The following is a 218,487-nucleotide window of genomic DNA, read 5'->3' as shown; positions in this document are numbered from 1 at the left end:
CGCACGGTAATGCCCGAACCTTCGATCTGGAACGCGGTGCTTCCGCCGTTGGTCCCGCCAAAGCGCGAGATCGACACGCCCGACACGCGCTGAAGAACTTCGGTGATCGAATTGTCGGGCAGCTTGCCGGCCTCGTCGGCGACGACCGAGTCGACGAGCGTGTCGGAGTTCTTCTTGATCTCGATGGCGCTTTGCAGCGCCCTGCGGCGTGCGGTGACGACCACTTCCTTCACGGTGTCGACGACCTGGTCGTCCTTGGCCGCTGAGGGCGCATCCTGCGCCGCGACCGGCCCGGCCAGCGCGCAAAGAACACCAAGCGAAGCGCCAGCAACAAGCAAGTGACGCGCGCGGATCGAACTTTTCACCTTGAATCCCTCCCCAGGGCTTTTTTACCGGCGTCGCTCAATCCACCCCCTCCGGGGCTTCGACCGATCGCACCGCCCGCCACCGAATGGCAGCGTTGTCATCGCCCTACGAATTCACTCATCGACGGATTTTTGCAAGCCAAATCCTCATACAAATTGGATAAAATTGACGCAGGGCCGCTGACACCGGTGACAATTCAACAGCTCCAGGTTCAATACCCCAACGGCCGGTTGAAGAGGGTGGCGCCTCACTAGAGTACTGAATTAATGCAATAAAATTGTTTAATGAGGTTCGCGACAATCCTGGCGAGCAGCGCCCGGCGTTAAGATTTTCTCCCGGTAACTCAGCGGCCAATTAATCAGACAATTCGCTGAATATTGCCCCGGACAAATAGGGCGGCATCGGCGTTTCATTCGCAGAAATGCTTTTACATACAAAAGGATAGCGGGCGTAGTCACGTCTTCCAAGGTCGGCCGCCACGCTCGACGCCGCCGTTTTGAACCCTATGAGAAACTGTCCGTGTGCAGCGCCACGATCGCTCGGACACCGGCCTGGCCGGCGTCGGCGGCGGCGAACGCACGCGTTCACGCCGGGCGCCCCGCTGCGGCGGCCGTCGAAGTCGAAAAGCAGAGCGACAACCGCGTCGGCTTGGAGAGGGCGGAGAGCCCCTACCCCTTCCTCGCATCGAACGCCGCTCGCGCGGCCTCGATGCGTTCGATGCTCTTCTCAGCCCAAGTCCAGACGCCGCAGAAGGCCTCGGCGAGGGTCAGGCCCAGGTCGGTCAGCCGGTATTCGACCTTGGGCGGGATCACCGGGTGGACGGTTCTGATGACCAGCCCGTCGCGCTCCATCTGGCGCAAGGTCTGGGTCAGCATCTTCTGGCTGATGTTCCCGACCAGCTGGCCCAGGCGGGTAAAGCGCGTCTCGCCATGCTCGGCCAGAACCTCGAGAATCAGCATCGTCCACTTGTCGGCGACGCGGCCGATCACCTCGTTGACCAAGGCCTCGACGCGGGGATCGGCGTACGCCCCGGTGTCGGGATGCGAAATTCTGGCCGGCGGAAGAGCCGTCATTTCCATTTCTTTCTGTCTGGTAAGTATGGCGATTTCAGGTGCCTACTTTCCAATGGAGAGTAACCGTCATAGCTGATCCTCATCGCTGCGCCATCCCCCTGGAGAGGACCATGAACATCACCGGAAACACCATACTGATCACCGGCGGCGGCTCGGGCATCGGTCGCGCCCTGGCCGAAGCCCTGCACGCGCGCGGCAATCAGGTGATCGTCGCGGGCCGTCGCGCGGACGTGCTCAGGGAGACCGCGGCCGCCAATCCGGGCATGGCCTGGGCGACCGTTGACATGGAGGACGCCGCCGCCCTCGCCGCCTTCGGCGCGCAGGTCGTCAAGGACCATCCGGCGCTGAACGTCGTGATCCTGAACGCCGGGATCATGAAGGTCGAGGACCTCAAGGCCGAACCGTTCGATCTGGCGGCCGTGGAGGCCACGATCGCGACCAACCTGCTGGGGCCGATCCGGCTGACGGCGGCCCTGCTGCCGCATCTGCGGGCTCAGCCGAACGCGACCGTCGTCACCGTGACCTCGGGCCTGGCCTTCATTCCGCTGACCGCCACCCCGACCTATAACGCCACCAAGGCGGCGCTGCATTCCTGGACCCAGTCGCTGCGTCACCAACTCCGCGACACCGCCGTCGAAGTGCTGGAACTGGCGCCGCCCGCCGTGGCGACCGACCTGATGCCCGGCCATGCGGAAAACCCCAACGCCATGCCCCTGGCCGACTATACGGCCGAGGTCGTCGACCTGATCGAGAGGGGCGAGACGCCGCGCGGCGAGATCCTGGTCGAGCGGGTCAAGCCGCTGCGGTTCGCCGAGGCCGGAGGCTACGAAGACCTGTTTGGCCGGCTGAACGGCGCGCACTGACGGTTTCCGAAGAAGACCGCCGAGGCAAGGCTAGAGATTTCAGAGCCTTACCGACCTGCCTCAAGTCCTTCGGGCGGTGCGTGTGGCGCCATGTCGCAACGCCCGAAGCGATCGACCAATGGCCTGTAAAGCGTAGCGCCTCCAAGCTGGCGGGATGACGTTGCGCGCCTACAGACCCTATTCGCAGCAGGCGTTCGAGAAGTACTACGCTCGAACCTATTCCGGTCACGTGTCCATGCGGATCGGCAGCATCGCCCTGGTGGCGATGGTCCTGCTCTTTCTCAAGGCGATGTCCCCGTGGGTGGCGGCAGGCTGGGTCGCCGCATACGTATCGTCCGAAGGCGCGACCATAGCTTGGTGGCGCCGGGTCGTGCCGCGCCTGGCCGTTGCGTCCCAGGAGCAGTTCGGGGCCTTCCAGAACCAGCTGATCGCCATCACGATCCTGCTGACCTCGACCTCCGCCGGACCGCTGCTTCTGGCCCATCCGACGACCAGCACGGCCGTCGTGACCCTGGTGATCGTCAGCGCCGGAATCCTGATGACCTGCGCCGCCCAGCACACCCTGACGCGCAGCATGTTCCTGTGGACCGCGCCGGTCCCGGCGATCGCCCTTCTCTACAGCGTAACCCGCCTGCAATCGGGGGGAGAGGCCTGGCTCCTGGCGGTGCTGGGGGTCTGCTTCGTGATCAACGCCCGCGACCTGCAGATCGCCAACGCCGCCTCCTATGACGAGGTGATCCAGGACCAGCTCGACGCCGAGAAGGCCAACGCCGCCAAGAGCGCTTTCCTGGCCACGATCTCCCACGAGATCCGCACGCCGCTGAACGGCATACTGGGCATGGCCCAGGCCATGTCGCGCGAGCCGATGAGCGGTCACCAGCAGGAGCGCTTGCGGGTGTTGCAGCAGTCGGGCGCCACCCTGCTGACCTTGCTCAACGACATGCTGGACATGGCCAAGATCGAAGCCGGCAAGATCCAGCTCGAAACCGTCGCCTTCGATCCCGAGGTCTTGGGCCAGGACGCGTGCGGCGCGTTCGGCGCCATCGCGGCGGAAAAGGGCCTCGCCCTGTCCTTCCAGGCGGACGGGCCGCGCGGCCTCTATCGGGGCGATCCCACGCGGGTGCGTCAGATCCTCTACAACCTGATCGGCAACGCGGTGAAGTTCACCGACCAGGGCCGCGTCGACGTGCGACTGGTGATCCAGGCGACGGGGTTCACCTTCGTCGTCGAAGACACCGGGGTCGGCTTCTCCGATGCGGCCCGGGCCGACCTGTTCGAGAAGTTCAGCCAGGGCGACGCCACCACGACCCGGCGCTTCGGCGGCACGGGGCTGGGCTTGCCGATCTCGCGCGACCTGGCCCGATTGATGGGCGGCGACATCACGGTCGAAAGCCGCCTGGGCTCGGGATCCGTCTTCCGCGTCGCCCTGCCCCTGGCGCGCGCGGAGCAGGCGGTCGCCGCTCCGCCGACGGCGCCGGCCGCCGACCGCCTGGCCACCGCGCCAGGCGGGCGCCTGGCCATCCTGGTCGCCGAGGACAATCCGACCAATCAGCTGGTGCTGCGCAGCCTGCTCGCCAGCGCGGGGGTCGACCTGGAGGTGGTCGAGGACGGCAGCCTGGCCCTGGAGGCCTGGCGGCGGCGGGTTTTCGACCTGATCCTGATGGACATCAACATGCCGGTCATGGACGGGGTCAGCGCCGCGCGCGCCATCCGGACCGAGGAACGCGCCAGCGCGCGTGTCCGAACCCCGATCATCGCCCTGACCGCCAACGCCATGGACCATCAGAGGCACGACTATCTGGCCGCGGGCCTGGACGCCCATGTGAGCAAGCCGATCGACCTGGCCGTGCTCTTCGCCGCCATCGCCGACGCCCTGGCGACCGCGCCGGCCGAATCGTCGGGGTGCTGCGGGGCGTGACGGCGACGGCCAGGCCCTGGCGCCGCTATCCGCCTCGCAACAGCCGCATGACGCTGGCGCGGATCCTTCCGTAGTTGCCCTGCGCCAGGGGCCCGAGAATCCCGTGGCGCTCGGGCGGCAGGTGCGCCAGCGGATGGCCGTCGGGCCGGAAGACATAGTGGTCGAAGAAGGCCCGCCAGGCCTGGCGCTCGGCCGGCGGTCGCTCGGCGATGGCGATCATCGCCAGCATCAGGGTGGCGAACGGCGCGTCGGGCCCCGCGGCGAACCCGTCCCACCAGTAGTTGACCAGCAGGTTTCGAGGATCGAGCGCCTCCACCTGATGCCACCACAGCTTGGGCAGGTAGAGGGCGTCGCCAGGTTCCAGCGCCACCACCAGGGCGCGGTCGCGCGCCGCCGCAAACCGCGGGAAGCGCGGGTCGCCCGGCTGCGCGCCGGCCGCGAGACCTATGGGTTGGCCTGCCATGGTGTGGTCGATCGGGCCCACATAGAGGTCCCCGATCGCGTCCGGAGGATAGAGCGTGAAACGCCGCCGGCCGGCCACCACGCAGGCCAGGTTGTCATAGGTGTCGTAGTGGCAGGCGACCTGGCTGGCGTTGCCGAGCCAGACGCGCGGCCGGGCCGCCGGCGGCAGGAAGGCGAGGTGATGATCCCTGTCGAAGCCGGGCAGATAGTCGTCCGTCGGCAGCGAGCCCATATAGACGCTGGCCAGGGCGGGATCGGCGGCCGCCTGGTCGATCCGATCGAGGGTCTGGCGGAGGGTCAGGGTCTCTCGGTCGAAATTGAATCCGTCCGCGCCGTCGCCGTAGTCGTAGCGTCCGGCGATGGCCGGCGCCCCGATGAAGGCCTGGCCCTTGTGTCCGACGTCGAAGGCGAGGAGATAGTCCGCAAGGTCCCGCCACGACCGACCAGCGGCGCGTGTGGAGGGCCAGTCGCGGCCCAGCTTCCGCAACACCACCGGCCGGCAGGCTTCCGCCACGCCTTGCCGGAACGTCGCGCTATCCAGGCCGCCCGTCGCGTCGATTTCGACGCCCCTCGGCTCGGGGGGCCGCTCCCGGCTCATGCCGCCAGTCGTTCGTTCTTCAGGTTCGCCAGCCTCGGCACCTGCCTGAGCGATCCGGCCATGGCGTAGATGAGTTGCAGGCGGCCTTGTCGAAACAGGTCGAGCGCGGCGGCGTCGTCCAGTTCGCCCAGCGCGTCGAGACTGACGGTGTAGAGCCCGGCCAGGCTCAGGGACCGGCCGTCGTCGAACGACAGGTCGACATCGATCGGCTCGACCAGCTTCAGGGCGACCAGCGATTGGATGAAGGCGTCCGTCTCCGGCACGCCAACGCTCAATTGTCCGAGCACGAGCTGAATGCGTCGCAGCGCCGGGGCGGGCTGCCCGTCCGCGCCGAAGAGCGCCGCGCCCCGCCCGGCGGAGAACCGCGGATGGCCTGGATCGATGGCGACGCCGCCGGGCGCCAGGAAGTAGCCCTGCCGTTCGACGTCGAGCGGGAGGAAGCCGCGCCGGCCTGCGCCGGCCCGCTCGAGAAGGTTTTCGCCCGGCTCGAAGCCGAACATGGCGCCGGCGTAGAACCGCCCGGTCTCCGAGTTCTTGGTCAGAAAAATCGGGCATGTCGCCGCGGCCGTTACGAACTCGCTCGCCACGATCTGAACGAAGTGCGTTCGCTCCAGGGAAGCGTCCGCCTGATGCAGGCCAAGATGGCGCTCGGCGTTCAGCAGTTCCAGGTCCATGTCGTTTCCTCGTTGGACGTCGCGAGGTCGAGCCCGCGTGCGCTAGCGATCGATAACCGTGATCGGCGGGCCGGTCCATCGGTGTACGCCGGCACGACAATTACACCTACAAATTGATCTTGATACCGCTACCTGTTAGCGCTACCTTCAAGGCAACAAAATAAAATCAGCGCAGGGAGGTTGCAATGCGATCGTGCCGTAAGGACGACGACTAGGGCTCCTTTTTTCCCAAATTTGAGACGTAACGGCCAGGATCTATGCGTCCGGCCGAGCGATAGCGCACGCGTTCATCCCAGAGAAAACAGGAGGGGAAACATGAAGGAAGCCCAGCTTAATAATCAGACCAATGAAACCTCACGGCGAGGCGTTTCGAAGGCCGCCTTGGTGGGGGCGTCCAGCCTCCTGACCCTGGCGCTCTGCGGCGCGGCCAGCGCCGCCGAGCGTGGGGGCGGGGAAACCATCGTAACGGCCGCGGCGATCGCCGCCCCGGCGGCGGAGCAGGCCCAAGAGCCCCAGCCGGGCGGCGCGACGGTCGTCGACGAGGTCCTCGTCACCGGCCTGCGCGGCTCGCTGCAGCGCAACCTCGACATCAAGCGCAACGCCGAGGGCGTCGTCGACGCCATTTCCGCGGAGGACATCGGCAAGTTCCCCGATTCCAACGTCGCCGCCTCGCTGCAGCGCCTGCCGGGCGTCTCGATCCAGCGCGCCGGGCCCCGCGGCGAGCCGCAAGGCATCACCGTTCGCGGCTTCAGCGGCGACTTCAACGAAACCCTCTATGACGGACGCCGGATTTCGACGGCGACGGGCGGACGCTCCGTGGACTTCAGCACGGTCGGCGCCGACTTCGTCGGCGGCCTGTCCGTGCTCAAGACGCCCGACGTCTCGCTGTCCAGCAGCTCGATCGGCGCGACGATCAATGTCCAGTTCCCCAAGCCGTTCGACCGCCCCGGCCGCCGCATGGCGTTCACCGCGTCCGGTTCGGTGCAGGACGACGCCGGCAAGGTGGTGCCGACCGTCGGCGCCCTGTTCAGCGACACCTTCGCGGACGACAAGTTCGGGGTGCTGGTCGACGCGATGTACACGCGCCACGACACCCAGACCAACCGCGTCTTTGTCAGCGGCTGGCCGGGCGGATACTACCGGCCGTGCCAGCTGACGCCCTCCTGTACGGACGCCCAGCTGAACGACCCGGCCGGCAAGACCGTCCTCGGCTGGTTCGAGCAGCAGTCCGGCGCCACCCAGGTCTACACCAAGGATGAACGCGTCGACGGTCGCATCGCCCTGCAATGGAGCCCGACCGAAGGCGTGACGGTCACCCTGGACGACAACTATTCGCGCCAGAACGTCCGCGCCGACAACTTCGGCTACGGGATCTGGTTCAACCAGGACAACTTGCGCAACGTCAAGCTGGACCAGAACGGGACGACGGTCGACTTCACCCAGGCCGGATCGCAGACCGACTTCACGGCCGGGACCGATCACAACATCCTGCAGACCAACCAGACCGGCCTGAACCTCAAGTGGGACGTGTCGGAGAACCTGAAGTTCGAGGCCGACGCCAGCTACGCCAAGAGCTGGCTCAACCCCGACGGCGGCGTCAGCAGCGACAACGCCGACGTGGGCTATGGCTTCGGCATCGGCCCGTCCCTGGGCATCAGCATCGGCGGCGACAGCAAGAACACCCTGCCGGTGCTGCACAGCTACGGCCCCAACGGCGACGCCGCGCGCTGGGCCGACACCTCGGTGATCGGCTCTCACGTCACCGTGCGCCAGGCCCAGGAGAACACCGACGTCGTCAAGCAGCTGCGGTTCGCCGGTTCCTGGGAGCAGGAAGGCTTCCGCATCAAGGCCGGCGGCAGCTACATGGAAGACCACTACCAGATCCAGCAGAGCAACACCTTCGTCAACAACTACTGGCAGGCCTATCCCGGCTATGGCCCCGCCTCGGGCGCCAACGGCGGGGTCATGATCCCGGCCAGCCTGTTCACCGGCAAGGTCAGCACCAAGAACTTCATCCCCGGCTTCGACGGCGCCCTGCCGCCGTACCTGCTGAAGTTCGACGCCCACGCCTACCAGCAGTACCTGACTAGCCTGGGCAATCCCCAGACCCAGAACATCCCCGGCTTCAACTACGGCGGCGGCACGGTCGGAACCCAGTTCACCGGCGCGTTCGACCTGGCGCTCGACAACGGCAGCATCCGCGACATCACCGAAAAGACCTGGTCGCTGTTCGTGAGGGCCAATTTCGACGTCGACGTGGCCGGCATGCCGTTCCACTTCAACGCCGGCGTGCGTGAGGAAAACACCCACGTCACCGCCAACGGCTTTGGTCAGCTGCCCACGGAGATCAGGCGCAACACGGGCGACCCGACCCTGCTGACGGTGGTCCTGAGCGATCCCCAGGCCGTCTCGACCAAGAGCAACTATTCCTACCTGTTGCCCAGCATCGACATGAAGCTGGAACTGACCGACAGCATCCACCTGCGTCTGGACGCCTCGCGGACCCTGACCCGTCCGGGCCTCAACCTGCTGACGCCCGTGCTCAGCGTCGGGACCGGCCAGCGGGTCGGCGCCTTGACCGGCAGCGGGGGCAGTCCGGCGCTCAAGCCGTACCTGGCCGACAACTTCGATGCGGCCGTGGAGTGGTACTACCAGCCCAACTCCTACGCCTCGATCAACTTCTTCATCAAGGATGTCAGCAACTTCATCGTGGGGGGCACCCAGCGCCAGACGATCAACGGCGTGATCGATCCGTCCACCGGCCAGGCGGCGCTGTTCAGCGTCACCCAGCAGGTGAACGGCCCCGAAGCGACGGTGCGCGGCGTCGAACTGGCCTGGCAGCACGTGTTCGGCGACAGCGGCTTCGGCTTCAACGGCAACGTCACCCTGGTCGACACCAACAAGCCCTATGACCGCACCGACATCTCCCAGAGCGGCTTCGCGATCACCGGCCTGGCCGACTCCGCCAACCTCGTGGCCTTCTATGACAAGAACGGCTTCGAAGCGCGGTTCGCGGTCAACTACCGCAAGGAGTATCTGCGCGCCTTCGGCCAGAACCAGAACACCGGCGCCTTCGGTTCGGAGCCGACCTTCGAGAACCCGAGCCTGCAGATCGACTTCAGCACCAGCTATGCGCTGACCAAGCAGGTCAACCTGTTCTTCGAAGCCCTGAATCTCACCAACGAGACCCAGAGCACCCACGGACGGTTCGACAACCAGCTGCTCGACGTCTTCGCCTATGGCCGGCGCTACACGGCCGGCGCCCGCTTCCGCTTCTAGGTCCCTCCCCTGACTGGGAAGATCGATCGTTCGGTCTTCCCAGTCGCTTTTTCCCGGGTTTCGCGGCCATGGTGCGTCCCATCAAGAACATCGTCATCGTCGGCGGCGGGACCGCCGGCTGGCTCACCGCCGGCGTCATCGCCGCCAAGCACAAGGCGCGCGCCGGGACGGGCTTCACCGTCACCCTGGTGGAGTCGCCCAACACGCCGATCATCGGCGTCGGCGAAGGCACCTGGCCGACCTTGCGCACGACGCTGGCGACGATCGGCGTCTCCGAGACCGACTTCTTCCGCGAATGCGACGCCGCCTTCAAGCAAGGGGCCAAGTTCGCGCGGTGGACCACCGGCGCCGCCGACGACGCCTACTATCACCCCCTGATGCTGCCCCAAGGCTTCTCGCAGGTGAACCTCGCCGCCCACTGGCTGGCCAATCCCGGCGAGCAGAGCTTCTGCGACGCGGTCACGCCCCAAGGACGGATCTGCGACGCCGGCCTGGGGCCCAAGACGATCACCGCGGCGCCCTATCAGGGCGCGGCCAACTACGCCTACCACCTCGACGCGGGCAAGTTCGCGCCGTTCCTGCAGCGCCACTGCTGCGGCAAGCTCGGCGTCCGTCACATCCTGGCCGACGTTCGAGGCGTCGCCATGACCGACGACGGCGACATCCGCGGCGTGGTCACCGAGCAGGCCGGCGAGATCCAGGGCGATCTCTTCGTCGACTGCACCGGCTTCCGCGCGCTGCTGCTGGGCGAGGCGCTCGGCGTGCCGTTCAAGGATTGCGGCGACGTCCTGTTCTGCGACACGGCCCTGGCGATCCAGGTTCCCCATGAGCACGAGAACGCGCCGATCGCCAGCCACACGATCTCTACAGCCCAGTCGGCCGGTTGGATCTGGGACATCGGCCTGCCCACGCGCCGGGGGACCGGGCACGTCTATTCCAGCCGCCACATCTCCGACGAGGACGCCGAACGCGAGCTGCGCGCCTATATCGGGCCGGCGGCGCGCGACCTGCCGGCGCGCAAGATCCCGATCCGCTCGGGCCATCGCGAGACGTTCTGGAAGCGAAACTGCGTGGCCGTGGGCCTGGCCGCCGGCTTCCTGGAGCCGCTGGAAGCCTCAGCCATCGTGCTGATCGAGCTGTCGGCCAAGATCATCGCCTCGCAGATGCCGGCCTGCCGCGAAGTGATGGATGTCGTCGCCGCCCGCTTCAACGCCACGACCCACTATCGCTGGGGCCGGATCATCGACTTCCTCAAGCTCCACTACGTGCTCAGCAAACGGTCCGACACCGCCTTCTGGCGCGACAACCGGGACCCGGCCACGGTGCCCGAGCGCCTGGCCGACCTCCTGAGGCTCTGGCGCCACCAACCCCCATGGCTGCACGACGAGTTCGACCGGGTGGAAGAGGTGTTCCCGACCGCCAGCTACCAGTACGTCCTCTACGGCATGGGCTTTCGGACCGAGATCGAACCGGAAGCCCTGGCGGACGAGCGCGTGTTGGCCGAGCGGGCGATGCGCGAAAACGCCGTCCAGACCGAACGGCTGAGCGCCAGCCTGCCGCGCCACCGCGACCTGATCCGGAAGATCGTCGAGCACGGCCTGCAGCCGGTATGACGCCGCGCCGCCTCGGACCGCGGCCCAAAGGCCCCGCGCCGCGAAACCTCAGGAACCATCACCAGGGTCGAACAATGCTTGGATCGAAAGGGCGTCGGCCCGTCTTGCTCGCGACCGTCTCGGGCGCGCTTTGGCTATGCGCCGCCCTCCCCCAGCCGGCGACCGCCGCGCCGCTCGCGCCGACGCTCTCGAAAGAGCGCGCCGAGGCCGATCGCCTGGCGGCCCAACTGGTCGGCAAAATGACGGTGGACGAGAAGGTGGAGCAACTGCTCAACACCGCCCCGGCCATTCCGAGGCTGGGCGTCCCCGCCTATAATTGGTGGACGGAGTCGCTGCATGGCGCGCTCGGCGCCCTGCCCACCACCAACTTTCCGGAACCGATCGGCCTGGCCGCGACCTTCGACCCCGCGCTGGTCCACGATGTCGCCGGCGCGATCGGGTCGGAAGTCCGGGGGCTGCACACGCTGGCGCGACGCACGGGCCGGATGGGGCGGATCGGCACGGGCCTGGACACCTGGTCGCCCAACATCAACATCTTCCGCGACCCGCGCTGGGGCCGGGGCCAGGAGACCTATGGCGAGGACCCGTTCCTGACCGCCCGCATGGGGGTCGCGTTCGTGCAGGGCGTCCAGGGGCCCGATCCGGACCTGCCCCAGGTGGTGGCCACGCCCAAGCACTTCGCCGTCCACAGCGGCCCGGAATCGACCCGCCACAGCGCCAATGTCTTCGTCTCGCGCCATGACCTGGAGGACACCTACCTGCCCGCGTTCCGCGCCGCGATCGTGGAGGGTCGGGCCGGCTCGGTCATGTGCGCCTACAACCGCATCGATGGTCAGCCCGCCTGCGCCAGCGACCTGCTGCTGAAGGATCACCTGCGCCAGGCCTGGGGCTTCAAGGGCTACGTCGTCTCCGACTGCGACGCGGTCAAGGACATCAGCGACCATCACAAATACGCCCCGGACGCGGCCACCGCCGTGGCCGCCGCGATGCGGGCCGGCGTCGACAACGAATGCAACGGCGCGACGCTGACCGACACGGACGGGCTCGCCGACCGCTACCGCGAAGCCCTGAGCCGCGGCCTGATCAGCGTCGCTGACGTCGATCAGGCCCTGGTGCGGCTGTTTTCGGCCCGTTTCCGTGCCGGCGATCTTCCCGGCGTCCGCAAACCGGAAAGCGCCTTGGCCTCGCCCGCCGAGATCATGACACCCGAGCATGCCGCCCTGGCGCTGGCGGCCAGCGAGAAGAGCCTCGTCCTGCTGAAGAACGACGGCGTCCTGCCGCTCAAGGCCGACACGCGGATCGCGGTGATCGGACCGCTGGGCGACGCCACCCGGGTGTTGCGCGGCAACTATTCCTCGGCCTTGTCGGCGCCGCCCGTCTCGGTGCTGGAAGGCCTGCGGCGGGCGATGCCCGGCGCCCAGATCGTGCAGGCGCCCTTCGGCGCGGCGTTCACCGACGGCGACCGCGTGCCGACCTCGGCGCTGCGTTCGCCCGACGGCGCGCCGGGGCTCCTGGCCCGCTACTATAATCCGGCCGAGCCCCCGCCCAAGCGCTTCGCGCCGGGCACGTTCGGCGAGATCGTGGCGAAGATGCGCTTCGCCGACCAGCCCGTGGTGACGCGCCTGGAACCGGACGTCGCCGCCCGCAGCCTGGACCTGGCCGCCGTTTCCGATCACCACCGCGTCGTCTGGACCGGCTTCCTGGTCCCGCCGGAGAGCGGGACCTACAGGCTGGGGCTGACCGGCTTCAACGGCGCGCTCAAGCTGGACGGCAAGCCTTTCGCCGACCTTCGCAAATCCGGCTGGGGCAGCCTGCCGACCCTGAAGACGATCAAGCTGGAAAAGGGCCGCAAGTACGCTGTCGAGATCGTCTCGGAATCCCACGCTCTGTCGGGCGTCGATCTTGTCTGGAAGCGGATCTCCAACGATCCCGCGGGCGACCTGAAGGCGGCCGCCGCCCAGGCGGACGTCCTGGTCGCGGTCGTGGGCCTGACCTCAGACCTGGAGGCCGAGGAGGCGCCGGTCGACGTCCCGGGCTTCAAGGGCGGCGACAAGACCACGCTGGACATCCCGCCCGATCAGCAGGCCTTGCTGGAGCAGGCTAAGGCCCTGGGCAAGCCGCTGGTCGTGGTGACCATGAACGGCAGCCCCCTCAACCTGTCGTGGGCCAAGGACAACGCCTCGGCCATCCTCGAAGCCTGGTACCCCGGCCAGTCCGGCGGACTGGCGGTCGCCAACGTGCTGTCGGGCAAGACCAATCCGTCCGGGCGCCTGCCGCTGACCTTCTATCGTTCCGTCGACGACCTGCCGCCGTTCGGCGACTACGCCATGGCCGGGCGGACCTATCGCTATTTCGAGGGGACCCCCGTCTACCCGTTCGGTTACGGGCTCAGCTACACGCGGTTCGCCTATGACCCGTTGAAGGTCGAACCGGCGGCGGGCGGCGCGGGCAAGGGACTGCGGGTGACGACCCGCGTACGGAACGTCGGGGAAAGGGCCGGCGACGAGGTGGCCCAGCTCTATCTCGACTTCCCGGACACGCCCGGCGCGCCCCGCCTGGCCCTCCGCGGCTTCCAGCGGCTCTCGCTCAAGCCGGGCGAGGCGCGGACCGTGACGTTCGCCCTGACCCCGCGCGACCTCAGCTCGGTGGATCTCGACGGCCGGCGCCGGGTCGCGGCGGGTCGCTATCGGGTGAGCGTCGGCCCCGGCCAGCCGACCGCCGACGCGCCCGGACGATCGGCCGACGTCTCGGTCGACGCCGATGTCGGCCTGCCTCGCTAATCGCGTCGATCAGAAGACGTGAAGGTCAACGACAACAAGGGAGCACGACAATGAGAAGCCTCAACCTGCCGCAATGGGCGCGCCCCGCCTGGACGCGTCTGGCCGCCGTCGGCCTGGCCGCCGCCTGCGTCATGGCCGCGCCGGCCCACGCCCAGGACGACAAGATGCAGCCCGTGCCGATCCCGGCCCAGCCGAACGCCATCGACCTCGGCACCGGCCCGTTGCCGGGAGCCACCGCGCCGGAGTCCTGGCACCGCCAGTACGGCAGCCTGTTCGCCCGCAACGTCACCGTCGCCACCCTGACCCCGTTCCTTCCGGACCCCGCCAAGGCGACGGGCGCGGCCGTGATCGTGACGCCGGGCGGCGGGTTCCGCACCCTGTCGATGGACAACGAGGGCTACGACGTCGCGCGCGCGCTCGCCGACAAGGGCGTGGCCGCTTTCGTGATCAAGTATCGGCTGAACCAGACGCCGGCGGACATGGCCGGTTTCGAACGCTCGATGGCCGAGATGTTCTCGGCCACCGCCGCCCGGCCTCCGCGACCGTCTCCGCAAGCGGCGATCGCCGGCCTGGCGCCTCAGCTTGCCGATTCCCGCGCCGCCTTCGCCCTCGTGCGCAAGCGCGCGGCCGAGTGGCATGTCGACCCCGACCGCATCGGCATGGTGGGCTTCTCGGCGGGCGCCATGCTGACCCTGGCGACCACCCTGGCCGGGGAAGACGCCAAACCCGCCTTCATCGGCCTGATCTACGGGCCGCTGGCGCCGGTCACCGTCCCGGCCGACGCCCCGCCGATGTTCGTGGCCCTGGCCGCCGACGACCCCTTCTTCGCCAACAGCGGATTTGGCCTGATCGACAGCTGGAAGGCCGCCAAGCGACCGGTCGAGTTCCACCTCTACGAACAGGGCGGCCACGGCTTTGGCATGTACCCCAAGACGACCACCAGCACCGGCTGGTTCGACGCCTATGTCCGCTGGCTGGGCATGCACGGCCTGTTGAAGCGGGCGCACTAGATCCGGCTCCGGGCGGGTCCGCCCGCCCGGCGTTCCGGTCACGCCGGGACTACCCGCCCCGTTGCGCCCACCCGGCGAAGCCGGCGCAGAAGAAGGCCACCCTGGGCGCCAGCAGATCTTCGATCGTGCCGTCCGGCGCGAAGGTCAGCAGGCTCATGATCCCTGACGCCAGCACCATGTCGGTGAACAGCACGGCGGCTTCAGTCGTATTCGCGGGCGGCAGCATGTCCTTGCGGATCAACTCCGCGAAGACGTTCTCGAGCTGCTGCAGAAGGTGATCTCGGCCGGCGCGCCCCAGCGGCGCCTCGTCATGCGAGAAGTTGCCCCCCTCGGCGATGATGATGCGCGTCAGAAGCGGAGCCGACGGCGACCGCACGGTGATGTCGGCCGCGATCTCGAGAAGCGCCTCCTCCGCCGAGGCCGCGCCGTCCAGGTCATAGTGCTGCAGGCGCTCGTCGATCACGCCCTTCACGGCGTCCAGGAGCAACGCCCGCTTGTCCCGATAGCGCGCATAGAGCGTGCGGCGGGTGACCCCCGCCAGCCTGGCGATCTCGACGATGGACGCGCCCTGGAAGCCCTTGGAGGCGAAGACCTCGAGGGCCGCCGCGCGGATCACGGCGTTCTTGGCCTCGACATCCAAGGCGTTCGGCCGGCCGCGCCGCTTGGCCGCCGAGGTCGATATCGCATACGCGCTGACCGCCATTCTAAATATCCACCGGTGTTGCCATTAAGCGCCCGCAAGAAGACCCTCACCCTACCACCACACCTTCAGACGGTGGGCAATGGCAGGCGATCAACGCCGTGCCGAGGAAACGACAGGGGCCGCGGCGACCCGCGGCGGGGGATGAACGATGACCAGTTTCCACAGGCGCCTTCTGCTCGTCACGACCGCCGCGACGGCGCTCCTGACCACCGCCGCCGCCCAGGCCCAGGCCCAGGCCCCGTCCGCCGCGCCCGCCGCGTCGCCCGACACCGCCGCCAAGCCCGTCACGGCGCTGGAAGAGGTCGTCGTCGTGGCCCGCCGCCGGGAGGAGAACATCCAGGCCGTCCCGGTCGCCGTCACCGCCGTCTCGGGCAAGACCATCGAGAAGGCCGGCGTGACCTCGGTCGCCCTGCTGGGGCAGCAGACCCCGGCCCTGGTCATCGCGCCGACCACCAGCCGCGCCACCCCCGCCTTCGCCATCCGCGGCCAGCGCCAGCAGGACTATCTGCCGACGGTGGACCAGTCGGTGGCGGTCTATGTCGGCGACCTCTACCTGTCGCGCCAGTTCGGCATCGACCAGGCCCTGTTCGACATCGCCTCGGTGGACGTGCTGCGCGGCCCGCAGGGCACCCTGTTCGGCCGCAACTCGACCGGCGGCGCGATCATCATCCGCCCCGCCGCGCCGACCCACCAGTTCGAAGGCTACGCCGCGGCGACCATCGGCGACTATGACCGGCGGCAGTTCGAGGCGGTGATCAATATCCCGATCGCCGACGACCTGGCCCTGCGCCTGGGCGGCATGACCTTCAAGCGCGACGGCTATGTCACCAACGTCGCCACCGGCACGGACATCGACAACGAAGACTATTCGGCCCTGCGCGGCACGCTGAAGTTCGACCCTGCGGGCGGCTTCGACTCAACGACCATCGCCAACTATTTCAAGTCCGACGGCGGCGGCACGCCGTTCGTGCTGAGCGACGTCAGCCCGTCCAACAGCGCCCCGGTGCGCCTGCTGGGCCTGGAAGCCCCGCTGCGCGGCCTGCTGGCCCAGCAGCAGCAACGCGGCTTCTACCAGACCGCCCAGGACATCGACCCCCGCACCCGGGTCAAGACCTTCGACGTCCAGAACTCGACCGCCTACGAATTCGACGGCGGCCCCACCCTGCGCAACATCGTCGGCTACCGCGACACCTCGTTCTCCGACCTGAACGACATCGACGGCTCGCTCGCGCGCATCCTGGAGATCCAGAACAACTACGAGGGCGACCAGGTCTCCGACGAGCTGCAGCTGTCCGACCACACCGGCATACTGAACTGGATCACCGGGCTCTATTATTTCCGCGAGACCGGCTCCAACGACACGACCAGCTATACCGGGTCGCCGGTTCTGGACAATTTCATCAACCCGCGCCTGCAGCAGTTCAGCGTCAAGAACGTCTCCAAGTCGGTCTACGGCCAGGGGACCTTCGACCTGGCCGCCCTGAAGCCGGGCCTGACCTTCACCGTCGGAGCGCGCTACACCTGGGACGAGCGCAAGGCCGACCTGCGCTCGCTGCAGGCCGTGGGCGTCGCGCCGGGGACGCCGACCCTGCTGGGCTTCCCCTCGCCGGGCGAGCGCTGCCTCAGCAGCACGGCCGACGGCTTCGGCGCCTATCCCGATTGCTCGATCGCGCTCAGCACCAGCTTCAGCAAGCTCAGCTACAACATCAGCCTCGAATACAAGCCCGCCGACGGCGTGCTGCTGTACCTGGCCACGCGCCAGGGCTACCGCTCGGGCGGCTTCAACGCCCGCGCCCAGCTGGCCTACCAGCTGACGCCGTTCCGGCCCGAAGTGGTGCGCGACGTCGAAGCGGGGATCAAGGCCGATTGGACCGTGGCCGGCGCGCCGGTCCGCACCAATCTCAGCGTCTATTACAGCGACTTCAAGGACGCCCAGCGGCTGGCCCCGAACCTGATCGGCGGCGTCGTCACCACCGATGTGGTCAACGCCGCGGCCGCCCATGTGCAGGGCGCGGAGCTGGAGTTCTCGGTCATCCCGGTCTCGCCGCTGACGATCGGCGGCTTCGTCTCCTACGCCGACGCGGCCTATGACGAATATGTCGTCCCCGGGCCCGGCGGGGTGGGCGTCCGCGACCTGTCCGACACCGCCCGCTTCGCCCAGACGCCGAAGTGGACCTACAGCCTCAACGCCCGCCTGGCGGTGCCCACGCCCTCGGCGTTCGGCGACCTGTCGCTGTCGGCGACCTACTACCATCAGGGCTCGGTCTACGTCACCGACAACACCGAGCCGGCCGGCCACCTCGCCGGCTGGGGCACGCTGGGCCTGCGCGCGGACCTGGAGCGGGTGGGCGGCAAGCCGGTCGACCTGGGCGTCTTCGTCCGCAACGTCACGGGCGAGAAGTACTATGTGGCCGGCCAGACGCTGAACAACGACATCGGCTTCGCCTCGCGCATCCCCGGCTCGCCGCGCACCTTCGGCGTCTCCCTGCGCTACAGCTTCGGCGGCCGCTAGCCATGGCCGCCGCTCCGGCCGCGCCCGCGCATGTTCCGGCGCACATGGTGTTCGCCTTCGACATCTTCGACGACGCGCGGCTGAAGCCCGATCCCCAGGCCGGCTACACGGCGCTGCTGGGCCAGGCGCCGGACCTGTTCTACACGCCGCTGAACGGCGGCCACTGGGTGGCCACGCGATACGAGACCATCAGCCGGATCCTCAAGGATCCGGCGACCTTCTCGAACCGCAACATGCAGATCCCGAAGTCCGACCAGACCTTCGTCATGCTGCCGCTGACCCTGGACCCGCCCGAGCACGCGCCCTACCGCCAGATCCTGATGCAGCAGTTCTCGGCCAAGGCGATGCACGCCCTGGAGCCGCACATCCGCGCGTGGGCCGAGCGGCTGCTCGACGCTGTCGCAGACCAGGGCGCCGACCAGGGCGCCTGCGATTTCGTGGCCAGCGTGTCCGGCCTGCTGCCGGTGTCGGTGTTCATGCAGCTGATGGGCCTGCCGCTGGACCGGCTGGAGGAGTTCCGGGCCTGGGTCGACGAGAGTTTCGCCGCCAGCGACTCCGACCATCGCATGGCGGTCTACGGCCGGATCATGGGCTTCATGGGCGAGGTCATCGCCCAGCGCGCCCAGGCGCCGCGGGACGACCTGGTCAGCCGCCTGCTGGCCGCCGAGATCGACGGGCGCCGGCTGAGCCTGGACGAGGTCCAGGGCATGAGCCTGCTGCTGTTCATCGCCGGCATGGACACGGTCGCCAACGCCCTGTCGTTCGGCGTGCGCCACCTGGCCCAGAACCCCGACCTGCAGCGGGAGGTCGCCGCCGATCCGGCGCTGATCCCCGGCCTGGTCGACGAGATCCTGCGCCGCTACGCCTTCACCAGCACCCAGCGGATCGTCGCCCAGGATGTCGAGCTGGACGGCGCGCCGATGAGGGCCGGCGACATGCTGTTCCTCAGCTTCGCCACGGCGGGCGTCGACGACCGGTTCGGCCCCGACGCCCAGGCCTTCGATCCGCGCCGCGCCAACGCCGACGAACACCTGACCTTCGGCGGCGGACCGCACAAGTGCGCCGGCCGCCACCTGGGGCGGATCGAGATGCGCATCCTGTTCGAGGTGCTGCTGGCGCGGTGGCGGAACATCCGGCTGACGCCAGGCGCCGCCCAGCACATCCGGGCCGGCAACGTCATCGCCATGGACCGGCTGGACATCCAGTTCGAGACGGCCTGACCCGGCATGTCGGAGATCGCGGACATCTACGACTATGTGATCGTCGGGGCCGGTTCGGCCGGCTGCGTCCTGGCCGACCGGCTGACGCGCGACAGCCGCCACAGCGTCCTGCTGATCGAGGCGGGGCCGGAGGACTCCAACCCGCTGATCCGGATGCCGAAAGGCTTCGGCAAGCTGCTGGGCGATCCCCGGCACGTCTGGTGGTTCGACGCCCAGCCCGACCCCGGCGGTCCCAACACGCCGGCGCGCTGGCATCGCGGCAAGACCCTGGGCGGCTCCAGCGCCGTCAACGGCATGGTCTACACCCGCGGCGATCCCAGCGACTACGACGCCTGGGAAGCGCTGGGCCTGACCGGCTGGAACTGGGCCAGCATGGCCCGGGCCTTCAAGGCGATCGAGAACCATGAGCTGGGCGAGGCTGAAACCCGCGGGGTCGGCGGTCCCCTGCACGTCTCGCCGATGCACGAGCCGAACGCGGCCGGCGACGCCTTTATCGCCTCGGCCCAGGCCATGGGGCTGCCGCTGAAGGCGGACCTCAACGACCCCTCCGACCAGGAGGGCGTCGGCTACGCCATGCGCACCATCAAGAGCGGCGCGCGGTTCAGCGCGGCCGAGGCCTTCCTCAAGCCGGCGCGGCGGCGGCCGAACCTGCGGGTGGTGACCGACACCCAGGTCGAGCGGCTGGTCTTCGACGGCGGCCACGTGGTCGGCGTCGCCTGCACGGGCCCGCGCGGCGCGTTCGAGGCGCGATGCGGCCGGGAGGTGATCCTGGCGGCCGGCGCGCTGAACTCGCCCCGGATCCTGCAACTGTCGGGCATCGGCCCCGCCGCCGTCCTGGCCGCCGCCGGCGTCCAGCCGCGCCTGGATCGCGCCGCCGTGGGCCGGCACATGCGCGAGCACCGGGTGCTGTTCATGCAATACCGGCTGAACGGCCCGCGCCTGAGCCAGAACCGCGAACTCTCCGGCCTGCGCCTGATCGGCAATGTCCTGAAATACATGGCGCTGCGGCGCGGGGTGATGGCTCAGGCGGCCTATGAGGTCGGGGCCTTCCTGCGCTCGCGGCCGGGCCTGGATCGTCCCGACGTCCAGCTGCTGATGGGGCCGTTCTCGCTGGCGCTGAAGGACGCGGCCGCCGGCGGGCCGCTGCCCGAGGCCTTGCCGGGCCTGCAGTGCCTGACCCTGCCGCTGCGCCCGACCAGCGAGGGCGAGGTGCTGATCTCGGCCGATCGCGCCGACGCGCCCCTGACCATCCGGCCCAACTTCCTGTCGACCGACGAGGACCGGGTGTCCGCCGTCGCCGGCGTGCGCTTCGTGCGCCGGCTGGTCGCCGCGGGACCGCTGGCCCAGCTGGTCGTCGAGGAGACGGTCCCGGGTCCCGACATCCAGTCGGACGCGGACATCCTGGCCGCCTACCGCCTGTTCGGCTCGCCCGGTTACCACGCCGTGGGCACCTGCCGCATGGGCGCCGGCGACGAGGCGGTGACCGATCCGCGGCTGCGGGTGCGCGGCGTCGCGGGCCTGCGCATCGTCGACTGCTCGGTGATGCCCGCCATCCCGTCGGGCAACACCAACGGTCCCGTCATGGCCCTGGCCTGGCGGGCCGCCGATCTCATCCTCGAAGACGCCGCGTGATGCGGCCCCGTCCAGCCTTGGAGCGCCCGTCGTGACCGTGATCGTACCCGTGGACTTCGAGGCGCACCTGACCGCGCGATCCGTCCTGCCGACGCCGCGCCTGGTGATCGGCGGCCAGCAGCGCGCGACCGGCGGGGCCGGGGTGTTCCAGCATGTCAGCGCCGCCACCGGCGAGATCCAGGGCGAGGTCCCCCTGGGCGACGCGGCCGACATCGACGCCGCCGTCCAGGCCGCGCGCCGCGCCCTGCCCGTCTGGCGCGACATGAAGCCCTATGCCCGCCGCCGGCTGATGGACCGCTTCAGCGATCTGGTCGAGCAGAACATCGGCCGCTTCCAGGCCATCTCGACGCTGGAGAACGCCATCCCGTCGATGAACTTCCAGCACGGCATGCTGCACCGCTGCGTGGGCTGGCTGCGCTACTACGCCGGCTGGACCGACAAGCTGGAAGGCCTGGTGACCGGCCTGCATCCCGGCGAGAACTTCGAATACACCGTCCCCGAGCCGTATGGCGTCATCGGCCACATCATCACCTGGAACGCGCCGCTGCTGTCGCTGTGCATGAAGGTCCCGCCCTCGCTGGCGGCCGGCAACACGGTGGTGATCAAGCCCGCGGAGTTCACGCCCTACACCAGCCAGCTGTTCGCCGAGCTGGCGCTGGAGGCCGGCATTCCCGAGGGGGTGATCAATGTCGTGCCCGGCGCGGTCGCGGCCGGCGAGGCGCTGGTGCGTCATCCTGGCGTCGACAAGATCTCGTTCACCGGCGGCCCGATCGGCGCCAAGGCCATCATGCGCTCGGCGGCCGACAGCCTGAAGCCGGTGATCTTCGAGCTGGGCGGCAAGTCGGCCAACCTGGTCTTTCCCGACGTCGACCTGCAGGACACGGCGGCCTATTGCGCGGTGTTCGGGGTGTCCAACAGCGGCCAGGGCTGCGCCCTGCCCACCCGAATCCTGGTCCACGAGGACGTCTATGATCCGTTCGTCGAGATCGTCGCGGCCACCCTGGACAACCTGCCGACCGGCGATCCGCTGGATCCCAGCGTCTTCATCGGCCCGATGGTCAACGCCGCCGCCATCGCGCGGGTCATGGGCTTCGTCGACAACGCCAAGGCCGCCGGCTCGGGCCGGCTGGTGGTGGGCGGCGGCCGCCTGGCCGATGGACTGGAGAAGGGCAACTTCGTCGCGCCGACGGTGTTCGCCGACGTCGACCCGATGAGCGCCATCGCCCAGCAGGAGATCTTCGGCCCCGTCCTGTCGATCATCAAGTTCCGGACCGAGGACGAGGCGGTGCAGATCGCCAACGCCACCGAGTATGGCCTGTCGGCCTATATCCAGACCAACGACCTCAACCGCGCCAACCGCCTGATCCGGCGGCTCGACGCCGGCACGGTCTATGTCAACAAGGCCACGCCCTCCAACCTCGGCGCCAGCCCGTTCGGCGGCGTCGGCCTGTCCGGCTTCGGCCGCGAGGGCGGCCGGGCGGGCCTGGACGAGTTCATCAGGATCAAGGGCGTGGGCGTCAGCGTCGCGACCTAGCCTTGGACGCCGCGTTCGAGGCTAGGTCCCCTGAACCAGACGGCGACGGGCTCGCCGCGCCGCCGAAATCGGCCGGGGCCGCCCACGGCGCGCTCAACTCCAAGTAACCCCATTAAGCGCTTCGTAAGCATGGGCGTGGTGGAAGGGGGCGGATGGTCAGGATCGAAGCGGGCTCATGAACGCCGCCACCGCGCGTTACATCGATACGACCCTGCCCGCCGGCCGAGGGCTGCGCTCGCGTATCGTCGAGCGGCCCGCCCTGTCGCTGGAGCCCGATGACCTGGCCCGGATGATCGCCGACATTCGCGCGGTGGCCCGCACGACCCTGGGCGAGAACGAACTGACCTACGGCGTGTTCTCCGGCGACCGCGAGACCCTGTCTCGCACGGTGCTGACCGTGGTCTACGACACGGCCTCCGCGGAGCCGGTGGCGTTCAACGCCCTGGCCCTGCTGCGCGTGTCGCTGGGCGGCCGGGAGATCGAGGTGCTGCACCTGGGGCTGGTGATGACCGCCCCCAAGGCGCGGGGCGGCGGCCTGTCGGCCGTCCTGTACGGCCTGACCTGCGTTCTGCTGTTCGTGCGCCGCCAATGCCGGCCGCTGTGGATCTCCAGCGTCACCCAGGTGCCGGCGGTGGTCGGCATGGTCGCCGAGACCTTCTCGGACGTCCATCCGGGCCAGCCCGCCACCCGCGCCTCGTTCCAGCATCGGCTAGTGGCCCGCCAGATCATGCGCCACTGGCGCCACGCCTTCGGCGTCGGCCCCGAAGCGGGTTTCGACGAGGAACGGTTCGTCATCACCGACGCCTATACGGGCGGCTCGGACAATCTGAAGAAAACCTTCGACCAGGCCGCCAAGCACCGCGATCCGCGCTATGGGGAGCTGTGCCGGCTGCAGCTCGACTATGGCCGGGGCGACGACCTGCTGCAGCTGGGGCGGATCGACATGCGGGCCGCCGCTCGCTACCTGGCCAAGGTCGCGCCGCCCGCCAGCGTGACGGGGCTGGTCGGTCGCCTGGCGTTGATGCTCGCCCAGGGGGCGGTGCTGCCGCTGATCCATTGGCTGGACGACACGCAATCCTGGGGGAGCCTGCGACCGTGGAAGCACTGAACGGGTTCGACTACGCCGAGTTCACCACCCGAAATTTCGGCTTCGTCAGCCGCGAAGAGCAGGAGAGGCTGCGCACTGGCGCGGTGTTCGTCGCCGGCGTGGGGGGCATGGGCGGAGCCTGCTTCATGGCCCTGGTCCGGGCCGGGGTGGGACGGTTCGCGGTCTGTGACATCGACGTCTTCGAGACGTCAAACCTCAACCGCCAGGTCTTCGCCTTCACCGACACGGTCGGTCAGGACAAGGCCGAGATCGCCTGCGCCGCCGCCCGAAAGATCAATCCCGACGTCCAGATCGAGCGCCTGGGCGCGGAATGGATCGGCAAGCTCGACGACCTGGCCGCGCGCTATAGCGTGATCGTCAATGGCGCCGACGACATCGCCGCCGGGGTGGCGCTCTACCGCGCCGCCAAGGTCCATGGGGCGACGGTGATCGACGCCTATGCCGCGCCGCTGCCGTCGGTGATCGTGGTCCGGCCGGGCGATCCCAGGCCCGAAGAGCGGCTGGGCTATCCCACGCGCGGCAAGGCGCAGGACGCCCTGACCCAGGACGATCTCGCCGAGAGCTTCCTCAGGGAGCTGGAATACGTCCTCACCCATTCGTCGGCGGCCAGCCATGTCGACCTCGAGGTCGCCGCCGCCGTCGCCGCCGGCAAGGCCAAGCGGATGTCGTTCGCCCCCATGGTCATCGCGACCGGCTGCCTGATGGCCTACGAGGCGCTGTGGCTGTTGATGGGCCGCCGCTCGAAAAGCGATTGCCGGGGCTGGTTCTTCAATCCGTTCGCCGGCCGGATCGAGCGTCCGCTCCCCTGGCCGGTCGCGACGGTGAAGGGCGCGCTGGTCCGGGCCTTCATGGCGCGCATGATGAAGGCCGCCCCGTGATCCAGTCGCTGGCCCAGGTTTGCCTCGACGGCCTCGCCGCCGTGGGACTGGCGGCCTACGCCTTGGCCGCGCGGCGCGAAGCGGGACCGTTGATCCCGCGCCTCGTCCTGCTGTTCGGCCTGATGGCCGCCTTCTATGCCGGCCGGGCCCTGCACGCGCTGACCGGCCTGGACGGCCTGCAGGTCGTGGCCTTCGCGGCCGTGGCCCTGGCGCCGACCGCCGCGCTGCTGCTGGCGGAAGGCGTGCTGCGCCGGCACGCGCCGCGCCTGCTGAAGCTGGCGGTGATGGGCGCCAGCCTCGTCGCCCTCGGCTTCGCCCTGCTGACGGCCCGCGACATGGCGTTCGACGCCCGGATCGGCCTGGCCGGTCCGATCGTGCTTTCGCTCATGGCGATCCTGGTGCTGCTGGGGACGCGTGACCGCGACCAGCTCTCGGCGTCCGAGAACCGCGTCGTCGCGGCGCTCGCCCTTTGCCTGGCCGCGGCCCTCCCGCTGATCCTGACCGATTTCACCGCCCTGATGACAGCATGGATCGGCCTGAGCCCGATCGCGGCGCTGCTGATCGTGCTGGTCATCCTCTCGTCCGCCAACGGCGACCCGCGCGGGACGGCCGTGGAAATCGGCCTGCTCCTGGCGGTCGCGGCGGGCGTCAGCCTCGGCCTGGCCCAGGCCTTGGCGCTGAGCGGCCCGGCCGACCTCGCGCGGCTGTTCGCCGTCGTGCTGGCGGGCCAGATCGTCGCCTCGCTGCTGGTCCGCCTGCACGCCCAGGGAACGGCCGATCGCCGGGGCGGGCTGCGCCGACGCCTGGTCCGCGCCGACGCCGGGTCTGTCGACCATTTTCTCGCCGACCTGGCCGAGGAGCCTCTGCTGAAGGACATGACCGTCCTGGAGGCGGGCCAGCTGGCCGATCACGACGCCCAGACCCTGGCCGCCGTCCTGGCGCGGCGGCCTGTCTGGAGCTTGGAGCGCCTGAAGGCCGGAGAAGCCGCCGCCAGTCTCTCCGAGGCCGAACCCTTGATCGACCTGTTGGAACGGCATGGCGCGACCCATGCCGGCTTGCTGAGCCTGGCGCCGGCGCGGGTCGCCCTGGCGCGGCTGCCCGGCCTGGCGCGCGGCGTCGAGGCGGAGATCGACCTGGCCCTGGCCTTCCGCATGGCCCGGCTGGTCGCGGAGAGACGCTGATGAGCCTGGAACTGCGCGAGCGTGACCTGGACGGATTCTTCGAGGTCCCGTTCGCGGTCTATCCGGCCGACAGTCCCTATGTGACGCCCATGCGTTCGGATCTGGACCGCTATCTGGATCCGGCGCGCAATCCGCTCATGCGCGACGGCGGCGGGCGGCTGACCCATTTCACGGCCCGGCGCGACGGCCGTCCCGTCGGCCGCCTGGTGGTCCACACCCATCCGGCGTCCAACCTCCGTCACGGGACGCGGCGTTGCCAGTTCGGCTTCTTCGACTGCGACGATGATGTCGAGGCGGCCCGGGCCCTGTTCGCGCGAGCCGAGGCCTTCGCCCGCGACCAGGGCTGCGACGAACTGGTGGGGTCGTTCAACCTGACGGCCATGCAGCAGGCCGGCGTGCTGACCGACGGCTTCGCCGGCGTCCCCTATACCGACATGGTCTGGGGGCCCCCGCACCTGCCGCGGCTGCTGGAGGCCTGCGGTTTCGCCGCGACCTTCCCCATGTCGACCTTCGAGTTCGATGTCGGTCCGGAGACGGCCGACCGGCTGCTGGGGCCTCGCCAGCGGGCCATACTCGACGATCCGGACTGGACCTGGACGCCGATCAGCCGCCGCCATTTCAAGGTCCGGTTCGAAGAAGCGCGTCAGTGCCTCAACGACGGCTTCTCGGACAATCCGATGTTCGTGCCCCTGACCCCGGCCGAATTCGACTTCCAGGCCGGCGAGATGATGTGGATCGTGGACCCGGCCATCGCCAGCCTCGTCCACTACAAGGGACAGCCGGCCGGGGTGGTGATCTGCATTCCGGACCTCAATCCGTTCCAGAAGGCCGTCAAGGGCCGGTTCGGTCCAACGGCCCTGTTCCACTTCCTGAAGGCCCGCCTGCGCCGCCGCCGGGCCGTGATCATCTTCTATTCGGTGAAGCAGGCGCTGCACGGCCAGGGCGTCAACGGCGCCATGCTCCACCGCGTGACCCGGGCGCTGCACGAGCGCGGCTACCGCCAGTGCGGGGTGACCTGGATCAGCGACGAGAACACCGCCTCGCTGCGCCAGATGGAGAAGCTGGGCGCGCGGCGGCTGCATCGCCTGCACCTCTTTCGCAAGGCGATCTGACGATGCTCGACCCGCGCGTTCTCCGGCCCCTGGTCGCCGAGGCCAGCCTGGCGCCGAGCGTCCACAACATCCAGCCGACCCGCTGGCGTCCGGAGGACGGGCGCGTGGTGGTGACCGCCGATCCGGCGCGGCGGTTGCCGATCGGCAATCCGGAGGGCCGCGACATCGCCGTCAGCCACGGCTGCGCGGTGGAGGGCTTCCGGATCGCCGCCGCCTCGCAGGGCCTAGCCGTGGAGGTCGCCCCGGACGGATCCGACGTCGCTGTCCTCACCCTCAAGGGCGTAGCGGAGGTCGACCCCCTGGCCGCCTTCGTGGGCGCGCGCCGGACCTATCGCGGACGGTTCGAAGCCTCGCCCTCGGCCCGCGACGCCTGCGCGCGGCTGGCCGAGACCTGTCCCGACCTGGTCATGCTGCAAGAGCAGGAGGCCATCGCCGACCTGGCCGCGCTCTACGACGACGCCAGCCTGCGCTGGTTCCGACGCGCGGACTATCGCGCCGAACTGGTGTCCTGGATGCGGCTTTCCAGGCGTCACGCCGACTGGGCGCGGGACGGCCTGAACGCCGAGGCGATGGCGATGTCGCCCCTTGAGGCCGCGGGGGCGGGCCTCGTGCTGCGGCCGGGCGTGTTCGAGGCGCTGGACAAGGTCGGCCTCGCGCGCGCCCTGGTCGCCGAGGCGCCGATCGTGCGATCGGCCACGGCGGTGGCGTTGTTCCATCGACCCGCCGACGAGCCGCCGTTCGAGACCGGCCGGCGTTTCTATCGGGTCTGGCTGGCCTTCACCCAGGCCGGCCTGTCGGCCTCGCCGATGGCGGTGTTGGCCGACGACGAGGCCGCTTCGGCGAGCCTGAGGGCGGCGTACGGCCTGGGCCTCGACCGGCGGCTGATCACCGCCTTCCGCCTGGGCTTGGCGCCCGCCCGCCGCCAGCCGCCCAAGCCGCGCCTGCCGCTGGAAAGCCTGATCCTCCTCTAGAGGCGCTTGAGGTACTCGATCAGCGCCCAGCGGTCTTCGGGCGAGAGGCCGCCGAATTGCGCCTCGTGGCCGCGATTGGACCGGCCAGGCAGCCGCGTGTCGTAGACCACCGGCCGTGACCAGGCGCTGTAGCCGGCCGGGTAGGCCACGCCCACCGTCTTGAAGTCCAGGGCGTGGCCGCCCACCGCGAAACGTTCGGCGCGCGGCTCCAGCAGCATCAGCTGGGCCAGGGTCGGCACCGAGCCGTTATGCAGATAGGGCGCGCTGGCCCACAGGCCGGCCAGGGGCGGAGCGGCGTACTCGCCGGTGCGCCGCGCGTCGATCACCGTCCGGTAGGGACTGTCGGCGACGTAGCGAGACAGGGCCGGCGTGAAAGCCTCGGCGCGGGCCGGATCGGTTCCGATCCGGCCGCGCCAGTTGGGAAAGCGGGCCAGGCGAGGACGCTCGGGCGGTCCGTCGTACTCGCCGTGGCAGCTGGCGCAGGCCCGGGCATAGGTCGCCGCGCCTCGGGCGGCGAGGCCGGCGTCGATCGGGCCTGGGAAGGCCTGCGGCCGGCGCTCGGCCAGCCAGGCGAAGGTCCGTCGGGCGGCGGGGATCTGGGCATGGGCGCCCTTGGGCGTCTGGCCCATGCTGGGCACGGTGAAGAAGCTGACCATGTCGGCCAGCCGATCCCGATGCGCCGGGGTGATGTCGTCGCGGGTCATCGGCCGCCAGCGGGGCCGCCCCGGCGGCGCGTAGGCTCCGTCCTGCAGCAGGGCGGTGCGGAAGCCGCGATCGGCCAGGTCCGGCACCGAGGTGAAGCCGGCCTCCATGGCGTCGCGCGCCGTCCGGCCTTGCAGCTTCAGCGCCGCCACCCCGTTGGTCACGCCGGGCGAGCCGTTCGAGAACGGCAGCGGGCTGGCGCCGTCGGGGATGGTCTGCAGCCGGCGCTTGGCCAGGGGGATCACCGCCCAGCGCAGGCTGGCCCGCTCCCAGGCGTCGGTGTCGGGGAACAGCGTCTCGACCGCCGCCATCAGGCGCGGCTCGTCTCGCAGACCGCTCTGCAGCGCCTGGGTCACCGCCCGCGTATAGGCCTCCAGGTCTATGCTGGTGTTGGGCGAGCCCAGCCACGCCGCCTGGGTCAGGGGCGCGCCGTCGGCGGCGTAAACCGGGCCGGCATGGCAGGCCGCGCATCCCAGGTTGGCCACGCTGATCTTCACCGGCGGCAGGCCCGGCGTGACGGTCCCGACATTGAGCCCCAGCGGGTGTTCGGCGCTGGGCTGGACAGCCTCGCCCGCGCCCTCCAGGCGCTCGGGCCACAGGAAGCCGAAGCTCGTCATCCGTCGCCGCAGGTGGGCGCGATCGACCCCGCCGCCGGCCGGGTCGTCCAGCACCAGAGCGGCGGCCGTCAGCTTCCACGGCACGGCGACGGTGTTCAGGGCCTGGACGTTGATCGCGCCGAAGTCGTGATGGGCGAAGGTCTCGGCCCCCGACCGGGACGGCGACGAAGGCGGCGCGCAGGCGCTCCCCAGCAGCGCCAGGCCAAGGACGGCGATGATCTTGCGGGGGCTGCTCATGCCAGAAACGCCTCGACCGCCGAGACGAAGACCTCGGGTTGCTCCCAGTGCGGATAGTGTCCGCAACGGTCAATCAGCACACGCTCCGCCCGCGGGAGCAAGGCCATGGCCCGGTCGCTCTGGCGGGCGGGGAACACCCGGTCGTCACGGCCCCAGAGCACCAGGGCCGGGCGGTCCAGCCGGCGGGCCAGTCCCTCGAAGCTGTCCCGCTCCTTGACGCCCAGCAGGCCGACGCCGGTTCGCAACGTGCGTGGGAAGGAGCGCTCGCTGCCAGGCACGGCGGCGTAGCGGTTGGTCAGGGCGAGCAGTTCGGGGGTGACGGCCTTGGGGTCGTGGACGGCCAGGCGCAGGGTGAGGCGATTGTTGAACGGTGTCGGACGGCCCAGCGCCTCGCCGACCAGCGGCAAGGCCGTCGGGCGCATCAGGAGGTGGGTTTCCCGCCCAAAGCCGCCCGGCGCGGCCAGCACGGCCCGGTCGATCCGGTGGAGGTTCTCGCCCGAGAACCGCACGATCACGCTGGCCCCCAGCGAGCTGCCGACCAGATGGGCCCGCGCGATCGCCAGGGCGTCGAGCAAGCCTTTCAGCTGCTCGACGAAGAACGCGGAGTCATAGGCCGCGTCCGGCCGGCTGGCCTGGCCGAAGCCGGGCAGATCAAAGGCGATCACGCGGAAACGGGCCGCCAGGGCCGGCCGCACGCGATCCCAGATCTCGATGGCGTTGGCCAGGCCGTGCACCAGCACCAGGGTTGGCCCCGCGCCCCCGGTGTCCAGCACCCGGGTCGACAGTCCGTTGGCGAGCGCGACTCTGGAGAAGGCCATGACGCCAGGGTGGCGGACCGGGGCTGACAAAACCTGAAGGGCGGCGTTCGTCGCGGGCGATTTTCACCTTCTGGACGCCCGTTCCGCGAGGGCGAGCGCAGCCTGAAGCGCCAAGCCGCTCGAAACGCCGCCTGCGGCTGCTATAATCGGCCTATGACCCAAGGCTTCGCCCTCTTCGAGACGCCGATCGGACTGTGCGGCCTGGCCTGGGGCGAACAGGGGCTGGTCGGCGCCCAGCTGCCCGAGGCCGCCCCGGGCGCCGCCTGGGCCCGCCTGCGCCGGCGCTATCCGGACGCGGTCGAGGGATCGCCGCCCCCGGCCGTCCAGCGGACGATCGAGCGGATCAACGACCTGCTGTCGGGCGGGCGCGACGACCTGACCGACGTCGAGCTGGACTTCGCCGTCGTCGCCCCGTTCAACCGCCGGGTCTACGAGATCGCCCGCGCCATCCCGCCCGGCGAGACCTCGACCTACGGCCAGATCGCCAAGGCCATGAACGAGCCGGGCGCGGCCCGGGCTATCGGCAAGGCCCTGGGCGAGAACCCCTGGCCGATCATCGTCCCCTGCCATCGGGTGCTGGGCGCCGACGGCAAGAGCGGCGGCTTCTCGGCCCCCGGCGGGGTGGAGACCAAGGCGCGGATGCTGACCATCGAGCGGGCCCGGACCAGCGCCGCGCCGACGCTGTTCGACCTGGAGTTCTCGGTGGCGCCGCAGCGCGGGCGGTAGGCCTCCCTCCGGCCCTACAGCCCCCTGCCCACCCGCAGCACCAGCTCGCGGATCCACACAGAGCCCGGATCCCTGTGCGCCACCACCGGGTGGAACAGGTACTGCGCGTCCTCGCCCGGATCGATCGGCGGCTCGACCCGCACCAGGTCCAGAGGCCCCGCCAGGGCCGCGATCAGCCGGCCCGGCACGAAGGCCACCAGGTCGGAGCGAGCGGTCATCCGCAGGGCCTGCAGGTAGCTGGGCACGGCCAGGGCGATGCGGCGCTCGACGCCGTTCTGGCGCAGGAAGGGCTCGATGGCGTCGTCGCGCTCGCCCGCCCCGACCACGGCCACGTGGCGGGCGGCGTTGAAGCCGGCCAGGGTCGACAGCCGTCCGACCTCGGGATGGCCGCGCCGCACGGCCAGGGCGTCGCGGTCCGTATAGAGCGTCTGGCGATGGAAGCCTGGATAGGCCTCGCCGGTCCAGGCGACCACCAGGTCGATGGTGCGGGCGAAGTCGGGGGTCAGCACCGCCGGACCGCGCCAGGGTACGACGTCCAGGCGCACGCCAGGCGCGGCGGCGGCGACCTGGGCCAGCACCGCCGGCATCAGCAGGTCGACGCACAGGTCGGGCATCATCAGGCGAAAGCCGCGGGCGCTGGTCGCCGGGTCGAAGCCCTGGGCCTGGAACAGGCCGCGCACCTGCTCCAGCGCCTGGGCCAGGGGCGCGCGCAGGGCCTGGGCGTGCGGCGTCAGCTCCATGCGCGGTCCCACCCGCACCAGCAGCGGATCGCCGGTCGCCTCGCGCAGGCGGCGCAGGGCGTGGCTGACCGCCGGCTGCGACAGGTTCAGGCGTTGCGCCGCCCGCCCCACGCCGCCCTCGGCCAGCAGGGCGTCCAGGGCCACCAGGAGGTTCAGGTCGAGCTGGGCCAGGTTCATCCGGCGAATATAGATCATCATGAGCATCGATTGGATGAATGATGCTGCTTGCCGGATCATGAGGCTCCCCTTGCACGGAGAGCCGCCATGAGCGCGACCGAGGACAACAAACAACGAGTCCAGACGATCTTCGAGGGCCTGGCGCGCGGCGACGCGGGCCTGTTTCTCGACAGCCTGGACGAGGCCGCCGTCTGGCGGATGATCGGGACCACGGCCTGGTCCGGCGTCTATGCCGGCAAGGCCGCCATCCGCCACGAGCTGCTGACCCCGCTGATGGCCCAGTTCGCCGACCGCTACGTGAACACCGCCGACGCCATCATCGCCGAGGGCGACACGGTGGTGGTCGAATGCCGCGGCAAGGTCACCACCAAGACCGGCAAGCGCTACGACAACACCTATTGCTGGGTGCTGCGGATGAGGGAGGGCAGGATCGCCGCGCTGACCGAATATATGGACACCCAACTGGTCGCGACGGCGCTGGAGCCGCCGCAAAGGGGAGCCAACTAGCTTAAGCGTTAACGGGCGTTCACCGTTCGCCGAACACGAGCGAAACGAATCATGACCGAATCAGCGACTTCGCCCGATTCAGTGTTTGTTCCCTACAAGCTATTGTAGCTTAATTCCCATTAACCACAAACACGGCGCGCCGCGCGCGACGAGCGTCTCAGTCCTCGCGCGTCGCGCGCTGGGCCCGGATCAGGGCTTCCCGCTGCTGTTGGTCGGCGATGGCGTTCTGGAAGTGAATGTTGTCCGGGGGGAGCAAGCCCGCGGCAATGGCGGGCGACTCGCCGACCACCCTCACGTTCGATTGGGTGACAGCATCGGTGATCTGGGGGGCGGTCTGGGGATTGACGGCGGTCTCGTCGGCCATGCGCTGGATCTCCACGCCGTCCGGAGATCGTCCCCCGGATGCGACGCGCCGGTTTTCGCGCCAGGATCGAGCCTTGGCAACCCGGCGACCGAGCGCCTCCGTCGCGACCGCCCTACGCCGCCTTGCACTCGGCGCTGACGCGCTTGGCGTCCAGCACCCCGGCCAGGGGGATGCCGTTGATGGTCTTCATGTGGACGTTCAGGCGGAAGCTTTCGGGCGTATAGGTCCCGTTGGCCGTCACCGGGGCCACGCGGCCCTTCTTGTCGGTCCAGGTCCCCTTAAGCGCCACCTTGCCGTCCCGCACCAGGCGGGTGTCGTAGTCGCAGGTGTATTTGCGGGTGCAGATGCCCTTGGAGAACTGCTCGACGTCGGCCTGCTTGAGACAGCGATCCTCGCCGCCGGCCGGGATCGGGCCGATACGGTAGCTGTACTCCCACTGGCCAGGCAGGATCGTCGTATGGGCGCCGGCCGCGCCCGTGGCCTGGGCGGCGATCCGGGGCGCTGCGACGGCCGCCACGGCGCCCAGGATCAGGGTTCCGGCGATCATGGCGGGGGCGAGCAGGCGCATGCGGTCGATCTCCTGGTGGGACGGCTTATATATAGAGCGGCAGATGAACCGCGTTTGAAGGCGATGTTGGGGCGCGGCGCGGCTTGACTCGGCAAGCTCCCTTCGCCTATATCGCCCGCTCTCGCGCGGTGGTCCGTCCTTCGCGCGCCGAAATTCATGTTGCGGAGCCTCCGGCTTCGCCCAAGCCCAAGGTATCCACCATGTCGCGCCGTTGCGAACTCACCGGGATCGGTCCGATGGTCGGCCACAATGTGAGCCACTCGAACATCAAGACCAAGCGCCGCTTCCTGCCGGCCCTGTCGCCCGCTTCGCTGCAGTCCGACTCCCTGGGTCAGACCTTCAAGCTGCGCATCAGCAACGCGGCCCTGCGCACCCTGGACTTCAAGGGCGGCCTGGACACCTTCCTGCTGGGCGCCAAGGACGAGCAGCTGTCGCCGCGCGCCCTGAAGATCAAGCGCCAGGTCAAGGCCAAGGCCGCCGCGACCGCCGTCGCCGCCTAAGCCTCTTCGGTTTCGACCGACGAAAGGCCCGCGAGGTTCGCCTCGCGGGCCTTTTCGCGTCTGCGCTGATCAACGCCGGCAGACACCCCGGTCATAGCGCCCGACCTGACGGATCACCGCGTCGGGCTCGGCCTCGACGCGACGGCCCGAGACCAGGCCGTCGATGACCCGGCCGATCAGGTCGTTCAGCCGGGTGACGACATAGCAGTCGACCGACGGCTCGGCGTGGGCGGCGCCGATCCCGGAATCGTCGGTGATGAAGATGTAGCGGCTCTGGCTGACGGCCGCCGCCGCGCGCATCAGGTACTGGGCGTCGTCATCGACGCCGCTGGCCGCCACCGGCACGACCTGGATCCCCCGCTCGCGCGCCGACAGTATCGAGGTCCAGGCCTGGGCCCGGTCGGACTCGTGCGGCGGGGCGTCGGCGACCAGCAGCATCAGCTTCACCGCCCCCTCGCGCCAGGGATAGGCGTCGGCTTCCTGGAGCGCGACCTGCATGGCTTCGGGAAAGTCGCCGCCGCCATTGGCCGACTGGTGGGCCAGGCTCGCCTGGACGGCCTGGCGGTCGCCGGTGAACGGGTAGGTCCGCACGGTATAGGCGTCGCCCAGGTCTCGGTAGAACAGCAGGCCGGCGCGGATGTCGACGCCGGCGTGGCGCTCGCCCACCGTCCCCAGGATGTCGGACAGCTCCGCCGTCAGGTAGCTGAGCTCGTCGGCCATGCTGCCGGTGGTGTCCATGACCAGCAGCACGTCCACGGCCTGGACCGGCTTGGCGCGCCCCGGCAGGCGCAGGGTCAGGGTGCGCGGTGCGCCGGGGCGCGGCGCCGCCACGCCGGACACCACGCGGCCATCCGCGGCGGTCACTGACGCCTCGACGCGCTCGCCCAGCCGGTCGAGCTTGGGGAAGACCACCACCTGGCCGTCGGCCTTGGTCATCAGCCTCAGCGCCTCGCCGTCGGCCCGGCGGACGGTCACGGCGGACAGCGGCGCCGGCCGCCCATCGCGATCCACCACCCGGATCCGCAGCTGCTGGCCCGTATCGACGGCCGGATAGAGCTTGCGGCCCAGGCGCTGGCGGAATCGGTCGGCATAGGCCTGGTAGAGGTCGGGATTGAGCAGGTCGTCGTGATCGGCGGCGGTCAACTGCCCCGCCCGCCGGGCCGGCGACTGGGCCAGGGGCGGCTCGTGCTCACGGCGCTCGATCACCGGCTCCAGGGCCCCGCCGTTCCGCGCGTTCGGCGCTGGCGGCGCGGCGCCAGGCGACGGAGCGGGAGCGGGTTCGGAGTCCGTGTAGCCAAGCGGCGATGGCGGCGGGGGCGGCGGCGGAGGCGGAGGAGGCGGCGGTGGAGGTGGGGGCGACGAGCCGCCGTCGCGCGCGTCGGGCCCGGCGCGCGAGGCGCTGACCACCACCGAATCGGCCACCTCCCGGTCGGCGGCGGGGACCCGCGCCAGCGGCGCGCTCGCCTCGCCCCGGCCCCGGACGGTCGACGCGCCCGCCATGCCGTCGGCGGCGGCCTTGGAGTCGGGCGCGGCCGTCGGCGTCGAGCACGCCGCAAGCCACAGCAGCGACATGCAGGCGGCCGCGGCCAAGGATCTGGTTTTCATGTCGACGCCCTCCCCGATTGCAACGCAGGTTAGGCGCCCGACGCGTCGCGCGCCAGGGCTGTATTACGGTCGGCGTCAGCGATGTCGAAAGTCCCGGCCTGGCGCGCCGACGGCCCATGAAAAAGCCCTCCCCGTCACCGGAGAGGGCTCTTCAACGCCACTGAAAGGGGCCGATACGCCGCCCCGTACTAAACTTGGAAACGCGCCTTAGCGGGCGCGGATGGCCGGGTTGGCGTCGTTGTACGAGACCAGTTCCGGGTTGTTCAGCTTGACCACCGCGTCATTGACCGAGGCGCGGACGCAGGCGGGGTACAGGTAGGAGGCCAGGCTCTCGCCGCGGACGGTCTGCCAGCAGACGGTCGAGGCGGCCTTGACGATCTCGGCGCGCAGTTCGGCCGGGGCCTTGCCGGCGGTCTTGATGCGGACTTCGGCGGCGCCGGCGGGCGCGGCGGCGAACAGGGCGACGGCCGAGGCGGCCAGGACGATGGAGCGGATCATGGGACGGATTCCAGGACAGCGTTGAACTTCAACCCGTCCGAAATGCGTTTCCCCGCGGCGGCTGGTCCGGGATCTCGCCCGCTCTGTCGCCTCGACCAAGCCATAGCTTGCTCGTTTTTACTTATCAACGGTTATATTGCAGTGCGGTCACAAAATTCGTTGACAGGCAAGGCCGCGACAACCTTGGGAGGAAACCCGGTCCCGCGCCGCCAAAAGCCGCGCGAAACCGGGCCCGAACGAGTCCTAGTAGCTGACCTTCAGCAGGCCGCTGGTGCGGAACGCCTGGCGGTCATAGGCCTTGAGGGTGGGGCTGCCCACCTTCTGCACGGCGTCGCGGGTCACTTCGCGGACGCAATCGGAATACAGGTCGTTGGGGTGCTGGCCGATCTCTTCGCGGCAGATCGACGAGGCGGCGGCGACGATGTCGGCGTGGATGGCGGCGACGGTGCGGCCGCGAACCTTGACGTGCTGCTCGCCGGCGAAGGCCGACGAAACGCTGGTCAGGGCGATGGCCGAGGCGGCCAGAACAAACAGAGTCTTCATGATTTCAGTTCCGAAAGGGGGTTGGAGTTCAACCACCTCCCGACGCGTTCCTCTGATGGCCGTTGGGATCTCGCCCGCTCAATCCATCGAAGGTAGCGGTAACATAGCCATACCGCCGCTTGAACTAAAATATTGAGTTTCAAAAGAAACTACCTACGGCTGCCGAGTTTTCGGGCGCCCAGCGCCCGCCGTCGAAAATCCCCGCGCTCGTCGGCGAGCGGCTCGGATTGTTCGCATATCCGCACAGTTCGTATCGATTGCCCCAGATTATCGGCGGCCGACCGAAGCCCTAACTTGGCGGCGTCACAAGGAGACGACCATGCAGGCGATCGATCAGGCGGGAACCTTCACCCTCGGCGGCCGGACCGTGAGGCGGCTGGGCTATGGCGCCATGCAACTGGCCGGGCCCGGCGTCTTCGGCCCGCCGCGCGACCGCGACGCTGCGCTGGCGGTCCTGCGCGAGGCGGTGGCGGCCGGCGTCAACCACATCGACACCAGCGACTTCTATGGTCCTCACGTCACCAACCAGATCATCCGCGAGGCGCTGGCGCCCTATCCCGACGACCTGGTGATCGTCACCAAGATCGGCGCGATGCGCGGTGACGACGCCTCCTGGACTCCGGCCTTTGGCGCCGACCAGCTGGAGCGCGCCGTGCACGACAACCTGCGCAATCTGGGCTTGGAGGCGCTGGACGTCGTCAACCTGCGGATCATGTTCGACGTCCACGGCCCGGCCGAGGGCTCCATCGCCGAGCCGCTCCAGGTGCTGGCCGATCTCCAGCGGCAGGGCCTGGTGCGCCACATCGGCCTGTCCAACGTGACCCCGACCCAGGTGGCGGAGGGCCGCGGGATCGCCCAGATCGTCTGCGTGCAGAACCAGTACAACCTGGCCCACCGCGAGGACGACGCCCTGATCGACGCGCTGGCCAGGGACGGGATCGCCTATGTGCCGTTCTTCCCGCTGGGCGGCTTCAGCCCACTGCAATCGACCGCCTTGTCGGACGTCGCCGCGCGGCTGCAGGCCACGCCGATGCAGGTCGCCCTGGCCTGGCTGCTGCGCCGCGCCCCCAACATCCTGCTGATCCCCGGCACCTCGTCGGTCGCCCACCTGCGCGAGAACCTGGCGGCGGCGTCGCTGGCGCTGCCGGACGAGGTCATGGCGGACCTGGAGGGGATAGGGATCGCCTAGCGCGCGGTCAGAACCCTAGAAACGGGCCTTGGCGGCCTGGACGAAGGCCGCCAGGTCGGGCGTCGCCTCGGACGCGCCAGGATCGTCGGCGGTCGCCGCGCAGACCGCCGAGACGATGGCCCGGGTCTGGCCTTCCTCGGCCGGGATGAACAGGGCCTTGTCATAGTCGACGTGGTGGGCGCGCGCCGCATCGGGCCACTGGAAATAGTCGGCGGCGGCCGCGCGGATGCGGGCGCCGTCGCAATCGACCTGCAACCGGAACACGCTGACATTGGCCTTGCCGACATAGCGGCCGGCGGCGTCGGCGACGTCGTCCTGGGTGGGCGAATAGAGGACGATGCGCGCGCGGCGGACCGCTTTCGCCCCGGGCTCCCCCACGATGACGCCCTCGACGAGCCCGACCACGTGCTGGGCGTCCGCCGAGATGATCGCGACGGGCGCGAGGGCCCGCGGCCCGGCCATGGCGGGACAGCCCAGGGCGGTCGCCAGCAGGGCGCTCATCAGGATTCCGGCGGAAGGTCTCAGCGCCGCCGCACCGGCTTCTTCGGCTTCGGCGGCGCGGGGGGCGGCGGTGGCGGGGCCGTCCAGTCGAAGGCCATCAGCAGGGTGCGCTCGGTCGGCGTGTCGTTGTCGTCCGACAGGATGTAGATCCGCGTCGCGCCGGACGGGCTCCTGCTGAGCGCGATCCCCTCGAAATTGTCGCGGGTGATCGCCCCGTCCAGGGTCAGGGTGGCGGCCAGGTACTGCCGGGCGGCGGGGGCGCGGGGGTCGATCACGAACCGCACCTGACCGCGCCAGCCGCGGATCGGGTCATAGGCCCGGAACAGGGCGGCGACCGACTGGCCCTCGAAGGCCGCGAAGCTGGTCAGGCCCCAGGTGAAGTCGGGCGGCGACTGCGGCGTCTGGCCCACGCACGGCGCCGACAGCCGGCACAGCCACACCTCGCCCTCCTCGCCGCCCACCAGATAGGCGTCGGGACCGGCGATCGGATAGGCGGTCAGGGCCTCCATGCCCTCGTTGTCGGGGAAGGTGGTGCTGGGCTTGTTGACGGCCCGCGGCGGGCCGTAGGTCCCGTCCGGCTGGCGCGGATAGAGCCAGATGCGGTGGTCGCGCTCGAAGCTGACCAGGCGGTCGCCGTTGGGCAGGATCGCCAGGCCCTCGGCGTCGGCCTTCTCCTTGCCCTGCAGCGGCTGGCCGTCGGGGCCCTTCAGCGGCGACAGCTTGCCGTCGGTCAGGCCGACCAGGCGGCCGGCCTCGTCCAGCTTCAGCCGGGCCTCGAACAGGTCGCCGTCGTCGCCGATCGCCACCAAGCCGCCGTCCGGGCCGAACTTCAGGTCCGACAGGCCGTGCAGGCGCTGGCTGTCGGGGCTGCTGATCGCCACGCCGCCGGCATAGGCGAAGCGGCCGATGGCTGTGGGCGGCGGATTGGCCGAGCTCAGCGGCACGGGCGTGGCGACCACGCTAATCTCCGGCCCGACCTTGACCGGCGCGATCGGCAGCACGACCGGCTGCGGCGGGGCCTTGGCGCACTGCCCCAGGGCCGCGGACGCCAGGCCCAGCACCAGCAAGCCGCGCAGTCCGATCACGCGGGAACCTTGCGGGCGGGTTTCGGCTGAGAAGGCTGCACGGTCGGCGGGGCGGCCAGAAGCCCCCGGGCCCGCTTGACCGCCTTGGGCTCCTCGTCGAACAGCCCGGCCAGCTGGTCGACCAGGGCGCCGCCCAGCTGCTCGACATCGACGATGGTCACCGCCCGGCGGTAGTAGCGCGTCACGTCGTGGCCGATGCCGACGGCGATCAGCTCGACGGGGCTCCTGGTCTCGATCTCGGCGATCACCTGCCGCAAGTGGCGCTCCAGATAGTGGCCCGAATTGACGCTGAGGGTGGAGTCGTCCACCGGCGCGCCGTCGGAGATCACCATCAGAATGCGGCGGGCTTCGGGCCGGCCGATCAGCCGCTGGTGGGCCCACATCAGGGCCTCGCCGTCGATGTTCTCCTTCAGCAGGCCCTCGCGCATCATCAGGCCCAGGTTCTTGCGGGCCCTTCTCCAAGGTGCGTCGGCGCTCTTGTAGATGATGTGGCGCAGGTCGTTCAGCCGGCCGGGCGCGGGCGGCTTGCCGGCCTTGATCCACTCGTCGCGGGCGCTGCCGCCCTTCCAGGCGCGGGTGGTGAAGCCCAGCACCTCGACCTTGACCGCGCAGCGCTCCAGGGTGCGGGCCAGGATGTCGGCGCAGACCGCCGCCACCATGATCGGCCGGCCGCGCATCGAGCCGGAATTGTCGATCAGCAGGGTCACGACGGTGTCGCGGAACTCGACGTCCTCCTCCTGCTTGAACGACAGGGGGGCGGTGGGGTCGATGATCACCCGGGTCAGGCGGGCGACGTCCAGCATCCCCTCCTCCAGGTCGAAGGTCCAGGCGCGGTTCTGCTGGGCCAGCAGGCGGCGCTGCAGCTTGTTGGCCAGCCGCGAAACGACGCTGGAAAAGGCCGCCAGCTGCTGGTCCAGATAGGCGCGCAGGCGGGTCAGCTCGTCGGCGTCGCACAGGTCCTCGGCCGGCACCACCTCGTCATAGGCCGTGGTGAACACCTTGTAGGCCGGCTCGTTGGAGCCGCCCTGCCCCTGGTCCGGACGGGCCGGCTTGGCGCCGTCGCCCATCTCCGGGGCTTCCTCGGTGTCCTCCGGATCGCCGTCCTGCTCGGACTGGACCATCTCCTCGTCGCCGGCCTCGGACTCGCGGTCGGAGGTCTCGGCCTGCTCGGGTTGGGCGCCGTCGGACTGCTCGCCCTCGCCGTCGCCGGAATCGTCCTCGGAGGCCTCGGTGTTCTGGTCCTCGTCGCCCTGGTCCTCGTCGGACTGTTCGGTGGCGTCGGACATGTCCTCGCCCAGGTCCAGGTCGCGCAGGATCTCGCGGGTGACCCGGGCGAAGGCGGCCTGGTCGTCGATGGCGGCGGCCAGGCGGTCCAGGTCCTTGCCGGCCCGGGCCTCGATGTCGGCGCGCAGGATGTCGACCAGGGCCTTGGCGCCATCAGGCGGGGCGTCGCCGGTCAGGCGCTCGCGGACCATCAGCGACAGGATCTCGGCCATCGGCGCGGACTGGCGGTCGGTGGCGACGGCGCGGGTCAGGCCCTGCTTTTCCAGGCGAGCCTCGAGGGCGGCGGTCAGGTTGGCGCGCACCCCGCCCAGGGCGTTGCTGCCGATGGCTTCCAGCCGCGCCTGCTCGATGGCCTCGAAGGCCGCCTGGCCGTCGGGCGAGCCGGGGCGAGCCCGGGCGTGGGCGACCGCGTCGTGGTGGGCTAGGCGCAGGGCCATCTGGTCGGCCAGGCCGCGGATGCGGGCGGCCTCCTTGGCGTTCAGGTCGCGGGGCGGATGGGGCAGCACCGCCCGGTTGCCGATCAGGCTGGGGCCCTCGCCGGAGAACACCACCTCCAGGTCGGGGGTCTCGGCGAGCGATCGCGCCGCGTGGGCCAGGGCGCGCTTGAACGGTTCGGTCGGGCTTTCGGGCTTGGAGGCCATGGGGAATGGGTTACCCAGCCGAGGCCCTTAACACAAGGCGCCGAACGGGATCGCGACGGGAACAGGGCGCGCCGAGGCCGCGTTGCCCCTGGGAAGCCCGCGACAGGCGGGCCCAGCCTTTGAGGAAACCACCATGCTGAAATGGGCTTTCATCCTGGCCATCGTCGCCCTGATCGCCGGCGCCCTGGGCTTCACCGGCATCGCCGGCGCGGCGGCGGGGATCGCCAAGATCCTGTTCTTCCTGTTCCTGCTGGGCTTCATCATCTTCGCCGTCCTGGGGGTGACGGTGTTCAAGAGCGTGACGAAGTAGCTCACTGCGTCCTTCGAGGCCCGCTGCGCGGGCGCCTCAGGATGAGGACCTTTGTGCTGACTTCCTCATCCTGAGGTGCGAGGCCCAGCCGAGCCTCGAAGGACGCACCGCGTTTCAGCGGCCTATTTTACCGCCGCGTAGGCCTTGGCCTGTTCCCCCACCACCGCCACCAGGTCGCCCATGGTCAGGTTGACGTCCACCAGGTGCAGCCCCCAGTCCTTCAGCGGCTGGCCCAGCACCAGCAGGTCGCCGGGGATGTTGTCGGTGCGCGGGTCGGCCTTGTCGGGGTGGACCGTGACGGCCAGGTAGTCGAAGCCGCCGCTGCTGACGCACTCGGCCGAGACCAGCCCCGGCAGCTCGACGAACGGCGTCGAGACGGTCGCGTCCTTGGTCCAGACCGTGGCCGGGCGCATGGCCGTGCCCATGATCGTGCGGTCGGCGAAATAGCTGCGCAGCGGGGCCGAGCCGCCGGCCAGGGCCGCGGGATTGACGCAGGCGGCCTTCATGCCCGGTTCGGCGACCTTGCCGAAGAACTTGCTGCTGGCCGGCGGCGGGCTGTCGGCGCGGAACGAAACGTAGGAGATCACGCAGCCGGTCTGGCCGGCCTTGCGGCACAGGGGCAGCGAGCCATAGGCGTCGGTGGCCGGGTCGACCGGCGTGTTCATGCCCAGGATCAGGCCCGAGACCAGCTGCTTCTGCACCGGCTTGCCGTCGATCTCCTCCTTGATCAGCCGCAGCAGGATGCGCGAGCCCTGCGAATGGCCCACCAGCACCACGCCGCGGCCGTGATTGTCGCGGGCCAGGTAGTCCTTCCAAGCGGCCAGCACGTCGGCATAGGCCAGCTCGCCGTCGCCGTTCGAGGCCTGGCCCATCATCACCTTGCGCAGGGCGGCGATGGTCACCTGGCGATAGCTGGGGGCGTACAGCTTGCAGACCTGGCCGAAGCGGGCGAACTGCTGGTCGGCCACCGCCTTTTCCGGCAGGTCCGGCGTCATGTCGCTGTTGCCGCCGGGGTCGCTGGACACCGTGGGATAGACGTAGAAGCAGTCGATCGGGGCGTCGGGATCGGCTTTGAACGGCTCGATGCGGGTGGAGCCGTCCGCCTGGACCACCGTGGCGGTCTGGTCGGCGGCGCAGGCGTCGTCGCGGCCGGGCCGGCACAGCCAGTTTTCGTCCTTGGCGTAGTCGTTCGGCGCGACCGGACCGGCGGGGGCCGGCTGGGCGCAGGCCGCCGCCCCCAGGCCCAACGCCGTGACCAGGCCCAGAGCGGCCCACAGCTTGCGTGACATCGACACCCCCCAACGCTTGTTCGCGGCGGAGGATGACGCACGTCTTCCAAGTTGTCATCCCGGACGAGCGCGCCAGGACCGATCATTCAAGGCCGAGCGTGGTCCTCGTCCTTCGACAAGCTCAGGATGAGGACCATTTACAGGCTCAGCAGTCGAAAACCTCATCCTGAGCTTGTCGAAGGACGAGGTTTCGCTCCCCGGGAGCCTGGATCTTGGTCCGCCCTAGGCCGGCAGCCATCGGCGCGGGAACTTGTCGCCCAGGGCCCGCGCCTCGCCGGGCTTCAGCCCCAGTTCGCGCATCTTGTAGGCGACCACCTCGCGCAGGGCCTCGACCGGCTCGCGACCGGCGGAAGGACTGGACGCAACGGGGCCGGCCTGCATGGCCAGGTCCACCGCGGCCCATTCGGCCTGGGCGCGGTCGGGCTTGCCGACGGCGAAGTAGTGGCGGACGGGCAGCCGCTCGCCGGGCGTCTCGACCATCACGCCGACCACCCAGCCTTGAACAATCAGATCGGCGTCGGGGCGCTGGCGGAACATGGGATCGATGTAGCGATTTCGCGGGCCGGCTCAAGCCTTGCCGCAATCGGCCATAGCGTCGCCGTAAATCGGCCAAGCCGGACGCCGCAACCTCCGGACGTACGACGGGAGGTCGGATCCATGACCGCGCGGGGGCGATGGCGAGCGCGGCTGGCGGCCGGCGGGGCGGGCCTGGCGATCAATGCCGGCCTGCTGGCCCTGCTGACCCTGGAACGGCGGACGCCTTCCATGGCCGACCCGCCGACCGTGGTCGTCGCCCTGGAGCCGCGCCCCGTTCCGCCCAAAGTCGAGCCCGACCGGCGGACCGCGCCGCCTCGTCAGGCCGGTCCGCCCTCGCCGGCCCCGCCTCGGCTCCAGACGTCGCCGTCCAGCGTCGCGCCGCTGGTCCTGCCCACCGTCCCGGCCGGCCCGAATATGTCCCAGGCCGTGGAGCCGCGCTGGCGGGTCGGCGGCGGCGAGTACCTGGATCCGGCCAGCGCCCGCCGGGCCCGCAGGCTGTGGGAGACGGCCGAGGACCGCCGCTACAAGCGCGCGTGCCTGGGCCAGTCCAGCGAGCACATGACCGAGGAAGAGACGTTCGCCTGCTGGGACGCCTGGGGCGGCGGCGCGCCGATGACCGGCCCGGGCGGCAGACGCCCCGGCCGGTCCTGGCCAGGCCTGCCCGCCGATCCTCCGCGAGTCCGCCCTGGAAGCCCTAGCCCAGCATCTGGAACGCCGCCTGGCTGAGCAGGCCCAGGGTCAACCACAAAGCCAGGCCCAAGGCGATATAGACGGCCTTGGGGGTACGCCGGTTACGGAAATGGTGGATCTCGTGTCTCGCCATCGACCAGCCTCCTCGACGCCTTTTGCGTCCGCGGAGTCAGGAACGAGCTTCGCCACGTTTTCGCTGCAGGTGTTAACGCGACCGTGATCGGTTATCCACAAGCGGGGCGGGAACTCGGGGCGGCGCTCGCCTCGCCAAGACCGTTCAGGCGCCGGGATCCAGCGCCCGCAGCACCATGGCGCTGTCCACCACCTGCTCCATGCGGACGATCTGGCCGTCCTTGAGCGTGTAGAGGTGGGCGAAGGTGGCGGTCATGGCCTTGCCGGTGGCGCGATAGGTTCCCGAATAGACCCCGAAGGCGGCGACATGGTCGCCGTCCTCGAGATAGGTGTGCGCCTCGGCGCGGTAGTCGATCCATTCGGTGGCCAGGCGCTGGAAGACGTTGGCGGCTATGGCGTCGACGCCGACATAGGTCCCGGCATAGGGAAAGCCGGCCGCTTCGGTCCAGGTCGCGTCGGGCGCGAGCGCCGCCCGCAGCCGCTCGCCCTTCTGCGCCGGCGAGGCCTCGTAGGTCCCGCGGATGACGTCCTTGTTGGTGGTCATCTCAGCCCCACTTCATTTCGCCGGTGGCGACCTTGGCGCCGATCTGCAGAGCCACGCCCATGCCGGCGTCCGGATAGCGGGCGGTCATCGCCGCGATCAGGGCCGCGGAGTCCTTGGCCTTGGCCAGTTCCTGCTCGAAGGCCAGCAAGTAGTCTCGGGTGTAGGTCAGGGCCGCCGAGCCGGTCGGCGCCGTGGTCGTCATGTGGCCGGGCACGACCACGGCCGGCTTGCGGGCCAGCAGGGCGTCCAGCTGCGCAACCCAGGCGGCGCGGGCCTCGGCGCCGGCGGTGTCGGCGGTCCAGACATGGACGCCGGAGAACACCAGCACGCCGCCGAAGACCGCCGACAGCGACGGCGCCCAGAGATAGCGGCGATTGGCCAAGCCCTGGGCCGGGACGATCTGGATCGCCTGGCCGTCGACAGTCAGCTGATCACCGTCGAAGGCGGTCGGCATGACGATGTCCGCGAGCGTCTTGGGGCCGTTGTCGCCCAGCTGCGGCCCCCAGGTCGCCAGCTTCTTCTCGACGCTGGCCTGGATCGCCGCGATCGTGTCCGGGGCTGCCAGCACCTTGGCGTCCGGGAAGGCGGCCTTGATCGGGCCCAGGCTGAAATAATAGTCCGGGTCGCTCTGGCTGACATAGACGGTCGTCAGCGCGCGGCCCGTGGCCTTGATGGCCTCGACCAGCGCCTGGCCGTCGGGAAGGGTGAAGCCGCCGTCGATCAGCACGGCCTCCTTGGGGCCCCAGACCAGGACCGGCGCGCGGAAGAACCCGTTTTCCCCAGCGGGGAAGGCCTTCCAGTCCAGCGTGACGCCGGCGGCCAGCGCGTCGCTCTGGCCGGCGAGGGTTGCGGCGGCGCCGCCTGCGATCATCGTCATCATCAGTCTCCGGGTGGGCATGAGGGGCTCCTGATCCGCCCGCAGGATGCGCCCGGCCGATTGCCATGCGAAGGTCGGGAAAATACACTCATCGTATGTCACAGACATACAATCATCGGGACGGCGCCGATCGCGGCCTCAACAATCTCAAGCGCATGGCCTATTTCGCCGAGGTGGTCGAAACCGGCTCGTTCACGGCGGCGGCCGATCGGCTGGGCATCACCAAGGCCGTGGTCAGCCAGCAGGTCGCCAAGCTCGAGCGCGCGTTCGAGACCACCTTGCTGGTCCGCACCACCCGCAGCGTGCGGCCGACCGAGGAGGGGCGCGCCTTCTACGAACGTTGCGCCCGCGTGCTGTCCGAAGCCCAGGAGGCCTTCGACGGTCTGGAGGCCGACGATCGCGCGCCGACCGGCCTGCTGCGGCTGACCGCCCCGTTCGACTACGGCGTCGCCGTCGTCGTCCCGGCCATCGCCGAGTTCCACCGCCGGTTTCCGGCCTGCACCGCCGACCTGGTGATCAGCGACCGGACCCTGGATCCGGTCGAGAAGGACATGGAACTGGCGATCCGGGTCGGCTGGCTGACCGACAGCGCCTTGCGGGCGCGGCGGATCGGATCGTTCCAGCAGATCCTGGTCGCGAGCCCCGCCTTGGCGGCCCGGCTGGGCGACGGCGCCGAGCCTAGCCAGGTCGCGGATCTGCCCTTCGTCGCCAACAGCGTCCTGCGCGACCCGCTGGGCTGGACCTTTTCCAACGGCGAAAGCCAGCAGCGGTCGGTGCGGGTGTCGGCGGCGCTGGCCATCGACGCCACCCTGGGGGTCCTGGAAGCGGTGCGGGCCGGGGTCGGCCTCTCGGTCCTGCCGGACTATGCGGTGCAGGCCGACCTGGCCAGCGGCCGCCTGATCCGGGTGCTGCCCGCCTGGAGTCTCGAGAGCGGCGGGATCTACGCCGTCACGCCCGCGACCCGCTTTCGGCGCGCCCGGGTCACGGCCTTCCTCGACATCCTGGTCGCGTGGGAGCGGCGTCGGGCGCAGGCGCAATAGCCAGGCCCCCGGCCAAAGAAAAAGGGCGGGACCTTTCGGTCCCGCCCTTCTCCATTTCGTTCAGCCTAGGCTGACCGGACTTCTTAGAAGTCCATGTCGCCCATGCCGCCCATGCCGCCGCCGGGAGGGCCGCCGGCGCCGCCGCCCTTCTTGGGCGCCTCGACGATGGCGGCTTCGGTGGTGATCAGCAGGCCGGCCACCGAGGCGGCGTCCTGCAGGGCGGTGCGGACCACCTTGGCGGGGTCGATGACGCCGTCGGTGATCAGGTCGACATACTGCTCGGTCTGGGCGTTGAAGCCGAAGGTGGCCGAGTCGCTTTCGAGGATCTTGCCGACCACGATCGAGCCTTCGACGCCGGCGTTCTCGGCGATCTGGCGGATCGGAGCCTGCAGGGCGCGACGGACGATGGCGATGCCGGCGGTCTGGTCGTCATTGTCGCCGACCAGGGTCGCCAGGGCCTTGGAGGCCTTCAGCAGAGCCACGCCGCCGCCCGGGACGATGCCTTCTTCCACGGCCGCGCGGGTCGCGTTCAGGGCGTCGTCGACGCGATCCTTCTTTTCCTTCACCTCGACTTCGGTCGAGCCGCCGACGCGGATGACCGCGACGCCGCCGGCCAGCTTGGCCAGACGCTCTTGCAGCTTTTCCTTGTCGTAGTCCGAGGTGGTGTCTTCGATCTGCTTCTTGATCTGCGAGATGCGGGCTTCGATGGCCGACTTCTCACCGACGCCGTCCACGATGGTGGTGTCGTCCTTGGTGATCGAGACCTTCTTGGCCTTGCCCAGCATGTCGAGCGAGACGTTCTCGAGCTTGATGCCGAGATCTTCGCTGACGACTTGGGCGCCGGTCAGGATGGCGATGTCTTCCAGCATGGCCTTGCGGCGATCGCCGAAGCCCGGAGCCTTGACGGCGGCGACGCGCAGGCCGCCGCGCAGCTTGTTGACCACCAGGGTGGCCAGGGCTTCGCCCTCGACGTCCTCGGCGATGATCACCAGCGGACGGCCCGACTGGACGACGGCTTCCAGCACCGGCAGCAGCGGCTGCAGCGACGACAGCTTCTTTTCGAACAACAGGATGAGCGGCTCTTCGAGCTGGACTTCCATCTTGTCGGCGTTGGTGATGAAGTACGGCGACAGGTAGCCGCGGTCGAACTGCATGCCTTCGACGACGTCGAGTTCGGTCTCGGCGGTCTTGGCTTCCTCGACGGTGATGACGCCTTCGTTGCCGACCTTGTCCATGGCCTTGGCGATCATCTCGCCGACGTCCTTGTCACCGTTGGCCGAGATGGTGCCGACCTGGGCGATCTCGTTGTTGGTGGTGACCTTCTTCGACGACGCCTTGATGGAGTCGACGACGACGTGGACGGCCTTGTCGATGCCGCGCTTCAAGTCCATCGGGTTCATGCCGGCGGCGACCGACTTGAGGCCTTCCTGGACGATGGCTTGCGCCAGCACGGTGGCGGTGGTGGTGCCGTCGCCGGCCTTGTCGTTGGTCTTGGACGCGACTTCGCGGATCATCTGCGCGCCGAGGTTCTCGAACTTGTCAGCCAGTTCGATTTCCTTGGCGACCGAGACGCCGTCCTTGGTCGAGCGCGGGGCGCCGAACGACTTTTCGATCACGACGTTGCGGCCCTTGGGGCCCAGGGTCACCTTCACCGCGTTGGCGAGGATGTTGACGCCGCGCAGCATCTTGTCGCGCGCGTCGGAGGAGAAATAGACGTCTTTAGCGGCCATCTGAGAGCCCTTCTAAAAGAGAAACTTGGGGTCGAAAGCGGAGAGCAACTCGGGCCTTTAGGCCTCGACGATGCCCAGGACGTCGCTTTCCTTCATGATCAGCAGATCCTGGCCGTCCACCTTCACTTCGGTGCCGGACCACTTGCCGAACAGGATGCGGTCGCCGGCCTTCACGTCCAGGGCGACGATGTCGCCCTTGTCGTTGCGGGCGCCGGGGCCGACGGCGACGACTTCGCCTTCCTGCGGCTTTTCCTTGGCGGTGTCGGGGATGATGATCCCGCCCTTGGTCTTGGTTTCTTCTTCGACACGCTTCACCAGGACGCGGTCGCCGAGAGGGCGAAATTTCATGACTCGTTCTCCGTCGGGACGGTTTTCATTTATGGTTCGTCTGCAGTCGGGAGCGCCGCTGTTAGCAGTCGCTCCCATCGAGTGCTAACGCCGCGCAGGAGTTAGGACCGGCGGTGAGGCGAGTCAAGGACGAGCCTCCAACTTGCTTGGGGGCGATTTGCCGTAGGCAGGCCGGCTCCCGGATGGACGACGATCCGGCGACGGACATAGATAGGAACGAAGACGGCGGCATGAAGACGATGAAGCCCCCTGCCCTGGCCCTGATCGGGCTGTTGACCTTCCCGGACGACCTGGCCTTCAGGTTCAAGCGGCCGGGGGAGCCCGACCGGCGAGGCGACTGCGGAGTCGTGTTCAGGGTAGGAGTGCGCTGATGATCGACCATATCGGACTGACCGTGCGCGACCTGAAGGTCTCCAAGGCCTTCTACGACGCCGCCTTCGCGCCCCTGGGCGTCGAGGTGGTGATGAGCGTCACCGCCGACGAAACGGGATCCTACGGCTACCTCGGCTACGGCCCCGGCGCCGACAGTCGCGACATCCAGGCGGGCAAGCCCAGCTTCTGGATCGGCGGCGGCGAAACCCTGACGGGCCCGATGCACGTGGCCTTCGTGGCGGCCACGCGCGCCCAGGTCGACGCCTTCCACGCCGCCGCCCTGGCCGCCGGCGGGGTGGACAACGGGCCGCCGGGGGTTCGGCCGCATTATCACCCCAACTACTATGGAGCCTTCGTGCTCGACCCGGACGGCCGCAACATCGAGGCGGTCTGCCATGCGCCCGCATAAGCCCGCATAGGCGGCTGGAGACCTGACCCGCGTGATCATTTCGAGCTACGGCCTTTCGCTTCTCCTGGCGATCATCGCCTGCGTGATCGGCGGGGTGCTGGGCGGCCTGACCCTGGCCCGGCCAGGTTCGGTCCTCGGCCTGACCGCTCCGGACGGCGACGGCAGGACCGAGGGTCGGGCCCTGGGCGGCCTGCTGATCCTGTCGCACGCCGCCGCGGCCCTGTTCCTGGGCTACCAGTCGCACGTCGGGGCGGCCATGGCCTTCGCCCTGGCCATGGCCTGGCTGGGCGCGGCCCTGGGCCGGGCGGTCTCGGCCCTGGTCGACCGGGCGCGCGACCGCCTCAACCTGGGCAGCCTTGCCTTCGAGATCCTGATCGCCGTCACCCTGTCCCTGCCGTTCTTCAACGCCGGCCGGCTGGTGGTGCTGCGCGGGCACGGGATGCTGGTTTAGGTTTTAGAGAGATCGCCCGTCCCTCTTTCAGCCGTCATCCCGGGCCTTGCGCCCGGGACCCCTGGTTCAGCTGACGGTGAAGCGCCTTGGCGCGCTAGCCGCGCCACACCCCTGCCCTTGCGGCTGACAGAGGGGTCCCGGGCACAAGGCCCGGGATGACGGTGGAAGAATGATGCGGGACTACGCTAGTCTCATCCCCATGACCCAACGCCCCTTCGTCCGCCGCGAGATCCTGGTCGGCGCCGGCCTGCTGGCCGCCTTTCCGGCCGCCGCCCAGGTTCTTGCTCCTTCGCCCCTGACGCGGCCGCCCCTGCCCAACGCCTACGTCGCCCTCGACACGCCTCAAGGCCGGATCGTCATCGAGCTGGCCGTCGAGCAGGCCCCGATCACCACGGCCAACTTCCTGCGCTATGTCGACAGGAAGCTCTATGACAAGGCGACCTTCTTCCGGGCCTCGCGGGCGCCCGGCGCCGTCGACTACGGCCTGATCCAGGGCGGGCTGCAGAACGTCGGCGCCCTGCCGCCCATCGCCCACGAACCGACCAGCCAGACGGGGCTCAAGCATGTGGACGGTGCGGTGTCGATCGCCCGCACCGCGCCGGGCACCGCCACCTCGGACTTCTTCATCTGCATCGGTGACGCGCCGTATCTGGACGCCAATCCGGCCGGAACCGGCGACAACCTCGGCTTCGCCGCCTTCGGCCGCGTGGTCCAGGGCATGGACGTGGCCAAGAAGATCCTGGCCCTACCCACGCCCGGCAAGGCGATCAATCCGGTGATGAAGGGCCAGATCCTCGACCCGCCCGTGCCGATCACCTCGGCCCGCCGCGTCCCGGTCCCGACGGGACCGGACGTGACGGCGCCGCCGAAGCTCTGAAGCGAGCCCACACGCCGAACCCGGGTCCGAAGGTCTGGGTACGTGAGCGAGGCGTCTCACCTCAACGGCAGATGCAGCTCCGCCGCCGTGCCGTGTTCCGGCGTGTCCAGGAAGAAGCGTTGGCAGTAGATCGGGAAATCGCGCATTTCCTCGCCGCTGGCCGGCAGCCAGTCGCGGTAGAGATAAAGGGCGGCGGGCTCCAGATTGTGGGTGTCACCCGTCACCCGCAGCACCGCGCAGCGCCCGCCGGGGATTTCGCCTTCCCGGACCCCCTCGCCCTCGATTTTCTGGTCGGCGGAGACGCCGACGCACAGGTCCATCCGATAGTCGGCCGGGTTGGCGGGCCGCCGCTCGGTGTACCAGATGTTGAAGGTCGAACTTGTCTTGGGCGTCAGTCCGGCCGCCTTGCGCCAGGCGATGAACCGCTCGCGGGTGACGTCGAAGGTCTGCGGGTCGCCCCGGTGCTCGAACATCGCCACGCGGGTCGGCCCCACCTCGCGGATCGTGACCTGGTCGGGGGTGAAGGTCTCTTGCATGATCTTGCTCCTGGCTGCGTTGAGCGGCGAGATGGCCGCAAGCCACGGCTCCCATTCGGGAGATTTCCGGAAACGCGACGGCGACTGCGCGAACCGCTGCCGAAAGGCGCGGGCGAAGGCGTCGGGCGACTCAAAGCCCGCGTCCATGGCGATCTCGGTGACGCTCACCCCCTGCCCGTCGGCCAGCTGTTTCGAGGCCCGCTTCATGCGGGCCAGCTGGACGTAATGGTGCAGCGAGATTCCGAACGTCGCCTTGAACTGCCGATGGAAATGGAATTTCGAGAACGCCGCGACGCCGCTCACCGCCTCCAGATCCAGGTCGCCGTCCAGATGCCGGTCGATATGGTCCAGCACCCTCTGCATCCGGGCATGGTAGTGGTCGAGCGCCGTCGTCATCATTCTCATCCGCTGTGACGATCCTAGCTTGCCGCGCGCGGCCGTCGCGCGCTCGACCGATCTTGCGGTTTGGCGGGCGACGGCGCGGCGCCAATAGGCTTGGTCCGCCAAGGGTTCAGAGGCGGCCGCCGGCTCACCGGTAGCGGTAGAACTTCACCCGCTGGATCTGGAACTGGCCGGGGGCGAGGCGGATGTGGCGGCCCTGGTGGGTCTGGTCGCCGTTCAGGGTCCGGCCGGGGACCCAGCGGCCCTGGGCGTCGAACACGCCCTCGACCGCGCTGTCGATGCCGGCCAGGGCGGGGCCGTTCCCAGCGCCGGCGAAGGTGACGACCAGGCCCCGGCCGGCGATCAGGTACTCTTCCGGACCAATCTGGATGATCAGCCCGCCGTGGGCGGCGGTCTTCTGGTCGGCCTTGGGCGTCCAGGGGTCGAGGAAGCCGACGGTGAACCTGTAGTCGCCGATCACCTGGCTGACCGGCTGGTCCAGCACCGTGCCGTCCTCCAGCACGCGCGGCTTGAAGCCCGACATCTTGCCTAGGCCCTGGGCCGCCAGGATCGCAGGGGTCAACTGCTTGAGCACGCCATAGGCCTGGGTGACCGCCGCCTGGGCCGTGTCGTCGGCGTTCTCGACCTGGAACGGCGAGAAGCCCAACGCGTCCAGCTTGCCGATCGCGTAGAAGGCGTTGGCCGGCGTCTCGGGCGCGCCGACATTGTTGGCCTCGGGGATGAACAGCGCGTTGTCCGGACGCTTGTAGCGGCCGGCCAGGTCGTTGAAGTTGGGGAAATAGATGTCGGGCGAGATCAGGTCGACGCTGGGCGCGCCGGTCTTCCAGACGTCGATCAGGTGCGGCAGCGGCCCGCCGCTGGGATAGTCGCCCGGCGCCTTGCCCGTGCGGTTCAGGGCGACATTGACGTACATCGGCAGCGGATAAGCGGCCTTGCCGGCCCGGGTCACGGCGTCGGCGTAGCGGGCGTAGAACCAGGCGGTGAACACCTCCTGGCCGGCGTCGCCGTCGCCGAACACCTGCGCCCAGCTCCCGGCGGTCTTCGCCCCATGGGCCCGCCACAGGGCGCGCAGCTCAGGCTCGATCGCCTCGCCGCCGGCCGCCAGGCGCTTGAGCAGCTCAGGCGGGACGGGCGCGGCCCAGGCGGCGTTGGCGTCCGGGCCCCACTCGCGGGCCACCGGCAACATGCCGATCTCGTTCTCGACCTGGACCATCAGCACCGTGCCCTGGGCGTCGACCGCCTTCAGGTGGGCCAGCAGGGCGGCGTAGGCCCGCGCGTCGGCGTCGCGGGTCTCGGCCGAGAAGGCCGACAGGATCTCCTGGCTGACGCCACTAGCCGCCTTGGCCCGGGGGAAGCGGGCGTCGTCGCGCTTCACCCACGCGGGGACATAGGTCGACATGCTGTTCTTCCAGGCCCCGAACCACAGGATCATCAGGTGCATGTCCTGGGCCCGGGCGTCCTTCAGCAGGCCGTCGACGCTGGAGAAGTCGTAGGCCCCTTCCTTCGGCTCGACCAGCTCCCACGAGACCGGCGCCAGCACGGTGTTGAGGTTCATGGCCTTCAGCTTGGGCCAGTAGCGGGCCATGTAGGCCTGGCTGGAGGCGCTGGAATTGCCCAGCTCGCCGCCCAGCACCAACAGGGGCTTGCCGTCGACCACCAGCCGCCGGGCCGAGCCCTGGGCCTCCAGCCGGGGCGTGCCGGCGACCGCGCCCTGGACCAGCAGCAGCGAAGCCGCCAGGGCCGCGGCCGCGACGCGCCTCGGCCGCGGCCAGCCAGCTCGGTTCTGGAGAGGTCCCTGGTCCATACGCTTCCCGTCGCGGCTCGGCGTCCTGTCGCGCCGTGACCGGTGATAGCGCTAACACATCTTACACGCGGCCTGAATAGGTCAGACCTCTGGCGCGGTCAGACCGTCAGCGTCCTGAGCGGGACAAGGCCGGTCTCGGTTTCCAGCCGCAGGCGATAGGCGCCGGGCCGCAGGAACAGCACGGCCGAAGCGGCCTCCGGCGCCAGCACCAGCTGGTCGGCCGGGATGGCCTGGTCGGAGTCGACGGCGTGGACCGCCTGAAGGAGGACCGTCGCCGTTCGCGGGCGGGGCGCGGCGACCTCCACCCGGCGGCGCTCATGGTCGGCCGCCAGCCAGCCCGGGCGACCGGCGACGTCGGCCAGAGGCGGATGGAACACGGCCAGGTCGGCCCCGGCCGGCTCCGCCCCGAGCCACCCGTTCGCCCCTCGCACCACGATCGAATCGGTGGGCCTGAAACGCTCCAGCACCGCGGTCGTCATCGGCGGATCGGCGCCGTGGGGTCCGAATGAACCGGTGTAGGCCTGGGAGACGCAGAGGGGGTCGATCCCCGACTTTTCCTCCAGCCGGGCGGCGAACCACGTCGTTCCTCGATGGTCGGGCGTCTTGCGCAGGTGGGAATAGCCGCAATGGACCAGGACCCGCGACCCGGGATTCGGCGCCAGCACGTCGGCGATGAAGTTGTCTGCCTCGGCCGTCTCGCGACGCGCCATGGCGGCCAGCTTGTCCTCGCCGCTCACGCGCTGGTCCTCCCGCTGCTCGTAGGACGCCAGCCGGTAGCCCAGGCCGGCCGCCTCGCGGACCGCCTCGGCATAGACCGGGTCGTGCAGGTAGAAGCCCAGGCTGGGATCCAGGGCCGCGCCCGCCCTGTAGCTCCGCACGGTCGGCGCGCCGGGCTCCCGGCTATTGAGGAAGTCCTCGGCGGCCAGGACGTCGAAGCCCAGCGGCCGCAGGGCGCGGAGCACCCGCGCCAGGAATCCGCGGTGGCGCGAGGCGACGTGGGCTTCGTTGAGCACGACGACGCGGCGGTCGCGGGCGGCCTCGACGATGGCGGCCAGGGCGTCCTGGGCGGTCGCGTCGGCCGGCAGGGGCGGATCGCCCGCCGGTCCCAGGCCGGCCGAGGCCAGGGCCGTGGCCTCGTCGCCGAGGAAGGAGGCCATCTGCTGCAGGCCCGGATCCTGGGGCGCGGCCTGGATGGCTCGCCAGACGGGCAGGTAGCGGCGCTCCAGGAAGAGGCGGGTCTGGGGGCTGGCCTCCGCCGGCGCCGGCGACGCCTGCGCCGCGGCTAGGCCGAGAAACGCGCTCGCCGCCGCCAGACCCGTCGCCACGCCCCTGCGCGTCATGTCCATCGCACCGCCCTTCCTGAACTCGGAGCGACAGGTTCACCTCAAGATTGCAAACCTGCAAGCATCCCGCACGCCCTACCGCACCGGGCAAGCCACCCACTGGTAGGCGCGGGCCATCACGCCGCCGTCGGCGCGGATCAGCGTCATGCCGCTGGCCTCGCCGCCCGCGTCGGTGAGCGTCGAGCAGCCGCTGGAGCGGATCTGAGCCGAATAGCTGTGCTTGCGGTCGGCCTTGTAGGTCCCGTCCGGATTGACCCAGACCGAGGCGTAAGAGAACCGGATCGGGCCGCCGCCATAAACCCGCTCGCCGGGACGATAGAAGCCGTCCAGCACCAGGGCCTCGGCCTTGGGGATCTTGCGGGCCCGCATCCAGCCGATCACGTCGCTGAAGCAGGCGTCGCCCAGCAGCTGCTCGCCGCGTTCGGCGCAGCCGGGGCGGTTGCCCATGACCACCGGCATCACCGCGCCATAGGCCTCGTAGGTGGCCACGGGCGGCGGGGCGGGCGGCGCGCCGCAGCCGGCCAGGGCCCGCTCGTGCACCCGGTCGCCGGCCTCGACCTCGAAGTCGACCGGGCTCGTCAGGCCGCAGCCGGCCGGGGCGGCGAGGCTGGACTTGTCGAACCAGCGCTTGTCGGCCTTGAAGCCCTTGCGGCCGCGCTTGAGCACATATTGCTCGGTCTCCTTGGCCGTCAGCACCACGCCGGGGACCACCGGCCGCTTGGCGCCGATCACGTCCAGTTCCTTCAGCTCGGGCCGGAACGCCAGTTCGGCGATGCCGGCCGCGAAGCAGACGCCGTCGCGCAGAGCCGCGTCCGGCGGGCAGTCCGGACGCGGCGCGGCCAGCTGCCGGGGCGCGCCCAGCACCTCGACCGTGGCGGTGGCCGGCCAGCGCTCGCCGGGCTCGTTCTGCCCGATCGGCGGCCGGCGCGGGCCGCCATAGCCGATCGGCGGGACCGGCCCGCCGCAGCTGACGGCCTGGACCTCGCGGGCGATCAGCTGGCCGTCGCGCAGGTCGAGCCGGTAGTCGACGCCGCGGCCGGTCGCGTAGCAGTCGCGCGGGACCCGCACCGACGAGCTGGGCAGGGTCACCGGCGCGCCCCGCGGCGCGCCGCCGGCCAGGGTCACGTCGTACAGGCGGTAGGCCTGGCCGATCGGGCCGGAGATCACCGTTCCCGCCCCGCCGCCGGCGCCCGGCGCGGTCAGCACCCGGCCGGTGGTCGCGCCCCGGGCCTTCATCCCGGCCAGCACCGCCTCCAGGCAGGCGCCGTCGGGCAGCTGGGCGGGCCGGGCGCAGCGTGCGCTGGGCGTCGCGACCGGCAGGACCGCGCCCAGCACGTCGCGCAGCTCGCCATAAACAGGCTCGCGGATCAGCCGCATGTCCGAGCTCTGGGCCGAGGCCGCGCCCCCGCCCGCGCCCGCGCCCGCTCCGATCAGGCCGATCGCCAGGAGGAGGCCCAGGCCTCCGCGCTTGATGTCCGCCATGGCCACCCCCGTGGTTGTCCCGGCCAGGATCGCAACCTTGAGCGTGAAAGGCAATGCCGCCACCTGCCGCCATTCTGCTGACATCCGCTGTCAGCAGGCCCCCTAGCCTTCCCGCCCGCGCGGACCTACCTTCCCTGCATGGCCCGATCCTCCGAGACCCCTGCCGGCGGCGTTTCCGACGTCTCCGCCAAGTTCATCCATGACGTCGCCCTGGACGCCGAGGTCGACGCCGCCTCGATGCCCATGCTGTGGACCCCGCACCGCCCCGCGCGGCCGGCGAAGTCCGAGGGCGGCAAGCGGTTCAAGCTGGTCAGCGATTACGAGCCGGCCGGCGACCAGCCGACCGCCATCGCCGAGCTCGTCGCGGGCCTGGAAGGCCGCGAAAACGACCAGGTGCTGCTGGGCGTCACCGGCTCGGGCAAGACCTTCACCATGGCCAAGGTCATCGAGGCCACCCAGCGCCCGGCCCTTATCCTGGCCCCCAACAAGACCCTGGCCGCCCAGCTCTACAGCGAGATGAAGAGCTTCTTCCCCGACAACGCGGTCGAGTACTTCGTCAGCTACTACGACTACTACCAGCCGGAAGCCTACGTCCCGCGCACCGACACCTATATCGAGAAGGACAGCTCGATCAACGAGCAGATCGACCGCATGCGCCACTCGGCGACGCGGGCGATCCTGGAGCGCGACGACGTCATCGTGGTGGCCTCGGTCAGCTGCATCTACGGCATCGGCTCGGTCGAGACCTACACGGCCATGACCTTCACCCTGGAGGTGGGCCAGACCATCAACGAAAAGCAGATGATGGCCGACCTGGTCGCCCAGCAGTACAAGCGGAACGACGCCGCCTTCGAGCGCGGCACGTTCCGCCGCCGCGGCGACACCATCGAGATCTTCCCCGCCCACTACGAGGACCGCGCCTGGCGCGTCAGCCTGTTCGGCGACGAGGTCGAGGCGATCAGCGAGTTCGACCCGCTGACCGGCAAGAAGACCGGCGAGCTGGAGATGATCAAGGTCTACGCCAACAGCCACCACGTCACCCCGCGCCCCACCCTGCGCCAGGCCATCGTCAGCATCCGCCAGGAGCTGAAGGAGCGCCTCGAATGGCTGGTCGCCAACGGAAAGCTGCTGGAGGCCCAGCGCCTGGAGCAGCGCACCACCTTCGACCTGGAGATGATCGAGACCACCGGCTCGTGCGCCGGCATCGAGAACTACAGCCGCTACCTGTCGGGCCGCCGCCCGGGCGAACCGCCGCCGACCTTCTTCGAATACATCCCCGACAACGCCCTGCTGTTCACCGACGAGAGCCACCAGACGGTCCCGCAGATCGGCGCCATGTACAAGGGCGACCGCAACCGCAAATGGACCCTGGCCGAGTACGGCTTCCGCCTGCCCAGCGCCCTGGACAACCGCCCGCTCAAGTTCGAGGAGTGGGACGCCATGCGGCCGCAGTCGGTGCATGTCAGCGCCACCCCGGCCAAGTGGGAGCTGGAGCGGGCCGGCGGGGTGTTCGCCGAGCAGGTGATCCGCCCCACCGGCCTGATCGACCCGCCGGTCGAGGTCCGCCCGGTCTCCAAGGACGGGGCCAGCCAGGTCGACGACGTAGTCGACGAGATCCGCCAGACCAAGGCCAAGGGCTACCGCACCCTGGTCACCGTCCTGACCAAGAAGATGGCCGAGGACCTGACCGAATACCTGAACGAGCAGGGCATCGCCGTGCGCTACATGCACAGCGACGTCGACACCATGGAGCGGATCGAGATCATCCGCGACCTGCGCCTGGGCCAGTTCGACGTGCTGGTCGGCATCAACCTGCTGCGCGAGGGCCTGGACATCCCCGAATGCGGCCTGGTCGCCATCCTCGACGCCGACAAGGAAGGCTTCCTGCGCTCGGAGACCAGCCTGATCCAGACCATCGGCCGCGCCGCCCGCAACGTCGACGGCAAGGTCATCCTCTACGCCGACCGGGTGACCGGCAGCATGGAGCGGGCCATGGAGGAGACCGCCCGCCGCCGCGAGAAGCAGCACGCCTACAACCTCGAGCACGGCATCACGCCCGAGAGCGTCAAGCGCGACATCAAGGACATCCTCAACAGCCCCTACGAGCGCGGCGACCGCGTGCTGGTGCCGATCGGCGGCATCGGCGAGGGCAAGGACGCCAAGCCGTTCAGCGGCGACAACTTCAAGGCCGCCCTCAAGGACCTGGAGGCCCGCATGCGCGAGGCCGCCGCCAACCTGGAGTTCGAGACCGCCGCCAGACTGCGCGACGAGATCAAGCGCATGAAGCTGATGGACCTGGAATTCGCCAACGAAGCCCTGACCGCCCCGGGCGAGGCGGTGGACAAGGCGATGCCCAAGCGGGTGCGGGCGGAGCTAAGGGCGGAGCAGGCGGAGGCGTTTCGGAAGGGGCGGTTGTAGCCTCACACTTCTGGCGCGCACCGAGCACGTGCCAAGCCACCGCTTACGTCTTGCCAGTACCTAGGCACTATATTCCATTTGAAATAATGCGTGTGAACGCTTTACGATCATAATTAGAGTAAAGAAGAAGTGCGAATACATTATAACGACAAAAGATGGCGCGACCCACGCGCTCCACTTTAAAACATAAAATACAACCGCAACAAGAAGAGCGGCGCAACAAAACAAAACGAGATAAGATATATTCGCGTTTAGCTCCTTGAGGAGCAAGTTTCTGGACGTCATTTTTTCAAAAGCAATTTCCGCAAGTTTTTTATCTTTTGGCAGGTCCCACTTTCTTTGAAAGATGGCGAATATAGCGACCTGAATATTCAAAAGTAGGGCTATAAATATGCCGAAGAAAGTTATAGAAACATTATAAAATTCTTGCGCCACGCTAAATTTCAAGAGGAACGAAAATCCTCCCGCTAATGCTGGCAGAAGAAAAAATATCACAGCATCGCCCAAAGAAGATTTTCCCGTTCTCGCGTTATATAGCGTTCGCAGGTGATCCCTAATTATGGACGTGACATCTACTTTCACACTGATCTTCCCAGCAATATATCATGGAAATCTTTCAATATTGCGTCGGATTGCTCCGCCATAGAAACAAATGTCGGATGACCGTCAGGCCCTTTAACAATTACGTCCGTAAGATCTATAACTCCGGCATCACTATTTGAACCAAACACTCCAACCCGCCTGATGGCATTTCCAATTTTAATTTCCGCAACAGCTTCATTGAAGCCAATTCCGTCATGGACAACCAATCCACCGTCACTGCTATTAAGAGTTTCAAATATAGATGCAAGATCTCCAAGGCTTCTCCTGCGCCGCGCAGTTAGAGAAACCTCGAAATCCGCTCCTCCGGAGTTATTAGGGAGATAGCGATCCGTTATATCACTAGGAGCACTCCTCTTAATGAATCGAAGCCTTTTCACGGGAGCTCCATAGTAAAGACTACCACGAACATCATTAGGAAGAAGCTTTTTATACTGAAGTCGATAACCCGGGTTCACCGCCTCAAAAGCTTCTCGCATCTTAGCCATTACGATTGAAATGCAAGAACGGCCCTGAAAAGACTGAAATGCAATCAACCCAAAGTTCGCAACCCCGGGGAACCAAAACTCGTAGAACAACGGGATTTCTTCCACGTCATCTATTTTACGTCGATAATTCTTTTCTTTAGTCTTGTTATTTACTAAATTGCTTTCGAAGCCATACGTCCCATACTGGACATAACCCTTCGTGTTTCCCTGACCATCATCATCTTTTGGCTCAAAGAACCAGCTACGCTCAAGTTCGGTATTTTGCACAACGGCGGCATTTTTCGCCACAAAGCCGGATACGAACTCAGGAACACGCACCCGCAACTCAGAGGAATCGAACCTCGTGAGCGCTCGGTCACCTTTTTTATTTATGGTGACTTGATAGGCTCTTATTCCAATTGAAGCCGTCATGTACCCCCCGAAGCACGCCCAGAGGGAAAGTACCGACGGCGCTCTACCAGAGCAAGCGAAGGCAATTGTTCCCTATATGTTCACACTTCCAGGTGCTGTCAACCGCTTGGTGACCGCCGAGAAATGCCGCTCGGTTTTCCTTGACGAACTCGCCCCCCGACGAGCTACGCGTTACGCCTTCCCCGCCGCGATCTCCTTCGCCGCCGCAAACCCCATGTCGATCGTCACCGCCAGGGTGTTCTTCAGATAGGCCCGCGTGACGCCGCCATAGGTGAAGCCCATGCGCCAGACGACGTACTCGTCGCCGACGGCGGCGTCGGCCGGGAACAGGACATCGCGCGAGGCGGCGAGGGCCTGGGCGGCCTGCGGGCTGGCGGTCTTCAACGCGACGTCGATTTCGTACTCGGTGCAGGCGCGGTCGGGTCCGTCGCCCTTGCACTGCATGCCCTTCCAGGTGACAGGCAGGCTGTCGGGGACCTCGGCGGTGATCAGCCAGCCGTGCTCGGGGGTCTGCTCCTCGGCCTTGATCCGTGCGCCGGCCTCGACCAGCAGTTTCCTGGCGTCGGCCTGGCGCAGGGCGGTCCACACCACCGGGACCGGGTCATTGACCATCGGCGTGGACTCCGGCCTCGGCGCGCAGCCCGCCAACGCCAGGGCCAGCAGCGCCCCGCTTCCGATCCGAACCATCCAGCCCCCTCGAAGGGCTGGCGTCTCGCGCCCTGCCCCGCCTTACATCTCTCGTAGGCTGCAGCGTGCCGGTCTGGACAGGTCAGTCAAGGACTGGCCTGCGGCCAGCCGCGACGCGGCGGCGCGGAGCGCCGTCCTTGAGTGACCTGTCCAGACCGGCGACCGTCTCGCCGTGAGATGAAAGGCTGGCTCCCCTTCGCGAGGAAGGCGGAGCGCCCACTCCCCCCAATCCCGTCATCCCGGGCCTTGTGCCCGGGACCCCTTTGTCCGCCGCAGGCGCCGAGGGGTGGCGCGCCGGCGCGCCAAGGCGATGCACCGTCGGCTGAACGAGGGGTCCGGGGCACAAGGCCCGGGATGACGGTTGAGAGGGGGCGATGGAATGGGCTTAGATCACCCCCATGATCATCCCCGCCCAGACCGACGCCGAGATCCTGGCCACCTTCGAGGTGATGGCCCAGCTCCGCCCCCAGCTCGTCCGCGAGACCTATGTCGCCCGCATCCGCCAGCTGATGGCCAGCGACGGGTTCCGGCTGGCCTATGTGGCGCAGGACGGCGTGGCGCGGGCCGTGGCGGGGTATCGGGTGCTGGACATGCTGTATTGCGGCCGGTTCCTCAGCGTCGACGACCTGGTGGCCGACGAACGGGTCCGCTCGCAGGGCCACGGCAAGGCGCTGCTGGACTGGCTGAAGGCCGAGGCCCGGCGCGAGGGCTGCGGCCACCTGGAGCTGATCTCCAACGTGGTCCGCGAGGCCGCCCACCGGTTCTATTTCCGCGAGGGCCTGGCCGTGGACGCGTTCCATTTCCGGGTGAAGATTTAGGGGGGCGGCCGGGGACACGCCCTTGCGGCGTGTCCCCACCTTTCGCACGGAGTCAGGCGGTTGGGGACACGCCGCAAGGGCGCGTCCCCAGTCGTGCGCTTATCCGCGGCGGATAGGAGACGAACCGCAGACAAATCAACGCCCTGAACTTTCTCGACCCGATTTGATCCCCACCCCTCCAAACCGCCCGTATCCTGCTCTCACCTCGTCGCGGGGAAAGGGCGCATGGCCAGCGACCGATGCGGCGGCGGGGGGCGATCGAGCGGGACTGGGCTGGAGGGGGTTACTTCAGCGTGTCCGGGGCCTTGGCCCGCGCCCCCGGCGTCCGGTTTCTCCCGAAAGGGATCGAGACCGGGTCCGGCTAAGCCTCAACAGGGCTGCCCACCGGACGCTGGCGGATAACGACCGCGCGGAGCGGTGGCTTCGTCGAAACGGTATTTATCAAAGAACTCCGGACGATGTCCGGCGCTCCGCGTCCCTTTCCGATAGCTCAGCGAGAGATCGCGTGAGGATGAGAGATCGTGCCGGCGAAGACCCCCTCAGTCGCTTCGCGACAGCTCCCCCAGAGGGGGAGCAGCTACGCGATGCGGCGGCCGATCAGATCCTCCCCCTCTGGGGGAGGTGGCCCGGAGGGCCGGAGGGGGCTCGCCGCCTGTCGAAAGGAAACCCCATGGTCCAGCCCCGCTCCAAACGCACCCGCCCGGCCCGGCTCCAGCGCGCGAGGCGCGCCTATATCCGCGCGCGGTTCAAGGTCGGCTTCATCCGGGCGGCGATCGCCAAGATGGCCCAGGTCCACCGCGACCATCCCCGTGACGCCCATCTGGCGGCTCTCTGGCTGCCCAGCTGGGTGCGCCAGATGGCGCTGGACGGCGTCGAGCCGCCCGAGCCGGACATCTGGGCCTTCTACTGGCGGGGCCGGGGCCAGAAGAACCGGGGCGACCCTAAGCGCCTCGCTTCAGCCGCTCGCGATACGACCCCGAGCTCGCCACGTAGCCCTCGGCGTCGCCATAGGCCTGGAAGTCGCGGTAGCGGTCGTGGCTGCCCTTGACCTTCAGGGCGTGCTTGATCGGGCACCAGTACTGCTCGGTGCGGGCGGTGATCTCGCGGGCGTAGGCGATGACGCCGTTGCCGTAGCCGCAGAACACGCAGTTCAGCTTCTGCACCAGGTTCAGATAGCCCAGCCGGTGGCGGTCGATGACCACATAGTCTCGCCTGCGCACCCGCTGGATGCGCCAGGCGGTGAAGCAGCCCAGCTGGTAGAGGCTGACGCTGAGGTCCAGCATCATCAACGGCAGGGCCATGCCGTAGATCAGCGGCATGGTCAGCAGGGTGGGCCACGGGGTGCGGGCCAGGTGCAGGCCCTTGCGGTGGGCCTTCTGGCGGCGCAGGGCGTCGGCCTTGAAACAGGGCTTGCCGGCCTCGATCACCAGGCCGGCGGCGGCGGCCCGCTCGGCGTCGCGCGCGGCGAAGGCGGCCTCGATCTGCGCCTCCACGGCGCGCAGGCGATCGATCAGCTGTTCGAGGGTTTCGGCCATGGGCAACTCCGCTTGGGCGCGAGCATGGCGCGAGTCGGGGTCCATGGGGACGCGCCAGAAGGGTGGGGCCTTTTCGGGCGGCCGCGGAACGCGCTAGGGTCGCCGGATGCGTCACCTGGTCCCGAGCTCCCGCCGCCTGGTTCCGATCCTGCTGGTCGCCCCCCTGCTGATCGCCCCCTTGGGTCTGGCCGCCTGCTCCCGCACCGACGACCGGGCCCACGACCCGGCGGCCGGCGACAGCCAGACGCCGATCGCCCAGCAGGACGCCGCCCCGGCGGCCGGCGGCCCCACCACCCTCAAGCCGGGCCTGTGGAAGACGGTCACCCAGACCCCGGCCGGTCCCGAGGACTCCACCCAGTGCGTGGGCCAGGGCTTCGACCCGGGGGCCGAGGCGGCCCGCAAGGTCTCGCCCTGCGGCAGTCCCACGGTGACGCGCACGGCCGACGGCTTCCGCCTGGACCACGCCTGCCAGAAGGACCACATCGACTACGCCCTGACCGGCCGGGTCAGCGGCGACTTCGTCACCACCGCCACCACCGACCTGGAGCTGGTGGTCTCGGCCTTCGGGCGCAAGCAGACCCTGCGCATGAAGGCGGTCAGCACCTATCAGGGCCCCTGCGAGCCGGGCGCCCCGATCGCGGGACAGGGCGGTCGGGAGGGCGGCGAAAAGGCCGCCCAAAAGGCCGGCCCAAAGACCGGCAAGGCGCCCGCTTCCTAGGCGCCGGCAACCACCTCCGCGCGAAGCTGTGGCATGGCGGCCACGGCGGCCGACGATCGCGCCAAACGGCGCGCCGCGGGGGAACGGTCGGCGACGCGCCAGCCTTCTATTGGCGAGGGCCGGCGCCGCGTCCGGACGCCGCCCGAGGAGGCGACGACGCCATGAACGGTCCGCTTTTGACCCTGGTCCCCGAACAGACCGGCCCCGTCGAGGTCTATGATCTCGGCCGCGGGCCCGAGACCACCACCCAGCGCATCCGGCGCCTGCAACGCGAGGCGCGGCTGCTGGCCCGCGAGCAGATCGAGGCTCTGGCTCGCGATCTCGAGGACCTGGCGCGGCGGGCGGGCGAGATCGCCGAGGGCGGCGAGGCCTATGCGGTCGGCGTGCGCGAAATGGCCTCGCGCCTGGCCACCGAGCTGCCCCAGAAATCGCAGGGCCTGCTGGCCATCCTCAGCCGGTCCGGCAAGGACTAGGAAAGCGCGGGACGGGGGGGCGCCGAGGCTGGTCAAACCGTCACATCGGCGCGCTAGATGGCCGCCATGACCCTGCTGACCCGACGCGCCCTCGCCACTCACACCATGGCCACCGCCGCCCTGGCGGGAACCCTGAGCTCCGGCCTGAGCTTCGCCGCCGCCCCGAAGCGGCCGATCGTCATCGCCCACCGCGGCGCCTCGGGCCTGCGGCCCGAGCACACGGGGCTGGCCTACGACCTGGCCATCGACCAGGGCTGCGACTTCATCGAGCCCGACCTGGTGCCGACCAAGGACGGCCACCTGGTCGCCCGGCACGAGAACGAGATCGGCGGCACCACCGACGTCGCCTCGCGGCCCGAATTCGCCGACCGCAAGGCGACCAAGACCATCGACGGCCAGCCGGTGACCGGCTGGTTCACCGAGGACTTCACCCTGGCCGAGATCAAGACCCTGCGGGCCCGCGAACGGCTGCCCAAGCTGCGTCCCGGCAACACGACATACGACGGCCAGGCCCCGCTGCTGACCTTCGACGAGGTGGTGGCGATCGCCAAGGCCGGCAGCCGGCGCACCGGCCGGACGATCGGCGTCTATCCGGAGATGAAGCACCCCAGCTACTTCGCCGGGATCGGCCTGCCGCTCGAGGACCGCCTGGTCGCCCTGCTGAAGAAGAACGACCTGGACTCCGCCACCGCCCCGGTCTTCGTCCAGTGCTTCGAGGTCACGCCGCTGAAGAGGATCCGCGGCAAGACCCGGGCGCGGCTGGTGCAGCTGACCGCCTCGGAGGGCGGCCCGGCCGACCTGCCGAACGTGACCTACGCCCAGCTGTGCGGCCCGTCCGGCCTGAAGGACGTGGCGCTCTACGCCGACGGCCTGGGGCCGGAGAAAACCCAGGTCGTGCCGCAGGACGCGGCCAGCCTACTGTCGGCCACCACGCTGGTGAAGGACGCCCACGCCGCCGGCCTGGTCGTCCACCCCTGGACCGTGCGGGCCGAGAACTATTTCCTGCCGGCGTCCCTGCGCCGGGGCGACGCGGCGGCGGCCGACTACCTGGCCCAGCCGGGCGAGGTCGCCGCGGTGTTCAAGGCGCTGTACGCGGCCGGCGTCGACGGCCTGTTCAGCGACTTCCCGGGCCTGGCGGTCGCGGCGCGGGGCTAGCCGCGCCCTTGCGGCGATCAGCGGCGCAGGGCAGCGTGCACGCCCGTTTCGACCTGGACGCGCCTTCCATGATCCTCCGCCTCGCCGCCGCGACCGCCGCCCTGGCCCTGCTGGCTTCGCCCGCCCTGGCCGCTCCGCCTGAAGGCGCCAAGCTGGACGTCATCGCCAAGGACTTCGTGCGGCTGACGCTGGAGGCCGGCGAACGCGAGCCCGGCTATGTCGACGCCTATTACGGCCCCGCCGAGTGGGCGACCGCGGCCAAGGCCAAGCCGCGCGAGGTCCCCGCCCTGCGCGCCGAGGCCGACCGCCTGGCCGCCGCCCTGAAGGCCGTCGACGGCAAGGCCCTGAGCCCCGACGAAGTGCGTCGCAAGGCCTTCCTGGCCGGCCAGGTCAAGGCCGCCCAGACCCGTCTGGCCATGCTGGCGGGCGTCAAGTTCAGCTTCCAGGACGAGGCCGAGGGCCTGTTCGGGGTGCGCCCGCCGATCAAGCCGCTGACCGCCTACGACCCGATCCTGGCCAGGATCGACAAGCTGGTCCCCGGCGAGGGCGACCTGGCGACCCGCGTCTCCGCCTTCCAGGCGCGCTACACCATCCCGACCGACCGCCTGGAGCCGGTGATGAAGGCGGCGATCGCCGAATGCAAGGCGCGGACGCAAGCCCACATCGCCCTGCCCAAGGGCGAGCGCTTCGATCTCGCCTTCGTCACCAAGAAGCCCTGGAGCGGCTACAACTGGTACAAGGGCGGCGCCCACAGCCTGATCGAGGTCAATACCGACCTGCCCACCCCGATCAGCCGCGCCGTCGACCTGGGCTGCCACGAGGGCTATCCGGGCCACCATGTGCTGAACGCCCTGCTGGAAGAGAAGTTGACCAAGGCCAAGGGCTGGGTCGAGTTCAGCGTCTATCCGCTGTTCTCGCCGCAGTCGCTGATCGCCGAAGGCTCGGCCAACTACGGCATCCGCCTGGCCTTCCCCGGGACCGAAAAGCTGGCCTTCGAGCGCAGCACGCTCTACCCGCTGGCGGGGCTGGATCCGGCCACGGCCGCGACCTACGACGCCCTGACCACCGCCACCGCCGACCTGGCCAGCGTCCAGAACACCATCGCCGACCTCTACCTGTCGGGAAAGATGGACAAGGACGCCGCCGTCGCCGCCCTGGCCAAGTACGCCCTGACCTCGCGCGCCAAGGCCGAGAAGTCGCTGAGCTTCATCGAGGCGTACCGGAGCTATGTGATCAACTACAATCTCGGCCAGGAGATGGTCCGGGCCCACGTCGAGCGGGCCGGCCCGTCGCAGGACGCGCGCTGGAAGCGGATGAAGGCGGTGATCTCGCAACCGACCACGCCGGCCGACCTGGCGAAGTAGGCCAGCTAGCCCTGGGGCGCCAGCACATGCCCCTCGTCCGGCCCGGCCTCGCCGGCGACCACGGCCGCATAGGCCTGCGCCATCGCGTCAGGGCCGACGCCCTCGATCACCCGCAGCCAGCGCGGCGCGTCGGCGGCGAAGGGAGCCCAGGCGGCGTCGTGGCGCTGGTCCAGCCCGCCCGGACCCCAGTCGCCGGCGCGCTTGCGGATGCGGTCGGGGGCGAAGAAGAAGATCGGCCTGGGCCCAGGCAGCCGGCCGTCGCTGGGTCCGGCTTCCCAATGGGTGCCGCCGACCACGCAGGAATAGGCCAGGGCGTCGCCGAACCGCTCGTGCACGGCCCGCCGCAACGGCGCGTCTCCTGCGAAGTCGACGAGAACCGCTGGTTCTTCGATCGGCGCGTCGACGACCGCGTCGTAGGTCACGACCTGGTCGTAGCAACCCAGCCCCTCGACGAAAGCCGCGTTCCGGGCTGAGGTCAGGCCGACCACCCGCGCCTTGCCGCGTTGTTTGAGCTGAAAGGCCAGGCTGATCGCCGTCTTGCTGGACGCGCTGGTCAGCAGCACCGACCGCGCCCCGAACAGGGCGTTCTCGTCCAGGAAATCCTCGATCAGGAAACCGGTGATGAACAGCGGCCGCAGCAGGGCCTGGTAGTCCTCGGCCGGGCTGGCCGCGCCCACCGCCTGGTACTGGTTGTAGACCGGCGGCAGGTTGGCCCGGTGCGGCGCGACATCGGCGAAACCGGTGCGGGTCTTGCGCGGCGTCACCGTCAGATGCGTCGACATCGGATAGTAGCCGTAGAACCGTTGGCCGACGGTCAGGTCCGGATGGGTCGAGGCCTCGACCCGCGCATGGCCCCACACCGGGATCCGCCCCCAGCCCTCCGGTCCAGGAAAGAAGTCCCAGTAGCGCATCTGCTCGCCGAACACCGCATAGGTGACGTTGTTGGCCGTCAGGGCGAAGCGCTCGATCGCCAGCCGCGCCTCGCCGTCGGCCAGGGGCGACGCATCGACGGGCGCGATCCTGGCCTGGCGAAGATCGGTCTTGGCGACCAGGAAATCCCAGCTGGACATCGTCGCGGCTCCGTTGGTTCGGCGGGAAGCTAAAGCCGGCCAGCCACCAAACGTCAAACGATTGTTTGAACTCCATCGTCGAGCGCCGCCGCTTGACGGTCACATTGGTGAGATCACCTTAGGAGCAGCCCTTGGAGGACAGGCTATGGCAAGGCGAGGATCGGCGGCCCCTATGGCGCTCGCGGCGTTGTCGGCGTTGGCTGCGCCGGTCGTCGCGGCGGCGCAGGCCGAGACATCGAGCGGGACCCTGAGCAAGACGCAGGCGCGCTCTTTGCCGCCCGTCGAACTGACCCACCGGGTCATGGATCTGGTCGCCGACCTGCTGGTTCCATCCGACCCCCGCCCCACGCCCGGCCGCACCCCGACCAGGCCGCTGCGCGACCTGGCCTTCCAGAGCACGCCCCGCGCCACCTGGGCGCCGGGGGTCTGCGCCCGCGACGGCGTCGTCGTGACGTTCGAGCCCGCCGACGGCGCGCAAGCACCCGACCAAGGCGCCGACACGCCCATGCGCGCCGCCAGCCTGAAGGCTTCGACCCGCTATCACCTGGAGGCGCCGCCGGCCCGCGAGGACGATTACTACGACGGTCCGCCGCCGCCCGACGCCCAGGCGGCGTGCGGCCAGCTGGCCGACCAGGACGTGACCTTCTTCTCGGCCCCGACGGCCGAGGCGGCCCTGAGCGGCGCCTGGTGGCTGACCCGGGCCGCCGAGGGCGCGGCCGGGCCGGATCCGGCCTACGACATCGACTGCCGGGTGGCGACGGCGACGCCCGAATCCTGTCCGGCGATCCTGCGACGCCTGAGCCTGGCGGACCTGCGCTCAGTCTGGCCCTGTTCCGACGACCATCGCGGCGCGCAGACCCTGCGCTGCTGGACCCTGAAGGTCTGGCCAGCCGACAAGACCTACGAGCTGCGGGTGTTCGCCGGTCGGGGTCCGGACGCCGCCATCGCCCGCATCGAGGTCGACGAGCAGGTGCTGACCGGCGAGACCTTGAACGACTAGGTCTGGGGCGTGGCGTCGCCCGTCGGGAAAGCCTAGATACGGCGCAGTTCGTCCGGAGACCGCCGATGTCGCTGCCGCTGCGCCACTTCCTGCTCGCCCTGGCCGTGGTGGCGGTCTGGGGGACCAATTTCGTGGTCATCCGGGTGGCGCTGGACCATCTGCCGCCACTGCTGTTCGCCACCCTGCGCTTCACCCTGGTGCTGCTGCCCGTCGTGTTCTTCGTCAAGCGGCCGCAGGTCCCGTGGAGGAACCTGGCGGCCTATGGCGTCCTGATCGGGGCGGGGCAGTTCGGCCTGCTGTTCGTGGCCATGAAGGGCCACATCTCGCCGGGCCTGGCCTCGCTGGTGGTGCAGACCCAGGTGTTCTTCACCATCGGCATGGCCATGAAGATCAGCGGCGAGAAGGTGCAGCCATTCCAGGTCGCGGCCCTGCTGCTGGCCGCCTCGGGCATCGTGCTGATCGCCGCCCATGGCGGCGGGGCCGCCACGCCGCTGGGGGTGCTGCTGATCCTGCTGGCCGCCGCCAGCTGGGCCGGCGGCAACATCGTCGCCCGCCAGGCCGGCACGGTGAACATGCTGGCCTATGTGGTCTGGGCCAGCCTGTTCTCGATCCCGCCACTGTTCCTGATGTCGCTGTGGCTGGAGGGCTGGCCGGCCATGGTGGCCGGCGTGAGAAACGCCGACGCCCTGACCTGGGGCGCGGTGGCCTGGCAGGCGGTGGGCAACACCATGTTCGGCTATGCGGCCTGGGGCTGGCTCCTGGCCCGCCACCCGGCCGCCACCGTCACGCCCATGGCCCTGCTGGTGCCGGTGTTCGGCATGGGCGCCTCGGCGATCCTGCTGCACGAGAGCCTGCCCGGCTGGAAGCTGCTGGCCGCGGCGCTGGTGCTGGCTGGGCTGGCGGTGAACATGTTCTGGCCGAAGCTGCGGATGCGGTTTCTGGCGCCGGTTTGAGACCGGGGACATGCCCTTGCGGCGTGTCCCCAAAGCAGAGGCGGCGCTTTGAACATGGGGACAGGCCGCAAGGGCCTGTCCCCGGCCCGCGCTGATTATCCACAAAGCTCATCCAACTCTGGACGAACTGATCATCCGGCGTGCGGAATCCGCCGGCTGGGCCTATGTTGGCGCCAGCCGCCATGCGTTTCGACGACCACTTCCTCGACGAACTGAAGCAACGTCTTCGCCCTTCCGACGTGATCGGGAAGTCGGTGAAGCTGCGGCGGCAGGGGCGCGAATATGCGGGGCTGTCGCCGTTCACCAAGGAGAAGAGCCCGTCGTTCTTCGTCAATGACGACAAGGGCTTCTACCACTGCTTCTCCAGCGGCAAGCACGGCGACATCATCTCCTATCTGCAGGAGACCGAGCGGCTGACCTTCACCGAGGCGGTCGAGCGGCTGGCGGCCGAGGCGGGCATGGCCCTGCCGGAGCCCGACGCCCGCGCCGCCCAGGACGACAAGAAGCGCGCCACCCTGACCGACTGGATGGAGCTGGCCGCCGCCTGGTTCGAGAGCGAGCTGCGCCGTCCGGTCGGCCAGGCCGCCCGCGACTACCTGGCCCGCCGGGCCCTGCCCGAGGACCAGTGGAGCCGGTTTCGCATCGGCTTCTCGCCGAACGGCCGCACGGCGCTGAAGGACTACTTGGTCGCCAAGGGCGCCAAGCCGGCCGAGCTGGTCGAAGCGGGCCTGCTGATCGCCCCGGAGGACGGCGGCCAGCCCTATGACCGGTTCCGCGACCGCATCATCTTCCCGATCACCGACACCCGGGGCCGGGTGGTGTCGTTCGGCGGCCGGGCCATGGATCCCCAGGCCCGCGCCAAGTACCTGAACGGGCCGGAGACCACGCTCTTCCACAAGGGCCGGCTGCTGTACGGCCTGTACGAGGCCCGCAAGCTGCTGCACGCCGCCCAGGCCGCCGCGCCAACCGAACAGACCCCGCTGCTGGTGGTCGAGGGCTACATGGACGTCGTCGCCTGCCAGCGCGCCGGCCTGCCGGCCGTGGCCCCGATGGGCACGGCCATGACCGAAGAGCAGATGGAGGTGCTGTGGCGCCTGCATCCCGAGCCCACCCTCAGCTTCGACGGCGACAAGGCCGGCCAGCGGGCCGCCAGCCGGGCCATCGACCGCGCCCTGCCGCTGCTCAAGCCCGGCCGCTCGTTCAAGTTCTCGATCGTGGTCGGCGGCAAGGATCCCGACGACGTGCTGCGCGAGCAGGGCCCGACGGCCCTCAAGGCCCAGCTGACCCAGACCACGCCGTTCGTCGACGCCCTGTTCGCCCGCGAGCGCGACCTGGAACCGCTGGACACCCCCGAGCGCAAGGCCGGCTTCAAGCAGCGCCTGCGCGCCGCCGCCGGGACGATCGCGGACAAGGACCTGTCGGCCGCCTATCGCGACGATCTCTACGCCAAGCTGGACGCTCTGTTTCCCAAGCCGGCGTTCGGCGGCGGTTTCGGCGACGGCGGCGGTCGTCCGTTCGTCCCGCGCGGTCAATGGAAGGGCGGCCGTGATCGCGGTCCGCCCGATCCGGGCATCCGCGGCGTGGCCCGGACGCAGATCACCACGCGGCTGAACCCCTTCCATGCCGCCGTGGCCGTGGCCGCCCTGCGCCATCCCGCCTGGGCCCGTCCCTATGACGAGGCTGTCGAGCGCGTCGGCTTCGGCGACCCGCGCCTGGCCCCGCTGGCGATCGAGCTGTTCGAGGCCCTGGCCGACGAGATCAGCGACGACGTGCCGTTCCGCGACATCCTCAACCGCAAGGGTTTGGGCCCGCAGCTGACCGAGGCCGAGCGGGTGGCCGCGGCGATCAGCGCGCCGTTCCTGGATCCGAAGATGGAGGTCCACCAGGCCCGCGCCCTGTGGTCCGCTTGCTACGAGGCGCTGATCGAGATCGCCGACAGCGAGCGCGCCTTGGAGGCTCTGCGCCGAGAGGCGGTCACCGCTGGAACCCTGGCCGCCACCCGCGACCTGCGCACCCGCATCGCGGTGTTGGAGCGCCAGATCAGCGGGCTGGAATTCTGGCAGGCGGCCAGCTAGGCCGCGCCGGGATCAGATGACCCCGGCAGACTCTAGGCGACCCGCGCGTCGTCCTCCGACGTCCCGTTCGCGGCCAGGGCCGTTTCGATGGCGCCAAGCAGTTCGGATATCTCGATGGGCTTGGAGACATGCCCGTCCATGCCGGCCTGAACATAACCCTCGATCTGGTGATGCATGACGTTCGCCGTGAGCGCGACGATGGGGATGCGTTGGAGGCCCCTCAAACGCTCGCGTGCGCGGATCTCGACGGTCGCGTCGGTTCCGTTCAGGATAGGCATCTGGATGTCCATGAGGATCAGATCGAAGGCCTCGCTTCCCCACGCCTCGACCGCCTCCCGGCCATCGGCGACCACCGTCAACGCGATGTCGAAGGGCTCCAACAGGGCCCGCAAGATCAACTGATTGATGGGATTGTCCTCGGCCGCGAGAATGCGGACGGGCCGCGAGGCCCGCTCCAGCGCCTGTCCCTGCCCAGGTTCGCCTGACGGCGTCTTTCGCTCGCCGCGCGCCAGGGGCAGCTCGAACGAAAAGGTCGAGCCGACGCCCAGCTGGCTCAGCAGCCTCAGGTCGCCGCCCATCAACCGGACAAACTGACGACAGATCGCCAGGCCCAGGCCGGTTCCGCCGAACCGGCGAGTCATGGAGGCGTCCGCCTGGGTGAACGGCTCGAAGACCAACGCCTGCTTGTCGCCCGCGATGCCAAGTCCCGTGTCGGCCACCTCGAATCCGAGACCATCCGGCGTCGGCCCGATCCGCAGCACGATGGACCCGCGCGCCGTGAACTTGTGTGCGTTCGAGACCAGATTCGAGAGCACCTGGCGCAGCTTGCCGCCGTCGCCGCACCAGATTCCTCGCGCCTCCGGACGCCATTCGACGCGGAAGCATACGTCGCTCTGCTCGGCCATGGCGGCGTGGGCGGCCGTCGCCAGCCTGACGACCTCCTCGATGTCGAACGGCTGAAGCTCCATCTCCAGCCGGCCGGCGTCGATCTTCGAGAGGTCCAGCACCCCATCGAGAACGGACAACAGCGTCTGTCCGGCGTCGGCGATCACGTCGAGCCGCTGCCTTTGGCCGGCTTCGCGCTCTTCGCGCCGCATGATCTGCACCATCCCGAGAACCCCGTTCAAGGGCGTGCGAATCTCGTGGCTGACATTGGCCAGGAAATCGCTCTTGGCGCGGTTGGCCTGCTCGGCTCGGTCGCGGGCCTCGGCCAGGGCCTCGGAGGTTCGAACCCAGACCGTGTGCACCCGCCAGGCCACCCAGACGCCGATCGCGCAGACGGCGAGACTGAGCCCGGCCACCGCGGCGTAGGCCAGCCCGGCCGCGAGGCGCGCGACCCGACCCATCTGGTCCGAGAACTGCCGCTCATGGGCCGAGGCGGACCGGTCCAACGCGCCGGCCTCGGCCAGATAGGCCGCTTTCTCGGCGTCGGTCGATCCGCCGCGCCGGATCCGCTCGCCAAGCTGCTCCAAGGCCATGAACTGTCGATCGCCCTCGCGCCAGCTCTCGACCGCCCGGGCGAAGGGCGCCCAGCGCCGCATGATCACGAAGCCCGAGATGATCGCCGGGATGTCGTCGCTGGCGTTTCGCCCCCGCAGGAAACCGGCCCTGGCGGCGCGGAAGTCGGCCGGCGTCGATTCCAGCGCGTATCGCGCCGCCTGGTCTCCCTTGGGCGCCTCCAACGCCGCGCGGAACATCGCGAAGTCGACGTCCGAGCCCGACTGGACGTAGCGCATCAGCGAGATCACCGCTTCCTTCTGCGCCTTCGAGTACTGCGCCTCGCCGGCGACATAGGCGCGCGCCACGTTGGAAACCGCCATGCCCGCGAAGCCGAGCATCACGACCAGGCTCTGGGCGATGACGAAGATGACGGCGCTGATGATCAGCAGATGGCGGCTATGGCGCGCGGAGGGTTGCGGCCGGTGATGGCCGTTCGCGCTCTGATCCGGGCTGGGCGTCGAAAACATGGGCGCGGGTCGGTTCCCTCAGCTCTTCGGCCGGCGAGCGCGACCTTGAATCGCGCGCAAGGACCGCTGACCCCGGTGGCGTCGCTTCCTGCCCATCTGATGCTCCCCACGCGGTGTCGCGACGTCCGCCGATCCATGGCCGAACCTCGAGTGTCGCTGAAAAGCGTGGTGATAGGGTTTTGTTTCTAGCTGTAGGCGAATATGCCGCAGCCACACGCAAAGATCGTTTCGTCCCAAATCTTGAGGCCGTCGCGCCTCGGGCGCGACAAGACGGGCCGATTACCCTCTTCACATCTTGACTCACGCGTCATGCAACGCCATCTGGCGACTCAAGGATTTGCCACGCTGCTGATTGACATCGCTCGGGCCGCCATTCTCATGCGCGCGCCCTCCTTGAAACAGGATGTCACCCTCGCCGCCGCCAGGTCCCAGTGGCCGCCGAAACCCTCAAGGGTCGACGCTGATCGCGCACGAAGACGACGCCTCCGTAAAGAGCCATGCTCGCGGAGCGTTAGCCCATGGCTCTTCCGCGCGTGTCAGGCGTTTATCTTGAGAATTTTTTCAGCGGTTCACTGGACAGCTTGCACGGACGACAGGGCGCGATGCGCAGGCGACCCATCACGGACACATTCTCGACGTGCGCCAAGTTTCGGCGCCGCGTCGTTTCGGAGACCTGAATGAGCACCAATTCCTCGGCCGAGACGGAAGCCCCTGAAGCCACCGGCGGCGACGGGCCCCTGCTCGACCTGACCGACGCCGGCGTCAAGAAGTTCATCAAGCAGGCCAAGGCCCGCGGCTACGTCACGATGGACGAGCTGAACAAGGTCCTGCCGTCCGAGGAAGTCACCTCGGAAGCCATCGAAGACACCCTCGCCATGCTGAGCGAGATGGGCGTCAACGTGGTCGAGGCCGAAGAGGACGCCGAAGGCTCGGAAGGCGGCGAGGTCGTCGCCCGCGAGGACAACCAGCAGGTCATCACCAGCGAGAAGCCTGCGGCCTATGACCGCACGGACGACCCCGTGCGGATGTACCTGCGCGAGATGGGCAGCGTCGAGCTGCTGTCGCGCGAGGGCGAAATCGCCATCGCCAAGCGCATCGAGGCCGGCCGCGACACCATGATCCGGGGCCTGTGCGAAAGCGCCCTGACCTTCGAGGCCATCATGGTGTGGCGCGAGGAGCTGGGCACCGGCCGCATCCTGCTGCGCGAAGTGATCGACCTGGAAGGCACCTACGCCGCGATCAACGGCGTGGCCGCCGCCCCGGCCGCCGACGAGGAGCCGGCCGAGCCGGTCGACGACGAAGCCGGCGGCGAGGCCAAGGCCGAAGGTGAAGGCGAGGACGAGGACGATTTCGACGACGGCGCCGGCCCCACGGTCAGCGCCATGGAAGGCGAGTTGCGCGAAGGCGTGATGGCCATCCTCGACGCGATCGCCGGCGAGTTCGAGACCTTCCGCAAGCTGCAGGACAAGCTGGTGGGCAGCCGCCTGAAGGGCGCCGACCTCAGCGAGGCCGATCGCCAGGCCTATGAAAGCCTGTCGAACACCATCATCCAGCACCTCAAGACGCTGAAGCTGAACAACAACCGCATCGAGGCGCTGGTCGAGCAGCTGTATGCGATCAACAAGCGCCTGATCGGGCTGGAAGGTCGTCTGCTGCGCCTGGCCGACAGCTACGGCATCAGCCGCGGCGAGTTCCTGAAGGCCTATTTCGGCTCCGAGCTGAACCCGAACTGGGTCGAGCAGGTCAAGGCCATGGGCGTGCGCTGGACCAAGTTCGTCGAGAACGACGTCAACTCGGTCAGCGACATCCGCCAGGAGATCGCGGCCCTGGCCACCGAGACCGGCGTGCCGATCGACGACTATCGCCGCATCGTCCAGACCGTGCAGAAGGGCGAGCGCGAAGCCCGCCAGGCCAAGAAGGAAATGGTCGAGGCCAACCTGCGTCTCGTGATCTCGATCGCCAAGAAGTACACCAACCGCGGCCTGCAGTTCCTGGACCTGATCCAGGAAGGCAACATCGGCCTGATGAAGGCGGTCGATAAGTTCGAGTACCGCCGCGGCTACAAGTTCTCGACCTACGCCACCTGGTGGATCCGCCAGGCGATCACCCGCTCGATCGCCGACCAGGCGCGGACCATCCGCATCCCGGTGCACATGATCGAGACGATCAACAAGATCGTCCGCACCAGCCGCCAGATGCTGCACGAGATCGGCCGCGAGCCGACCCCGGAAGAGCTGGCCGAAAAGCTGGCCATGCCGCTGGAGAAGGTGCGCAAGGTCCTGAAGATCGCCAAGGAGCCGATCAGCCTCGAGACCCCGATCGGCGACGAGGAAGACAGCCACCTGGGCGACTTCATCGAGGACAAGAACGCCATCCTGCCGATCGACGCGGCCATCCAGTCCAATCTGCGGGAAACCACCACCCGCGTGCTGGCCTCGCTGACGCCGCGCGAAGAGCGCGTGCTGCGCATGCGCTTCGGCATCGGCATGAACACCGACCACACCCTTGAAGAGGTCGGCCAGCAGTTCTCGGTCACCCGCGAACGCATCCGGCAGATCGAGGCCAAGGCCCTGCGCAAGCTCAAGCACCCGTCGCGGTCGCGCAAGCTGCGCAGCTTCCTGGACTCGTAAGCGCTCGAGACCGCCAAGCCTGAATGGAAAAGCCCGCCCCGGACAATGGGGCGGGCTTTTTTGTTCGCATGAAACGGGCTGGGGACCGGCCCATGGGCCTGTCCCCAATCGAGTGTTGGGCGTCAAGCCGGAGCTACGGGACCTCTAATTATGGCTGATTGCAGATCCAGCTGTTGCCGTCCTTGGTCTTCTTGCAATAGACCGACGGCCCCGAAGTCAGCATCGCGTCGATCTTCTGCTGGCCATTAAGGTCGTAGGCGAACTTGTGATAGTGCCCGTGAGAGTCGAAGTTCGACTTCAGGGTCGCCGCGTCGCTCTTCACGGTCCCCAAGTCACTCTTCACGCTCCCCAACTGCCCCTTCACGTTGGCCAACTCGCTCTGCAGGCTGGCCAAGCCGCCGTTGACGGCCACCAGGTCGTTGGTGTTGGCGATTCCCTTCAGCGAAACGGTCGCCAGCCCATTCTTCAGGCTGTCGATCATATGGGCTTGGTCGCTGACCTGGCCCTGCAAGGTCGCCGTCTGCTGCTGTAGCGTCGCGACCTGGCCGCGCAGGATGTTGACCTGCTTGAGCAGCTCCAGCGGATCGGCGGCGCTGGTGATCGTCCCGGCGGGCATCTTCAGCAGCGGATTGGTCGCCGGCGGCTGGGCCGGGGCGGCTTGCACGGGCATTCGGATGACTGGCCGCTGGGCCCAGGCCGCCGGCGTCGACACCACCCAGGCGGCGAGGGTCAAGGCGAGGAGGATCGGACTCGGCGGTCGGATCGCGGCGTGGCTAGGCATCTGGTCGTCCCCCTGGTGAGCCGGCTCGAACCGGCGCCAGACCCTAGCACGATAGCGAACATCGATATGCGAAAAGGACGCCGCCCTGTGGCGACGCCCTTTCCGATCGATCCGGAGCGGTCGGGCTAGTTGCCGACCTTGACGTCGCCCGAGCCGGCGCCGTTGGCCGAGGCGTTGGCCCCATGGCGCGAGGCCGAGCCCGACAGGCCCAGCGAGCCGCTGTTGCCGGTCGAGCCCTGGCTGGTCGTGGCGTTGCTCGACCCCGAGCCAGTCAGCGAACCGGACAGACCGTCGCCGGTCAGGCCGCCGGCCGCGTCGGCGTCGCCGGAACCGCCCGCGCTGGCGGAACCGGCGGCGTCACGGGCCGAACCCAGGACGTTGCGGGCCTGCCCCGTCCTCCGCGAGGCGACCGAGGTCGCCCGGTCGCGCGCCGCGCCGACCGTGTTGCGACCGGTCCCGGCGGCCTGCGAGGTCGCGCCGCTGGCGTCCGGAGCCGTCAACGAACCGCTCCCGGCCCCATTGCCCGACAGGGCGCCGGTCAGGGACTGGCCGGCGGCCGAGGCCGAGCCGGACCCCGCGGCCGAACCGCTGGCGGCGGCGTTGCTGGTGGCGCCCTGCGCCAGGCCCTGGACGCCGCCGGCGGTGTCGCGGGCCCGCCGCGTCGCGCGATCGGCGTGGTCGCGGACCCGGCCGGTGGCGTCGGTGGCGCGGTCCCGCACCCGCCCAGTCGCCTCGGTGGCCCGCGAGGCGACGCCGCCAACATCGGGCGTCCCGAACTGGCCGGCCCCGGTCAGCGCGCCGCTCCCTTGTCCGGTCAGTCCGCCCAGGCCGCCGCCCAAGCCGCCGCCGAGACCTCCGCCGAGGCCGCCGCCCAGCCCGCCGCCGCCGCCGCCGAGAATCTGGGCTTGCGCCATCGGCGCGGCCAACAGCATGGCGGCGGCCGTGGCGGTCATGAAGAACGAGATCTTGCGCATGGTCTTCTCCTGAAGATGGCTCGGAGCGGCGCTTCCACCGCTTCCTGATCCGTCCAACGACGGGACCGCGCGCTTTCTTCCGGGACCTTGCGATTTTTTCTCGCCGAGCTCGGGATCGCACCCGGCTGGCGAACAGGTCCACGCCCCAGGGCCGGGGCGTGGAGGGATTTGCCAGTTGATCGGCCCTACGCCGCCTGCAGCTGCTGCTTGACCCGTTCGGCCAGGGTCTTGATGTCGATCGGCTTGGGCAGGAAGGTCACGCCCGTCTCGCCTTCCAGGAGGTCGCTGAACTCGGCCTCGGCATAGCCGCTGATGAACATCACCGGCGCGTTGCCCAGATAGGCGCGGGCCTTCTTCAGCAGGGTCGGTCCGTCGATGCCGGGCATGATCACGTCGCTGATCAGGAGGTCGATCGTGCCGGCGTGCTCCTCGGCGATGATCAGGGCCTCCTCGCCGTCGCTGGCCTCCAGCACCTCGTAGCCCCTCGCGCGAAGCAGGCGGGCGGCGACGCCGCGCACGGCGTCCTCGTCCTCGACGAACAGGATGCGGCCGGCGCCCGACAGGTCGCGCGGCGGGCGCGGCTTGGCCTCCGGGGCGGCCGCGGCGGTCGCGGCGGTCGCGGCGGCGGCCTGCTGGGCCGGGGTCGGTTCGTGCACGGGCAGGAAGATGCGGAAGGCCGCGCCCTCGCCCGGACGGCTGTGGACGTGGATCCAGCCGTCGCTCTGCTTGACGATGCCGTAGACGGTCGCCAGGCCCAGGCCCGTGCCCTCGCCCACCGGCTTGGTGGTGAAGAACGGGTCGAAGATCTTGCCCATCACCTCGGGCGGGATGCCGGGGCCGTCGTCGCTGACCTCGATGAAGGCCTGGTCCCCCTCGGCGCCGGGGAAGCCCAGGCTCTGGGCCTCGTCCTGGGTCAGGCGGGCGGTGCGGATGCGCACGACGCCGCCGCCCTTGGCCGCCCGCACCGCGTCGCGGGCGTTGACGGCCAGGTTCATCACGGCGGTCTCGAGCTGGCTCTTGTCGGCCCGCACCTGCGGCAGGTCGCGGCCATAGTCGGTGACCAGCTTGACGTCCTCGCGCAACAGGCGGCGCAGCAGGACCTCGAACTCGCTGATCAGTTCGCCCAGCTCCAGCACTTCGCGCTGCACGGTCTGCTTGCGGCTGAAGGCCAGCAGCTTGCGGACCAGGTCGGCCGCACGCACGCCGGTCTGGCGGATTTCGTTGAGGCCCTCGTACGATGGATCGCCGACCGGATGGCGGTGCAGCAGCTCGTCCAGACGCAGCTGGATGGCGGTCAGCAGGTTGTTGAAGTCGTGGGCCACGCCGCCGGCCAGCTGGCCGATGGCCTGCATCTTCTGGGCCTGGGCCAGCTGCAGCTCCATCTGCTTCTGCTCGGAGACGTCAATCAGATAGGCCACCAGCCGCCCGTCGGCGCGGTAGAGATAGAGATGGGCGATGCGGGCGGGATCGCGGGCCAGGCGCACCTCGAACGGGCCGCTCTTGCCCTCGGCCAGGCGGGTCTCGGCCTCGGCGCGGGACGGCGGGTCGATCAGGGCGCCGAACAGCGTGCCGGACGGCACGGCGCCCGTCATGGCGGCCAGGGCAGGATTGGCCTCGAGGACGCGCGAGTTGAACGGGTCCAGCCCCTCCAGCAGGGCCGCGCCGAACGGCGAAGCGCCGGAGAAGGCGTCCAGCGTGCGCGGAGCCGGGGCGGACTGGGCGACCACCGGCGCGGGCGCGGCGGTCGGGACGTAGACCTCCCTCTCGACCACGGACGGCAGGCGGACCAGCAGGCGGCCGCCGCGCAGCCGGGCGGCCTCGGCGCGACGCTCCTGGCCGGCGATGATCAACGTGCCCTCGGCGCGCTGGCCGTCGCGGGCCTTGACCAGGGCGGCGAACAGACGAGCCCCGGCCGCGCCACGGGGCAGGCGTCGGGCGTCGCCCACGGCCTGGACCCAGGCGAGGTTGGCCGCCAGCACGCGGCCGTCGGCGGCGGTGACGGCGGCCGGCTCGGACAAGGCCTCGACGAACGCCTCGGCGCCCTCGGGCTCGGGATCGCCGGTCGTGGTTGACGCGCGGATGGCCACCAGGCCCAGGATCGCCACGCCGGCGACGCCGCCCAGCAGCAGCAGGCCCGCCAGGGTGGCCGGACCGGCCCGCAGGGCGGGGGCGGCGGCGAACACCGCGGCCAGGACCAGGAACACCGCCGCGCCCCAGATCAGCAGGTCGGGGCGGCGCTTGCCAGCGCCGGCGGCGTCTGTCGCGCCAAAGTCTTTCATGGGCGCCTCGGTCATGGGGGACCGAAATCCTTCTTCAGCCTTGCGGGCATCCAGCCCATCGATTCGCGGAATAGAATAGCCTTAACCCGCTCGCAGAGCGCGATCCGTGATCGACCGCTGATTCCGTGACGGGATTATGGTGGTCCGGCCCGGTCCGCCAAGGCGCCGCAACTCAGTCCGCCCACGCCCGCTTCTTGGCCTGCTTGTTGCTCATCACGAAGCCGATGACCCTGGCCACGGCCTCGAAGTGCTCGGCGGGAATCTGCTCGTCGATGTCCATGGCCGCGTAGAGGGCGCGGGCCAGGGGCGGGTCTTCCAGCACGTAGACGCCGGCCTCCTCGGCCACGGCGCGGATCTTCAGGGCCAGGTCGTCGACGCCCTTGGCCACGCAGATCGGCGCGGCGGTCTCGCCCTGCTCGTACTTCAGCGCCACGGCGTAGTGGGTCGGGTTCATGACCACGACGGTGGCCTTGGGCACGGCCGCCATCATCCGCTGGCGCGAGCGCTGCATGCGCAGCTGCTTCTGCTTGCCCTTGATGTGCGGGTCGCCCTCGGACTGCTTCATCTCGTCCTTGACGTCCTGGACGCTCATCCGCATGCGCTTGTTGAAGCGCAGGCGCTGCCAGAACCAGTCGAAGCCGGCGGTGGCGATCAGGAAGATCAGCACCATCCAGAACAGCTTCATGCACAGCTTCAAGGACAGGGGGATGATCGCCGCCACGTCCATGCCCACCAGGGTGGTGATCTGGGCCGCGTCCGGCTTGACCACGAACCAGGCGATGAGCCCGGTGACCAGGAACTTCACGGCCGACTTGGCGAACTGCACGAAGCCGTCGGGACCGAAGACCCGCTGGAGACCCTTGATCAGGTCCAGCTTCTTGAGGTCCGGCTTGATCTTGTCGGCTGACAGGATGAAGCCGGACTGGGCCACGTTGGCCGCCGCGCCCAGCAGGCCCGAGACCACCATCACCAGCACCACCGCCGGCAGGGCGGCCATGACCGCCGTCTTGGCGATGGCGCGGATGCCGCCCTCGACGTCCATGGTCCCCGCATGGGCCAGGAACGGGGTCAGGGAATTGACCATGTCGCGGGCCAGCCAGCCGCCGGCGATGACCACCACGCCGAACGCCCCGGACAGCGAGGCCAGCTGCGAGATGTCGGCGGACTTGGGAACGTCGCCCTTGGCGCGGGCATCCGACAGCTTCTTGGCTGTTGGTTCTTCTGTCTTTGACGCGTCGTCCTGCTCGTCGGCCATGGCGTCCCCTAGTTGAACACCGCCAGGAGGTCCCGATAGTGATCGGTCCACACCATGGCGATGCCGCCGAGCGAGAGGCCCAGCAGGGAGAGGCCCAGGATGACGCTGAGCGGCGAGGTGACGAAGAAGATCTGGAACGACGGCATCACCCGGCCGACCAGGCCGGTCGCCAGGTTGAAGACGATCGAGAATACCAGGACCGGAGCCGCCAGCTGCAGGCCCAGCTTGAACGACTCGGCCACCGTGCGGACGGCCAGTTCGGCGGCGTCGCCCACCGGTACGGGGCGGCTGAACGGGAACAGGTCGAACGACTTGGCCATCGCCCCGATGAACAGGTGATGCAGGTCGGTGACCATGATCAGGGTCAGGCCCAGCATCGACAGGAAGGTGGCCACGGCCGCGCTGCTGGGCGCGCCGGCCGGGTTGGTGGTCTGGGCGAACGACAGCGAGGTCTGGATCGAGATGATCTCGCCGGCGGTGGTCAGCGAGCTGACGAACAGCTTCAGCACCGCCCCGATCATCAGTCCGACCAGCACCTCGTGCAGCACCGCGCCGCCGACGGCGCCGACGCTGCTGGGTACGGTGACGATCGACTTGGAGACCAGGGGCGCCAGCAGCAGGGCCATCAGCACGGCGAACGACAGCCGGATGCGCGGCGGCACGACGGTCTCGCCGACGCCGGGCATCAGCATGACCATCGCGCCGATCCGGGCGAAGACCAGCCCGCCAGCATAGACCTGCAGAACGGTGGCGAAGCTGTCCAAGCCCCCTCCCCCTACATTCCGGCGATCTTGGCGGCGATTTCCTTCATGAAGCCGGACATCAGCGCGCCCATCAGCGGCAGGAACAGCAGCAGGGCCACGAAGATCGCCACGATCTTGGGCGCGTAGACCAGGGTGGCCTCCTGGATCTGGGTCAGGGCCTGGAACAGGCCGATGGCCACGCCGACCACCAGGCCGACGATCAGGATCGGCGCGCAGAGCTGCAGGGTCAGCCAGATGGCGTCGCGGCCGACATCCAGGACTTCGGCTCCGCTCATCGGAAGGCCTCTACGTGACGCGCGTACGCGGGAACTGACGGTGACTCGCACCATCGTCCCTCATGGTTAACAGCCGGTTAGGGAGGATTAACAGAGGGCAGTTGCGCGCGTGGCGAAAGGTCGCCGAGGAAGATGCTGGGGACAGGCCCATGGGCCTGTCCCCATCCGTGCCAATCGATCCTACTTGGGCTTCCTCGCCGCCTGGACCTCGATCTCCACCAGCATACCCGGTTGCACCAACGAGGTGATCTGGCTGGTGATGCGCGAGGGCTTGTTGGGCTGTTCGGCGGTGCCGAAGAAGGTCTTGTAGGCCTCCATCATGCCCATGAAGTCCATCTTGCCGCCCTTGGCCGGGTCGCCGACCAGCAGGACGCGCATCATCACCACGTCGCCCATGGTCGCGCCCTGGCTCTTGAGGGCCTCCTGGATGCGCGTCAGCACGCCCATGGTCTGGGTCTTGGTGTCGCCGAAGGTGGCGGGCAGGGCCGGGTCGCCCTTGGGGTCGAGCGGCGGCGGGGTCATGCCGCTGACATAGATGGTGTCGTAGCCGGCCGGCACGGTCACCACGCTGGCGATCGGCGAGGTCGGCGCGCCGCCCCGGACGATCTCCTGGGCGTGGGCGGCGGTTCCAGCGAGGCTGGCGAGGGCGGCGGCGAGGATCAGGCGCTTCATGGTCGTCTCCAGAGACTGTCCGTTGCGAAATTCCGGGATGGCGGACGGCGCCCGCGATCCGATGCTCTAGTGGGCCTGCAGGCTGGCGGGCTTCTTGCCGGCCTTGATCGCGGCGCGAGCGGCGGCGACGTCGGAGGCGCTGACCGGCTTGCCCTTGTTGCCCCACGAGGTGCGGACGTAGGTCAACACCGAGGCCAGCTCCAGGTCGTTCAGGTCGTCCTTGAACGACGGCATGCCGGCCCGGCCGGCCAGGACCGTGGCCATCATCGGGGCCGGGTCGCCCTGGACGAACGGGTCGCCGGCCAGGGCCGGGAACGCGCCCTTCACGCCCTTGCCCGTCGTCTGGTGGCAGGCCGAGCAGTTGTCGTTGAACAGGGCCGAAGGGGTGGCGGCGAAGGCGGCCGCCGAGACGGCGGAGGCGGCCAGCACGCCGGCGAGGAAGACGATCGAACGACTCATGGAAACTCCTCAAGCAACCTTTGGACAGGCATAGCGCGACTTCAGGCCGTGAGCACGCGGGCGTGCAGCTTGCCGATCTGCTGCCAGGCCGACTCGATGGCCCCGGCCTGCCAGCCGCCCAGATAGGTCAGGTGCTCGCCGGCCAGGTAGATGCGGCCGTCGGGCTCGCACAGCACGGGATAGGCCGCCTTGCGCCCCTCCTCGCCCCACTCCGCCCAGCCGCCCAGATTGAACGGCGCCAGGTGCCAGCTGAACGAGAAGGCGTTCTCGAAGTTCTCGGCGTATTCGGGGAAGATCTTCTGGCCGGCGGCCACGGCGAAGGCCGCGCGCTCGGCCGGCGGCTTGGCGCTGATCTTGGCCGCCTCGCCGCCGAACGCGTAGTAGCCCAGCAGCACGCCCTTCTGGCCCTGCCAGCCGGTGGACGGCAGGGTGATCGTGCCGATGCCCGGCATGTCGTTGTAGATGTGGCCGCCGTAGATGTGGTGGTTCTCTTCCCAGAACCGGGTCTTCATCTGCAGGCCGATCTTGTTGACCGGCGCATAGGCCACGCCCGACATCGCCGCCTTGAACGGCTTGGAGAAATCGGCGTCGATGTTCTTGAGCACGCTGAGCGGGATCGTGCAGACGCAGTAGTCGGCGGTGATCGTGTCCTGCTCGCCGAACTTGTCGGTGTAGGTGACGACCACGCCCTTGGGGCCCTGCTTGATCTTGTCGACCACGCAGGAATAGCGGATCAGCGTGCCGACGTGCTTTTCGAAGCCCTTGGCGATCTGGTCCATGCCGCCGACCGGCTGCAACATGGTGCGCTGCTGCTCGTAGCCGGAGACCGAGCTAAGCACCCGCCAGGCGTTGGAGTGCAGCACGTCCGACAGGCTGTAAGGCGTCGAGGGCTTGCCGGGCCCCGGATCCACGCCGGCCCCGGGATGGACGTCGAAGCCGCGGCCTTCGGTGCCGGTATAGGCCAGGTCGGTCGGCGAGAGGCGGCCCTCGTTGATCATGTAGGCCACGAACAGGTCGCGGTCCGCCGCGGTCAGGGGCGCGTCGAGCTGGCCCTTGGAGGCGGCCTTGGCGATCATCTCGGCGGCGTAGCCGCGGACGTCGGCGGCGATCTGCCCCTTGCGGATCGGCTTGCCGGCCAGCGGTCCGTCGCCCTTCTCGAAATAGACATAGGCCGCGTCGTTGTCGTTGACGAAGCTCTCCAGCTGGACCCCGAACAGCTTGGTGTAGTGCAGGGTCGAGCGGTGGTGATACGGGATCCGCCACGGGCCGTGGTTGATGTAGAGCCCCTCGTCGAACTCGCAGGTCTGGTTGTTGCCGACCAGGTCGGTGTGCTGGAAGCCCTTGCGGGCCGTCTGGCAGCGGCCGCCGGCGAAGGAGCGGGCCTCGATCACCTGCACCTGGTAGCCCGCCTTGGTCAGTTCGTAGGCCGCGGTCATGCCGGCCAGGCCCGCGCCCAGCACCACGACCTTGGTCCCCTTGGCGTCGCCCTCCAGCTTGGGCGGGGCGGTCTGGGCCGAGGCGAAGCCGAAGCCCAGGGCGTCCATGCCGGCCATGGCCAGCGACACCCCGCCGAACGCCGCCAGGCCCTCGAAGAACCGCCGCCGCGTCAGCACGCCGCCCGCCTCGCTCAACGGCGCGGCCGCCGATTGGTCACCCATACTGGTCCCCGATTTTTTCTTGCCGCGAAAGACGCCTGCGAGCCAGACGATCGCCTTGGCTATGTCAGACCAAGCCGACCCGACAACAATGCGAAAAACTCGTCCGTCTTATGAGAAAACCTTCTGGCGCCGCCCCCTTGGGCGCCCGTGGCGAGGCTTGTGCGGAGAGCGGGCGGCGTGAAATTTCACGCCCGAAATCAAGATCTCGCCGCCGGAAAATCCGTCGGCGGAAATCATTGACGAAAATGCAGAAAAGCCGGGCGCGAGGCCCGGCTTTTCCTTGTTCGATACCGCTTTCGGAGATCAGAAGTTGTAGGCGAACTTGGCGTAGTAGTAGCCGCCATTGAGGCCGTACGGCGAGAAGCTGGGATAGATGTCCTGCGCACCATTGCCGTTGTCGGCGGCATCCTTGATCTGGGCGGCGCTCTTCTTCTCCGGCTGCTTGTCGAACAGGTTGTTGGCCCCGACCGAGATCTTGAACTGCTCCATCACCCGCCAGTCGATCTCGAGGTCGGTGATGAAGGCCGGCTTGATCTTTTCCAGCCAGTAAGTGCCGCCGTCATAGGTGGTGTAGCTGGACGACTTTCCGTACAGCGTCTCGTGCAGATTGACCGTCACCGGACCGCGGTTGTAGAGCGCCCCGGCTGAGACCTTGTACCGCGGGGCGGCGGTTTCCAGGTCGGAAATGGCGGACTTGTCGTACAGCGAGGCGCCGGACAGCTGGGTCGGCGCGGCGGCGATCTTGGTGACCTCCGTCTTGCCGTAGTTGGCCGCCAGGCTCCAGTCGACCCGGCCCAGGTCGCCGAAGCTGCTCGCATAGTTGATGACCGCCTCGGCCCCGCGGGTGCGGGTGTCCAGGCCGTTGGTGAAGATATTGATGCCGATGTCGGTGGCGTCGTCGGAGATCGAGTTGCCGTTCGCCGCGATCGCCGCGGCCACCGCCGGGTAGTTGACCGCGCCGCCAGCCCCGTACAGCGAGCCGCTGCCGGCGATGCGGTCTTCGATCTCGATCTGATAGACGTCGAAGGTCGCCGACAGCCCGCCGCCCGGATGGGCCACGAAACCGACGCTGTAGTTCGTCGACTTTTCAGGCTTCAGGCCGTTGACGCCCACCAGCTTGGCGCCGGCGGAGTTGGGCGCCAGTTGCACGAAGGCCGAGGTCGGCCCGACATTGGTGGCCGAATAGTATTCCTCGGCCAGGGTCGGGGCGCGGAAGCCGGTGCTGGCCGTGCCGCGCAGGGCGAAGGCCGGCGAGAAGTCGTAACGGCCGGTCAGCTTGCCGACCGTGGTGTCGCCGAAGTCGCTGAAGTGCTCGTAGCGGACGGCGGCGTCCAGTTGCAGGGCTTCCACCGGCTTGACCGCCAGGTCGAGATAGGCCGCGACGTTGTCGCGTTCGTGCTTGCCGGCGTCGGTCAGCGAGAAGCCCGGATAGGACTGCGAGCCGCCGTTATAGCGCGAAGCGTATTCGCCGGCCTTGATCTTGTAGGTCTCGTGACGCTGCTCGGCCCCGAAGGCGACGGTCAGCGGTCCGGCCAGGCCAACGTCGAAGGGACGGCTGACGTCCAGGGTGGTGCTCCATTGGGTGGAGAGGAAGGCGCCGGCGTGGAAGGCCGACTGGGTCGAGCCCGCGCCCGGCACCGACGGCGCGGCGAGATAGAGGTCCTTGTTGACCGAGTTGGTGATGTTGATCGCGTCGAAGTCCTGGCCGTAGGTCGAGCTCAGGTCCCAGTCCCAGTCGCCGAACACCTTGCCCTTCACGCCGCCGGTGACGGCGTAGTCCTCTTCCTTGATGGTCTCCATCGGGTTGAAGCCCAGCGGATAGAGCTGCGGCAGGCGGGTAGGCGTGCGGAAGTTTTCGTAGGCGCCGGCGTACTTGTGGCCGTAGGTGCCGAACGAATAGACCTCCAGGTCGCCGATCTCCACGCCGCCGTTATAGGCCACGGTGGTCAGCTGGTAGCGGGCGTCGCCCGAGATCTTGTTGGTGTGCGGATAGCCGGCGAGGATCGTGCTCCAGCCGTTGGCGGCGGTGTTTCCGCGGATCACCCGCTGGTCGTCGCCGCCCCAGTCGCTGAAGTCGTGATAGCGGGTCTCGGCGGTAAGGTTCAGGTAGGCGTTGGCGAACGGCGACAGGCCGATATTGCCCGACACGTTGCCGGTCTTGCCGTCGCCGCCGTAATAGCGGCCGGCCGTGACGTCCAGCGAGCCGCCGGAGGTGTTCTTCTTCAGGATGATGTTGACCACGCCGGCGATGGCGTCGGTGCCGTACTGGGCTGCGGCGCCGTCGGTCAGCACTTCGATATGGTCGATGGCCGACAGCGGGATGAAGTTCAGGTCGGCCGCCGCGCCGCCTTGGTAGGGTCCGCCTAGAACCGCCAGGTTGGCCGTGCCATGTCGCCGCTTGCCGTTGATCAGCACCAGGGTGTGGTTGGCGCTCAGGCCGCGAAGCCGGGCCGACAGGGTCAGGGCCGCGGTGTCGCCGCCGAACGATTGCGCATTGAACGAGGGGATCGCCTGGGCCAGGGCCGCGATCAGGTCCGGCTTGCCGGCCCGCTTCAGCGAGGCGGAATCGACGACCTGGATCGGCGCGGCGCTGTCGACGGCCTTCATGCCGGTGGTGCGCGTGCCGGTGACGATGACCGTCTCGACCTCGGTGGTGGCCTGCTCGGGCGGCGTGTCGGCGGCATAGGCCAAGCTGGCGCTCGCCATGCCGAGCGAAAGAGTTGAGATCCCGGCAAGCAGGATATTCCGCGAACACTTATTCATTAATATCCCCTGGTGGCGTTACAAACGCGCTGTGGTTTTCGCCGCCTGTGGAATCCCCCGATAGATTTTTTCTTCTTCTTGAACTGAATGCTGTCAACCGTAGGAAGAATATTTCAAGCGCTGATGACATATACAAGCGGCGGCCGACCGCCGCTGATCGAAGACTTCCTCAGGGGGTAAAGTTCGGCAATAGCCGTAACCCTTAATGAACCCCGGCATGGCGCCAGATCGGCCCGGGCGCCCCTTTGCGCGGCGCCCATGGCGCCTTTTGGCCGTCTTCTGATCATCGGCTTGGCGTCCGGGCCACAAGGAAGCCCCTCGCGCCCCCCGAAACAGGACGAGCCGGACGCGAACGCCCGGCTCGCGGACCGGCCCGATCGCGGCCCCGACATCCGAACCGTGGACGCCGGGACCGCGTCGGAACCTAGAAGCTGTAGGTGACCTTGCCGTAGTAGTAGCCGCCGTTGATGCCGAAGGGCGAGAACGAGGGGAACTGGGTGACGAAGCCGTTGCTGTTGTTCTTCAGGTAGTGCTCGCGCAGCAGGCCGTTGATCCGGTTGGGATAGCGGTTGAGCAGGTTGTTGGCGCCGACGGACACCTTCACGCTCGGCAACACCTGGTAGCCGAGGTCCAGGTCGGTGATCAGCGCCGTCTTGACGGTGGTCTTCATCAGCGCCGGCGAACCGCTGTCGTTGCTCAGGCCCGACGACTTGCCGTAGACGCTTTCCTTCAGGTTCATCGAGAACTTGCCGAGGCTCCAATAGGCGCCCGCGATGATCTTGAACTTGGGCGAGGTGTCTTCCAGGTTGGCGATCGCGATGGCGTCGAACAGGGTCAACCTCGGATCCAGGCCCGGCGGATTGGGCGCGATCTTGGTCACTTCAGTCTTGTTGTAGCTGGCGCTCAGCGACCAATCGACCCGGCCCCAGTCGTCGAAATCGCTGTAGTAGGTCGAGACGAAGTCGATTCCGCGAGTGCGGGTGTCCAGGCCGTTGACGAACATGTTGGCGCCGACGCTGTAGGTCGCATTGGTGCGGATCGAAGGATCCACGTTGACGCCGTTCGCCGTCAGGGCGGCGACGACCGCCGGCGAGACGATCCCGTTGGTCACCTTCACGCCGCCGACCGTCACCACGTTCTCGCCGTACAGCGTGCCCGAACTGACGATGCGGTTCTTGATGGTGATCTGGTAGGCGTCCAGCGTCATGGTCAGCTTGGGCGCCAGGTGGGTGACCAGGCCGATGCTGAAGTTGTTCGACTTCTCGGGCTTCAAGCCGTTGATGCCCAGCAGGCTCGCGCCCGGCGAGTTCGGCGGCAGCTGGCCGCTGATCGAGCTGGGCGAAACGTTGATGCCCGAATAGTACGACTCCGCCAGGGTCGGGGCCCGGAACCCCGTGCTGACGGTGCCGCGCACGGCGATGGCCGGCGAGAAGTCGTAGCGACCGGTCAGCTTGGCCACCGTGGTGTCGCCGAAGTCGCTGAAGTCCTCGTAGCGGACCGCGGCGTCCAGTTTCAGCGCCTCGACCGGGCTAACCGCCAGGTCGACATAGACGGCCTTGTTGTTGCGCTTGTGCTTGCCGGCGTTGACCGGCGCGAAGCCGAAATACGATTGCGAACCGCCGCCATAGTAGGTGGCCGGGTCGCCCGCCGTGATCTCGTAGCTTTCCTTGCGATACTCGGCGCCCGCCGCGAAGGTCATGGGGCCGGCCAGGCCGACCTCGAAGTCGTGGCTGACGTCGATGGTGTTGCTCCATTGGGTGTTGATGAAGCCGCCCGCATGGATGTCCGTCGGCGAATAGCCCTTGGTCGTCGTCGTCGAGGTGTCGGCGTAGAGCGACGCGTTGGCGGTATCCAGGACGTTGACCGAGTCGTCGTCCTTTCCGTAGGTCGAGCTCAGGTCCCAGTTCCAGGCGTTGGTCGCGCCGCTGACGCCGCCGGTGACGGCGTAGTCGGTCTCGGTGATCGACTCCTTGGGATCGAAGCCCAGGGGGAACGGAATGTCGGTCGCCATCTTGCCCTTGACCACGTTGGGCAGGCGGTAGTTCTCGTGGGCGGCGCTCCATTTGCGGCCGATGGTGCCGAAGCTGTAGGCCTCGATGTCGGGCGTGATCTCGTAGCCGGCGTTGTAGGCCAGCACCGTCTGGCGGTACTGGGCGTCGCCGGCGATGCGGTTCACATAGGGCCAGTTCGGCGCGTTGACGACCTGCGGATAGCTCCGGGCCGGGCTGTTGGTGGCGCCGGTGTTGTAGGGCGTGTTCACCACGCGCGGGTCGTAATCGCCGCGGAAGCTGTAGCCGTGGTACTTGGTCTCGCCGGTCAGGTTCAGGTACGACTTCTCGGTCGGGGCGATGCCGATATTGGCGGTGAAGTCGCCCGTCGTGCCGCCGCCGTCGATATAGCCCCCGCCGTTGATGATGACCTCGCCGCCCGAGGTGGCCTTCTTCTGGATGATGTTGATGACGCCGGCGATGGCGTCGGTGCCATATTGGGCGGCCGCGCCTTCCAGCAGCACCTCGATGTGGTCGACCGAGGCCAGGGGGATGAAGTTCAGGTCGGCGGCCGCGCCGCCCTGATAGGCTCCGCCGAGGACCGCGAGATTGGCCGTGCCGTGGCGGCGCTTTCCGTTCAGCAGGACCAGGGTGTGGTTGGGGCTGATGCCGCGCAGCTTGGCCGACAAGGTCAGGGCGGCGGTGTCGCCGCCGAAGGCCTGGGCGTTGAACGACGGGACGTTCTGGGCCAGGGCCTGGATCATGTCCGGCTGGCCGGTCTTCTTGAGGATGTCGGCGCCCAGGACCGTGATCGGCGCAGGGCTGTCGACGGCCTTCATGCCGGTGGTGCGCGTGCCGGTGACGATGACGGCCTCGAGTTCGGCCGTGTCCGGCGAAGGCTCGGGGGCCTCGGCCGCATAAGCATTGACGCCATAGGCGAAGACAATACTGGCAGCGGACACCCCCACGAACAGGATGCTACGCGAACGGTTAGTCATTTATACCCCCTCATGCGCTATCTAAGCGCGCTTGTTTTCTCCTCTCTGGCGTTTCCCGGTAAGCGTGTTCTTTTTGCTTCGCACGAATACTTTTAGTTTCACGTCGATGACGCGATTGAAACATTTCGTCGAAGCTGAAATTTCTGCAAGCGCCGCGACCGTCATCGGATCGTAACGAACGTCCCGAGAGGTCCTGGCGCCCCTTTGCGGGGCGCCAGCCATGATTTTTGTGCAGCGCGATGATCATGATCGTGGCGCCTTTGCGGCGCCCGAAGGTCGTCTCAGGGGACGACGACGGCCCGCCCGGCCCGCTTGCCGTCGGCCGAGCGGGCCCGCACCTCGACCTTGCCGGCGACCGGCGCGTCGGGCGCATAGGACCGCCAGGCGCCGCCATCGACGCGGTACTCGATCGGCAGGCCGGGGAACTCGACATTGGCCCGCAGCCGGCCGTTCTCGACCACCGCCCCGACGGTCGGGATGCGATAGGCCACGCCGGCCACGTCCAGCCGCGCCAGCTCGCGCCCGCCCAGCAGGTTGGCGAAGGCGGTCCAGTCGGCGTCGCGCCGGGCCCGCATCTCGGCGGTAAAGGCGCCGGTCGTCGGGTCGTAGGCCTTGCCGGGCGTGTAGGGCGTCTCCCAGTTGGCGCCGTGCCAGGCCCGCTCGGCCAGGGCCAGCATCCGCGGGTACAGCATGTAGTCGACCTGGCCGTCCGAGCGGATGGTCTCGCTCCACAGCTGGCCCTGCAGGCCGCTGAAGCGCACGCCGGGCTCCAGCGGGTGGTCGTCCTTCGAGGCCTGAGCCTTGCCGCTCAGGTCGGGCCAGAATTCGGCGTGGGCCGGCAGGTTCTCGGGCATGAAGTCGAAGACCTTGCGGGTGTCGGTGGCGCGCGAGGGCCAGTCGTAGCCGCGCTCCTTGGGATCGGCGGCCTGGGGGCTGTCGAAATAAAGGACCTCGGGCGTGGAGATCACCACCTCCCAGCCCTGGTTGGCCTGGAGGTGAGCGCTGGCGGGTCCCTCGCCGGCCAGCGAGCCCCAGTTGTTGGAATGGACCTTGGCCGGCATGCGGTCGGGCTGGGCGTGGCTCATGCCGTCGCTCCACCCGGCCACCACCACGCCCCGCGCCGCCAGCAGGGCCGAGACCTTCTCGATGAAATGGCCGCCCAGGTCGGCCGGCTTGACCCCGGTCCTGGCCTCATAAGCGGCGCAGGCCGGCGAGGCGCTCCAGGCGCCCGGCGTCTCGTCGGCGCCGATGTGGTAGCGGGTCAGCGGCTGGCCGGCGGCGGCGTGCAGGGCGGCCATCTCGTCCACCACCTTGCCGAGGAAGGCGTAGGCGCTGTCCAGGCAGACATTGATGGTGTTGTCGCTGTAGTGCTGGATGCTGCTGTAGACGGACTTGTTCTCGGCCTCGCTCAGCAGGTAGCGGCCGGCCTCGGCCTCCGGCGCCCCCTCGGCGCGCAGGCGGGCCGCCCTGGCCTCCATCGCCTTGATCGCCGCCCGCGAATGGCCTGGCATGTCGAACGACGGGATCACCTGGATGTGGCGCGCCTGGGCCGCGCGGACGATCTCGATGTAGTCGGCGCGGGAATAGAAGCCGTTGACCGGGGTCGACGGGTCCGGCCCCGAGCCCAGCTGCGGCAGCAGACAGGTCCGCTCGGTCAGGTCGTGGCAGCGGCGCGAACCGATCGTGGTCAGCTCCGGCAGGCCCGCGATCTCGACCCGCCAGCCCTCGTCGTCGGCCAGATGCAGGTGCAGGCGGTTCAGCTTGTAGGCCGCCATCTGGTCGAGGATGGCCAGGATCTCGGCCTTGGAGTGAAAGTTGCGGGCCACGTCGACGTGCAGGCCGCGGAAGTCGAAGCGCGGGGCGTCGTGGATGGCCAGCAACGGGACCGTTCGCCGGGCGTCGACCAGCTGGGTCAGCGACGCCAGGCCGTTGGCCGCGCCTTCGGGGTCCGAGGCGATGATGGCGACGCCGTCCGCCTTGATCGTCAACAGGTAGCCGCCGGCCGCCAGCTTCTCGCCGGGCGCCAGCCGGATGCGCAGCGGGACGCCGCCGGCCGCCTCGGCCGCGCCGGCCTTGGCCAGGGACGCCAGGCCCGCAGTCAGGGCTGCGCGCGGAAAGCCGCTGGTCGAGACCTTCACGCCGCGCGTCAGGTCCAGTTCGCCGCCGCGCGGGTCCAGCCGGGTCCTCAGCGGCGTGGGCAGAACGGCGGCGCGCGGGATCGGCCGGAGACTGGCCCCGGCCGCGGCGTTGACGGCGTAGACCCTGGGCGCGGTGGCCCACACCGTCGCATCGGCCGCCGAACCGCCGGCCAGCCGGGCCTCGTCGGTGAACGGCGCGACAAAGGGCAGGCCCTCCAGGCCGGTCTCGGGATCGACCACCGGCCGGGTGCTGACGATGGTGCGCGCCGCCACGCCTTCGGCCGCGACGTAGGCGTTGGGCATCGGATAGAGTTCGGACAGCTGGTGACCTTCCAGCTTCAGCGGGATGCGAACCGGGCGGCCGGCCGCGAAACCGCCGAAGGCCGCCGTCGGCGTCAGGCGATAGAGGTCGCCGTTGATATGGCTCAAGGCGAAGGCGTCGCTGTCGGCCCGCAGTATGGGCGTGACACTGCTGAAATACAGCGACCAGCCGGCGGCGGGCGTGTCGGCTGCGGTCAGGGTCAGCTCGGCCAGGTGGCAGCCCAGCGCGGGCGCGCAGGCGGCGGGGCCCGGGCGGTTGTCGAGCACCTGGTAGCGCACGTCGAGCGTGGCCGCGAAACGATCGAGCTCGCCCTGGGACGGCTGGGCGTGGGCGGCGGCCGCCAGGAACGTCGAGGCGATCAGCGCGGTCAGGCGTCGTGGCATGAAGCCTCCAGGATTTGCACACCTGCCCAGACGGGCTATCAGCTTTCGTTCCCCGATGTGAACCTGCTGGCCTGCGTACAGGGTCCTACCGCCGGCAAAAAGTGGATGTCACCGGTGTCATGATCCGTGGTAGCCAATCCGCCGAGCGCGAGTCCAACCGCGCCGGAGGAAACCCATGGATCACCTTCACCTGGATCGCCGCGGCCTGATCGCCGGCGCGGTCCTCGCCTTGGCCTCGGGACCAGCCCTGGCCGCCGCCAGACCCGGTCCCGTGGTCGCCACCACCTACGGCAAGGTGCGCGGCGCGGCCGGAGACGGCGTCCAGGTGTTCAAGGGCGTGCGCTACGGGGCCGACACGGGACCATTGCGCTTCATGCCTCCCCAGCCGCCCAAGCCCTGGACCGGCGTGGTCGACGCCCTGGCCTATGGCGCGGCCTGTCCGCAGGGCAAGGGCGAGGACGGCGAGGCGCTGAGCGAGGACTGCCTGTTCCTCAACATCTGGACCCCCGCCAAGGCGGGCAAGAGCGGCTTGGCCGACGGCCAGAAACGCCCGGTGATGGTCTATATCCACGGCGGCGCCTACAACACCGGCTCGGGCGCCAGCCCCTGGTACGACGGGACCAAGCTGGCCAAGCGCGGCGACGTGGTGGTGGTCACCGTCAACCACCGCCTGAACGCCTTCGGCTATCTCTATCTGGCCCGCCTGTTCGACCATCCGAGCGTCGCCGACAGCGGCAACGCCGGCCAACTGGACCTGGTCCTGGCCCTGCAATGGGTGCGCGACAACATCGCCGCGTTCGGCGGCGATCCAGGCAAGGTCATGCTGTTTGGCCAGTCCGGAGGCGGCGCCAAGATCGCCACCCTGATGGCCATGCCGGCCGCCAAGGGCCTGTTCCACCGCGCCGCCACCATGAGCGGCCAGCAGGTCACCGCCGCCGGCCCGTTCAACGCCACCAAGCGGGCCAAGGGCTTCGTCGACAAGCTGGGGATCAAGGACTTGGCCGCCCTGCGCGCCCTGCCCGCCGACCAGTTCCTGGCCGGGCTCAGGGCCGTCGATCCGATCGCCGGCAGCGGCGGGGTCTATATGGGCCCGGTGCTGGACGAGCGGTCGCTGACCCGCCACCCGTTCTTCCCCGACGCCGCACCCCAGAGCCTGGACGTGCCGATGATGTGCGGCAACACCCACGACGAGACGCGCGGCTTCGTCGGCTACGACAAGAGCCTGATGACCCTGACCTGGGAGCAGGTGGTCGAGAAGCTGCCGGCCCAGTTCAACGCCCGGATCGACATCGACCCGGCCACGGTGGTGGCGGCCTATCGCAAGATCTATCCGCACTACACCCCGGCCGACGTCTATTTCGCCGCCGGAACCGCCGGCCGCTCGTGGAAGGCGGCGATCATTCAGGACGAGGAGCGGGCCAAGGCCGGCGCCCCCGCCTGGGCCTACCAGCTGGACTGGCGCGCGCCCAAGGACGGCGGCGTCTGGGGCGCGCCCCACACCCTGGACATGCAGCTGGTGTTCGGCAATTTCGACGCGCCCGGGGTGATCACCGGCTCGGGCCCCGACGCCGTGGCCATGCACGAGCGCCTGGCCGACACCTTCGTCGCCTTCGCCCAGACTGGCGATCCCAACAACCCGTCGATCCCGAAGTGGGAGCCCTACACCCTGCCGAAACGGCAGACGCTGGTGTTCGACAACACGACCCGGATGGAAGATGACCCGCGAGGGGCGGAACGCGAGCTGTTCAACAAGGTCCCGTTCACCCAGTTCGGGACCTAAGTTCCTCCCCCTATGGGGGAGGCGATCGCGCAGCGATCGTTGGGGGGGAGGGATAGGATCGTCGCCCAGGGATCCGGCAAGCGGCCGAATACTCCCCCCACCGTCGGCTGCGCCGACACCTCCCCCACAGGGGGAGGACCTTCTACTTCGCCGCGTCCATCAGCCCCGCGAAGCGCTCGAACAGGTACAGGCTGTCGGTCGGACCCGGCGAGGCTTCGGGGTGGTGCTGGACGCTGAACACCGGCTTGTCGGCCAGAGCGATGCCGGCGTTGGTGCCGTCGAACAGCGAGACGTGGGTCTCGGTCACGGCCTTGGGCAGCGAGGCGCTGTCGACGGTGAAGCCATGGTTCATCGACACGATCTCGACCTTGCCGGTCGTCAGGTCCTTTACGGGGTGGTTGGCCCCGTGGTGCCCCTGTTCCATCTTCACCGTCTTGGCGCCGACGGCCAGGGCCAGCATCTGGTGTCCCAAGCAGATGCCGAACACCGGCTTGCCGCTGGCGACCAGCTTCTGGATTTCAGGCACCGCGTAGGCGCCGGTCGCGGCGGGGTCGCCCGGACCGTTGGACAGCAGCACGCCGTCGGGATTGCGGGCCAGGATGTCCTCGGCCTTGGTGTCGGCCGGCACCACCGTGGCGCGGGCCCCGACATGAGCCAGGGCGCGCAGGATGTTGCGCTTGACGCCGTAGTCGAGGACCACGACCTCGTACTTGGGCTGGTCCAGCTTGGCGTAGCCCTCCGGCCACGACCACAGGCCCTCGTCCCAGGTGAAGGTCTGGGTGGTCGAGGCGTCCTTGGCCAGGTCCAGCCCTTCCAGCCCGGCCCAGGCCTTGGCCTTGGCGACCAGGGCGTCGAGGTCGAACTCACCGGTCGGCGAGTGGGCGATCACACCGTGCGGCATGCCGGTCTCGCGGATCTTGCGGGTCAGGGCGCGGGTGTCGACGCCCGCCAGGCCGATGACGCCGCGGCGCTGCATCCAGGCGTCGAAGTCGCTGTTGGCGCGCCAGTTGGCCGCATCGGTCGGGACCTCGCGGAACAGGACGCCGCGGGCGGCCGTCTCGGCCCCGCCGCTCATCTGCTCCAGATCCTCCAGATTGGTCCCCACATTGCCGACGTGCGGGAAGGTGAAGGCGACGATCTGGGCCATGTAGGAGGGGTCGGTCAGGATCTCCTGGTAGCCGGTCATGGCGGTGTTGAAGCAGACCTCGCCGACCGCGTCGCCGACCGCGCCGCAGCCGACGCCCTGCAGGATCGTGCCGTCGGCCAGGGCCAGGACACCGGTGACGCCGGGGAGAAGGTCTTGGGACATCTCGGAAGCGCCTCCTAAACGCAGGGCCAGAACAGGCCGGTCATTGTCGCAAAAAGGCGGGCCAGGAGTAACCCCTGCCCGCCGCGCAAACGGCGGCGTGTCTAGGGGGGTATGGCAGGGGGGTCAACCCCTTCGATCGCGGGAGTCGAAGCGTGGCCCCACATTCCCGTGATCACCCAACAAGCCCCCTCGCGCGGGGAGCCCCAAAGCCCCTATGCTGGAAGGGTTAAGCGCCACAATCAGCATAAGAACATCGGGAGGACGGCCCATGCTCGAACTGCGCCCCAATTGCGAGTGCTGCGATCGCGACCTGCCGCCCGACAGCCCGGACGCGCGGATCTGCACCTTCGAATGCACCTTCTGCGCCGATTGTGTGGAAACGCGATTCTCCGGGGTCTGTCCCAACTGCGGCGGCGACCTGTCGGCTCGGCCGATCCGGCCCAGCGCGGCCCTGCATCGCTTCCCAGCTTCGCTGAAGCGCGTCTACAAGGCCCACCCGGCCTGCGCCCCCGTGCGCCCGCCGCCCCAGGAAAGGCGACCGCCGCCTGCGTGGGCGTGACGGCTCTTCAAGGCGCGGCTTCGGCGCCACAGCTGGAACAACTTGTCGCGGGGCTGCGTCCGTTCGCGCGATCGACGCGTTAACCCCTTGAGGCTCATGGTCGAGCTTCAAAGGAGTTGGTCGCATGAACCCGCCGGTCGCCCGCATCGCCCCCGTCGCCACGGATTGGTTCGGCTTGGTCGATGCTGGCCTGCGCGTGCTCTTGGCCGCCGCGGCCCCGATCAGCGCCGTGATCTTTGTGGCACAGAGTTTCTAGATCCGAGCCCGATTCAAAAAACCTATCTTGGCCTTGGGAACGTCGGGTAGCCGACATCGTTTGGCTGAGCATGGGCGGGGGCGCCCTAATTGTGCCTGTGGCTTTTCATGTCCAATTCCTATGACAATCGTTTCGAAGAACCGGCCTCGGCCGTGTCCGCGAATCTGACCGAGCAGATGCTCCACCTGACCAATCGGTTCGAGCAAGAACGCCTCAAGCTGGAGGAGCGGACGTTCCGCGTCGACGGCGGCGACGAGTTCGAAGGCGCCGGCGAGGAAGGCTGACCGCACGCCGCGTCTTGGCCTGAGGCGGCGACGCGGCGTATCACCGGGCGAGATCCGGAGAGCTTTCCATGCCCGTCACGACCGTCGGCATCGACGCCGACGACACCCTTTGGCACAACGAGACCCTCTTTCGCCTGACCCACAAGCGGTTCGTCGAGCTGCTGGCCCCCTATGGCGACGAAGCGCAGATCGACGCCAGGCTGGCCGAGACCGAGAAGCGTAACCTGCGGCTCTATGGCTACGGGGCCAAGGGCTTCACCCTGTCGATGATCGAGACGGCGATGGACCTGACCGACAGCCAGGTCAGCATCGGCGTGATCCGCCAGATCCTGGCGGCCGGGCGCGAGATGCTGACCGAGCCGGTCGAGCCCCTGCCCGGCGTGGAGAAGGCCCTGGCGCAGCTGTCCCAGCGCTACCGCCTGGTGCTGATCACCAAGGGCGACCTGCTGCACCAGGAGCAGAAGCTTGCCGGCTCGGGCCTGGGCGATCTGTTCGCCGCGGTCGAGATCGTGTCGGAGAAGGACGCCGACACCTATCGCCGGGTGTTCGCCCGCCATGGCTCGGGACCGCAGCAAGCGGTGATGGCCGGCAATTCGGTCAAGTCCGACATCATCCCCGCCCTGGACGCGGGCGCCTGGGCGGCCCTGATCCCCTACCCGCTGGTCTGGGCGCACGAGGCGGCCGCCGCGCCGAAGGACCACGCCCGGTATGCGGAGCTGGGATCGATTTCGGAACTGCCTGCGTGGGTCGACGGCCTGGCCTGAACCCTCCCCGGAAGGGTCTAGGGCTGGCGGGCCTCGACCAGGCCGTGGCCATAGAGGTCGTCGGGGCCCGGCGCGCCCAGGTCCACGGCCTGGGCGGCGAGGCGCGCCACCGCCCGCTGGGCCGCCGCCGGGTCGGGAACGGCGAGCAAGCCCGCCAGCCGGCCGGCCACCACGGGCGCGGCATAGGAGGTGCCCCGCACGCTGGCCGGACGTCCTCCGGGCGCGGCGACCTTGACCTCGGCCCCATAGGCCGCGAAGTCGATATGAGCCGCGCGGCCGGCCTCGGGCAGCAGCCGGCGCCGGCGGTCGACGCCGGTCACGGCGATCACCCCCGGATAGGAGGCCGGGTAGAGCGCCGGCGCGGCCGGACCGTCATTGCCCACCGCCGCCACGATCAGGCAGCCCCGGGCCAGCAGCGCCTTGACCGCCGCTCCCAGCGCGCCGTTCGGCGGCCCCACCAGGCTGATATTGACCACCGGAACCCGGGCCTGGGCCATCCAGGTCAGGGCGCCGACGATCGCGGAGGCCGAGCCTCCGGCGGGTCCCTTGCCGTAGACGTCGGCGACCAGGATCCGATCGACGCCCGTGGCGGCGAGCAGCGAGGCGGTGGCCGTGCCGTGGGCGCTGGGCCGCGCCCCGCCGTCCGCGAAGCCGCGCTGCTCCAGCTGGACGCGGGTGAACACCGGCTGGTCGGCCGCGACGCCGCCATCCAGCAGGCCCGCGCGTCCTCCGCCGCCTTGGGCGGCGACCGGGCCGGCGGCCGAGGTCGTCAGGGCCGCGCCCAGTCCGGCGTCGGCATAGACGTGATTGAAGTCGTAGTCGCCGCTGGGATCCAGCTCACGCAGCCGCTTGACCGCCGCCCGGGCGCTCAGGCCCTTGGGCGGCGTCAGGGTCACCAGGGACAGGCCCAGCTCGTCGGACCGCGCCTGGCGGGCCACGGCGAAGCCGGCCGCCGTGATCTTCGCCAGGGCCTCGGGCGTCGGCGAGACGGCCAGCACCTCGCCGCGCACCACCGGTTGCCCCTGGTCGTCCAGCTCCAGCGCTCGGGGATGGGCCCGGACCAGGTCAGCCAGCCGGTCCAGGCGCGCCGCGGCCAGGGCGTCCGGCGTCAGGCGATCAGCCAGGGCGTCGACGTCGCGCGTCAGGCGGTCGGCCAGCGGCAGTTGCGGCAGCGGCAGCCCGGTCCGGCCGACCACGGACGACGGCGAAGGCAGCAGTTGGGCGTCGGCGGGCGCGCCGCCCAGTGTCGCCAGGCCGGCCAGGATCGGGATCAGGGCGTCACGAAGGCGCATGGCGGTTAGAGGCTTCCTCGGCGAACGAAACGTCACAATGGCCGCATCGCGGCCCGCATGAAATAAGTTTAGGCTCAGGGATTAAACGTCCCCGGCGATACGTTTCTTCCATAGGACGAAGGCGAACCTTGGATTCCTTCCAGACGGAGATGCTGACCCTGCTGCCGCGCTTGCGCCGGATGGCGCGGGTCCTGGCCTGGGAGCCGGCGGACGCCGACGACCTGACGCAACTGACCGTCGAGCGCGCCCTGCTGCGCCGCGACCAGTGGCGTCCCGGTACGCGATTGGACAGCTGGATGTTTCGGATCATGCGCAACGCCTGGATCGATGAAGCCCGCGCCCGCCAGCGCCATGGCCGCGTCCTGGCCCCGCCCGAGGCGGGCGCCGCGGCGGCCGACCCCAGCGCGCCCTCTCTGGAGGCGCGGCTGGGGGCCTCGGCGGTGGAGCGCGCCCTGGACGCCCTGCCCGAAGACCAGCGCGTCGCGGTCGCCCTGGTGCTGATCGAGGGACTGTCCTACCAGGAGGCCGCCGACAGCCTGGAGGTGCCGATCGGCACCCTGACCAGCCGTCTGGCCCGGGGCCGGGCCACATTGCAGACTGCGTTGATCGACCAAGGAGCCCAGCCATGACCGTTCCGGACGAAGAGGTCTTCGCCTTTGTCGACGGCGAGCTGCCCCCCGAGGACATGGCGCGGATCGAGGCGGCCATGGCCACCGACCCGCAACTGGCCCTGCGCGTCGAGACCCAGCGCGCGCTGCGCCGGCTGCTGTCGGGCGCCCACGCCGGGGTCATGCGCGAGACGCCGCCCCAGGCCCTGAGCGCGGCGATCGCCGCCAAGCCGCCGCCCGCCTCCAGGCCGGCCGAGGTGATCGCCTTCCCTGGAGCCAAGGGCAAGGCCAAGGAGAAGGCCAGGCCGCGCGAGCCCAAACTTCCCAAGCCGCCTGGCGCGGCGGCGCGGGGCGTTCCCGCCTGGATCGGCCTGGCCGCCTGCCTCGTCGCCGGCCTGGTGATCGGCCGCATGGCCGCGCCTCCGCCCGTCACCCTGAACGGGGGCGACGACCCCGCCCCGATCGCCGCGGGCCCCTTGGCCCAGGCCCTGAACAGCCAGAGCGCGGGCCAGGCCGCCGGCCCCGTGCAGGTCAAGCTGTCGTTCAAGACGGCGTCGGGCGTCTATTGCCGGACGTTCCAGGCGTCCGGCCGCTCGCCGATCGCCGGCGTGGCCTGTCGGGATCCGGACGCCTGGCGCGTGCGGGCCGTCAGCCCAGCCGGCCCCGGTCCGGCCGGAGACTATCGCATGGCCGGCTCGGAGACGCCGGCGGCCATCCTGGCCGCGGTCGACGCGATGATCGCCGGAGCGCCGCTGGACGCGGCCGGCGAAACCAAGGCGCGGGCCGCCGGCTGGAAACCCGCGCCTGACGCCGAAAAGGGAGGGGCCGCCCCCCGGTAAGACCGGAGGGCGGCGGGTCCGGACCCGCGCAGGGGGGAATGCGGGATGAGCCCGGACCGGCTCGCGCCGACGGGACGAACGTCCGTCCTAGACCTTCATGTCCAGGAGGGCGCCCGTCATCTCGTCGGCCGTCTTGATGACGGCGGCGTTGGCCTTGAAATCGGTCTTGGCCGAGACCTGTTCGACGGCCTCGTGGGCCAGGTCGACCTTCTGTTCTGCCTGGCTCTGCTCCAGGCCCCAGGCGGCGGTGCGCTGGGCGCTGGCGCTGAGTCGGTCGGCCGCGGCGAACATGCCGGCGGCGGCGGTGTTGAGGACCTGCACGCCCATCTCCCTGGTTGCCAGGCCAATGTCGGGCGCGCCGGTTAATCGGCCTTAAGCAAAGACGGTGAAGTTATTCGGTTAACCGTCGAATCCAGGGGGACGCCTAGACGCTGATATTGACCAGCGTCCCGGTCAGTTCGCCGGTCGCCTGGGCCAGGGCCGCGCCGGCGGAGGCCGTCATCTTGGCGTTGGTCTGGGCCACGGCCAGTTGCGTAAGGTCGACCGGCGGGGCGCTCTGCGCGGGGGCGGCGGACCGCTGGAGGCCGGCGCTGGGCCGGTTGGCGGGAATCTGCACGAGGTCTTCCTTCGAGGTCCTCGCCAGCTTCGTCCCGAACCCTTAAGCGCGCTTGACCAGAGACGGTAAACGCGGCCGCGACTGAGATAACGCGTTCTTTCGGCATCGTTTTTCGCGAAGATTACAAAACGTTCAGGTCGCGAAATCTCGACAAGCCGGGCGGGTCTAGCCAAGGTTCGGGCTTGCACGGGCCTCGCCCGTATTTGGAGCCTGCCTTGATGCCGTTCTCCCGTCGCGCCGCCCTCGCCGGCGTCGCCCTGCTGTTGACCGTCCAGCCCGCCTTCGCCGCGACCGCCAAGCCCAAGCCCGCCGCCGCCAAAGCCGCCGGCTTCACGCCCTCGGCCGACGCCATCAAGGCGCACATGGCTTTCCTGGCTGACGACCTGCTGGAGGGCCGTGAAGCCGGCACGCGCGGCTACGACATCGCCGCCCAGTACGTAGCCTCGCAATACGCGCTGATGCACGTCAAGCCGGCGGGCGACGACGGCTCCTACCTGCAGCAGGTGCCGCTGACGGCGTACCGGGCCGCCAACGAGGGCGGCGTCTCCTACACCGGCGCGGACGGCAAGTCCGGCGCCCTGGTGTTCGGCGAGGACTACCTGCCCTCGGCCCAGGCTCGCCAGGCCGAGACGTCGATCACCGCGCCTCTGGTCTTCGTGGGCTATGGGATCGTCGCCCCGGAGCGCGGCCGTGACGACTATGCAGGGCTGGACGTGAAGGGCAAGATCGTCGTCGTCCTCAGCGGCGCCCCCAGCGGCCTGCAGACCGAGATCCGCGCCCACTACAGCAACACCAACGTCAAGCGGGCCGAAGCCGCCCGGCGCGGCGCGGTCGGGGTGCTGACCCTACCGACCACCAGCTACGAAAAGCGTCGCCCCTTCGCGCGCAACGTCGGCAACTACCAGGAATGGAAGATGACCTGGAACGACGCCCAGGGCACAGCCTATGTACGCGGCGCCGAGGCGCCGGGCCTGGCCAGCCTCAGCTTGAAGGGCGGCGCCAAGCTGTTCGCCGGCGCGCCGACCAGCCTGGACGCGGTGCTGGCCGCGGCCGAGACGCCGGACGGCGCGGTCAAGGGCTTCGCCCTGCCCGCCAACGTCACCGTCCAGCTGAAGACCGAGATCGAGAAGCGCCAGAGCAGCAACGTCGTCGGGCTGATCGAGGGCTCGGACCCGACGCTGAAGGCCCAGACGATCATCCTGTCGGCCCACCTCGACCACTTGGGCATACACGGCAAGGACGCCGACAAGATCAACAACGGCGCCCTGGACAACGCCTCGGGCGTGGCCACCCTGCTGGAGGTGGCGCGCGGCTTCAAGGAAGCCCGGACCAAGCCCAGGCGCTCGATCGTGCTGCTGGTGGTTACGGCCGAGGAGAAGGGCCTGATCGGATCGGAATATTTCGCCCACAATCCAACCGTGCCGAAGGCCGGCATCGCCGCCGACGTCAACCTGGACATGCCGATCCTGCTGTACGACTTCCAGGACGTGGTGGCCTTCGGCGCCGACCGCTCGTCGATCGGCCCGGCGGTGGCTCGGGCCGCCGGCCGCGTCGGGATCGGCCTGTCGCCCGATCCCCTGCCGGAGGAGGGGCTGTTCACCCGCTCGGACCACTATCGCTTCGTCGAGCAGGGCGTGCCGTCGGTGTTCCTGATGACCGGCTTCAAGAACGGCGGTGAGAAGGGCTTCAAGGACTTCCTGGCCACCCACTACCACAAGCCCAACGACGACCTGAACCAACCGATCAACTACCAGGCGGGGGCCCGCTTCGCCCTGGTCAACTACGAGATCGCCCGCGAACTGGCCGACGCTCCGGCTCGGCCGTCCTGGAACAAGGGCGACTTCTTCGGGACCCTGTTCGGGAAGAAGTAGGAGCGACGGGGACAGGATTGGGGACAGGCGCAGGCGCCTGTCCTCGTCAGCCGCGCCATCCAGCCTTGACCCCGCCCCCGCCCGGCGCGATCTAGACGGGCCCAACCAGCCGGAGACGGGACGAGTGATAAGCGTGGGAAACCTGCTGAGGATCGGCCTGGTCGTTCCGGCGATCATGGTGGCCGACGTCCTGGTGGCCCAGCACATGTTCCCCGGCTTCCGGCCCGGCGCGCAGTTCATCAGCGAGCTGGGCGGCCCGGCCGCGCCCAATCCGGCGATCTTCAATGTCGGCATGATCCTGGCCGGCTTGGCGGGGATCGCGGCCGGGGCCGGCTTCACCCAGGCCCTGGAACACGCCGGGGGCCGCCGCCAGGTCTCGGCCTTCGCGGGTCTGTGGGTGGCGATGACCGGCCTGGGCGCGCTGTTCGCCGGCCTGTTCCACTGGCCCGACCCGATGCACCGCGCCTGCGGCGTGGGACTGGCCATCCAGTTCGCCCCGCTGTTCACCGCCTGGGCCCTGTGGGGCAAGCCAGCGCATCGACGGCTGGCGCGCTTCTCGCTGGGCTGGTTCTTCTTCCTGCTGCTGGTCCTGGCCCTGCTGACCGGCGTCTGGAACGTCCGCACCGGCAACGACGTCGGCTTCTGGCAGCGCGGCCACGCGTTCCTGGGCCTGCTGTGGCTGGCGATCGCCGCGTTCTGCCTGGACCGCCACTGGCGAGCCCGCGACCTGACGGCCGCTCCAGTGGACCGCGAACCGACCGCCGAACCCGACTACGCCCCCGCCGCCTCGTAGGTGACAATCAGGTCGTCGGAGGCCAGGGCGTCGCCCTTCAGCGCGTTGACCAGGTCGGCCAGCGGCGTCTTCTCGTCGAACGGCAGGCGCTCGACCAGGGCGAAGATCTGGAAGTGATAGTGGTGCACGCCGTGCCCGACCGGCGGGCGTGGGCCAAACCAGCCGACCGTGCCGTTGTCGTTGACGCCCTGGGTCGCGCCGCCGACCAGGCCCAGGCTGGCCTCGTTCGGCAGGCCCTCGGGTAGGCTGGTCGCCTCGCCGGGAATGTTCCAGATCAGCCAGTGCACGAAAGGCTGTTCCCGAGGCGCGTCGGGATCCTCGACGATGATCGCATAGGCTCCCGCGCCTTGGACCGGGGTCCAGACCAGGGGCGGCGAGAGATTGTCGTGATAGGCGCTGTGGCGGTCGGCGATGCGGCCGTTGATGTCGGTGGCGGGGGTGGTGAGGATCAGGCTGCTTTCACCGAACGGCTGGACCTTCAGCATGGCGATCGCCGCGCCGGAATGGTCGGGCGTGTGGGCGTGGGGCATGGGCGGCTCCTGGCTGTGGGAGCTAAACCCGCCCGCCGTCCGCAAGGTTCACGGCCCAGGTCTGGCGGGGCCTGGACAGGCCGCGAGCGACCGCTAAGGTAGAGCGGTCTCGCTTGAAGGAGCCGTCGTGAAGAAGGTCGTCATCATCCTCGGTTGCCTGGCCGTCGTGGCGGCCGTCGGCTACGGCTGGACCACCTATCAGAACAAGCAGCGGTTCGACGCCGTCATGGCCGACTACGCCAAGGATCAAGCTCACCGCTGATCGCCGGCTAGCGCCAGGCGTAGTTGAAGCTGATGCTGATCCGCTCCTGCTTGGCGGCGTTGGCCGGCACCTCGTGGCGCAGCCAGCTTTCCCACATCAGCACCGTGCCCGGCCGCGGCTGGACGTAGACGAAGGTCTGGCGGTCCTCCGGCGCGTCAGCCTGGCGGGTCGGGGCGGCCATCATCAGCGGCAGGCGCGGATCCTCGAGCTTCAGGGCCGAGGCGCCCGGCGGGGTCGCGACATAGACCGTCCCCGACAGCACGCTGTGCGGGTGGATGTGGCCGCTGTGGGCGCCGCCGGGCTTGAGGATGTTGATCCACAGGCTGTCCATCACCAGCCGCCCGCCGGCCAGTTCCAGGTTCAGGTCCTTGGCGAAGGCGGCCGCGTGCCGGTCGAGCTTCTTCTTCAGTTCAGCGAACAGGCTGTCGCGCTGGGGCAGGTCGTCGAGCGAAGCGTAGGAGGTGTAGCCGCTGTAGCCCTTCTCCCTGGCCCAGGCGCGGCCCGCCCGATCCTCGGCGGCGATGGCGCGGCAGGCGTCCTCCAGCTGGGCGTTGAAGGCCTCGAACCCCTTGTCGGCGGCGAGGCTGCCCTCATAGAGGTGGGTGACGAAGAGCGGGCGCAGGGTCATGGCGGGCGTCATACCGCCCCGCCGCGTTGACGACAAACGGGGATGGTGGGACATTTGGTCATGGCCGATGGCGATCACATGCTGAAGATCGATGCGGCGCTTGCCGAGCGGCTGAAGGCTGTGTCCGAAGACCTGGGCAAGAGCTTGGACGAGTACGCCACGCAACTCCTCGACGCCTATACGGGCCTCGATCCGCGCAAGGAAGACGACGCCTATTGGAAGGAGCTTCGGCGCGAGGCGAACGAGACTTTGCGCAATGGCGGCATTCCCCTTGAGGACATCGAGCGGTGGATGCGATCCTGGGGAACCGACGCCGAACTTCCTCCGCCGGAGCCTCGCCCTCGTGTCCGCGAATGAGAACAGTCGAATTCTCGCCGACGGCGAGACGCGACCTGAACCGCCTCAGGCAATGGCTGGAAGAGCGTGCGCCTCACGTCACGCGCGAGGCGGTCCACGTCATCATTGCCGCCTATAGGTCCCTAGGCGAATTTCCGGAACGAGGCCGCGCGATCCCAGAGGGCCTGCGCGAACTCATCGTTCCCTTCGGCTCGGCTGGCTACGTACTCCAATATGATGTGCAGCCCCAGCACGTGATTATCCTGCGCATCTTCCACAGCCTCGAAGATCGCTGACCGCGCCAGACTCGCCTATATGTCCACCGTGGACCAAGACACCGCCCCTCCTCCCCCCGCCAACGCCCTGAAGGGCGCCGCCCTGATCAAGGACGAGGTCTCGCGCCTGCCCGACGCGCCAGGCGTCTATCGGATGATCGGCGAGAACGAGGAAGTCCTCTACGTCGGCAAGGCCAAGAGCCTGAAGAAGCGGGTCGTGCAGTACGCCCAGGGCCGCTTCCACACCAACCGTATCGCCCACATGGTCGACGCCACGCGGTCGATGGAGTTCGTGACCACCCGCACCGAAGCCGACGCCCTGCTGCTCGAGATCAACCTGATCAAGTCGCTGAAGCCGCGCTTCAACGTGCTGCTGCGCGACGACAAGAGCTTTCCCGAGATCATGATCCGCCGCGATCACGACGCCCCCCAGCTTCGCAAGCATCGCGGCGCCCACACCATCAAGGGCGACTATTTCGGGCCGTTCGCCAGCGCCGGGGCGGTGAACCGCACGCTCAACACCCTGCAGAAGGCCTTCCTGCTGCGCTCGTGCAGCGACAGCGTCTACGAGACCCGCTCGCGCCCCTGCATGCTGCACCAGATCAAGCGCTGCGCCGCCCCGTGCACCGGGCTGATCGGCAAGGACGACTACCAGGCCCTGGTCGACCAGGCCGAGGCTTTCTTGAGAGGGAAGTCCCGCGCGGTCATGGCCCTGATCGCCCAGCAGATGGAGGCGGCGGCCGAGGACCTGGAGTTCGAGCGCGCCGCCCGCCTGCGCGACCGCATCCGCGCCCTGGCCGCCGTGGCCCAGGAAAGCCAGATCAATCCCGAGACCGTGGAGGAGGCCGACGTCGTGGCCCTGCACGTCGAGGGCGGCCAGGCCTGCGTGCAGGTCTTCTTCTTCCGGGCCGGCCAGAACTGGGGCAACCGAGCCTACTTCCCGCGCGTGACCGGCAACGCCGAGGAGGAGGACGAGACGGCCAGCGAGGAGCAGCGGATCCTGACCGCGTTCCTGGGCCAGTTCTACGACGACAAGCCCATCCCGCGCCTGATCCTGACCAACCTGGAGCCGGCCGACCGCGACCTGCTGGCCGAGGCCTTCTGCCTGAAGAGCGGCCGCAAGGTCGAGATCGCCACGCCCAGGCGCGGGGAAAAAGCCGACCTGGTCGGCCATGCGCTGACCAACGCCAAGGAAGCCCTGGGCCGGAAGATGGCCGAGGGCTCGGCTCAGACCAAGCTGCTGGCCGGCGTCTGCGAGGCCTTTGGCCTGGAGGCCCCGCCCGAGCGGATCGAGGTCTACGACAACAGCCACATCCAGGGCACCAACGCCGTCGGCGGCATGATCGTGGCCGGACCCGAGGGCTTCATGAAGGGCCAGTACCGCAAGTTCAACATCCGCTCGACCGAGCTGACGCCAGGCGACGACTACGGGATGATGAAGGAGGTCCTGCGCCGCCGCTTCGCCCGCCTGGTCAAGGAAGAGGAGGAGGGCGACAGCTCCGCCCGTCCCGACCTGGTGCTGGTCGACGGCGGCAAGGGCCAGCTGGACGCGGCGCTGGAGGTGATGGCCGACCTGGGCGTCGACGACATCGCCATCGTCGGCGTCGCCAAGGGTCCGGACCGCGACGCGGGGCTGGAGCGGTTCTTCCTGCCCGACAAGACCCCGTTCATGCTCGAGCCCAAGTCGCCGGTGCTCTACTACCTGCAGCGCCTGCGCGACGAGGCCCACCGCTTCGCGATCGGCGCCCACCGCACGCGGCGCTCGATGGACCTGAAGAAGAACCCGCTCGACGAGATCGAGGGCGTCGGTCCCGGTCGCAAGAAGGCCCTGCTGCACGCGTTCGGCTCGGCCAAGGGCGTGGCTCGGGCCGGGGTCGAGGACCTGATGAAGGTCGACGGCGTCAGTCAGCCCCTGGCCGAGCGGATCCACGCCTTCTTTCGCAAAGGTTGAGAAAACGCGGCGGCGCCATTTACTCCCCAGGCGTGTGACGACAATAGTGCAATCCTGAGACGGCTGGTTCTCCGTCCAGGCTTGCCGAGTGCGCCATGGTTGTTGCGTCCCCTCAGTCCAGGTTCGGCCAGGCTGCGTCCGCGCAGGCCTCACCGGCGGACAATCCCGATCCCGTCGCTCTGCTCAACGCCTGGCTGGCGGTCGAGGCGCTGCAGCCCCAGACCTTCGCGACGCAGGAAGACCTGCTGGGACGCGAGCCGCCGCCCGCCAGGCGAAAACCCAGAGGCCAGCGCGACGCTCCGCTGCCCCGCAGCCCTGTTCCCGTTCGACCTGGCCAGCGGCCGGATGCCCTGGGAAGGCCCCGAGGGCGATCGCGAGCGACTGGCGATGTCCGAGGACGACCGTCTTGTCTGGTACGTGCCCTTGGGCTTCGTGAAGATGGAGCCGGCGGTCGAACGCCTGGTGACCGAGGTCCAGCCGGAGGGCCCTGAGCGCGAGCGGGGCGTGGGCGTGGCGGTGCTGGCCCTGGCCGCCTTCGACGAGGCGGGCCGGGCCCTGCCCTCGAGCCTGCTGCTGTCCAGTTTCGGCTGGGCGTGCGGACGCGTGCTGGCCGGCGACATCGACCGCCTGCATGCGTTCGTCGACCTGGAGGGCGAGTTGCGCCACCAGCTGGGGCAGGCGCTGGTCCAGCTGGACCCGGACGGCCGCAAGGTCGCCACCTCGCGACAGCGGTTCCTCGAAGGCATGACGGCGATCATGACCGCGCTGGAACTGCCGGCCGACCTGCTGGAACGGCCACGCGTGGCCATCCGCGTGGTCGGCGAGACCGACGGCGAGCCGGTCGACATCATCAACAGCTTCTACCTGCGCGACCTCCACCGCGTGCGCACGGCGCTTGCGGCCGGGGCGGGCGGCGCGACCCTGGCGGCCTATCTCGGCCAGGCGCGGCCGACCGAACAGTTGGACGTGCTGGCCGACAAGGCGGTGCTGGAGAGCCTTGTGGCGCCGGCGCTGACGTCCGGCGCGCGCTGGCCCGCGCCCAGCCCGGCCAAGCTGGTCACCCTGCAGCAGGCGGCGGTCAACGCCGCCGTTCGCGACCTGGCTGACGGCGGCCTGCTGTCGATCAACGGGCCGCCGGGCACCGGCAAGACCACCCTGCTGCGAGATGTGATCGCCGCGGTGCTGGAAGCCCGCGCCGACGCCCTGGTCGCGCTGGACGATCCAACCTCGGCCTTCTCGCCGGTCGAGCTGGTGGCCGAGAGCGGCCACAAGCGGGTGCTGTATCGTCCGTCGGCGGCCCTGGCCGGGCGCGGTGTGGTGGTGGCCTCGTCCAACAACGCCGCCGTCCGCAATGTCAGCGCCGAACTGCCCCTGGCCGGGGCGGTCAACGATCCGGCCGCCGTCCGCTACTTCCCCGACACCGCCCGCGTCGCCCAGGGCGGCGACGCCGACTGCTGGGGCCTGGTCGCGGCGGTGCTGGGCAATCGCAAGAACCGCTCGGAGTTCGTCGAAAGCGTCTGGTGGGACCCCGACTGGGGCCTGGAAAAGTACCTGGCCGCCGTCAACGGCCGGGCCGAGGCCGAACCGCCGGCCATTGTCGCCACCGAAGCCCCGCCCCGCACGCGGGGCGAGGCGCGCGAGCGCTGGCGGCGGGCCCAGATGGACTATCGCGAGCGCAAGTCCGCTGTCGCCCGGCTGTTGGCCGGACGCGAGCAGATGCGCCTGGCGCTGGCTGACGCCGCGGCCGTCCAGCAGGCCCTGGAGGACGCCCTGGCCGCCGAGGCGACCGCCCAGGCCGACGGGCAGGCGGCCGCCCAGACGCGGGAGGCGGCGGCCCTGGCCCTGACGCGCGCCGAGGCGGCGCTGGCCGACGCCCGCCGGCTGCACGACGGCGGCGCGGCCCTGCGCCCCGGATGGGTCGCGCGGCTAGTCGGCCAGGACACCGCCTGGCGGCAGTCCCAGGCCCGCACCCTGGCCGTGCTCGAGCAGGCGATGGCCGACCAGGCGGCGGCGCGCGCCGAGCAGGACGCCGCCGACCGACGGGCCCGCGACGCCGCGGCCCGGCTGACCCTGGCCCAGGCGGCCCGAGCCGAGGCCATGGTCAGGCGCGAGGGCTTGCTACAGTTGGAAGGCGAGGGCCGGGCGCTCTTCGGCGACCAGATCGGCCCCGCCTTCTGGGAGAGCGGCCATGCGGCGATCCACACGGCTAGCCCCTGGGCCGACGCGGCCCTGATCGAGGCCCGCGACCAGCTGTTCGCCGCCGCCCTGGCCCTGCACCGCGCCTTCCTCGACGCCGCCGCCCGGCCCATGAAGTCGAACCTGGCCCTGATGATGGACCACCTGAAGGGCAAGCGCCTGCCGTCCGGCGCCGCGGTCCACCTCGACGCCCTGTGGGACAGCTTCTTCCTGGTCGTGCCCGTGGTCTCGACCACCTTCGCCTCGCTCGACCGGCTCATGGACGGCCTGGGCGAAGCCTCGGTGGGGTGGCTGATCGTCGACGAGGCCGGCCAGGCCACGCCCCAGGCCGCCGCCGGGGCCCTGTGGCGGGCGCGGCGGGCCCTGGTCATCGGCGATCCCCTGCAGATCGAACCCGTCTCGACCGTTCCGGCCGGCCTGGTGCGATCGATCTTCTCCAGTCGGGGCGCCCATCCGGATGTCTGGGCCGCGCCCCGCGCCTCGGTCCAGACCTTGGCCGACGCCGCAAGCCCCCTGACCGCCGCCGTCGGCTGGGGCGCCGACGCCCGGCGGATTGGCATGCCGCTGCTGGTGCACCGCCGGTGCCAGGAGCCGATGTTCTCGATCTCCAACACGGTCGCCTATGACGGCCTGATGGTCCACGCGACCAGCCCATCCCCCTCGCCGATCCGCCAGGCCCTGGCCGAGATCGCGCCGGGCAGCTGCTGGCTCGACGTCGCCTCCAGCTCCGCCAAGTGGAGCCCGCGCGAGGGGCAGGTGGTGCTCGACCTGCTGCGGCGGCTGGCCGATCAGGGCGTGCGCGATCCCGACCTCTACCTGATCGCCCCGTTCCGCGAGGTGGCCGACACCTTGCGGGCCCTGGTGGTGCGCAGCGGCGTGCTCGACCCGCTGGGCGTGCCTGCCAGGCAGCACCGGCGCTGGGGCGAGACGCGGGTCGGCACGGTCCACACCTTCCAGGGCAAGGAGGCCGAGGCGGTGATCCTGGTGCTGGGGGCCAGCGCCGACGCCAGCCGCGGCTCGCGAAACTGGGCGGGCGGCGCCCCCAACATCCTCAACGTGGCGGTGACCCGGGCCAAGAAAGCGCTGTACATCGTCGGCCGCCACGACGCCTGGCGCACCGCCGGCGTCTTCGCCCAGGCGGCCGCGGCCCTGCCGGTGGTGTCTCTGGAGCCGTGACGGGGGACGGGGACAGGCGCATGCGCCTGTCCCCAATCGTGGACGTCCCTTACTCCCGCGCCGCCAGCTCCAGCCAGTCGAACTCCTCCTCCAGCGCCCGGTAGGCGTCGTCGCCGATCTCGCCGCGCTGGCGCAGGTCGGCGATGGCGGTGCGCGAGACCGCCACCACCCGGCGGCGCAGGGCGTTCTCGGCGGAGTCGCGGGCGTCGGCGCCCTTGCGGGTCTGGTCGAGGGCCTCGCCCAGTTCCCGCCGCAGCGCGTCCGCGGCCTCGGACCTGTCGCCGTCCAGCTCGGCCAGAGCGGCCTTCAACGCCTTGGCGCGGGCCAGTTTCAGCTCCTTGCGCACCGGGTCGTCGTCGGGCAGGCGCAGGAGGCGCAGCAGCGGCTTCAGGGTCAGGCCCTGGACGACCAGCGTGCCCAGCACCACCGCGAAGGCGGCCAGCAGGATGAAGTCGCGATAGGGAAAGCCCTCGGGCAAGGCCAGGGCGGCGGCCAGGGTGACCATGCCGCGCATCCCGCACCAGGCGACGGCCAAACCGCCGCGCGCCGTGGGCGGGGCCATGCTGGACCGGGCGACATGGACGCCGAACCAATGGTTCTTCAACCGGACGGCGGTGTTGTAGCTCATCACCCAGGCGATCCGCACGGCGATCACCGTGGCCAGGATCACCAGGGCGGCGCGCACGTAATCGAACCGCTCCTGATGCGACAAACCCTCCAGGATGGGGCGAAGTTGCAGGCCGATCAGGGTGAAGGCCAGGACGTTCAGCACCACGGTCACCGACTCCCAGACCGCGAAGGACGGGATGCGCAATCGCGCCGACAGCTGCGCGCCCGGCCGCCAGGCGACGGTCACGCCGTAGACGACGATGGTCACCACCCCCGACAGGCCCAGCCGCTCGGCCAGGATCCACACCCCGAAGGTCGAGACGAACTGGACGATCACCGAACTGGGCACGTCGGTGATGCGGTGGAAGAACAGGCCGGTCAGCCGCGCCAGACCATAGCCGGCCACCACGCTGCCCACGGCCACCAGGGCCAGGGTGGGAGCCGCATGGGCCAGGCTGAAGCCGCCGCCGACCGCCCCCACGGCCAGGCGGTAGATCAGCAGCGCCGAGGCGTCGTTCAGCAGGCTTTCGCCCTCCAGGACCTTGAGGATCCGATGCGGCGGCTGGACCTGGCGCAGCACGGCCAGGGCCGCTACGGCGTCCGGCGGAGCCACGATGGCCCCCAGGGCGATGGCCGCCGGCCAGGGCATGTCCGGAAACAGCAGCCGCGCCACCCACGCCACGCCCAGGGTGGTCAGGCTGACGGCCACCAGCACCAGGGACGAGACCGGCCGCCAGTTGTCCTTCAGGTCGCGCAGCGAGGAGTCATAGGCCGCGTCCAGCAGGACCGGGGCGATGAACAGGGCCAGGATCAGTTCCGGCTCCAGCTCCAGCCGCGGCGCGCCGGGAACCAGGGCCACCGCCGCCCCGCCCAGGGCCAGCAGGGCCGGATACGGAACACCGATCCGCCGGGCCAGACCTGACAGCAGCACCGCGCCCAGCAGCAGGGCCAGGATCCACTCGAAGATCAGCATGGCGCCAGGGTCGCCGCGGACGGCGAAGTTGGCAACGGCGTTGGCCGGAAAAAGCGCCGATCGCCCTACTCGACCGCGAAGATTAGCCCGGCCTTGGCCTGCAACCGCTCCACCAGCTTGCCCTGCAGCGCCGCGCCGGGCGTCCAGACGCCGCCGGCCGCCTCCGGCGTGTCGACCAGGCACAGGGCCGTCTCGGCGATCATCTTGCTGGTCGAGCCGTAGCCGGGGTCCTTGTCGCCCTTGACGCTGGCGCGGACCTGGCGGCCGTCGGGGGCGAGGGCGACGAACAGCAGGTCGTAGAAGCCGGCCTCGCGCTCGGCCTTGCTGGGCCCCTCGCCCGGCTTGGGACCGCTCTCGGCGCCCATCGCGGCGTTGGCGGCCGTGACGAGCTTGGCGGCAGCCTCGCCCGCCTCGCCGGAGCCGGTCAGCACCATCTCGTCATAGACGAAGTCCGCGCCGTAGGGCTGGCCCATCAGCCAGTTGGAACGGTGGACGTTGCGGGTGTTGATGGCCGCCATCACGAACGGGGCGGTCCAGGCGTCCAGGTCGTCGTCATGGGCCACGGCCGCGCCATGCGGCTGCTTGGGGCCGGCGAAATCGGGGGTCAGGGCGAAGGGGTCCTTCAGGTGCTCCAGCACCTTTGGGTCGCGGGCCGCCGCGGCCATCGTGGCCTTCAGGCTGGCCGCCGTGCCGCCCGAGAAGCCGCCGCGCATGGCCCGCACTCGCCCCTTCACGCGGGCGACAGGCGCGCCGAATCGCCGGGCCGCCTCCTGCTGCACGAACCAGACGCCCAGCTCGAACGGGATGGAGTCGAAGCCGCAGGAGAAGACGATCCGCGCCCCGCTGGCCTTGGCCGCCGCCTCGTGGGCGTCGATCATCTGGCGCATCCAGGCCGGCTCGCCGCACAGGTCCAGATAGTCGGTTCCGGCCTCGGCGCAGGCGGCCACCAGATCGGAGCCATAGAGCTGGTAGGGGCCGACGGTGGTCAGCACCGCCTTGGTCCGCGCGACCATGGCCCGCAGCGAGGCGGGGTCGTCGGCGTCCGCGACGATCAGCGGCGTGTCGGAGGCCGCGCCGATCTCGTCACGCACGGCGGCCAGCTTGTCGGCGCTACGGCCGGACATCGCCCACTTGGCGTCGGGGTGATGGTTAGCGAAGTGCTCGGCCACCAGCCGACCGGTGAAGCCGGTCGCCCCGTGGACGATGACGTCGAATTCTGTTGAAGGGTTCATGGGCCCGCCTCCCGAGATCTTATCGTTGGAGGCAGAGTGGCGCGGATATCCGCCAAGGGCAAACAACTGTTCGCCCTTCCAATTCCACTCATCTCGGCGAATGCCGGGATGAGCGGGATTTGGGGTTAGGCCGCCGCCTTCGGCTTCAGCGCCAGCAGGCCCACGAAGCTCAGTCCCGCCGCCACCGCCAGATAGACCCCCACCGGGACCAGGCCGCCCCGGTTGGCCAGGGCCTGGGCGATCGTCGGCGCCAGGCCGCCGCCCAGGATGCCGCCGAGGTTGAAGGCCGCCGAGGCGCCGGTGTAGCGCACCCGGGCCGGAAACAGGTCGGGCAGGAAGGCGCCCAGCGGTCCGTAGACGAAGCCCATGACCAGCAGGCCGATCGCCAGGAAGGCGCCGATGGTGGGCAGCGAGCCGGCCACCATCATCAGCGGCAGCAGGATCCCGACCCCGACGGTCATGGCGCAGCCGGCCATCAACACCCGGCGCGGGCTGGCGGCGTCGGCCCAGTAGCCGGCCACGACGATGCCGGCGGCCATGAACAGGATGGCGATCAACTGGGCGCTCAGCATGGCCGTGCGGCCATAGCCCAGGTCCTTGGCGCCGTAGCCTAACGCGAAAGCGGTCATCAGGTAATAGACGGCGAAGCAGCAGACGGCCGCCAGCGTTCCGCAGAGGGTGGCCTTCCAGTGGTCGCGCAGCAGCTCGCCTAGCGGCACGGCCGGCGGCGCCTCGTGGGCGATGGCGGCGGCGAAGTCCGGGGTCTCGGTCAGCTTCAGCCGCACCCACAGCCCCACCCCGACCAGGGCCGCGCTGCCCAGGAACGGCAGGCGCCAGCCCCAGTCCTGGAACTGGTCCGGCGTCAGGACCAGGCCCAGGATCAGGAACAGGCCGTTGGCGGCGATGAACCCGACCGGCGCGCCCAGCTGCGGGAACATGCCGAACCGCGCCCGCCAGCCTGGCGGCGCGTTCTCGACCGCCAGCAAGGCCGCCCCACCCCACTCACCGCCCAGGCCGAAGCCCTGGCCGAACCGCAGCAGGCACAGCAGAGCGGGCGCCAGCCAGCCGGCCGTGGCGTAGGTAGGCAGGAAGGCGATCGCCAGGGTCGAGCCGCCCATCAGCAGAAGCGAGGCCACCAGGGTCGACTTGCGTCCGACCCGGTCCCCGAAGTGGCCGAAGGCCACGGCGCCAAGAGGCCGGGCCAGGAAGGCCACGCCCAGGCTGGCGAAGGCGGCCAGCTGCTGCAGGCTGGCCGACTTGGACGGGAAGAACAGCTGGCCGAACACCAGCGAGGCGGCGGTGGCGTAGATGTAGAAGTCGTAGAACTCCACCGCCGTGCCCACCAGGCTGGCGGCCAGCACGCGGCGGTTGGAATTGGTCGCGGTCGGTTGGTCGGTATTGGCCATGACGCCCTCGAAGAACTTGGCCATGGCTTGGCGGGCGGAAGACGCCGCGTCAACTGGTCCAGGGCAGAAACGACCTCGACGACAGGGTTTTCGCGCGGCGCACGATGGGTTCATTCCACGGCGGTAAGCCTAGCCGACGGAATCGCCTCAAGCCTTGTCCCTCGCAGGTCATCAGGCCCTGGGCTTGCGACGACGGCCCTGGTGATCGGGATCCGCCCCCATAGCCCTTCGTCGCTTTCATGCGTTAGAACCGGCGCCATGAAAGCCCTGCCCAACATCCTGACCTCCGCCCGCCTGGTCATCGCCCTGTTCATGTTCGTGGCCCTGGCCGCGGCGGCCGGCGGCGTGCCGTGGCTGAGCGACCAGCTGAGCGTGGACCAGCAGATGTCGTTGCAGCGCTGGGCGTTCTGGGCGTTCGTGGTGGCGGCGGTGACCGACTTCTTCGACGGCTGGCTGGCCCGCAAGCTGGACGCGGTCAGCATCTGGGGCGCGATCCTCGACCCGATCGGCGACAAGATCCTGGTCTGCGGCGCCCTGCTGGGCCTGATGGCCCTGGGTCCCAATCCGCTGGTGATCCTGCCGGCGGGCCTGATCCTGTTCCGGGAGTTCGCCGTCAGCGCCCTGCGTGAGGTCGGCGCCGGCAAGGGCGTCAAGCTGCCGGTCACCGTGCTGGCCAAGTGGAAGACCACCCTGCAGCTGGTGGCGATCGGGGCCGAGATGGTCCTGGCCTCATGGTCCGCCTTTCACCTGCCGACCGCTCCGTCGGTGGTGACCCCGGCCACCTACGCGACCCACGGCCTGCTGTGGCTGGCCGCCGTGGTGACGCTGATCACCGGCGCGCAGTACTGGGAAGCGGCGCGCAAGGCGCTGGTCTAGGGGCTTCGGAAAACACCTCCCCCACAGGGGAGGATCCTAGAACACCTACTCCGCCGCCAGCAGCGCCGTCGGCGGCTCGTCATCCTCGATGGTCTCGGAGTCGCGCAACAGCCACTCGGCGGCGGGCGGCTCGTGGCCGGCCCGGGTCCGTTCCGCTCGCATCATCAGGGCCAGCCAGCCGCTGCCCGCCGTCAGAAACACCATGATCGCCTCCGAAGCGCTCCGTCATTATTGAGAATGACTATCAATAACGACGGAGGCAAGGCGTCTTTGAGAGCCTCAGGCCGCTTCGGCGGCCGCAACGGCCCTGCGCTTGGCGGCGGTCGCGCCGCGCTTCTTGGTCGCCGCTTCCAGAGTGACCTGGCGGCGCTTGGAGGCTTCCAATTCGAGCACGGGCAGGACCTCCGACGCGGCCAGCCTCTGAGCCGGGGTGCCCACGACGTCCAGGCGGCGGGCGTTGGCCAGGAGCGTCACCAGCTCCCGGTCGTTCAGCAGAGGAATCCGCTCGATCAGGGTCATGTCGTGCTCCTTGAAACTCAGCAATTCCCGCAGTAGCGCGAGAGAATTTGCTTAACGTTCAAGGCATGGCTTGGGGTCCAAAACTATTCGCGATTCAAGTCGATTCACGAATTCACTTGCCGTGGCCTCGGATGAGGGTCATGGTGGCTTATCGAAATTCGCTGACGTTCGGCCTGCTTTTCCATGCTCTCCTTTGCGAGAGCGCCGGACGCGCCCACCGACCCCCAACGAAATTTGATCGTCGCGCGGAACGACTCCGCCGACGCCTATCGAACTGCAAGGACTACCACTATGGCTACCGGCACCGTGAAATGGTTCAACGGCACCAAGGGCTTCGGCTTCATTCAACCGGACGACGGCGGCGCCGACGTCTTCGTGCACATCTCGGCCGTTGAACGCGCCGGTCTGCGCGGCCTGGATGAAGGTCAGAAGATCACCTACGAACTCGAGCAAGATCGTCGCTCGGGCAAGATGTCGGCGGGCCAACTGCAGGCTTAATCGCCTCACGCTCACGAGATTTGGAATGGGTCGGCGCCTGGCGCCGGCCCATTTTTCTTGCGCGCTTCCCGTGGGGGCGTAACAGGGGGCGAAGGTTTAGGCAGCGAGCCCACAGCCCATGCGTCCAGCCCGCCTCCTCGCCCTCCTCCTGGCCGCCCTGAGCCTATGCGCCTGCGGATCGCTGTCGCGCCCGGCGTTCCAGGCCAGCGACCTGGCCGGGCCGCCGCCCAAGGGCCTGGCCGACATCCGCTTCAACGCCAGCGACAAGGACGCCGCCGTCCGGTTCGGCGACCCGGCTCGCAAGCGCGCCCTGGCCCAGCGCACCTTCGACGTGCTGGCCCTGTCGGGCGGCGGCTCCAACGGGGCCTATGGCGCCGGCGTGCTGGTGGGCCTGACCAAGCGCGGCGAGCGGCCCGAATTCGACATCGTCACCGGCGTCTCGACCGGGGCCCTGACCGCTCCGTTCGCCTTCCTCGGCCCTAGCTGGGACGACCGCCTGACGCAGGCCTATACCGGCAAGGAGGCCGGCCGGATCCTCAAGCCCCGCGGCCTGGGCGTGCTGTTCCATCCCAGCTTTTACAGCAGCGCCGCCCTGCGCCAGCTGGTCGACGCCTATGTGACCGACGACATGCTCCAGGCGATCGTCGCCGAGCACCGGCGCGGCCGCCGCCTGCTGATCGCCACCACCAATCTCGACACCGAAGAGACGGTGATCTGGGACATGGGCGCGATCGCCAGCCGCGGCGACGACGCGTCCAAGGAGCTGTTCAAGCGCGTCCTGGTCGCCTCGACCAGCATTCCCGGCGTCTTCCCGCCCACCCTGATCGAGATCGAGGGCAAGGGCCGCGAGCTGTCGGAGATGCATGTCGACGGCGGGGTCACCATCCCGTTCTTCGTGGCGCCCGAATCGCTGCTGCTGTGGACCGCCGCCAAGAACTCGGCCCGGCCCGGACGGATGTACGTGATCGTCAACGGCAAGGTCGACGGCAGTTTCGGCTTCACCAAGGGCGGGGCCCTGTCGATCGTCGGACGCTCATGGGACGCCATGAGCAAGGCCCTGATGCGCACCCACCTGGCGACCAGCTACGGCTTCGCCCGGCGCAACGGCGGCCAGCTGTTCTACAGCGCCATCCCCGACAGCGCCGACGCCGACACCTCGGGCCTGGATTTCGACGCCAAGAACCGCGCGGCCCTGTTCCAGCTGGGCCGCGAACGGGCCGAGGCGGGCTGGGCCTGGGCGCTGCCGGACGACCCGAACGGCCCCTCCGACGTCCCGCCCGCCGTTCCCGCCCCGCCGGCGATCAGCGGCAAGTGATCTTAAACAGGCCGGAAAATATCGGAGCCACGATAGAGCGCCCTACCCCTGGACCAGCGCTTCGATCTTCTCTGAGGCGGCGTCGAGGGCCTTTATGGCGCGGATCTCGACACGGGTCTGTTCGGTCTGCAGGCGGGCCAGTTCCGACTGGGCATGGGCCAGGCGCAGCTTCAGGTCCGACAGCTCGTCGGCCAGCAGCAGGGCGCCCATCAGGAACAGCCGCGTTTCGCCCAGCTGGCCGACGTCCTGGCTGACCTGGCGGACCTGGCGGTCGAACAGGCGAGCGATCTCTAGCAGGTGGGCTTCCTGCCCGTCCTCGCAGCCGACGGTATAGGGCCGACCGTTCACCTGGATGGTCAGTTGGGCCATGGCTCAGGCCTCCCGTTCCGTGACGCCGTCATCGTGGTCGAGGTCGCCGAACAGGTCGCCCGCCTCGACGCCGTCATCCTGGTCGTCCTCATCGTCGTGGACGCCCTCGGTGATCAGGCTCTCGTCGCCCAGGGCGGCGCGGATCTCGGCGATGGCGCGACCCAGGGCCTCGGAGGCCTGCTCGCCGGCCTCCTCCAGCGCCTTCTCGCGGGCCCGGGCGGCTTCCAGGTCGAGCGCCAGGCGCGCGGCCTTGGACTCCGCCTGGGCCTGGGCCTCGGCGTCGAACAGGCCCGGATCGTCGGACGCGGCGCCCGTCGACGACGCAGAAGCCGCGGCGGCGGCGGCCGAAAACGCGGCCAGGCGCGCGGTGCGCTCGGCCGTGATCTTCTGCTCCAGCTGGCTGACGGCGCGCTCCAGGCGGCGCGCGGCCAGTTCGAGGGCGTTCCCTTCGCCCGGGGTCATCGGCATCGTCCAACGGTCATGCAGCGCAACATATAGACTGCGGCCTGCTTCGCCACCCGCCATGGCGACAATTGGGCGACGAAACCGCGCGGATAACAATAGGTCATCCAATGTGAGCGCTCGCAGAGGTTTCTTGGGGTTGACTTCCCCGCCCCGCACCGCAAAACGCGCTGCAAAATCAAGGTAACGCCGGTCGCCTCGGCCGGACGCTCGTTAGGAGAAAGACCTCATGGCCATTCGCGTCGCCATCAACGGCTTCGGCCGGATCGGACGTCTCGTCCTGCGTTCCATCGCCGAGCATGCGCGCCGCGACATCGAGGTCGTCGCGATCAACGACCTGGGCCCGGTCGAGACCAACGCCCACCTGCTGCGCTACGACAGCGTCCACGGCCGCTTCCCGGGCGTCGTCACCTCGGGCGAGGACTGGATCGACGTCGGCCTGGGCAAGATCAAGGTCACGGCCATCCGCAATCCGGAAGAGCTGCCGCACAAGGACCTGAACGTCGACATCGCGTTCGAGTGCACCGGCATCTTCACCGCCCGCGACAAGGCCGCCCTGCACCTGCAGGCCGGCGCCAAGCGCGTGCTGGTCTCGGCCCCCGCCGACGGCGCCGACAAGACCATCGTCTACAAGGTCAACCACGACACCCTGACCGCCGAGGACATCGTCGTCTCGAACGGCTCGTGCACCACCAACGCCCTGGCCCCGGTGGCCAAGGTCCTGCACGACCTGGTCGGCATCGAGCGCGGCTACATGACCACGATCCACAGCTACACCGGCGACCAGCCGACGCTGGACACCATGCACAAGGACCTCTACCGCGCCCGCGCCGCGGCCCTGAGCATGATCCCTACCTCGACCGGCGCCGCCAAGGCCCTGGGCCTGGTGCTGCCGGCCCTGAAGGGCAAGCTGGACGGCTCGTCGATCCGCGTGCCGACGCCCAACGTCTCGGTCATCGACCTGAAGGTCGTGCCCTCGCGCGACACCACGGTCGACGAGGTCAACGCCGCCCTGAAGGCCGCCGCCGACGGCGACATGAACGGCGTGCTGTTCACCACCACCGACCCGCTGGTCTCGAGCGACCTCAACCACATCGCCGCCAGCTCGACGGCCGCCCTGCCCCAGACCCAGGTCATCGAGGGCAAGCTGGTCCGCGTGCTCAGCTGGTACGACAACGAGTGGGGCTTCGCGACCCGCATGAGCGACACCGCTCTGGAAATGGCGAAGTTCCTCTAAAGCCTAAAAGAACCCCCGTCCCGAAAGGACGGGGGTTTTCCTTGGCCGCAGCAGCGCGGCCGCCCTCGTCCTTCGACAGGCTCAGGATGAGGGCTACTGTGACGCCCGCTCTTGGATCCTCATCCTGAGCCTGTCGAAGGACGAGGATCCAACGCACTGACTTTCAGGATCACGTCATGCCCTTCCGCACCCTCGACACCGCCGATCTCGCCGGCAAGCGCGCCCTGGTCCGGGTGGACTTCAACGTGCCCGTCGATGGCGGCAAGATCACCGACGACACCCGCCTGCGCGCGGCCCTGCCGACCATCCACTACCTGTCGACCAAGGGCGCCAAGGTCATCCTGCTGGCCCACTTCGACCGCCCCAAGGGCAAGGTCGTGCCGGAGATGAGCCTGGCCTTCGTGGCCGAGCCGCTGGGCAAGCTGCTGGAACAGGAAGTGGCGTTCGCCGGTGACTGCGTCGGTCCGGCCGCCGCCCAGGTCGTCAACGCCATGGAGAACGGCGGCGTGGCCCTGCTGGAGAACGTCCGCTTCCACGCCGGCGAGGAGAAGAACGACCCCGCCTTCGCCGCCCAGCTGGCGGAGAACGGCGACCTCTATGTCGACGACGCCTTCAGCGCCGCCCACCGCGCCCATGCATCCACTGAAGCCCTGGCCCGCATCCTGCCGGCCTATCCGGGCCTGGCCATGCAGCGCGAACTCGACGCGCTCGACGCCGCCCTGGGCAATCCCAAGAAGCCCGTGCTGGGCATCGTCGGCGGCTCCAAGGTCTCGACCAAGCTCGACCTGCTCAACAACCTGGTGGCCAAGCTGGACCGCCTGGCGATCGGCGGCGGCATGGCCAACACCTTCCTGTTCGCCCAGGGCCACGACGTCGGCGGCAGCCTCTGCGAGAAGGACCTGGCCGACACCGCCCGCCAGATCATCGCCACCGCGCAGAAGAGCGGCTGCGAGCTGCTGCTGCCGATCGACGTGGTCGTGGCCAAGAAGGTCGCCCCGGGCGTCGACGCCGAGACCCGCGACCTTTCCGACGTCCAGGGCGACGACCTGATCCTCGACGCCGGCCCCAAGAGCGCCCAGCGGCTGATCGAAGCCATGGATTCGAGCCAGACGTTGATCTGGAACGGCCCTTTGGGCGTTTTCGAGGTGCCCCCCTTCGACGAAGCGACCGTTTCGGCGGCAAAACACGCCGCCAAACTCGCCAAGTCGGGTAAGATCGTGGCCGTCGCGGGCGGGGGTGATACCGTGGCGGCGTTGAACCACGCCGGCGTCTCGGCGGACTTCACGTTCGTTTCGACCGCCGGCGGCGCGTTCCTGGAATGGATGGAGGGCAAGACGCTTCCGGGCGTCGCGGCCCTTGAGGTTTAGAAACGTATCCCCGGCCAAGGCCGGGGAAGACGGGATGGGAGACCTGATTCAATCCGGCGAAACATCATTCGACCACCGGGGCCGAGGAAACCCGGGATAACTTTCCACCGTCGAGACCGAGGAAACTCGACGCGACTACGGGCGAAGAACGCAAAGCGTCAAAAGCCCCAAAAACAAGAAACCACCACCCAATCACTTCACGCTTGCAGGAGAACACCACGTGGCGAGGATCACGCTAAGACAGTTGCTGGATCATGCGGCGGAGCATGACTATGCGCTGCCGGCCTTCAACATCAACAACATGGAACAGGGCTTGGCGATCATGGAGGCGGCGGAAGCCGTCAATTCCCCGGTCATCATCCAGGCCTCGCGCGGCGCGCGCAGCTACGCCAACGACATCATGCTGGCCCGGATGATCGACGCGCTGGCCGAGATCTACCCCAACATCCCGGTGTGCATGCACCAGGACCACGGCAACGGCCCGGCCACCTGCGCCACGGCGATCCAGTACGGCTTCACCTCGGTGATGATGGACGGCTCGCTGATGGAGGACGCCAAGACCCCCGCCACCTACGAGTACAATGTCGAGGTCACCCGCAAGGTGGTCGAGATGGCCCACGCCTGCGGCGTGTCGGTCGAAGGCGAGCTGGGCGTGCTGGGCTCGCTGGAAAGCGGCATGGGCGAGGCCGAGGACGGCCACGGCTTCGAGGGGGTCCTCTCGCACGACGAGCTGCTGACCGACCCGGACCAGGCGGTGGAGTTCGTCGAGCGCACCGGCGTCGACGCCCTGGCCATCGCCATGGGCACCAGCCACGGGGCCTACAAGTTCACGCGCAAGCCGGACGGCGACGTCCTGGCCATGAACGTGATCGAGGAGATCCACCAGCGCCTGCCCAACACCCACCTGGTGATGCACGGCTCCAGCTCGGTGCCGCAGGAGCTGCAGGACATCATCAACCAGTACGGCGGCGCCATTCCCCAGACCTGGGGCGTGCCGGTGGAAGAGATCCAGCGCGGCATCAAGCATGGCGTGCGCAAGGTCAATGTCGACACCGACAACCGCCTGGCCATCACCGGCGCGATCCGCAAGATCCTGACCGAGAAGCCGCACGAGTTCGACCCGCGCGCCTATCTCAAGCCCGCCAAGGAGGCCATGCGCCAGGTCTGCCAGGACCGCTTCGTGCAGTTCGGCTCGGCCGGCCACGCCGACAAGATCAAGGCCCTGTCCACCGCGACCATGGCCAAGCGCTACGTGTCCGGCGAACTGAACGCCAAGTTCGGCGCGGCGGCCAAGAAGGCGGCGGCTGAGTAAGAGCTTCTGCTTTCGAGGATACGAGGAGGCCTTCCAGGGACACCTGGGAGGCCTTTTTCGTTTGGCGCGTTGTTGGGGTCTCCAGCCCCGGAACGGGGACATGCACTTGTGCGTGTCCCCGACCGCCGAGCGCTATCCTTTCGGCGGATACAGGTGCGCGCCGCCGTTCGGGTCCTCCACCTCGCCGTCGACCGCCAGGTAGTCCGGACCGATCGGCACCTTGCCGTGGCCGTCGGGGATGTCGAGCACATAGGTCGGCTGGCACAGGCCCGAGAACCGGCCGCGGATCGCGCGCATCAGGGCGCGGCCTTCCGCCACCGTGGTTCGCAGGTGGGCGGTGCCCGGGGCATGGTCGCCGTGGTGCAGGTAGTAGGGCCGGATGCGGCTCTCGACGAAGCCGCGCATCAGGGCGCCCAGCGCCTCGGGGTCGTCGTTGACGCCCTTCAGCAGCACGGTCTGGCTCAGCATCGGGATCCCGCCGTCGATGATCCGGCCGATCGCGGCGCGGGCCGCCGGGGTCAGCTCGCGAACGTGGTTGGCGTGCAGGGCCACATAGACCGTCTTGCCGCTGGCCTTCAGGGCCGCCACCATCTCGTCGGTGACCGCCGCCGGGTCGACCACCGGCACGCGGGTATGGAAGCGCACGACCTTGACGTGGTCGATGGCCGCCAGCCGCTCGCCCAGGTCGCCCAGCCGGCGCGGCGACAGCACCAGCGGGTCGCCGCCGGTGACGATCACCTCCCAGATCTCCGGATGGGCGGCGATGTAGGCGAAGGCGGCGTCCAGCTGGTCCGGGGACAGATTGGCGGCCCCGCCGGGCCCGACCACCTCGCGCCGGAAGCAGAACCGGCAATAGATCGCGCAGGTGTGGGTGGGTTTCAGCAGCACGCGGTCGGGATAGCGGTGGACGATCCCCTCGACCGGGCTGTGGGCGGCGTCGCCGATCGGGTCGGCGACCTCGCCCGGGCTCTCCAGCAGCTCGGCCTCCGACGGCAGGAACTGGCGGCCGATCGGGTCGCTCTGGTTGGCCGGATCGATCAGCTCGGCCATGTCCGGGGTGATCGCCACCGCATAGCGCGCCGCGACGGCTTCCAGCGCGGCCAGGCGCTCGGGGGCGACCAGGCCGACCTCGGCCAGGGCGGCGGCGCTGCGAAGGGTGCGGGCGGCGGTCATGAGGCCGGCGGTATGGCCGATTAGGCCCGTCGGCGCAATGCGACGGGCTCCAGCAACATTCGAGGCCGTGCGTGGTCCTCGTCCTTCGACAAGCTCAGGATGAGGACCAGTTTACAGGCCCGGCGAATAGAAAACCTCATCCTGAGCCTGTCGCCAAAAAAGCTTAGGGGGGACGAGGTTTTCGCCCCCCGGGAGCCGGACGTCGATACGCCCTAACCGAGGTCCTCCACGAACGCCCGCCGCCGGGTCTCGACCGCGCCCTTCAGCAGCCGCCGGAAGGTCGGGCATTCCATGTGGCTGGGCGCGGGACAGGCGGCGGCGTGGCGCAGGCCGTCGCGCAGAGCGGAGAGGCGCCGGACAGTTCGGTCCAGGTCGTCGGCCTTGGCCGACAGCTGGGCGCGGTCCAGGCGCGGCCGGCCCGCCGCGTCGACCATGCCGGCGATCTCGTCCAGCGAGAACCCGGCGGACTGGGCCAGGGCGATCAGCGACAGCCGCTCCAGCACGCCGGCCTCGAACAGGCGCTTCAGGCCGCGCCGGCCGACCGAGGCGATCAGCCCCTTCTCCTCATAATATCGGAGCCTGGACGCCGCCATGCCCGTGGCGCCGGCGACCTGCGCGATGTCGAGAAGTTTCACCATTGACCTCAAGTGGGCTTGAAGTCGTAGCCTCGTCCATAGCTCACCATGAAGCAAGGAGGACCGCGCGTGACACAACCCAACCAGGCCCAGGCCGAACTCTGGAACAACCAGGCTGGCCAGAACTGGGTCGAGCAGAACGCCATGCTCGATCGGCTGTTCGCGCCGTTCGAGCCGTTGCTGGTGGACGCGGTCCAGGGCGCGACGGCGGTGCTCGACATCGGCTGCGGGGCCGGCGCGACCACCTTCGCCGTGGCGCGGAGCCTGGGCGCGCCAGGCCGCTGCACCGGCGCCGACATCTCCGCGCCGCTGATCGAGCTTGCGCGGCGGAAGGCTGTCGAGACCGGCGCCGACAACACCGAGTTCCTGGTCGCCGACGCCCAGCAGCACGCCTTCCAGCCCGCCGCCTTCGACGCGGTGATTTCACGGTTCGGAGTGATGTTCTTCGACGATCCCGTCGCCGCCTTCGCCAACCTGCGGCGAGCGTCACGGACGGACGCGACCTTGGCCTGCATCGTCTGGCGCGGCGCGGCTGAGAACCCGTTCATGACGGCGGCCGAGCGGGCCGCCGCGCCGCTGCTGGCCGAGGCGCCGCCGCGCGATCCCGATGCGCCAGGCCAGTTCGCCTTCGCCGACCGCGACCGGGTCGGCGCCATCCTGTCGGCCGCCGGCTGGCGGGACGTCGACTTCCAGCCGCTGGACGTCGCCTGCGCGATGCCGACGCCGGCCCTGGACACCTACGCCGCCCGCATGGGACCGGTGAGCCTGGTCCTGCCGAGCCTGGACGAGGATCGCCGGCGCGCAGTGGTCGAGGCGGCCAGGCGCGGGTTCGAGCCCTTTGTGATCGACGGCGCCGCGCGGTTCACGGCGGCGTGCTGGAGGGTGCGAGGGCGAGCCTAGACTGATCGCCCCCTCTAATCAGCCGTCATTCCCGCCCTTGTGGGAATGACGATTGGACGGAAATGGCCGACGAACCTACCCCGCCACCGGCGTCCACAGCACCTGGTCCACCCGCGATGCCCCCGCCGCCAGCATCACCAGCCGGTCGAAGCCCAGGGCCGCGCCGGAGGCCTCGGGCATGATCGCCAGGGCCGCCAGGAAATCCTCGTCCAGTGGATAGCGTTCGCCATAGACCCGGGCCTTCTCGTCCATCTCGGCCTCGAAGCGGCGGCGCTGCTCGCCGGCGTCGGTCAGCTCGCCGAAGGCGTTGGCCAGCTCGACGCCGCAGGCATAGAGCTCGAACCGCTCGGCCACCCGCGGGTCGCCGGGCTTGGGCCGGGCCAGGGCGGCCTCGGCGGCCGGATATTCGCAGAGGATGGTCGCGCGGCCGACGCCGAGCTTGGGCTCGACCTTCTCGACGATCACCCGGCTGAACACGTCGGCCCAGGTGTCGTCGTCGGCGACGCGGATCCCGGCGGCGCGCGCCGACGCCGCCAGGGCCGCGCGGTCGGTCTCGCCGCCCGCCCCGATCGAGGCCAGCAGGTCGACCCCCGCGTGACGCTCGAACGCCTCGGCGACCGTCAGCCGTTCAGGCGCGGCGAACGGATCGCAGGCCTGGCCGCGGAAGCGAAACTCAAGCGTTCCCGCCGTTTCCGCCGCCAGGGCCAGCAGGGCCGCGCAGTCGTCCATCAAGGCCTGGTAGGGCTGACCCACCCGGTACCATTCCAGCATGGTGAACTCCGGATGGTGCAGCGCCCCGCGCTCGCGGTTGCGCCAGACCTTGCCGAAATCGAAGATCCGCCGCTCGCCCGCCGCCAGCAGCTTCTTGCACGAGAACTCCGGCGAGGTGTGCAGGTAGAGCGGCGCGCTGTGCCCCGAAAGCGTCAGGGCGGCGGTCTCGAAGGCGTGCAGGTGGGCCTCGTTGCCAGGCGAGACCTGCAGGGCCGCCGTTTCGACCTCCAGGAAGTCGCGCGCCTCGAACCAGGCCCGGAACGCGGCCTTGATCCGGTTGCGGGCCAGCAGGAACGGCCGCCGGTCGGCGTGGTTTTCGGGCCGCCACCAGGGCGAGGCTGAGGGTGCTTGCACGGGAAAGTCCCTGGTCGGGCTGGCGAACTTGGCGAGGATCGCTATAGGAGGGCGATATCCAACGCAAATTCGCGCGGCTTCGGGCCGCCGCGGGATCAAGGACGAACTCGTGACTAAAGTTGCCGCCAGCTCGCTGAGGAAGGGTTCCGTCGTCGATATGGACGGCAAGCTCTACGTGGTCCTCAACGCCGAGAACATCCACCCCGGCAAGGGCACGCCGGTCACCCAGCTGAACATGCGCCGCATTTCGGACGGGGTGAAGGTGTCGGAACGCTACCGCACGACCGAGCAGGTCGAGCGCGCCTTCGTCGACCAGCGCAACCACACCTTCCTGTACCAGGACGGCGAGGGCTACCACTTCATGAACCCGGAAAGCTACGACCAGCTCGTGGCGACCGAGGACGTGGTCGGCGACCTGGGCGCCTATCTGCAGGAGGGCATGACCGTCCAGCTGTCGACGCACAACGAGGTGCCGATCGCCCTGGAACTGCCGCGCACGGTGGTGCTGGAGATCGTCGACACCGAACCGTCGGTGAAGGGCCAGACCGCCAGCTCGTCGTACAAGCCCGCCGTGCTCAGCAACGGCGTGCGCACCATGGTTCCGCCCTATATCGCCGCCGGCACCAAGGTGATCATCCTGACCGAGGACGGCTCGTACCAGGAACGCGCCAAGGACTAAGGTCCATCTTCCTTCTCCCCTTGCGGGAGAAGGTGTCGGCGCCAGCCGACGGATGAGGGGTCGCACCGGCGAAAGCCGTGCGGCCCTTCTTCGTTCAGCCGCTCACCACCGCAGCGCCCACTTCCCCACCACCGCGCCCAGCAGGCCCGTCCCCAGCACCCCCAGGGTATACCAGGTCCCCACGAACACCATGGTGCTCTCGCCGCAATGCAGGCCGTAGACCGTGGCCGCCACCCCGCCGGCGAAGGCGCCGGCCGCGAAGCCGGTCAGGGCCGGGCGGGTCGGGGCCATTCCGCGCAGCACCGCCAGGGTCGCCGCCAGGCCGGGCAGGGCCAGGGTGAGGATGTTGCGGCAGCAGACCTTCCAGGATCCGCCCATCATCATCAGCCGCCGGTGCTCCGCATCGGCGGCCAGCCATTGGCCCAGGCCCATGCCGACGAACACCGCCAGCACCAGGGCCCCGAACAACAGCGCCTTGCGCGGCGCGCCCTCGGGCCGGGCCAGGCGTTCCAGGGCCCAGAAGCCCGCCACGCCCAGCAGGGCGGTATAGGCCGCCTTCATCCAGAACATCCGGCCGGCCATGGCGTCCATCAGGTCGTGACGCGTCCCCAGCCAGGCCAGCACCATGACCAGGGCCGCCAGGGCCGTGGCCACGGCCACGCCGGCGAACCGGCGCTGCACAGCCCCGGCCGGGATGGCGCGCGGGTCGGCCGCCAGCTGATCGATCAGATCATCCGTCCGCACGGCCGCGCATCCTTTCTCCGAGGCTCTTGAGCGCCCGGTGCAGGGCGACCTTGGCCGCGCCCTCGGAGACGCCGGCCCGCTCGCCCGCCTGGGCCAGGCTGAGGCCCTCGATCTTGACGTCGCGCACCAGCTTGCGCTGGCGCTCGGGCAGGGTCTCCAGCGCCCGGTCCAGGTCCATGGCCGAGCCCGGCTCGGGCGCGTAGGCGGCCAGGACCTCGACATAGTCGTCGATCGGCAGGGTCATCCGCACCTTGCGCCGCCGCCAGTGGTCGATCAGCTTGTAGCGGGCCAGGGCGAAGGCCCACGGGGTGAACGGCTGGGCGCGATCATAGGTCGCGCGCCGCGTATGCACCGCCATCAGGGTCTCCTGCACCAGGTCCTCCACATCGCCGGGAGCGTCGCGCATGCGGCGCTCGAAATAGACGCGGAGCCGGCCGCCCAGCTGGGACAGCAGCAGCCGGTAGGCCGGGGCGTCGCCGTCCAGGCCCAGCAGCATCAGCGCCTTCAGGGCGGCTTCGGTTTCCGTCACGCCTCCCCCTTGTTCGCGCGAGACGGGCCGATGGTTACACGCGCCTGCGCACGGCGGGAAAGGGCTTTCGGCACGAGGCGGTTTTCGGGTCCCGGATTTTTTGTTCGGATACCGGTGTAACCTTTCGCCGCCCCCGTCCGTAACTCCTCCTTGACCGCGCAGGACGGGCCGACGAACGGCGCCGGGCGCGGCCAGAACCGACGAAGGAAACGTTCCCATGAGCCTCGTGACCAAGACCCCCGCCCTCGCCCTCGCCGCCGTCTTCGCCCTGAGCGCCGGCGCCGCCATGGCCCGCGACGACATGAAGCCAGCCAAGGTCGAGATGGAAAAGTGCTACGGCGTGGCCAAGGCCGGCCACAACGACTGCAAGGCCGGCGCCGGCACCTCGTGCGCGGGCACCTCCAAGGCCGACTATCAGGGTGACGCCTGGAAGAAGGTCGCCAAGGGCACCTGCACCAGCATCAAGACCCCGAACGGCATGGGCTCGCTGACGCCCAAGGCCTAAGCGCGCCCTTTTCTTCCGCTGTCATCCCGGAGGCGCGCCGCGCTGTCCGGGATGACAGCCGCCCAGCTTCCAGGAAGCGACCATGCGCCCCACCGCCGGCCTCGGCCTCAAGCCGCAGCACTATGCCGACGCCCTCGCGACCGAGGACGAGGGGCTGTGGTTCGAGGTCCATCCCGAGAACTACATGGCCGCCGGCGGGCCGCGCCTGCGGGCGCTGGAGGCGATCCGTCGCCAGCATCCGCTGTCGCTGCACGGGGTGGGCCTGTCCCTGGCCGCCGACGCCGATCCGGACCCGACCCACCTGGCCGCCCTCAAGGCCCTGGCCGACCGGTTCGAGCCGTTCGTGGTCTCAGAGCACCTGGCCTGGAGCGCCTGGCGCGGCGTCCACCAGCCCGACCTCCTGCCCTTCCCCCGCACCCGCGCCGCCCTGGACCGCATCGCCGGCAACATCGGCCGCACCCAGGACGCCCTCGGCCGGACGATCCTGGTCGAGAACCCGTCGCTGTACCTGCCCCTGACCGGCCATGACCTCGACGAGACCGATTTCCTGGCGCAGCTGGCCCGCCGCACCGGCTGCGGCTTGCTGGTCGACGTCAACAACGTGTTCGTCAGCGCCAGCAACCTGGGCTACGCGGCCCAGGCCTATCTGGACGCCCTGCCCGCCGAGGCGATCGGCGAGATCCACCTGGCCGGCCACGGCGCCGATGAGGGCGGTTCGGCCCTGCTGATCGACACCCACGGCGCGCCGGTGGCCGAACCTGTCTGGGCGCTCTACCGCCGCCTGATCGACCGCATCGGCCCGCGCCCGACCCTGATCGAGCGTGACGACGACATCCCGGCCTTCGCGGTGCTGATGGCCGAGCGGGACCGGGCGCATGGACTGCTGACGGGGACAGGCGCATGCGCCTGTCCCCAGCCGGTGCAGGAACCGACCCATGTCTGAGCTGGGCCAGTTCCAGGACGCCTTCGTGGCGGCGCTCCACGCGCGCACCGCCGACCCGATCGCTGGCTGGCTGCCAGGCGGCGATCGGGTAGGCGAGGCCGAGCCCGCCGGCCTGGCCGTCTACCGCAACACCATCGCCAAGGGCTGCGTCGACGCCCTGGCGGCCAATTTCCCGACCGTGGCCAGCCTGGTCGGCGACGACTGGTTCCGCGCCGCCGCCGCCCTGTTCGCCCGCGAGCATCCGCCCGCCAGCGCCGCCCTGCTGGCCTATGGCGAGGCCTTCGCGGACTGGCTGGAGCGCTTCCCGCCGGCCAGCGACCTGCCCTATCTCCCGGCCATGGCCCAGCTTGACCGGATGTGGACCACCGCCCTGTTCGCGCCGGAGGCCGAGCCCCTGGCCGCGGAGGCCTTCGCCCTGGCCCCGGACATCCTGGCCGCCGCTCGCCCGCGCCTGCATCCCAGCCTGGCCTTCGCCTGGTTCGACAGCGGTCTGCCTGGCCTGTGGCTGGCGGCTCGCGAGCCGGCGCCGGGCGAGATGACGCTGTCCGAGGATCCGCAGGGCGCGCTGGTCGTCCGCCCCGACCACGTCGTCCATAGCCGCCGGCTTGACGCGGCCGGCTTCGCCTTCCTGGCCTCCGCCCGTGACGGCGCCGCCCTGGGCGAGGCGATCACCGCCGCCGCGCAGGCCGATCCCGCCGCCGACCTGGCGTCCTTGTTCGCCGCCCTGATCGCCGACGGCGTGTTCGTCGGCCTCGACCTTGGAGATCCCGCATGACCGACCAGATCCTCGCCCCCGCCGCCGCGCGTCCCTGGAGCCGGCCGTTCGACGCCGTGGCCGCCGTGGCCCATCGCGCCCTGCCCGACGACGTGCTGGCCCTGGTCGCGCGCCTGGGGATCGCCTCGGTGTTCTTCCTGTCGGGTCGCACCAAGGTCGACGGGATCCTGCATATCACCGACGGGACCTATTCGCTGTTCGCCGACGACTACGCCCTGCCGCTGATCCCTTCGGACGTCGCCGCCCACCTGGCGACCTACAGCGAGCACCTGTTCTCGATCCTGCTGGTGCTGGGGCTGTTCACCCGGCTCTCGGCCCTGGCCTTCCTGGGCATGACCCTGGTGATCGAGGTCTTCGTCTATCCCGACGCCTGGAGCACCCACCTGTCCTGGGCGGCGATCCTGCTGTTCCTCGTGGCCAGGGGTGGGGGAAGGTGGAGCCTGGATCGCGCGGTGGGAATCCAGTAGGCGTCCGGTCGCCTACCATCCCCCGTACCGCGGCCCGAACCGATGCCGCAGCTCGTCCACCTCGCGCTCGGCGTCGCGGGCGGCCCAGTCGGCGCGGCGGCCATCCTCCACCGCCTGGCGGCGCTCGGCGCGCAGGCGGTTCAGGCGGTCGCGCAGCTCGTGCTTCTGCTCGTCGTTCAGCTTGGGGTTCTTCAGCTCGTCCTCGACGCCGCGCGCCTGGCGGTCACGCTTCTCGGCGCGATTGTCGGCGCTTTCGCGGTCCGATTCCGCCTGGCTGAGGCGCGAGACCGCGTCGTGGACCAGCTGGCCGTCGGCATAGCCGACCAGGAAGCCGCGCTCGGCGTCCGGCGGGCAGACCCCCGCATAGCCGTTGCCGTGGCGGGCCTCGTCGAAGCCGCGGTCCTGGGTGCAATAGAGCCTCAGCCCCTGGTCACGGGCCGCGAAATAGGGCGCCGCCTCGGGGACCACGCCGGTCTTGGCGCAGGCCTTGGCGTGCTCGTCCAGGCGGCTCTGGGGGCGCCCCGCCTGGCCATCCTTGAAGCCGACGCCCGCCCAGTCGCCCTGCAGGCACGCCTCCTTGCTCATGGTGGCGCAGCCCGCCAGGGCGACGACCGCGACGGCGGTTCCCAGGGTCCAAAGACGACGCATGTGAATAGCTCCCCCAAGGCGTGGCTTGGAGGAAGCTAGGGCTTGGCCGCCTGAACGGCCGCTGAACGACGGCGAACCGGCGTTATTCTAGTGGACCGTCACGCGACGCGGACGCTTCCACAGCTCCTCGGTCAGGGCATTGGCGAAGCCCAGCCAGCCCAGATAGGGGCTGTTGAAGCCCGAGGCCGGGGCCACCAGCTTGCGAGCCTGCAGGGCGTAGGCGGCCGAAGCGGCCAGGGACGCGGTGGCGGCTCCCAGCTGTCCGCCCACCCGCTTGGCCCCGAGGGCCAGCCACAGGGCGTTGAAGCCCTGGACCAGACTCCAGAGGGTGAGCGCCCGGGTGCGGGTGGGACTGGACGGCGCGTTCCAGATGCGCAGGCCCGACAGGGTCATGGCGATGAACAGCGGCGGCAGGATCAGGCTGGTCAGCATCTTGGGCTGGTGGGCGACCGGCTCGTGCATCTCGGCGTAGCCGACCGCATATTCCTCGTCGTCGATCATCCGCTCGTGCCGGCGGCCCAGGACCGTCGACAGCAGGATCGCCCCGCCGGCCACCGCCAGTCCCAGGGCCAGCTGGGCGCCCGCCGTGGCGGCGGTGTCGGCCTTGGCGTCGATCTCGAACGACTCGCGGCCGGCGAGAGTCCGCCTCCCGTGGGATTTGCCGTTCGGGATGTGCATGACGGGACTCCTCGCTAAACATGCTTGTAACCGTCTAGCTGGACCTTGGTTCCCAAGCGGGGCAACGGTTTGTGAGGTCGCCATGATCGTTTTGCGCTCCGCTCGTCCCGAAGAGATCGAGACGATCCGCGCGCTCGAACGCGCCTCGGCCCAGCGCTTCGTCGGGCTCATGGACGCCCTGGTCGCCGACGAACCCCGCCCGGCCGCCGTGTTGGCGGCGCGGATCGCCGACGGCGGCTTGGTCGTGGCGGTCGAGCACCAGGCCATCGCCGGCTTCGCGATGTTCCGGCCGGTGGAACACCGTCTCTATGTCGAGCAGATCGACGTCCTGCCGGCCTTCGCGGGCCGCCGGATCGGCGCGGCGTTGCTGGACGCGGTGACCGAACAGGCGCGGACCGCCGGCCTGGTCGGCCTGTCGCTGTCGACCTTCCGCAAGATCCCCTGGAACGCGCCCTACTACCGGCGGCTGGGGTTCGTCGAGGTGGCGGCGCTGACGCCTGCGATGGCGGCGATCCGGGCGGAACACCTGGCGCGCGGGCTGGACGAGGACGCGCGGGTGTTCATGGTGCGGGACGTTTAGGTGTCCTCCCCCAAACCCAGCAACTCGTCATCCCGGGCCTTGTGCCCGGGCCCCCTAGTTCAGCTGACGGTGCGCTGCCTTGGCGCGCCGGCGCGCCACACCACTGCACCTGCGGCGGATAGAGGGGTTCCGGGCACAAGGCCCGGAATGACGGTGCTTTATTGGGATAGGCTCTCGCCTTCGACCTAGGCCGGCAACTCGCCCACGGCGCTCTGCAGGTAGTTCTGCTCGCCCAGCGCCTTGACCAGGCCCAGCTGCATCTCGAGGAAGTCGATATGCTCCTCGGTGTCGCTGAGGATCTCGCGCAGCAGCTCGCGGCTGACATAGTCGCGGGCGGTCTCGCACTGGATGATGCCGGGGATCAGGGTCTCGCGGCCGCCCAGCTCGACCGACAGGTCGCTGGCCAGGCACTCGGGCACGGTCTCGCCGATCTTCAGCTTGTGCAGGTCCTGCAGGTTGGGCAGGCCTTCCAGGAACAGGATGCGGTTGATCAGCTTGTCGGCGTGCTTCATCTCGCCGATCGACTCGTCATAGGTGATCTTGCCCAGACGCTTGAAGCCCCAGTTGTCGTACATCCGCGCGTGCAGGAAGTACTGGTTGACCGCCGTCAGCTCGTTGGTGAGCACCGCGTTCAAGAGCCGGATGATCCCGGGATCGCCTTGCATGGCGGCCTCCTCAGATAAAGATTCGGCGCGACCGTGATCGATCGGAACGCGAGCTTCAACCGCTATGTGTGCAAGTGTTTCTCAGCCTCACGGAAAAGCGTGAGACTGCTTCGCGATCGCTGATTTTGGGTCGATCCGGCCGGTTATTCGGCCGCGTAGGCCAGGGCCTGGCGGTTGTCCTGGATCATCTGCCGCATCTCGCAGACGCACTTGGCGCACTGGGCCCGGCAGCCCTTGTGACGGAACACGTCGGCCGGGCGGGTGGCCCCGGCGTCGATGGCGGCGCGGACTTCCCGCTCGCGAATGCCGTTACAGTTGCAGACGTACAAGGCCGCAGGTCCCGCCGAATGATTGTCATTCTCATGTAGCCCAGGCGCGGAGCTTTTGCAACTGACTCGCAGTGCGACAAACCCCCTCAGTCGCTACGCGACAGCTCCCCCAGTGGGGGAGCATCTGCTCGGACCAAATCCTCCCCCTTTTGGGGGAGGTGGCCCGAAGGGCCGGAGGGGGCTGCGTCAGCGGGCAAATCGGCGTAATCCGCACCCATGACCGACTGCCGCCTCTATCTGATCACCCCGCCGGCCCTGGACGACCTGGCCGGCTTCGGCCGAGACCTGGCCGCCGCCCTGGACGGCGGCGACGTGGCCGCGCTGCAGATCCGCCTGAAGGACGCGCCGGACGAGGCCGTCGCCGCCGCCGTCCAGGCGCTCGCCCCCATCGCCCGCGCGCGTGAGGTGGCGGTGATCCTCAACGACCGGCCGGACCTGGCCGCGCGGCTGGGCTGCGACGGCGTCCATGTCGGCCAGAGCGACACGCCCTTCAAGGAGGCCCGCAAGATCATGGGCCCCGGGGCGATGATCGGCGTCACCTGCCACGACAGCCGCCACCTGGCCATGGAGGCCGCCGAGGCCGGAGCCGACTACGTGGCCTTCGGGGCCTTCTTCCCGACCACCACCAAGGAGGCCCCGACCACCGCCGATCCCGAGATCCTGTCAATCTGGCAGGAAACCATGGAAGTCCCCTCGGTGGCGATCGGCGGGATCACCGCCGACAACGCCGCCGGCCTGGCCGCGGCGGGCGCCGACTTCCTGGCCGTCTCGGCCGGGGTCTGGAAGCACGCCGGCGGGCCCGCGGCCGGCGTCGCGGCGATCAACGCCGCCATCGCCCGGGGCCTTGAAGCGCGCCTCGCGGTCCGGAGCGAATAACATCGTTCTTCGACCTTGCCGCTCAAGCTTGCCGGGCGTAGCCTCTCCCCAGTGATAAAAATACGGGGAGGACGCTCATGTGGCGGCTTGGTCTGTGTTTGCTTGGCGTCACCGTCCTGGCGACGGCCGGTCCCGCCCGGGCGGAAGACTGGAAGCCCTCGCCCGGCGAGGCGAAGACCTTCTACGACGCCGATTTCATGCGGGTGGACCAGACGTCCGGCCTGATCGTGGTGCGCATCGCCGAGGGCCGGCCCAACGGCCCCTACAAGGCCTGGCCGGCCGGCAAGGGCCCGATTATGGTCTTCGCCCTGGATTGCGCCACCGACAAGTGGATCGACCTGGGCATGGACTTCACCGGCGACCAGGGCCTGCCCAAGGGTTGGCGCATGGGCGAGAAGATCGAGGACATCAAGGGCGCCGCCGGCGGCGCCGGCCGCGTGGCCTGCGAGACCAAGGACACCCTGCAGAAGGTGAGCCTGCCTTAGACGTCGAGGCCCTGCGTCCTTCGAGGCCCGCCCTCCTTAGGCAAGAATGGGCGGGCGCCTCAGGATGAGGAACCCTGTGCCGACCTCCTCATCCTGAGGTGCGAGCCAAGGGCGAGCCTCGAAGGACGCACGACGGCTCAGCTATTCAGCAGCGCCAGCTTCTGCGGGTTGCGCATCGTGTAGACCGCCGCGATGCGGCCGTCGGCGATCTCCAGGCCCATGGTCTGGAACACCACGCCGTCGTGGCTGAGCACAATGCCGGGGGCGCCGTTGATCCGCGCCAGGCGGGCGGCCGTGCCCTCCGGAGCCGGCCACTTCTTCTTGATGCCCATCAGCAGGCGCACGGCCTTCTCCAGGCCCGACACGGGGTTGAGGTTGGCGCTGACCACGCCGCCGCCGTCGGCGTGCAGGACGACGTCCTGGGCCAGGATCCCACGCAGCAGGCTCTCGTCGCCGCTCAGGGCCGCGGTCAGGAAGGCGCTGGTCAGGCGCTGTTCCTCCTCGGCGGTGGGGCGGTAGCGCGGCTTGCCGGCCTTGACGTGCTCGCGGGCCCGGGCGGCCAGTTGGCGGCAGGCGGCCTCGCCGCGTCCCAGGGTCTTGGCCACCTCGGCGAAGGGCAGGTCGAACACATCGTGCAGCAGGAAGGCGGCGCGCTCCAGCGGGGTCAGGCGCTCCAGGGCCAGCAGGAAAGCCACCGACAGGTCCTCGCCCAGGCGCTCGTGGTCGTCGTCGACCACCGGCTCGGGCAGCCACTCGCCGACATAGACCTCGCGCCGGGCGCGGGCCGACTTCAGCCGGTCCAGGCACAGGCGGGTGACGACCTTGTTCAGGAAGCCGGCCGGGTTGGCGACCTCACCGGCCGCGACGCCGCGCCAGCGGATCCAGGCGTCCTGGACCACGTCCTCGGCGTCGGCCCGCGAGCCCAGCATGCGGTAGGCGAGGCCCGTCATCGCCCCGCGCCGTTCCTCGAAGATGGAATCCTGCTGACTCATGCCGTCCTCTTCTGGCGCCGAACGCACGATCGCACCACCAGCAGGCTGACGATCGCCGGCAGGAACACGCCCGGGAAGTCCCGGGCAGCAGCGGCCAAGGCAGGCCCGCGCCGCAGAACGGGGTGATCAGGTGGATGGCGGCGTGCAGGGTCAGGAAGGCCGCCGCGGCGATCGCCACGCCCAGCCCGCGCGCCGGGTCCCGCACCGCCCAGCCCAGGGCCACGGCGCAGGCCAGATAGGCGGCGCCGATGTCGCGCACGAAGTGGTCGTTCAGCGGCCCGGTCTCGATCACCCCTGGCACGCGCGGATACCACCAGGCCGGGGCCAGCATCATCACCGCGCCGTTGATCGCCAGGATGGCCGGCAGGATCCATTTCGCCCATTGCATCGTCACGCCCTCCGTTGTTCAGAAGCAGGACGAGATTGGCGCCGTAGATGTGACAAGGCGGCGTGGGAATCCGCGCTTAGGTTGCCGGAAAGGGTGAAGCTCGCCAAGCTGCGCAGGAAATCGATACGACGGACAGCATGAAAACCCGTTTGAAACTTGTCGCCTTGGTCCTTCTGGCTCTCGCAGCGTTCGGAGCCCTGAACCTTCCGGCCGGAAACCCAATCATCCCGCGAGACGCGGTCCAGGTGACCGTCCAAGTCAGGTCTGGGGACATCGTGGACGTGGCGGACCCCAGAATCGTCAAGGCGCTGCTGATCGCCTTCGGCCTACTGGTGCTGGGCGTGCTGGCCTGGGTGGCGCGCCATCTCCATTGTCGCGACCGCAAGCCCGGCGCCTGAGCGCGACAAAATCCCCTCGCCTTGCTTTCGGCGGCCCAGGCGACTAGGTATCGCGCCCACTTTCCCGATCTTTCTATCCGCCCGCATGCATATCCCCCGCCGTCATCCTCATGACGCTGCGCAGGGGGAACTATGAGGAACACCCGCCTTGGCCACCGCTTCCGCCCTCCTGAACGTGATGATCGACGCCGCTCGCAAGGCGGCCCGCGGCCTGGCCCGTGACTTCGGCGAAGTCACCGAGCTGCAGGTGTCCAAGAAGGGCCCCGCCGACTTCGTCACCGCCGCCGACCAGAAGGCCGAGCAGGTGATCTTCGAAATCCTGGAGAAGGCCCGCCCCGGCTACGGCTTCCTGGGCGAGGAGCGCGGCCTCGTCGAGGGCACTGACAAGACCCACACCTGGATCGTCGACCCGCTGGACGGCACCACCAACTTCCTGCACGGCATCCCGCACTTCGCGGTCAACATCGCCCTGCAGCGCGAGGGCGAGGTGGTGGCCGGCGTCACCTACAACCCCATCACCAACGACCTGTTCTGGGTCGAAAAGGGCAAGGGCGCCTATCTGGGCGCGGAGAAGCGCCTGCGCGTCGCCGCCCGCCGCCACCTGGACGAAACCGTCCTGGCCACCGGCGTGCCGTTCCTGGGCAAGCCCGGCCACGCCCAGTTCCTCAAGGAACTGCACCAGATCAGCCAGAAGGTCGCCGGCGTGCGCCGCTTCGGCTCAGCCGCCCTGGACCTGGCCTGGGTCGCGGCCGGCCGCTTCGACGGCTACTGGGAGCGCAACATCAAGCCGTGGGACGTGGCGGCCGGCGTGCTGATGGTCACCGAGAGCGGCGGCAAGGTCAGCACCATCGAGGAGCACGGCGACCCGGTGGCCGGCGTCTCGATCCTGGCCTCGAACCAGGAGCTGCACCCGCTGGTGCTGGAGCGGCTGCAAGCGGCGGCGGGGTAAAGCCAACCCGCTGCTCCAAACCGAAAAACGCCCCGGGTGCGAACCCGGGGCGTCTTCGTGTCGGTGTGGACCCCGCCTAGCGGCAGACGGTCCGCTCGTAGACCGAACCGCTGTAGCGGTCGTAGTCGCGGGTGGTCCAGCAGTCGCGGCCGTAGCCGTAACCCCGGCCATAGCCGTAACCGTAGGGGCGTCCGTAGCCGTAGCCGCCGTAGTAGCGCGGCGGGGGCGGCGGCGGGGCGTAGCCGTAGCTGTAGCCGCTCCGATAGTGGTTGTTGCCGTTGCCGGCGATCGCCGCGCCCAGGGCCAGGCCGACGATGCCGCCAGCGATGGCGACGCCGGCGTCGTTGCCGTGATGATGGTGACGGCCGCCGTAGTAGCCGCCATAGCCGCCGTGACGGTAGCCTTGGGCCGAGGCGGCGCTGGCGCCGGCGACCATGGCCAGGGCCGCGACGCCCGCGGCGACACGGCCGATCGTGGTCTTCAGATTGCGGGTCATGACGCTGTTCCTTCCTGGAGGAGGCGTTCGGATACGTCCCATCTCCTTCTTGAGACCATCCTCGGACCCAGCGGCTGAACGCAGGCTGAACGGGGCCGTCAGCTTCGGCGACCGTGGCCTGCGGTCCTAAATCCTTGAAACAAGCCGATTGATTCACCTTTCCGCGCGAGGATGCGGCCAAGACGGCGCCCAGAACGGGCGGCGACAGGCTTGAAGGCGACCAGGCGATGTCCAGGAACGTGGCTTATGCGGCCGGCGAGGATCTGCAGATCCTGTCGTTCGAAGTCGGGACCCAGACCTATGGCGTGCCCGTTGGCGCGGTTCGCGAGATCCGCGGCGTGACCCCGGCCACCCCGCTGCCGGACGCGCCGCCCTATGTGCGCGGGGTCATCAACCTGCGCGGCCAGGTGATGCCGGTCATCGACCTGTCCGAACGCCTGGGCAAGGGCGTGGCCGCCGACAGCGCCCGCCAGGTGATCATCGTGGTCGAGCACCACGACGACGTCGCCGGCCTGCTCGTCGACGCCGTCTGCGACAGCTTCATCGTCTCGGCCGACGCCATCAGCCCCCCGCCCCCGCTGGGCGAGGACGCCGCCTCGCCCCTGGTGGCGGCAGTGATCACCACCGAGGCGGCCATGATCGTGCTGCTGGCCGTGGACGCCATCCCGCCCGAACGCAAGGTGGCCATCGCGGCGTAAGGCTTGCCGCATCCTCGTCCTTCGACAAGCTCAGGATGAGGATGAATTCGAACGCGGCGCATCCATCATCCTCATCCTGAGCTTGTCGAAGGACGAGGGCGACGCCCTCTCCGAACATTTGTTCGAACACCCCTTCCTTCGCCCCCCGCCCGCCCGCTAGGGTCTCCCGAAACGAACTAGGGAGATCGCCAATGAAGGCCGCCGTTCTGCGCGAAGTGGGCAAGCCGCTCACGATCGAGGAGGTCTCGATCGGCAAGCCGGGTCCGCGCGAGGTGCTGATCCGCACCAAGGCCGCCGGCGTCTGCCACTCCGACCTGCACTTCGTCGAAGGCTCCTATCCCCATCCTCTGCCCGCCGTGCTGGGCCACGAGAGCGCCGGGATCGTCGAGGCGGTCGGGTCCGAGGTCCGCACCGTCAAGGTGGGCGACCACGTGATCACCTGCCTCAGCGCCTATTGCGGCCACTGCGAGGTCTGCCTGACCGGCCATATGAGCCTGTGCATCAGCCCGGAAACCAAGCGCGCCAAGGGCGAGGAACCGCGACTGTTCCGCGAGGACCTGTCCAGATCCGGCGACACGAAGATGGCCCAGTTCCTGAACCTGTCGTCGTTCGCCGAGCAGATGCTGGTGCACGAGCACGCCTGCGTCGCCATCCGCCGCGACATGCCGTTCGACCGCGCCGCCCTGATCGGCTGCTCGGTGATGACCGGCGTCGGGGCGGTGATCCACACCTCGGGCGTGCGGCCCGGCGAGACCGTGGCGGTGATCGGCTGCGGCGGCGTGGGCCTGGCGACCATCAACGGGGCGGCCATGGCCGGGGCCGGCCGGATCATCGCCATCGACCGCATCCACAGCAAGCTGGAGCTGGCCAGACAGTTCGGGGCCACCGACGTGATCGACGCCGGGGCCGACGATCCGGTCAAGGCCGTGCAGGAGCTGACCGGCGGCGGCGTCCATCACAGCTTCGAGGCCATCGGCCTGAAGGTCACCGCCGAGCAGGCGTTCAAGATGCTGCGTCGGGGCGGCACCGCCAACATCATCGGCATGATCCCGGTCGGCACGATGATCGAGCTGCACGGCCCCGACTTCCTGGGCGAGAAGAAGATCCAGGGCAGCTTCATGGGCAGCAACCGCTTCCCGGTCGACATGCCCCGCCTGGTCGACGCCTATATGGGCGGCAAGCTGAAGCTGGACGAACTGATCTCGCGGCGCATCAAGCTGGAGGACGTCAACTCGGCCTTCGACGAACTGAAGCGGGGTGAACTGGCGCGGTCGGTGATCGTGTTCGATTGATCCCTCGCAGATCCAATCTCTAGCTCGATCGTCATCCCGGGCCTCGTGCCCGGGCCCCCTGGTTCAGCTGACACGTGAGACGCAAGCGGTTCGCCAGCGAACCGCCCCTCCCGCACCTACGACGGATAGAGGGATCCCGGGCACGAGGCCCGGGATGACGAAGCTGAGGTGATCGGGGAGACGCTCTTGCCCTAGACGCTCCCGCCTCCGCCATGGCATCGGAAACACCCCACGCCTCCACCGAGACTCCCCCATGGCCCGTTACGACTTCGCCTCCGACAACGTCGCCGGGGCCATGCCGGAAGTCATCGCCGCGATCGTCGCCGCCAATGAAGGCACGGCGTCGGGCTATGGGACCGACCATGTCAGCGCCGCCGCCGCCGACCGGATCCGCGCCCTGCTGGACGCCGACGCCGAGGTGCGGTTCACCGCCTCGGGCACGGCCGCCAACGCCTTCGCCCTGACCTGCCTGGCCCAGCCGCACGAGGCGATGCTGGCCCACGAGCACGCCCATATCTGCACCGACGAGACCGGCGCGCCGGGCTTCTTCGGCCAGGGCGTGGGCCTGATCGGCCTGCCCGGCGCCTCGGGCAAGATCGCCTTGCCGGGGCTGGAGCTGGCCCTGGCCGAGCCTGACGTCTCGTACCGCCAGCCGGCCGCCGCCCTGTCCCTGACCAACGCCACCGAGTACGGCACGGTTTACAGCGCCGACGACCTGGCCGCCCTGATCGCGCCGGTCAAGGCGAGGGGTTACGGCGTCCATCTGGACGGGGCGCGGCTGGCCAACGCCGTGGCGGCGGGCTTCGACCTCAGGCGGGTGGCGAAGATCGGCGTGGACATCGTGGTGATCGGCGGCACCAAGGCCGGCTCGACCCCGACCGAGGCCGTGGTGTTCCTGGACAAGGCCTTGGCCCGACGCCTGGACGCCCGCCTCAAGCACGCCGGCCAGCTGGTCTCCAAGGGCCGGTTCCTGTCCGCGCCATGGCTGGGCCTGCTGGGCGAGGCCGGCGACGGCGGGCCCTGGGCCGCCCGCGCGGCCCATGCCAACGCCATGGCGCGGAAGCTGGCCGCCCTGATGCCCTTCCCCCTGCGCCATCCGGTCGAGGCCAACGGCCTGTTCGTCGACATGGACGACGCGGCCCTAGAGCGCCTGCGTGCGCGGGGCTGGTTCGTCTACCGCTTCCTGGACGGCACGGCCCGCTTCATGTGCTCCTGGGCCACGACGCCGGAGATGGTCGAGGAACTGGGCGAGGCGCTGAAGGCGGTGGCCTGAAGCTAAGCCGTTGAGTTCACCCAGGCCGCCACCTAAGATACGCGCCAGATCAGCCGCGAGGAATGGAATGGCGCTGCACGGAAAGTTCGCTTCGGCGGCTTTGGGCCTGATCGTCATGCTGGGCGCTTCGCCCGCCCCAGCGCAAATTTCCGCCCAGGCCGCCGCCCCGACTGGAAGCGAGAACGTCTTCATCTTCCGCGCCTACGCCGAACCAACCCTGTGGTCGACGACCCTGAAGATCGATGGCCGCAACGTCGCCACCCTGAAGCAGAACAGCTTCACCGCGGTTCAGGTCGCTGCTGGAGCCCACAAGCTCAAACTCGGCTGGCCTCTGCTTTCGGCGCAGAACAACGCCGAACTCCAAGTCGATATCGAGCCGGACAAGACCTACTACTTCGCCATCATCGGCGCGGCCGGCATCGACCACGTCGAAGGCAACATCATCTACGTCAGGGACGGGTCCGGTTTCGTGCCCGTCGAGCCGGAAAAAGGCGCGCCGGCGATCCAGGCCTGCTGCACATTCACCGCGCCGGCTGCTGTGAGACGTTCGGGAGACTAGCGGCGCGCATTGGCGACAGTGACCCGCTCGCCCGCCAAACCCACACCAGATCCCGAACGTCGTAACGTGCCGAACTCGGATCACTCCGCCTTTGAATCCGGCGGGTCCTAACGCACCCGCGTGTACTCCAGCCGCACCGCCTGCGACTCCCGCCCGCCGCGCGTTTCGTAATAGGCGTAGGTGAAGTGGTCGTCGTCCTGGCGCGTCAGCACCTCGCGCAATGGGATCGACTGGCCCGGATGGTCGAAGTCGGGCGTTTCGCCGACGAAGGTGTAGCGCCCGGCCGCCGCGTCATAGGCGCCCCGGGCGACGATCAGGCCGTTGAAATTGACGTCCATCCAGGTGCTGAAGAAGGTCTTCGCCGCCGTGTCGTAACCGATATAGCCCAGGCCCTGGAACGGCTTGTCCTTGCCGGCGATGCGCAGGTCCTGGCGCAGGTGGCGACCGTCCAGCACCATGGCCAGGTCGGCCTCGCCCTGGTCGACGACCGGCGGCTTGTCGGGGCTGGTCCAGTAGCTCTGCTTGACCGTCCAGTGGCCGGCGAACCGCGCGAGGGCCGCGTGCTCGGCGTCCAGCGTTTCAGCCCGCACCCCTGACGTCGCGCCAAGCATCGCCGCCGCCACGATCAACGCCGTCCTGAACCCGATCCGCATCATCCGCTCCTCCCGATTCAACGCCGGGAAGACGTGCGCGGTCGGGCGGACGGCCGCAACTACCTCGCGGGTCAGTGCAACTCGCCGGCCGCCAGCCTGGCGCAGACCTCGGCGGTGCGCGCGTCGGCCGGAAACGCGCAGTCGATGCGCAACTCGTCCAGGGTCACGTCGCGCGGGGCGGCGAAGGTGGTGATCGTCTCGAAGAACCGCAACGGCCCCGCGCGACTGTTGAACACCATGGTCAGCACGGGTTCGGGCTCGGCGCCCAGCTCGCGCAGCCGCCAGGCGGCCGGAACGTCGGGATAGCGCAGGATCTCGTCGAGCAGCCGGCGGATCTCCGGGTCGGCCGGCGAGGCGATCAGCTCGTCCTGCAGGCGGCGGACGAACTTGGCCGCCACCTCGGGCCAGTTGGCGATCACCGGGCGAAAGTCGTCGGGGTCGAAGACCTGGTGCAGCAGGTTCGTGTGCGGGCTGGCCCGCCCCTCCATCAGGAAGGCGTTGACCCGCATCGCCGCCTCGTTGGCGGCCAGCACTTCGAAACGGCGGCTGATCACGAAGGCGGGATAGGGCTCCTGGTGGCGCAGGATCAGGTCGATCGCCTGGCTGAGCGGCCCCATCGCGGGATTGGTCAAGTCGCGCTCGCCATATTGCGGGGCGTAGCCGGCCGCCAGCAGCAGGGCGTTGTGTTCGCGCAGCGGCAGGCCCAGGGCGTCGGCCAGCCGCGAGATGACCTCCCGCCCCGGCTGGGCCTTGCCGATCTCGACGAAGCCGAGATGGCGGGCCGAGACACCGGCCTCGTGGGCCAGGTCCAGCTGGCTCATTCGCCGCAGCTCGCGCTGCTCGCGCAGCAATACGCCGATGGCCGGGCGCCCGTCCGCGGTGCGTTTCGGTGCGGGCGCGGCGGTCATGGCGATGTCCTCAGGCGTCGGGACCAAGATCTGGGACCGGCTCGGACGCTTGTCCAGCCTCGGCCGGCCGCCGCCCGCCGTCGCGCACGATCTTCTCCTCGGCCGTGCGCACCATGCGGCGCTGGTCGTGGAAGGTCGCCAGCTGAGCGCAAGCGGTGAAGAAGCCGCCGGGCGCGCGGGTGTCGATCCCCTCGGCCAGGGTCAGCAGGTGGATTTCGGCCGCCTCGAACCGCGCCAGCACTTCCAGAAGGTCGACCAGGTGGGCGGCGAAGGCGTGCAGGTTGATGACCGCCAGCACGTCGTCGGGCTTCATCGCGGCCAGGGCTTGGTCCAGCCCCGGCTTGTGCACGGCCAGGCCGTAGCAGCGGTCGTGGAACAGCTGGTCGCAGCCGGCGTCGAACAGCCGCTGCGACTGCGGCCCGTCGATCACCACGCCCCTGACGGGCGGAACCCTGAGATAGCCGACCATGCGCATGGTCGCTGTGTGGCGAAGATCGCGGCGCGAGGCTAGGGGGCGATGGCGGAAAGGTCGGGGATAAAATTGGACGGGACAGGCGCATGCGCCTGTCCCCGGCTTTACGAACCGCCTTATCGGCGCGCCGTCGAGCTCAGAACCCCCTCATCCTCCCACGCCTGCGCCACGGGCCTCTCCTTCTCCCCAGGGGAGAAGGCGACCACGGGCGCCTTCATCTTGTTCTCCACGACAACCCCCAGCATCGCCGCGATCTCCGCCGCGGGCTTGGGGCGGCTGATGAAATAGCCCTGGATCTCGCCGCAGCCCTGGCGGCGCAGCTCATCCAGCTGTTCCACCGATTCCACGCCCTCGGCCGTGGTGGTGATGCCCAGGCTGGCGCCCAGGTCGAGCACCGCCTTGATGATCGCCAGGGCGTCGGCGTCGTCGAGGATGTCCCGCACGAAGGTCTGGTCGATCTTGATCTTGTCGAACGGGAAGCTGCGCAGGTAGCTCAGGCTGGAATAGCCGGTGCCGAAGTCATCCATCGAGATCCGTACGCCCAGGGCCTTCAGGTCGTGCAGGATCGACATGTTGCCAGCCGTATCCTGCAGCAGCACCGACTCGGTGATCTCCAGCTCCAGCCGCTCGGCGGCCAGGCCGGAGGCGGCCAGGGCCGAGACCACGGTGGACACCAGATGCCGGTCGCGGAACTGGGCCGGCGACAGGTTGACCGCCAGCCGCACAGGCTGCGGCCAGCCGGCCGCCTCGCGGCAGGCTTCGCGCAGCACCCACTCGCCCAGGGCGTTGATCAGGCCGATCTCCTCGGCCAGCGGAATGAAATCGGCCGGCGAGACCATGCCGCGCACCGGATGACGCCAACGCAGCAGGGCCTCGCAGCCCGTCACCTGGTCGACGCCCAGGCTGTACAGCGGCTGGTAGTACAGCTCGAACTGGCCCTCCGCCAGGGCCAGACGCAGGTCCAGCTCCAGGGCGCGACGGGCCTGCAGGGCCTCGTCCATGGCCTGCTCGAAGAAGTGGAAAGCCCCCTTGCCGTCGGCCTTGGCGCGGTAGAGGGCCATGTCGGCCTTCTTCAGGAGTTCGTCGCTGTCGGCCCCGTCGTTAGGCGACACCGCCACCCCGACGCTACCGCCGATCATCACCTGCTGGCCTTGCAGTTCGAAGGTCTCCGCCAGAGCTTCGACGATTCGTCCGGCCAGGCGGGTGGTGCCGGAGAGGTCGGTCAGGCCGCACTGGACCACCGCGAACTCGTCGCCGCCCAGCCGCGCGACGGTGTCGCCCTCGCGCACGCAGGCCCGCAGGCGCTCGGCGGCGATCTTCAGCAGGGCGTCCCCGACGGGATGGCCCAGGGTGTCGTTGACGGTCTTGAAGCGGTCCAGGTCGATGCAGTGCACCGCCACCAGGTCCTCCCGCCGCGTCGCGCGGCTCAGCGCCGCCGACAGGTCCTTCTGGAACAGCAGGCGGTTGGGAAGGTCCGTCAAAGGGTCATAGTGCGCCAGGCGAGCGATCTGGGCCTCGGCCCGCTTGCGCTCGGCGATGTCCTCCGAGACCCCCAGCAGATATTCGGCCGCGCCGTCGGGGCCGGGAATGGCGATCTTCTTGGTGCGCAGCAGGGCGACCGAGCCGTCCTTGCGTGGCACGTGGTCCTCCTCGATCACCCGCACCTCGCCCGACGAAATCACCTCGGCGTCGCGCTCGCGATAGATGGCCGCCTGCTCGGCCGGGTAGAAGTCGGCGTCGGTGCGGCCGATCATGTCGGCGCGGGCGTGGCCCAGGATCTTCTCGCCGGCCCGGTTGAGCAGCACGTAGGCGTGGTCGTCGGCCCGCTTGACGAACACCATCGACGGGATGGCCTCGACCACCGCGGTCATGAAGGTGCGGGCCCGTTCCTCGTCGGCCTTGGCCGAGGCCAGGGCCTCGACGCCCCGGCGGTTGGTCTCGTTGGCGGCCTGCAGCAGGCCCAGCACCGTGCCGACGCCGAGATAGCGGCCGCCGTCGGTGACGATGAAGCCGCGCAGCAGGTCGCTGGCCCGATAGGACAGGCTGTCGCTGGTGAAGGCCGCCAGTTCGACGTCGGCCTCGACCACCAGCGGGTCGCTGTCCATCAGCACCGAGATCGGCCGCAGGGCGTACAGGGCCCGGCCATATTCGGCCGCCATGCGCAGGAAGAAGGCGTTGCGCTCGACCAGGCCGATTGGACGGTCGTCGGCGTCCAGCACCGGGACGATCAGGGTGTCCGGCTCCTCGCGGAACCGCTCGTACAGCGTCTTGCCCAGGGTGTCGGCGCGGGCCGGAACCAGGGACGACACGGTGTCTCGCAGGGTGAACATGGCAAGCCCCTTTACTCGGGGCTGGAGGGACCATTTCTCGCCTAACGAGTGGCTAATCCCGGGACGCAAGCGTGGCTATTTCACGAAAACTTCGCGGGGACGTCACAGTGTTTGCCGGGGTGTTTACCGCGAGCGATCCCGAGCGGTGATCGGCGAGGTTTCGCGCCGCTGATTTCAAGCTAGGCTGCAGGGCATGGCGATAAAATTGAACCGGGACGAGAAGCTCGCGCGCCAAGTGGCGGATCTCGCGCGTTTCGTCCGTCAATATGGGCGTCCGAAGCAAAAGCGTCAGGAACCCAACGATCGGGACTATGATCGCAAGCAGGAAGCCGCGATCAAGAAACTGGCGCCGGAAGATCTCGACCGTCTCTTGCGAGACGACGAGATCGACTAGCCGTACATCACATTTGTCATCCCGGCGAAGCGGGATCCGGGACGACAAACCGACCGGATAGGAACTCCGCCTAGTGCACCGACACGCCCAGCCGGTTCCACAGGTTGATCATCGCGATCACCGTGGTCAGGGCGCTGGCCTCGACGTCGGTGAAGTGCTCGCGCAACGCGGCGCGCAGCGGGCCGAGGTCGGCGTGGGTGGGCAGCTGGGTCAGGGCCTCGGTCCAGGCCAGGGCGGCCTTCTCCTTGGCGGTGAAGTCCGAGACGTGGCTCCAGACCGTCAGGCGGTCCAGCCGCTCGTTGGTTTCGCCGTCGTCGCGGGCCTCCTTGGAATGCATCTTCACGCAGAAGGCGCACTGGTTCAGCTGCGAGGCGCGCAGCTTGACCAGGTGCACCAGGTGCTTGTCCACGCCGGCGCCCACCGCCGCCGTCTCGGCGGCGATGAAGGCCTGGTAGACGGCCGGTACGTTGATGTCGTGGCGGAAGGGGGCGGTTTGGGCGCTCATGGTCTTGTCCTCGTCTGGCCCGATCTTGGGGCTTCGGGAACAGGACGACGCAGCCGGGGCCCGCGTGACATCGGCGGCGAAAAAACCTTCCGCTCAGCGAGCGGGCGGCGCGCCGAAGATGAAGCCGTGCTTCTCGCCGTTGAAGCGGACCACCATTTTCAGCTCGCGCGGCGCGTCGCGATCGAACTTCAGCTTGTCGGTGACGATCTGGCCGCCCGCGGCGGTGTTCGGCGCGACCTCGACCGACTGCAGGATCGCCGCCCGCAGGGTGTCCACCTGGGCCTGGTCGGCCTTGCTGAGCTTGCCGGGCGCGCCGATCTGAGCCTGCACCTGGGACGACAAGCCGCCCGCCACCGTCTGGTTGGCGCCCGAAAAGCCGCTGACGTCCAGCCGTCCGTCCTGACCCGTGGCCAGAGCCTGCCCCCCATAGCCGGTCGCCGATCCGACGGACCGCCCCGGCGCCGGGCTTGAAACCTCGGCGATCAACTGGTCCAGGGGCAGCAGCGCCACGGGCTGGTTGGCGCTGGTATAGAGCTTGATATCGGCGGCGTTGAGGGTGACAGGCGCCGCGCCCTTGTTGAAGGCCACGACCCGCAGGACCAGCCGCCCGTTCGACAGGGTCGGGTCGGCCTTGATGCTGACCACCCCGCCCGGCAGGGTGGAGACCAGGCCCTCGATGACGGCGGCCGAGGGATCCTCGTCTGCGGCCATGCCCTGGCCGGCCGCGCCCAGGCCCATGACGACCAGCGCGCATCCTATCGCCAGCGATGTACGACGGTTCATGGCGATCCTCCCTTTGTTGTTATTGCAATAAAGGATGGAATCGGGGGCTCGCCGGGTCAATCGCTATGTTAGCGGTCCCTTCGGTCCTGTCCGCCCTATTGCAGGCCTTCGCGGCCGATCGCGTAGAAGCGCTCGGCCCGCTGTTTCTTCAGCTCGGCGGGCGACAGCTGCATCAGCGCCTTCAGTTCGTCCTCGACCGCGTCGCCGACGGCCTCGATGGCGGCGGCCGGGTCCGAATGGGCCCCGCCGGCCGGCTCCTCGACTATGCGGTCGACGATCTTCAGCTGGATCAGGTCCTGGGCGGTGATCTTCATGTTGGCGGCCGCGTCCTTGGCCCGGGCGCCGTCGCGCCACAGGATCGAGGCCGCGCCTTCCGGCGAGATCACCGAATAGATCGAATGCTCGAGGATCAGCACTTTGTTGGCCCCGGCCAGGGCGATGGCCCCGCCGCTGCCGCCCTCGCCGACGATGGTGGCGACCATCGGGGTGCCCAGCACCAGGCCGCGCTCGGTGGAGCGGGCGATGGCCTCGGCCTGGCCGCGCTCCTCGGCGCCCAGGCCCGGATAGGCGCCGGCGGTGTCGACGAAGGTGATGACCGGCAGGTTGAAGCGCTCGGCCATGTCCATCAGGCGCACGGCCTTGCGGTAGCCCTCGGGGCGGGCCATGCCGAAATTGTGCTTCAGGCGGGTGGTGGTGTCGTGGCCCTTCTCGTGGCCCATGACCACGACGGGAACGCCGCGGAACCGGCCGAGGCCGCCGACGATCGCCTGGTCGTCGGCGAACTTGCGGTCGCCGCGCAGCTCGACGAACTCATCGATCAGGCCGGCGATGTAGTCCTTCAGGTGCGGCCGCTCGGGGTGGCGGGCGACCATGGTCTTCTGCCAGGCGTCGAGGCCGGCATAGGCTTCCTTGCGCAACTGCTGGGCGCGGTCGCGCAGCGCCTGGATCTCGCTTTCGAACGCGCCGGGGCCCGCCGTCTCGGAAAGCCGGGACAGCTCCTCGATCTTGCTTTCCAGATCGGCGATGGGTCGCTCGAAGTCGAGATAGTGCGCGGCCATGGGTCTCTTAACGTCGCCGTTGCGGAAAGGTGGCGAACCTAGAGCGCGATAGCCGAAAACGAAACCGGTTTTGGCGTCCCGGCCACGAAATCGGCCCAGAAGCGCCTCACGCGCGGGCCGGCCCTGCGACTCGTCGTCGCAGCGACACCTTGGCCGTGTGGGAACCCCTTTTGCGTCCCAGGGATTCGTCCCCAGGAGAGTCTCGTCTGAAAACCGATGGTTACTGGTTAATCGCGGGGTTCTCGCCTATATGCTTCTGGTCGGCTTAGAACCAAAGCCGACGCCTGCGGCCCCGCCCATCGAATATGGACCCGGTCCCGCCTGATGCGAACGGACGTTCCCATGCAGGTGTTCACTTTCTTCTGTGTCGAGCCGGATGGCTCGGTGCCGCGCTTCGACGTCACCCCCTGTCCCGACGACCATGCCGCTCGCCGTCGCGCCGAAGAGCTGGTCGGCGTCCATCGCGGCTGCGACACCGTCGAGGTGTGGCGCGGGGCCACGCGCCTGTTCGAGGTGACCTCGGCCCAGCGCGCGGCGGCCTGATCGTACGAAGCTTCAAGCGCGTCCTTTTCGGCGCGCTATAAGTCGGGCTTCGTTCGCCGGAGTCCGCCAATGATCGTCGCCCCCGCCCGCCCCTCCGCCACCGCCGACGACAGCGGCCATGGCGGCGTGCAGATCCTGGTCGCCGCCGGCCCCAGCCGCTTCGCGGCCGACCTGGGCCCCGTGGACGGCGGGCTGGACATCGGCCCCAATCCCCACGACCTGGTCGCCGCCGGCCTGGCGGCCTGCACCACCCAGACCCTGCGGCTCTACGCCCGGCGCAAAGCCTGGGCGCTGGGCGCGGTGCACGTGGAGGTGACCTGGCGTCGCGACCCGTCCTCGCAGCCAGCCGACCTGTTCGAGCGGACGATCACCCTCTCCGGGGACCTGGACGACGCCCAGCGCGCCCGGTTGATGGAGATCGCCGAGGCGTGCCCGGTGCACAAGATGCTGGTGGCGGGGTCGCGGGTGGTGACGTCGGTGGCGGCGTGAACCCCCTCCGGCCCTCCGGGCCACCTCCCCCAGAGGGGGAGGATCTACGTCGAAAAGATGCTCCCCCTCTGGGGGAGCTGTCGCGAAGCGACTGAGGGGGTCCTTCGCCCCCTAGAACCCATACAGCCCAGCATATTCCGCGTCCTTGGCCGCGATCTGCCGGGCGCAGTCGACCATGACCTTGGCCTGTTTCCAGGTCGCGTCGTCCTGCATCTTGCCGTCCAGCATGGCCACGCCCGTCCCGTCGGGCATGGCCTCCAGGATGCGCCGGGCGAAGGCCACCTCGTCGGGGGCCGGCGAGAACACCTTCTTGGCGATGGCGATCTGGCTGGGGTGCAGGCTCCAGGCCCCGGCGCAGCCCATCAGGAAGGCGTTGCGGAACTGCTGCTCGCAGGCCACCGGGTCGTCGATGGCCCCGAACGGGCCGTAGAACGGCTTGATGCCGTGAGCCGCGCAGGCGTCGACCATCTTGGCGAAGGTGTAGTGCCACAGGTCCTGCTGGACGGAAGCTCGGGGCGAACCGTCGGCGTGCGGGTCCTCGATGACGCGGTAGCCGGGATGGCCGCCGCCGACCCGGGTGGTCTTCATGGCCCGGCTGGCGGCGAGATCCGCCGGCCCCAGCGAGATGCCCTGCATGCGCGGGCTGGCCCCGGCGATCTGCTCGACGTTCATGACCCCCTCGGCGGTCTCGAGGATGGCGTGCAGCAGGATCGGCCGGGTGACCCCGTGCTTGGCCTCCAGCGAGGCCAGCAGCTGGTCCATGTAGAAGATGTCCCACGGCCCCTCGACCTTGGGGACCATGATCACGTCGATGCGGTCGCCGGCCTTCTCGACCAGGGTCGCCACCTCGTCCAGGTGCCAGGGCGAGTTGAGGCAGTTGATCCGCACCCACAGGCCCACGCCCAGGGCCCGGAAGTCGACCTCGCGCGACATCGCCACCGCGCCGGCCAGGGCCGCGCCCTTGGCGTCGGCGGGGATGGCGTCCTCCAGGTTGGCCAGGATCACGTCGACCGTCGGGGCGATCTCGGGGAGCTTGGCCCGTACCTTGTCCAGGTGCGGCGGCACGAAGTGGATCATTCGCTCGACCCGGGCCGGCGGCTCGCGCCACGGCGTCGGCGCGCCGATCGCCAGGGGTTTGAAAAAGCCTCGGGGGGTCTTCATGGCGGGCTCCCGGCGTCGTTTCTTATTTCGCAGTTGCGAGAAGACTGCGGCGCGGGGTGGGCGGGGTCAAGGCTGACGCATGGGTCAGCGGAAAGCCGCCGCCCTCGCGAAAGCTCGACGGTGAATAATTGCAACCGACCAGCTAAGCTGCCCGAATGCTCACCAGAAAGCCGCGCCGTCTAGCCATTTCGATCGTCGCTGCCGCTCTTCTGCTGGCGACCGGCGGGTGGTTTGCACAGCGAGAGATCTCGTGTCGTCAGTTGGCGAGACAAGCCAGCGCGTATCCCGATGCGCAGGTGCGTCGAGGCGCGGGCGGCGCATGTCGGATGTGCAGAGACAAGGGTTGGCTTTACGATATCGCCTTCGACCCGTGCGTCAAAGCCGACCGCGCCTATGCTGGGGTCAGAATTCCCTGACTATCCCTTCGCCGGCGGTCCCTGGACCGGCTGCGGCGGCTCCTCGGGATCCTCGCGCGTCAGGTCCTCGGCCGCGTCGTTGCTGGACGCGGGGGCCGCGGCCTTGGCCTTGGCCCGGCGGGCGGCGCGGGGCTCCAGGCGCAGGGCGGCGCGGGCGTCGTCGCCCTCCTCGCCCAGCACGCCGCGCAGGCGCAGGTCGCGCTGCGGATAGGGGATCTCGATCCCGGCCCCGCGCAGGGCGTCATCGATGGCCCAGGTATAGGCCGCGAAGATCGCCGCCGGCCGGCGCACCGACTCGATGGTCGGCCAGACGACCAGCTCGAACTTCAGCGCCGAGTCGCCATAGCCGACCAGCCAGACCTGGCTCTTGCGCACGGCGTCGTCTGGCGAGGTGAACGGCACCGAATGGGCGGCCTTCAGCACCGCGGCCCGCACCTTTTCCTTGTCGGCGCCGAAGGCGGTGACGAACGGCACGCGGATGCGGCGGTTGGAGTGGTGCAGGGTCCAGTTGATGACCTGGTCGTTCACCAGCACCGAGTTGGGCACGATGATGTCGGTGCTGTCGTTGGTGCGGATGCGGGTGGCGCGCGGCCCGATCTCGTGGACCACGCCCCGGGCGCCGTTGGACAGCTCGACGAAGTCGCCCACCGCCACCAGCCGCTCGAACACCAGCGAGATCCCCGAGGCGAAGTCCTTGATCACCCCCTGCAGGCCCAGGCCGACGCCGACGCCCAGGGCCCCGGCGAACACCGCCAGCGAGGTCAGGTCGATGCCCATGGTCGACAGGGCGGCCAGGAAGCCGATCACCACCAGGCCGTAGGTCGCCAGCTTCTCGACCACGTACAGCGACGAGGCGTTGTCGACGGCGCGGGCCCGCAGGCGACGCAGGCCGGCGGCGGCCAGGCGCGCGGCCAGCATCGCCGCCGCCACGATCACGATGGCCGCGCCCAGCCCGCCCAGGGTGATGGTGCTCTTGCCCATCTTGACCAGTTCGAGGGCGTCGAGGCGCTGCAGCGGATTGTCGGCCATGACGGCGAGTGTGGGGGCGCCCGGGCGGAAGGGGCAATACCCAAAGCCCCCTCTCCCATGGGGAGAGGGAGGGGCCCGCGCCGCCAGGCGTGGGAGGGTGAGGGGGTGGTGAGTCCGACGGAGCGCCGGCAGGGCGTTGCGAGAAATCGGTGAGGGTGTAACCCCTCACCCTCCCACCGCTACGCGGCGGGTCCCTCCCTCTCCCCTCCGGGAGAGGGCGACTATCTGCCCACCATCGCCAGGCCAGCCTCGCTGTAGCGCGCGCCCTCGACCGCCGTCTCGGGCACCGCGGCGGCGATCCGGGCCAGGTCGTCGGCCGACAGGACCACGTCGACGGCGCCGAGGTTCTCCTCCAGCCGGCCGGTCTTGGTGGTGCCGGGGATCGGGGCGATGTGCTCGCCCTGGGCCAGGATCCAGGCCAGGGCCAGCTGGGCCGGGGTGATCCCCTTCTCGGCGGCGATCGCGGTCAGGGCCTCGACCAGGGACAGGTTCTTGGCCAGGGCCTCGCCCTGGAAGCGCGGCAGGCCCCGGCGGAAGTCGTTGTCGGCCAGCGGCGCGTCGGCCTTGATCGCGCCGGTCAGGAAGCCCCGGCCCAGCGGGCTGTAGGGCACCAGGCCGATGCCCAGTTCGCGGATCACCGGCAGGGTGGTCTGCTCCAGGTCGCGGAACCACAGCGAATATTCGCTCTGCAGGGCCGCCACCGGCTGCACCGCATGGGCCCTGCGGATGGTCTCCGGACCGGCTTCCGACAGGCCGAAATGCTTGACCTTGCCCTCGGCGATCAGGTCCTTGACCGTCCCGGCCACGTCCTCGATCGGCACGTTCGGGTCGACGCGGTGCTGGTAGAACAGGTCGATCACCTCCACGCCCAGCCGCTTCAGCGAGGCCTCGGCCACGGTCCGGATGTGCTCGGGGCGGCTGTCGGTGCCGCGCATCCTCGCGAAGCCCTCGGCGGTCCCTTCCGGCGCGATGTCGAAGCCGAACTTGGTGGCGATCACCAGCTTGTCGCGGAACGGCTTGAGGCCTTCGCCGACCAGCACCTCGTTGGTGTAGGGGCCGTAGACCTCGGCGGTGTCGAAGAAGGTGACGCCCAGCTCGACCGCCCGGGCCAGCACCTTGAAGGCGTCGGCCTTGTCCAGGGCCGTGCCGTAGACCTGGCCCATGCCCATGCAGCCCAGGCCGATGGCCGAGACTTCCAGCCCGTCGCCGAGTTTGCGCGTCTTCATGGTGATATCCTCATGCCTGGAATTGCGGTCGAAAGGCGCGGCCTGCCGACGGGGTGAAGATGGGGGCGGGCCCCTCCCGGGATAAGCGCTTGAAGTCTCAACGAACTGCTGAGCAATACTCAGCAATGGATTCCCGCCCCCTGCCCGACCTCGCCGTCTTCGCCCTGGTGGCCCAGCATCGCAGCTTCCGCGCCGCCGCCCAGGTGCTGGGCGTCTCGGCCTCGGCCCTCAGCCACACGATGCGCAACCTGGAGGCCCGGCTCGACGTGCGGCTGCTGCACCGCACGACCCGCAGCGTCGCGCCCACCGAGGCCGGCGAGCGGCTGCTGGCGCGGCTGGCCCCCGCCCTGGCCGACATCGACGCGGCCCTGTCCGAGGTGGCGGCGTTCCGCGACCGGCCGTCGGGGCGGGTGCGGATCAACATCGCCCGCTCGGCGGCCCGCTGGCTGGTCGGTCCGCGGATCGGCGGCTTCCTGAACGCCTATCCGGACGTACGGGTCGAGATCGTCTGCGACGACGGCCTGTCCGACATCGTGGCCGGCGGCTTCGACTGCGGGGTGCGGCTGGGCGAGAGCCTGCAGGCCGACATGATCGCCGCCCCGTTGGGCCGCGAGCTGAGCCAGGCCCTGGTCTGCGCGCCGGCCTATGTCGCGGCCCACGGTGCGCCCGAACGGCCCGAGGACGTCCTGAACCACCGCTGCCTGCTGTTTCGGCGCGGCAGCGGCCAGCCCTGGCCGTGGGAGTTCGAACGCCAGGGGCGCGAGGTGGTGGTCAACCCGCCGGGCGTGCTGGTCAGCGACGAGAACGAGGTCATCCGCCGCGCCTGTCTGGACGGCGCCGGGCTGGCCTTCCTGATCCGCGACCAGGTGGCCGACGACATCGCCGCCGGCCGACTGGTCTCGCTGCTGGACGACTGGTGCGAGCCGTTTCCAGGCTTCTTCCTCTACTATCCCAGCCGCCGCCAGCTCTCGCCGGCCCTGCGGGCGTTCATCGACTGGATGCGGGCCTAGGGGCCCCTCGGCGTTCGCGCTTGGAGCCGCACGACGCCCCTTCCGTCTCGTCGCTGCCCGCCGAGCCACCTCCACCCGCTTCACGGGTGAGGAGAAGACGGCGTCGGTCGAGGGGGATAGCCAGGGAAGCTGTCATACAGCCATTGTAATCAATAGTGTTCGATCCGCTCTGCGAAGCGGGATCGGCCTCTTGAAGACAGGCGCTCCGATGGACGCGAACAGCAGGACGGCGAAGCTATGAATGGAGTAGAAAGAAGATGACGCTAGAGTGCATAAACCCACGCGATCTGCCGACCCCGACGACCTATACTCAAGTCGTCGTCGCAAAAGGCTCCAAGCTCATATTTGTCGCCGGCCAGGAACCGGAAGACATCGACGGGAAGCTTGTAGGTTCCGGTGATCTGGCGGTTCAGGCGCGTCAGGTGTTCGCCAATCTTGGTCGAGCCCTCGCAGCCGCCGGCGCCGCGCCTGAACACGTCGCGAAGATTACGATCTACGTTGTCGATTACGACCGTGATCGCCATCTGTCGATCATCGAAGAGGCTCGCGTTGGGCTGTTCGGCGATCACAAGCCCGCCGACGTCCTCCTGGGAGTCACCGCCCTTTCTCCTGGCTATCTCATCGAGGTGGATGCGTTCGCGGTGGTCGATGGGTAGGCGACAGGTCGGCCAAGCCGGGAACCGTCGTCCCGGTGAACATGGCCTTGGCGGGAATGACGGCGAATTTGGCGAAGCGCGGTGGCCCCTCGGTCAGCCTCGATCGCGCTAGACTTCGTCGAACGGCGTCGCCAGAAACGCCGGCGTCGCCTCGGCCCGCGCGGTCAGGGCGACTAGGCGAGGGCGCGCCGCCACCTCGACCGACTCCGGCAAGGTCCTGGTCGCGAAGGTCCAGACCACCGCGCAGGTCAGCCAGGCCTGGGAGCCCTCCAGCCAGGCCGGCGGCGAGGCCAGTTCGGCCTCGAGCAGGCTCCAGGCCGCGCCGACCTGACCGCGCACCCGGTCGATCCAGGGGGCGTGATGCTTCTCTTCGGGGCGCAGGTTGAACTCGTAGACCAGCGACACCGTCTTTTCGCAGGCGGCCAGGGCCAGGCCCAGGATCCGCTGGGCGCGGGCGTGGTCGGCCGGACGGTCGGGACTCAGGCGCCGTCCGGCCAGCCGTTCCAGGTGCTCGATGATCAGGGTCGAGTCCATCAGCACCACCCCGTCGTCGGTGACCAGGGTCGGCGCCTTGACCACCGGATTGATCGCCGCGAAGGCGTCATAGTGGCGAAACACCGACACCGGCTCGTGCGCGAACGGCTGGTCCAGCAGCCGCAGGGTCACGGCAACGCGCCGCACATAGGGCGAATCCAGCATTCCGATCAGTCGCATCGCCGTCCTCCTAAGCCGCCGCCCGCGCCGCGAACCACGGGATGATCCGCCGCAGGGCTTCCTCGACCTCGAGCGTCGAGACCGCGAAGCTGAAGCGGATGAACCGGCGGCCGTCGACCGGGTCGAAGTCGACGCCAGGCGCGGTGGCCACGCCGGTGTCGCGCAGCAGGGCCTCGCAGAAGGCTAGGCTGTCGTCGGTCAGGTGGCCGATGTCGGCGTAAATGTAGAAAGCTCCATCAGGCGGGGCGATCGAGGCCAGGCCCAGGGCCGGCAGGGCGTCCAGCAGCAGGGCGCGGTTGGCGCGGTAGACGGCGACATGGCCCTCCAGCTCGTCCAGGCAGTCCATGGCGACCAGGCCGGCGTGCTGGCTCAGCGACGGCGGGGTCAGGAACAGATTGCCCATGAAGGCCCGGGCCCGCTGGACCTGCTCTGTCGGCACGACCACCCAGCCCAGCCGCCAGGCGGCCATGCTGAAGTACTTGGAGAAGCTGTTGACGATCAGGGCCTCGGGTTCGAAGGTCAGCATCGAGCGGGCCGGCTCGCCGTAGCTGAGGCCGTGATAGATCTCGTCGGAGACGACGCGGATCCCCCGCTCGTGACAGACGCCGGCGATCGCTTCCAGTTCGGCCGCCGGGATGATCGTGCCGGTCGGGTTGGCCGGGCTGGCGATGATCACGCCGGCCGGGGCGGGGTCCAGCGCGGCCAGGTGGGCGGCGGTCAGCTGGAAGCGGCTTTCGGCCCCGCAGCCGATCTCGACCGGGACCAGGTTCAGAGCCTTCAAGGTGTTGCGGTAGGCCACATAGCCCGGCCGGGCCAGGGCGACGCGGTCGCCCGGCTGGAAGTTCGAGGCCAGCGCCAGCACCAGGGCCGGCGAGGCGCCACAGGTCAGGATGACCCGCTCGGGATCGACCTCGACCCCGTCCAGGTCGGCGTAGCGCCGGGCGATCGCCGCCTTCAGCAGCGGGCTTTCCCAATAGCCCATGCCGTCGGTGTCCAGCACGTGATGCGCCGTGGCGATCGCCGCCGCCGGGGCGCCGGTCGAGGGCTGGCCGAACTCCATGTGGATGATCGACCGGCCCTGAGCCTTCATCTGGTGGGCCAGGCGGCTGATGGCGATGGCGTGGAAGGGTTCGATCTCGGAGGCGGACATGCCGCCTAACTAGTCCGTGGCGGTGGGGGCGACAACGGCGGCGTTGTCGGACGGTTCAAAACGGTCTAGCTCCGCTCGTGTTCGGGGGAATGACGATGGGCAAGAAGCGTCTCTACACGGCCAAGAGTCCGCTTCGGCGCGCCAAGGGCGCGGTCGTGGGCATCGTGGCCCATTTGATCGCGGTGGCCATCTTCGCGGGCATGGTCGGGATGAACCTGTCTTACCTTCTGGCGGCCGACGGCGAGACGCCGCTGCGCGAAGGCTTCGATCTGCCGGCCTTCGCTCCCTACGCCCTGGCCTATGGTCTGGCGGCCATGTTGCAGATCGCCTCGCTGGCGGCCTACGGCGTGCTGTTCCTGATGTGGGTCCACCGCACCAACCGCAACGCCCACAGCTTGGCCGGCGGCATGGACACTTCGCCCGGCTGGGCGGTCGGCTGGTTTTTCGTGCCGCTGGTCTCGTTGTGGAAGCCGTTCCACGCCCTGGACCAGACCTGGCGCGTCAGCACCGAGCCCTCGCGCTGGAGAGCGCTCGACACCCCGTTCATCCTGCGCCTCTGGTGGGGCTTCTACCTGGCCAGCAACGTCACCGGCTGGGCGTCCGACGTCCTGCGTCAGGAGCGCACCGTAAAAGGCCACCTCGCGGCGGGCATGGTGGCCATCGTGTCGGCCGGCCTGATCATCGGCGCCGGCGTCCTGTTGATCCGGATCATCCGGACCCTGACCGCGCGCCAGGTCTCAAGCCTGGACGCCGCCGCCTTCAACTGAGATCAACATCCGCATAACCTCACAGGTTATCGCTTCAAGGTCCGGAACGAACGAAGCTTCCTTGTCGTCAACGAGGAGCCGCCATGACCGCCTACGCCATCGCCCACCTGCGCCAGGTCGATTTTGGGCCCGCCATCATCGAATACCTGCGGCGCATCGACGCCACCTTGGAACCGTTCGGCGGCCGCTTCGTCATCCATGGCGCCACGGTCGAGGTGCTGGAAGGCCAGTGGCCCGGCGACATCGTGGTCATCGCCTTCGCGGACCTGGCGACGGCCCGGGCCTGGTACGCCTCGCCCGCCTACCAGGCGATCCTGGGCCTGCGCACCGACCATTCGCGGGGCGAGGTCATCCTGGTCCCCGGCTGCGACGCCGACCACAAGGGCGCGGACCTGCTGGCCGCCGCGTGAGAAGGGCGTTTCGTTGAAAAGTCCGGGTCGATGTCGGGAGACGCGTGTCCTGATCGTCCTTGGCTTGAACCCGCCGACCGGCGGTCCCGTGGAGGAAAGCCATGCCCAAGATCACTCCCTTCCTGTGGTTCGACACCCAGGCCGAGCAGGCCGCCAACTATTACGTCTCGCTGTTTCCCGACTCGCGGATCACCCAGATCACCCGCTACGGCTCTGGCGGTCCCGGCGCGCCCGGCGACGTGATGACCGTGGGTTTCGAGCTGAACGGCCAAGCCTACACCGCCCTGAATGGCGGCCCCCACTTCACCTTCACCGAGGCGGTGTCGTTCGTGGTCCACTGCGCCGACCAGGCCGAGGTCGACCGCTACTGGGACGCCCTGGTCGCCGACGGCGGCCGGGAAAGCCAGTGCGGCTGGCTGAAGGACAAGTACGGCCTGTCCTGGCAGATCGTGCCCCAGGAACTGCTGGACCTGCTGCCCCACCCCGACAAGGCCGCCGTCGCCCGGATGTTCGGGGCCATGATGCAGATGGTCAAGCTGGACATGCCGGCGCTGAAGGCGGCGTTCGACGGGGCCTGAGCTTTGGTGGCTCGACGTCTATGGTCGTGCGTGGTCCTCGTCCTTCGACAAGCTCAGGATGAGGACCATTTACAGGCTCAGCCATAGAAAACCTCATCCTGAGCTCGAAGGACGAGGTTTTCGAACGCCGAAGCCGATGTCGATCCGCCTAGGCCTTCTTCACGAACTCGGTCCGCAGCACCAGGCCGCGCACCTTCTCGACATTGGCCTCGATCTCGTCGGTGTCGCCGGTCAGGCGGATGTTCTTGACCAGGGTCCCGCGCTTCAGCGTCACGCCGCCCGAGCCCTTGACCTTGAGGTCCTTGATCAAGGTGACGTTGTCGCCGTCGGCCAGGATCGTACCGTTGCTGTCGCGGGTTTCGTCGGACATGCCGTTCTCCAGAAAAGTAGGGGCCTTAGCAGGGCGCGCCCCGTCTTGTCATGCCGCGCCTGAAGGCGGGGACACACGCCCGCACCACCGGCTCGCGGGTCCTGGAGCCGAGGTCGCCGTGTGCATCCCCGTTCTGCCCTCGACCTACCCCTTCTTCGCCAGCGGATGCTTGGTCCTGACCACCTGCGCCAGATGATCCCCCGCCACATGGGTGTAGATCTGGGTGGTGGCGATGTCGGCGTGGCCCAGCAGGGTCTGGATGACGCGCAGGTCCGCGCCGCCCTCCAGCAGGTGGGTGGCGAAGGCGTGGCGCAGGACGTGCGGGCTGACCGTCTCGCGGTCGATGCCGGCGGCGATGGCGGCGTCCTCCAGCAGCTGCGACACCCGCCGGCCGGTCAGCTTCCCGCCCTTGCCGCGCGACGGGAACAGCCACGGGCTGTCCTTGACGCCTTTTGGCAGGAATTGCGGCCTTACCTCCAGATAGGCCTTCACCGCCGCGCGGGCCGCGTCGTTCAGCGGGGCCAGCCGCTCCTTGCCGCCCTTGCCCTTGACCATCAGGAAGGCCGGGTCGCGGGCCAGGGCGGCCAGGGGCAGGTTCAGCAGTTCGGAGATCCGCAGGCCCGAGGCGTAGAGCAGCTCGATCATGCAGGTCAGGCGCAGGCCCTGGGCTCCGTCCTTGGCCGTGGCCGCCGCAATCAGCCGCAGGATGGCGTCCCGCGACAGCACCTTGGGCAGCGGCCGCCCGGCCTTGGGGGCCTCGACCCGGCGCGAAGGGTCGTCGTCGCGCCAGCCCTCGCCCAGCACGAAGCGGTAGAACTGGCGCAGGGCCGAGCGGCGGCGGGCGGCGGTGGCCGGCGACAGGCCACGCGCGCCCAGGTCGGCGAAATAGGCCTCGACCGCCTCGGCCGAGGCGCCGTCCAGGTCGCCGCGCGAGGCCAGGAACAACCGGGCGTCGATCAGGTCCTTCTCATAGGCGGTCAGGGTGTTGCGGGCGGCGGCGCGTTCGACGGCCATCATCTCGAGGAAAGCGTCGATCCAGCCCCCGCTCTTTCCCGAAGAGGCGGCGGCGCTCATTTGACCTGCAGCGCCAGCAGCCCCTCCACGGCGAAGGCGCGGGCGTCGGCCTCCAGGCCCGCCTTCAGCAGGGCGCGGACCAGCCGGGCGCGGTCGACCGGCCCGGGTCCCGACGGACCGGCGTCGGCGGCGATCGACAGGACCAGCAGGGCCGTCTCGCCCTGGCGACCGGCGGTGGCCGCGTCGTCCAGCACGATCAGCCGCCCGGCCGGAGCGGCCGACTTGCCGGGGTCGAAGGTCGCCAACGAGGCGCGAGCCTCCGGGCCCATGACGCCGCCAAGCGCCGCCAGGATCAGGGCGGCCGGCTGGGCGGGCGACTTGGCCCCGCCCTGGGCGCCGCGCTCGATCAGGCCATCGAGAACCTGGCTGTCCGCCTTGCCCCCGGCGGCGGCCAGGGTCGCGTCCAGCAGGGCCAGGTCGGTGGTGGCGGCGCCGGCGGGCAGGGCGTCGCCGGTCTGCTTGCCCCGGATCGCCTGGGCCGTGGCCGGGTCATCGGCGGCCAGGGCGGCGCGGGCGAAGAGGACCGGATCTTCCAGCGGCGCGTCGGCCCCGGCCAGGGCGGCGATGGCCGGTTGGGCGGCCTTGGCGGCGTCGGTGAAGGCGGCCAGGCCCTTGGCGCCGCGCAGGGCCGCGACGGCCGAAGCCTGGGCGGCGGTCAGGTCGGTGGGCGGGACCGCGTCGGCCGGCTTGATCGCCGCTTTCAACGCCGGCGAGGCGGCGGCGACGGCGGCGGGCGCCGAGACGTCCAGGCCCAGCTTGCGCGACAGGGCGTAGTTGATCCCATTCTTCAGGCTGGCCGCCCCCGCCGGCGCGCCCGACAGCAGGGCGTTCATCAGCCGGGCGTAGTCGGCGTCCTTGGTCTGCGGGGCGGCCAGGGTGAAGGTCAGTTGGGCCGCGTCGTGCTGGTCGCCGATCGCCTGGCAGAAGGCCCGCAGCCGCAGCCAGTAGGGGGCGCCGCGCTCGACGCTCAGCGCCTCGCCGATCTTGCAGGCCTTGTCGTCGGCGCCGGTGATCAGGGCCGCCTCGGCCGCCGCCATCGACAATTGGGCGCTGCCGGCCACGCCGGGGACGCGGTCGAGCACGGCGTCGGCGCCCTTGGCCTCGCCCAGGGCGATCAAGGCCATGGCCCGGGTCGCGCCCAGTTCCGGATTGTCGCCGATCCCGGCCGGGGCGTTGGCGCCGGTGGCCAGCACCCGCCGCGCCAGGCCGGCCGCGGCCGGCGACAGCGGCTTGGCGGCCAGCTTGGGCAGGGCTTCCTTGGCGACGCCCGGCGAGGCGTCCTTCCACAGGTCGCCGGACAGCCCCGTCTGGGCGGCCGGCGACGAGAACATGTCCGGCGCGGCCAGGGACTGGACCTGCACCGGTCCCTGCCCCCAGGCGGGAGCCGCCGCAAGCATCGCCGCCGCCAGGACGAGGGCCGAACAGGTCGTGAGTCGCTTGGAAGGGGCCATGGTTCAACTATGCCGCAGGACAGAGGTTGAAGAAAACTTTTCGCCCTCCGGAACACCCTGGACGCGGCTTTGGTCCAAACCTTGGCGGGAGGCCTCGCCCTCGTGTAAACCGCGCGCAGGCATGACCGACCAAACCGCCCCTTCCAGCCCCGACCCAAGGGCCGCCCTGCGCCGCAAGACCATCGTCTTGGTCGGGCTGATGGGCGTGGGCAAGTCCAGCGTCGGCCGCCGCCTGGCCGCGGCCCTGGACCTGCCGTTCCGCGACGCCGACAACGAGGTCGAGGCCGCCGCCGGCCGGTCGATCCCCGAGATCTTCGCCGAGATGGGCGAGCCGGCCTTCCGCGACGGCGAGCGGCGGGTGATCGCCCGGCTGCTGGACGAACCGCCGCACGTGCTGGCCACCGGCGGCGGGGCTTTCGTCAACGCCGAGACCCGCGCCCTGATCAAGTCCAAGGCCGTCGCGGTCTGGCTGAAGGCTGACCTCGAGCTCTTGGCCCGCCGCGTCAGCCGCAAGGACGGCCGGCCGCTGCTGAAGGGCCGCGACCCGATGGACGTGCTGCGCGAGCACGCCAGCCTGCGCTACCCCGCCTATGGCGAAGCCCACCTGACCGTCGAGACCGGCGACACCGCCCACGCCGTGGCGGTCGACGCCGTTATCACGGGTCTGAAGATCTATCTGCTGCAGTCCGAAAGCGAGTCGACGTGATCACCACCATCCCCGTGGGCCTGGGCGCGCGCGCCTATGACGTGGTCGTCGGCACGGGCCTGATCGACCGGGCGGGCGAGCACATCGCCCCGCTGCTCAAGCGCAAGCGGGTGGCGGTGGTCACCGACACCAATGTCGGCGAGCATCACGGCGAGCGCCTGGCCAACGCCCTGGAGCACGCCGGCGTCGCCACCGACGTGATCCTGGTTCCGCCCGGCGAGGAGACCAAGAGCTTCGAGGGCCTGGCCGAGTTGAGCGACCGGCTGCTGGCCCTGAACCTGGAGCGCGGCGACATGGTCGTGGCGTTCGGCGGCGGGGTGGTCGGCGACCTGACCGGCTTCGCGGCGGCGATCTACAAGCGCGGCATCGACTTCATCCAGATCCCGACGACCCTGCTGGCCCAGGTGGATTCGTCCGTGGGCGGAAAGACCGCCATCGACACCCCGCGCGGCAAGAACCTGATCGGCGCCTTCCACCAGCCGCGGCTGGTGCTGGCTGACCTGGACATCCTGGCCACCCTGCCCGCCCGCGAGCTGGCCTGCGGCTATGCCGAGATCATCAAGTACGGCCTGCTGGGCGACTTCGCCTTCTTCGAATGGCTGGAAGCCCACGTGAAGGCCGTGCTGGAGCGCGACACCGCCGCCCTGATCCGCGCCGTCGGCCGCTCGGTGGAGATGAAGGCGCAGATCGTCGCCGAGGACGAGAAGGAAGCCGGCCGCCGCGCCCTGCTGAACCTGGGCCACACCTTCGGCCACGCGGTCGAGGGCGAGATGGGCTTCGGCGACGGGCTCAAGCACGGCGAGGCCGTCGGCCTGGGCATGGCCCAGGCCTTCCGCTTCTCGGTCCGCCAGGGCCTGTGCTCGGCCCAGGACGCCGTCCGCGCCGAGGCCGCGATCAAGGCCGCCGGCCTGCCAACCCGCCTGTCCGACATCCGCCCCGAGCCGTTCAGCGCCGACGCCCTGATCGCCCACAGCGCCCAGGACAAGAAGGCCGAGGGCGGGCTGCTGACCTTCATCCTGGTGCGCGGCATCGGCGACGCCTTCGTGGCCAAGGACGTCGACCGGGCGGCGCTACGGGCGTTCCTGCTGGAGGAAGGCGCGGTCTAGTCGGCGCTCAGGCGGCGATCCAGCGCGACCAGGAAGTCCTCCAGCCGGCAGAGCCGCTGGCCTGGCGCGTGGCAGGCCAGGTCGAGCTCGCGTCGGACCGGCGGGCTGGCGAGCGACAGGGGCGCCAAGCTCCGGAGCTGGTCGGGGGTCTGGGCCTCGTAGAAGGCGCCGACGAACCGGCGGCCCTGGCCGTCGACGAACACCTGCAGCTCCAGGGCGCCGCCGATCGGCGGGTCGTCCTGGCCGTAGCCGTCCATCTTGAAGTGCGCGCCGATCAGGCTGGCCAGGGCGGCGATGTTGTTGTCGTGGCCGACGAAGACGTTGACGGCGGGCGCGTCCTTGGCCGCCAGGATGCCGGAGATCCTCCTGGCCATCGGCCCGCCGATCCGTCGGGCCATGTAGCGCGGCCGGGCGTAGATATCGAACAGCAGGGCGTGGAGGCGCGAGACGTCCTCCAGCGTTCGCGGCGTGGCGCGGCCCCAGCCCACCTGATCCAGCGGCAGGCCTTCGGCGTATTGCAGCATGAACACCTGGGCCGTGCCGGACAGGATGGAAATCGGTCCGTCCAGCGCCAGGCCGTCGTCGGGGCTGGGCGCCAGGCGCGTCGGGGCCGAGGTGATGTCGCACGGCGGCTGGGTCCGGTCGCAGCCCAGCACGCGCTCCATTTCGCGGATCTTGGCCGCGTAGGGGGCGACCAGGGCGGCGGGACCACCGTTCTCGGCGGTGATCGCGGCGGCGGCCTTGGCCCCGCTGAACTCCACCGCCTTGGCCTCGACGGGGTGGAACAGCGGGTCCTCGGTGTCGAGCGGCTGGTGGCCCACGGCCAGGTGGCAGCCGGGCGCGAAGCCCTCGGCGAAGGCCTCGCCGCTGGCGATGGTGCGCTGGGCGGTGTTGGTCCAGATGGCGATCGCGCCGGGCGCGGGACAGCCCTCCGGCGCGGCCAGGCCCTGACTGGCCAGCCGCTGGCGATCATAGACGCCCATCAGCCGCGCCGCCTCGCGGCCGTGCGGCGTCAGCAGGCTGGGCGGGGTGCTCCAGACCGGCCAGGGCGGGTGGGCGTAGGCGTCGATCGCCGCCTCGCCCGGCAGCGGAGCCCGGATGCCGTGGCGGTACAGCATCATGGTGCGCTCGACCTTGAGCGGACCTTGCGGCCCCGCAGTCTGGGCGCTCGCGCCGCCGCCGACGGCCAGCAGCGCCGCGAAGGCGAGGATCGGAAGGAAGGGCTTCATCAGGCGCGCCTGTCGGTGAGATCGGCGCGAGCCTCGCGCCGGAGCGAGGGATCCCGGCCGCGGACGGCCGGGATCCGCGGGATCAGTAGGCGTATTTCAGGGTCAGCAGGCTGGTCCGGCCCGAGTCCACCACGTCGGAAAGCGCCAGGCTGTGCTGGCCGATGTGGGACCAGTAGCTTTCGTCCTTCAGCAGGTTGGCGACCGACAGGTCCAGCTTCACGCCGTTGTCGAAGGCGTAGCCGACATGCAGGTCGACGCTGCGCATGGGCCGAACCCACAGGTTGTCCCACTCTCCCGCCTGGTCCAGCACATCGTAGTCGGCCACATAGGCGCCGGTGTAGTGGTAGATCACGTCGAAGCTGAAGCCGCCCTTCTGGTACAAGAGCTGGGCGTCGGCCAGCCAGCCCGGCGCGTTCTGGATGCGGTTGTCGACGCCGTCGCCCAGGTCGACGCTGGTCCATTGGCGCGTGACGTTCAGGCCCGCCCCCAGGCCGCCCAGCAGGCCCGGCAGATCCGAGAACTTCTGTCGCAGCTGAAGTTCGAGGCCATAGACGTCGCCGTCACCACCGTTGGTGGGCTGGTTGGTGGTGACCTTGCCCTCGGTCAGGGTGTCGGAGTTCACCGGGCTGGAGCCGTTGTCGTACAGATAGTCCGACAGGTGCTTGTAGAAGCCGCCGACCATCGCGTAGCCGCCCTTGGTGTTGCTCCACTCGCCCGACAGATCCAGGTTGATCGCCTTGATCGGCTTCAGGTCGGGATTGCCCTTGGTGATCGTGACATTGCCGTCGTCGCTGACCTGGCGGCGCTCGCCGCCGGCCAGCTGGATGAAGGCCGGACGGGTGTAGGAGGTCCAGACCGAGCCGCGATAGACCGCCGCGTCGCTGGGCCGCCAGGTCAGGAACAGGCTGGGCAGCACCTCGTCATAGGTGGTGTCGCTCTTGGCCCAGTTCCCGGTCTGCTGGCCGGCGCTGGTGGTCGGGATCGCCCAGTAGGTGTTGTCGATCTTGGTGTGCTCGTAGCGCAGGCCCGGGATGACCTCGACATCGCCGAACTGGTAGTCGGCCATGGCGTAGAGCGAGGCCACCGCCTCGTCGCCCTTCTGGGTGTTGCAGTTGAAGTTGTTGACCGCGTTCGAGCCGCAGGTGTCGAAGCTGGCGTCGGTCTTGTACTTGTTGAAGTACTCGAACAGCTTGTCCTGGCTGACCTTCGGCACCCGCCAGCCATACTCGCCCGGATAGATGTGGTCGTAATAGCCGGTGGTCAGGCCCAGGCTGTCCCAGGTCAGGCCGCCCTGGCCGATCAGGTTGGCGAAGTGGTCGTTGGTCCAGTCGCGGTTGGTGACCCGGCGGTGGCTGTCGACATATTTGCCGCCCAGCTTCACCCACTGCAGCGCGCCGTCCTCGAAGACCCGCTTGGCGTCGAACTTGAAGCCGTACTTTTGCTGGCCGCTGTACTGCTCTGTCAGCTGGCCGGCGCGGCGCGCCAGCAAGGCGGAGCCGGCGTTGTTCAGGTCGTTGTAGATGTCTGGGGTGAGCAGCGGCCGGGGCAGGTCGTCGGTATAGCTCATCGACAGCCCGCCCAGCGGCCGGTTGGAGCCGTTGTTGAACCGGTCGCTCTGGTTGATGCGCGCCGAGGCCTCGATATGGTTGGGCCGGTCGTTGTCGCCCTCGCTGTAGAACAGCTGCGGCGACAGGGTCCAGGCGCCCAGGGTCTTGTCGCCGCCGAACTGCAGCGTGCCCAGGTCGGCCTTCTCGGGGTTGGTCTCGTACCAGACCCGGGTCGAGATCGCGTCGACGCTGAGGGCGTAGCGCCCAGAGCCGGGGACGGCCTCCTTGTAGCTCTTGGCGGCGCTCACATACTGGCTGAGCGTCGAGTTCTGCTGGGTCTTGGCGTAGGCGTAGGAGCCGCGCAGATAGACGTCCAGCGTGTCGTCCGGGCGCCAGTCGGCGGTGAAGTTGCCGCCCCAGCGGGCGGTGTAGCCGTTGGAGACCCCGAAGTTGGCGCCGGTCTGGGTGATGTTCTGCTCCGGATCCAGGCCGGGATAGCTGTTCCCATCCTTGTCCTTGACCAGGAAGCCCCAGCCGCCGTCGTTGCGGGCGGCCATGACGCCGGCCATCTCGCTGTTGGCGTAGTTGCGCTTGTCGTAGAAGGCGCTGGCATAGACGCCGAAGGTCTGGTCGGCCCCGAACTTCCGGGCCCATTCGCCCGACAGGCCGCCGCCCAGGCCCTTGTCGCCATAGTCGCGGGCGCGGCTCTCGACCCGGCCCGAGACCGTGATCGAGCCCTGGACGTCGTCGTGGTAGTCAAAGGCCGAGGGCGTGCGGAAATCGACCGTGCCGCCGATCGCGTCGCCGTCCATGTCGGCGGTCGAGGTCTTGTTCAGCAGGATGGTGTGCAGGCCGGACGGCGGCAGCAGGCTCAGCTGGACCTGGCGGCTGTAGGGCATGCCCTGGGCGACGGTCACGCCGTTGATCATGTTGACGTTGAACTCGGCGTTCAGGCCGCGGATCGACACGAACATGCCCTCGCCGCGCGAGGCGCCGTCGATGCCGCCGAAGAACGACGAGCCGGTGTTCATCACATTGACGCTGGGCATCATGCCCAGGGCCTCGGCGACGTTGTGGACCGCGGTGTGCTCCAGATCCTCGGCCGACAGGATCGCCACCGGCGTCAGGGCGTTCATCTGGGCCTTGGCCGCGTCGTTGCGCTTGGCGACGATGACCAGGGAGTCGACGGTCGTGGGGTCGCCGGCGTCGGCCGCGGGTTCGGTTGTCGGCTCGGCCGCCCAAGCCTGGCCCGCCATGAAGGCCGCCGTCGCCATGGCCCCGGCCATCAGCGCGCGTCTGCGCGTTCCAGCCCGGCCCGCGCGCCTGGACGCGGCGCCTGTGTCGATGATCCGGTGCAATGGCCCCTCCTGCGAATGAAATCGGGGGAGGCCATGACATGGCTATGTGACATTTTTCTCGTAAATCCACAAAGATATTGCTTAAATCTGGAGTAATCTCACCAAATGGTCGACATATCCACAAAATGGCCTCGACCTGTGATCAAAGCCCTGGCGCAGGGCGGCGTCGCCCAGGCGGGGAAGGTTTCACGCCGGAGGCCGCGCACCAGCGGATCGACCTTCAGCGCCGCGGGCGAAAACCTCGTCCTTCGACGAGCTCAGGATGAGGTTTTCCTGCTGCCGGGGCCTGTAAATGGTCCTCATCCTGAGCTTGTCGAAGGACGAGGACCACGCGCGGCCTTGCAAGGTCGATCCGCATCGGGCCCGCCGCCCCATGCCATCTCCCCCTCGCCGCCGGCCCGGCGTACAACCCTTCCATGATCCTGACCGCCATCCTCGGCCTCGCGCCGATCGTTATCGTCCTGCTGGCCCTGTCGGCGCTGTTCTCGGCCGCCGAGACCTCGCTGACCGCCGCCTCGCGGGCCCGCATGCACCAGCTGGAACGCGAGGGCGACCGACCGGCCAAGCGGGTCAACACGCTGCTGGCCGACCAGGAGACGATGATCGGGGCGGTGCTGCTGGGCAACAACCTGATCAACATCCTGGCCTCGGCCCTGACGACCCAGGTGCTGACCGCCGCCATCCCGGGCCCGTGGGGCGTGGCGGCGGCGACCGGGGCGATGACCGTGCTGGTCCTGGTGTTCGCCGAGGTTCTGCCCAAGACCCTGGCGATCCTGAAGTCTGACGACGTGGCCCGCTTCCTGTCGGGGCCCACCCTGCTGGTGGTGCGCCTGTTCGGACCGATCATCTACGCCATCCAGTGGGTGGTGCGCCGTACGCTGCGACTGTTCGGCGTCAAGCTGACCATGGAGGTCGACGTCCTGGCCGCCCACGAGGAGATCCGCGGCGCGGTCGAGTACCACCACTCCGAAGGCGGGGTCGAAAGCGGCGACCGGCGGATGCTGGGCGGGGTGCTGGACCTGTCGGACATGGACGTCTCGGAGATCATGGTCCACCGCAAGTCGATCACCCTGATCGACGCCGACCTGCCGATCCGCGAGCTGGTGGCCGAGGCGCTGGAGGCCCAGCACACCCGCATCCCCCTCTATCGCGACAACGCCGACAACATCGTCGGCGTGCTGCACGCCCGCGACCTGCTGCGGGCCCTGGCCGCCGCCAACGGCGCGATCGACGACATAGACGTGGCCTCGATTCAGCGCGAGCCGTGGTTCATCCCCGACACCACCAACCTGAAGGACCAGCTGAACGCCTTCCTCAAGCGGCGCAGCCACTTCGCCCTGGTGGTCGACGAGTACGGGGCGCTGCAGGGGCTGGTGACTCTGGAGGACATCCTCGAGGAGATCGTGGGCGAGATCGAGGACGAGCACGACACCAAGGTCGAGGGCCTTCGTCCGCAGGCGGACGGCTCGGTGCACGTCGACGGCCACGTCACCGTGCGCGACCTCAACCGGGCCATGGACTGGCGCCTGCCGGAAGGCGAGGCGGTGACCATCGCCGGCCTGGTGATCCACGAGGCCCAGACCATTCCCGAGCCCGGCCAGATCTTCATCTTCCACCACCACCGCTTCCAGGTGCTGCGCCGCCAGCGCAACCAGATCACCGGCCTGCGGATCAGCGGACGGCTGGACGAGAGCGTCCGCTGAGCGCCTTGCGTCGCATACTCGACTCAACGGCCTGATTTTCGCCGATCTGCCCGATGATTTGCCGCACGGGCGGGTTGAGGGCGGGCGGTTCCCAGCGCACTATGGCGTCCTGCGGAACCATCACTGTGGCGATGCGTTTGTGATCGCGCTCGAGAAAACGAGCACCGGGGCGAGTGGGGGTGAACAGCTTGGCCAAGGCGACCAGTCGCGCCGAGGAGGACGAGGGCGAGGACCTTGTCGCACGCCTCGCCGCGGCCGAAGAGGCCCTGGCCGAAGAGGTGCGCCGCTCGCGCGCCCTCAACCGCATCGCCGAGGCCATCGGAGCCGGCCATGACGCCGAGACCCTGGTCCAGACGGTGGTCGACGGCGGGGTCGAGCTGACCGGCGCCCAGTTCGGCGCGTTCTTCTACAAGATCACGGACCAGGCCGGCGAGAGCTTCATGCTCTACAGCCTGTCGGGCGCGCCGCGCTCGGCCTTCGAAGCCTTTCCGACGCCGCGCAGCACCGCCGTCTTCGCCCCCACCTTCAAGGGCCAGGGCGTGGTGCGGTCGGACGACATCACCCGCGACCCGCGCTACGGCCGCGACCCGCCCCATCACGGCATGCCCGAAGGCCACCTGCCCGTCCGCAGCTACCTGGCCGTGCCGGTGGTCACCCGCGCCGGGGTCGTGCTGGGCGGACTGTTCTTCGGCCATCCGCAGGCGGGGCGCTTCGGGCCGCGCGCCGAGAGCCTGGTGGTCGGCCTGGCCGGACAGGCGGCGGTGGCGATCGAGTCCGTGCGGACCCACGAGGCCGCCCATGCCGAGCTGGCCCAGCGTCGCGACGCCGAAGAGCGCCTGAAGTTCGCCCTGGACGCCGGCCGCCTGGGCTCGTGGGAGCTGGACGTCGAGACCCGCGCCTATCTGGCCTCGGATATCTGCAAGGCCAATTACGGCCGCGCCCCCGGCGACGACTTCGGGTTCGCCGACCTGGTCGCCTCGGTGCATCCCGACGACCGTCCACGGATGATCGCCGCCATCGAGGACGCCATCCGCCACGGGGCCGACTACGACATCGAGTACCGGGTCTGCACGCCGGGCGGAGAGGTCCGCTGGGTGCACGCCCGGGGACGGGCCGCCCAGACCGCCGATCACGGCGGCGCCCGGCGGATGGCGGGCGTGTCGCTGGACGTCACCGAGCGCAAGCGCGCCGAGGAGCGGCAGAAGCTGCTGGTCAACGAGCTGAACCACCGCGTGAAGAACACCCTGGTCTCGGTGCAGTCGATCGCCAGCCAGACCCTGCGCACTACCGACACGCCCGAGGCGTTCCGCGACGCCTTCGAGGGGCGGATCATGGCCCTGTCGCACACCCACGACCTGCTGACCCAGCAGAACTGGCAAGGCGCCAGCCTGCGCGAGATCTTCGATTTCGAGCTGGAGGCCTTCGCCGCCCGCGATCGCATCGCCTTCGACTACGCCCGCGACGTCCAGCTGAGCCCCAAGGCGACGGTGGCTCTGGGCATGGCGATCCATGAACTGACGACCAACGCCCTGAAATACGGCGCGCTGTCGGTTCCCGGCGGCGGAGTCCGAGTGGCCTGGGGGGCCGAGCCGGGCGGGCCGGAATCGAGCGGACCGGAGTCCGGGCCGCACCTGCGCCTGACCTGGACCGAGCACGGCGGCCCGCCGGTCGTGGCGCCCCGTCGGCACGGGTTCGGCGCGCGCCTGCTGGAAAAGGGTCTGGCGGGAGAACTGTCCGCACAAGTCGCACTGGCCTATGATAGCCTAGGCCTCGTATGCACCATGCGGTTGCCGATCCGTGCTCTGGAGCCCTGAACCATGAAGACCCTCGCCGCCCTTAAGGTCTTGGTCGTCGAAGACGAGGCGCTGGTCTCCATGTTGGTGGAGGACATGCTCAGCGACCTCGGCTGCGTGGTCGTCGGTCCCGCGGCCGAGCTGGACGAGGCGCTGCGCCTGGCCGGCGAGGCCGACATCGACGCCGCCCTGCTGGACGTCAACCTGGGCGGCCGCCCGATCTTCCCCGTCGCCGACGCCCTGAAGGCGCGCGGCGTGCCGTTCGCCTTCGCCAGCGGCTACGGCGAGGCCGGCCTGTCGGAAGGCCACAAGGGCGCGACCGTGCTGCAGAAGCCGTTCCGCGAAGCCGACCTGCGCAAGGTCCTGGAAGGCTTGGCGGCGCAGAGCGTCTGAGCGCCCGAACGCCTTCAGCGACAAGATCCAAACAAAAAGAGCGGCGGGACACATCCCGCCGCTCTTCTTTTTGCCTGGAGGATCGCCTTGACTGATGTCGCCGGCGGACCGGCGACATCAGTCTTGGACGCTACCAGCGCTTGGTGACTTCGAACATCACCCGACGACCGCGCAGGTCATAGGCGTTCAGGGCCGAGGTCCCGATGCGGAACTGGCCCGACGACTGGGCCGGCGGCAGTTCGTCGAAGAGGTTCAGCACGCCGGCCTGCAGGGTCAGCTTGTCGAACTTCTTGCGCACGGTCAGCGAGTGGTAGGCCGTGAACTCGGTGTACTGCTTGTAGTACAGGTTGCGGCCGTACTTGGTGCTGGCGTGGATATCGCCGCCGTCGATCAGTTCGGTGTCCGAAGCCTTGCCGTACATGTCGACGGCCCAGTTCACGGTCCAGTCGTCGTGATCGAAGCGCGCGTTGATCACGCCGGTGAAGTCCGGCTCGGTGGTTTCGCCGTTGTGATCGTCAGGCTCGCCGCCTTCCAGCAGGTTGGTCACGTCCTTGAACTGCCAGGTGAACTGACCGTCCACCGTCAGCTTGCCAGCGGTGAATTCGTGCTGGTAGCGGGCGTTGAAGTCCAGGCCGCGGTTCTTCTGGCTGGCGACGTTCAGATAGTTGTCGTTGATGATCGTGATGTCGTGGCTGGCGGCGTCGCGCGTGAACAGGGTGCAGAAGTCGTTCGGGAAGGTGGTCCCGCCGTAGCACGCGTTCAGGATGTTCTGGGACCCGAACGCCGCCACCTCGTTGTTCACGGTGATGTCGAAGTAGTCCAGCGCCAGGCTCAGGTCCATGAAGCTGGGGGTCCAGATCACGCCGAAGGTCTTGGCCTTGGAAGTTTCCGCCTCCAGTCGTCCGATGCCGCCGCCGGTGCTGACCAGGGGCGTCGAGGGGGAGACGTAGCCTTGCGGAACGCCAACGGCGGCGCAATTGGTCTGGATACGAGCGTTGCTCGACTCCTCCCACTTCTCGCAGGGATCGCGGCCGTTGAAGAACGAGGTCTGGTCGGCCAGGTACAGTTCGTACAGCGCCGGGGCGCGGAACGAGGTGCCGTACGACGAGCGGACGCGGAAGGCCGACGACAGCTGCCAGTTCAGGCCGAGCTTGTAGGTCTGGTCCGAACCGTAGCTCTTGTAGTCGGTGTAACGGCCGGACAGGCTCAGATCCAGCTTTTCGACCATCGGCAGGTCCTTTAAGACCGGGATGGCCAGTTCGCCGTAGACTTCCTTGACGTCGTCGCTACCCTTCGTGCGGCCTGCGGTGCTGTAGCCCCAGTAGTTGGCGTTCTGGGCGTTGTAGCCGGGGGTGTCGTCCAGCTTGTCCTTGCGATAGGTCACGCCGAACGCCGCGCCCACAGGGCCGGCCGGCAGGGTGAACAGGTCGCCGCTGATCGAACCTTCGAACGAGTACTGCGTGTACTTGGTCGAGCCGGTTTCCTGACCGATCAGGAACGCCTTCTGGGCCGGGGTGAGGTTGCCGGCCAGCATGTTCTGGCTGAAGTAGTCGATGTCCATGCAGTTGCCACCAGAGATGGTGATGGCGGCCTGCTCGCAACCCAGACCGCTGTCGCCGGTGGTGGCGTAGACGCGGTCGGCGTAGATGAAGTCGCTGGTGTATTTGGCGTCGGACTTGCCGTACTGGCCGTAGACGTCCCAGTCCCAGTTGTTTAGGAAGCCGCCGCCGTTGATCGTGCCCTTCAGGCCGCCGACGAAGCGACCGTAGTCGATCGTTTCACGCTGGAAGTGCGGCAGCAGAATCAGCGGGATCGCATCGCCCGCCGGAGGGGGGTCGTCCTCCGTGCGCATGCCACGCGGGATTTTCGGGCCGACCGGGAGGCCGAGAGCCGTGGCGGCGGCGCGCAAGCCATCGGCCACGCTGTTGTTCGGGTTATTTTCCGACACCGTCTCGAACAGGTACATAATGCTCGTGCCCGACGACTTGCGGCGGTTCAGCAGCAGTTCGCCGTAGGCCTCGACGTTCGGGGTAACGTCGTAGCTGCCGGTCACATAGATCGTGCCGCGCTTGATTGGCGAGATCGCATCGGAGTTCTGGTAGGCGGCGTTATCATAGTTGGCGTAGGAATAGGTCGCCGGCTGGCCGGCCCGCGCCGCACGCACGTAATTCGGCAGAGCGCCGCGGAGTCCTAGAGCCGCCGTCGGATAGCCGCCATTAGGAGCATTGGCGAGGGTCGGATCCCACTGGAAGATGCCGCCGAAATTGTAAGCCGCCTGGAAGCTGTTGTTGATGGCATTGAAGCACTTATATTTTCCGGTCTTCGAGTCCAGATAATCGACCCGATCGCCCGTGTCGGCATCGAAGACATAATCTTCGGCGCAGGAGGTATACTTGCGATCCTTGACCTTCAGGGCCTTCTGCTCGTTGTAATCGACGCTGAGGTTGACGTAGCCCTTGTCGAACACCTTACCGGCGGTGCCCGATAGACGGTAGATCTCGCCTTCGCCGCGCGTCGGGACCGAGCCGTAAGCGTTCAGCTCAACGCCGTCGAAGTCCTTCTTGGTCATGATGTTGACGACGCCGGCGACGGCGTCCGAGCCGTAGATCGACGAGGCGCCATCCTTGAGGATTTCGGTGCGGTCGATGATCGACGATGGCAGGACGTTCAGGTCGACGGGACCGACCGTGCCGCCCTGGCCGGCCGGCGCCAGGCGGCGGCCGTTCAGCAGCACCAGGGTGCGGTTGGCGCCCAGGCCGCGCAGCGAAATGGTGCTGACGTTCTCGCCGCCCGTGACGACGTAGCCGGTCAGCAGGTTGTTCGACTGGGCCGACCCGCTGGCCGCCGACGACCGCTGCAGGATGTCGCCGGTGTCGGCCAAGCCTTGCAGGGTGGACTGTTCGGAAGTGATCACCTGGATCGGCGAAGCGCTGGTGTATTCGGTGCGCTTGATGCGCGAACCGGTCACGACGAGCGCTTCGACTTCAGTGTCGGCCGGCGGGGCCTTGGCGGTCGAGGCGGCGTCCTGGGCCAGGGCGCTCACGGGCGCGACAGCCAAGGCGACGACACCCGCCAGGATTGAAGTGGTGAGCAATAGCTTACGGTCGAGCATAAGGTCCCCTGCCTTTTAAGCGCGCTAGGGGACGATCAAAAAATTGCGCCGCCCCCGATTGCAGCGAACGCTATTCACCTTCGAAGGCCGGCTCAATGATAAGAAGCTGTTTGGAAAACTTATGGCGACCGGCGTTACAATCTGGTCACAGTATCGCCACTAAGGGACCACGGCGCCGCTTTCACCAGCGCCTTGAACACCTATGACGGGTTGGAGTCAGCTCCAAACCGGCTAGGCTGCGCTGTCGGGCGCCTTGAACTCGTCGTCGACCGTGTCGGGAGTGGGGCCGACGCGTAGTAAGTTCGCTCTTACAAATAGCAATGTTTATCCAACGCGGGGATTCGAAGCAAAAATGCTCTTACGCAATCTTGGATTGTGCGCCAGCGTCGCCTTGGCCTTGACGACCGCTCCCGCGCTGGCCCAGGCTCCGGCCACGGCGCCGACCGCCCATGACTTCGCCCGCAACGCCCAGGTCGACGACGTCAGCATCTCGCCAGACGGCAAGCACATCGCCGGCCTGGTTTCGCAGGACGGGGTGACCAAGGTCATCGCCATCTGGGAAACCGCCAATCCCGACAAGGCGCCGACCATCCTGGGCGCCTCCAAGATGCAGCTGATGGCGGTGAATTTCGTCAAGGACGACCGACTGGCGGTCGTTGCCCAGCAGTTGTGGACCTTCGGGTCCACCAAGGCCCACCTGCAGAAGGTCTACATCACCGACCTGCAGGGCTCGAAATGGACCTCGGCCCTGCCGGAGAACCGGGGCAAGAGCGACTACGAGGAGCTGATGCAGGCCATCAGCAACCCGTCGATCCTGAGCCGGCTGCCCAACGACCCCAAGCACATCCTGGTGCTCAACACCGGCGCCAACGGCGCGGGCGACGTCTACAAGGTCGATCTCTACGACGGCGGCGCCGATCGCGTGACCCGCGGCTCGGAACGGTTCGGCGGGCTGGAGCCAGACCACACCGGCGAGCTGCGCGCCCGCCAGAAGGTCGATTTCGACAACGGCAAGGTCTATGTCGCCCAGCAGATCCGCGACCCGAAGACCGGCGAATGGTCGGAACATTTCCGTTCCTACGCCAAGGACCGCAACCTGACCACGGTGGTCGGCTTCAGCGACGATCCCAACATCGTCTATGTCAGGGTTCGCCAGAACGGCGCCGACAAGACCGGGATCTACGAGTACGACGTCCAGCAGCGGAAGATCACCGAGCCGGCCTTCGAGATCAAACTGTTCGAGGCCGGCGGGCCGATCCTCGACGACGACGGCAAGGTGCTGGGCTTCAGCTACGGCGCCGAGACCGGCCGCGACTATTGGGTGGATCCGGTCCTGGCGGCCGCCGCCAAAAGCCTGCCCGCCGCCCTGGGGATCAAGACCACCACCCTGCAATGGACCGACCCGGCCGGCGGCGCCCCCCCGGCCAAGTTCAGCTATCCGGACGGCGCCGGCGTCCAGATCACCGATTGGTCCAAGGACAAGAAGTACATCCTGGTCCGCAAGTCCGGCCCGAACCTGCCGCCGGAATATTACCTGCTGACCGACGGCGGCAAGCTGACCTTGCTGGGCAAGTCGCGCCCGCAGATCAATCCCGCCGTCCTGGGCGAGTCGCGGCTGGTGCAGTACGCCGCCCGCGACGGCCTGATGATCCCCGCCTTCCTGCACACCCCGCCCAAGGACGTCTACGGCCCGGGCCCCTACCCGGCCATCGTCCTGCCGCACGGCGGCCCCTCGGCTCGCGACGAGCTGGACTGGGATCCTTCCGGCTGGACCAAGTATTTCACCGCGCGCGGCTATGTGGTGATCCAGCCGCAGTTCCGCGGGTCAGAGGGCTGGGGCTCCAGGCTGGCCCGGGCGGGCGACGCCCAGTGGGGCATGGCCATGCAGGACGACAACGACGACGCGGCCAAGTACCTGATCGACCAGAAGCTGGCTGCGCCGGACCGCATCGCCCTGTTCGGCTATTCGTATGGCGGCTACGCGGCCTTCGCCGCCGCCATTCGCCCCAACGGCCTCTACCAGTGTTCGATCGCCGGAGCCGGCGTGGCCGAGATCAAGCGTTTCCAGGGCGAGACCTACAACGACCGGTTCCTGCGCGAATATCAGCGGCCGACCATCGACGGCCTGGACCCCCTGCCCAACGCCAAGAACGTCTCGATCCCGATCTTCGTCTATCACGGCGATCGCGACCAGACGGTCGAGGTCGAGGAATCCCGCCGCTTCGTGGGCGCCCTCAAGGCGGCCGGCAAGACCTACAAGTACCTCGAGATCAAGGACATGGGGCACCAGTACACCTTCATGACCCCGGAGATGCTGGAAACCCAGCTGCTCGAGATCGAGAAGTACCTCAAAAGCGATTGCGGCCCCGGCGGCCTGTGATCGCCCCTCGGGCGTGATCTCCGAACGAAAGGGGCGGCCTGCGGGCCGCCCCTTTTTCGTGCGCCCTACGCTAGGTCCCGCGGGCCGAACGAGTCGGGCAGCAGGCTCCAGAACGGCGTGCGGCGAGTGGCCTTGCCGTCCTGGACCGAGACGATCTCGCAGGCGTCGGTGGCGAATTCGGCGATGCGCTGGCGGCAGGCGCCGCAGGGCTGGACCACGCCGTTGGAGCCGGCGGCGATCAGCACCCTGGCGATGCCGCGCCCGCCGGCCGTGACCATCGCCCCGATCGCCGTCTGCTCGGCGCAGGTGCCCGACGGATAGGCGGCGTTCTCGACATTGACCCCCAGGTGGGCGCGGCCGTCGGCGTCGATCACCGCGGCGGCGACCGTGAAGTTCGAGTAGCGGGCGTAGGACCGCGCCAGCAGGGCCGGCAAGGCGGCGGCCAGGGCGGCCTCGCTGTCCTCGTCCAGGAAGATCGGGATGGTGGGAGATGTCTCGGTTGCGCTCATGCCGGCCTCGTCGCCGGCGGATTCCGCGTCGTTGCGGGGTCGCGCCGGGCGGAGAGGCAATCAGTCGCGGGCCGCCCTGGCAAGCCCGTTTTCGCGCGTCGGATCACGCCTCGCCCGGAGCCTTGGCGACGATCGACAGGGCGTGCACCGGCCCCGCCATCTCCTCGGCCAGGGCCTGGAAGATCAGCCGCTGACGGGCCACCCGGGCCTTGCCCGCAAAGGCCTCGGCCTCGATCAGCAGGTTGAAGTGGCTCTCCCCGCCCTCGCGATGTCCGGCATGGCCGTGATGGCGGTCGCTGTCGTCGACGACCTCCAGCCGGGTGGGCGAAAAGGCGGCGGTCAGCTTGGCGACGATGGCGTCGGCGATAGCGCCCATGACGGTTCCTTGCTTGTCAATCCTTGAACGGAAATAGCGTCGGCTTACTCTAAGCGCCATGAGCGCCGACTTCGAATATCGCCCCAAGTTTTTCGACATCCGTGTCCGCCCCCCGAAATCGCCGGAGGAGGCGGCTCGGGAGAACGACGTCTACGCCCTGAAACCGGGCGAGGTGCGCTGCGACCACCCCGAGTGCCGCTCGGCCGCCACGGCCAAGGCGCCCAAGTCGCGCGACATGCCGGGCGTCTACTACAATTTCTGCCAGCGCCACGCGGCCGAGTACAACAAGAACTGGAACTTCTACGCCGGCATGAGCGAGGGCCAGATCCGCGCCGCGCAGGAAAAGGAGAAGATGACCGGGGGCCGTCCGACCTGGTCGATGAAGGCCGACGCCAATTCGCGCGAGGCCGCCGCCGCCGCCGCTCGCGACGCCCGCCACCTGAACGACCCGTTCGGCCTGTTCCGCGCCCAGCAGCGCAAGGCCGAATCGGCCGCCGCCGGCCGAGCCCTGGGCAAGCTGGAGCGCCAGGCCCTGGCGGACCTGGACCTGGAGGCCGACGCCGACGGCGCGGCGATCCGCGCCAAGTACAAGGACCTGCTCAAGCGCTGCCACCCCGACATGAACGGCGGCGACCGCAGCGCCGAGCACAAGCTCCAGCGGGTGATCAAGGCGTACAAGACGCTGCAGAAGTCGGGCCTGGCGAAGTAGGGGCTGGACTCAACCCCAAGTTCCCATAATGTTCCACTCATCCCGACGAAGGCCGAGACCCAAGCTGGGGCCTGGGAGCGGAGCGGGGTCTTGGCTTTCGTCACCTACATCATGGCCAGCAAGCCCTACGGCACGCTGTATACAGGCTCGACAGACAACATCTGGCGGCGCGTGGCCGAGCACCGCGCCATGGAAAATCCCTGTTTTACCCAGGAGTATGGCGTGACCCGGCTGGTCTGGGTCGAGCAGCACGAAAATCGCATCGACGCCTTCCGGCGCGAACGTCGCATCAAGGAATGGCGGCGCGCCTGGAAGATCCGCCTGATCGAGGAGATGAACCCAGGCTGGGTCGATCTGCTCGATCATTTGGGCGAGTCGTTCTCGTTCTGAAGGTCGGCTTGGGTCCCGGCCTTCGCCGGGATGAGTGGAGATTTGGGAAACCGCCGCTCCCACGCCCAGGCCGCCACCCAGCAGGCCATGGCCCAGGCCGCGCCCAGGCTCCAGCCGGCCAGGACGTCGCTGGTCCAGTGGACGCCCAGATAGATCCGCGACGCCCCGACCAGCAGGCTCAGCAGGACCGCCGCGCCCAGGGCCAGGGCCTTGACCCGTCGGCGCGGCGCGAACCGGGCCGCCAGGGCGCCCAGGGTCAGGAACACCACGGCCGACAGCATGGCGTGGCCGGACGGGAAGCTGGGATTGGCCGCCTCGACCGCGCGATAGACCAGCTCCGGCCGCTCGCGCCCGAACAGCTGCTTGAGGCCCTGGCTGATCGCCACCCCGCCGCCGGCCCCGACCAGCACCACCAGGGCCTCGCTCCAGCGCCGCAGGCTCAGCATCAGGGCCAGGGCCAGGACCACCACCAGGCCCAGCACGGTGATCGAGCCGAGCGCGGTGACGTCGGCCGCCGCAACGTGCAGCCATTTCGGCCCGATCAGGCTGTTGGGGTCGCCGGGCAGCCGCAGCGCCTTGAGCACGGCCAGGTCGAAGGCGGTCGTGTCGCCCTCGGCCACGTCGTCGGACAGCTCCAGGAAAGCCAGCGCGCCGCCGGCCAACACCAGCAGGGCCGCCACCGCACCCAGCTCGTTTCGCGCCGCGGTCAGCAGTCGCGGCAAATCGCGGCGAGGTTGAAAGAAGGAAAAGCGCCTCATGAATGAGACAACGCGCAAAGGTCGGTTTCGCACCGTCCAGTATTCTCAAGGTCGGGCGAAATGTTTCCACTCGGAAACACGATGAACCATTCCTGACCAGCGCCGTTCATGTCCGGTCCAAACCCCATTCGCTAGTGTCGGACTATCGAAAGAGGTTCGGCGGTGTCGGACCGCCACCAACAGGAAAGGACCTCGTTATGAAGCGTCTGATCATCACCACCCTGGCCGCCACCCTGCTGGCCGGCACGGCCCTGTCGGGCACGGCCATGGCCGCCGGACAACGCTATGACGACCACGACCGCGGCCGCTACGACCAGCGCCACGACGACCGCTACGATCGCCATGACCGCCGCGACTACGGCCACAGCCGCCGGGAAGCCGCCCACGAGCGCCGCGACTATCGTCGCTGGGAACGCGGCCAGCGCCTGGACGCCCGCTATCGCGACAACCGCTACTATGTCAGCGACTGGCGCCGCCACGGCCTGCGCGCCCCGCCCCGCGGCTATCGCTGGCAGCGCGTGGATAACAACTACATCCTGGCCGCCGTGGCCACCGGCCTGATCGCCTCGGTGATCATCGCCAACAACTAGGCCCTTCCCCTCCCCGAAGGCCTCATCGCGCCCCGGACGGCCCCAGCCGCCCGGGGCGTCGTGCTCTGGCATGGCGTTTTTTCCACGCGGGGCTGGCCTTCGCCCTTCCCCTCCCCCACGTCAAAGCGGTAAGCGGGAGACATCATGCCCGACCTGACCGACAGCCACGCCGCCGATCCCCTGATCACCCAGGCCCCCGACAAGTGGGTCACGCTTCGCGACGCGTTCGGCGTCGACAGCGACATGAAGGTCCCGGCCTTCAGCCATCGCGACGCCCACGTGCCCGAGATCGACGGCGCCTACAAATTCGACCCGCAGACGACCAAGGCTATCTGCGCCGGCTTCGCCAACGACCGCCGGGTGATGGTCCAGGGCTATCACGGCACCGGCAAGTCGACCCACATCGAGCAGATCGCCGCCCGGCTGAACTGGCCTCTGGTGCGGGTGAACCTCGACAGCCATGTCAGCCGCATCGACCTGGTCGGCAAGGACGCCATCGTCCTGAAGGACGGCAAGCAGGTCACCGAGTTCCGCGAAGGCATTCTTCCGTGGGCCCTGCAGCGCCCGATCGCCCTGGTGTTCGACGAGTACGACGCCGGGCGGCCGGACGTGATGTTCGTCATCCAGCGCGTGCTGGAGGCCGGCGGCAAGCTGACCCTGCTGGACCAGAACCGGGTGATCCGCGCCAACCCGTATTTCCGGCTATTCTCGACGACCAACACCATCGGCCTGGGCGACACGACCGGGCTCTATCACGGCACCCAGCAGATCAACCAGGGTCAGATGGACCGCTGGAGCATCGTCACGACGCTGAACTACCTCGACCACGACGTCGAGGCCGGCATCGTCCTGGCCAAGAACCCCGGCTACGACACCCCGGAAGGCAAGCGCACCCTGGCCGCCATGGTCCGCGTCGCCGACATGACCCGCAACGCCTTCATGAACGGCGACATCTCGACCGTCATGAGCCCGCGCACGGTGATCACCTGGGCCCAGAACGCCGAGATCTTCGACAAGGACATCGGCCTGGCGTTCCGCCTGACCTTCCTGAACAAGTGCGATGAGCTGGAACGGCCCACCGTGGCCGAGTTCTTCCAGCGGGCGTTCGGCACCGACCTGCCGGAGAGCGCGGCGCGGGTGAAGGTGGCTTAAGAGGCGATTGGTGTTCCCGCGTTCGGCCCGGCGACCGCTCTTCGCCCTGCTGGCCAGCGCCTCGGCGCTGCTGGTTCTCGCCGGCTGCAAGCCCGCGGCCGACGCCCGGGCGGCCGAACAGGCCAAGCCGGCCTCGCCCGTCGCCGTCTTCCAGACGGACGCCGCCGAGTTCGCCGTGCCCGGCAGCAAGGTCCACACCCTGCCGGCCTCGGCCCAGGGCCGCGTCTACCAGATCTACGTCAAGACGCCGTTCGGCTACGACGCGCCAGAGAACGCCGGCCGAAAATGGCCGGTGATCTATCTGAACGATGGCCCCTACGCCTTCCAGGTCGCCTCGGGCGTCACCGACCTGCCCTTCAGGTTTGGACGTCTGGAACAGGCGATCCTGGTGGGGATTTCCTACGCCCAGGGCGACAATGGCATGGTCAGCCGCCGCCGCGACATGACGCCGTGGAAGGACGCCAGCCTGGCTTCCGCCAGCGGCGGGGCCGCCGACTACCTGGTCTTCATCAAGGGACAGGTCCTGCCGTTCGTGGAGAGCCGCTATCGGGCCGATCCGCGACGCCGGACGCTGGCGGGCCAATCCTATGGCGGGCTGTTCGGCGCCTGGGTGGCGGTGACCGAGCCTGAGCTGTTCGACAGCTACGTCCTGACCAGCCCGTCGCTCTGGTATGGCCATCGCGAGATGTTCAAGGCCGAAGCCGCCTACGCCGCCGGCCACAAGGATCTGAAGGCGCGCATCTACCTGGCGACCGGCGCGCTGGAACGACCGCGTCCCGGCGGCGACGCCGAGGACATGGTCGCCGACCAGCAGGCCTTCGCCAGGGCGTTGCGGGGGCGGGGCTATCCGGGCCTGAAGGTCCGCGACGAGATCATGGACGACACCTTCCACGAGACGACGTTTCCGGTGGCGTTCACCCGCGGCCTGACCTGGCTGTTTCCGAAGGCGTAGCGGCACGACCGCTCCTTTCAAGACTTCCGGCTTGGAACCGTGGCCTTCGAGGCGCAGTTTCCTTGAGCCAAACCGAACGGAGCCGTCCCATGACCGACATCACCTACACCATCGTCGAGCACGACGGCGGCTGGGCCTACAAGGTGGGCGAGGTGTTCTCCGAGACCTTCCGCACCCACGACGCGGCCCTGCACGCCGCCCAGCGCGCGGCCGGCGAGCAGCGGGTGGCCGGCGAGGACACCGGCATCTCCTACGAGGACGAGCGCGGCCAATGGCGCGACGAGCTGTCGGCCGGCGATGACCGTCCCGTCACCCGCGTGGTCGACGACCGGAAATAGGGCTCACGCGCACGTCGGGGACACGCCCTTGCGGCGTGTCCCCAGCGGGGGTGCTGCCCTCGGGGCATCGGGGACGAACCTTCGCGGTCTGTCCGCCCCCAGAGGGGGCGGAGCCTTCGCGCCAAGTGCTCTTCCCCCTTTGGGGGAAGACGACCGCGAAGCGGTCCGTAGGGGGCGAGCGTCCGCCGCACGGCCGATGTCCGACAGGACTTCCCCCGCGATCCATGCTAAGCGCGCGCCAACGAAATTCACCGAGAGTTCCATGGCCCTTAAAGTCGCCATCGTCGGCCTGCCCAACGTCGGCAAGTCCACCCTGTTCAACGCCCTGACCCAGACGGCGGCGGCCCAGGCGGCCAACTATCCGTTCTGCACGATCGAGCCCAACACCGGCGACGTGGCCGTGCCCGAGCCGCGCCTGGACGCCCTGGCCAAGATCGCCGGCTCCAAGGAGATCATCCCAGCCCGGATCACCTTCGTCGACATCGCCGGCCTGGTGCGCGGCGCGTCGAAGGGCGAGGGCCTGGGCAACCAGTTCCTGGCCAACATCCGCGACTGCGACGCCGTGGCCTTCGTGGCCCGCTGCTTCGAGGACGACGACATCACCCACGTCGAGGGCCGCATCGACCCGCTCAGCGACCTCGAGATCATCGAGATGGAGCTGATGCTGGCCGACCTGGAGAGCCTGGAAAAGCGCCTGCCGGCCATCGAGAAGAAGGCCAAGTCGGGCGGCGACAAGGAGGCCGCCAACACCCTGCGCCTGATCAACCTGGCCCTGGCCCAGCTGCGCGAGGGCCGCCCGGCCCGCGCCGCGGTCGTGGACAAGGAAGACGAGAAGGCCTGGCACATGCTGCAGCTGCTGACCTCGCTGCCGGCCCTCTATGTCTGCAACGTCGAGGAAGCCAGCGCCGACAAGGGCAACAAGTACAGCGACCTGGTGGCCGAGCGCGCCGCCCGCGACAACGCCAAGGCCGTGGTCATCTCGGCCCAGATCGAGAGCGAGATCGCGCTGCTTGAAGCTGAAGAAAGAGCCGAATTCCTGGAGACCCTGGGCCTGGAGGAGCCGGGCCTGAACCGCTTGATCCGCGAGGCCTACAGCCTGCTGGGCCTGCAGACCTATTTCACGGTCGGCCCCAAGGAAGCCCGCGCCTGGACCATCCATGTCGGCGACACCGGCCCGCAGGCGGCCGGCGTGATCCACACCGACTTCGAGAAGGGCTACATCCGCGCCGAGACCATCGCTTTCGACGACTTCGTCAAGCTGGGCGGCGAGGCCGGCGCCAAGGAGGCCGGCAAGATGCGGGCCGAGGGCAAGGACTACGTCGTCAAGGACGGCGACGTGATGCATTTCCGGTTCAACGTCTAGAGACATGAGCCGCCGCCCTGGCGACTGGCTCCGAGCCGTCATGGCGGCGGCGGCGCTGCTGGCCCTGGCGTGCGGCGGCTGTGAAGCGCGAGCTCGACCACCCATCGCCGGTGCGGCGATCGCCGATCGCATTGTGATCGAAAAGGCCGTCCACCGGATGAGCCTGTTCGCGGGCGAGCGGAAGCTGGCGACCTATCGCATCTCGCTAGGCCGTGGCGGCCTGGCGCCGAAGGTTCGCGAGGGTGACCGGCGCACGCCCGAGGGCGACTATCGCATCACCGATCGCAACGCTCGCAGCGCCTATCATCTGTCGCTGAGGATCGGCTATCCGACGCCCGCCCAGGTCGCCCGGGCCCGTGCGGCCGGTGTCGATCCTGGCGGCGACATCATGATCCACGGCCTGCCCAACGGACGCGGCGAGATAGCGGCGCTCTACCGGGGGCATGACTGGACCGACGGCTGTATCGCGGTGAGCGACACCGAGATGGACGAGGTCTGGCGACTGACCCGCGACGGCGCGGCGGTCAGGATCTTGCCTTGAGCACGGCGCCCAGCCGGTTCGAGACGATTGAGGTTCGCACCTCGCCGGCCGAGGTCGTCATTCCACTTCTGCTCGGCGGCGTTGGACTCGCGGGCGTCGCCGCCAGCGTGGACTATATGGGTCCGCGCCAGCGCCTGATCACCTTCGCGGTGTTCGCGGCCTTGCTGGTCGTCGCGGGAGCGGGCCGCCTGGCCTATCGCGGGCCGCGCCTGGTGATCTCGGCCGAGCGCCTGGGCTGGCGCGAGGCGGGCCAAAAGGAGCTGCGGCACGTCGCCTGGTCGCAGATCCAGTCCGCGCGCCTGGAGCCCGCCTTCCACCGAACGCCACCACGGCTGCGGTTGGTCCTGACGTCGTCCTCGGCGCTTGAGATCGTCGCCTCCGACGAGCAGCACCGTTATGTCGATATCCCCATCGACGGCATCGATCTTTCTCCAACCAGCCTGAAGCTGTTCATTCACCGGGCCGCGCCGCACCTGTTCGCCCCGTCCGCCTGACCCTGATGGACGGCTTGACGCTACGACGCGAAAGACGTCCGATCCGCGCCATCTCTCGGGAGCTTCCATGACCGACACCGTCACCCTGACCTCCGGCCTCGACGGCTTCGAATTTACCGCCCTCCACGCCCAGCCCGAGGGCGAGCGCAAGGGCGGGATCGTGGTGGTGCAGGAGATCTTCGGGCTCGACCCATACGTCCAGGCGGACGTCGCCCGCTGGTCTGCCCTGGGCTTCGAGGTGCTGGCGCCGTCGATCTTCGACCGCGCCGTGCCGGGCTACGTGGCGGGCCGCGCGCCCGAGGACTTCCAGACCGGCGTCGCCCACGTGAACGCCATCGGCACGGCCAAGATGCTGTCGGACATCCAGGCCTGCATCGACCACCTGGCGCCGCTCGGGCCGGTGTTCGCGGTCGGCTACTGCCTGGGCGGCTCGCTGGTCTGGCTGGCGGCCGGCAAGCTGAAGAGCCTGGCGGCGGGTTCGGCCTATTACGGCAGCATGATCGCGGCCAACGCCGACCTGCCGCTGAACGCCCCGTTGATCGTGCACCTGGGCCGCAAGGACCCCCACATCCCCGCCGATGCGGTGAAGGCCAGGCTGGCCGAGACCCATCCCGAGGTGACGGTCCACGTCTACGAGAACAGCGGCCACGGCTTCAACAACGACGGCCGTCCCGACTCCGACCCGGAGGACGCCAGGCTGGCGCGGAAGCGGACGCTGGCGCTCTTCCAGGCGAACGGCGCGGCTTAGGGCTTGCGGAGCGGCCAGGCTCGATACAACCTTGAGCCTAGACAAAGACCTTGGGGGTCCCATGAAGAAGCTCGGTCACCTGTTCATCCTGGCCGCCGCCCTGGCGGCGGTCGCGGGCTCGGCGCAGGCCCAGACGGGGCAGCCGCCGCCGCCGCCGACGCGGCTCTACGGCACCGAGCAGTACAACATGAGGGAGTACAGCTCGGTCAACCGGCCGACCGCTCGGCTGACACCGCGCGAATCCGGCAATCCGATGGTGGTCAGGGCCGCCGCCAAGGTCGCCGCCGAGTTGCACGCGCCGTGCGAGGTGATCGACGCCGCCCCGCTCTCGACCCGCCCTAGCAGCAGGCCGGAATACGAGATCGTCTGCAAGGACGCGCTAGGCTGGATCATCAGCCAGGGTCCCGACGGCAAGCCGCAGCTGAACGACTGCCTGGCGCTGGACACCGGAGCCCTGGCCGCCGGCAAGGCCTGGCCCAAGGGCATGGTCTGTTCGCTGCCAGGCAACGCCGCCCCCGTCGCCGGGCTCAAGCCGCTGGCCGCCAAGGCCTCGTCCGCCTGCACCGTGGCCGACGGCACGTTCCTTGGCGGCGGCGGCGATCCGCCGATCCGGCGCTATGAGATCGCCTGCAAAGGCGGCGGCGGCTACATCGTCGACGCCCCGGCGCCGGGCTCGACCGCGCCGCTCTCGTCGCTGACCTGCGACGAGGCCAAGGCGGCCGGCGTGGCCTGCACCCTGGCCGACAAGAAGCGTGGCTGAGACCGGCCGCGTCACCCTGGCGGCGGCCGACGGCTCGGCCGTCGCCGCCTATCACGCCCCGCCCGGCGAGGCCCGGCGCGGCGGGCTGGTGATCCTGCACGCCATCTGGGGCGTCACCCCGCACATCCGCCAGCTCTCCGACACCCTGGCCGAGCAGGGCTACGAGGTGATCGCCCCCAGCCTCCTGGACGACGCCGACGCCCCCTTCCCGGCCGCCGACCTCGACCCGCCCAGCCTGGACGCCCGCATGGCCCTGGGCCAGGCCAGCGGCTGGGGCGCGGCGGCCCTGCCTCGGGTCCAGGCGGCGATCGACCGGCTGTCGGACGCCGGCAAGGTCTTCGCCATGGGCTTCTGCTTCGGCGGCACCACCGCATGGCTGGCCTCGGCCCGTTGCACCGGCCTGACGGCGGTGTCCTGCTTCTATGGCGGCGACATCGCCGGCTATGCCGACGAACAGCCCAAGGTCCCGACCATCCTGCATTTCGGCCGCACCGACCCGCTGATCCCGATGAGCGACGTCGAGCGGATCACTGCCGCCCATCCCGACCTGCCGGTCTGGCTGTACGACGCCGGCCACGCCTTCGTCGCCCCCAGCGGCCATCATGCCGACAGCGCCGCCCTGGCCATGCTGCGGACGCTGCAGCTGTTCCAGCGGGCGGGTGGTTCGCGCGGCGAAGCCTAGGTCCGCTCGCCGCGCGGCGAAACCTTGGCTAGGATCGCCGCATGCGTTGCGCCGCCCCCCTGCTGTTCCTGACCCTGCTGGCGGCGCATGGCGGGCCCGCCGCGGCCGGCGAGACCGCCTGCTGGTTCGAGAACGGCGCGATCGTCGCCCCGGCCGCGGTCGGCGGCGTCGCCGGCGACTATGTGATCGACCTGTCGGCCCCGCACACCCTGCTGCACCGCGACGTCGCCCAGGCCTCCGGCTTCACCGACACGGCCCTCTCGCTGCCCGTGCGCCTGGCGGGTCAAGCCGTCGAGGCCGCGCCGATCGCCGTCCAAAGCCTGGACTATCGCGCCGTCGGCTTCTCGACGCCGATCGTCGGGGTGATCGGGGCCGACATCCTGGACCGCTACACCCTGACCCTGGACTTCTCGCCCTGTCGCCTGCGGCTCGACCGGCCCGGAGGAGCGTCCCTGGACGGTCGGAAAGGCGGCCTGCCCGTGACGATGGTCGGCGGGACGCCCACGATCCTCGCGGCGGCCTCCGACGGGCTCACGGGCGTCTCGGGGCCGTTCGCCCTGGACACCGCCTCGGCCGGCGGGGTCCGGGCCCGCGGGGCCGCCGACGGACCGCGCCAGAAGCCGGCCGGAACCCTGAGCGGCCTGTCGCTGGCCGGGACCCTGCGCCAGGACCTGCCGGCCGTGGTGGCCGGCGACCTGCCCGACGGCGTGGTCGGGGCGATCGGCGTCCAGGTCCTGGCGGCCTACCGCCTGCGGCTGGACCCCAAGGCCCTGCGCCTGTGGCTGACGCCAATCCAGGCCGCTCGCTGACGGGACAAAAGAAAAGGGCCCGGCGTCGCCGCCGGGCCCTCGATCTTCAAGCCGTAAGACGGGTCAGTGCGACTCGTTCTTCCAGACCTTGCGGTAGCTGACGTAGAGCAGGATCGAGAACAGCACCAGATAGGCCAGGACGGCGAAGCCGGTCTGCTTGCGCTCTTCCAGCTTGGGCTCGGCGGCCCACATCAGGAAGGCCGAGACGTCCTTGGCTTCCTGGTCCAGCGTCGCCGGCGTGCCGTCGTCGAAGGTCACCTGGTTGGCCTTGATCGGCGGGGCCATGGCGATGAAGCCGCCCGGCGGGACATGCTCCTTGGGACCCGACCAGTACGAGGACAGGTCGCCCGTCATGTACTGGTTGTAGTGCTGGGTCGGGTCCATCTTCAGGCCGGGCGGCGGGGCCGCGTAGCCGGTGATGATGGAATAGATGTGGGCCGGGCCCTCTTCGCGGGCCTTGGCCAGCAGCGACATGTCGGGCGGCAGGGCGCCGCCGTTGCTGGCGCGGGCCGCGGCCTCGTTCGGGAACGGCGCGGGGAAGCGGTCGGCCGGAGTGGCCGGACGCTTGATCGCGTCGCCGGTCTCGTTGTCGATGTCGGCGACCTCGTAGTCCTTGGCGATCGCCTTGACGTACGGGTTGTCGTTCGAGTTCGGATACTTCTTGTCGTAGAACGGACCGCCCTTGTCGCCGAGGTTGCGGAAGCTGACCAGGTTCATCGAGTGGCAGGCCGAGCAGACCTCGCGATAGACCTTGTAGCCGCGCTGCAGCTGGCGCTGGTCGAACTTGCCGAGCGGGCCTTCGAACGACCAGTGGACGTCCTTGGCCGGCAGGGCGCCGTGCTGGGCCAGGGCCGGGCCGGCGACGGCCGTCAGGAGACCCGCGACCGCTGCGATGACGGAGAGTTTGCGCAGCATCGGGATCAGCCCTTCATTTCAGGCGCGGCGGTCGCTTCGGCCGGCGCGGCGGCCGGGTGCGACAGGGCGGGAGAGGCGATGGAGTCCGGCACCGGCAGGGTCTTTTCGGTCAGGCCCAGCACCGGCAGGATCACCAGGAAGAAAGCGAAATAGTACAGCGCGGCCACGCGGCTGAGCCACACGAAGCTGTTCAGGTCGGACGCCATCAGCTGGAAGGTGGTCAGGTGCGGGATGACCTGGTCGTCAGGCAGCTTGGCGCCGCAGACGCCCAGGATGCAGCAGGCCACCACGAAGATGAAGAAGTGGATCTTCGCGGTCGGGCGGTAGCGCATCGAGCGCACCTTCGAGGTGTCGAGCCACGGCAGGGCGAACAGGCAGGCGATGGCGCCGAACATGGCCAGCACGCCCATCAGCTTGTCCGGCACGGCGCGCAGGATCGCGTAGAACGGCAGGAAGTACCATTCCGGAACGATGTGCGACGGCGTCACCAGCGGGTTGGCCGGGATGTAGTTGTCGGCGTGGCCCAGGGCGTTGGGCATGAAGAACACGAAGAAGGCGAACAGGATCAGGAAGACGCTCAGCGCGAACGCGTCCTTCACCGTCGCGTACGGGGTGAAGGGCACGGTGTCGGCCTTCGACTTGGGCTCGACGCCGGTCGGGTTGTTCTGGCCCACCACGTGCAGCGCCCAGATGTGCAGGATCACCACGCCGGCGATCATGAAGGGCAGCAGGTAGTGCAGCGAGAAGAAGCGGTTCAGGGTGGGGTTGTCGACCGCGAAGCCGCCCCACAGCCAGGTGGTGATGCTCTCGCCGACCAGCGGCAGGGCGCCGAACAGGTTGGTGATCACGACGGCGCCGTGGAACGACATCTGGCCCCAGGGCAGGACGTAGCCCATGAACGCGGTGGCCATCATCAGCAGGTAGATCACGCAACCCAGCAGCCACAGCACTTCGCGCGGCGCCTTGTAGGAGCCGTAGTACAGGCCGCGGAGCATGTGGATGTAGACGGCGATGAAGAACATCGACGCGCCGTTGGCGTGCATGTAGCGGATCAGCCAGCCATAGTTCACGTCGCGCATGATGTGCTCGACGCTGGCGAAGGCGTGGTCGGCGCTGGGCGTGTAGTGCATCACCAGGATGATGCCGGTGATCAGCTGCGAGGCCAGGCACAGCGACAGGATGGCCCCGAAGGTCCACCAGTAGTTCAGGTTACGCGGCGTGGGGTAGTCGACGAAGCTGTCGTAGCCCAGGCGCACGATCGGCAGACGGGCGTCAAGCCAACGCTCGATACCGGTCTTGGGTTCGTAGGTCGAATGTCCGCTCATCTCGCTTAACCGATCTTGACCTTGGTGTCGGACAGGAAGGCGTATTCCGGAACCACCAGGTTCTTGGGCGCGGGGCCCTTACGGATACGGCCCGAGGTGTCATAGACCGAGCCATGGCAGGGGCAGAACCAGCCGCCGTACTCGCCGCCGCCGAAGGTGGGGACGCAGCCGAGGTGGGTGCAGTTGCCGCCGACGATCAGCCACTGGGACTTGCCCGGCTTCACCCGGGCCGAATCCTTTTCCGGATCCTTCATCGACGCGCTGTCGTCGGCCACCGCCTTGGCGATCTCGGCCTTGGTGCGGTTGCGCACGAACAACGGCTTGCCGCGCCACTTGACGACGACCTGCTGGCCTTCGGGGACCTTGGTGACGTCGAATTCGATCGACGCCAGGGCCCGCGTGTCGGCGGAGGGGTTCATCTGGTCGATGAACGGCCACGCGATCGCGGCCGCGCCGCCGGCGGCGACCGCCATCGTTGCGATGTAGATGAAATCCCGGCGGCTGGGGTCTTCCCCATGCGCCGGATCAGTTTTTGCGCCCACGGCGGTGTCGGCCACCCAAGTCACCCTTCGATGCCGCCGCGCCGCCAAAGACGGCCCGGCCTGGAGAAACGCCTGTCGGCGCATACTGTCTGGACCCGCGAACGGGTCTTCGCCACAACAGGCAAAAGCGGATCGTCCTATCGGACGCGCGGACGAAGTCCGCAAGCCCTTTCGATTCGCAGCAAATGCCCCTGCTGGCTTTATGGTTGGTTCGCTTAGAATGCGGCTCGCGCTTTTTCAACCCGGCATTCCTCAGAACGTGGGCGCGGCGATCCGCCTCGGCGCCTGCCTGGGGGTCGGACTGGACGTCATCGAGCCCTGCAGTTTCCCCTTGGACGACAAGAGCTTGAAGCGCGCGGCCCTCGACTACGGCCCGTTGACGCACATGACCCGCCACGCCTCGTGGGAAGCGTTCCTCGCCGCGCCGGAGCGCCGGGAGGGCCGCCTGCTGCTGTTCACCACCAAGGCGACCGCCCCGTTCCACAAGTTCGAGTTTCAGGCAGGCGACACCCTGTTGTTCGGCAATGAGAGCCGCGGCGCGCCACCGGAGGTTCACGAGACGGCCTTTGCGCGCCTGACGATCCCCCTTCGGCCCGAGGCCCGCTCGATGAACCTGGCCACGACGGCGGCCATGGCCCTGGGCGAAGCGCTGCGGCAGACGGACGGGTTTCCAAGCTGAACCCGTCCGTCCGCTGGCAGGCTCAGTAGAAGAGGAAGAGCCCCGCGTTGAGATCGGCCAGGGTGACGCCGGTCAGGTGAAGCTCGTTGGCGCCGCCCAGGTCGACCACCAAGCCGGACTGGCTGTCATGGGCGCGGGTCGCCAGGGTCGCGAAATCGACGATCCCGGAACCGTTGACGTTCTTCTGGATCGCGATGACGTCGTGGCCGGCGCCGGTATTGAAGTCTCCGATCCAATCCACGCCCGAACTCGCATCGAACGCGAAGACGTCCGCACCGGCCCCGCCGTACAGTCGGTCGTCGCCCGCGCCGCCGACGATGCGGTCGTCGCCGCCCATGGCGTAGATCACGTTGGCGCCCCCATCACCCCACAGGCTGTCGGCTTGATTCGTCGTGACCAGGCCTTCGATGGCGACCAGATGGTCGCCGGTTCCCGTCACGCCGTTCTGGAGATCGATGACGACGCCGGCGGCCTCACCGTCGAAACGCGCCAGATCGAAGCCCGCACCGCCGTCGATCCAATCGGCGCCCACGCCGCCGTAAAGGTGATCATTGCCTTCGCCGCCCGCCAGTTGGTCGTTCCCGGCGCCGCCGCTGATGAGGTCGTCGCCGGTGAGGCCGTACAGGGCGTTGTCGCCGGCGTCTCCAAGCAGGACATCGGAGAAGTTTGAGCCGACCGCGCTTTCGATCGAGATGTAGAGGTCGCCGGACGCACCGCCGGCGCCGGCGCCGGCCCCCAGATCGACGGTTACGCCCGACACGGCGTCGTCGTAGCGGACCAGGTCCGCCCCCGCCCCGCCGTCCATGTAGTTTGCGCCGGCGCCGCCGTTCAGGTGGTCGTTGCCCGCCCCGGCGAACAGCTGGTCGTTGCCGGCGCCGCCGAACAGCTGGTCGTCGCCGCCTGCGCTGTCCAGGTGGTCATCGCCGCCTCCGCCACTCAACTGGTCGTTCCGGTCGCCGGTGAGAACCGTCTCGTTGCCGGCGCCGCCCGTGAAGTTGAGGTCGAGGGTGTAGGCCGTGATCCACTCGACGTCCGTCAGGTGCAGTCCGGGGGCGCTGGCGTCGGTGGTCAGGTTCAGAACGGTCGGACCGTTGACATAGAGCGGCAATTCGATCGCTAGGGTGTCCAGTCCCGCGCCGCCATCGAACGTCAGCCCTTTGGCCAGGGTTCCGATGTCGCCCACCTTGAAAACGTCGTCGCCCGCGCCGCCCGTGACCAGCACCAGCCGCTGCGTCTCGCCGTCCGGAGCGACGTCCAGGTAGATCCAGTCGCTCCCCTCGCCGGCGTCGACTTCCAGGTCGCCCAGATCAGCGTTGATGAGGTCGTCTCCGGCCCCACCGGAATAGTAGTCGGCGCCGTGCGCGCCCCAAAGGGAGTCGTTTCCGTCGCCGCCATAGAGCCAGTCGAGGCCGGCCGAGCCGCGGATAGTGTCGTCGCCGCCGTCGCCGTAGAGATGGTCCACGCCGCCGTCCGCGTCGTATCCCAGCGAGAGCGAACCGCCCCGCAGCACATCGTTTCCGTCGCCGCCGTGAACGAGGTCGTTGCCGAGCCAGCCCACCAGAACGTCGTCGCCGCCCCCGCCTTGGAGTTGGTCGTCGCCGTCGCCGCCAACCAGCATATTGGCCCCGCCGTCGCCGATCAGGGTGTCGGCGCCGCTTCCGCCGTAGATGTCCTCGATGCCCGTGAGGGTGTCCACGCCTCAGCCAGTGTTCTGCGGACCCCCTAGGGTGAGGTCGACGCTTACCCCGCCTGTAGCGTCCCTGTAGTCGGCGATATCCCCGCCATTGACGGTGAGTTCCGCAGTGAGCTTGGCCTGATTGACGATCAGCTGGGGAAGTCGCTCGTCTCCCGTGCCGCCGTCGAGCACGTCGTCGCCTGTACCGCCGCGGAGCACGTCAAGACCCGCGCCGCCCGACAGGCTGTCGTTGCCCGCGCCGCCGTCCAGCGTGTCGCCGCCGCTCGTGCCGACCAGAACGTCGTCGCCAGTCGTGCCTGAGATCAACCCCATAACAAACCCCCGAAATACTGAGGGCTCTGACGTACCAAGAAGTTGTCGCTCCGGTCCAGCCCTCCTTGGAGTTGAACTCGGCTACGCGTAAACCCGTATGGGCTGGCCCCGATTTGCACGGGAAAGCCGAACCGCCTAATCCGTCGACATGAGCGAACTGTCCCCCACCCCAACCGATCTCGGCCAGAAGAAAAGCGCCGCCCGCGCTTGGTTCGAAACCCTGCGCGATCAGATCTGCGCCGAGTTCGAGCGCCTGGAGGACGAGGCCCCCGCCGAGATCTACGCCGGCGAGCCCGGCCGGTTCGTCCGCAAGCCCTGGGACCGCGAGGCGGGCGGCGGCGGGGTGATGTCGATGATGCACGGCCGACTGTTCGAGAAGGTCGGCGTCCACGTCTCGACGGTGTTCGGAACCTTCACGCCCGAAATGGCCAAGAACATGCCGGGCGCCGACGAAGACCCGAGGTTCTTCGCCACCGGGATCAGCCTGATCGCCCACATGCGCAGCCCGCGCGTGCCGGCCGTGCACATGAACACCCGCTTCATCGCCACCACGAAAAGCTGGTTCGGCGGCGGCGGCGACCTGACTCCCCTGCTCGGCTACCAGCGCCGACAGGACTTCCCCGACGCCATCGACTTCCATGCCGCCTACCAGCGCGCCTGCGACGCCCACGACCCGGCCTGGCACGCCAAGTACAAGGCCTGGTGCGACGAGTACTTCTTCCTGCCACACCGCAACGAACCGCGCGGTATCGGCGGCATCTTCTACGACCATCACGACAGCGGCGACTGGGCGCGCGACTTCGCCTTCACCCAGGATGTCGGCAAGGCCTTCCTGGAGATCTACCCGACCCTGGTCCGCCGCCGGATGGGCGAGGCGTGGACGGCCGAGGAACGCGACCAGCAGTTGGTGCAGCGCGGCCGCTACGTGGAGTTCAACCTGCTCTACGACCGCGGCACGATGTTCGGCCTGAAGACCGGCGGCAATGTCGAGTCGATCCTCAGCTCGATGCCGCCCGAGGTGAAGTGGCCGTAAGGTCGGATTGGAGACAGGCGCATGCGCCTGTCTCCGACCGTGACTACGCCTTCGGGCACTTGGCGCCGGTGTCGATCCACGCCTGCACCAGTTCGCCGAACTGGGCCTGAGTGCCCGGTGCGGGAACTCGGCCGTCGCCCGGGCTCCAGGCCCAGCCGACCAGGTGATCCTCCGCCATGTGGTGATGGATCTCGGCCAGCGAACGCCCACCGTTCCGGGCCGGATCCTTGATCTGGGCGCAGATCGCTCCAAGCGACTTGCCCTGCCAGGCCATCTCCACCGGCGCCAGGGCCCATTTGGGATCGCCGGGGATCGACTTGATGTCCTGGCCCCAGGTCTGGACGTTGGCCGGGCCGTGGCAGGCGGCGCACGGCAGGCCGACCGGTCCGTGACCGCTCTGGCCGCCGACCATCGGCGGATCGTGCGGGTGGCGGTCGTCGCCCTGGGTGGGGGCGCGCTGGACCGGGTGGCAGTTCATGCAGCGCGGGCTTTCGATCACCTTGCCGGCCTCGGTGAACAGGGCGGCCGAGCGGGCGGCCGGGTCCTTGATCGCGACGAAGTCGGCCGGGCTCTTGAGCGTCTCGGCCGGCGCGCTGGCGGCGGGCGCCGGCGCGGCCGCCCAGACGGACGGCATCAGGCCGGCGACCGTCGCCACGCAGCCGGCCGCCAGCAGGACGGTGACGACTCTCATTTGTTAGGCCTCCGCATTTCAGGCGGAACGGCCGGGTCGCGGCGAAGGTTGCCGGATTTCAGGCGTGCTGGTCGAGAAAGGTCGCGATCCAGGCGCCCACCCTCGCCCGGTCATTGGCCTGGTCCAGGCTGGCGATGGCGGCGTCGGCCTGGGCGTCGGTGAACCGGCTGCCGCGCCGGGCTTCGATCAGGGCCCGCGCATAGGCGGGGTCGAACTCGGGATGGAACTGCATCGAGATGGCCGGCCGGTCGTCATAGACCAGGATGCCGGCCGGCGTGAAGGCGCTGCCGGCCACGGCCCGCGCGGTTGGCGGGAGGGCGACCACCTGGTCCTGGTGCGAGGCGGGAACGGCCACGCCCGCCAGGTCCCGTTCCAGATCCATCCACGGCTGGGGTTCGGCCACGTCGTAGCGGTGCAGGCCCACGCCCCAGCCCTTGTCGGACTTGACGACCTTGCCGCCGAACGCCTCGGCCATGACCTGGTGACCGAAACAGACGCCGACCAGCGGCTGGCGGGCGGCGTCCACGAGGAACGCCTTCAACGGCGCGATCCACGGCAGGTCGTCATAGACCCCGGCCGACGAGCCGGTGACCACATAGGCGTCGCACTCGGCCGGATCGGCGGGCAGCGCGCCGGCCTGGACGTCGTAGACGACGTAGTCATGGCCCGGCCCCAGCAGGTCCTGGAACATCGCGGCGTAGCGGCCGAACGCCGGCTGCAGGGCTTCAGGCGGTTCGCCGGTCTCGAGCAGGCCGATCTTCATGGACGGGGTCTCCAAAGGCGTCGCCGTCACGATATAGGCGACCGCCTCGCGTCCTTCGAGGCCCGCTTCGCGGGCGCCTCAGGATGAGGGGCTCCCTGCTGAATTCCTCATCCTGAGGTGCGGAGCGAAGCGGAGCCTCGAAGGACGCAAAGCCTAGAACACCATCCCCTGGACCACCGCCTTCAGCCGCTCGATGATCGAGAATCTGTCCTCGATGAAGTCCTGGTCGATCCACCAGAGTTCGACCTCGCGCATCACCTGGCCGACCATCGGGCCTTTGGGGACGCCCGCCTTCAAGACCTCGTCGCCGGTCAGCGGGAAGGCGGGCGGCGTCCAGCTCTCGCCCAGGGCCAGAAGGCCGCGCCACTGCGGGGTGGCGGCCGATCGGTCCGAACCGGCCCAGGCCAGCTTGACCCGGTCGCTGAACGCCTTCGGCCCCAGGGCATAGACCACCCGGCGGGTTTCGCGCGGGCTCATCCAGCTGACCAGGCGCGGCGACTGGCCGACCGCCTGGACCAGCCGCTCCGTCTGGGCGTTGGACAGGCGCAGATCGTCGGCTGCCTGCTCGGCGACCTCGGGATCCCCGGGGATCAGGGCGGCCAGGCGCAGTTCGGGATCGTTCTCGAACAGTTGCTCGCTCTCGATCGTGATCAGCCCCTCGAGGCGGGCCAGGGATTCGACGGCCGGCAAGATCGCGGACAGGATCCCGGTGGCCGCCATCAGCCGCAGGGCGGGACGCGGATCGTCGGCCGCCAGCAGCTTCAGCAGTTCCTTCTGGATGCGCTCGGCGGGCAGGCCCTCGATCCCGTCCTTCAGCGCCTGGCAGGCGGCCAGCGCCTCGTGGTCGGCCTCGCCCCGGCCGTACCAGGCGTGGAAACGGAAGAACCGCAGGATGCGCAGGTAATCCTCGCGGATCCGGGTCTCCGCATCCCCGACGAACACCGCCCGCCCCTCGCGCGCGTCGCCCATTCCCTCGCCCGTCGGATCGTAGATCCGGCCGCGGACGTCGGCGTAGAGCGCGTTGAAGCGGAAGTCGCGACGCTGGGCGTCCTCGTCCCAGTCCTGGGTGAACGCCACCACCGCCCGGCGGCCGTCGGTCGAGACGTCGCGGCGCAGGGTGGTGATCTCGTAGGGGTGGCCGCCCGACAGGGCCGTGACCGTGCCGTGGTCGACGCCGGTGGGGATGGACCGCAGGCGCGCCGCGCCCAGCGCCTCGATCACCGCGTCCGGGGTCAGGGTGGTGGCGATGTCGATGTCGTCGATGGGCTTGCCCATCAGGGTGTTGCGAACGCAGCCGCCCACGAACCGCGCGCAGCCGGGGCCGCCCCGCGCCTCGAGCGCGGCGATCACGGCCTGGGTCTCCGGCAGCGCCATCCAGGGCGCCGCGCCCATCGTCTCGGTGTTCACCCATCGCCCCCAAGTCACGACACGCCCCACACGCGGGGGCAGGCATTTCAAACGATTATCTCGAACCGGCAAGCCCGGACCGCCGGTGACGCAGCGTCAGGCCGCGACGTCCTCGCCGTGCAGCCGCTCGTACAACGCGCGCAGCATGCCGGCGGTCGCGCCCCAGATGAACCGCTCGTTCCACGGCATGGCGTAGAAGAACCGCCGCTCGCCGTCCGGCAGGTCGCGGTGCTGGCGCTGATGGTTGCCGGGATCCATCAGGAAGGCGAACGGCGTCTCGAACACGTCGGCCACCTCGTCGGGACTGGCCTCGAAGGTGGCGGCCGGATCGATGAAGCCGACCACCGGCGTGACATGGAAGCCGGTCACGGTGCGATAGCCGTGCAGCAGGCCCGCCAGGGTCACGAACTTCGGGTCGAGATTGACCTCTTCCTGCGCCTCCCGCAGGGCCGTCTCCCAGGGCGTCTCGCCGGGATCGCAGCGACCGCCCGGAAAGGCGATCTGGCCGGTGTGGCTGCGCAGGGTGTCGGCCCGGCGGGTCAGCAGGACGGTCATGCCCGCCTCGCGCTCGACCAGGCCGACCAGCACGGCGGCCGGCCGCAGGGCGTGGGGATTGTCGGGCCTCAGGCCGGGATTGAGGTCGAAGTCCGACCGCGCCGCGTCCAGGCTGGGATCGTAGGCGCTGATCGGATCCAGCCGGCTGGCGATCCAGGCCCGCCGCTCGTCTCGGCTCAGGGTCACGGCCGGTGCGCCCCGGCGGGGGCGATCGGGAACCAGGCGCCGTTCGACGTGACGCCCAGGCGCGGTCCCTCCGGCGTCTCGCGCTCGGCGGCCAGTTCGGCCAGCTCGTAGAACACCGGCCGGGCGATCAGCGCCTCCAGCCCGCGCCGCACGTGAAGATAGGGCCGGGGTTCGCCGGTCGCCGGGTCGGTCTCGACCCGGATGGCGTTGTCCGGCCCGGCCTCGACCGCGTCGCCGACATTGGTCTCGAAGCGCAGGATATCGCCCATCTGGTCCACGCGCGTGGCGACGAACGGCGCGTCCTCGACCTGGATCTTCAGCTTCTCGACGGGCGTGACCAGGTGATAGCCGTCCGGATCCAGCCGCAGCACGGTCGAGAACAGCCGCACCAGGGCCTCACGGCCGATCGGCGTGCCCTCATGGAACCAGACCCCGTCCTTGCGGATGCGGATGTCGATCTCGCCGCAATGCTCCGGATGCCACAGGTGGACCGGCGGCAGGCCGCGGGCGCCCGCCACCTTTGCTGCTGCGGTGACGCCTGCGAGGCCGGAAGGGGCGGGATCGGCGGTCATGGGCTTCAGGTAGGGCAAGCCGGCCGCCGGCTCAAGCGATGGCTGGGACACGGTCGGAGACAGGCGCATGCGCCTGTCCCCAGCAGTTGTCATCACCCTTACCGGGGGCAAATCTTCAGCGGATCCGGATCGCCCCCACCAACCCGGCGTCCCCGCCCTCGACCAAGGCCTTGACCAGCACCCGGCGCTGGTCGGCCGGACCCGGCATGGTCGCCCGGGCGGCGGGCTCGGCGGAAAAGCCGATACGGCCGAAATAGGGGGCGTCGCCGACCAGCAGCACCGCGCGCCAGCCGGCCTTGGCGGCCGCCGCGCAGGCGGCCTCGACCAGGGCCTGGCCCAGGCCGTGCTTGCGCTCGTCGGCGTCGACGGCGAGCGGACCCAGGAAGGCGACGGCCTTGTCGCCCACCCTCACCGGCCACAGCCGGACGCTGCCGATCACCCGGCCTTCATGCCCCCATTCGTTGCTTAGGGCCACGAACGAACAGTCGTCCAGCTTGCGATTGCCCTCGCGCAGGCGCTCGGACGACTTGGCGAAGCGGCCGGGGCCGAAGGCGCGGTCGACCAGCACCTCGACGGCGCGGGCGTGCTCGGGCCGCTCGAGCAGGATGGAAGGGGGCAGCGGCGAAGGGGCGACAGCGGAAGACGACATGGGCGCTAAACGATCCGGAACACGAAAAGGGGACATAGCCCCGGTTCGTGACGCGGCCGAGACGGCCGCCTCCGGGGCGTTCAGACGCGGACTCCGGTCCGCGCGGCGCAGGTTCGTCGCAGGCGTCGCATGGCGGCGCTTCCCTCCGATGGAGGGCGCGCAATAGGGCCTGGGGCGCATGGCGTCAATGAAATCAACGGTCGCATCAAACAAACGCGATTGCGGCGACGCGCGCCTGGGGACATGTTCCGCGCCGATGACCGACCTGCCCCCCGACCCCGACTCCGTCCCTTCGGCGATCGAAGCGCCAAAGCAGGAGGGGGACACGTCCATGCGCGCCCTGCTCCGGCAGACCGACTTCCTGTTTTTCTGGACCGCCCGCTTCGTCGCCACCCTGGCCGTACAGATCCAGGCGGTGACCATCGGCTGGCAGGTCTACACCCTGGCCCGCGAGACCGGCCACGACGAGGGTCAGGGCGCCTTCCTGCTGGGCATGGTCGGCCTGGCCCAGTTTATCCCGCTGTTCTTCCTGGCCCTGACCGCGGGCGAGACCGCCGACCGGCATGACCGCAAGGCGATCATGACCGCCGCGATCGGCGTCGACATCCTGTGCGCCGGCGGCCTGGGCCTGCTGGCCTGGTCGGGACATACGGCCCTGTGGCCGATCTTCGCCATCGCCGTGCTGTTCGGGGCCGGACGCGCCTTCCTGTCGCCGGCCTCCAGCGCCATGGGCCCGATGCTGGTGGCGCGCCCGCTGCTGCCGCGCGCCATCGCCTGGAACTCGCTGTCCTGGCAGAGCGCCTCGATCATCGGCCCGGCCCTGGGCGGCCTGCTGTGCGCGATCTCGCCGGCCGTCGCCTTCGGGGCCTCGGCCGGCCTGTTCCTGCTGGGCGGCCTGTGCCTGCTGGGCATCCGCCAATCGACCAAGCCGGTGGTGCAGCCCGGCTCGCGCTGGACGCTGATCAAGGAGGGCCTGGTCTATACCTGGCGCAACAAGATCGTCTTCGGCTCGATCTCGCTGGACCTGTTCGCCGTGTTGCTGGGCGGGGCCACGGCCCTGCTGCCGGTGTTCGCCCGCGACGTGCTGCATGTCGGCGCGGAGGGCTTCGGCGTCCTGCGCGCCGCCCCAGCCGTGGGCGCGACTCTGGTGGCCGTCGTCCTGGCCAGCCAGCAGATCCGCCGCCGAGCAGGCCTGCTGATGTTCGGCGCCGTGGCGGTGTTCGGCGCGGCCACGGTGGTGTTCGGCCTGTCGCAATGGATGTGGCTGTCGGTGGCCGCCCTGGCGGTGCTGGGCGGGGCCGACATGGTCTCGGTCTATATCCGCCAGACCCTGGTGCAGCTGGTCACCCCAGACCCGATGCGCGGCCGGGTCGCCGCCGTCTCGGGCCTGTTCATCAGCGCCTCCAACGAGCTGGGCGAGTTCGAGAGCGGCGTCGCGGCGCGGTTCCTGGGCCCGGTCGGCGCGGCCGTCTTCGGCGGCGTCGGGGCGCTGGTGGTGACCGGGGCCTGGGCGAAGATGTTCCCGGAACTGCGGAAGGCTGACCGACTGGAATAGCGGGCCGTGCGTCCTTCGAGGCCCGCTGCGCGGGCGCCTCAGGATGAGGCGCTTTGCTGCTCTGAATTCCTCATCCTGAGGTGCGAGGCGTAGCCGAGCCTTGAAGGACGCACGGCGCTACACCCCCGCCAGCTTCCGCAACGCCTCGCCGGTCATCCGGCGCACGATCCACTCGTCCATCGCCGCCGCGCCCAGGCTGTCGTAGAAGGCGATCGACGGGGCGTTCCAGTCCAGCACGGCCCATTCCAGCCGGCCCAGGTTCTCGTCGACGCAGCGCTTGGCCAGGTTGGCCAGCAGCGCCCTGCCCGCGCCCGAGCCGCGCGCCTGCGGCTGGACGAACAGGTCCTCCAGATAGATCCCGTGCCGGCCGACGAAGGTCGAGAAGTTGTAGAACCACAGGGCGAACCCCACCGGCCGGCCGTCGATCTCGGCGATGTCGCAGAAGGCCTTGGGATTATCGCCGAACAGCGCCACCGTGATGTCGTCCCGCGTCGCCCGCACGTCGTCCAGCAGCTTCTCGTAAGCGGCCAGGTCGCGGATGAACTGCAGGATCAAATCGCCGTCGGCGGCGACGGCGGGACGAACCGAGACTTGGGTGGTGACGGGCATATGGCGGTCTCTTCGGACTATCTGGATTTCGTGCTCGAACAGCTGGCCCCGGTCGGGCCGCTGACCTCGCGCCGGATGTTCGGCGGAGTCGGGCTCTACGCCCAAGGCCTGTTCTTCGCCCTGGTGGACGACGACACCCTGTACCTGAAGGGCGACGAGGCCCTGCGCCCCGATTTCGAAGCGGCCGGCAGCATCCAGTTCGCGCCGTTCGGCATGAGCCCGATGGCCTACTGGACGGCGCCCGCCGAGGCGCTGGACGATCCCGACCTGATGGTGGACTGGGCGCGCCGCTCGATCGCCGTGGCGGCGGCGCGGAAGGGGCGGAAACCTTAGCGCGGTGCGTCCTTCGAGGCTCGGCTGCGCCTCGCACCTCAGGATGAGGAGCGAGGGTTGGCTGTGAAATCCTCATCCTGAGGTGCGCGCTCCTGAGCGCGCCTCGAAGGACGCAGGGCGCTACCCGATCACCACGCCCGGCGGCGGGACGCTGTCCTCGGGCACGAAGAAGTCGGGCATCAGGGTGGCGGTCGGGTCGACGCGGTACTGGTCGAAGTCGCGCACGCCCTCGGCGTAGAGGAACGTGTCGTCGATCACGAACTGGCCGGTGAATTCCCGCGAGGGCTTGAGGAACATGGCGTGGGCCGCGTCGGCCATGATCTCGACCGTGCGGCAGTGCTTGAGGCCCTCCTCGCCGGTCAGGGCGAACTGGATGGCGGCGGTGGCGATGGCGGTGCGCGGCCACAGGGCGTTGCAGGCCACGCCGTCGGACCGGAACTCCTCGGCCATGCCCAGCATGCACAGGCTCATATTGTACTTGGCCATCGAATAGGCCACGTGCGGCGCGAACCAGCGGGGCTTGATGTCCAGCGGCGGCGACAGCGCCAGGATGTGCGGGTTGGCCGCCTTCTTCAGGTGCGGCAGGCAGATCTTCGAGGTCAGGAACGTGCCGCGTCCGTTGATCTGGTGCATCAGGTCGTAGCGCTTCATGTCCGTCGACAGCGTGCCGGTCAGCGAGATCGCCGAGGCGTTGTTGACGCAGATGTCGATGCCGCCGAACGTCTCGACCGCCTTGTCGACCGCGGCCTGGACGCTGGCCTCCTCGCGCACGTCGACCACCAGCGGCAAGGCCTTGCCGCCGGCCGCCTCGATCGCCTCGGCGGCGGTGTAGATGGTGCCCGGCAGCTTGGGATGGGCCTCGGCGGTCTTGGCGGCGACGACGATGTTGGCGCCGTCGCGGGCGGCGCGCAGGGCGATGGCCAAGCCGATGCCGCGCGAGGCGCCGGTGATGAAGAGGGTCTTGCCAGCTAGGCTCATGCTTCTGCTCTCGATGCGGTTCTGGCCAGGATGGCCCCGGCCCGGGCGATCACACGGTGGACGGGACCCTGATCCTTCAGCGCGGGCCCGGCAAGGCGGATGAATCGGCGTCAGCCCCCCGCGCCGGCGGTCTCCACCGACAGCGTCCAGAGCCGCTCGGCCGCCTCGGGATCCAAGGCGTGGGGCATGACCCCGGCCCACGGGTGTTCCTTGCTCCACGGGACGGCCTGGGCCAGGTCCTCCAGATAGAGCCCGCCGACGCCTTCCAGTTCATCGCCCACGGCGGCCCAGACGCTGGTCGAGGCGCCCTGCTGCGGGGTCTTGAAGCCGGCGCGCGGCTTGCCGTCGTCGTCCAGCCAGCCCAGGGCCTTCTGCTCATCGAGCGGCAGGTGGCGCTGCAGCGGCGTGAAGATGCCGCCCGGCATCACCGCATTGGCCCGCACGCCCTGGTCGCTGAACCGCCTGTCGAAGCCTACGGCGAACAGGGCGTTGGCGGTCTTGGCCTGGCCGTAGCTTTCCCACTTGTCGTAAGGGTGCGAGCGGAAATGCGGGTCGTCGAAGTTCATCGGCGCGCGGCGATGGCCGATCGACGACAGCGACACCAGGCGCGAGGTCTTGCCGGACCGTCGGGCGCCCGCCGTCAGGTTCGGGGCCAGCAGCACCGACAGCAGGAAGTGGCCGAAATGGTTCGTGCCGATCTGCATCTCCAGCCCGTCTTCGGTATAGGCGAGCGGGCAGGCCATGACCCCGGCGTTGTTGATCAGCAGGTTCAGCGGCCGCTCGCCCCAGCGCGCGGCGAAGGCGCGGATCGACTGAAAGCTGGAAAGGTCCAGCATCGACCAGGAAACCTTCCCCTTGGCGGTCTTGGCGATGTCCGCCACTGCCGCCTCGGCCAGGTCGGGCTTGCGCACCGCGATCACCACCTCGGCCCCCGTTTCGGCCAGGGCGCGAGCGGTCTCGACGCCGATGCCGGTGGCCCCGCCGGTGACGATGGCGACCTTGCCGGCCAGGTCATGGCCGCCGACCACGTCGCGAGCGTCGGTATAGGCCCCGAACGGGGATTTGATGCGGTCGGCCATGATGCGTTTCTTCCCTGCGGTCTTTTTGACGGTGACGGACGCTACAGCTGCAAGACCAGGATCCCCAAGGCGATCGCCAGGCACAGGGGCCCGTAGGCCCGACGATTGAGCGTCGCGAACGGCGTGCCCTCGGCGTAGCGGAAGACGGGCGGGACATAGGACGCCAGGCCCCGCCCTGCGAAGATGGCGAACAAGGCCCAGCGCGCCGCGCCCAACGCCCCGTCCCAGCGGGTCTGCGTCAAGCTGGACAGGGCCAGGACGCCGCCGGCCGCCAGCGCCGCCGCGACCGCGGCGGAAGCCAGGAAACCTGGAGCGCGCATGCCCCGCGTACGGCCCACCACATGCTCGACCATCGAGGCCTCGTCATGGCCGGGCCAGCGGCCGCCGAACCCCCAATAGAGGTGGATCCCGGCGAGGGCGAACAGGGCCGCCGCCAGGATCAGGGCCAGCGCCACCTCAGCCGACCTTGCTGAAGTCGGGCGCGCGACGCTCGGCGAAGGCCATGAAGGCTTCGCGGGCCTCGGCGGTCTGCAGACGCTGGCCGAACAGCTCGCCTTCCTTGTCCATCAGCGCCGAGATCGCCTCAGCGTCGCGCATCAGCGACTTGGTCGTCGTCAGGGCGCCCAGCGGACGCTTGGCCAGTTGGTCGGCGGCGGCACGGGCCTTGGCGCGCAGCTCGTCCAGCGGCACGCAAGCGTTGGCGATCCCCCAGGCCGCGGCCGTCTCGCCGCTGACCGCCTCGCCCAGGGCGAACATGGCGTAGGCCCGGGCGTGGCCGATGCGGGCCGGCAGCAGCCAGCTGGAGGCGGCCTCGGGCACCAGGGCCAAGTTGACGAAGGGCGTGGTCAGCCTGGCGTCGGGACTGGTGAACACCAGGTCGCAATGCAGCAGCATGGTCGTGCCCACGCCCACGGCCTGGCCCTGAACGGCGGCGACCAGCGGCCGGGTCGCCTTCGCCAGGTTCTTCAGGAACCGCATCACGTGGCGCTCGCCGGTGAAGGCGCCGGTGGCCTGGGCCGCGAAGTCCTGCAGGTCGTTGCCGGCGCTGAAGCTGTCGCCGTCGGCCTGGAACACCACCACCCGCACGGTCGGGTCGCTCTCGGCCTGCTCCAGGCTGTCGGCCAGAACGCCGTACATGGCGTTGGAAAGGGCGTTCTTCTTGTCCGGCCGCGCCAGGGTGAGGGTCATCACGCCGGCGTCGATTTCGACCTTAACGTGGTCGGTCATGCGGGGTCTCCTTTGGGGAACTTGGTTTGCAGGCTGCTCAGCCAGCGCGACACGACGGCGATCTCGTCGTCCGTGAAGCCGGCGGTCAGGTGGGCGTTGAGGCCTTCGACGCCGGCCTTGGCGTCCTCGCGGGCCTCGCGCCCCTTGTCGGTGAGATAGAGGCGCAGGGCGCGGCCGTCCTTGGGGTCGGGCCGGCGCTCGACCAGCTCGGCGCGGACCATGCGGTCGACGAGGCCCGTCATGGCCGAGGGCGCCAGGTCCAGGGCCTCGGCGGCCTCGCCGATCAGGGCCCCGTCCTTCTGCCCCAGCACGAACAGGGCCCCGGACTGGGCGGCGGTCAGCCCACCCTTGGCCGCCATCTTGGCCTCGACATAGCGCTGCACCCGCCGGTGGGCGACATTGAGCAGGAACACCAGGCGGCGGTCGGGAGGCGTGGTCATGGCGCCATGGTTATAGTTCGCGCGCGAAATATCAAACGAATGTTTCGACCATTCGACGAAAACATTCAACCAGTTGGTTGACTCTCGATGGGCCGCGCTACACATTCAACCACATGGTTGAATTACTTACCCCCCAATTGGACAGCGTCTTCCACGCCCTCGGCGACGCCACCCGCCGCCGGATGCTGCGCGAACTGGTGAACGGCGAACGGACGGTCGGCCAGCTGGCCGAACCGTTCTCGATCTCGCTGGCCGCCGCCTCCAAGCACATCAAGGCCCTGGAAAGCGCCGGCCTGATCCAGCGCGAGGTCCGCGGCCGCACGCACCTGTGCCGCCTCGACCCCGGCCCGCTGGCCACGGCCCACGAGTGGCTGAACTTCTACGAGCACTTCTGGACCGGCCGTCTGGACGTGCTCGACCGGCTCCTTCGCGAGGAGGACGCCCGCAACGCCCCGCCCCCGAAACAAGGAGACGACCAATGAGCGACCTTGCGACCCTTTCCGCCTATGGCGAACTGATCGAGCCCCTGACCCTGAAGATCCAGCGCCTGCTGCCCGGTCCCGTCGACCGCGTCTGGGCCTATCTCACCCAGAGCGAGCTGCGTCGCCAATGGCTGGCGGCCGGCCAGATGGAGATGAAATCCGGCACGCCGTTCGAACTGGTCTGGCGCAACGACGAACTGAGCGACCCGCCCGGCGCGCGGCCCGACGGCTTCGGGGCCGAGCATCGCCTGGAAAGCCGGATCCTGGCGCTGGAGCCCAACCGAAAGCTGGCCTTCACCTGGAACCAGGGCGAGGTTTCGTTCGAGCTGGAGCCGGCCGGCGACAAGGTGCTGCTGACGGTCATCCACCGCCGCCTGCCCGACCAAGCCCAGCTGCTGAACGTCAGCGCCGGCTGGCACGCCCACCTCGACGTGCTGGTCACCAGGATCAGCGGCAAGCCGCAGACGGCGTCGTTCTGGGACGGCTGGAGCAAGCTCAAGGCCGAGTACGAAAAGCGGCTGTCGGCTTGATCACGGCTGGGGACAGGCGCATGCGCCTGTCCCCAATCTCGGACCCTAGCCCGCCGCGCGGTACCAGTTCACCCCGTCGGCGTCCGCCTCGCGCGTCGCCAGGCCGCGCCCGATCAGGCAGTTGAGGTGAGCCAGGGCCTCGCCCGTGGCCATGCCCAGCAGATCGGGACCGATCGGCCGGGCGAACAGCGCGCCGAACACGTCGACCGCCCGCTTGGGCTCGGCCAGCTTTCCGGCCAACCGCCCCAGCCCCCGCTCGTGGCCCGAGATCAGGCCGTCGATCCGGGCGTGCAGCCCGCGGAACGGATCGTTGTGGGCCGGCAACACCAGCACCGTGTCCGGCACGGTCGCCCTCACCTTGGCCAGCGAGGTCAGCCAGTCGCTCAGCGGATCGGCGTCCGGCTCGGTCGGGAACACCGAGACGTTGGACGAGATCCTGGGCAACACCTGGTCGCCGGAGATCAAGACGCCCAGCGCCTCGCACCACAGGCAGGCGTGGTCGGGCGAGTGGCCCTGGCCAGTCACCACCCGCCAGTCGTGGTCGCCGATGCGGAACACCTCCCCGTCGGTCATCCGGCGGTAGCTGTCAGGCAGTTGGTAGATCATCTTGCCGAAGCCGCCGAACCGGGCCTTGTAGTTCTCGATCGCCTCCTCGTCCCAGCCCGCGGCGCGGAAGAACCGCACCCCGTCCTCGGGCGCCTCGCGACCGGTGTCGGCCACCAGCATCCGGCACTGGAAGTACTCCAGCCGGGTCATCCACAGGCGGACGTCAAACTTGCGTGCGATCCAGCCGGCCAAGCCCACATGGTCCGGATGCAGATGGGTGACGATCACCCGGGTGATCGGCCGCCCGTCCAGGGCCCCGGCGAAGGCCGCGCGCCAGGCCTGCGAGGTCTCCTTGGTCTGAAAGCCGGTGTCGACCACCGCCCAGCCCTCGCCGTCGGCGATCGCCCAGACATTGATGAAGCCCAGCGAGCCGCCCAGCGGCTGGCGCAGCCACAGGACGCCGGGTGCTACCTCGACCGCTTGGCCCGATCCGGTTTCCGGCGCGGTCTCAAACGGATAGACCAGCCTCGGCCTGTGCGTTTTTTCGGCCGGTTCGGGCGCATCTTCCTCGATCCCGTCCCGCATTTGCGTCCTCCGGTCGCGGCCATCGTCATGATTGCGCCCCCGTCGGACGACATCTTGACCCTCGATGCAAGCGGGCCTTAAGTCCGCCGCGAGGAATTTACCCCAGGAGACGTACCCCATGAGGCCCATCGCGATCGGCTTGACGGCCGCCCTCGCGCTCGCCGCGCTCGTTCCCGCCACCGTGATCTCGGCGGCGAAGGACAAGGAAAAGCCGGCCGCCGTCGACGCCAAGGCCCGCGAGGCCGGCATGAAGGCCGCGCCGGACGTCGCCAAGGCCGCCGGCATTTCGTGCACCGTCACGGACGCCCGCCTGATCGGCAACGACAAGAAGACCAGCACCGACTATTACGAAGTCGCCTGCCAGCAGGGCCTGGGCTTCGCGCTGCTGGCCAAGAAGGACGCCGCGCCCCAGGCCTACAGCTGCCTGGAGACCGCCCAGCCCGGCGCCGACGGCAAGCCCAGCGCCCTGGCCTGCCTGCTGCCCGCCAACGCCGATCCCAAGACCGGCCTGGTGCCGTACCTGGCCAAGGCCAACACGCCCTGCGACATCCAGAACGCCCGCGCCATCGGCGCCGGCGCCAAGAACGCCTATTTCGAAGTCGCCTGTAAGGGCGGCGCCGGCTACATCGTCCAGACCTCGGCCCCGATCAATGTCGACCAGGACGTCACGGTCAACAGCTGCCTGCTGTACGAGGAAGGCGGCAATGTCAGCTGCAAGCTGACCGACAAGGCCACCCAGCTGGCCGTCGTCGACCAGCTGAACGCCGCGGCGGGCAAGAGCTGCGCGATCAAGGACAAGCGCTACATCCTCAGCACCAAGACGGACAACTACTTCGAAGTCGCCTGCCAGGACGGCAAGGGCTACGTGCTGCAGCAGGCCGCGGCCGGCGGCGCGCTGGTCAAGGCCATCGACTGCGCCCAGGCCGGCTTCGTCGGCGGCGGCTGCACCCTGAGCGACGCCGTGGCGGCCCAGACCGAACAGGCCGGCCTCTACAGCAAGCTGGCCACCAAGGCCGGCTTCGACTGCAAGGTCGAGAAGTACGGCATGCTGCCCAGCAACGACCCCCGCAAGGAGATCGTCGAGCTGAAGTGCTCCAACCGTCCGGACGGCGGCATCGGCATCTTCACCGGGACCGGCAACACCGTCTACGACTGCGTGACCTCGGAAATGAACGGCTATCGCTGCAGCTTCACCAAGCCGGACGCGGTCTATCCGCGCCTGACGGCCGACCTGAAGGGCCTGGGCAAGGGCAGCTGCACCGTCTCCGGTTCGCGCATCATCGGCCAGACCGCCACCCAGGGCTTCGTCGAAGTCGCCTGCTCGGACGGGCTGCCGGGCTGGGTGATGGCCTATCCGCTGAACCAGACCGCGCCCAAGCCGGCCGAACTGCTCTCGTGCCTGCAGGCCAAGGGCGTGGGCGGCGGCTGCAAGCTGCCGACCAACGCCACCAAGGGCTGATCGAGACTCAAGCCTGAAACAGCAAGCCCGCCGGGAGCGATCCCGGCGGGCTTTTTGCTGACCCGTCCGATGGCGACAAGCGGCCCCTAGAAGCCCGCCCCGACCTTCTCCAGGCCCGCGGCCATCTGCTTCAGGCGCTTGTCCAGCTCGGCCATGGTGCGGTTCAGGGCGCCTTCGTCGTCGCGCCAGACCTGCAGGGTGCGGCCCCAGACCGCCGACATGGCGGCCAGTCGGGCCGGGGTGGCGTCGAGACCGGCGGCCTCCAGAACGGCCCGGGCGGTCCTGGGAAAGCGCAGGGCCGAGACCACCGGACTTTCGGACCGGCTGATGGCGATCAGGGCGGCGCGATGCGGCTCCATCGCCTCGATCCGGGCCATGGCCGCGTCGAACAGCCGGTCATGGGCGCTGGCGTCGTCCGCCGACACGGTGGCCAGGGCCGCGCGGTCGAAGCGGGCGGCCAGGTGGTTGAGCACCGCGCCCTTGCCGTCGGCCCGGGCGTAGAGCTCGGCGAACGGGACTTCGGCCTTCAGGGCGATGTCGCGCAGGCTGACCTGCGTCCACGGCCGGTCGGCGGCCAGGGCGAGCGCGGCGGCGGCGGCGCGGTCGAGAATGTCTTCAGCGGTGCTCATGGCTGCTGAGATGGCGGGTGAGCGGGGCGCTTACAAGAACCCTCTCCAAGGGGGAGAAGACGGCTATGCCCCCAGCTCCACCGACCGGTTCACCGCCGCCTCCAACGCGCGCGGCAGCAGGTCGCCGAAACCGCCCTCGCCCATCAGCACATTCAGGGCCGCGGCGGTGGTGCCGCCGGGCGAGGTGACCTGCCGGCGCAGCTCGGCCGGTTCCTCGCCGCCCTGGCCCAGCAGGGCCGCCGCCCCGACGATGGTGGCCCGCGCCAGCCTGGCCGAGTCGGCCGGGTCCAGGCCCTGGTCCGCGCCCGCCGCCTCCAGCGCCTCGATGAAGGCGTAGAGATAGGCCGGGGCAGAGCCGGAAACCGCCGTCGCGGCGTGCATCAGCGCCTCATCCTCGAGGTCGACCGTTGTAGCGACGGGGTCCAGTAGGGCATGGGCGCGGGCCCGGGCCTCGATCGTGTCGGCGACGATGCTGGCCGTGCCCAGGCCGATGGCGACGGCGGTGGTCGGCATCACCCGGGCCACGGCCCGGCCCCCGAACGCCTCAGAGATGTCGGCCGCGCGCACTCCGGCGGCGATCGAGACGATCACCGCGTCGGGCGCCAGGTGCGGGAAGACATCGGCCACGGCCTCGCGCCAGATCTGCGGCTTGACGGCCAGCAGCACGGTCTTGGCGGAGGCCAGCGCTTCGAGCGGCGGGTTGACCGTCGCGCCCGGGAAGGCGGCGGGGTCAGCGTTGGGGTCGCGGATGATCAGCTCGCTGGCGGCGAACGCCCCGGCCTTGGCCCAACCCGCGATCAGGGCCCCGCCCATGCGCCCGGCGCCGAGGAGAAGGATGGGGGTGGTCATGAGAAGGCTCCGCTAAACTGGAAGCGGCCTGCCTAGCAGGTCATGCTCCAGGGAGCGAGCCGGGGACATGCCCTTGCGGCGTGTCCCCATTCCAGATCGGCGCGTCGGGTGGGGACACGCCGCAAGGGCATGTCCCCGATCCTAAGCCTGGCCGACGGTCTCGAACATGCAGGCGGCCATGGCCTCGTCCGGGGTCTTGGCGCCGTGCAGCAGGAAGTCGAAGGCGGGGTAGAAGCGGTCGGCGGCTTCCACCGCCGCGTCGATCATCGAGGCTGCCTGGGCCATGGTCGGGCGCTCGCCGGCCGGCAGGGCCAGGGCGTGGCGGAACACCACCTCGCCGTCCTCGGTCCAGACCTCGAAATGGCCCAGCCAGACGCGCTGGTTGATCATCGACAGCAGCTGGTAGGCGCTGGGGCGCTTGGTCTTGCTGGCGCGCAGGTCCAACGACAGGCACAGCTGCAGGCAGTCGGCCTCGGGCCGCCAGGCGAACCACAGCTCGTAGTCCTTCCAGTCGCCGGTCAGGGCGAAGGCCAGGTCGCCGTCCTCGGTGCGGTCGAACGTCAGGTTCTCCGCCGCCAGCACATGCTCCACCACTTCCAGCGGATCCATCGCCAGCAGGACGTCGTCTTCTTCCGGTTGGGTGTCCATTAGACCCTTTGACCCCCGGGGAGAGACGGGTCGTGGGACCCGACCAAATCACCCACTGCGAGGACTCTAATCTGCTTCGCGGGCGGCGTCACAACCGCCTTCACGTCGAACGGGAACGAAACTCGCCTATTCGGCCGCGTTATCGCTACCAGGATTGGCCTTCCTGGCCGGGGTTTTCTTGGCCTTCAGCGCCGCGACTTCCTCGCGAAGCGCCGCCACCTCGGCCTTCAAGGCTTCGAAATCGTCGCGCCGGATCAGGTCGAACTCGGCGGCCAGGCGATCGGCCTGGGCCCGCATGGCGGTCTTGGCTTCCTCGCCGGCGGTCTGGGCGATGCCCATGGCGGCCTGGGTCAGCTTGGCGAATTCGTCGAGGAAGGGGTTTTGACTGTGCATCGGATTCCCAAAGCCCGGCGGGGGGCGCGGCGCGGTTCGTCGCGCGTCTTATATGGGAAAGGAAGGATGAAAGCGAAGAGCGAACGCGGTAGAGGTGCGACCCTCTGTCCGTCCGGAGCGCTCGCGGCGTGATCTTCCCCGACATCGACCCCATCATCCATATCGGCCCCTGGGCCCTGCAGTGGGGGCCGCTGGCCCTGCGCTGGTACGCCCTGGCCTATGTCGCCGGCATCCTGCTGGGCTGGCAGTACGCGGTTCGGCTCGTTCGGAACGCGGGGCTGTGGGGCGGCCAAAGGCCCACCGCTACCTCGCTGCAGATCGACGACCTGGTGCTGTGGATCACCCTGGGCATCATCCTGGGCGGCCGGATCGGCTACATCCTGTTCTACATGCTGGTCAACGACGGCCAGCGGGCCAGCCTGGCGCAGGATCCGCTGGCGGTCTTCAAGATCTGGGAGGGCGGCATGTCCTTCCACGGCGGCTTCCTGGGGGTCTGCGCGGCGGTCGCCCTGTTCGCCCGCCAGCAGAAGATCGACATTCTCCGACTGGGCGACCTGGTCGCGCCGGTGGCACCCATCGGCCTGTTCTTCGGCCGCTGCGCCAACTTCATCAATGGCGAGCTCTGGGGCCGGGTCACCGACCACCCGTTCGGCATGGTGTTCTGCAACGACACCATCCGCGCGGCCAACCGGGGCGTCTGTCCCGCCGGCGAGCTGCCGCGCCATCCCAGCCAATTGTACGAGGCCGCGCTGGAAGGCGTCCTGCTGTTCCTGATCCTGAACTTCGCGGTCTACCGGCTGAAGTGGCTGCGCCGCCGCGGCGCGCTCGTGGCGACCTTCCTGATCTGTTACGGCCTGTTCCGCGCCCTGCTGGAGAACGTCCGCAACCCCGACCACGGCATGCCCGCCTTCCCGTTCGGCCTGACCATGGGGATGATGTTGTCGATCCCGATGCTGCTGGTCGGCGCGGCGCTGCTGTGGCGGGCCCTGCGCGCGCCGGTTCCCGCCGCCGCCGCGGACGATCATGAGCCTGCTTGACCGCCTGCGGGCCCAGATCGCCCAGGACGGCCCGATCAGCGTCGCCGAATACGTCACCCGCTGCCTGCACGATCCGCGCGACGGCTATTACGCCACCCGCCCCGCGCTGGGTGAGGACGGCGACTTCCTGACCGCGCCGGCCGTCAGCCAGATGTTCGGCGAGCTGATCGGCCTGTGGATCCTGGAAACCTGGACCCTTATGGGCCGGCCGGCGCCGGTGCGGCTGGTGGAGATCGGGCCGGGGGACGGGACGCTGATTTCCGACATCCTGCGCGCCGCGCGGCTGCTGCCCGAGTTCCTGGCCGCCGCCGACCTGTGGCTGGTCGAGGTCTCGCCGCCGCTGCGTCGGGTCCAGGCCGCCAAGCTGGCGAACGCGCCCGTGACGCCGCGCTGGGCCGACCGCCTGGAGGCCGTGCCGGCCGGCGCGCCGCTGCTCCTGGTGGCCAACGAGGTGCTGGACTGCCTGCCTGCGCACCAGTTCGTGCGGACGCTGGACGGCTGGGCCGAGCGGGTGGTCGGGCTGGATGAGCACGGGAACCTGGCGTTCGGGCTGAAACACTTAGGTCCTCCCCCTGTGGGGGAGGCGGCCCGAAAGGGCCGGTGGGGGGAGCAGACCAACGTCGGCCAACTCCCCCCACCGTCGCCTTTGGCGACACCTCCCCCACAGGGGGAGGATCTGGAACCCGGCGTTGTCGTGGAATCATCCCCCGCCCAGGCCGCCCTCGGCTCCGAGATCGGCCACCGCGTCGCCCGCGACGGCGGGGCGGCGCTGCTGATCGACTACGGCCGCGACGCGCCGGGACCGGGCGACACGCTGCAGGCGCTGAAGGCGCACACCAAGGTCTCGCCGCTGGCCCAGCCCGGCCAGGCCGACCTGACCGTCTGGGCCGACTTTCCCGCCGTGCTGGCCGCCGCCGCCGAGGCGGGCGCCACGACGGGACCCATCCTGCCCCAGGGCGCGTTCCTGCAGGGCCTGGGGATCGATCAGCGCGCCCAGGCCCTGGCCGCCGCGCGGCCTGACCAAGCCGACAAGCTGGCCCGGCAACTTGATCGCCTGACCGGCGCCGCCCAGATGGGACAGCTGTTCAAGGCGGTCTGCCTGTCCGCTCCCGGACTTTCTCCTCCGCTCTTCGAGGGCCCTTGACCATGACCGACCTGCCCACCGTCCAGTCGCCCCTGCTGGCCGCCGTCGCCGGGGTCAGGCATGCGTTCTTCACCCGCCAGGGCGGGGTCTCGACCGGGGTCTACGCCAGCCTCAACGTCGGGCGCGGCAGCCAGGACGATCCGGCCGACGTCGCCGAAAACCGTGCGCGAGCCGCGGCCTGGTTCGGGGCCGCGCCCGAAGACCTCAACACCTGCTTCCAGATCCACTCGACCATCGCCATCGTCGCCGACGGCTCGTGGGGCGACGTGCGGCCGCAGGGCGACGCGGTGGTGACGCGGACGCCGGGCGTGGTCTGCGGCGCCCTGCACGCCGACTGCGCGCCGGTGCTGATCGCCGATCCGGTCGCCAGGGTGGTCGCCGCCGCCCACGCCGGCTGGCGCGGCGCCCTGGACGGCGTCGTCCAGGCCGCGGTCGACCAGATGACGGCCCTGGGCGCCGAGCCCTCGCGCATGGTCGCCGCCGTCGGCCCCTGCATCGGGCCGCAATCCTACGAGGTGGGGCTGGAGTTCCTGCAGCGCTTCGAGGCCGACAGCCCCGGCTCCGGCCGATTCTTTTCGCCCGGCGCCGCCGATGACAAGCGCCTGTTCGACCTGCCGGCCTTCGTTCTGGACCGTCTGGCCACGGCCGGCGTCGGACAAAGCGAATGGATCGGCCGCGACACTCGCACCGAGCCGGACCTGTTCTTTTCGAACCGCAGGGCCTTCCTGGCCGGGGAGTCCGACTACGGACGACTTCTGTCGGCGATCGCCCTCGAAGCGTGAGTATGTCGAATAAGCAGAATCTGGCGAGACTCGGGGTTGTTCCCGCGCCCGGGACTGCTAGAAGCCCCCGCAACGGCGACACCCCTCCCCGAGACAAAACCATGAAGCTGCTGTCCGGCAACTCGAACCGCACCCTGGCCCAGGCCATCGCGGAATATCTCGACATGCCGCTGACCCGCGCCCAGGTGCGCCGGTTCGCCGACCTGGAGGTGTTCGTCACCATCGACGAGAACGTGCGGGGCGAGGACGTCTTTGTCATCCAGTCGACCAGCTACCCGGCCAACGACAACCTGATGGAACTGCTGATCTGCATCGACGCCCTGAAGCGCGCGTCGGGCAAGCGGATCACGGCCGTGCTGCCCTACTTCGGCTACGCCCGCCAGGACCGCAAGACCGGGGGCCGCACCCCGATCTCGGCCAAGCTGGTGGCTAACCTGATCACCCGCTCGGGCGCCGACCGCGTGCTGACGATGGATCTCCACGCCGGCCAGATCCAGGGCTTCTTCGACATCCCGACCGACAACCTGCTGCCCTCGCGCCTGCTCGCCGACGACATCCACAAGCGCTACAAGATGGGCGACGACCTGATGGTCGTCTCGCCGGACGTCGGCGGCGTGGTGCGGGCCCGCGCCCTGGCCAAGCGCCTGAACGACGCCGACCTGGCCATCGTCGACAAGCGCCGCTCCGCCCCCGGCGAGAGCGAGGTGATGAACATCATCGGCGACGTGAAGGACCGGCGCTGCATCCTGTTCGACGACATCGTCGATTCGGCCGGCACCCTGTGCAACGCCGCCGCCGCCCTGATGGCCCACGGCGCCAAGTCGGTCTCGGCCTATGTCACCCACGGGGTGCTGTCGGGCGCCGCCGCCGACCGGGTGGCCAATTCGGTGCTGACCGA

At 69.2% G+C, this 218,487-nt stretch carries 222 protein-coding genes and 6 pseudogenes (2 of these 228 only partly in view); 109 read left to right on the top strand and 119 right to left on the bottom strand.

Annotated features, from left to right (window positions below; genetic code table 11):
• On the bottom strand, positions 1 to 365 hold the 5' end (the start) of the coding sequence (locus ASD47_RS16840; protein WP_056759021.1) for a TonB-dependent receptor. Its footprint begins 3,001 nt before the window's first position; 365 of the gene's 3,366 nt are visible here — the first part of the coding sequence; its start codon is at positions 363 to 365; its stop codon lies off the left edge, out of view.
• A 669-nt stretch (positions 366 to 1,034) separates the two neighbouring features.
• A complete protein-coding gene (locus ASD47_RS16835; protein WP_163228914.1) occupies positions 1,035 to 1,439 on the bottom strand; it encodes a helix-turn-helix domain-containing protein in 405 nt (134 codons plus the stop codon).
• 110 nt (positions 1,440 to 1,549) lie between these two features.
• Between ASD47_RS16835 and ASD47_RS16830 the strand changes: the two genes are divergently transcribed.
• The gene (locus tag ASD47_RS16830; RefSeq protein ID WP_056759016.1) at positions 1,550 to 2,302 is read left to right on the top strand and encodes an SDR family oxidoreductase; all 753 of its coding nucleotides are present in this window, start codon (positions 1,550 to 1,552) and stop codon (positions 2,300 to 2,302) included.
• A 154-nt stretch (positions 2,303 to 2,456) separates the two neighbouring features.
• Entirely contained in the window at positions 2,457 to 4,220 is a 1,764-nt protein-coding gene (locus ASD47_RS16825) for an ATP-binding protein (RefSeq protein WP_056759014.1), read from the top strand.
• A gap of 25 nt (positions 4,221 to 4,245) precedes the next feature.
• Here the strand turns inward: ASD47_RS16825 and ASD47_RS16820 are convergent, their stop codons facing one another.
• Together ASD47_RS16820 and ASD47_RS16815 are read right to left on the bottom strand one after the other, a co-directional pair.
• A complete protein-coding gene (locus ASD47_RS16820; RefSeq protein ID WP_056759012.1) occupies positions 4,246 to 5,280 on the bottom strand; it encodes a cupin-like domain-containing protein in 1,035 nt (344 codons plus the stop codon).
• Positions 5,277 to 5,954 (bottom strand): SapC family protein, encoded by a 678-nt coding sequence (locus ASD47_RS16815; protein WP_056759010.1) that lies wholly within the window; start codon positions 5,952 to 5,954, stop codon positions 5,277 to 5,279. The genes ASD47_RS16820 and ASD47_RS16815 overlap by 4 nt, the downstream gene beginning before the upstream one ends.
• A gap of 315 nt (positions 5,955 to 6,269) precedes the next feature.
• Here ASD47_RS16815 and ASD47_RS16810 point away from each other — a divergent pair, with 315 nt between their 5' ends.
• From ASD47_RS16810 to ASD47_RS16795, 4 genes are all read left to right on the top strand, one after another.
• The gene (locus tag ASD47_RS16810; RefSeq protein WP_056759009.1) at positions 6,270 to 9,233 is read left to right on the top strand and encodes a TonB-dependent receptor; all 2,964 of its coding nucleotides are present in this window, start codon (positions 6,270 to 6,272) and stop codon (positions 9,231 to 9,233) included.
• 68 nt (positions 9,234 to 9,301) lie between these two features.
• Positions 9,302 to 10,846 (top strand): tryptophan halogenase family protein, encoded by a 1,545-nt coding sequence (locus ASD47_RS16805; RefSeq protein ID WP_082564654.1) that lies wholly within the window; start codon positions 9,302 to 9,304, stop codon positions 10,844 to 10,846.
• A gap of 104 nt (positions 10,847 to 10,950) precedes the next feature.
• A complete protein-coding gene (locus ASD47_RS16800; protein ID WP_235525928.1) occupies positions 10,951 to 13,626 on the top strand; it encodes a glycoside hydrolase family 3 C-terminal domain-containing protein in 2,676 nt (891 codons plus the stop codon).
• A 50-nt stretch (positions 13,627 to 13,676) separates the two neighbouring features.
• Entirely contained in the window at positions 13,677 to 14,636 is a 960-nt protein-coding gene (locus ASD47_RS16795; protein WP_056759005.1) for an alpha/beta hydrolase, read from the top strand.
• Positions 14,637 to 14,685: 49 nt separating this feature from the next.
• Here ASD47_RS16795 and ASD47_RS16790 read toward each other — a convergent pair whose 3' ends face one another.
• Positions 14,686 to 15,339, bottom strand: coding sequence for a TetR/AcrR family transcriptional regulator (locus ASD47_RS16790; RefSeq protein ID WP_056759003.1), 654 nt, complete (start codon positions 15,337 to 15,339; stop codon positions 14,686 to 14,688).
• 148 nt (positions 15,340 to 15,487) lie between these two features.
• Between ASD47_RS16790 and ASD47_RS16785 the strand changes: the two genes are divergently transcribed.
• The 9 genes from ASD47_RS16785 (at position 15,488) to ASD47_RS16745 (ending at position 27,487) form a co-directional block, all read left to right on the top strand.
• A complete protein-coding gene (locus ASD47_RS16785; RefSeq protein WP_056759001.1) occupies positions 15,488 to 17,851 on the top strand; it encodes a TonB-dependent receptor in 2,364 nt (787 codons plus the stop codon).
• Positions 17,852 to 17,853: 2 nt separating this feature from the next.
• A complete protein-coding gene (locus ASD47_RS16780) occupies positions 17,854 to 19,071 on the top strand; it encodes a cytochrome P450 (RefSeq protein WP_056759000.1) in 1,218 nt (405 codons plus the stop codon).
• A gap of 6 nt (positions 19,072 to 19,077) precedes the next feature.
• The gene (locus ASD47_RS16775; protein ID WP_200945267.1) at positions 19,078 to 20,703 is read left to right on the top strand and encodes a GMC family oxidoreductase; all 1,626 of its coding nucleotides are present in this window, start codon (positions 19,078 to 19,080) and stop codon (positions 20,701 to 20,703) included.
• Between the two features lie 31 nt (positions 20,704 to 20,734).
• Positions 20,735 to 22,237, top strand: a complete 1,503-nt coding sequence (locus tag ASD47_RS16770) for an aldehyde dehydrogenase (RefSeq protein WP_200945266.1) — start codon at positions 20,735 to 20,737, stop codon at positions 22,235 to 22,237.
• Positions 22,238 to 22,412: 175 nt separating this feature from the next.
• Complete coding sequence (locus ASD47_RS16765) at positions 22,413 to 23,345, top strand: hypothetical protein (RefSeq protein WP_056758998.1); 933 nt, start codon at positions 22,413 to 22,415, stop codon at positions 23,343 to 23,345.
• Entirely contained in the window at positions 23,333 to 24,223 is an 891-nt protein-coding gene (locus ASD47_RS16760) for a ThiF family adenylyltransferase (protein WP_235525926.1), read from the top strand. The genes ASD47_RS16765 and ASD47_RS16760 overlap by 13 nt, the downstream gene beginning before the upstream one ends.
• Positions 24,220 to 25,404 (top strand): hypothetical protein, encoded by a 1,185-nt coding sequence (locus ASD47_RS16755; protein ID WP_056758997.1) that lies wholly within the window; start codon positions 24,220 to 24,222, stop codon positions 25,402 to 25,404. The genes ASD47_RS16760 and ASD47_RS16755 overlap by 4 nt, the downstream gene beginning before the upstream one ends.
• Positions 25,404 to 26,516, top strand: a complete 1,113-nt coding sequence (locus tag ASD47_RS16750; protein ID WP_056758994.1) for a GNAT family N-acetyltransferase — start codon at positions 25,404 to 25,406, stop codon at positions 26,514 to 26,516. Before ASD47_RS16755 ends, ASD47_RS16750 begins: the two co-directional genes overlap by 1 nt.
• A 2-nt stretch (positions 26,517 to 26,518) precedes the next feature.
• On the top strand, positions 26,519 to 27,487 hold the full coding sequence (locus ASD47_RS16745; protein ID WP_056758992.1) for a hypothetical protein: 969 nt from the start codon (positions 26,519 to 26,521) through the stop codon (positions 27,485 to 27,487).
• On the opposite strand, the gene ASD47_RS16740 is transcribed toward ASD47_RS16745, so the two are convergent.
• Together ASD47_RS16740 and ASD47_RS16735 are read right to left on the bottom strand one after the other, a co-directional pair.
• The gene (locus ASD47_RS16740; protein WP_056758990.1) at positions 27,484 to 29,043 is read right to left on the bottom strand and encodes a c-type cytochrome; all 1,560 of its coding nucleotides are present in this window, start codon (positions 29,041 to 29,043) and stop codon (positions 27,484 to 27,486) included. The genes ASD47_RS16745 and ASD47_RS16740 overlap by 4 nt on opposite strands.
• Positions 29,040 to 29,861 (bottom strand): alpha/beta fold hydrolase, encoded by an 822-nt coding sequence (locus ASD47_RS16735; RefSeq protein ID WP_156402282.1) that lies wholly within the window; start codon positions 29,859 to 29,861, stop codon positions 29,040 to 29,042. Before ASD47_RS16735 ends, ASD47_RS16740 begins: the two co-directional genes overlap by 4 nt.
• A gap of 153 nt (positions 29,862 to 30,014) precedes the next feature.
• Between ASD47_RS16735 and ASD47_RS16730 the strand changes: the two genes are divergently transcribed.
• Positions 30,015 to 30,587 (top strand): methylated-DNA--[protein]-cysteine S-methyltransferase, encoded by a 573-nt coding sequence (locus ASD47_RS16730; RefSeq protein WP_056758986.1) that lies wholly within the window; start codon positions 30,015 to 30,017, stop codon positions 30,585 to 30,587.
• A gap of 14 nt (positions 30,588 to 30,601) precedes the next feature.
• Here ASD47_RS16730 and ASD47_RS16725 read toward each other — a convergent pair whose 3' ends face one another.
• Positions 30,602 to 31,522: a LysR family transcriptional regulator gene (locus ASD47_RS16725; protein WP_235525924.1), complete on the bottom strand. Its 921-nt coding sequence runs from the start codon at positions 31,520 to 31,522 to the stop codon at positions 30,602 to 30,604.
• 69 nt (positions 31,523 to 31,591) lie between these two features.
• Between ASD47_RS16725 and ASD47_RS16720 the strand changes: the two genes are divergently transcribed.
• Positions 31,592 to 32,011 (top strand): nuclear transport factor 2 family protein, encoded by a 420-nt coding sequence (locus tag ASD47_RS16720; RefSeq protein ID WP_056758983.1) that lies wholly within the window; start codon positions 31,592 to 31,594, stop codon positions 32,009 to 32,011.
• 157 nt (positions 32,012 to 32,168) lie between these two features.
• Here the strand turns inward: ASD47_RS16720 and ASD47_RS16715 are convergent, their stop codons facing one another.
• Complete coding sequence (locus ASD47_RS16715; RefSeq protein ID WP_056758980.1) at positions 32,169 to 32,375, bottom strand: RebB family R body protein; 207 nt, start codon at positions 32,373 to 32,375, stop codon at positions 32,169 to 32,171.
• Between the two features lie 112 nt (positions 32,376 to 32,487).
• Positions 32,488 to 32,943, bottom strand: a complete 456-nt coding sequence (locus ASD47_RS16710; RefSeq protein WP_056758978.1) for a DUF3617 family protein — start codon at positions 32,941 to 32,943, stop codon at positions 32,488 to 32,490.
• Between the two features lie 200 nt (positions 32,944 to 33,143).
• On the opposite strand from ASD47_RS16710, the gene rpmB reads away from it, so the two are divergent.
• Complete coding sequence (gene rpmB / locus ASD47_RS16705; RefSeq protein ID WP_056758976.1) at positions 33,144 to 33,443, top strand: 50S ribosomal protein L28; 300 nt, start codon at positions 33,144 to 33,146, stop codon at positions 33,441 to 33,443.
• Positions 33,444 to 33,512: 69 nt separating this feature from the next.
• Here the strand turns inward: rpmB and ASD47_RS16700 are convergent, their stop codons facing one another.
• From ASD47_RS16700 to ASD47_RS16690, 3 genes are all read right to left on the bottom strand, one after another.
• Positions 33,513 to 35,048 carry a VWA domain-containing protein gene (locus tag ASD47_RS16700; RefSeq protein WP_156402281.1) on the bottom strand — a complete coding sequence of 512 codons (1,536 nt, stop codon included), beginning with the start codon at positions 35,046 to 35,048 and terminating at the stop codon, positions 33,513 to 33,515.
• 207 nt (positions 35,049 to 35,255) lie between these two features.
• Entirely contained in the window at positions 35,256 to 35,546 is a 291-nt protein-coding gene (locus ASD47_RS16695) for a hypothetical protein (protein WP_056758972.1), read from the bottom strand.
• Between the two features lie 243 nt (positions 35,547 to 35,789).
• Entirely contained in the window at positions 35,790 to 36,089 is a 300-nt protein-coding gene (locus ASD47_RS16690) for a hypothetical protein (RefSeq protein WP_056758970.1), read from the bottom strand.
• Between the two features lie 319 nt (positions 36,090 to 36,408).
• Here ASD47_RS16690 and ASD47_RS16685 point away from each other — a divergent pair, with 319 nt between their 5' ends.
• Positions 36,409 to 37,278 carry an aldo/keto reductase family oxidoreductase gene (locus tag ASD47_RS16685; RefSeq protein ID WP_056758968.1) on the top strand — a complete coding sequence of 290 codons (870 nt, stop codon included), beginning with the start codon at positions 36,409 to 36,411 and terminating at the stop codon, positions 37,276 to 37,278.
• A 15-nt stretch (positions 37,279 to 37,293) separates the two neighbouring features.
• Here the strand turns inward: ASD47_RS16685 and ASD47_RS16680 are convergent, their stop codons facing one another.
• From ASD47_RS16680 to cobT, 3 genes are read right to left on the bottom strand one after another with little or no spacing between them, the layout of a single operon-like run.
• Positions 37,294 to 37,779: a hypothetical protein gene (locus tag ASD47_RS16680; protein WP_056758966.1), complete on the bottom strand. Its 486-nt coding sequence runs from the start codon at positions 37,777 to 37,779 to the stop codon at positions 37,294 to 37,296.
• 20 nt (positions 37,780 to 37,799) lie between these two features.
• On the bottom strand, positions 37,800 to 38,864 hold the full coding sequence (locus ASD47_RS16675; protein ID WP_056758964.1) for an esterase-like activity of phytase family protein: 1,065 nt from the start codon (positions 38,862 to 38,864) through the stop codon (positions 37,800 to 37,802).
• Positions 38,861 to 40,789 carry a cobaltochelatase subunit CobT gene (gene cobT / locus ASD47_RS16670; RefSeq protein WP_056758961.1) on the bottom strand — a complete coding sequence of 643 codons (1,929 nt, stop codon included), beginning with the start codon at positions 40,787 to 40,789 and terminating at the stop codon, positions 38,861 to 38,863. The genes ASD47_RS16675 and cobT overlap by 4 nt, the downstream gene beginning before the upstream one ends.
• A 133-nt stretch (positions 40,790 to 40,922) precedes the next feature.
• On the opposite strand from cobT, the gene ASD47_RS26195 reads away from it, so the two are divergent.
• Positions 40,923 to 41,099 carry a DUF1328 family protein gene (locus tag ASD47_RS26195; RefSeq protein WP_082564652.1) on the top strand — a complete coding sequence of 59 codons (177 nt, stop codon included), beginning with the start codon at positions 40,923 to 40,925 and terminating at the stop codon, positions 41,097 to 41,099.
• A gap of 5 nt (positions 41,100 to 41,104) precedes the next feature.
• On the opposite strand, the pseudogene ASD47_RS27035 reads toward ASD47_RS26195, so the two are convergent.
• The 3 genes and pseudogenes from ASD47_RS27035 to ASD47_RS16660 form a co-directional block, all read right to left on the bottom strand.
• Positions 41,105 to 41,217: pseudogene (locus ASD47_RS27035) on the bottom strand (hypothetical protein); the annotation flags it as partial.
• 4 nt (positions 41,218 to 41,221) lie between these two features.
• Positions 41,222 to 42,388: a DUF3089 domain-containing protein gene (locus ASD47_RS16665; protein WP_056758959.1), complete on the bottom strand. Its 1,167-nt coding sequence runs from the start codon at positions 42,386 to 42,388 to the stop codon at positions 41,222 to 41,224.
• A 222-nt stretch (positions 42,389 to 42,610) separates the two neighbouring features.
• Positions 42,611 to 42,925, bottom strand: coding sequence for a hypothetical protein (locus tag ASD47_RS16660; RefSeq protein WP_056758957.1), 315 nt, complete (start codon positions 42,923 to 42,925; stop codon positions 42,611 to 42,613).
• Positions 42,926 to 43,045: 120 nt separating this feature from the next.
• Between ASD47_RS16660 and ASD47_RS16655 the strand changes: the two genes are divergently transcribed.
• A complete protein-coding gene (locus ASD47_RS16655; protein ID WP_056758956.1) occupies positions 43,046 to 43,651 on the top strand; it encodes a hypothetical protein in 606 nt (201 codons plus the stop codon).
• Here the strand turns inward: ASD47_RS16655 and ASD47_RS27690 are convergent.
• From ASD47_RS27690 to ASD47_RS16645, 3 genes are all read right to left on the bottom strand, one after another.
• The gene (locus ASD47_RS27690) at positions 43,620 to 43,748 is read right to left on the bottom strand and encodes a hypothetical protein (RefSeq protein WP_230983825.1); all 129 of its coding nucleotides are present in this window, start codon (positions 43,746 to 43,748) and stop codon (positions 43,620 to 43,622) included. The genes ASD47_RS16655 and ASD47_RS27690 overlap by 32 nt on opposite strands.
• 144 nt (positions 43,749 to 43,892) lie before the next feature.
• Positions 43,893 to 44,291 (bottom strand): nuclear transport factor 2 family protein, encoded by a 399-nt coding sequence (locus tag ASD47_RS16650; RefSeq protein WP_056758955.1) that lies wholly within the window; start codon positions 44,289 to 44,291, stop codon positions 43,893 to 43,895.
• A gap of 1 nt (position 44,292) precedes the next feature.
• Entirely contained in the window at positions 44,293 to 45,189 is an 897-nt protein-coding gene (locus ASD47_RS16645; RefSeq protein WP_156402280.1) for an MBL fold metallo-hydrolase, read from the bottom strand.
• 74 nt (positions 45,190 to 45,263) lie between these two features.
• Here ASD47_RS16645 and ASD47_RS16640 point away from each other — a divergent pair, with 74 nt between their 5' ends.
• Positions 45,264 to 46,208 (top strand): LysR family transcriptional regulator, encoded by a 945-nt coding sequence (locus ASD47_RS16640; RefSeq protein ID WP_056758952.1) that lies wholly within the window; start codon positions 45,264 to 45,266, stop codon positions 46,206 to 46,208.
• Between the two features lie 83 nt (positions 46,209 to 46,291).
• Here ASD47_RS16640 and groL read toward each other — a convergent pair whose 3' ends face one another.
• Positions 46,292 to 47,938 (bottom strand): chaperonin GroEL, encoded by a 1,647-nt coding sequence (groL, locus tag ASD47_RS16635; protein WP_056758950.1) that lies wholly within the window; start codon positions 47,936 to 47,938, stop codon positions 46,292 to 46,294.
• A 57-nt stretch (positions 47,939 to 47,995) separates the two neighbouring features.
• On the bottom strand, positions 47,996 to 48,286 hold the full coding sequence (gene groES / locus ASD47_RS16630; RefSeq protein WP_028037871.1) for a co-chaperone GroES: 291 nt from the start codon (positions 48,284 to 48,286) through the stop codon (positions 47,996 to 47,998).
• Positions 48,287 to 48,516: 230 nt separating this feature from the next.
• Between groES and ASD47_RS27155 the strand changes: the two genes are divergently transcribed.
• The 4 genes from ASD47_RS27155 to ASD47_RS16610 all read left to right on the top strand — a co-directional run bounded on the left by ASD47_RS27155 (position 48,517) and on the right by ASD47_RS16610 (position 50,395).
• Positions 48,517 to 48,657, top strand: coding sequence for a hypothetical protein (locus tag ASD47_RS27155; protein WP_163228863.1), 141 nt, complete (start codon positions 48,517 to 48,519; stop codon positions 48,655 to 48,657).
• Positions 48,657 to 49,067 (top strand): VOC family protein, encoded by a 411-nt coding sequence (locus ASD47_RS16620; protein ID WP_056758946.1) that lies wholly within the window; start codon positions 48,657 to 48,659, stop codon positions 49,065 to 49,067. The genes ASD47_RS27155 and ASD47_RS16620 overlap by 1 nt, the downstream gene beginning before the upstream one ends.
• Before the next feature lie 37 nt (positions 49,068 to 49,104).
• Positions 49,105 to 49,518, top strand: a complete 414-nt coding sequence (locus ASD47_RS16615; protein ID WP_056759083.1) for a DUF4345 family protein — start codon at positions 49,105 to 49,107, stop codon at positions 49,516 to 49,518.
• 199 nt (positions 49,519 to 49,717) lie between these two features.
• Entirely contained in the window at positions 49,718 to 50,395 is a 678-nt protein-coding gene (locus tag ASD47_RS16610) for a peptidylprolyl isomerase (RefSeq protein ID WP_056758944.1), read from the top strand.
• 56 nt (positions 50,396 to 50,451) lie between these two features.
• Here the strand turns inward: ASD47_RS16610 and ASD47_RS16605 are convergent, their stop codons facing one another.
• The 4 genes from ASD47_RS16605 to ASD47_RS16590 all read right to left on the bottom strand — a co-directional run bounded on the left by ASD47_RS16605 (position 50,452) and on the right by ASD47_RS16590 (position 56,025).
• Positions 50,452 to 51,327, bottom strand: a complete 876-nt coding sequence (locus ASD47_RS16605; protein ID WP_056759082.1) for a GyrI-like domain-containing protein — start codon at positions 51,325 to 51,327, stop codon at positions 50,452 to 50,454.
• Between the two features lie 133 nt (positions 51,328 to 51,460).
• A complete protein-coding gene (locus ASD47_RS16600) occupies positions 51,461 to 53,137 on the bottom strand; it encodes a DUF5597 domain-containing protein (protein WP_056758942.1) in 1,677 nt (558 codons plus the stop codon).
• Between the two features lie 98 nt (positions 53,138 to 53,235).
• A complete protein-coding gene (locus ASD47_RS16595; RefSeq protein ID WP_056758940.1) occupies positions 53,236 to 54,483 on the bottom strand; it encodes a hypothetical protein in 1,248 nt (415 codons plus the stop codon).
• 72 nt (positions 54,484 to 54,555) lie between these two features.
• Positions 54,556 to 56,025 (bottom strand): hypothetical protein, encoded by a 1,470-nt coding sequence (locus ASD47_RS16590; protein WP_235525920.1) that lies wholly within the window; start codon positions 56,023 to 56,025, stop codon positions 54,556 to 54,558.
• Between the two features lie 75 nt (positions 56,026 to 56,100).
• Here ASD47_RS16590 and uvrB point away from each other — a divergent pair, with 75 nt between their 5' ends.
• Complete coding sequence (uvrB, locus tag ASD47_RS16585) at positions 56,101 to 58,380, top strand: excinuclease ABC subunit UvrB (RefSeq protein ID WP_056758938.1); 2,280 nt, start codon at positions 56,101 to 56,103, stop codon at positions 58,378 to 58,380.
• Positions 58,381 to 58,440: 60 nt separating this feature from the next.
• On the opposite strand, the gene ASD47_RS26190 is transcribed toward uvrB, so the two are convergent.
• From ASD47_RS26190 to ASD47_RS16580, 3 genes are all read right to left on the bottom strand, one after another.
• Positions 58,441 to 58,962, bottom strand: a complete 522-nt coding sequence (locus ASD47_RS26190; RefSeq protein ID WP_082564651.1) for a hypothetical protein — start codon at positions 58,960 to 58,962, stop codon at positions 58,441 to 58,443.
• Complete coding sequence (locus ASD47_RS26700) at positions 58,959 to 59,879, bottom strand: hypothetical protein (RefSeq protein ID WP_156402278.1); 921 nt, start codon at positions 59,877 to 59,879, stop codon at positions 58,959 to 58,961. Before ASD47_RS26700 ends, ASD47_RS26190 begins: the two co-directional genes overlap by 4 nt.
• Before the next feature lie 171 nt (positions 59,880 to 60,050).
• Entirely contained in the window at positions 60,051 to 60,566 is a 516-nt protein-coding gene (locus ASD47_RS16580; RefSeq protein ID WP_056758936.1) for a hypothetical protein, read from the bottom strand.
• Between the two features lie 398 nt (positions 60,567 to 60,964).
• Between ASD47_RS16580 and ASD47_RS16575 the strand changes: the two genes are divergently transcribed.
• Complete coding sequence (locus tag ASD47_RS16575; RefSeq protein WP_056758934.1) at positions 60,965 to 61,384, top strand: GNAT family N-acetyltransferase; 420 nt, start codon at positions 60,965 to 60,967, stop codon at positions 61,382 to 61,384.
• Positions 61,385 to 61,586: 202 nt separating this feature from the next.
• On the opposite strand, the pseudogene ASD47_RS28275 reads toward ASD47_RS16575, so the two are convergent.
• Positions 61,587 to 61,691: pseudogene (locus tag ASD47_RS28275) on the bottom strand (hypothetical protein); the annotation flags it as partial.
• Positions 61,692 to 62,325: 634 nt separating this feature from the next.
• The gene (locus ASD47_RS16570; RefSeq protein ID WP_056758931.1) at positions 62,326 to 62,919 is read right to left on the bottom strand and encodes a hypothetical protein; all 594 of its coding nucleotides are present in this window, start codon (positions 62,917 to 62,919) and stop codon (positions 62,326 to 62,328) included.
• A gap of 106 nt (positions 62,920 to 63,025) precedes the next feature.
• Here ASD47_RS16570 and ASD47_RS16565 point away from each other — a divergent pair, with 106 nt between their 5' ends.
• From ASD47_RS16565 to ASD47_RS16550, 4 genes are all read left to right on the top strand, one after another.
• Positions 63,026 to 63,637, top strand: coding sequence for a hypothetical protein (locus ASD47_RS16565; RefSeq protein WP_235525919.1), 612 nt, complete (start codon positions 63,026 to 63,028; stop codon positions 63,635 to 63,637).
• Between the two features lie 161 nt (positions 63,638 to 63,798).
• Entirely contained in the window at positions 63,799 to 64,110 is a 312-nt protein-coding gene (locus ASD47_RS16560) for a hypothetical protein (RefSeq protein WP_056758929.1), read from the top strand.
• Positions 64,111 to 64,167: 57 nt separating this feature from the next.
• The gene (locus ASD47_RS16555) at positions 64,168 to 65,265 is read left to right on the top strand and encodes a glycerophosphodiester phosphodiesterase (protein WP_082564650.1); all 1,098 of its coding nucleotides are present in this window, start codon (positions 64,168 to 64,170) and stop codon (positions 65,263 to 65,265) included.
• 68 nt (positions 65,266 to 65,333) lie between these two features.
• Positions 65,334 to 66,629 carry a hypothetical protein gene (locus ASD47_RS16550; protein ID WP_156402275.1) on the top strand — a complete coding sequence of 432 codons (1,296 nt, stop codon included), beginning with the start codon at positions 65,334 to 65,336 and terminating at the stop codon, positions 66,627 to 66,629.
• Between the two features lie 5 nt (positions 66,630 to 66,634).
• Here the strand turns inward: ASD47_RS16550 and ASD47_RS16545 are convergent, their stop codons facing one another.
• Positions 66,635 to 67,699, bottom strand: a complete 1,065-nt coding sequence (locus tag ASD47_RS16545; RefSeq protein WP_056758925.1) for a DUF2855 family protein — start codon at positions 67,697 to 67,699, stop codon at positions 66,635 to 66,637.
• Positions 67,700 to 67,871: 172 nt separating this feature from the next.
• Here ASD47_RS16545 and ASD47_RS16540 point away from each other — a divergent pair, with 172 nt between their 5' ends.
• The 3 genes from ASD47_RS16540 (at position 67,872) to dnaG (ending at position 71,727) form a co-directional block, all read left to right on the top strand.
• Positions 67,872 to 68,699: a hypothetical protein gene (locus ASD47_RS16540; protein WP_056758923.1), complete on the top strand. Its 828-nt coding sequence runs from the start codon at positions 67,872 to 67,874 to the stop codon at positions 68,697 to 68,699.
• Between the two features lie 65 nt (positions 68,700 to 68,764).
• Positions 68,765 to 69,652, top strand: a complete 888-nt coding sequence (locus tag ASD47_RS16535; RefSeq protein WP_056758921.1) for an EamA family transporter — start codon at positions 68,765 to 68,767, stop codon at positions 69,650 to 69,652.
• 182 nt (positions 69,653 to 69,834) lie between these two features.
• On the top strand, positions 69,835 to 71,727 hold the full coding sequence (gene dnaG, locus ASD47_RS16530) for a DNA primase (protein WP_056759079.1): 1,893 nt from the start codon (positions 69,835 to 69,837) through the stop codon (positions 71,725 to 71,727).
• Between the two features lie 32 nt (positions 71,728 to 71,759).
• Here the strand turns inward: dnaG and ASD47_RS16525 are convergent, their stop codons facing one another.
• Complete coding sequence (locus ASD47_RS16525) at positions 71,760 to 73,694, bottom strand: ATP-binding protein (protein ID WP_056758919.1); 1,935 nt, start codon at positions 73,692 to 73,694, stop codon at positions 71,760 to 71,762.
• A gap of 677 nt (positions 73,695 to 74,371) precedes the next feature.
• Here ASD47_RS16525 and rpoD point away from each other — a divergent pair.
• Positions 74,372 to 76,324 (top strand): RNA polymerase sigma factor RpoD, encoded by a 1,953-nt coding sequence (gene rpoD, locus ASD47_RS16520; protein ID WP_056758917.1) that lies wholly within the window; start codon positions 74,372 to 74,374, stop codon positions 76,322 to 76,324.
• A gap of 148 nt (positions 76,325 to 76,472) precedes the next feature.
• On the opposite strand, the gene ASD47_RS16515 is transcribed toward rpoD, so the two are convergent.
• The 13 genes from ASD47_RS16515 to ASD47_RS16460 form a co-directional block, all read right to left on the bottom strand.
• The gene (locus ASD47_RS16515) at positions 76,473 to 77,057 is read right to left on the bottom strand and encodes a hypothetical protein (protein ID WP_163228827.1); all 585 of its coding nucleotides are present in this window, start codon (positions 77,055 to 77,057) and stop codon (positions 76,473 to 76,475) included.
• Positions 77,058 to 77,230: 173 nt separating this feature from the next.
• On the bottom strand, positions 77,231 to 78,079 hold the full coding sequence (locus ASD47_RS16510) for a hypothetical protein (RefSeq protein WP_056758912.1): 849 nt from the start codon (positions 78,077 to 78,079) through the stop codon (positions 77,231 to 77,233).
• A 185-nt stretch (positions 78,080 to 78,264) separates the two neighbouring features.
• The gene (gene cckA, locus ASD47_RS16505; protein WP_056759077.1) at positions 78,265 to 80,358 is read right to left on the bottom strand and encodes a cell cycle histidine kinase CckA; all 2,094 of its coding nucleotides are present in this window, start codon (positions 80,356 to 80,358) and stop codon (positions 78,265 to 78,267) included.
• Between the two features lie 172 nt (positions 80,359 to 80,530).
• Positions 80,531 to 81,613: a flagellar biosynthesis protein FlhB gene (flhB, locus tag ASD47_RS16500; protein WP_056758909.1), complete on the bottom strand. Its 1,083-nt coding sequence runs from the start codon at positions 81,611 to 81,613 to the stop codon at positions 80,531 to 80,533.
• Between the two features lie 8 nt (positions 81,614 to 81,621).
• Entirely contained in the window at positions 81,622 to 82,377 is a 756-nt protein-coding gene (gene fliR, locus ASD47_RS16495; RefSeq protein ID WP_056758906.1) for a flagellar biosynthetic protein FliR, read from the bottom strand.
• An 11-nt stretch (positions 82,378 to 82,388) separates the two neighbouring features.
• Entirely contained in the window at positions 82,389 to 82,652 is a 264-nt protein-coding gene (gene fliQ, locus ASD47_RS16490; RefSeq protein WP_056758903.1) for a flagellar biosynthesis protein FliQ, read from the bottom strand.
• Between the two features lie 180 nt (positions 82,653 to 82,832).
• Entirely contained in the window at positions 82,833 to 83,324 is a 492-nt protein-coding gene (locus tag ASD47_RS16485) for a RidA family protein (protein WP_056758900.1), read from the bottom strand.
• Positions 83,325 to 83,390: 66 nt separating this feature from the next.
• Positions 83,391 to 83,783 carry a cytochrome c gene (locus tag ASD47_RS16480; protein ID WP_056758897.1) on the bottom strand — a complete coding sequence of 131 codons (393 nt, stop codon included), beginning with the start codon at positions 83,781 to 83,783 and terminating at the stop codon, positions 83,391 to 83,393.
• Positions 83,784 to 83,824: 41 nt separating this feature from the next.
• Entirely contained in the window at positions 83,825 to 85,441 is a 1,617-nt protein-coding gene (locus ASD47_RS16475) for a flavin monoamine oxidase family protein (protein ID WP_056758894.1), read from the bottom strand.
• 303 nt (positions 85,442 to 85,744) lie between these two features.
• Positions 85,745 to 88,132: a TonB-dependent siderophore receptor gene (locus ASD47_RS16470; protein WP_235525917.1), complete on the bottom strand. Its 2,388-nt coding sequence runs from the start codon at positions 88,130 to 88,132 to the stop codon at positions 85,745 to 85,747.
• Positions 88,133 to 88,628: 496 nt separating this feature from the next.
• Positions 88,629 to 91,190: a TonB-dependent siderophore receptor gene (locus ASD47_RS16465; RefSeq protein ID WP_056758889.1), complete on the bottom strand. Its 2,562-nt coding sequence runs from the start codon at positions 91,188 to 91,190 to the stop codon at positions 88,629 to 88,631.
• A 10-nt stretch (positions 91,191 to 91,200) separates the two neighbouring features.
• Positions 91,201 to 91,437, bottom strand: a complete 237-nt coding sequence (locus tag ASD47_RS26690; RefSeq protein ID WP_156402274.1) for a hypothetical protein — start codon at positions 91,435 to 91,437, stop codon at positions 91,201 to 91,203.
• Positions 91,438 to 91,471: 34 nt separating this feature from the next.
• Positions 91,472 to 94,033, bottom strand: a complete 2,562-nt coding sequence (locus ASD47_RS16460) for a family 20 glycosylhydrolase (protein WP_056758885.1) — start codon at positions 94,031 to 94,033, stop codon at positions 91,472 to 91,474.
• A gap of 175 nt (positions 94,034 to 94,208) precedes the next feature.
• Here ASD47_RS16460 and ASD47_RS16455 point away from each other — a divergent pair, with 175 nt between their 5' ends.
• Entirely contained in the window at positions 94,209 to 95,813 is a 1,605-nt protein-coding gene (locus ASD47_RS16455) for a carboxylesterase/lipase family protein (RefSeq protein WP_056758883.1), read from the top strand.
• 142 nt (positions 95,814 to 95,955) lie between these two features.
• Here the strand turns inward: ASD47_RS16455 and carA are convergent, their stop codons facing one another.
• Entirely contained in the window at positions 95,956 to 97,122 is a 1,167-nt protein-coding gene (carA, locus tag ASD47_RS16450) for a glutamine-hydrolyzing carbamoyl-phosphate synthase small subunit (protein ID WP_056758880.1), read from the bottom strand.
• Positions 97,123 to 97,390: 268 nt separating this feature from the next.
• Here carA and ASD47_RS16445 point away from each other — a divergent pair, with 268 nt between their 5' ends.
• From ASD47_RS16445 to ASD47_RS16435, 4 genes are all read left to right on the top strand, one after another.
• Positions 97,391 to 97,681, top strand: coding sequence for a DUF1272 domain-containing protein (locus ASD47_RS16445; protein ID WP_056758877.1), 291 nt, complete (start codon positions 97,391 to 97,393; stop codon positions 97,679 to 97,681).
• Positions 97,682 to 97,805: 124 nt separating this feature from the next.
• Entirely contained in the window at positions 97,806 to 97,937 is a 132-nt protein-coding gene (locus tag ASD47_RS27975) for a hypothetical protein (protein WP_255355526.1), read from the top strand.
• A gap of 107 nt (positions 97,938 to 98,044) precedes the next feature.
• Complete coding sequence (locus ASD47_RS16440) at positions 98,045 to 98,221, top strand: hypothetical protein (RefSeq protein WP_156402273.1); 177 nt, start codon at positions 98,045 to 98,047, stop codon at positions 98,219 to 98,221.
• 68 nt (positions 98,222 to 98,289) lie between these two features.
• Positions 98,290 to 98,985: an HAD family hydrolase gene (locus tag ASD47_RS16435; protein WP_056758870.1), complete on the top strand. Its 696-nt coding sequence runs from the start codon at positions 98,290 to 98,292 to the stop codon at positions 98,983 to 98,985.
• Positions 98,986 to 99,002: 17 nt separating this feature from the next.
• Here the strand turns inward: ASD47_RS16435 and ASD47_RS16430 are convergent, their stop codons facing one another.
• A complete protein-coding gene (locus tag ASD47_RS16430; protein ID WP_082564647.1) occupies positions 99,003 to 100,277 on the bottom strand; it encodes a S8 family serine peptidase in 1,275 nt (424 codons plus the stop codon).
• Positions 100,278 to 100,405: 128 nt separating this feature from the next.
• Between ASD47_RS16430 and ASD47_RS16425 the strand changes: the two genes are divergently transcribed.
• Both ASD47_RS16425 and ASD47_RS16420 read left to right on the top strand, forming a co-directional pair.
• The gene (locus ASD47_RS16425) at positions 100,406 to 100,906 is read left to right on the top strand and encodes a sigma-70 family RNA polymerase sigma factor (protein ID WP_188916207.1); all 501 of its coding nucleotides are present in this window, start codon (positions 100,406 to 100,408) and stop codon (positions 100,904 to 100,906) included.
• Positions 100,903 to 101,724 (top strand): anti-sigma factor, encoded by an 822-nt coding sequence (locus ASD47_RS16420; protein WP_056758867.1) that lies wholly within the window; start codon positions 100,903 to 100,905, stop codon positions 101,722 to 101,724. The genes ASD47_RS16425 and ASD47_RS16420 overlap by 4 nt, the downstream gene beginning before the upstream one ends.
• 87 nt (positions 101,725 to 101,811) lie before the next feature.
• On the opposite strand, the gene ASD47_RS16415 is transcribed toward ASD47_RS16420, so the two are convergent.
• Together ASD47_RS16415 and ASD47_RS16410 are read right to left on the bottom strand one after the other, a co-directional pair.
• A complete protein-coding gene (locus ASD47_RS16415; protein ID WP_056758864.1) occupies positions 101,812 to 102,051 on the bottom strand; it encodes a flagellar basal body rod C-terminal domain-containing protein in 240 nt (79 codons plus the stop codon).
• Between the two features lie 97 nt (positions 102,052 to 102,148).
• Positions 102,149 to 102,340: a hypothetical protein gene (locus ASD47_RS16410; protein ID WP_056758862.1), complete on the bottom strand. Its 192-nt coding sequence runs from the start codon at positions 102,338 to 102,340 to the stop codon at positions 102,149 to 102,151.
• A 218-nt stretch (positions 102,341 to 102,558) separates the two neighbouring features.
• On the opposite strand from ASD47_RS16410, the gene ASD47_RS16405 reads away from it, so the two are divergent.
• A complete protein-coding gene (locus tag ASD47_RS16405) occupies positions 102,559 to 104,211 on the top strand; it encodes a M20/M25/M40 family metallo-hydrolase (RefSeq protein ID WP_056758859.1) in 1,653 nt (550 codons plus the stop codon).
• A gap of 124 nt (positions 104,212 to 104,335) precedes the next feature.
• On the top strand, positions 104,336 to 105,004 hold the full coding sequence (locus ASD47_RS16400) for a DUF998 domain-containing protein (RefSeq protein ID WP_056758856.1): 669 nt from the start codon (positions 104,336 to 104,338) through the stop codon (positions 105,002 to 105,004).
• Here ASD47_RS16400 and ASD47_RS16395 read toward each other — a convergent pair.
• Positions 104,983 to 105,534, bottom strand: a complete 552-nt coding sequence (locus ASD47_RS16395) for a YbhB/YbcL family Raf kinase inhibitor-like protein (RefSeq protein ID WP_056758854.1) — start codon at positions 105,532 to 105,534, stop codon at positions 104,983 to 104,985. The two genes, ASD47_RS16400 and ASD47_RS16395, sit on opposite strands and share 22 nt — an antisense overlap.
• A 127-nt stretch (positions 105,535 to 105,661) precedes the next feature.
• Between ASD47_RS16395 and ASD47_RS27970 the strand changes: the two genes are divergently transcribed.
• A complete protein-coding gene (locus tag ASD47_RS27970) occupies positions 105,662 to 105,796 on the top strand; it encodes a YdgA family protein (protein WP_162251661.1) in 135 nt (44 codons plus the stop codon).
• Between the two features lie 7 nt (positions 105,797 to 105,803).
• Here ASD47_RS27970 and ASD47_RS16390 read toward each other — a convergent pair whose 3' ends face one another.
• Entirely contained in the window at positions 105,804 to 106,424 is a 621-nt protein-coding gene (locus tag ASD47_RS16390) for a TIGR02466 family protein (RefSeq protein WP_056759071.1), read from the bottom strand.
• Positions 106,425 to 106,484: 60 nt separating this feature from the next.
• On the opposite strand from ASD47_RS16390, the gene ASD47_RS16385 reads away from it, so the two are divergent.
• The 4 genes from ASD47_RS16385 to ASD47_RS16370 all read left to right on the top strand — a co-directional run bounded on the left by ASD47_RS16385 (position 106,485) and on the right by ASD47_RS16370 (position 112,358).
• On the top strand, positions 106,485 to 106,781 hold the full coding sequence (locus tag ASD47_RS16385; protein WP_230983829.1) for an antitoxin: 297 nt from the start codon (positions 106,485 to 106,487) through the stop codon (positions 106,779 to 106,781).
• A complete protein-coding gene (locus ASD47_RS16380) occupies positions 106,778 to 107,056 on the top strand; it encodes a type II toxin-antitoxin system RelE/ParE family toxin (protein ID WP_056758852.1) in 279 nt (92 codons plus the stop codon). Before ASD47_RS16385 ends, ASD47_RS16380 begins: the two co-directional genes overlap by 4 nt.
• 19 nt (positions 107,057 to 107,075) lie before the next feature.
• On the top strand, positions 107,076 to 108,986 hold the full coding sequence (gene uvrC / locus ASD47_RS16375) for an excinuclease ABC subunit UvrC (RefSeq protein ID WP_056758850.1): 1,911 nt from the start codon (positions 107,076 to 107,078) through the stop codon (positions 108,984 to 108,986).
• Between the two features lie 345 nt (positions 108,987 to 109,331).
• The gene (locus ASD47_RS16370; protein ID WP_056758847.1) at positions 109,332 to 112,358 is read left to right on the top strand and encodes a DEAD/DEAH box helicase; all 3,027 of its coding nucleotides are present in this window, start codon (positions 109,332 to 109,334) and stop codon (positions 112,356 to 112,358) included.
• Between the two features lie 49 nt (positions 112,359 to 112,407).
• Here the strand turns inward: ASD47_RS16370 and ASD47_RS16365 are convergent, their stop codons facing one another.
• The 3 genes from ASD47_RS16365 to ASD47_RS16355 all read right to left on the bottom strand — a co-directional run bounded on the left by ASD47_RS16365 (position 112,408) and on the right by ASD47_RS16355 (position 116,578).
• Positions 112,408 to 113,940 carry a sodium:proton antiporter gene (locus tag ASD47_RS16365; protein WP_056758845.1) on the bottom strand — a complete coding sequence of 511 codons (1,533 nt, stop codon included), beginning with the start codon at positions 113,938 to 113,940 and terminating at the stop codon, positions 112,408 to 112,410.
• A 65-nt stretch (positions 113,941 to 114,005) separates the two neighbouring features.
• A complete protein-coding gene (locus ASD47_RS16360) occupies positions 114,006 to 115,172 on the bottom strand; it encodes a trans-acting enoyl reductase family protein (RefSeq protein ID WP_056758843.1) in 1,167 nt (388 codons plus the stop codon).
• Positions 115,173 to 115,297: 125 nt separating this feature from the next.
• Positions 115,298 to 116,578 carry an MFS transporter gene (locus ASD47_RS16355; protein WP_056759069.1) on the bottom strand — a complete coding sequence of 427 codons (1,281 nt, stop codon included), beginning with the start codon at positions 116,576 to 116,578 and terminating at the stop codon, positions 115,298 to 115,300.
• A 258-nt stretch (positions 116,579 to 116,836) separates the two neighbouring features.
• On the opposite strand from ASD47_RS16355, the gene pgsA reads away from it, so the two are divergent.
• Positions 116,837 to 117,454, top strand: a complete 618-nt coding sequence (gene pgsA / locus ASD47_RS16350; protein WP_056758841.1) for a CDP-diacylglycerol--glycerol-3-phosphate 3-phosphatidyltransferase — start codon at positions 116,837 to 116,839, stop codon at positions 117,452 to 117,454.
• 45 nt (positions 117,455 to 117,499) lie between these two features.
• Here pgsA and ASD47_RS27150 read toward each other — a convergent pair whose 3' ends face one another.
• Together ASD47_RS27150 and ASD47_RS16345 are read right to left on the bottom strand one after the other, a co-directional pair.
• Positions 117,500 to 117,658: a hypothetical protein gene (locus tag ASD47_RS27150; protein ID WP_163228785.1), complete on the bottom strand. Its 159-nt coding sequence runs from the start codon at positions 117,656 to 117,658 to the stop codon at positions 117,500 to 117,502.
• A 75-nt stretch (positions 117,659 to 117,733) separates the two neighbouring features.
• Positions 117,734 to 117,973 (bottom strand): hypothetical protein, encoded by a 240-nt coding sequence (locus tag ASD47_RS16345; protein ID WP_056759066.1) that lies wholly within the window; start codon positions 117,971 to 117,973, stop codon positions 117,734 to 117,736.
• Between the two features lie 291 nt (positions 117,974 to 118,264).
• Between ASD47_RS16345 and ASD47_RS16340 the strand changes: the two genes are divergently transcribed.
• Both ASD47_RS16340 and ASD47_RS16335 read left to right on the top strand, forming a co-directional pair.
• Positions 118,265 to 118,471 carry a cold-shock protein gene (locus ASD47_RS16340; protein WP_056758838.1) on the top strand — a complete coding sequence of 69 codons (207 nt, stop codon included), beginning with the start codon at positions 118,265 to 118,267 and terminating at the stop codon, positions 118,469 to 118,471.
• Between the two features lie 118 nt (positions 118,472 to 118,589).
• Positions 118,590 to 119,786 (top strand): patatin-like phospholipase family protein, encoded by a 1,197-nt coding sequence (locus tag ASD47_RS16335; RefSeq protein ID WP_056758836.1) that lies wholly within the window; start codon positions 118,590 to 118,592, stop codon positions 119,784 to 119,786.
• Positions 119,787 to 119,828: 42 nt separating this feature from the next.
• Here ASD47_RS16335 and ASD47_RS16330 read toward each other — a convergent pair whose 3' ends face one another.
• Both ASD47_RS16330 and ASD47_RS16325 read right to left on the bottom strand, forming a co-directional pair.
• On the bottom strand, positions 119,829 to 120,155 hold the full coding sequence (locus ASD47_RS16330) for a cell division protein ZapA (protein WP_012284839.1): 327 nt from the start codon (positions 120,153 to 120,155) through the stop codon (positions 119,829 to 119,831).
• A gap of 3 nt (positions 120,156 to 120,158) precedes the next feature.
• Positions 120,159 to 120,617, bottom strand: a complete 459-nt coding sequence (locus ASD47_RS16325) for a hypothetical protein (protein ID WP_056758834.1) — start codon at positions 120,615 to 120,617, stop codon at positions 120,159 to 120,161.
• A gap of 229 nt (positions 120,618 to 120,846) precedes the next feature.
• Between ASD47_RS16325 and gap the strand changes: the two genes are divergently transcribed.
• Entirely contained in the window at positions 120,847 to 121,854 is a 1,008-nt protein-coding gene (gene gap / locus ASD47_RS16320) for a type I glyceraldehyde-3-phosphate dehydrogenase (protein ID WP_056758831.1), read from the top strand.
• Between the two features lie 59 nt (positions 121,855 to 121,913).
• Here gap and ASD47_RS28270 read toward each other — a convergent pair.
• Positions 121,914 to 122,011: pseudogene (locus ASD47_RS28270) on the bottom strand (hypothetical protein); the annotation flags it as partial.
• Positions 122,012 to 122,030: 19 nt separating this feature from the next.
• On the opposite strand from ASD47_RS28270, the gene pgk reads away from it, so the two are divergent.
• Both pgk and fba read left to right on the top strand, forming a co-directional pair.
• The gene (gene pgk, locus ASD47_RS16315; protein ID WP_056758829.1) at positions 122,031 to 123,221 is read left to right on the top strand and encodes a phosphoglycerate kinase; all 1,191 of its coding nucleotides are present in this window, start codon (positions 122,031 to 122,033) and stop codon (positions 123,219 to 123,221) included.
• A gap of 220 nt (positions 123,222 to 123,441) precedes the next feature.
• The gene (gene fba, locus ASD47_RS16310) at positions 123,442 to 124,533 is read left to right on the top strand and encodes a class II fructose-bisphosphate aldolase (protein WP_056758827.1); all 1,092 of its coding nucleotides are present in this window, start codon (positions 123,442 to 123,444) and stop codon (positions 124,531 to 124,533) included.
• 132 nt (positions 124,534 to 124,665) lie between these two features.
• Here fba and ASD47_RS16305 read toward each other — a convergent pair whose 3' ends face one another.
• Positions 124,666 to 125,706, bottom strand: a complete 1,041-nt coding sequence (locus tag ASD47_RS16305) for a lysine-2,3-aminomutase-like protein (protein ID WP_056758824.1) — start codon at positions 125,704 to 125,706, stop codon at positions 124,666 to 124,668.
• 212 nt (positions 125,707 to 125,918) lie between these two features.
• Positions 125,919 to 126,344: a helix-turn-helix domain-containing protein gene (locus ASD47_RS16300; RefSeq protein WP_056758821.1), complete on the bottom strand. Its 426-nt coding sequence runs from the start codon at positions 126,342 to 126,344 to the stop codon at positions 125,919 to 125,921.
• A gap of 66 nt (positions 126,345 to 126,410) precedes the next feature.
• Here ASD47_RS16300 and ASD47_RS16295 point away from each other — a divergent pair, with 66 nt between their 5' ends.
• Entirely contained in the window at positions 126,411 to 127,241 is an 831-nt protein-coding gene (locus ASD47_RS16295) for a class I SAM-dependent methyltransferase (protein WP_235525915.1), read from the top strand.
• Between the two features lie 75 nt (positions 127,242 to 127,316).
• Here the strand turns inward: ASD47_RS16295 and epmA are convergent, their stop codons facing one another.
• Positions 127,317 to 128,366, bottom strand: coding sequence for an EF-P lysine aminoacylase EpmA (epmA, locus tag ASD47_RS16290; RefSeq protein ID WP_056758816.1), 1,050 nt, complete (start codon positions 128,364 to 128,366; stop codon positions 127,317 to 127,319).
• Positions 128,367 to 128,475: 109 nt separating this feature from the next.
• Between epmA and efp the strand changes: the two genes are divergently transcribed.
• The gene (gene efp / locus ASD47_RS16285; RefSeq protein WP_028038017.1) at positions 128,476 to 129,045 is read left to right on the top strand and encodes an elongation factor P; all 570 of its coding nucleotides are present in this window, start codon (positions 128,476 to 128,478) and stop codon (positions 129,043 to 129,045) included.
• A 102-nt stretch (positions 129,046 to 129,147) separates the two neighbouring features.
• On the opposite strand, the gene ASD47_RS16280 is transcribed toward efp, so the two are convergent.
• Both ASD47_RS16280 and ASD47_RS16275 read right to left on the bottom strand, forming a co-directional pair.
• Positions 129,148 to 129,789 (bottom strand): NrsF family protein, encoded by a 642-nt coding sequence (locus ASD47_RS16280; RefSeq protein ID WP_056758813.1) that lies wholly within the window; start codon positions 129,787 to 129,789, stop codon positions 129,148 to 129,150.
• A complete protein-coding gene (locus ASD47_RS16275) occupies positions 129,776 to 130,318 on the bottom strand; it encodes a sigma-70 family RNA polymerase sigma factor (RefSeq protein WP_056758810.1) in 543 nt (180 codons plus the stop codon). The genes ASD47_RS16280 and ASD47_RS16275 overlap by 14 nt, the downstream gene beginning before the upstream one ends.
• Before the next feature lie 217 nt (positions 130,319 to 130,535).
• On the opposite strand from ASD47_RS16275, the gene ASD47_RS16270 reads away from it, so the two are divergent.
• From ASD47_RS16270 to ASD47_RS16255, 4 genes are all read left to right on the top strand, one after another.
• Positions 130,536 to 130,823 (top strand): DUF2282 domain-containing protein, encoded by a 288-nt coding sequence (locus ASD47_RS16270; RefSeq protein WP_056758807.1) that lies wholly within the window; start codon positions 130,536 to 130,538, stop codon positions 130,821 to 130,823.
• An 82-nt stretch (positions 130,824 to 130,905) separates the two neighbouring features.
• Positions 130,906 to 131,766 (top strand): DUF692 domain-containing protein, encoded by an 861-nt coding sequence (locus tag ASD47_RS16265; protein WP_056758805.1) that lies wholly within the window; start codon positions 130,906 to 130,908, stop codon positions 131,764 to 131,766.
• Positions 131,759 to 132,541 carry a DNA-binding domain-containing protein gene (locus tag ASD47_RS16260; RefSeq protein WP_056758802.1) on the top strand — a complete coding sequence of 261 codons (783 nt, stop codon included), beginning with the start codon at positions 131,759 to 131,761 and terminating at the stop codon, positions 132,539 to 132,541. Before ASD47_RS16265 ends, ASD47_RS16260 begins: the two co-directional genes overlap by 8 nt.
• Positions 132,538 to 133,008 (top strand): DoxX family protein, encoded by a 471-nt coding sequence (locus tag ASD47_RS16255; protein WP_156402271.1) that lies wholly within the window; start codon positions 132,538 to 132,540, stop codon positions 133,006 to 133,008. Before ASD47_RS16260 ends, ASD47_RS16255 begins: the two co-directional genes overlap by 4 nt.
• Before the next feature lie 12 nt (positions 133,009 to 133,020).
• Here ASD47_RS16255 and ASD47_RS16250 read toward each other — a convergent pair whose 3' ends face one another.
• Both ASD47_RS16250 and ASD47_RS16245 read right to left on the bottom strand, forming a co-directional pair.
• Entirely contained in the window at positions 133,021 to 133,656 is a 636-nt protein-coding gene (locus ASD47_RS16250; RefSeq protein WP_056758800.1) for a DUF2799 domain-containing protein, read from the bottom strand.
• An 87-nt stretch (positions 133,657 to 133,743) separates the two neighbouring features.
• On the bottom strand, positions 133,744 to 134,334 hold the full coding sequence (locus ASD47_RS16245) for a tryptophan-rich sensory protein (protein ID WP_056758797.1): 591 nt from the start codon (positions 134,332 to 134,334) through the stop codon (positions 133,744 to 133,746).
• 82 nt (positions 134,335 to 134,416) lie between these two features.
• On the opposite strand from ASD47_RS16245, the gene ASD47_RS16240 reads away from it, so the two are divergent.
• A complete protein-coding gene (locus ASD47_RS16240; protein ID WP_056758794.1) occupies positions 134,417 to 134,914 on the top strand; it encodes a GNAT family N-acetyltransferase in 498 nt (165 codons plus the stop codon).
• A 185-nt stretch (positions 134,915 to 135,099) separates the two neighbouring features.
• Here ASD47_RS16240 and bfr read toward each other — a convergent pair whose 3' ends face one another.
• Positions 135,100 to 135,579 carry a bacterioferritin gene (bfr, locus tag ASD47_RS16235; RefSeq protein ID WP_056758791.1) on the bottom strand — a complete coding sequence of 160 codons (480 nt, stop codon included), beginning with the start codon at positions 135,577 to 135,579 and terminating at the stop codon, positions 135,100 to 135,102.
• 143 nt (positions 135,580 to 135,722) lie between these two features.
• Positions 135,723 to 135,908, bottom strand: a complete 186-nt coding sequence (locus tag ASD47_RS16230; RefSeq protein ID WP_056758789.1) for a bacterioferritin-associated ferredoxin — start codon at positions 135,906 to 135,908, stop codon at positions 135,723 to 135,725.
• Positions 135,909 to 136,124: 216 nt separating this feature from the next.
• On the opposite strand from ASD47_RS16230, the gene thiE reads away from it, so the two are divergent.
• Together thiE and ASD47_RS16220 are read left to right on the top strand one after the other, a co-directional pair.
• Positions 136,125 to 136,784 carry a thiamine phosphate synthase gene (gene thiE / locus ASD47_RS16225; RefSeq protein ID WP_056758786.1) on the top strand — a complete coding sequence of 220 codons (660 nt, stop codon included), beginning with the start codon at positions 136,125 to 136,127 and terminating at the stop codon, positions 136,782 to 136,784.
• A gap of 77 nt (positions 136,785 to 136,861) precedes the next feature.
• Positions 136,862 to 137,269 carry a hypothetical protein gene (locus ASD47_RS16220; protein WP_056758785.1) on the top strand — a complete coding sequence of 136 codons (408 nt, stop codon included), beginning with the start codon at positions 136,862 to 136,864 and terminating at the stop codon, positions 137,267 to 137,269.
• A gap of 137 nt (positions 137,270 to 137,406) precedes the next feature.
• Here ASD47_RS16220 and ASD47_RS16215 read toward each other — a convergent pair whose 3' ends face one another.
• The gene (locus ASD47_RS16215; RefSeq protein WP_235525913.1) at positions 137,407 to 138,219 is read right to left on the bottom strand and encodes a sigma-70 family RNA polymerase sigma factor; all 813 of its coding nucleotides are present in this window, start codon (positions 138,217 to 138,219) and stop codon (positions 137,407 to 137,409) included.
• Positions 138,122 to 138,649 (bottom strand): hypothetical protein, encoded by a 528-nt coding sequence (locus tag ASD47_RS26180; protein ID WP_235525911.1) that lies wholly within the window; start codon positions 138,647 to 138,649, stop codon positions 138,122 to 138,124. Before ASD47_RS26180 ends, ASD47_RS16215 begins: the two co-directional genes overlap by 98 nt.
• Positions 138,650 to 139,195: 546 nt before the next feature.
• Between ASD47_RS26180 and ASD47_RS16200 the strand changes: the two genes are divergently transcribed.
• Positions 139,196 to 139,996, top strand: coding sequence for an inositol monophosphatase family protein (locus ASD47_RS16200; protein WP_056758774.1), 801 nt, complete (start codon positions 139,196 to 139,198; stop codon positions 139,994 to 139,996).
• 76 nt (positions 139,997 to 140,072) lie between these two features.
• On the opposite strand, the gene ASD47_RS16195 is transcribed toward ASD47_RS16200, so the two are convergent.
• Entirely contained in the window at positions 140,073 to 140,492 is a 420-nt protein-coding gene (locus ASD47_RS16195) for a hypothetical protein (RefSeq protein WP_056758771.1), read from the bottom strand.
• Positions 140,493 to 140,719: 227 nt separating this feature from the next.
• On the opposite strand from ASD47_RS16195, the gene ASD47_RS16190 reads away from it, so the two are divergent.
• The 5 genes and pseudogenes from ASD47_RS16190 (at position 140,720) to ASD47_RS16175 (ending at position 144,314) form a co-directional block, all read left to right on the top strand.
• Entirely contained in the window at positions 140,720 to 141,190 is a 471-nt protein-coding gene (locus ASD47_RS16190) for a chemotaxis protein CheW (protein ID WP_056758769.1), read from the top strand.
• Between the two features lie 10 nt (positions 141,191 to 141,200).
• Positions 141,201 to 141,292 (top strand): annotated as a pseudogene (locus tag ASD47_RS28265) (hypothetical protein); the annotation flags it as partial.
• An 89-nt stretch (positions 141,293 to 141,381) separates the two neighbouring features.
• The gene (locus tag ASD47_RS16185; RefSeq protein ID WP_056758766.1) at positions 141,382 to 142,482 is read left to right on the top strand and encodes a Zn-dependent alcohol dehydrogenase; all 1,101 of its coding nucleotides are present in this window, start codon (positions 141,382 to 141,384) and stop codon (positions 142,480 to 142,482) included.
• A 253-nt stretch (positions 142,483 to 142,735) separates the two neighbouring features.
• Positions 142,736 to 143,755 (top strand): beta-eliminating lyase-related protein, encoded by a 1,020-nt coding sequence (locus ASD47_RS16180; RefSeq protein ID WP_056758763.1) that lies wholly within the window; start codon positions 142,736 to 142,738, stop codon positions 143,753 to 143,755.
• 67 nt (positions 143,756 to 143,822) lie between these two features.
• Positions 143,823 to 144,314 (top strand): hypothetical protein, encoded by a 492-nt coding sequence (locus ASD47_RS16175; RefSeq protein WP_056758761.1) that lies wholly within the window; start codon positions 143,823 to 143,825, stop codon positions 144,312 to 144,314.
• A gap of 107 nt (positions 144,315 to 144,421) precedes the next feature.
• Here the strand turns inward: ASD47_RS16175 and ASD47_RS16170 are convergent, their stop codons facing one another.
• From ASD47_RS16170 to ASD47_RS16155, 4 genes are all read right to left on the bottom strand, one after another.
• A complete protein-coding gene (locus tag ASD47_RS16170; RefSeq protein ID WP_235525909.1) occupies positions 144,422 to 144,967 on the bottom strand; it encodes a DUF1579 family protein in 546 nt (181 codons plus the stop codon).
• A 71-nt stretch (positions 144,968 to 145,038) separates the two neighbouring features.
• Positions 145,039 to 145,875: a helix-turn-helix domain-containing protein gene (locus ASD47_RS16165; protein WP_056758755.1), complete on the bottom strand. Its 837-nt coding sequence runs from the start codon at positions 145,873 to 145,875 to the stop codon at positions 145,039 to 145,041.
• Between the two features lie 10 nt (positions 145,876 to 145,885).
• Positions 145,886 to 146,344, bottom strand: coding sequence for a recombinase family protein (locus ASD47_RS16160; protein WP_056758752.1), 459 nt, complete (start codon positions 146,342 to 146,344; stop codon positions 145,886 to 145,888).
• A 119-nt stretch (positions 146,345 to 146,463) separates the two neighbouring features.
• Positions 146,464 to 148,677, bottom strand: a complete 2,214-nt coding sequence (locus tag ASD47_RS16155; protein ID WP_056758749.1) for a bifunctional diguanylate cyclase/phosphodiesterase — start codon at positions 148,675 to 148,677, stop codon at positions 146,464 to 146,466.
• Between the two features lie 205 nt (positions 148,678 to 148,882).
• Here ASD47_RS16155 and ASD47_RS16150 point away from each other — a divergent pair, with 205 nt between their 5' ends.
• Positions 148,883 to 149,071, top strand: coding sequence for a hypothetical protein (locus ASD47_RS16150; RefSeq protein WP_156402270.1), 189 nt, complete (start codon positions 148,883 to 148,885; stop codon positions 149,069 to 149,071).
• 70 nt (positions 149,072 to 149,141) lie between these two features.
• Here ASD47_RS16150 and ASD47_RS16145 read toward each other — a convergent pair whose 3' ends face one another.
• From ASD47_RS16145 to ASD47_RS16135, 3 genes are all read right to left on the bottom strand, one after another.
• A complete protein-coding gene (locus ASD47_RS16145) occupies positions 149,142 to 149,576 on the bottom strand; it encodes a carboxymuconolactone decarboxylase family protein (RefSeq protein ID WP_056758743.1) in 435 nt (144 codons plus the stop codon).
• A gap of 93 nt (positions 149,577 to 149,669) precedes the next feature.
• Entirely contained in the window at positions 149,670 to 150,359 is a 690-nt protein-coding gene (locus ASD47_RS16140) for a hypothetical protein (RefSeq protein WP_156402269.1), read from the bottom strand.
• A gap of 95 nt (positions 150,360 to 150,454) precedes the next feature.
• Complete coding sequence (locus ASD47_RS16135) at positions 150,455 to 151,417, bottom strand: acetyl-CoA carboxylase carboxyltransferase subunit alpha (RefSeq protein WP_056758735.1); 963 nt, start codon at positions 151,415 to 151,417, stop codon at positions 150,455 to 150,457.
• Positions 151,418 to 151,759: 342 nt separating this feature from the next.
• On the opposite strand from ASD47_RS16135, the gene ASD47_RS16130 reads away from it, so the two are divergent.
• Both ASD47_RS16130 and ASD47_RS16125 read left to right on the top strand, forming a co-directional pair.
• The gene (locus ASD47_RS16130; protein ID WP_028037995.1) at positions 151,760 to 151,960 is read left to right on the top strand and encodes a hypothetical protein; all 201 of its coding nucleotides are present in this window, start codon (positions 151,760 to 151,762) and stop codon (positions 151,958 to 151,960) included.
• A gap of 69 nt (positions 151,961 to 152,029) precedes the next feature.
• Complete coding sequence (locus tag ASD47_RS16125) at positions 152,030 to 152,449, top strand: OsmC family protein (RefSeq protein WP_056758732.1); 420 nt, start codon at positions 152,030 to 152,032, stop codon at positions 152,447 to 152,449.
• A 111-nt stretch (positions 152,450 to 152,560) separates the two neighbouring features.
• Here the strand turns inward: ASD47_RS16125 and ASD47_RS16120 are convergent, their stop codons facing one another.
• The 3 genes from ASD47_RS16120 to ASD47_RS16110 form a co-directional block, all read right to left on the bottom strand.
• On the bottom strand, positions 152,561 to 153,610 hold the full coding sequence (locus tag ASD47_RS16120; protein ID WP_056758728.1) for a CoA ester lyase: 1,050 nt from the start codon (positions 153,608 to 153,610) through the stop codon (positions 152,561 to 152,563).
• 416 nt (positions 153,611 to 154,026) lie between these two features.
• Positions 154,027 to 155,055 (bottom strand): mechanosensitive ion channel family protein, encoded by a 1,029-nt coding sequence (locus ASD47_RS16115; RefSeq protein ID WP_056758713.1) that lies wholly within the window; start codon positions 155,053 to 155,055, stop codon positions 154,027 to 154,029.
• 221 nt (positions 155,056 to 155,276) lie between these two features.
• The gene (locus tag ASD47_RS16110; RefSeq protein ID WP_056758711.1) at positions 155,277 to 156,281 is read right to left on the bottom strand and encodes an aldo/keto reductase; all 1,005 of its coding nucleotides are present in this window, start codon (positions 156,279 to 156,281) and stop codon (positions 155,277 to 155,279) included.
• A gap of 125 nt (positions 156,282 to 156,406) precedes the next feature.
• On the opposite strand from ASD47_RS16110, the gene ASD47_RS16105 reads away from it, so the two are divergent.
• Positions 156,407 to 157,291, top strand: coding sequence for a LysR family transcriptional regulator (locus ASD47_RS16105; protein ID WP_056758708.1), 885 nt, complete (start codon positions 156,407 to 156,409; stop codon positions 157,289 to 157,291).
• A 257-nt stretch (positions 157,292 to 157,548) separates the two neighbouring features.
• Positions 157,549 to 157,947 (top strand): RidA family protein, encoded by a 399-nt coding sequence (locus ASD47_RS26175; protein WP_082564644.1) that lies wholly within the window; start codon positions 157,549 to 157,551, stop codon positions 157,945 to 157,947.
• A 108-nt stretch (positions 157,948 to 158,055) separates the two neighbouring features.
• Here the strand turns inward: ASD47_RS26175 and ASD47_RS16095 are convergent, their stop codons facing one another.
• Together ASD47_RS16095 and ASD47_RS16090 are read right to left on the bottom strand one after the other, a co-directional pair.
• A complete protein-coding gene (locus ASD47_RS16095) occupies positions 158,056 to 158,661 on the bottom strand; it encodes a glutathione S-transferase family protein (protein ID WP_056758702.1) in 606 nt (201 codons plus the stop codon).
• Positions 158,662 to 158,671: 10 nt separating this feature from the next.
• Entirely contained in the window at positions 158,672 to 159,811 is a 1,140-nt protein-coding gene (locus ASD47_RS16090; RefSeq protein ID WP_056758699.1) for an aminotransferase class I/II-fold pyridoxal phosphate-dependent enzyme, read from the bottom strand.
• A gap of 95 nt (positions 159,812 to 159,906) precedes the next feature.
• Here ASD47_RS16090 and ASD47_RS16085 point away from each other — a divergent pair, with 95 nt between their 5' ends.
• The 3 genes from ASD47_RS16085 (at position 159,907) to ASD47_RS16075 (ending at position 161,566) form a co-directional block, all read left to right on the top strand.
• Entirely contained in the window at positions 159,907 to 160,578 is a 672-nt protein-coding gene (locus ASD47_RS16085; RefSeq protein ID WP_162251660.1) for a DUF4328 domain-containing protein, read from the top strand.
• Positions 160,579 to 160,661: 83 nt separating this feature from the next.
• Entirely contained in the window at positions 160,662 to 160,988 is a 327-nt protein-coding gene (locus tag ASD47_RS16080; RefSeq protein WP_056758693.1) for a DUF1330 domain-containing protein, read from the top strand.
• Between the two features lie 101 nt (positions 160,989 to 161,089).
• Positions 161,090 to 161,566, top strand: coding sequence for a VOC family protein (locus ASD47_RS16075; protein WP_056758691.1), 477 nt, complete (start codon positions 161,090 to 161,092; stop codon positions 161,564 to 161,566).
• A gap of 148 nt (positions 161,567 to 161,714) precedes the next feature.
• Here the strand turns inward: ASD47_RS16075 and ASD47_RS16070 are convergent, their stop codons facing one another.
• From ASD47_RS16070 to ASD47_RS16060, 3 genes are all read right to left on the bottom strand, one after another.
• On the bottom strand, positions 161,715 to 161,936 hold the full coding sequence (locus tag ASD47_RS16070) for an alkylphosphonate utilization protein (RefSeq protein ID WP_056758688.1): 222 nt from the start codon (positions 161,934 to 161,936) through the stop codon (positions 161,715 to 161,717).
• Positions 161,937 to 162,080: 144 nt separating this feature from the next.
• Complete coding sequence (locus ASD47_RS16065; protein ID WP_056758685.1) at positions 162,081 to 163,010, bottom strand: site-specific tyrosine recombinase XerD; 930 nt, start codon at positions 163,008 to 163,010, stop codon at positions 162,081 to 162,083.
• Positions 163,007 to 164,461, bottom strand: a complete 1,455-nt coding sequence (locus tag ASD47_RS16060; protein WP_056758682.1) for a hypothetical protein — start codon at positions 164,459 to 164,461, stop codon at positions 163,007 to 163,009. The genes ASD47_RS16065 and ASD47_RS16060 overlap by 4 nt, the downstream gene beginning before the upstream one ends.
• A gap of 121 nt (positions 164,462 to 164,582) precedes the next feature.
• On the opposite strand from ASD47_RS16060, the gene ASD47_RS16055 reads away from it, so the two are divergent.
• Positions 164,583 to 165,167, top strand: coding sequence for a shikimate kinase (locus tag ASD47_RS16055; RefSeq protein WP_056758679.1), 585 nt, complete (start codon positions 164,583 to 164,585; stop codon positions 165,165 to 165,167).
• Positions 165,164 to 166,273, top strand: a complete 1,110-nt coding sequence (aroB, locus tag ASD47_RS16050; protein WP_056758676.1) for a 3-dehydroquinate synthase — start codon at positions 165,164 to 165,166, stop codon at positions 166,271 to 166,273. Before ASD47_RS16055 ends, aroB begins: the two co-directional genes overlap by 4 nt.
• Here aroB and ASD47_RS16045 read toward each other — a convergent pair.
• Together ASD47_RS16045 and ASD47_RS16040 are read right to left on the bottom strand one after the other, a co-directional pair.
• Positions 166,270 to 167,502, bottom strand: coding sequence for a histidine-type phosphatase (locus tag ASD47_RS16045; RefSeq protein WP_056758673.1), 1,233 nt, complete (start codon positions 167,500 to 167,502; stop codon positions 166,270 to 166,272). The two genes, aroB and ASD47_RS16045, sit on opposite strands and share 4 nt — an antisense overlap.
• An 82-nt stretch (positions 167,503 to 167,584) precedes the next feature.
• Entirely contained in the window at positions 167,585 to 170,335 is a 2,751-nt protein-coding gene (locus ASD47_RS16040; RefSeq protein WP_056758670.1) for a TonB-dependent receptor, read from the bottom strand.
• Positions 170,336 to 170,826: 491 nt separating this feature from the next.
• On the opposite strand from ASD47_RS16040, the gene ASD47_RS16035 reads away from it, so the two are divergent.
• From ASD47_RS16035 to ASD47_RS16025, 3 genes are all read left to right on the top strand, one after another.
• Positions 170,827 to 172,110, top strand: coding sequence for an HlyC/CorC family transporter (locus ASD47_RS16035; RefSeq protein ID WP_156402288.1), 1,284 nt, complete (start codon positions 170,827 to 170,829; stop codon positions 172,108 to 172,110).
• A 179-nt stretch (positions 172,111 to 172,289) separates the two neighbouring features.
• Positions 172,290 to 173,924 carry an HWE histidine kinase domain-containing protein gene (locus tag ASD47_RS16030; protein ID WP_235525902.1) on the top strand — a complete coding sequence of 545 codons (1,635 nt, stop codon included), beginning with the start codon at positions 172,290 to 172,292 and terminating at the stop codon, positions 173,922 to 173,924.
• A 3-nt stretch (positions 173,925 to 173,927) separates the two neighbouring features.
• Complete coding sequence (locus ASD47_RS16025; RefSeq protein ID WP_056758662.1) at positions 173,928 to 174,296, top strand: response regulator; 369 nt, start codon at positions 173,928 to 173,930, stop codon at positions 174,294 to 174,296.
• Between the two features lie 130 nt (positions 174,297 to 174,426).
• Here the strand turns inward: ASD47_RS16025 and ASD47_RS16020 are convergent, their stop codons facing one another.
• Positions 174,427 to 177,408, bottom strand: a complete 2,982-nt coding sequence (locus ASD47_RS16020) for a TonB-dependent siderophore receptor (protein WP_082564642.1) — start codon at positions 177,406 to 177,408, stop codon at positions 174,427 to 174,429.
• Positions 177,409 to 177,805: 397 nt separating this feature from the next.
• Between ASD47_RS16020 and ASD47_RS16015 the strand changes: the two genes are divergently transcribed.
• Positions 177,806 to 179,788 (top strand): S9 family peptidase, encoded by a 1,983-nt coding sequence (locus tag ASD47_RS16015; RefSeq protein WP_162251659.1) that lies wholly within the window; start codon positions 177,806 to 177,808, stop codon positions 179,786 to 179,788.
• 65 nt (positions 179,789 to 179,853) lie between these two features.
• Here ASD47_RS16015 and cdd read toward each other — a convergent pair whose 3' ends face one another.
• Positions 179,854 to 180,297 carry a cytidine deaminase gene (gene cdd / locus ASD47_RS16010; RefSeq protein WP_056758653.1) on the bottom strand — a complete coding sequence of 148 codons (444 nt, stop codon included), beginning with the start codon at positions 180,295 to 180,297 and terminating at the stop codon, positions 179,854 to 179,856.
• A gap of 103 nt (positions 180,298 to 180,400) precedes the next feature.
• Positions 180,401 to 180,673: a BolA family transcriptional regulator gene (locus ASD47_RS16005; protein ID WP_056758650.1), complete on the bottom strand. Its 273-nt coding sequence runs from the start codon at positions 180,671 to 180,673 to the stop codon at positions 180,401 to 180,403.
• Positions 180,674 to 180,731: 58 nt separating this feature from the next.
• Here ASD47_RS16005 and ASD47_RS16000 point away from each other — a divergent pair, with 58 nt between their 5' ends.
• Together ASD47_RS16000 and ASD47_RS15995 are read left to right on the top strand one after the other, a co-directional pair.
• Complete coding sequence (locus ASD47_RS16000; RefSeq protein WP_056758647.1) at positions 180,732 to 181,382, top strand: J domain-containing protein; 651 nt, start codon at positions 180,732 to 180,734, stop codon at positions 181,380 to 181,382.
• A gap of 90 nt (positions 181,383 to 181,472) precedes the next feature.
• Positions 181,473 to 181,772, top strand: a complete 300-nt coding sequence (locus ASD47_RS15995; RefSeq protein WP_156402267.1) for a GIY-YIG nuclease family protein — start codon at positions 181,473 to 181,475, stop codon at positions 181,770 to 181,772.
• On the opposite strand, the gene ASD47_RS15990 is transcribed toward ASD47_RS15995, so the two are convergent.
• Positions 181,745 to 182,494: a phosphatase PAP2 family protein gene (locus ASD47_RS15990; protein ID WP_310033635.1), complete on the bottom strand. Its 750-nt coding sequence runs from the start codon at positions 182,492 to 182,494 to the stop codon at positions 181,745 to 181,747. The genes ASD47_RS15995 and ASD47_RS15990 overlap by 28 nt on opposite strands.
• Positions 182,495 to 182,727: 233 nt before the next feature.
• Between ASD47_RS15990 and ASD47_RS15985 the strand changes: the two genes are divergently transcribed.
• The 11 genes from ASD47_RS15985 (at position 182,728) to ASD47_RS15935 (ending at position 190,959) form a co-directional block, all read left to right on the top strand.
• Positions 182,728 to 183,120: an RcnB family protein gene (locus ASD47_RS15985; protein WP_056758643.1), complete on the top strand. Its 393-nt coding sequence runs from the start codon at positions 182,728 to 182,730 to the stop codon at positions 183,118 to 183,120.
• A gap of 144 nt (positions 183,121 to 183,264) precedes the next feature.
• Positions 183,265 to 184,272 carry a cobaltochelatase subunit CobS gene (gene cobS / locus ASD47_RS15980; RefSeq protein WP_056758640.1) on the top strand — a complete coding sequence of 336 codons (1,008 nt, stop codon included), beginning with the start codon at positions 183,265 to 183,267 and terminating at the stop codon, positions 184,270 to 184,272.
• 10 nt (positions 184,273 to 184,282) lie between these two features.
• A complete protein-coding gene (locus ASD47_RS15975) occupies positions 184,283 to 185,224 on the top strand; it encodes an alpha/beta hydrolase (RefSeq protein WP_162251658.1) in 942 nt (313 codons plus the stop codon).
• Positions 185,225 to 185,313: 89 nt separating this feature from the next.
• Positions 185,314 to 185,562 (top strand): DUF2188 domain-containing protein, encoded by a 249-nt coding sequence (locus ASD47_RS15970; RefSeq protein WP_056758634.1) that lies wholly within the window; start codon positions 185,314 to 185,316, stop codon positions 185,560 to 185,562.
• 262 nt (positions 185,563 to 185,824) lie between these two features.
• On the top strand, positions 185,825 to 186,925 hold the full coding sequence (ychF, locus tag ASD47_RS15965) for a redox-regulated ATPase YchF (protein WP_056758631.1): 1,101 nt from the start codon (positions 185,825 to 185,827) through the stop codon (positions 186,923 to 186,925).
• Between the two features lie 4 nt (positions 186,926 to 186,929).
• Positions 186,930 to 187,466, top strand: coding sequence for a murein L,D-transpeptidase family protein (locus tag ASD47_RS15960; protein WP_056758629.1), 537 nt, complete (start codon positions 186,930 to 186,932; stop codon positions 187,464 to 187,466).
• Positions 187,463 to 187,960, top strand: a complete 498-nt coding sequence (locus tag ASD47_RS15955; protein ID WP_056758626.1) for a hypothetical protein — start codon at positions 187,463 to 187,465, stop codon at positions 187,958 to 187,960. The genes ASD47_RS15960 and ASD47_RS15955 overlap by 4 nt, the downstream gene beginning before the upstream one ends.
• A gap of 67 nt (positions 187,961 to 188,027) precedes the next feature.
• On the top strand, positions 188,028 to 188,708 hold the full coding sequence (locus ASD47_RS15950) for a dienelactone hydrolase family protein (protein WP_056758623.1): 681 nt from the start codon (positions 188,028 to 188,030) through the stop codon (positions 188,706 to 188,708).
• 61 nt (positions 188,709 to 188,769) lie between these two features.
• Entirely contained in the window at positions 188,770 to 189,468 is a 699-nt protein-coding gene (locus ASD47_RS15945; RefSeq protein ID WP_056758620.1) for a hypothetical protein, read from the top strand.
• Positions 189,461 to 190,150 carry a dienelactone hydrolase family protein gene (locus ASD47_RS15940; protein ID WP_056758617.1) on the top strand — a complete coding sequence of 230 codons (690 nt, stop codon included), beginning with the start codon at positions 189,461 to 189,463 and terminating at the stop codon, positions 190,148 to 190,150. Before ASD47_RS15945 ends, ASD47_RS15940 begins: the two co-directional genes overlap by 8 nt.
• 41 nt (positions 190,151 to 190,191) lie before the next feature.
• Positions 190,192 to 190,959, top strand: coding sequence for a hypothetical protein (locus ASD47_RS15935; protein WP_056758614.1), 768 nt, complete (start codon positions 190,192 to 190,194; stop codon positions 190,957 to 190,959).
• A 63-nt stretch (positions 190,960 to 191,022) separates the two neighbouring features.
• On the opposite strand, the gene ASD47_RS15930 is transcribed toward ASD47_RS15935, so the two are convergent.
• Genes ASD47_RS15930 through petA form a run of 3 tightly spaced genes read right to left on the bottom strand, consistent with a single transcriptional unit; the run spans position 191,023 to position 193,756 of the window.
• Positions 191,023 to 191,874 carry a cytochrome c1 gene (locus ASD47_RS15930; protein WP_056758611.1) on the bottom strand — a complete coding sequence of 284 codons (852 nt, stop codon included), beginning with the start codon at positions 191,872 to 191,874 and terminating at the stop codon, positions 191,023 to 191,025.
• Positions 191,875 to 191,879: 5 nt separating this feature from the next.
• A complete protein-coding gene (locus ASD47_RS15925; protein ID WP_056758608.1) occupies positions 191,880 to 193,199 on the bottom strand; it encodes a cytochrome b N-terminal domain-containing protein in 1,320 nt (439 codons plus the stop codon).
• 5 nt (positions 193,200 to 193,204) lie between these two features.
• Positions 193,205 to 193,756, bottom strand: a complete 552-nt coding sequence (gene petA, locus ASD47_RS15920) for a ubiquinol-cytochrome c reductase iron-sulfur subunit (RefSeq protein WP_056758605.1) — start codon at positions 193,754 to 193,756, stop codon at positions 193,205 to 193,207.
• 205 nt (positions 193,757 to 193,961) lie between these two features.
• On the opposite strand from petA, the gene ASD47_RS15915 reads away from it, so the two are divergent.
• A complete protein-coding gene (locus ASD47_RS15915) occupies positions 193,962 to 194,420 on the top strand; it encodes a tRNA (cytidine(34)-2'-O)-methyltransferase (RefSeq protein ID WP_056758602.1) in 459 nt (152 codons plus the stop codon).
• A gap of 22 nt (positions 194,421 to 194,442) precedes the next feature.
• Here the strand turns inward: ASD47_RS15915 and ASD47_RS15910 are convergent, their stop codons facing one another.
• Both ASD47_RS15910 and ASD47_RS15905 read right to left on the bottom strand, forming a co-directional pair.
• Positions 194,443 to 196,116, bottom strand: coding sequence for a calcium-binding protein (locus ASD47_RS15910; protein WP_056758599.1), 1,674 nt, complete (start codon positions 196,114 to 196,116; stop codon positions 194,443 to 194,445).
• 3 nt (positions 196,117 to 196,119) lie between these two features.
• On the bottom strand, positions 196,120 to 196,428 hold the full coding sequence (locus ASD47_RS15905; RefSeq protein ID WP_056758596.1) for a hypothetical protein: 309 nt from the start codon (positions 196,426 to 196,428) through the stop codon (positions 196,120 to 196,122).
• A 148-nt stretch (positions 196,429 to 196,576) separates the two neighbouring features.
• On the opposite strand from ASD47_RS15905, the gene hemF reads away from it, so the two are divergent.
• Positions 196,577 to 197,461 carry an oxygen-dependent coproporphyrinogen oxidase gene (gene hemF / locus ASD47_RS15900; protein WP_056758593.1) on the top strand — a complete coding sequence of 295 codons (885 nt, stop codon included), beginning with the start codon at positions 196,577 to 196,579 and terminating at the stop codon, positions 197,459 to 197,461.
• Positions 197,462 to 197,504: 43 nt separating this feature from the next.
• Here the strand turns inward: hemF and ASD47_RS15895 are convergent, their stop codons facing one another.
• The 7 genes and pseudogenes from ASD47_RS15895 to ASD47_RS15870 all read right to left on the bottom strand — a co-directional run bounded on the left by ASD47_RS15895 (position 197,505) and on the right by ASD47_RS15870 (position 202,284).
• Positions 197,505 to 198,152 (bottom strand): hypothetical protein, encoded by a 648-nt coding sequence (locus ASD47_RS15895; RefSeq protein ID WP_056758590.1) that lies wholly within the window; start codon positions 198,150 to 198,152, stop codon positions 197,505 to 197,507.
• Positions 198,153 to 198,210: 58 nt separating this feature from the next.
• The gene (locus ASD47_RS15890; RefSeq protein WP_056758587.1) at positions 198,211 to 198,915 is read right to left on the bottom strand and encodes a glutamine amidotransferase; all 705 of its coding nucleotides are present in this window, start codon (positions 198,913 to 198,915) and stop codon (positions 198,211 to 198,213) included.
• A gap of 26 nt (positions 198,916 to 198,941) precedes the next feature.
• Positions 198,942 to 199,063: pseudogene (locus ASD47_RS28260) on the bottom strand (hypothetical protein); the annotation flags it as partial.
• A gap of 5 nt (positions 199,064 to 199,068) precedes the next feature.
• Positions 199,069 to 200,307, bottom strand: coding sequence for a CCA tRNA nucleotidyltransferase (locus ASD47_RS15885; protein ID WP_056758584.1), 1,239 nt, complete (start codon positions 200,305 to 200,307; stop codon positions 199,069 to 199,071).
• A 111-nt stretch (positions 200,308 to 200,418) separates the two neighbouring features.
• Positions 200,419 to 201,057 (bottom strand): CoA pyrophosphatase, encoded by a 639-nt coding sequence (locus tag ASD47_RS15880; protein ID WP_056759059.1) that lies wholly within the window; start codon positions 201,055 to 201,057, stop codon positions 200,419 to 200,421.
• A gap of 2 nt (positions 201,058 to 201,059) precedes the next feature.
• A complete protein-coding gene (locus tag ASD47_RS15875) occupies positions 201,060 to 201,635 on the bottom strand; it encodes a DUF1285 domain-containing protein (RefSeq protein ID WP_056759057.1) in 576 nt (191 codons plus the stop codon).
• Between the two features lie 115 nt (positions 201,636 to 201,750).
• Positions 201,751 to 202,284 (bottom strand): GNAT family N-acetyltransferase, encoded by a 534-nt coding sequence (locus ASD47_RS15870; RefSeq protein WP_056758582.1) that lies wholly within the window; start codon positions 202,282 to 202,284, stop codon positions 201,751 to 201,753.
• A 256-nt stretch (positions 202,285 to 202,540) separates the two neighbouring features.
• Here ASD47_RS15870 and ASD47_RS15865 point away from each other — a divergent pair, with 256 nt between their 5' ends.
• Positions 202,541 to 203,839 carry an MFS transporter gene (locus tag ASD47_RS15865; RefSeq protein ID WP_056758579.1) on the top strand — a complete coding sequence of 433 codons (1,299 nt, stop codon included), beginning with the start codon at positions 202,541 to 202,543 and terminating at the stop codon, positions 203,837 to 203,839.
• Between the two features lie 7 nt (positions 203,840 to 203,846).
• Here ASD47_RS15865 and ASD47_RS28255 read toward each other — a convergent pair.
• Both ASD47_RS28255 and ASD47_RS15860 read right to left on the bottom strand, forming a co-directional pair.
• Positions 203,847 to 203,956 (bottom strand): annotated as a pseudogene (locus ASD47_RS28255) (hypothetical protein); the annotation flags it as partial.
• Entirely contained in the window at positions 203,957 to 204,448 is a 492-nt protein-coding gene (locus tag ASD47_RS15860; protein WP_056758575.1) for a GNAT family N-acetyltransferase, read from the bottom strand. It abuts the pseudogene before it with no gap.
• Here ASD47_RS15860 and ASD47_RS15855 point away from each other — a divergent pair, their 5' ends adjacent.
• Positions 204,449 to 204,781, top strand: a complete 333-nt coding sequence (locus tag ASD47_RS15855) for a TfoX/Sxy family protein (protein WP_056758572.1) — start codon at positions 204,449 to 204,451, stop codon at positions 204,779 to 204,781.
• 120 nt (positions 204,782 to 204,901) lie between these two features.
• Here ASD47_RS15855 and ASD47_RS15850 read toward each other — a convergent pair whose 3' ends face one another.
• The 5 genes from ASD47_RS15850 to ASD47_RS15830 form a co-directional block, all read right to left on the bottom strand.
• Positions 204,902 to 205,759, bottom strand: coding sequence for an NAD(P)-dependent oxidoreductase (locus ASD47_RS15850; RefSeq protein WP_056758569.1), 858 nt, complete (start codon positions 205,757 to 205,759; stop codon positions 204,902 to 204,904).
• A 110-nt stretch (positions 205,760 to 205,869) separates the two neighbouring features.
• Complete coding sequence (locus ASD47_RS15845) at positions 205,870 to 206,838, bottom strand: SDR family NAD(P)-dependent oxidoreductase (protein ID WP_056758566.1); 969 nt, start codon at positions 206,836 to 206,838, stop codon at positions 205,870 to 205,872.
• A 41-nt stretch (positions 206,839 to 206,879) separates the two neighbouring features.
• The gene (locus ASD47_RS15840; RefSeq protein WP_056758563.1) at positions 206,880 to 207,293 is read right to left on the bottom strand and encodes a DUF3995 domain-containing protein; all 414 of its coding nucleotides are present in this window, start codon (positions 207,291 to 207,293) and stop codon (positions 206,880 to 206,882) included.
• A gap of 1 nt (position 207,294) precedes the next feature.
• Positions 207,295 to 208,065, bottom strand: a complete 771-nt coding sequence (locus ASD47_RS15835; protein ID WP_056758561.1) for an enoyl-CoA hydratase — start codon at positions 208,063 to 208,065, stop codon at positions 207,295 to 207,297.
• Positions 208,062 to 208,505, bottom strand: a complete 444-nt coding sequence (locus tag ASD47_RS15830) for a MarR family winged helix-turn-helix transcriptional regulator (RefSeq protein WP_056759056.1) — start codon at positions 208,503 to 208,505, stop codon at positions 208,062 to 208,064. Before ASD47_RS15830 ends, ASD47_RS15835 begins: the two co-directional genes overlap by 4 nt.
• Positions 208,506 to 208,618: 113 nt before the next feature.
• Between ASD47_RS15830 and ASD47_RS15825 the strand changes: the two genes are divergently transcribed.
• Together ASD47_RS15825 and ASD47_RS15820 are read left to right on the top strand one after the other, a co-directional pair.
• Positions 208,619 to 208,987 (top strand): helix-turn-helix transcriptional regulator, encoded by a 369-nt coding sequence (locus ASD47_RS15825; protein ID WP_056758557.1) that lies wholly within the window; start codon positions 208,619 to 208,621, stop codon positions 208,985 to 208,987.
• The gene (locus tag ASD47_RS15820; RefSeq protein WP_056758553.1) at positions 208,984 to 209,517 is read left to right on the top strand and encodes an SRPBCC family protein; all 534 of its coding nucleotides are present in this window, start codon (positions 208,984 to 208,986) and stop codon (positions 209,515 to 209,517) included. Before ASD47_RS15825 ends, ASD47_RS15820 begins: the two co-directional genes overlap by 4 nt.
• Positions 209,518 to 209,562: 45 nt before the next feature.
• On the opposite strand, the gene ASD47_RS15815 is transcribed toward ASD47_RS15820, so the two are convergent.
• A complete protein-coding gene (locus ASD47_RS15815; RefSeq protein ID WP_056758550.1) occupies positions 209,563 to 210,648 on the bottom strand; it encodes an MBL fold metallo-hydrolase in 1,086 nt (361 codons plus the stop codon).
• Positions 210,649 to 210,766: 118 nt separating this feature from the next.
• Between ASD47_RS15815 and ASD47_RS15810 the strand changes: the two genes are divergently transcribed.
• A complete protein-coding gene (locus tag ASD47_RS15810; RefSeq protein ID WP_056758548.1) occupies positions 210,767 to 212,107 on the top strand; it encodes a hypothetical protein in 1,341 nt (446 codons plus the stop codon).
• Between the two features lie 86 nt (positions 212,108 to 212,193).
• Here the strand turns inward: ASD47_RS15810 and ASD47_RS15805 are convergent, their stop codons facing one another.
• From ASD47_RS15805 to ASD47_RS15790, 4 genes are all read right to left on the bottom strand, one after another.
• Positions 212,194 to 212,736, bottom strand: a complete 543-nt coding sequence (locus ASD47_RS15805; protein ID WP_056758545.1) for a hypothetical protein — start codon at positions 212,734 to 212,736, stop codon at positions 212,194 to 212,196.
• Between the two features lie 63 nt (positions 212,737 to 212,799).
• A complete protein-coding gene (gene proC, locus ASD47_RS15800; protein ID WP_056758542.1) occupies positions 212,800 to 213,585 on the bottom strand; it encodes a pyrroline-5-carboxylate reductase in 786 nt (261 codons plus the stop codon).
• Between the two features lie 141 nt (positions 213,586 to 213,726).
• The gene (locus ASD47_RS15795; protein WP_056758539.1) at positions 213,727 to 214,233 is read right to left on the bottom strand and encodes a YbjN domain-containing protein; all 507 of its coding nucleotides are present in this window, start codon (positions 214,231 to 214,233) and stop codon (positions 213,727 to 213,729) included.
• Positions 214,234 to 214,359: 126 nt separating this feature from the next.
• The gene (locus ASD47_RS15790; RefSeq protein ID WP_035071741.1) at positions 214,360 to 214,626 is read right to left on the bottom strand and encodes an accessory factor UbiK family protein; all 267 of its coding nucleotides are present in this window, start codon (positions 214,624 to 214,626) and stop codon (positions 214,360 to 214,362) included.
• Positions 214,627 to 214,754: 128 nt separating this feature from the next.
• Here ASD47_RS15790 and lgt point away from each other — a divergent pair, with 128 nt between their 5' ends.
• The 4 genes from lgt to ASD47_RS15770 form a co-directional block, all read left to right on the top strand.
• On the top strand, positions 214,755 to 215,663 hold the full coding sequence (gene lgt / locus ASD47_RS15785) for a prolipoprotein diacylglyceryl transferase (protein WP_056758536.1): 909 nt from the start codon (positions 214,755 to 214,757) through the stop codon (positions 215,661 to 215,663).
• Positions 215,650 to 216,807 carry a class I SAM-dependent methyltransferase gene (locus ASD47_RS15780; protein ID WP_056758533.1) on the top strand — a complete coding sequence of 386 codons (1,158 nt, stop codon included), beginning with the start codon at positions 215,650 to 215,652 and terminating at the stop codon, positions 216,805 to 216,807. Before lgt ends, ASD47_RS15780 begins: the two co-directional genes overlap by 14 nt.
• Positions 216,808 to 216,809: 2 nt before the next feature.
• Positions 216,810 to 217,589 carry a peptidoglycan editing factor PgeF gene (gene pgeF / locus ASD47_RS15775; protein WP_056758530.1) on the top strand — a complete coding sequence of 260 codons (780 nt, stop codon included), beginning with the start codon at positions 216,810 to 216,812 and terminating at the stop codon, positions 217,587 to 217,589.
• Between the two features lie 101 nt (positions 217,590 to 217,690).
• Positions 217,691 to 218,487: the 5' portion of a ribose-phosphate pyrophosphokinase gene (locus ASD47_RS15770; protein ID WP_056758528.1), read on the top strand. The gene runs 142 nt beyond the window's last position; only the first 797 of its 939 coding nucleotides appear in the window; its start codon is at positions 217,691 to 217,693; its stop codon lies beyond the right edge, outside the window.

It is taken from the genome of Caulobacter sp. Root1472 (assembly GCF_001426985.1).
GTDB classification, from domain to species: Bacteria; Pseudomonadota; Alphaproteobacteria; order Caulobacterales; family Caulobacteraceae; genus Caulobacter; species Caulobacter rhizosphaerae.
This window is presented reverse-complemented; position numbering and strand designations above follow the sequence as displayed.

What these genes read in the sequence shown, in the direction of transcription:
- ASD47_RS16830 (WP_056759016.1), top strand. Translation starts at nt 1,550, where the DNA reads ATGAACATCACCGGAAACACCATACTGATCACCGGCGGCGGCTCGGGC.
- ASD47_RS15945 (WP_056758620.1), top strand. Translation starts at nt 188,770, where the DNA reads ATGAAGAAGCTCGGTCACCTGTTCATCCTGGCCGCCGCCCTGGCGGCG.
- ASD47_RS16360 (WP_056758843.1), bottom strand. Translation starts at nt 115,172, where the DNA reads ATGAACCCTTCAACAGAATTCGACGTCATCGTCCACGGGGCGACCGGC.
- ASD47_RS16645 (WP_156402280.1), bottom strand. Translation starts at nt 45,189, where the DNA reads ATGCCCACCCGGAGACTGATGATGACGATGATCGCAGGCGGCGCCGCC.
- ASD47_RS16415 (WP_056758864.1), bottom strand. Translation starts at nt 102,051, where the DNA reads ATGGGCGTGCAGGTCCTCAACACCGCCGCCGCCGGCATGTTCGCCGCG.
- ASD47_RS16785 (WP_056759001.1), top strand. Translation starts at nt 15,488, where the DNA reads ATGACCAGTTTCCACAGGCGCCTTCTGCTCGTCACGACCGCCGCGACG.
- ychF (WP_056758631.1), top strand. Translation starts at nt 185,825, where the DNA reads ATGGCCCTTAAAGTCGCCATCGTCGGCCTGCCCAACGTCGGCAAGTCC.
- ASD47_RS16385 (WP_230983829.1), top strand. Translation starts at nt 106,485, where the DNA reads ATGGCCGATGGCGATCACATGCTGAAGATCGATGCGGCGCTTGCCGAG.
- ASD47_RS16195 (WP_056758771.1), bottom strand. Translation starts at nt 140,492, where the DNA reads ATGACCCGCAATCTGAAGACCACGATCGGCCGTGTCGCCGCGGGCGTC.
- ASD47_RS16660 (WP_056758957.1), bottom strand. Translation starts at nt 42,925, where the DNA reads ATGTTCCGCCAGCGCCCCGACGCCGATCTGATTGTTCAAGGCTGGGTG.
- ASD47_RS16325 (WP_056758834.1), bottom strand. Translation starts at nt 120,617, where the DNA reads ATGACCCCGGGCGAAGGGAACGCCCTCGAACTGGCCGCGCGCCGCCTG.
- ASD47_RS16000 (WP_056758647.1), top strand. Translation starts at nt 180,732, where the DNA reads ATGAGCGCCGACTTCGAATATCGCCCCAAGTTTTTCGACATCCGTGTC.
- ASD47_RS16160 (WP_056758752.1), bottom strand. Translation starts at nt 146,344, where the DNA reads ATGGTCGGCTATCTCAGGGTTCCGCCCGTCAGGGGCGTGGTGATCGAC.
- ASD47_RS16270 (WP_056758807.1), top strand. Translation starts at nt 130,536, where the DNA reads ATGAGCCTCGTGACCAAGACCCCCGCCCTCGCCCTCGCCGCCGTCTTC.
- ASD47_RS16370 (WP_056758847.1), top strand. Translation starts at nt 109,332, where the DNA reads ATGCCCTGGGAAGGCCCCGAGGGCGATCGCGAGCGACTGGCGATGTCC.
- ASD47_RS16680 (WP_056758966.1), bottom strand. Translation starts at nt 37,779, where the DNA reads ATGAGCGCCCTGCTGGCGACCGCCCTGGGCTGTCCCGCCATGGCCGGG.
- ASD47_RS16580 (WP_056758936.1), bottom strand. Translation starts at nt 60,566, where the DNA reads ATGGTTCGGATCGGAAGCGGGGCGCTGCTGGCCCTGGCGTTGGCGGGC.
- ASD47_RS15890 (WP_056758587.1), bottom strand. Translation starts at nt 198,915, where the DNA reads ATGAAGATCGGCCTGCTCGAGACCGGCGAACCGCCTGAAGCCCTGCAG.
- ASD47_RS16510 (WP_056758912.1), bottom strand. Translation starts at nt 78,079, where the DNA reads ATGCGCAAGATCTCGTTCTTCATGACCGCCACGGCCGCCGCCATGCTG.
- fliQ (WP_056758903.1), bottom strand. Translation starts at nt 82,652, where the DNA reads ATGAGCGGAGCCGAAGTCCTGGATGTCGGCCGCGACGCCATCTGGCTG.
- ASD47_RS15930 (WP_056758611.1), bottom strand. Translation starts at nt 191,874, where the DNA reads ATGCTGCGCAAACTCTCCGTCATCGCAGCGGTCGCGGGTCTCCTGACG.
- ASD47_RS16485 (WP_056758900.1), bottom strand. Translation starts at nt 83,324, where the DNA reads ATGAAGCGCCTGATCCTCGCCGCCGCCCTCGCCAGCCTCGCTGGAACC.
- ASD47_RS15815 (WP_056758550.1), bottom strand. Translation starts at nt 210,648, where the DNA reads ATGCGGGACGGGATCGAGGAAGATGCGCCCGAACCGGCCGAAAAAACG.
- thiE (WP_056758786.1), top strand. Translation starts at nt 136,125, where the DNA reads ATGACCGACTGCCGCCTCTATCTGATCACCCCGCCGGCCCTGGACGAC.
- ASD47_RS15885 (WP_056758584.1), bottom strand. Translation starts at nt 200,307, where the DNA reads ATGGGCGCGGCGCCCTGGATGGCGCTGCCGGAGACCCAGGCCGTGATC.
- ASD47_RS15985 (WP_056758643.1), top strand. Translation starts at nt 182,728, where the DNA reads ATGAAGCGTCTGATCATCACCACCCTGGCCGCCACCCTGCTGGCCGGC.
- ASD47_RS16110 (WP_056758711.1), bottom strand. Translation starts at nt 156,281, where the DNA reads ATGAAGACGCGCAAACTCGGCGACGGGCTGGAAGTCTCGGCCATCGGC.
- ASD47_RS16245 (WP_056758797.1), bottom strand. Translation starts at nt 134,334, where the DNA reads ATGCACATCCCGAACGGCAAATCCCACGGGAGGCGGACTCTCGCCGGC.
- ASD47_RS16445 (WP_056758877.1), top strand. Translation starts at nt 97,391, where the DNA reads ATGCTCGAACTGCGCCCCAATTGCGAGTGCTGCGATCGCGACCTGCCG.
- ASD47_RS16455 (WP_056758883.1), top strand. Translation starts at nt 94,209, where the DNA reads ATGGATCACCTTCACCTGGATCGCCGCGGCCTGATCGCCGGCGCGGTC.
- ASD47_RS15835 (WP_056758561.1), bottom strand. Translation starts at nt 208,065, where the DNA reads ATGACCGACCACGTTAAGGTCGAAATCGACGCCGGCGTGATGACCCTC.
- ASD47_RS16735 (WP_156402282.1), bottom strand. Translation starts at nt 29,861, where the DNA reads ATGGCCTTCTCCAGAGTCGCGCTCGCCAACGGACTGTCGACCCGGGTG.
- ASD47_RS16250 (WP_056758800.1), bottom strand. Translation starts at nt 133,656, where the DNA reads ATGCGTCGTCTTTGGACCCTGGGAACCGCCGTCGCGGTCGTCGCCCTG.
- ASD47_RS16070 (WP_056758688.1), bottom strand. Translation starts at nt 161,936, where the DNA reads ATGTCCGACGAAACCCGCGACAGCAACGGTACGATCCTGGCCGACGGC.
- ASD47_RS16745 (WP_056758992.1), top strand. Translation starts at nt 26,519, where the DNA reads ATGCTCGACCCGCGCGTTCTCCGGCCCCTGGTCGCCGAGGCCAGCCTG.
- ASD47_RS16395 (WP_056758854.1), bottom strand. Translation starts at nt 105,534, where the DNA reads ATGCCCCACGCCCACACGCCCGACCATTCCGGCGCGGCGATCGCCATG.
- ASD47_RS16430 (WP_082564647.1), bottom strand. Translation starts at nt 100,277, where the DNA reads ATGCGCCTTCGTGACGCCCTGATCCCGATCCTGGCCGGCCTGGCGACA.
- ASD47_RS16555 (WP_082564650.1), top strand. Translation starts at nt 64,168, where the DNA reads ATGGCCGCCATGACCCTGCTGACCCGACGCGCCCTCGCCACTCACACC.
- cdd (WP_056758653.1), bottom strand. Translation starts at nt 180,297, where the DNA reads ATGAGCGCAACCGAGACATCTCCCACCATCCCGATCTTCCTGGACGAG.
- hemF (WP_056758593.1), top strand. Translation starts at nt 196,577, where the DNA reads ATGAGCGAACTGTCCCCCACCCCAACCGATCTCGGCCAGAAGAAAAGC.
- ASD47_RS27155 (WP_163228863.1), top strand. Translation starts at nt 48,517, where the DNA reads ATGAAGACGATGAAGCCCCCTGCCCTGGCCCTGATCGGGCTGTTGACC.
- ASD47_RS16605 (WP_056759082.1), bottom strand. Translation starts at nt 51,327, where the DNA reads ATGACGACGGCGCTCGACCACTACCATGCCCGGATGCAGAGGGTGCTG.
- gap (WP_056758831.1), top strand. Translation starts at nt 120,847, where the DNA reads ATGGCCATTCGCGTCGCCATCAACGGCTTCGGCCGGATCGGACGTCTC.
- ASD47_RS26700 (WP_156402278.1), bottom strand. Translation starts at nt 59,879, where the DNA reads ATGACGGCTTCAATTGGAATAAGAGCCTATCAAGTCACCATAAATAAA.
- ASD47_RS16435 (WP_056758870.1), top strand. Translation starts at nt 98,290, where the DNA reads ATGCCCGTCACGACCGTCGGCATCGACGCCGACGACACCCTTTGGCAC.
- ASD47_RS16185 (WP_056758766.1), top strand. Translation starts at nt 141,382, where the DNA reads ATGAAGGCCGCCGTTCTGCGCGAAGTGGGCAAGCCGCTCACGATCGAG.
- ASD47_RS16125 (WP_056758732.1), top strand. Translation starts at nt 152,030, where the DNA reads ATGATCGTCGCCCCCGCCCGCCCCTCCGCCACCGCCGACGACAGCGGC.
- ASD47_RS16380 (WP_056758852.1), top strand. Translation starts at nt 106,778, where the DNA reads ATGAGAACAGTCGAATTCTCGCCGACGGCGAGACGCGACCTGAACCGC.
- ASD47_RS26175 (WP_082564644.1), top strand. Translation starts at nt 157,549, where the DNA reads ATGACGCTAGAGTGCATAAACCCACGCGATCTGCCGACCCCGACGACC.
- ASD47_RS26690 (WP_156402274.1), bottom strand. Translation starts at nt 91,437, where the DNA reads ATGATCATCGCGCTGCACAAAAATCATGGCTGGCGCCCCGCAAAGGGG.
- ASD47_RS16710 (WP_056758978.1), bottom strand. Translation starts at nt 32,943, where the DNA reads ATGCGCCTGCTCGCCCCCGCCATGATCGCCGGAACCCTGATCCTGGGC.
- ASD47_RS16815 (WP_056759010.1), bottom strand. Translation starts at nt 5,954, where the DNA reads ATGGACCTGGAACTGCTGAACGCCGAGCGCCATCTTGGCCTGCATCAG.
- ASD47_RS16440 (WP_156402273.1), top strand. Translation starts at nt 98,045, where the DNA reads ATGTCCAATTCCTATGACAATCGTTTCGAAGAACCGGCCTCGGCCGTG.
- ASD47_RS15780 (WP_056758533.1), top strand. Translation starts at nt 215,650, where the DNA reads ATGAGCCTGCTTGACCGCCTGCGGGCCCAGATCGCCCAGGACGGCCCG.
- ASD47_RS16620 (WP_056758946.1), top strand. Translation starts at nt 48,657, where the DNA reads ATGATCGACCATATCGGACTGACCGTGCGCGACCTGAAGGTCTCCAAG.
- ASD47_RS15915 (WP_056758602.1), top strand. Translation starts at nt 193,962, where the DNA reads ATGCGGCTCGCGCTTTTTCAACCCGGCATTCCTCAGAACGTGGGCGCG.
- ASD47_RS16835 (WP_163228914.1), bottom strand. Translation starts at nt 1,439, where the DNA reads ATGACGGCTCTTCCGCCGGCCAGAATTTCGCATCCCGACACCGGGGCG.
- ASD47_RS16570 (WP_056758931.1), bottom strand. Translation starts at nt 62,919, where the DNA reads ATGGCCGAAACCCTCGAACAGCTGATCGATCGCCTGCGCGCCGTGGAG.
- rpoD (WP_056758917.1), top strand. Translation starts at nt 74,372, where the DNA reads ATGAGCACCAATTCCTCGGCCGAGACGGAAGCCCCTGAAGCCACCGGC.
- ASD47_RS16550 (WP_156402275.1), top strand. Translation starts at nt 65,334, where the DNA reads ATGATCCTCCGCCTCGCCGCCGCGACCGCCGCCCTGGCCCTGCTGGCT.
- uvrB (WP_056758938.1), top strand. Translation starts at nt 56,101, where the DNA reads ATGGCCCGATCCTCCGAGACCCCTGCCGGCGGCGTTTCCGACGTCTCC.
- ASD47_RS16165 (WP_056758755.1), bottom strand. Translation starts at nt 145,875, where the DNA reads ATGACCGCCGCGCCCGCACCGAAACGCACCGCGGACGGGCGCCCGGCC.
- ASD47_RS16695 (WP_056758972.1), bottom strand. Translation starts at nt 35,546, where the DNA reads ATGATCCGCTCCATCGTCCTGGCCGCCTCGGCCGTCGCCCTGTTCGCC.
- ASD47_RS27150 (WP_163228785.1), bottom strand. Translation starts at nt 117,658, where the DNA reads ATGGTGTTTCTGACGGCGGGCAGCGGCTGGCTGGCCCTGATGATGCGA.
- ASD47_RS15855 (WP_056758572.1), top strand. Translation starts at nt 204,449, where the DNA reads ATGGCGGTCTCTTCGGACTATCTGGATTTCGTGCTCGAACAGCTGGCC.
- ASD47_RS16255 (WP_156402271.1), top strand. Translation starts at nt 132,538, where the DNA reads ATGACCGACCAGATCCTCGCCCCCGCCGCCGCGCGTCCCTGGAGCCGG.
- ASD47_RS16095 (WP_056758702.1), bottom strand. Translation starts at nt 158,661, where the DNA reads ATGCGACTGATCGGAATGCTGGATTCGCCCTATGTGCGGCGCGTTGCC.
- ASD47_RS15820 (WP_056758553.1), top strand. Translation starts at nt 208,984, where the DNA reads ATGAGCGACCTTGCGACCCTTTCCGCCTATGGCGAACTGATCGAGCCC.
- ASD47_RS16525 (WP_056758919.1), bottom strand. Translation starts at nt 73,694, where the DNA reads ATGTTTTCGACGCCCAGCCCGGATCAGAGCGCGAACGGCCATCACCGG.
- ASD47_RS16180 (WP_056758763.1), top strand. Translation starts at nt 142,736, where the DNA reads ATGGCCCGTTACGACTTCGCCTCCGACAACGTCGCCGGGGCCATGCCG.
- ASD47_RS16740 (WP_056758990.1), bottom strand. Translation starts at nt 29,043, where the DNA reads ATGAGCAGCCCCCGCAAGATCATCGCCGTCCTTGGCCTGGCGCTGCTG.
- ASD47_RS16730 (WP_056758986.1), top strand. Translation starts at nt 30,015, where the DNA reads ATGACCCAAGGCTTCGCCCTCTTCGAGACGCCGATCGGACTGTGCGGC.
- ASD47_RS16420 (WP_056758867.1), top strand. Translation starts at nt 100,903, where the DNA reads ATGACCGTTCCGGACGAAGAGGTCTTCGCCTTTGTCGACGGCGAGCTG.
- ASD47_RS16215 (WP_235525913.1), bottom strand. Translation starts at nt 138,219, where the DNA reads ATGACGGGCCTCGCCTACCGCATGCTGGGCTCGCGGGCCGACGCCGAG.
- carA (WP_056758880.1), bottom strand. Translation starts at nt 97,122, where the DNA reads ATGTCCCAAGACCTTCTCCCCGGCGTCACCGGTGTCCTGGCCCTGGCC.
- ASD47_RS16405 (WP_056758859.1), top strand. Translation starts at nt 102,559, where the DNA reads ATGCCGTTCTCCCGTCGCGCCGCCCTCGCCGGCGTCGCCCTGCTGTTG.
- dnaG (WP_056759079.1), top strand. Translation starts at nt 69,835, where the DNA reads ATGCGTTTCGACGACCACTTCCTCGACGAACTGAAGCAACGTCTTCGC.
- pgk (WP_056758829.1), top strand. Translation starts at nt 122,031, where the DNA reads ATGCCCTTCCGCACCCTCGACACCGCCGATCTCGCCGGCAAGCGCGCC.
- ASD47_RS16260 (WP_056758802.1), top strand. Translation starts at nt 131,759, where the DNA reads ATGTCTGAGCTGGGCCAGTTCCAGGACGCCTTCGTGGCGGCGCTCCAC.
- ASD47_RS16190 (WP_056758769.1), top strand. Translation starts at nt 140,720, where the DNA reads ATGTCCAGGAACGTGGCTTATGCGGCCGGCGAGGATCTGCAGATCCTG.
- cobS (WP_056758640.1), top strand. Translation starts at nt 183,265, where the DNA reads ATGCCCGACCTGACCGACAGCCACGCCGCCGATCCCCTGATCACCCAG.
- ASD47_RS16750 (WP_056758994.1), top strand. Translation starts at nt 25,404, where the DNA reads ATGAGCCTGGAACTGCGCGAGCGTGACCTGGACGGATTCTTCGAGGTC.
- ASD47_RS16560 (WP_056758929.1), top strand. Translation starts at nt 63,799, where the DNA reads ATGAACGGTCCGCTTTTGACCCTGGTCCCCGAACAGACCGGCCCCGTC.
- ASD47_RS15825 (WP_056758557.1), top strand. Translation starts at nt 208,619, where the DNA reads ATGGTTGAATTACTTACCCCCCAATTGGACAGCGTCTTCCACGCCCTC.
- ASD47_RS15905 (WP_056758596.1), bottom strand. Translation starts at nt 196,428, where the DNA reads ATGGGGTTGATCTCAGGCACGACTGGCGACGACGTTCTGGTCGGCACG.
- flhB (WP_056758909.1), bottom strand. Translation starts at nt 81,613, where the DNA reads ATGGCCGACGAGCAGGACGACGCGTCAAAGACAGAAGAACCAACAGCC.
- ASD47_RS16650 (WP_056758955.1), bottom strand. Translation starts at nt 44,291, where the DNA reads ATGACCACCAACAAGGACGTCATCCGCGGGACCTACGAGGCCTCGCCG.
- ASD47_RS16340 (WP_056758838.1), top strand. Translation starts at nt 118,265, where the DNA reads ATGGCTACCGGCACCGTGAAATGGTTCAACGGCACCAAGGGCTTCGGC.
- uvrC (WP_056758850.1), top strand. Translation starts at nt 107,076, where the DNA reads ATGTCCACCGTGGACCAAGACACCGCCCCTCCTCCCCCCGCCAACGCC.
- ASD47_RS16780 (WP_056759000.1), top strand. Translation starts at nt 17,854, where the DNA reads ATGGCCGCCGCTCCGGCCGCGCCCGCGCATGTTCCGGCGCACATGGTG.
- ASD47_RS15805 (WP_056758545.1), bottom strand. Translation starts at nt 212,736, where the DNA reads ATGAGCACCGCTGAAGACATTCTCGACCGCGCCGCCGCCGCCGCGCTC.
- ASD47_RS16140 (WP_156402269.1), bottom strand. Translation starts at nt 150,359, where the DNA reads ATGAACCGTCGTACATCGCTGGCGATAGGATGCGCGCTGGTCGTCATG.
- ASD47_RS16055 (WP_056758679.1), top strand. Translation starts at nt 164,583, where the DNA reads ATGACCGACCAAACCGCCCCTTCCAGCCCCGACCCAAGGGCCGCCCTG.
- pgeF (WP_056758530.1), top strand. Translation starts at nt 216,810, where the DNA reads ATGACCGACCTGCCCACCGTCCAGTCGCCCCTGCTGGCCGCCGTCGCC.
- ASD47_RS15795 (WP_056758539.1), bottom strand. Translation starts at nt 214,233, where the DNA reads ATGGACACCCAACCGGAAGAAGACGACGTCCTGCTGGCGATGGATCCG.
- ASD47_RS16045 (WP_056758673.1), bottom strand. Translation starts at nt 167,502, where the DNA reads ATGAAGCCCTTCCTTCCGATCCTCGCCTTCGCGGCGCTGCTGGCCGTC.
- ASD47_RS16820 (WP_056759012.1), bottom strand. Translation starts at nt 5,280, where the DNA reads ATGAGCCGGGAGCGGCCCCCCGAGCCGAGGGGCGTCGAAATCGACGCG.
- ASD47_RS16480 (WP_056758897.1), bottom strand. Translation starts at nt 83,783, where the DNA reads ATGAGTCGTTCGATCGTCTTCCTCGCCGGCGTGCTGGCCGCCTCCGCC.
- groES (WP_028037871.1), bottom strand. Translation starts at nt 48,286, where the DNA reads ATGAAATTTCGCCCTCTCGGCGACCGCGTCCTGGTGAAGCGTGTCGAA.
- ASD47_RS16595 (WP_056758940.1), bottom strand. Translation starts at nt 54,483, where the DNA reads ATGGACATGACGCGCAGGGGCGTGGCGACGGGTCTGGCGGCGGCGAGC.
- ASD47_RS16105 (WP_056758708.1), top strand. Translation starts at nt 156,407, where the DNA reads ATGGATTCCCGCCCCCTGCCCGACCTCGCCGTCTTCGCCCTGGTGGCC.
- ASD47_RS16805 (WP_082564654.1), top strand. Translation starts at nt 9,302, where the DNA reads ATGGTGCGTCCCATCAAGAACATCGTCATCGTCGGCGGCGGGACCGCC.
- ASD47_RS16240 (WP_056758794.1), top strand. Translation starts at nt 134,417, where the DNA reads ATGATCGTTTTGCGCTCCGCTCGTCCCGAAGAGATCGAGACGATCCGC.
- ASD47_RS26180 (WP_235525911.1), bottom strand. Translation starts at nt 138,649, where the DNA reads ATGCAATGGGCGAAATGGATCCTGCCGGCCATCCTGGCGATCAACGGC.
- ASD47_RS16025 (WP_056758662.1), top strand. Translation starts at nt 173,928, where the DNA reads ATGAAGACCCTCGCCGCCCTTAAGGTCTTGGTCGTCGAAGACGAGGCG.
- pgsA (WP_056758841.1), top strand. Translation starts at nt 116,837, where the DNA reads ATGAAAGCCCTGCCCAACATCCTGACCTCCGCCCGCCTGGTCATCGCC.
- ASD47_RS16080 (WP_056758693.1), top strand. Translation starts at nt 160,662, where the DNA reads ATGACCGCCTACGCCATCGCCCACCTGCGCCAGGTCGATTTTGGGCCC.
- ASD47_RS16690 (WP_056758970.1), bottom strand. Translation starts at nt 36,089, where the DNA reads ATGAAGACTCTGTTTGTTCTGGCCGCCTCGGCCATCGCCCTGACCAGC.
- ASD47_RS27690 (WP_230983825.1), bottom strand. Translation starts at nt 43,748, where the DNA reads ATGGCGAGACACGAGATCCACCATTTCCGTAACCGGCGTACCCCCAAG.
- ASD47_RS16135 (WP_056758735.1), bottom strand. Translation starts at nt 151,417, where the DNA reads ATGGCCGCGCACTATCTCGACTTCGAGCGACCCATCGCCGATCTGGAA.
- ASD47_RS16365 (WP_056758845.1), bottom strand. Translation starts at nt 113,940, where the DNA reads ATGCTGATCTTCGAGTGGATCCTGGCCCTGCTGCTGGGCGCGGTGCTG.
- ASD47_RS15830 (WP_056759056.1), bottom strand. Translation starts at nt 208,505, where the DNA reads ATGACCACGCCTCCCGACCGCCGCCTGGTGTTCCTGCTCAATGTCGCC.
- ASD47_RS16640 (WP_056758952.1), top strand. Translation starts at nt 45,264, where the DNA reads ATGTCACAGACATACAATCATCGGGACGGCGCCGATCGCGGCCTCAAC.
- ASD47_RS16535 (WP_056758921.1), top strand. Translation starts at nt 68,765, where the DNA reads ATGTCGCTGCCGCTGCGCCACTTCCTGCTCGCCCTGGCCGTGGTGGCG.
- ASD47_RS16060 (WP_056758682.1), bottom strand. Translation starts at nt 164,461, where the DNA reads ATGGCCCCTTCCAAGCGACTCACGACCTGTTCGGCCCTCGTCCTGGCG.
- ASD47_RS15950 (WP_056758623.1), top strand. Translation starts at nt 188,028, where the DNA reads ATGACCGACACCGTCACCCTGACCTCCGGCCTCGACGGCTTCGAATTT.
- ASD47_RS16685 (WP_056758968.1), top strand. Translation starts at nt 36,409, where the DNA reads ATGCAGGCGATCGATCAGGCGGGAACCTTCACCCTCGGCGGCCGGACC.
- ASD47_RS16575 (WP_056758934.1), top strand. Translation starts at nt 60,965, where the DNA reads ATGATCATCCCCGCCCAGACCGACGCCGAGATCCTGGCCACCTTCGAG.
- ASD47_RS15870 (WP_056758582.1), bottom strand. Translation starts at nt 202,284, where the DNA reads ATGTCGTCTTCCGCTGTCGCCCCTTCGCCGCTGCCCCCTTCCATCCTG.
- ASD47_RS15860 (WP_056758575.1), bottom strand. Translation starts at nt 204,448, where the DNA reads ATGCCCGTCACCACCCAAGTCTCGGTTCGTCCCGCCGTCGCCGCCGAC.
- ASD47_RS16355 (WP_056759069.1), bottom strand. Translation starts at nt 116,578, where the DNA reads ATGGCCAATACCGACCAACCGACCGCGACCAATTCCAACCGCCGCGTG.
- ASD47_RS16020 (WP_082564642.1), bottom strand. Translation starts at nt 177,408, where the DNA reads ATGCTCGACCGTAAGCTATTGCTCACCACTTCAATCCTGGCGGGTGTC.
- ASD47_RS16565 (WP_235525919.1), top strand. Translation starts at nt 63,026, where the DNA reads ATGCGTCACCTGGTCCCGAGCTCCCGCCGCCTGGTTCCGATCCTGCTG.
- ASD47_RS15925 (WP_056758608.1), bottom strand. Translation starts at nt 193,199, where the DNA reads ATGAGCGGACATTCGACCTACGAACCCAAGACCGGTATCGAGCGTTGG.
- ASD47_RS16145 (WP_056758743.1), bottom strand. Translation starts at nt 149,576, where the DNA reads ATGAGCGCCCAAACCGCCCCCTTCCGCCACGACATCAACGTACCGGCC.
- ASD47_RS16075 (WP_056758691.1), top strand. Translation starts at nt 161,090, where the DNA reads ATGCCCAAGATCACTCCCTTCCTGTGGTTCGACACCCAGGCCGAGCAG.
- rpmB (WP_056758976.1), top strand. Translation starts at nt 33,144, where the DNA reads ATGTCGCGCCGTTGCGAACTCACCGGGATCGGTCCGATGGTCGGCCAC.
- ASD47_RS15810 (WP_056758548.1), top strand. Translation starts at nt 210,767, where the DNA reads ATGAGGCCCATCGCGATCGGCTTGACGGCCGCCCTCGCGCTCGCCGCG.
- ASD47_RS16130 (WP_028037995.1), top strand. Translation starts at nt 151,760, where the DNA reads ATGCAGGTGTTCACTTTCTTCTGTGTCGAGCCGGATGGCTCGGTGCCG.
- ASD47_RS15960 (WP_056758629.1), top strand. Translation starts at nt 186,930, where the DNA reads ATGAGCCGCCGCCCTGGCGACTGGCTCCGAGCCGTCATGGCGGCGGCG.
- ASD47_RS16775 (WP_200945267.1), top strand. Translation starts at nt 19,078, where the DNA reads ATGTCGGAGATCGCGGACATCTACGACTATGTGATCGTCGGGGCCGGT.
- ASD47_RS16115 (WP_056758713.1), bottom strand. Translation starts at nt 155,055, where the DNA reads ATGGCCGACAATCCGCTGCAGCGCCTCGACGCCCTCGAACTGGTCAAG.
- ASD47_RS15875 (WP_056759057.1), bottom strand. Translation starts at nt 201,635, where the DNA reads ATGACCGCCGATCCCGCCCCTTCCGGCCTCGCAGGCGTCACCGCAGCA.
- ASD47_RS15845 (WP_056758566.1), bottom strand. Translation starts at nt 206,838, where the DNA reads ATGGCCGACCGCATCAAATCCCCGTTCGGGGCCTATACCGACGCTCGC.
- ASD47_RS16040 (WP_056758670.1), bottom strand. Translation starts at nt 170,335, where the DNA reads ATGGCCGGGGCCATGGCGACGGCGGCCTTCATGGCGGGCCAGGCTTGG.
- ASD47_RS27975 (WP_255355526.1), top strand. Translation starts at nt 97,806, where the DNA reads ATGAACCCGCCGGTCGCCCGCATCGCCCCCGTCGCCACGGATTGGTTC.
- ASD47_RS16170 (WP_235525909.1), bottom strand. Translation starts at nt 144,967, where the DNA reads ATGCGGATCGGGTTCAGGACGGCGTTGATCGTGGCGGCGGCGATGCTT.
- ASD47_RS16720 (WP_056758983.1), top strand. Translation starts at nt 31,592, where the DNA reads ATGAGCGCGACCGAGGACAACAAACAACGAGTCCAGACGATCTTCGAG.
- ASD47_RS16220 (WP_056758785.1), top strand. Translation starts at nt 136,862, where the DNA reads ATGTGGCGGCTTGGTCTGTGTTTGCTTGGCGTCACCGTCCTGGCGACG.
- ASD47_RS16545 (WP_056758925.1), bottom strand. Translation starts at nt 67,699, where the DNA reads ATGTCCAGCTGGGATTTCCTGGTCGCCAAGACCGATCTTCGCCAGGCC.
- cobT (WP_056758961.1), bottom strand. Translation starts at nt 40,789, where the DNA reads ATGGCCTCCAAGCCCGAAAGCCCGACCGAACCGTTCAAGCGCGCCCTG.
- ASD47_RS16795 (WP_056759005.1), top strand. Translation starts at nt 13,677, where the DNA reads ATGAGAAGCCTCAACCTGCCGCAATGGGCGCGCCCCGCCTGGACGCGT.
- ASD47_RS16085 (WP_162251660.1), top strand. Translation starts at nt 159,907, where the DNA reads ATGGGCAAGAAGCGTCTCTACACGGCCAAGAGTCCGCTTCGGCGCGCC.
- ASD47_RS16300 (WP_056758821.1), bottom strand. Translation starts at nt 126,344, where the DNA reads ATGGTGAAACTTCTCGACATCGCGCAGGTCGCCGGCGCCACGGGCATG.
- ASD47_RS16265 (WP_056758805.1), top strand. Translation starts at nt 130,906, where the DNA reads ATGCGCCCCACCGCCGGCCTCGGCCTCAAGCCGCAGCACTATGCCGAC.
- ASD47_RS16345 (WP_056759066.1), bottom strand. Translation starts at nt 117,973, where the DNA reads ATGACCCTGATCGAGCGGATTCCTCTGCTGAACGACCGGGAGCTGGTG.
- ASD47_RS16765 (WP_056758998.1), top strand. Translation starts at nt 22,413, where the DNA reads ATGAACGCCGCCACCGCGCGTTACATCGATACGACCCTGCCCGCCGGC.
- ASD47_RS16460 (WP_056758885.1), bottom strand. Translation starts at nt 94,033, where the DNA reads ATGCCACGACGCCTGACCGCGCTGATCGCCTCGACGTTCCTGGCGGCC.
- ASD47_RS26195 (WP_082564652.1), top strand. Translation starts at nt 40,923, where the DNA reads ATGCTGAAATGGGCTTTCATCCTGGCCATCGTCGCCCTGATCGCCGGC.
- ASD47_RS15865 (WP_056758579.1), top strand. Translation starts at nt 202,541, where the DNA reads ATGACCGACCTGCCCCCCGACCCCGACTCCGTCCCTTCGGCGATCGAA.
- ASD47_RS15790 (WP_035071741.1), bottom strand. Translation starts at nt 214,626, where the DNA reads ATGCACAGTCAAAACCCCTTCCTCGACGAATTCGCCAAGCTGACCCAG.
- groL (WP_056758950.1), bottom strand. Translation starts at nt 47,938, where the DNA reads ATGGCCGCTAAAGACGTCTATTTCTCCTCCGACGCGCGCGACAAGATG.
- ASD47_RS16465 (WP_056758889.1), bottom strand. Translation starts at nt 91,190, where the DNA reads ATGACTAACCGTTCGCGTAGCATCCTGTTCGTGGGGGTGTCCGCTGCC.
- ASD47_RS15850 (WP_056758569.1), bottom strand. Translation starts at nt 205,759, where the DNA reads ATGAGCCTAGCTGGCAAGACCCTCTTCATCACCGGCGCCTCGCGCGGC.
- ASD47_RS16475 (WP_056758894.1), bottom strand. Translation starts at nt 85,441, where the DNA reads ATGGGTGACCAATCGGCGGCCGCGCCGTTGAGCGAGGCGGGCGGCGTG.
- ASD47_RS15895 (WP_056758590.1), bottom strand. Translation starts at nt 198,152, where the DNA reads ATGAGAGTCGTCACCGTCCTGCTGGCGGCCGGCTGCGTGGCGACGGTC.
- ASD47_RS16330 (WP_012284839.1), bottom strand. Translation starts at nt 120,155, where the DNA reads ATGGCCCAACTGACCATCCAGGTGAACGGTCGGCCCTATACCGTCGGC.
- ASD47_RS16335 (WP_056758836.1), top strand. Translation starts at nt 118,590, where the DNA reads ATGCGTCCAGCCCGCCTCCTCGCCCTCCTCCTGGCCGCCCTGAGCCTA.
- ASD47_RS16305 (WP_056758824.1), bottom strand. Translation starts at nt 125,706, where the DNA reads ATGACCGCCGCCCGCACCCTTCGCAGCGCCGCCGCCCTGGCCGAGGTC.
- ASD47_RS16790 (WP_056759003.1), bottom strand. Translation starts at nt 15,339, where the DNA reads ATGGCGGTCAGCGCGTATGCGATATCGACCTCGGCGGCCAAGCGGCGC.
- proC (WP_056758542.1), bottom strand. Translation starts at nt 213,585, where the DNA reads ATGACCACCCCCATCCTTCTCCTCGGCGCCGGGCGCATGGGCGGGGCC.
- ASD47_RS16090 (WP_056758699.1), bottom strand. Translation starts at nt 159,811, where the DNA reads ATGTCCGCCTCCGAGATCGAACCCTTCCACGCCATCGCCATCAGCCGC.
- ASD47_RS16700 (WP_156402281.1), bottom strand. Translation starts at nt 35,048, where the DNA reads ATGAAAACCAGATCCTTGGCCGCGGCCGCCTGCATGTCGCTGCTGTGG.
- ASD47_RS16005 (WP_056758650.1), bottom strand. Translation starts at nt 180,673, where the DNA reads ATGGGCGCTATCGCCGACGCCATCGTCGCCAAGCTGACCGCCGCCTTT.
- ASD47_RS16600 (WP_056758942.1), bottom strand. Translation starts at nt 53,137, where the DNA reads ATGGACCAGGGACCTCTCCAGAACCGAGCTGGCTGGCCGCGGCCGAGG.
- cckA (WP_056759077.1), bottom strand. Translation starts at nt 80,358, where the DNA reads ATGAAAGACTTTGGCGCGACAGACGCCGCCGGCGCTGGCAAGCGCCGC.
- ASD47_RS16655 (WP_056758956.1), top strand. Translation starts at nt 43,046, where the DNA reads ATGACCGCGCGGGGGCGATGGCGAGCGCGGCTGGCGGCCGGCGGGGCG.
- ASD47_RS16665 (WP_056758959.1), bottom strand. Translation starts at nt 42,388, where the DNA reads ATGTCACGCAAGCTGTGGGCCGCTCTGGGCCTGGTCACGGCGTTGGGC.
- ASD47_RS16540 (WP_056758923.1), top strand. Translation starts at nt 67,872, where the DNA reads ATGGCGCTCGCGGCGTTGTCGGCGTTGGCTGCGCCGGTCGTCGCGGCG.
- ASD47_RS15935 (WP_056758614.1), top strand. Translation starts at nt 190,192, where the DNA reads ATGCGTTGCGCCGCCCCCCTGCTGTTCCTGACCCTGCTGGCGGCGCAT.
- ASD47_RS16175 (WP_056758761.1), top strand. Translation starts at nt 143,823, where the DNA reads ATGGCGCTGCACGGAAAGTTCGCTTCGGCGGCTTTGGGCCTGATCGTC.
- ASD47_RS16065 (WP_056758685.1), bottom strand. Translation starts at nt 163,010, where the DNA reads ATGAGCGCCGCCGCCTCTTCGGGAAAGAGCGGGGGCTGGATCGACGCT.
- ASD47_RS15970 (WP_056758634.1), top strand. Translation starts at nt 185,314, where the DNA reads ATGACCGACATCACCTACACCATCGTCGAGCACGACGGCGGCTGGGCC.
- ASD47_RS16810 (WP_056759009.1), top strand. Translation starts at nt 6,270, where the DNA reads ATGAAGGAAGCCCAGCTTAATAATCAGACCAATGAAACCTCACGGCGA.
- ASD47_RS16390 (WP_056759071.1), bottom strand. Translation starts at nt 106,424, where the DNA reads ATGACCCTGCGCCCGCTCTTCGTCACCCACCTCTATGAGGGCAGCCTC.
- bfr (WP_056758791.1), bottom strand. Translation starts at nt 135,579, where the DNA reads ATGCAAGGCGATCCCGGGATCATCCGGCTCTTGAACGCGGTGCTCACC.
- ASD47_RS16120 (WP_056758728.1), bottom strand. Translation starts at nt 153,610, where the DNA reads ATGAAGACCCCCCGAGGCTTTTTCAAACCCCTGGCGATCGGCGCGCCG.
- ASD47_RS16725 (WP_235525924.1), bottom strand. Translation starts at nt 31,522, where the DNA reads ATGATCTATATTCGCCGGATGAACCTGGCCCAGCTCGACCTGAACCTC.
- ASD47_RS16610 (WP_056758944.1), top strand. Translation starts at nt 49,718, where the DNA reads ATGACCCAACGCCCCTTCGTCCGCCGCGAGATCCTGGTCGGCGCCGGC.
- ASD47_RS16715 (WP_056758980.1), bottom strand. Translation starts at nt 32,375, where the DNA reads ATGGCCGACGAGACCGCCGTCAATCCCCAGACCGCCCCCCAGATCACC.
- ASD47_RS16825 (WP_056759014.1), top strand. Translation starts at nt 2,457, where the DNA reads ATGACGTTGCGCGCCTACAGACCCTATTCGCAGCAGGCGTTCGAGAAG.
- ASD47_RS16155 (WP_056758749.1), bottom strand. Translation starts at nt 148,677, where the DNA reads ATGTTCACCCTGCGAGACACCGTGTCGTCCCTGGTTCCGGCCCGCGCC.